This is a genomic window from Lutimonas vermicola (assembly GCF_038433205.1).
In the GTDB taxonomy this organism is placed as follows: domain Bacteria; phylum Bacteroidota; class Bacteroidia; order Flavobacteriales; family Flavobacteriaceae; genus Lutimonas; species Lutimonas vermicola.
Map to the genome: position 1 here is coordinate 1 of NZ_JBCDNA010000001.1, position 230,686 is coordinate 230,686.

Consider the following 230,686-nt stretch of genomic DNA (forward strand, 5'->3'; position numbering starts at 1 on the left):
GGCTATAGGTGTAAAGGCAGTAATGTCATAGCCAAGTAGTACTAATAACCCATATAGCTTATGTAAGTTCGCTCCCTTCGGGGAGCGGCGGAACTTTTTTTTGTAATGTGATAATATCATTATCTTAATATGTCAACCTTTACAGGTTACCAACAGGTAACTTGATAATCTTAAGGTGATTCCTGCTTCGTTGGACAAGTTCTGCGATTAGGTTTTACTGAAAAGCTTAAGGTGATTATAGCGATAGGTCTCACCTCTTCCCATCCCGAACAGAGAAGTTAAACCTATCAGCGCTGATGGTACTGCCCTTGGGTGGGAGAGTAAGTCGTTGCCTTTCTTCTAAACCTCTAACATGTATTTGTTAGAGGTTTTTTTATGCTCTAAAATAACCCAGGCGATCGCAGGTAAGGTGATCGCAACTCATCACCTCGCTGCTCATCACCTCAACTCCGAGCACCTCACCTGCCATCGCCTCGCGAGTAAAGACCAAAAAGCCGTTGACCTGGATCATTTGAATCATTACCAGGATGTTGTAACTTACCTATATTTTTCATATGTATTGTTAGATCCAAAGCCTATGTTACGAGCATTAGATTTTAAAAAATTAAGACGGCAAGTCAATATCTCGGCTAAAAGTTGGAATATCATCAAAGAAAAACACCCTTTAAAAACACTCATAGGCCAGGACAGGGCTTTACAGGCTTTTGAATTTGGCATCGGAAACAAGAGCAGGGGTTTTAATATTTATGTTTCGGGTTATCCTGGCAGCGGAAAGCGTGCAGCAATTAATCATTTTCTTGAAGAAAAAGCAAAAGGTGAAATCTCTCCCGGCGATTGGTGCTATGTCAATAATTTCAAGGAAGCATATTACCCTAAAAAACTGGGTTTGCAAAAGGGCGGAGCCCTCGTTTTTAAAAATGAAATAGCAAAGCTGATCGAAGAAGCACAAATAGCCTTGCTAAAGGCTTTTGACAGCAAGGAATATGCCAATAAAAGGCAAGAGATTTTCGATGAATTCCAACAAAAGGAAATTAGTTTGTTTCAAGATATTTACCAAAAAGCGAGTTCCAATAATTTTGCTATAAGCCGTACGCCTATTGAAATTAGGGTTATTCCCATCGATGATGCCGGTAATCCGATAAGTGACAAAACCTTCAGGAAGCTGAGTAAAAAAAAACAGGAGAAAATCATTCAAACGCGGGATATGCTGATGATGGAATTCAATGCTTTGTTAAGACAAAACAGGGAACTTGATAAGGAAAGAAAGGAGGCAGTGATCCAATTGGAAAATGATGTGGCCCTGTATGCAATCGAATCCCTGTTAGAAGAACTAAAAGGAAAATACAAAAAGAACCATGAGGTAATTGAGCACCTGGAGGATGTTAAAAATGATATCATTGAAAACCTGGGAGAATTTTTAAAAGTTTCCAACCACAAGAATAGGATAACCTCAGCCCCGACGCATCGATTTCTGGAATATGAAATCAATATCATTACCGATAACTCAGATACCAGGGGAGCGCCTATCGTGATGGAACTGAACCCCACTTACAACAATCTGTTTGGTAAGGTGGAACACGAATCTGACATGGGTACGCTTCTTACGAACTTCACACTCATCAGGGGAGGCGCTCTTCACAGGGCCAACGGGGGCTATTTGATTATTCCGCTGAGAGAGCTTCTGTTGAACTATTTTGCCTGGGACGGATTGAAAAGAGCCTTACAAAACAACGAAGTAGTGATTGAAGATGCCAGTGAAAGGTTTGGTTTCTTGAGCACGAAAAGTTTGAAGCCGGACCCGATTCCTTTGAATGTTAAAATCATCCTGTTAGGATCTCCCAGGTTGTATTATTTATTGTACAATTGGGACGAAGATTTTAAGGAACTGTTTAAAGTAAAGGCCGAATTTGATGTTTCTATGGATTATTCCGTGGCAAATGCAATGGATTTTGCCTCAGTAATCTTTAAGATTCAAAATGAAAACAACCTTTTGCCGTTAGATCATAAGGCCATTTCTCATCTTGTAGAACAGTCCTGCCGAATAGCTAAAGACCAAAATAAAATTTCGATCAGGTTTGGAGAGTTGAGTGACATTTTGCATGAAGCCCATCACTATGCCCAACTGGAGTCACGTAATCAGATTACTTCTGATGAAATTGCAAAAACGATAGAAGCTAAGTACTACCGATCAAATCTGATCCAGGAAAAAATTATTGACCTGATCGATCGCAATACTTTGATGATTGAGCTGGAAGGATCAAAAATTGGTCAGATCAATGGAATTTCGGTCTTGGACTTGGGTGATTTTATGTTTGGTCATCCTAATAAAATTACGGTGAATGTGGCCTCAGGGAAGGATGGCCTGATAGATATTGAAAGAGAGTCCAAACTGGGCGGTCGTTTGCATACCAAAGGCGTACTTATTTTATCAGGTTATTTAGGTGAAAAATATGGACAGAACAAAATAATAAGCCTGTTTGCCAGTCTCGTGTTTGAGCAAAGTTATTCTGAGATTGAAGGCGACAGTGCTTCAAGTGCAGAATTATATGCGATTTTATCGAGTTTATCACAATTACCCATTAAACAATGGATTGCAGTGAGCGGATCGGTCAATCAGAAAGGAGAGATTCAGCCTGTAGGAGCAATCAATGAAAAAATTGAAGGTTTTTTTGAAGTCTGCAGGCATCGGGGTTTCAACGGCAAACAAGGGGTGATGATTCCAAAGGGCAATATGGATCACCTGATGCTAAAACATGAGGTCGTTCAGGCGGTCGAAGAAGGTAAATTCCATGTGTGGGCAATCAGTACAATTGATGAAGGAATTGAATTGCTTACCGGGATACCTGCCGGAAAAAGGCTAAAAAACGGCTCTTTTAGTAAAAATTCTGTTCATTATTTGGTAGATAAGAGAATCGAAGCCTTGAATAAAATCCTGTCGAAAAGTTCCAATGAAAAGAAATAAAGGGTCTTATAGCTTCTAACAGCTGAGCCCCTCACCTGTGATGCCTTAAGATCCAAAGGCATCGTAAATGCTGTATTGTGAAAAAGGCCTTCGCATTCAATCTTGAATATGCCTATAGCAATGTACATAAGCGAAAGGATTTATATGAATCAAAAGACCTGATGGCTAGCTTGGGCATGGGTACAGGTTCAGCCGTCCTGGCTCCCTTGATTAAAACGATTTCAGCCATCGTAATATTTAATCTGGTTTATGAATTGTTGAATTCTCTGGTCGATGGAGTAAGGATGAATATTATGGGATGGGAGTCTTTTGGTTATGCCTGGTATGTCTGGATTATATGTCAACTGCTCGATGATTTTTCTTATTATTGGTTTCATCGTCAGAACCATAATGTGCGATTTTTATGGGCCGCCCATATCGTGCATCATGCCAAGAATATTGAGTATACGGATAAAAACCACGGAGGGTTTTTAAACATTTTTGACAAGGTATATGGAACATGGAAGGAGTTGGATAAGGATATTGATATCGAATATGGTGTTACCCATCCTCCTGAATCCTGTAATTTATTTGTGATATGACCTCATTTTTTACAGCCTTCTATTTGCTAATAACGGGGGTGCCTCTCCATTAAATGGATTACTTCTGCCAATGCTTTTTGCCCCCATTCCAGAGGCATTGATCACTGCCCTGCTTCCATAGCGCTTTCTGATACGGTCCATGGCCTGGTACAGGCTAATTGCTTTGTCACAATCTTCAAATAAATTGATCTGCTGTCCTCCTTCAACCAAATGACTAAAACTCACTCCGATCAGTCGTACTAATAAACGTCGCTGGTACAATCGTTTAAACAGGTCCATAATGATGGGAATGATGGTGTGATCGGAAGCACTGTAGGGAATTCTTTTTTGCATGGTATAGGTTTGAAAATCAGAATACCTGATCTTGACAGATACACAAGCCGTTAATTTATTCCCGTTTCTCAACTGATAAGTGAGTTCCTGAGTCATGGCTGTTAGGATGGTCTTTAGTTTTATAATATCTGTGGTGTCGCGATCAAAGGTTCTTTCTGTAGAGATCGATTTTCTTTCCTGATACTGTACCACAGGAGCATTGTCTATACCATTGGCTTTTTTCCAGATAGAGCCTCCGTTTTTTCCCAAAACCTTTGACATCATTTCATAAGGCATTTCCTGTACGGTCCTGATTTTCTTGATTCCCAGATCACATAATGATTTATAGGTAACTTCGCCTACCATTGGGATTTTTCTTATAGATAAGGGAGCCAGAAATGGTTTCTCAGTTCCTTTGCTGATCCTGATTTTATTATTGGGTTTAGCTTCACCTGTAGCAATCTTTGCAACTGTTTTATTAATAGATAAACCAAAAGAAATGGGTAATCCGGTTTCTTTGATAACCTTATTCCTTAATTCGGAAGCGAGTTTATAGGAACCGAAAAACTTATCCATCCCCGAAAGGTCAATATAAAATTCATCAATGGATGATTTCTCATAAAGCGGTACATTTTCTTTGATGATATCGGTAACCATGGTAGAATACTTGGAGTAAATCCCTGAATTACCCCTTAATATGATAGCTTCCGGACAAAGCTGTTTGGCCATACGCATGGGCATGGCAGAATGAATGCCAAACCTGCGGGCCTCATAGCTGCAGGATGCCACCACTCCCCGGTCGGAGGTACCGCCAATCAAAACGGGTTTATTGTTTAATGTACTGTCAATCAGACGTTCACATGAAACAAAGAAGGTATCAAGGTCCATGTGAAGAATATTTCTTTCGTTTAAATAGATCATGTGTTCAATTTTTTAACTTGTTCTTCTGCATAACGCGGATCCTGCATCATATCCAGCTTTTTCATACTACTGATCTCAATGCTGATACTGTCAAATTCCTCCATCACTTTTCCGGTCAATTGGTAAACGCCTCTTCCTCTGAAAGGATATTTTCTAGCGACAGGAGGGAAATGTACTGTATCAATATAATCGCCGTTTCTATCCAAAAAGGTGCCAAAATACATACGGTCCCCTTTATGGGTAGACGTGTTTTTGGCTGTTACATAATAGCCATAGCACATAACGGTTTTATGAACATAAGCAGAAAGGTCCTTGGCTTGAAGAGAAGGGCCGATTTTGTTGGTGATCAACTCAAAAGGATCACATAAAGGGAAGCCAAGATATTCTATTTCATCAAAAGCATCTTCATATCTGGAACTGGATAAATGAGGTGTTTGATAGCTGATCTTTTCGGTTTTAAATAAAGTGAAGATCTGTTCTTCCATACTTACTTTATTGATCTTCATATAGGCTTCCCATAATAATTCACGTTTATTCCTGCCAGTGAATTGAAAGGCATTGATCTTGATCAGAATAGCTATCTGTTCAATAGAAATAGGGACCCGGTCAATAAAATCATCAAGGTCGGTATAAAGGCCATTTTCGGATCTTTCCATTACAATCTTTTTAGCATTGGCTACTTCAAAAGAGTGGAGCAGGATAAAGCCCAGATAGATATGACTACCTTCAATACGGGTTTCATAATTACTTTTATTGATATCCGGAGCATGGATTATGGCTCCGTGTATCCTGGCTTCATGCAGATAGAGATCTACTCTGTAAAAGCCCCCGAAATTATTAATCGTAGCCACCATGTATTCAAGAGGATAATAAGCTTTTAAAAACAGGCTCTGATAACTTTCCACGGCATAAGAGGCAGAGTGACCTTTGGCAAAGGCATAACCGGCAAAACTTTCGATCTGTCTCCAGATCTCAGCTGTCAATTCATGAGAATGCCCCTTTTGTTTGCAGTTTTCAAAAAACTGGTTTTTGACCTTTAGAAATTCTTCCCGGGATCTGAATTTTCCAGACATGCCCCTTCTGAGCATATCAGCCTCCCCCAGGGTAAGCCCGCCAAAATAATGGGCTACCTTGATAACGTCTTCCTGATATACCATCACTCCGTAGGTTTCGGGCATGATCTTTAAAAGGATGGGATGTGCATCTTTTCTTCTTTCAGGATGACGATACCTTAAAATATATTTTCTCATCATTCCTGATTTGGCTACTCCGGGCCTGATCACTGAACTTGCTGCTACCAGCCCGAGATAGTTGTCAACCTGTAATTTTTTTAGGAGCATCCGCATAGCGGGGGATTCCACATAAAAGCAACCGATTGCCTTGGCATTTTTTAGAAGAAATTTGATCTTTTTGTCTTGCTTAAAACGTTTGATATCATGAATGTCAATAGGAGGGATCTCCGGTTTGTTGTACCTGACGATTTCAACAGCCTCTTTGATCTTTCCCAAACCTCTTTGACTCAGAATATCGAATTTATAAAGACCGATATCCTCGGCTACAACCATATCAAACATGGTTGTCGAAAAACCTTTTGGAGGAAAAAAAGTAGCCGTATAATGGGTAATGGGTTTTTCGGAGATCAGAATCCCTCCGGCATGGATTCCCAGATAATTTGGGAATCCTTCGATAAATTGACTGTAGGCAATGACAAGTTTTGATAAGAAATCCAATTGATCGATATGGAACTGCCCTTTACTGAGTTTATCGATCTCTTCTTTGGGTAAACCAAAAACTTTGCCGAGTTCACGTACTGAGGCCTTGAATTTAAAGGTATTGTATACGCTGATCAAGGCGGTATTCTTAAAGGTTCGAAAGATGAAATTGGTGATGTCATCCCTGTCACGCCAGGAAAAATCAATATCGAAATCAGGAGGGTTTGTTCTATACAGATTGATAAACCTTTCAAAGTAAAGGTCAAGTTCAATAGGGTCTACATCTGTAATTCGTAAGAGATAGGCTACAATACTGTTCGCTCCGCTACCTCTGCCAACATAGTAGTACCCTTTGCTTCTGGCATATTTTAAAATTTTCCAGTTGATCAGGAAATAAGAGACAAACTGCTTTTGCTGAATGATCTCCAATTCTTTTTCCAGGCGATTGAAAATACGGGTGCCCAGTTTTTTATAGCGGTATTTTAGTCCCTGATAGGCGAGTTTTCGCATCAGCCTGAAATCTAAGGCTTCATTATTGGTATAGGTCCTTTGGTTTTTGGGAACCTTGTTTTCAAAATCGAATTCAATACGGCACTGGTCCAGGATCTCCCGGGTATTTTCAATCATTTGAGGATGATCTTTGTACAATTCACACAATGCTAAAACAGATAGCATCATGTCTTTTTCCTGTCCTTGTTCAGAAAGAGGGAGTTTACTCAATAAGGTATTGTTATCGATGGCTCTCAATAAGCGATGCGTATTAAAACCTTTTTTATTCTGAAAGGAAACCGTTTGCAGGATGACCAGTTTTTCCATGGGCCATTTTGATTTGGAAAACTTCAACCTTGGCAAGTCATCGGGCCTCACCCCCAGAAACTCATTTTTGTTCAAAGGCCGCTTTCGTTCTTTTGAAAAAGGATAGATCACAAACACTTCAGACATTACCGGAGGTTCTGTTGCCACCATAAATTCTTTCTGATGGAGTAAACCACTTAAGTATTCATTGATAGCCTGGAACCCTTGATTGTTTTTGGCCAGTAATATAAACTCCTGTTGTACACCATTTCTAAAATCAACTCCAACTACAGGGTTTATATCGTATTTAGAGGATAGGCGCACAAAATCTATACAGGCAGTCGTACTGTTTATGTCAGTTAAAGCAAAGGTTTTCAAACCTTTATCTTTAGCAAGGGCAAGCAGGTTTTCTGGCTTTATGGTGCCGTATCTCAAGCTGTAACAGGTATGTGTATTCAGGTACATTGAAGCGTTAAAAAGATAATTTTGGAATATGTTACAAATTTAGGTTATATTTGTACCACACCTTGATAATATATGTACCATTATGAATTTTATTGCAAATAATATTAAGCATCTGAGAGAGCTAAAAAATCATACCCAGGAATTTTTTGCCAATGAGTTGAATATTAGCAGAGAACGTATAGCGTCTTATGAACAAGGAAGGTCTTCTCCACCGGTTGACATTCTGATCGAGCTTTCCAATTATTTTAACCTCCCAATTGATGTGCTGATTAAAAATGATCTTTCCAAGGCAGAGGATGCCTCTTTTATCCACATTGGAAATCAGCGGATTCTATTTCCTATCAAGGTCAATGAGGATAATGAAGATATGGTTGAGATTGTTGCGGATGACGCTTCAGCAGGTTATTTAAGAGGATATGCAGATCCGGAGTATATCGAAAGTCTGAACAGTTTGAAACTGCCTTTTTTGCCGACAGGGAAACACAGGGCTTTTCCGATAAAAGGGGATTCCATGCTTCCTATCAAAAGTGGCTCCTTTATCATTGCCCGATATCTTGAAGATATCAGTCATTTGAGCAGTGGTAATACCTATATTGTACTGACGCATAATGATGGCCTCGTTTATAAAAGAGTTTACGATAAGGTCGAGGAACATCAATGCCTGTTAATGGTATCAGACAACAAAAAGTACGATCCTTATTATGTTCCGATAAATGAAGTTCTCGAATTATGGGAATTCACTTGTCATATCAATCTAAGTGAATATGATGAAAGTGAGATCAATACCGAAAGCATTGCTCAAATGCTCACCAATATCGGGATACAGCTGGAATCTATCAGGAAGAAGGTTAATTAAAGGTCTAATTTCCGATCACCTCACTTCCGATCGCCTCACTTCCGATCGCCTGGCTTCCGATCGCCTCGGAGTTGAGGGTGTCACTTCCGATCACCTCAACTCCCATCACCTCAGCTCCGATCACCTCACTAAACTTTTAAAAATCAACATATGATCTGGCAAGCTCTTTTTTGACAATATCATTATCTCTTAAATTTGCATAATCCCGTGCAGATGAAAATTCCCAGTCAATATCTTTACTTACCAATCCAGCTTTTACAGGATTATGATGAATATAATTGAAACAAATTTGTGGATATTGATTTTCGGGTAACATATTAAATATTGCAATTTTTGATTTCCAGAAATTAGATTGCAGTCCTTTAAACGAGTTTATGACATTTGCCTTAGATTTTTTTCTAAACAAAGATCCAGTAAACTTATTTTCAGCATTAATGATTCTGGTATAGGACCGAAGCAAAATGCCGATGGATTCGTTTAGAGCTCTTTTTTTATATATATTTTGATTCACAATTTCACTTCCGTTTAAAAGCTCTTTTGATTTTTTCTCATAGAAGAGTTCAACTTCTCTTACTAAGATCATCAAATGAAAGTGGTTTGGCATCAGGCACCAGGCAAGAATGTCTGCATAAGGGCAGATGAATCTATCCATCTTTTTATGAAATAATTGATAATTACTTCTCGTTAAGAATATTTTTTTCCGATTGTTACCTTGGTTGTAAACATGGTAAATTCTGTCTTTCTCAAAATTCATGAAAGTCTTATTTAGAAATTGATGATTTGAGGTTCACAGAAGTTAACTTATGTAAGTGAAGGTATAATTTCCCATCACCTCAACTCTCATCGCCTTAGCTCCGATCACCTCAGCTCCGATCGCCTCGGAACTCAGGGTTTCATCTCCGATCACCTCATAATATCATATTTCATTATTCCATTCCCTCATTATTTCATTTCTTTGTAGAACCTATGAAAATTAGATTCTCGATAGTATTCTTTATTATTTTCCAAATCACCTTGGCTCAGGTCGGTGGAGAAAGAATCTATAGCTTTCTGAACATTCCTACATCGGCTCCTCAGGCTGCTTTAGGAGGGGAAATACTTACTCTTAACGACGATGTGAACCAACCTTTATGGAATCCCTCAACGATCAGTAAGTTTATGGATAATCAGATAGCTGTGAACTATGTCAATTATTTAACGGATGTAAATATGGGATCGGCCACCTTTGCCCACTTGATTAACCGGAGGTTCGGCACCTTGCATGCCGGGGTACAGTATATCGATTACGGAGAGTTTATAGGTGCAGATGAAGAGGGCAATGAAACAGGAGATTTTGGTGCCCGTGATCTGGCCTTGTCATTAGGCTATGCCTATAATATATCACGTTCAGACTTTTATATAGGAATGAACCTTAAGTTCTTAAGCTCTAAAATTGAAAACTTTACCTCACAGGGGGCTGCCATGGATTTTGGCATATTATACTATTCCGATTTAAGACCTTATTCATTTACAGCGGTTATCAGAAACCTGGGCTATCAGTTTTCACCTTATGATGAGAAAAGAGAAGAAATTGCCTATGATATTGCAGTGGGTGCATCTTATGAATTATCGGATGTGCCAATAAAGTGGCACCTGACCATCAACAGTTTACAGCAGTGGAATATAGCCGTTGCAAACCCTTCGAATGAAGAGACTGATCTTGATGGAAACACTATTTCTGAAGATATCAATGTTTTTCAAAATGCAATCAGGCATTTTACAATAGGTGCAGAGTTTTTCCCCAAAAAGAAATTTAACCTAAGGCTTGGTTACAATTTCAGAAGGGCAGCCGAGTTAAAACTAACAGAGACCAGAACTTTTGCAGGTATCTCGGCCGGTTTTGGATTAAAAATGGGTAGATTGAAACTGGATTATGCCTTTACAAAATACCATCCGGTGGATAATTCAAGTACCTTTACACTTTATATTGATTTAACAAGAAAAGGATTTTAAAATGAGTCAGAGCAAGAAAATCATCATAGCGATTGATGGTTACTCATCTACAGGTAAAAGTACCCTGGCCAAGCACTTGGCTAAAGAGATTGGATATGTTTATGTGGATACCGGAGCTATGTATCGCGCAGTAACCTATTATGCCATGAAACAAGGGTTGATCGATATGGAGCATTTTGACAAAGAAGGCTTGATATCCGATTTAGATAATATCGATCTTCGCTTTGAATTCAGTCCAGAACTTGGTTATGCCGAAATATTCCTCAACGATCAGAATGTTGAGTCATATATTAGATCCATTGAAGTTTCGAATTTGGTAAGCAAAGTTGCCCGCATATCCCAAGTAAGAGAAAAACTCGTAGAGCAACAACAAAAAATGGCTTTGAATAAGGGTATCGTAATGGATGGCCGTGATATCGGCACGATTGTGTTTCCTCAGGCAGAACTAAAAATATTTATGACTGCGTCAGCTGAAAAACGTGCGCAACGCAGGTATAAGGAAATGAAAGACAACGGGGTGCAAATTGAATACGATACGGTTTTGGAAAATGTAACTTCAAGAGACCATCTTGACACAACAAGGGCAGATTCACCGCTGGTTAAAGCAGAGGACGCCGTAGAAATCGACAATAGCAATATGACCGTTGAAGAGACTTACGCGCTGGCTATGGGCTATGTTAAAGATAAACTTGCCGAGTAGATAACAGTCGGCAGAGGGAGTTTTTGAAACCTGCAGCAATCATTGACCTAAGGTATATTCAAATACTTATGTGTTTGCAGGGAAATCTTCCATTTTGGATGCTCCATTACATAATCAACGATAAGCGGGGTCATTTTTTCACGATTACTCCATTCTGGTTGCAGGTATAATTCACATTTCGACCCAACCAGAGCGGCTTGCTCTTCAGCAAATTTAAAATCGTGCTTGTTGTAGACGATCACTTTCAGTTCATGGGCCGACTGATATACTTCTTCTAAGGGGAGTTTATTTTTTTTCGGAGATAAACAGATCCAATCATATTGACCAGAAAGGGTATAGGCGCCCGAAGTTTCAATATGGACTTTTATATTTGAATCCTTCAATTTTTTTGTGATATAATCCATATTCCACATCAGTGGTTCACCACCTGTGATTACAACAGTGTTGGCATATTTTTTTGCTTTTTCAACGATACTGTCAGTTTTGGTTGGAGGATGCAGTTCAGCATTCCAGCTTTCTTTAACATCACACCAGTGGCAACCCACGTCGCATCCGCCAACTCTAATAAAATAAGCTGCTTTTCCGGTATGGTATCCCTCTCCTTGTATGGTGTAAAACTCTTCCATAAGCGGAAGCATTTCACCTTTTTCTATCAATAATTCTGTTTCTTTCAACATGGCGCAAATATAATCAGTAAATTCTGAACTGGGGCTATAATTCCCTGATGGAATTAACCCCCTTGCTGACACTTATGGGGAACCTGAATGCCCAAAAAATGTATGTATAATAGATTTTTAATTATTGTTTAAAAGGGTTAATTTTATCAAAAATCAAATCTATGGCCAATAATAATGAGTTTGTTGACCTGATCGAACAAGGCTATCGGTCCAAAGGAGAGTCGATCACTTTGGGAGCGGCGATGTTAGGAGATGAAACACTTACCGGTTCTCTGGTAAATATTCCCTTAAAAACGATAAATCGCCACGGACTTATTTCGGGTGCAACCGGAACCGGTAAAACCAAAACTTTGCAGGTTTTTGCCGAGAATCTTTCTGAAAAAGGAATTCCGGTGTTGTTAATGGATTTAAAAGGAGACCTGAGTGGTTTGGCAAAACCCAGCCCCGGCCACCCAAAAATTGATGAACGGCACGAAAAAATAGGAATTCCATTTGAAGCCAAAGGATTTCCAGTTGAAATATTGACGATTTCAGAGCAGGATGGAACGAGGTTAAGAGCGACTGTGTCTGAATTCGGACCGGTATTATTGTCAAGGATATTAGGATTGTCAGAAGTTCAGGAAGGCATACTTGCCATTTTATTCCAGTATTGTGATGACAAACAATTGGGTTTACTTGATTTAAAGGACCTTAAGAAAATGTTGCAGTATGCAACTCAGGAAGGAAAAGCAGAATTGGAAGCATCTTATGGCAGAATTTCAACGGCTTCCACAGGCTCCATATTGAGAAAGATAGTGGCACTCGAGCAACAGGGGGCAGAAATGTTTTTTGGTGAGCGCTCATTCGACGTTATGGATCTTTGCAGATTGTCGGATGATGGAAGAGGCATTATTTCGGTTTTAAGATTAACCGATGTTCAAGACAAACCTCAAATGTTCAGTACGTTTATGTTACAGCTTCTTGCAGAAGTTTACAATTCATTCCCTGAACTTGGCGATAGCGATCGTCCTGAACTTGTTTTATTTATTGACGAAGCGCATCTTGTTTTCGAAAATGCCTCAAAATCTTTACTGGATCAACTTGAAAGCATTGTAAAACTGATTCGATCAAAAGGGATAGGAATCTATTTTGTTACTCAAAACCCTAAGGATATTCCATCTGATGTATTGTCACAATTGGGTCTTAAAATTCAACACGCATTAAGGGCTTTTACCGCAAAAGACAGAAAGGCCATTAAACTGGCTGCCGAGAATTACCCTGATTCTGATTATTACGACACTGCAACAGTGCTTACAGAATTGGGTATAGGAGAAGCCCTGGTCTCGGCTTTAAATGAAAAAGGAGTTCCCACACCTTTGGTAAAGACGATGCTTCGTGCCCCAATGAGCAGGATGGATGTCTTAACAGGTCAAGAGCTCGATGAGCTTATTCGTAAATCAAGTATTGCATCCAGGTACAATGAGATTATAGACAGTGAGAGTGCCTACGAAATTTTAAACGAGAAGATTCATAATGCACAACAGAAGGCCGAAGAATCCAAAAAGGAATCAACCCAAAAAAAGAGTGCAAGACGCTCAGGGATGAACCCTGTTTTAAAAGTCGTTACCAGCGCAGCTTTTATAAGGGGTGTTTTTGGTATTTTGAACAAAGTTCTGAGAAAATAATATTTACCGGGCAGATTGAGATTAAATTTGCAGGATATCAAATGTGTCTATATATTGGGCCGTCATAAAACAAAAAAGAACAGAGATGAAGAATTTAATTGGACTACTATTTTTATCAATGATTTTGGTACAATGCGGACAGGACAAAGACACCCTGATCCTCAAGAATCAGTTGGGAAAAATTAAGAAAAACACGAGTATTGAAGAGCTCGATAAAATTTTTAAGAACGATTCGGTTGAAAAATATCCGTCAAACGCCGAAATAATAAGAGAATATAGGGTGTTTGGAATCAATGGTAAACCCGATTTGATATTTTTTCCCATTGTTAAAAACGATTCAATTAAAGGTTTGGATCATGTTAAGATTTACAGTTCCCGTTATATGACTGAAAAAGGAATTTCCACAACCTCTGCCTTTAAAGATATTGCTGATAATTATTCAATAGATAAAATTGAACCTTCCTTTAGTGCAGCAATTTTGTTCATCGATGAAATAAATGCAACCATTTCTTTGAATAAAGAAGATCTTGGACTTGACGAGTTTAATATGAATGATATACGTCAGGATCAGATACCGGATGAGGCAGGAATAAGATATATCAGCTTGTGGTTTGAATAAAGAACTCTCCCTATACCATACTTTAAAAAGTGATGAAAACAGACAGGTCCAAAGTAAAGAGAATCCCAAAAAGAGGTGCCTATGATACCGAAACCATTTATGGGATTCTGGATAAGGAATTTATTTGTCAGATAGGATTTGTTCATCATGATCATCCGGTGGTTATCCCAACGATATATGGTAGACAGGATGATACGCTTTATTTTCACGGTGCCAGTGTAAGCAGGATGCTTCAGTCACTTGAAGACGGGGTGAATATGTCGCTCAATGTTACAAGAACAAACGCTTTGGTATTGGCGAGATCAGCTTTTCATCATTCCCTCAATTATGAATCAGTGACCCTGTTTGGCAAAGCTGAATTGGTTTCGGATACAGCAGAAAAGATCGAAGCCCTTCATGTAATTTCTGATCAAATACTCAAGGATCGCTGGCAAGAGGTAAGACAGCCCAACGAAAAAGAAATGAACGTAACCAAGGTCTTGAAGTTTTCAATCAGTGAAGGATCTGCAAAAATCAGAAATGAGGGAGTGGGAGATGATAAGGCCGATTACGAACTGGATATATGGGCAGGACTTGTTCCCATTGAAAGGACTTACGGAATACCTGTTTCGGATCCTTTATTAAAGAAAGGTATTCCTGTTTCACAAAGTGTTTTAAACTTAAAAGATGAAAAATTATAAGGTTCAACGAGCTCCTTTTGTAGTTCCCACTGATGATGGAAAGCTTATCGAAGAACATTTTGGACTGGCAAGTATTAAGGCAGACCTTAGTTTGGCGCATATGATCGCTCCTCCAGGCTGGAGTGAGCCCTTTCAAACTCCTGATTTTGATGAGTTTACTTATGTGATCAAAGGCAAGAAAAAGTTTGTGATTGAAAATGATGAAGTCATCCTGGAAGCCGGGCAATCGATAAAAATTTCTAAAGGGGCGAGGGTCCAGTATTCAAACCCGTTTAAAGAACCTTGCGAGTATATTGCCGTTTGCAGTCCCCCTTTTCAACTGGATCTTGCCAATAGGGAAGACGAATAGTTAGAAAAGGATCCTTAACTATTCAGGGCTTGATCAATGCCTGTGCAGAACAACTCCTTGAAAAATTAGAAGAACGCTAATTTCAAATATTAATCCCTGTTTTCACAGGCTTGTAAAGTATTTTTCAGCAACATAGCGATAGTCATCGGTCCAACGCCTCCGGGAACAGGAGTTATAAATGAAGCTTTTTTACTCACAGATTCAAAGTCAACATCACCTGCCAAACGATATCCTCGTTTTTTCGAATCATCTTTAACCCTGGTAATTCCGACATCAATAATGGTGGCGCCGTCTTTGACCATATCTCCGGTTAAAAACTCAGCAATCCCAAGGGCAGCTACCACGATATCAGCTTCTCTCGTAATTGAGGCAAGATCCCTGGTACGACTATGCGCAAGGGTCACGGTTGCATTCCCTACTTTCCTCTTTTGACTGAGCAGGATACTCAGTGGTCTGCCGACAATATGGCTTCTTCCTATCACAACTACTTTCTTCCCTGAGGTTTCAACTTCATATCTTTCCAGTAATTCAAGTATGCCATAGGGTGTAGCCGGTAAAAAGGAAGGCAGATCAAGCGTCATTTTTCCCACATTGACAGGATGGAATCCATCAACATCCTTATCCGGATCGACCGCCATTAGAACCTTTTGCTCATCTATCTGTTTGGGCAAAGGAAGTTGGACGATAAAACCGTCTATATCTTTGTCATTATTTAATTCCTCAATCTCATGCAATAACTGCTCTTCGGTGGTATCTTCAGGAAGATCTATCAATGTGGAATTAAAACCTACTTTTTGACAGGACTTCACTTTACTGTTTACATAAGTCATACTGGCTCCATCAGTACCAACAATAATTGCGGCGAGATGAGGTGTTTTTAATCCTGCTTCCTTCCGTTTTGCCACAGCTATAGCAATTTCATCTTTAATGTTGTCAGAGGTCTTTTTACCGTCCAGTATGATCATTGTCTATTGTTTAAGGATTTTTATAAATCTAGAGATGCTGTCAAATACATGAAATCCAGCTTTTATTGCATGCCCTTCATCATCTGCATCATTTTTTTACCGCCGCCGCCTTGCATCATTTTCATCATTTTGCTCATCTGGTCAAATTGTTTCATCAATTGATTGACTTCCTGAACATTTGTTCCTGAACCTTTGGCGATTCTCTTTTTTCTACTTGCATTGATCAGGGAAGGAGTACTTCTTTCTGCCGGAGTCATTGAATGAATGATGGCTTCGATGCCTTTAAACGCATCATCATCAATATCTACATCTTTCATCATTTTTCCGGCACCCGGAATCATACCGACAAGATCCTTCATGTTTCCCATTTTTTTGATCTGCTGGATCTGTTTTAGGAAATCATCGAATCCGAACTGGTTTTTGGCTATCTTCTTTTGAATTCTCCTGGCTTCTTCTTCATCGTATTGTTCCTGAGCGCGTTCCACAAGTGAAACAACATCTCCCATGCCAAGAATACGCTCGGCCATACGATCAGGGTGGAACACATCAATGGCCTCCATTTTTTCACCTGTTCCAATGAACTTAATAGGTTTGTTCACAACAGATTTAATGGAAAGGGCAGCTCCACCACGCGTATCACCATCTAATTTTGTCAGGACGACCCCGTCAAAGTTAAGAATGTCATTAAACGCCTTGGCAGTATTCACGGCATCCTGACCAGTCATGGAATCAACAACAAAAAGAGTCTCCTGAGGCTCAACAGCTTTGTGAATATTGGAGATCTCTTTCATCATTTCCTCATCCACAGCCAAACGGCCGGCCGTATCGATGATCACTACATTTTTACCGGTAGATTTTGCATGCTTTATGGCATTCTGAGCAATTTCAACAGGATTCATATTGCCTTCTTCCGCGTATACTTCAACGCCTACCTGTTCTCCAACAACTTTTAACTGATTTATCGCAGCAGGTCGATACACGTCACACCCAACGAGCAAAACCTGTTTGGATTTCTTGGTCTTTAAAAAATTTGCGAGCTTTCCCGAAAAAGTAGTTTTCCCTGACCCTTGAAGGCCCGACATCAGAATTACCGTAGGAGATCCTTTGAGGTTGATCCCAACACTGTCTCCCCCCATCAACTCGGTAAGTTCGTCTTTTACGATCTTGACCATTAACTGGCCCGGATTAAGCGTGGTTAAAACGTCTTGACCCAATGCCTTTTCCTTTACGGTGCTCGTAAAGTTCTTGGCAATTTTGAAATTGACATCGGCGTCTAATAAAGCCCTTCTGACCTCTTTTAAAGTCTCCGCTACATTGATTTCAGTAATACTTCCATGCCCTTTAAGTACATGAAAAGCCTTATCTAATTTATCACTTAAATTATTAAACATAATTTCTTATTCTATTATATATAAACCTATTAATTACAGCAGGCAAAGATAAGAAATTACTGATAAGATTTTGTTAAGAATAACTTGTATAATTAATTGCTATTCTGATTTTTTAAATCGTATGGAAGTCGTGTTCACGCAATAACGTTTTCCAGTAGTATCAGCCGGTCCGTCATCAAATAGATGTCCGAGGTGTCCCTCACAATTTGTACAGATGATTTCGGTTCTGATCATTCCGTGACTTTTATCCAAAACATATTCGACTGATCCTTTGATCGCATCATCAAAAGAGGGCCATCCACAATGAGATTCATATTTGGTTCCTGACTCAAAAAGCTGAGCATCACAGGCTGCACAATGGTAGGTTCCTTTTTCAAAGTGTTTGGTATAACCACCATCTCCCGGGCGATCTGTCCCTTTTTCTCTGAGCACATAATACTCTTGAGGACTAAGGATCTCTTTCCACTCTTGTTCGGTTTTAATTTCTTTTTTCTTCATGGTGTTTGTTTCTTGAGCTGATATCACGGAGCTTAGCAATATCAGTAATAAAAATGTTACTGTTTTCATTGTATAAAATCAATTATTCTTTGGGTCACAAAATTGTCTTTAAAAATACGATGATGACCAAGCCCATTTGTTATGAGAAGTTCACCATGCCTTAGACTTCGACGTATGGAATAGGCACTACTTACATCCACGTATTTATCATCACTATCATGGATGATCAAGGTGGGGACATCAATTTTCACGGCTTTGTGTTCAGAGGTAAGGCTATCTAATTTTTTATTGAATTTTTTCTCTGCCAAGGCAATCAGTTTGGTTGATATGACGGGTTTTAATTCCATCTTTTGAACCAGATAATTAAATATTTGAGGAATTGAATTATCAGCTCCAATGGTAACCAGTTTATTGACTTTTAATCCATCGGCTACGGCGTTGATTAAAGACATACCGCCAAAGGAATGCCCGACAGCCACATCGAATGGGCCATATGTAGTATTGATCACTTTAATGGTTTCGAGGAACTCAAGCATATTCGTTCTTTTACCCGAAGAGAGCCCATGAGCCGGTCCGTCAAAACTAACAACCATCATTCTGTTTTCCAGAATTTTATCGGCAATTTGGTATAATTGAGTCCCTCTTCCTGCCCAGCCGTGTACCATCAACACCTTGGTTTTGGAATAGCCATAAATATAGACTTGTACCTCTTTGTCAATCCCGGGGATTTGTATTTTTTCTTTTTTGGCACTGTTTCTCATTGTCAGTTCTCTTTCCGGTGTAGGATACTTTACAGGGGTAGAAAATAATTTTACCACAAACAAAGTAGCAAGGTCTTTTGAAAAAAATTGAACTATTTTACCAAAAAGGATAATAGGCCTTGGAATTATCAGGGAATTATGATTTTTTGGTGATGGTTTTATTTTTGACAACTTAGGCTTTTTAAGAATAATAAGACATTTTGAATCTTTTTACTGCCGCGTTTTACATTTTTCTGAAAACCGGAAAAGATTCTTTTTTGCCTCCGCAAATCTACAGAATTTATGATTGAAATAAAATCAAGTCTTTTGATGATTTCAGTAAGCTTAAAAAGATAAAAAATTGTAAATTCACTTTCTTAATATCTAAACGGCTAACCTATGCTCCAGAAAGGAGATAAAAAACTGACCCATAGCTGGGCTTTTTACGATTGGGCCAATTCAGTCTACTCCCTGGTTATCAGTACAGCTGTTTTCCCGATTTACTATGAAACTATAACTCATACCGAAACCGGCTTGGTATATTTTTTTGGGATGCAGTTCAACAACACTACTTTATACACCTATGCGCTGTCTTTTTCGTTCCTTATTGTGGCATTAATTTCGCCAATACTATCAGGAATTGCCGATTATGTGGGTAATAAGAAATCATATATGCAGTTCTTCTGTTATTTTGGTTCTATCAGCGTGATGTGTCTTTATTTTTTTGATAGTATTGATACGCTTTGGATCGGAATCTTGTTTTCTGTTTTTGCGAGTATTGGTTTTTGGGGAAGTTTGGTTTTTTATAATGCGTATTTGCCTGAAGTGGCATATAGTGATCAACAGGATCATGTAAGTGCTCTGGGTTTTATCTATGGATATATCGGATCGGTAATTCTTTTGGTATTTAATTTGTCCATGGTTATGAAACCGGAGTGGTATGGTATTTCTGAACCCGGAATGGCACCTCGGATATCATTTCTTACAGTAGGAGTCTGGTGGATGGGCTTTGCTCAGGTAACTTTTAACAGACTCCCGGACCATATACAACCCCGGAAGCCAAAGACTGATTATTTTTTTAAAGGTTATCAGGAATTAAAGAAAGTAGTTGAGGAATTAAAGGATCAACCTGTTTTGCTCAATTTTTTAACCTCTTTCTTTTTATACAGCGTTGGGGTGCAGTCAATCATTTTACTGGCTACTATTTATGGAAAGTCAGAAATAGGACTCTCAACGAGCAGTTTAATTTTGACCATAATTGTCATTCAACTTGTTGGTATCGCGGGAGCATATTTGTTTTCAAACCTGTCGAGAAAGATAGGAAATATCACTACCCTGAAAATTACCATTGTGATTTGGACATTGGCGAGCCTAAGTGCTTATTTTCTTGAGAAGGATGATCCTAATGTTCAAATAAAATTTTATGTGATAAGCGGATTTATAGGTTTGGTGCTTGGAGCCATTCAAACCTTGTCTCGCTCGACTTATTCTAAATTGCTTCCTGAAGACACAAGTGATCCGACCACTTATTTTAGTTTTTTTGATGTAACAGAAAAAGTGGCAATTGTATGGGGAACTTTTATTTTTGGACTTGCTGTGGCTATCACAGAGTCTATGAGATTGTCTATCCTGCTGCTCTGTGTATTTTTTGTCGCTAGTTTTGTGGTACTGAGTTTTATGAAAAAAACCAAATACGTAGGTTGATGACTTCTACCAAAACTTTTGATTTTGTTGTGATAGGTGGAGGCATTGTAGGAACGGCAACTGCCTATAAGTTAAGTTTGAAATTCCCTGAAAAATCCATTGCTCTTATAGAAAAGGAAAAAGAGCTCGGGAGCCATCAAACCGGGAGGAATTCTGGAGTAATCCATTCCGGAATTTATTATAAACCCGGTTCCCTAAAAGCCGAGAATTGCAGGATAGGAAGAGAACAGCTGGTTGAATTCTCTAAGGAACATTCGATTGATCACCGTATCTGCGGAAAAATCATTGTGGCCACTGATAAAGACGAAATACCTTTGCTGGAGAAAATTTTCAAAAATGGTGTGGTGAACCAAACTCCCGGAATAAAAATGATCGATGCGTCAGAAATTGAGAAGAAGGAACCCTATATCAAAGGTGTAAAAGCGCTTTGGGTGCCTACGGCGGGGATCATTGATTATGTGGCAGTTGTGAGGAAATTCACGGAGCTTGTTCTAGGAACAAATGATCATAATCAACTCTTCCTCTCAGAAAAGGTCATTGACCTTAAAAGAACTGGGGGAAAGGTTCTAATTGGTACCGATAAACAAACGATCTTAGCGAAAAAGGTAATTGCATGCGGGGGGCTTTTTTCAGACAGACTGGCTAAATTGGATGATGTAAAGCTTGATATGCAGATTGTAGGATTCAGAGGCGATTATTATGAATTTAAGGAACAGGCAAAACATAAGGTAAATAATTTGATCTATCCGGTTCCTGATCCAAAATATCCCTTTTTAGGAGTTCATTTTACGCCAATGATAGGAGGGAAGATCGAGTGTGGCCCGAATGCTGTTTTTACATTTAAAAGGGAAGGTTATGCCAAAACCAGTTTTAATCTTAAAGATTGTTTACAAGCCCTTAGCTATAAAGGTACAATCAGGCTTTTTGCAAAAAACTGGGCAAAGGGAATTGAAGAATACAGAAGGGCTTTTTCTAAAAAGTTATTTGTAAAAGAATTGCAGCGCATGATGCCTTCGATTTCAGCGCATGATGTGGTTGCTACTCGCTCAGGAGTCAGGGCGCAGGCCGTTGGAAGGGAAGGCCAGATGATTGACGATTTTAAGATCATTCGCTCCCGGGGTGTTATCCATGTAATTAACGCTCCGTCACCTGCTGCCACAGCATGCATGGCCATCGCAGATGAAATTCTGGCTGAGATGGGTTGAACATAGAATTCACCCCTGAAGGGTTTCTCTTAAATACAATATTCTATTTTTGAATGTGCACGTCCATTTGTGGGAATGGAATACTAATACCCTCTGCATTAAAAGTATTATAGGTTTTTTCATTGATATCAAAAAACACACCCCAATAATCTTCGGCTTTCACCCAGACCCTTGCAGTGAGATTAACAGAACTGTCAGCCATTTCAGACAAACCTACAAAATAGGCTGGATCAGTCAGAATTCTTTTGTCTTCCTTAAATAAATTAAAAAGAATTTTACGGGCTATATCCACATTGTCTCCATAAGCGATTCCAAAAGAAAAATCAACCCTTCTTGTAGGTTCAGTTGAATAATTTACCATGGAGCCTGTTGAAAGAGGGCCATTGGGAATGATAACAGTTTTGTTATCCGCTGTTAAAAGGATCGTGTTAAAAATCTGTATTTCTTTTACAACTCCTGCGTGACCTTGTGCATCAATAAAATCTCCAACCTTATAAGGTTTGAACAAAAGGATAATCACACCTCCTGCAAAGTTTTGTAAAGTACCTGATAGTGCCATACCAACCGCAAGACCGGCAGCACCCAGGACTGCTATAAAGGAAGTCATTTGTACGCCCAGCATGCCCAAAACACTGATGATAAGCATGATTTTTAACAGCATTCCCACCAAGCTCTTTAAAAAAGGCTTCAGTGAAGCGTCTGTTTCTCTTTTATCGAGCATTTTTGAAAATGATCCCAGGATAAATTTTATAACAAAACTACCGACGATCCAAACCAGAATTCCTCCTATAAGTTTTGGCCCGTAGGTAAAGATTAAATTGCTTAGTTGCTCCAATAAATTATTCATATTTATTTCCATTATTGATAGATGGTTAAAATTTAAAAATGATTTAAACTGATATTAATGTCTTGTTCTCATCGGACTTGAACGAGGTGCTGAACTTCTGCTGGAACTAGGCCTTGCCCTTGATCCTGAAGAAGAGGGTCTGGAACTTGGTCTGGTGGTTGAGGGTCTCGTTCTTGGTCTCGAAGCAGATGGCTTGGTGCTTGGCCTGGTCGAAGGTCTTGTACTCGGCCTTGCATTTGGTTTTGTGCTTGGTTTTGCATTTGGCCTTTGAGCAGGTTTAGTAGCCGGTTTTTGAACCGGCCTGCCAGAAGATTTATATCCTCGGTCGGTATTAACACCTCTATCGGCAGGTTTTGCTTTCCGCTTGTTTGCCAATTCATTTCTGTTGCTGACTCCGGGATTTCTTCTGTCAAAACTCTTGTCAGGGTTATTTTGAAAATAAGCGTTATTTCTGCTGCTTTGTCTAACGTTGTTATTGATTCTTACATTGTTCCGGTTATAAGTGTTGTTAATGTTGACATGAACATGAACATTTCTGCGATATGCGTAAGGAGCAATAGGTCGCCATGGTATGAAGTAGGGTGGTCTGTATCCCCAATACCAAGGAGAATACCAAGGTCTGTAAGCTGCAACCCAAAATAACGTAAAGAATACAGGAACTACGGGATAATAAGGTGTAATATAATAATTTGGGCCATACATATCGACATTGCCCACTACCTGAACCTGGGTGGTGCCCTTGGAATCTTTTTGTACGTCTATGACTGCGACCTCCTGATATTGATCCTTGCCGATAACGGCCTGGATTGAAATGCTATGAACATTTTTTTCGGCTGTCTCCATGACCCTTAAATAATCTACTTCTCCGTCGTTATTAAGATCGAGATTTGAAATTTTTGTACTCGGATCATTCAGTCTTTTCTCAAAATCTTCTAGATCCTTAGATTCGCCAAACACCGAGGCTACGGCTTCCAGGTCAAGGTTATCGCTTATATCGTCATTGTTGGCTGAAATAGTCGTGACATCCTGGGCATATGTTTCAGAGCCTGCATGTGCCAATAACACAAAGAAGGTTAGAAAAAAATATTTAGGTAAAATATGCATGGAAAATAGTGGCTTAGTAAATAATGACACACAAATATAAGAATTTACAATACGATTAAAAATACTACATATAGAAAATATTTCTTTAGGATCTGTTCGCTGTTACAGAATACTATAAATTTGCAAAACAATCAACTAATATTTTTTTTTGAATCTTAAAAAATATACCTCCGAATTTCATTATAATTTTCAGCTGGCTATACCGGTGATGATAGGTCATTTGGGTCATGTCCTGGTCGGTTTGGCTGATAATATCATGGTGGGAAGACTGGGCGCAGCCCCTTTGGCTGCTGTTTCTTTAGGTAATAGTTTTGTGTTTATCGTCTTTTCACTAGGTATAGGTTTTTCCTTAGCGATTACACCTTTGATTGCCGAGGCGGATGGTGAAAAAAACTTGGATAAGGGAAGAAAGTTATTTCAGCATAGTTTAATTCTTTGTGCCATCCTGGGTTTAACCATGTTTTTAATTTTGCTTATAGCCAGCCCCATCATGCGTTATATGGATCAGCCACCCGAGGTAGTTGCATTGGCTATGCCTTACCTGAAAATAGTTGCTTTTTCAATGATTCCCCTTATGGTTTTTCAGGCCTATAAACAATTTACTGACGGAATGGCTAAAACCAAGTATGGAATGCATGCAACCCTTTTGGCAAATATTGTAAATGTTATACTAAATTTTGTATTGATTTATGGCCTTTGGATTTTTCCTCGACTTGAATTGGTGGGGGCGGCCTACGGTACTTTGATTTCAAGGTTTGTGATGATGATTTTTATGATTTGGATTCTCAATTCACGCGAGAAATTCAAGCCCTATTTCAAATGGTTGCACCTGGACGAAATCAAAAAACAACTATTCGGAAAAATCATCAATCTTGGCTTTCCTACAGCGATGCAAATGCTCTTTGAAGTAGGAGTGTTCACAGCAGCCATATGGTTGGCGGGTACCATGGGAACAATTGATCAGGCTGCCAATCAGATTGCACTGAATGTATCTTCCATGACTTTTATGATCGCAGTTGGTCTTGGCGTTACAGCCACCATCAGGGTGGGTAATCAAAAAGGATTAAGGAATTTTTCTGAATTAAGAAGGGTAAGTCTTTCCATATTCCTTCAGGTTTTTATCATAGAATGTATTTTTGCAGTAGCTTTTATAGCATTGAAAGACTTTTTACCCATGGTATATATTGATAATGATGCCGTTGTGAATACAGCTGCATCCCTCTTGTTAATTGCCGGCCTTTTCCAGTTGTCTGATGGATTTCAGGTTGTGGTTTTAGGAGCATTAAGAGGATTACAGGATGTAAAGATTCCTACTTATATTACTTTTGTTGCCTATTGGATAGTCGGTTTCCCTATTTGTTATATTTTAGGCAAGGTATTGGGCTATGGTTCACAGGGTATTTGGATTGGCTTACTCGCCGGATTGAGTATCTCAGCCGTTCTTTTGTATTTGAGGTTTAATTATTTAACGAACAAGCTAATCGAAAAAGGTCAAAATGGGAATCGTATTTAAACAGTCTTTCAATAACACCCTGATTCTTTTTTTGGGATTTGCCATTGGTGGTATCAATGTACTTTTTTTATATACCCATTTTTTAGAAGCGGAATATTTCGGGTTGATTACTTTTTTACTTTCAAGTGCCAATATGATTATGCCTCTTCTTGTATTTGGGATGCAGCATACCATCATTAAATTCTTTTCGGCTTATCAGCATAAAGAAGAGCAGGATGGATTTTTATTGACAGCCTTGTTGCTGCCCATGCTGATTATTATCCCACTTTCAATAATTGGCGTTTTGTTTTATCACCAGATTGCTGAGTACCTCGCGAGGGAGAATATAATTATTGAAAAATATACCTATACCATTTTCTTCACTTCAATTTTTATGGGATATTTTGAAATATTTTACGCCTGGAGCCGGGTTCAGATGAGGTCTGTTTTTGGTAATTTCATCAAGGAGGTCTTTGCCAGAATATGTATTTCATTTTTATTACTGGCAGTTTTTCTTGATTGGATCGATGGAGAACAATTTGTATATGCCGTGGTTATCGTGTATTTCCTTCGAATGATCATCATGAAACTGTATGCATTTCGTATATATTTTCCAGAAATCAAATGGACAGGGCTTCCTAAAAATATTAAGCAAATCCTGTCGTTTTCTCTGTATATAATTATGGCAGGGTCTGCCGGGACGATCTTATTGGAAATCGATAAGTTCATGATTCCTCAAATGAAGCAAATTGCAGAGGTGGCTTATTATTCTGTAGGGGTATATATCGCATCGGTAATCGGCATCCCGTCGAGGGCGATGCAGCAGATCATTAACCCCATTACGGCAAGAGAGCTCAACAGGAATAACTTGGAGGAAGTAAAAAGTTTATACAAGAAAAGTTCCTTGAATTTATTGATTGTAGGAGGCTTGTTGTTTTTGTTAATCAATACAAATATCCAGGAGTTATACAAGATTATTGACAAGCCTGAGTACACTGTCGGTATATATGTAGTGCTGGTGATAAGCATTTCAGAATTGATCAAGCTTTCCTTGGGTACAAACGGAGCAATACTGACGAACTCCAGGTATTATCGCATTCTTTTTTACTACGCCATAGGCATGGCTGTTAGCGTGGTGATATTAAACAGGATACTGATAGATTATATGGGTATTCAAGGCGCTGCTCTGGCGACACTAATAGTAGTATTGATTTTTTCTCTCTTAAGAATTTTCTATGTGAACATGAAAATGAAGATGCAGCCTTTTGGTTCAAAAACCGGGTTACTTCTTATAGTTATAGGAGCATTGTTTTTTGTATTTTATTTTGTTCCCCTGCCATTTAACGCTTATTTGAATATTTTGATCAGAAGTTGCCTTGTTACAGGGGTTTTTATATACCTGGTGATCAAATTAAAGCTATCGTCCGAAATGAATCAGGTATTTGATAAATATTTAGGCTGATTAAACTTTCCCGTTATCAAAACATTTACGAAATTTGAGTGTTTTAAAAGTAATTTTTTTCTAAGGCTGACGATGTCATATTTTTCACATATTGTGCTGGGTTTTGTAATGGCTTTTTTGAGTTTAACACCTCCCGGAATGTTAAACATGACAGCTGTGAGAACAGCCATTGAGAAAAACCGGAATGAAGGTATCTGGTTTGCACTTGGTGCGGCACTTGTGGTGATCCCCCAGGCTTTTATTGCACTTGTTTTTGCCCGGTTCTTTGGAGAGAATCCTCATATAGTCGAACGCTTGAAACTTGGAGGTATCTTTGTTTTGTTTTTGCTCTCGGTCGTTTTCTTTATCCAGGCAAGAAAAAAGTTTAAGGGAGAAGGAGCAAAGAGAAAAGGAAAAAGTTTCTGGACTGGCATGCTGATGTCGGTTATGAATATGCTGGCTATTCCGTTTTATCTTGTTTTGTCTTCCGTACTTGAAAACAAGGGTTTGCTGAACACTGAACAGCCCTTTATCAATTTATTTGTCAGCGGCGTATTTCTGGGGGCCTTTACCCTGTTCTTTGTCTATGTTCAATTTGCCCGGGTCATACAAAAACGAGCTCAATTCATAGCCAGAAATATCAATTATATATTGAGTGCACTTTTTTTAGTTTTAGCAATTTTGACTTTATTTAAATTATTGAAGTAATTATTTTGTTAAATTAGCGTCAAACAATTAAAATTCTGTTAATGATTCCAGCGATTACCCAAAACCTCAACAGAGGAATCAATTTGTTAAATTCAATTAGTGATCAGGAATATTCCAATAATTCTACGGCTCCATACTACTCGAGTATAGGTGTTCATATGCGTCATATTCTTGATGTGTTTAGTTGTATTTTTCAGGGAATTGAGGAAGGACAAATAGATCTTTCTTCTCGTCAAAGAAATGAATTGGCAGAAACCAAGGTTTCTGTTGGTTTGGATTATTTTGAGCAAATCATTACGCAACTTAATAATGTGAACCCTGCCGACCTGGATAAGGTTGTTAAAGTGAAAGATGATCTTGGATTGGGTATGGTTACGGCGAATTATACGTTTGCAGCTGCTCTGATTCAGGCACACAGTCATGCGATTCATCACTTTGCCAGTATTGGATATATTATTTCTCAACTGGGAATAAACCTTCCGGATTCAGATTTTGGCTATAACCCGACTACGCCCCGAACCGACTTCATCAATAAATAAGTGCCGGCTTAATACTGCTGAGCATTTAGTTTTTTTAGTTTTTGATTATACGATCTGAGCCAGAGCATGTTTTTTACATAGTCTTTAACAGAAGGGTATGAGATATTTTTTTCCTTGTGGTTCTTTACAGCAATTTTCCCCAGGATGCTCCAATGATCATTAATAGACTTTAAGGCTTTGAAATAGGATGCATTTTTGTGAGAAGCGTCGTAGATATGGGTTGGTTCAGAGATGATGCCATTGATCTCAAGAATTTTAAATTCTTCTCCATGGAGCAACTTTTTGTAATTTTCATATTTAATATCCAACCTTCCGTAATACCAACCTGTCATCTTTTGACAAACGTTATCAATAAAGGCTTCCAATTCTTCATTGATTAAATGATTACCATTGATAAATTGAGTTCCTTTGGAATGATTTCCAATCAGGGAAAGGGTAAGTTCTTCATCTTTTTTAAGGACTTTATCGAGTCTATCCTGGTGTAATAGACTAAATATATCTGTATATAAATAGGCGCGATTGTCTTTTTGGATTAAAGCAGACAAGGTAAGTTGTCCATCTCCTTTCACTTTGATAAATTTTTTGATGGTAACAGAAGTAATCTTCCCTTTTTCCTGACCCGGTATTCTGTGATAAAATATCCCTAATTCATTTTCATAAGGAATGAATTCCTGGATGATGACTTCTTCATCAACATGCTGAAGGTATTTTTCAAGCGCTTCCTGTGAATCAATTTTTTTTACAAGGTAACCCCTGAAGCCAATATTTGGTTTTGCAATGAGTGGAAAACCCAACCCAAGGCCTTCTAATTTCTCCCGTATCGACAATACAGAATCTTTTTTTGTAACCAGTAAACTTATGGGTCTAAGTGATTCAGGAAGCAGGTGAAGTGTTTTAAATTTTGATTCGGTTCCGTTTCCTGAGAACAGTATAGCAGGGTTTGCAATGGTGTAGTAAAAGGGGTGTCCTGCTTTTAGAGACCGTATAAAGAAGAAGGGCAAAAGAGGTAGATAAAACATGAAGGCAGGCCAATGCTCCCACTCAGTCAGTTTTACAAAGACAGGGTTTCTTCTCATTTATTAAAAAGTGATTTTAGAATAAGCCTAAAAGCCTGAGTAACCAAAGCAATCGTAAATAAGATAAGCATACAACCTAAAATTAAAATAAGATAGCCTCCCCCTTTATTCAAGGCTTTAAACCCTATTGTCACTATTACAGGAGCGGCAAACAGGAGCGGCAATGCCAGCGAAAGGTATTTCAAACCTTTTTGAAATATTTTTTTGGTCTCATTATTCTCAAAAACCTTTTTGTTGCTTACTGTTTCCTGTTCATGTTTCATGGTATGCATGGATTAAAAGGACGAAGATAAATATAGATGTGATATTTCTTTTATCCAAATAAAAAGGCTTCAATATCTATTATTGAAGCCTTTTGTATATAAGTAGAAATTTACTAAGACAATTGGCGGTCTAAATTCTCTTTCAATTCATTTAAAAATTCCTGAGTATTTAAATAATTGTCGGAGGTCATATTTTCTTTGTGGATCAACAAGGCAAGATCCTTGGTCATTTTACCACCTTCCACTGTATCGATACAAACTTTTTCGAGGGTGTGGCAGAAATCGATCAACTCTTTATTGCCATCCAGTTTACCTCTGTGCTCCAAACCTCTTGTCCAGGCAAATATGGAGGCCAGTGGGTTCGTAGAGGTTTCTTTCCCAAGCTGATGCTGTCTGTAATGTCTGGTTACCGTACCGTGAGCGGCTTCGGCTTCAACAGTTTTTCCGTCAGGAGTCACTAAAACGGAAGTCATAAGACCCAACGATCCAAACCCTTGTGCAACGGTATCTGATTGAACGTCACCATCATAATTCTTACAAGCCCATACAAATCCTCCGTTCCATTTCATTGCAGATGCGACCATATCATCTATTAATCTGTGCTCATAAATGATTCCGGCTGTTTCAAACTTGTCTTTGAATTCATTAAGGTATACTTCTTCGAAAATATCTTTAAACCTTCCGTCATAAGCTTTCAGGATGGTATTTTTTGAACTGAAATAAAGGTTCCAGCCTTTATTAAGTGCCTGGTTAAAACTCGAGCGGGCAAACCCGTAGATAGAAGAGTCTATATTGTACATGGCCATTGCAACACCGTTTTCTTGGAAGTTGTAAACTTCAAACGATCGAGGTTCCGACCCGTCTTCAGGAGTAAAGGTCAAGGTTAATTTCCCCTTTCCTTTTGTTACAAAATCAGTAGCTTTGTACTGATCGCCAAAAGCGTGTCTTCCAATACAGATGGGTTTGGTCCAGCCCTGAACATATCTCGGTACATTTTTCATGATGATAGGCTCTCTAAAGATCGTACCACCCACTATGTTCCTAATCGTTCCATTTGGAGAACGCCACATCTTTTTAAGGCCAAATTCTTCTACACGCGATTCATCAGGAGTAATGGTTGCACATTTAATACCTACATTGTATTTTTTGATGGCTTCGGCAGCATCAATTGTGACCTGATCATCGGTTTCATCTCTGTATTCAACGCCTAAATCATAGTACTTGATATCAAGGTCAAGGTATGGCAAGATCAATTGGTCTTTAATGAATTTCCAAATAATTCTTGTCATCTCATCCCCGTCCAATTCAACGATAGGATTAGTTACTTTTATTTTAGTCATTTTATATTAATTTAATTGCTGCAAATATACTAAACCATAGCAAAGTTTAAGCCGTTGAAAAACAAAAATTTCACTTTTAATATTTCCATTTATTTTAAGCCATAAAGTCCAGTTTTTTGTAAAATTAAAAGCCATAACAAAGTGAAACTTCATTATGGCTTTCTGGCTTGGTTAACAACATTTAATAGTATTTAAACATTGTCTTGATTTAAATAGGGGGGACTTAATGTTAGTATATCATTAATAACCCTATATAACACTGTTTTTTTGCATAACTAAAGATGATTTGCGCTAAACACTTTAGTGTTTTTCATCAAACAAACAGTTTTAGAAATTAATCTAAAGTCAACTTATCCGGTGAAACAGCTTTCATAACTTGGTAATCGGGGATTGTTCCACCAGTTTCATTGACAGAAACAAATTTAAATGAACAGTGTTACAAGTGGTTATAAATCAATGAGAAAAAAGCCAACAGTTTATTAACAAGAGTTATTAACAATTGTGCATAACTGGAAAAATGTTTATTCAGGGACCATATTGGCACTTTTGCAAATGTTTTGGCTGGAATCTGTTTTGAAGAAATTGATATAAAAACAAAACCCATCACAAAGAAGGTTTCTTTATCATGGGTATTTGCCGAAACATTTAGCTTAAATTCGATAACTTTCTGTCACATTTTCATGCTCCATCAGTAAAACCCAAGCTTAATTTCTTTAAATCTTCTGAGCCTTTATCCTACATCCGCCAAAACAAAGTCCTGACTTCGCTAGTACAAAGATTCAAAACATTTAATTTGCAATCACTAACCTTTAAAATCTAAATATTTATGCTAAATACATTGATCTTGGTTTAGGACCAGTGACCGCGCCAAAGTTTTCACTTCAGCAAAACAAAGTTCATTTTCTTATTTAAATTGTTCCAATGATTTGCATCAATCAAAATCATTTAACCAAGAAACCTCCCTATGTTTCTGAATCAAAAATAGGGAGCAAATTCATATGAATCAAAAAATACCGGCTTTTGTTTTTAACAATAAATCAACCACTTTTATTAACTTTTGTTCATAAAAAAAGCCCCTGTTGTCAATTGACAACAGGGGCCTTAAGTCTATAAAAGCTAAAATTAAAATCTCTTCTCTTTGATTTGTGCTTTTTTACCTGTAAGGTTCCTAAAATAGTATATTCTAGCTCTTCTTACCTTTCCTTTTTTATTTACCTCTATCTTCTGAATAGCAGGCAAATTGATTGGAAAAATTCTTTCCACACCAATAGTTCCTGACATTTTTCTGATGGTAAAGGTCTCTGAACTTCCGCTACCTCTTCTTTGGATAACCACACCCTTAAAGAACTGGGTTCTTGTTTTAACACCTTCTTTAATTTCAAAGTAAACGGTAATAGTGTCACCGGCTGCAAAATCAGGAATCTCATTTTTCGCTACAAATTCACTTTGTACAAAATCTACTAAATTTTCCATTATGATATTTTAAAATGGTTGATCAATCACCAACATGCACGATTTTCGTCAGAGGTTGATTTTGAGTCTGCAAATTTATAAAAAAGTTTTGATTAATAAAGTTAGCATTAAAAATAATTTTAAAGATTTAGAAATGGTATAAAATGCTTCAAAACTGTATGTTAGCATAAAAGCCTAAGGTTTTTTCATTATAAGATGGGCTTATGATGGTACTGATCTTGTCGTTTTTAAATGGATTCCAACCCTGTAAGGGTTCAAACCTGTAAACAAGATCAGTTACCAGAATACCAATAGCTGCACCAACCAATACATCAGAGACCCAATGAGCATTGTTCATGACGCGCAAGACACCGGTGGCCGACGCAAAAACGAACCCGCTATACGCCAATACAGGCTTTGTTTCTTTGAACTCATGAAAAAGTACAGTAGCTGTCATAAATGCATTTGATGTATGACCCGATGGAAAGCTGAGGTCGTTTTCTCCGTTGGGCCGGGTTTCATTCGTAATATGTTTTAGTCCAAAGGTTATAGCGTTGGTGGCTATAGCCGATATAAACAGAATTTTGGTTTGGCTAAAAGCATCGTGCCGGCTTTCAACTTTAAGCAGGTCAGCCGTGTACATGGTAAGTGTGGGAACAAATAGCAAAAAATCGTCGAGATTACTGTTAAAATCAGGAAAGGCCCGAATAATCTCTTCCTGGAGATTTTCTTTTCCAATGGCTCCGTCTGAATAATTAATGATCAAACCGGCACCGATCAGGGAGAGGGGAACGATACTTTGTTTTAAAAAAGGTTTCTGGTAAGTGGCCGTTGTGATCGATGTACTGTCTGTTTGTCCGTTTACATGAAGCTGAAAACAAACGATTAACGAGATATAAACATGTTTAAGCTTCATCGTTGTCTCGACTCAATAAGTCGGGGCGTATCAATTTTGTTCTCAGGAGGGCCTGCTCGTGTCTCCATTGCTCAATCTTGGGAAAATTTCCTGAAAGCAAGACTTCAGGTACTTTCATTCCGTCGTATTCAGCAGGTCTCGTATACACAGGAGGGGCCAATAGATTATCCTGAAAAGAATCGGTCAAAGCCGAAGTTTCGTCACCCAAGACGCCCGGGATCAACCTGATAACCGCATCGCAAACTACGGCTGCAGCAATTTCTCCGCCCGAAAGCACATAATCTCCGATAGAGATTTCCATGGTTACGAATTTATCCCTGATCCGTTGATCCACTCCTTTGTAATGACCTGTTAGTATTAGAAGGTTCTTCTTGTTTGACAGCATGTTGGCCATTCTTTGGTTTAAAGTTTTGGCATCCGGAGTCATATAAATAACCTCATCATATGTTCTCTCACTCATCAATTTGCTAAGGCATTTGTCTATGGGCTCAATCATGAGGACCATTCCGGCACCTCCGCCAAATTGATAATCATCAATTTTGCCGTATTTATTTATGGCATATTGCCTCAGGTCGTGAAAATGTACTTCCACCATCCCTTTTTCCTGTGCCCGTTTTAAAATCGAATGTTCAAAGGGGCTTTTAATCAGTTCTGGTGATACGGTAACTATATCTATTCGCATGGGGCAAATATATTTAAATTTTAACAGCTCTGATCATGCGGTCGGCTCCGTAAATATCTTTTTTTAATTCAATATTTTCATAGCCCAGCATTTCTAACAGGCCTTGAAGATCTTTTGCAAGGTATTGGTTGATTTCGAAATACAACAATCCTTTGGGGGCTAGGCCATTCAGTGCGAGTTTTGCAATGTGCCTGTAAAACAGTAAGGGATCATTGTCTGATACGAACAGGGCGAGATCAGGCTCGTATTTAAGCACATTAGCGTGCATGTGATGTTTTTCACTTTCCCTAACATATGGCGGATTTGAAACGATGATATCATAGGTTTTAGACAAGCCCTTGCCGTCCAGGATATCCCTCCTAAAAAAATCTATATCAACATTATGGCGTGCTGCGTTTCTTTTGGCAACTTTAAGCGCCTTTTCAGAAACGTCCATCGCATCTATTTTTGACTTAGACAATTGTTTGGCCAAAACAACTGCGATACATCCACTCCCTGTTCCTATATCCAAAACAGAAACGGGACTGTCTTCGGGTTGCGATTCGATGATCCAGGAGATCAGTTCTTCTGTTTCCGGCCTGGGAATCAAAACCTGCTCATTTACCTCTAACAGAAGTTCCATAAATTCAGAATGACCGATGATATATTGAATGGGATATTCCTTTTTGAGGGACTTTAGGGCCTCTAAAAAAACAGCACTATTCTCAGCTGATAATTCCAGGTTCGGATCGAGGGCTAAGTCAAGCCTGTTTTTGTTAAGACAAGACTTGCAGAGCATGTAAAAAAAGCTGTTGATTTCTTCCCTTGGGTAGATATCCTTTAAGTCATTGAGAAATTTTTCCTGAATTAACTTTATGGTCATTTTGGGACCTTTTTAAATAATTGTTGAAATATACTGCTTAATTATGAAATTACTGGTCTTTGTTTTTACCATAAAAAGAAAGAAAGTAGGTTAAATGAGATTTAATCTTTTTAATTTCGCAGTACGAAAAGCTTCTATGAACGAACATGATCAATTTATGACACGATGCCTTGAGCTGGCAAAGAATGGGCTGGGATCTGTATATCCAAATCCTATGGTGGGAAGTGTCCTTGTTCATAAAGGGCTCATTATAGGAGAAGGCTGGCATCAAAGAGCTGGAGGCCCACATGCTGAAGTACGCGCCATTGATTCTGTAAAGAAGAAGGAGCTGCTCGCTGAAGCAACACTATACGTAAATCTTGAACCCTGTTCCCATTATGGCAGAACGCCCCCCTGTGCTGACCTGATCGTCACAAACGGGATAAAAAAAGTTGTGATCGGATCGGTCGACAGTAACGAAAAAGTAGGAGGTAAAGGCGTGAAAAGACTTCGTGAAAACGGGGTGGAAGTGATAAGCTCTGTCATGGAAAAGCAAAGTAGGGAATTGAACAAACGCTTTTTTACTTTTCACGAAAAAAAAAGGCCCTATGTCATCCTTAAATGGGCACAGAGCAAGGATGGATATATTTTCCCCGAATCTGAATTGACTGAAAAAGGAACCCCCTACTGGATTTCAAATGCGTATTCATTACAACGTGTTCATCAGTGGAGGGCTGAAGAAGCTTCTATACTCGTAGGCAAAAACACAGTACTTCAGGATGACCCCCGATTGAACCTTAGAGATTTTGAAGGAAACCCAATCCTAAGAATTACCATTGATCGTCATCTCAAGATACCCGAGGCCATGAATTTCTTTGATCAGACTTCAAAAACAATGATATACAATGCCATAAAAAATGAGCAACAAAGTGAGTTAGTTTATGTTAAACTCGATTTTCAAAAGGAGCTCATTGGTCAGATAATGGATCATTTGTATGAAATAGAGGTTCAGTCTTTGATCGTCGAAGGAGGTTTACTTACACTTAATTCATTTATACAATCAGGATTTTGGGACGAAGCCAGGGTTATTAAAGGTAAACAGGTTTTCAATAAAGGGATAAAGGCACCTGTTGCAGAAGGGTCATTGGTAAAAGAAGAACTTATTGATGACAATTTGCTCCAAATTTATAAGCGTATATTGTAATGGATGAAAGCGACACTGACCTATATCTTACACTTCGAAAACCCACTGAAGAAGCAGTGTATAAGGAAAAGGGAAGTAAATTTTTAGCTTACGCATTTCCTGTAACAAGCGCGGAACAGGTAGATGACATTTTACAGTTGCAAAAGAAAGCACATCCAAAAGCAAGACATTGGTGTTATGCCTGGAAAACGGGAGTTCAAAGCCCTGCGTTTAGGTATAATGATGACGGAGAACCTAATAACAGTGCCGGGAAGCCCATATTCGGGCAAATACAATCTTTCGGCCTGACTGATGTATTGGTCATTGTAGTTCGTTATTTTGGTGGGACAAAATTGGGAGTAGGAGGTCTTGTTACCGCTTACAAATCGGCGGCAAGGCTTGCTTTAGAGAACGCATCTTTGATTGAAAAAATGATTCTCGAGGAGTTGACCCTCAGGGTTGACTATGCCAATATGGACAAGGTTATGAGAATCATAAAGGAGAAGGGTCTTTCGATTGTTGATCAAAGACTTGAGCTGGACTGCTTTTTTAAAGTCTCGGTGAGAAAGAGTAAGTTGGAGCAAATTATAAGCCTGTTTCATGAACTCCGAATTGTTGAAGTCAAAAAGGTCAATTGAATCGTGCGTAAATTTGATCAAGTAAGTATTGCGGAGCTTTGATGGGTTTGTTTTTTTTCATGTCCATGAACACCAAACTCGTAAAACCTGTTGTGAGTAAATCGTTATTTTCATTGTGGACTTCAAATTCGAATTCAATTTTAACCAAAGGTTTTTTGGTCAAGATTGTGGTAATAGTTAAAAGGTCATCGTATTTGGCAGGTTTCATGTAATTGATGTTCAGTTGAATAACAGGAAGCATAATTCCCGATTCTTCAAGACTTTTGTAACTGACCCCTAAGGCCCTTAGCCATTCGACCCTTCCCACCTCAAAAAACTGGGCGTAGTTTCCGTAATAAACATAACCCATTTGGTCTGTTTCTCCATATCTAACACGTATTTTTATTTGGTTTCTGATCATTTTGTTGTATTTTGCAGTGGAACAGTTTAATCAAAAAAAAAATAAGAATCAATAGCAATTTTATTTTTTTTTAATAAACTTTATTCACAAATTTGTAGTGGCAAAAGATAGACCGATTTTGCCAAAAAAAAAGGGAACTATACTTAATTCAAAATATTTTAATTAAATGACGAGAACAGCCTCCTCTGTATGGAATAATTGTCTGCTTTTTATAAAGGATAATATCAAACCACAAGCCTATAAAACTTGGTTTGAACCTATAAAACCGATTAAAATAGCGGGTGATGTTTTAACCATACAGGTGCCGAGCAAGTTCTTTTTTGAATGGTTGGAAGAGCATTATATCAAGTTGTTAAGGGTAGCCCTGATCAGGGAACTTGGAGATCATGCAAAATTAGTGTATGATGTAAGGATGGAGAATACCTATAGCAACAAGAAACCTCACACAGTTAAATTCCCAAGTTCCAATAAAAAACCATTTAATTCCCAAGGAGTTACCATTCCACTGGAAATCGATAAAAGAGAATTAAAGAATCCGTTTGTGATCCCTGGAATTCAAAAAGTAAAAATTGAGTCACAGCTGAATCCAAATTATAATTTTGAAAATTTTATTGAAGGAGATTCAAATCGTTTGGCAAGATCAGCCAGTATGGCTGTTTCAAACAAACCAGGCGGGACTTCCTTTAACCCTTTACTGATCTACGGAGGAGTAGGTCTGGGGAAAACGCATTTGGGTCAGGCCATTGGGGTTAGGATCAAGGAGAGGTATCCTGAAAAAACGGTTCTTTATATATCGGCGGAAAAATTCACGCAACAGTTTATTGATTCTGTCAAAGCGAATACAAGAAATGATTTTATTCATTTTTACCAAATGATCGACGTCTTGATTGTTGATGACGTCCAGTTTCTTTCCGGAAAATCAGGAACACAGGATGTTTTCTTCCATATATTCAATCATTTGCATCAAAACGGAAAACAGGTAATTCTTACTTCAGACAAGGCTCCTGTTGATATGCAGGATATTGAACAACGTTTACTGTCAAGGTTTAAATGGGGTCTTTCCGCTGAATTGGTCGCTCCTGATTTCGAAACCAGGGTGAGTATACTTCAAAGCAAAATGTTTAGAGATGGCGTGGAGATACCGGAAGAAATCGTTGAGTATATCGCAAAAAATATTAAAACAAATGTCAGGGAACTTGAGGGCGTCCTGATTTCACTGATAGCCCAGGCTTCATTTAACAGAAAGGAATTTACACTTTCACTTACCAAGCAAATAGTTGACAAGTTTGTCAAGAATACCAAGAAAGAGGTTTCGATAGACTATATTCAAAAAGTAGTTTCCAAATATTTTGAAATGGACGTTACCACCCTTCAATCCAAGACAAGGAAAAGACATATTGTCCAGGCCAGACAACTGGCTATGTACTTTGCTAAAAGAATGACCAAGGCCTCCTTGGCGAGTATTGGCTCGCAGATAGGGAGCCGTGATCATGCTACTGTTCTTCATGCTTGTAAAACTGTTGATAATCTAACCGAAACAGATAAGCAATTCCGCAAATACGTTGATGAATTGACAAAGAAGCTCACATTCTAAATTATTGAAATTTTATGGTTAAGGTTTTGATGGTATGTCTGGGAAATATTTGCAGGTCGCCATTAGCTGAGGGCATACTCAAATCAAAGGTGAATGCAACTTCAGTGTTTGTTGATTCAGCCGGAACAGGAGGTTGGCATATAGGTGAATTACCAGACCCCAGATCGGTTGATATTGCAAGAGACAACCGAATCGACATCACTGATCAGCGATGCAGAAAGTTTAGCCCTAAAGATTTTGAGAATTTTGATTGGATTTATGTGATGGACAGGTCAAATTTGTCTGATGTTCTTTCTATGGCTACAACAGAACACCATATCAAAAAGGTTAAAATGATCCTTGATGAATTAGGGCAAGAGTCAGACCTGGAGGTTCCGGATCCATATTACGGAGGTGAAGGAGGATTTGAAAGAGTATTTGAAATGCTCGATGAGGCTTGTGAACGGATAGCAAAAAAGTTAAGTGATGAAGACTAAATTTGGTAAACTGTTTTTGATTCCTACAACCCTGGGTCTTAATGAACCTTTGGAAGTGCTGCCAATTTCTGTTAAGAAAGCAGTTGAGGAATTGAATTTTTTCATTGTGGAGAATGAAAAATCGGCCAGGAGGTTTATCAAAAAGATAGCCCCAAGAAAATCTCAACCTGCTTTAAGGCTTTTTGTGCTTGACAAATACACGAGTGAGTTTGAATCTAAATCATTTATTGACCCTTGTTTTAAAGGAGTCAATGTTGGATTGTTATCAGAAGCAGGTGTTCCGGCTATTGCCGATCCCGGAGCTAACATTGTGATGATGGCACATCTCAAAAATGTTCAGGTGGTTCCGTTGGTTGGACCTTCTTCAATTATTCTAGCCATGATGGGCTCAGGGCTTAATGGTCAGAATTTTGCCTTTAACGGATATCTGCCCATTGAATCTACCGAGCGCAAAAAAAAGATCAAAGAACTTGAAAAATGGTCCAAGCAAAACAATCAGACACAAATATTCATTGAAACACCTTATCGCAATCAAAAGTTATTTACTGAATTGAAGAATTCGCTTACGCCTTCGACCTATCTCTGTATTGCTGCAGATCTTACCCTGAATACAGAATATATAAAAACCTTAACCGCAAAAGAATGGAAAACAGAAAATATAGACCTGCATAAAAGGCCCTGTATTTTTATTTTCCATAAATATTAAATACTGGCGTTTTTTACCGGTTTAATGAAAGAAGTATCGTATCCGGCAAATTTTTTCATATACTGATGCACATCTGTACCAAAGGCATCGTAGGCGTTTAATTCACCGTTACTCCTTAAATACTTTTTTACATTTCCAGCGCCAGCCAGATGGGCGGCTGCGAGGATACCGGATTCGGTAATCTCAACCCCGTTGATCTTTTTACCAACACTTCTTTTAATGTCTCTGATCAAAATCCATTTATTAAGTGAACACAATGCATAGAATGCATCTTCCTGCAATTTAGGATCATTTAAAAAGGATTGAGTGTCATATATCCTGATACGGTTCAAGGTGGATTCACCAAATTGATATTTACCGAGATAACCGAGACTGTTTACCTTTCGGTAATTACCTCTTGATTCTTTAAAAGCGAGCGCTTCCTTGAATCCGATGTACATGTTGTCGACGGTTGGCGTATACATTATTTCAAAAGGCTCAATGCTTTTCTTCACTGTAACTATAGCATTGGCTTTTGGTAAATTGTAACGGACTTTTTTCTTGCCGCTAAAAAAAAGATGCTTGTCTTGATTGAACGCCGTAAGCACTATCGCGCATAACGCGATGAATAGCAGTTTCTTTTTCATAATTGTATTTTTTAGTTAGGGAGTGCCTAAAAATTACATTTTCGACTACAAAGATAAGATATTTTAAATAAATGCCACCAAATGGCCAATGAACCCTTTTAAACAGAAGTTTTTCAAAAATATAAAAAATGAAATTTAAAGTCGCCGTTGGTTCTGTATTCAATACCCGGGGCCGGTATTTTAACAAAATTAAATACATTGAAAACCGTTTTCAGGAAGCCCGAGTTCGTTTTGATTTTTGTTAGGTCGACATCAATACTTGCGAAAATTTGCCTGTATGATTCAATGGGTTGAGCAGGAATAGTACTATAGTCAAAACTTTCTTCCGGAAGCCCGTTGGCACCGTAACCCACGGCAACATTCAGCCATTTGGGGATTTTACTTTCTTTAAAAAACGACCATAGATTCACCGAGAACCAATAGGTCTGACCATTATAATCCTTTAATAACTGTTGTAAACGCGTACTACCCAGTTTGTCAGGGTTATTGTCAGCATATGCGGTATGCTGAAATGAGAATTTCATTTGAATCCTTTGTTCGTCCCATAATAACTCTTGCCCAATCAACAAACCTGTTCCAAATGCATTGGCCATCACATCTCCGGTTGAGAAACCCCATTCTTCAGAAAAACCATCGAGCACTTCAATAGTGCTAAGAAAGACAAAACCTAATGTGGCACCATAGATCAATTGATTTTTTTTAGTCTCACCTGCCCAGGCAAGGGCATCCATACCCATCTTTCCAATGTAATAAGAGCTAAAAGCATGACCAAATTTATCCATTTGCATCCATTGTGAATTGTCATTTAATGAATGAAAACCTGACCTTTCATATTGGGCATACCAGGCCTCATTGAGGCCAATAAGCGCGGCAGTTCCTAAAGCAGCTTCAGTAATATATACCGCAGTTCTTCTGTTTTTGTTCAATGTATCAGAACGTTGAAAAAAAGAGCTGTTGTTTTGGGCAAACAGGTAATCTGCACCCGTATAAACGAGAAAGAAGCAAAAAATAAAATAAAAATATGATTTTGTAAAACTGATCACCGGTTGATGCCTTGTTGACTGACCCATTTCTGATAGGCTGCCGCGTTTATATTATGCTGACTCAGGGTCTTTGCAAATTTGTGATAACCAATTTTCTCAACACTGGCACACATATAATAATACTGATGCTGCTCAGGATTTAATACTGCCTCTATGGAAGAAATGTCAGGCATCCCTATGGGGCCGGGCGGTAAACCAAAATTCAAATAGGTATTGTATGGAGAATCTATATTGAGATCTTTGTTGAGTACCCGCTTGTATTCTTTATCTTGTCCATACTTTTGTTTAAGGGCAAAAATGATCGTTGGGTCAGCTTGAAGTGGCCAGAAATCATGTAAACGATTGAGGTAGAGCCCGGCAACCGTTTTTCTTTCCTGCGTAACCGCAGTTTCTTTTTGTACAATCGAGGCCAGGGTCGCGACCTGTATTGGATTTAGATTTTGCTGTTTTGCCTTGCTCACCCTTGATTCGTTCCAAAAGCGTTTGTATTCCAGCAGCATTTTATCTCGAAACTGTTCGGCATTTGTATTCCAGTAAAAGTCATACGAATTAGGAATGTACATGGCAATGGCTGTTTTCTCGTCAAAACCATTTTTTGCCATAAAGTCTTTATCATAAAAGCTTGTTAATAAAGCTATTGAGTCAGCTTCAATTTGAGCAGCCACTCTTCCTGCAAGTTTTTCAAAGCTATCCTGGTTGTTAAAAGTAAGTGTCACCGTTTCTTGTTTACCACCTCGCAAATGATTGACCAGCGAATCGTTATTCATACCTTGATCAATCCTGAATTTACCTGCTCTTATCTTATTGGGGTAGTTTTTCTTTTCGGCCACCCAAATAAAACTGTTGATGTTGTCCACATAAGGTTCAATAATCTTGATCAAGCCTTCAAAATCTGTTCCGGTAGGAATTAGAATGCTTACTGATTCAGTTACATTGGGTTTGTAGATCCTGCTGTAAAACGAATATCCAGCAATTCCAGCAATAAGGAAAATAACGGCAACGGCAATACCAAGCTTCTTTTTCATAGATGTTTAGGATTAATTAATTGCAATAGGCATACGTCCTGGAATTTTCCATTGGCTTTGATCCATTCTTTCTGGATACCAATTTGTTCAAAACCACATTTATTGAACAAGTTAAGGCTACCTGTATTTTTTACGGGAATATTCGCGTATAACTGATGAATATCCAAATGTTCAAAAGCATACTTTACAAATACCTCCAAGGCATTTGTTGCGTAGCCCTTTTGCTGGTACTTTTTTAAGATAAGAATCCCGATACCCGCCCTGTTGTGCTGAGGATTAAAATCAAAAAGATCAACCAGGCCCAGGATACTGGCATCCGATTTCCTGGTGATGACAAGCCGCAGTTGTTTTGCTTCATAAATATCCTGATCAGCGTTTTTAAGGTATTTGACCAAAAGATCTCTTGAATAAGGAGCAAGTGTATTGCTGACCTCCCAGAAACGCGTATTATTCTCAACAGAGAAAAGCAGGTCAAGGTCATCCGGTTCCAAGGCCCGTAAACTAATCACATCATTTTCAAGAAGTCCCATCATCCTATATCAATTGTTCCATTAAACACAAAGGTAGCCGGACCTGAAAGAATGATGTTCTTATATCCTTTTTGCCCTTCTTCGAATTCAATTTTAAGGTTCCCTCCCCGAGTTTTAATATGAACTTTTTTTTCTTTGGTTTTTTCCAGATGAAAACTCGCCAGGGCAACTGCAGTAACACCCGTGCCACAGCTCAGCGTTTCGTCTTCTACACCGCGCTCGTATGTCCTGACACTAAAGGTGTTCTCATTTAATTTTTCAACAAAATTCACATTTGTTCCTTTTTCGAAATAGGGTGACCCATATCTGATTTGACGTCCATGTTCAACTACATTAAATTCTGAAAGATTTTCAATGAACGTTACATGATGCGGGGATCCCGTATCGAGGAAAACATGATCTTTATGCATTTCAATGTGATCAACATCCATCATTTTTAGATGTACGAGCTCACCTGTTATGGTCGCCTGGTATTTTTTTCCTAATGCAACAAAACTGGTCGAGGCCTCAAAAAGGTTCAGCGTTTTTGCAAAGGCCACGATACATCGGCCTCCATTACCGCACATCGATCCGGGTCGGCCATCGGCATTGAAATACTCCATTTTAAAATCGCAATCTTTTGCATTTTCGAGGAGCATAAAACCATCGGCCCCAATTCCAAATTTCCGATCGCATAATCGTTCAATCAGATCGAAATCATCTTTTGGGAATATTTGCTGTCTGTTGTCAACGATCACGAAATCATTTCCGGCCCCCTGATATTTGAAAAAGTCTATTTTCATTTTGCAAATGTAGGAATTATTGCAGCAAATTGTTGCTGTTAAAGAATAGTTAAAGTAGTCGCTACTTGATTTTTTTATCTTTAAATTTGGGTTAACAGAAAAAAATATGCACGATATGAAAAACTTTTTTAAGATTTTTATTGTTTCAGCCCTCGGAGGCGCGTTGACTTTGGGTGCTTATATACTGTTTTTTGAACATCAGGTCATCAGGGGAGAATTATCATCAAATGAAATGCCGCAAACCTTTCCGGCAAGTTATGAAAACGCCAGTGTTGCTGCGGCCGAAAAAACTGATTTCACTGAAATAGCCGAAAAATCAATACATGCGGTGGTTCACGTGAAGAATCTTAGTACGGCTAGCAGCAGAACAAACCCTCTTTTTGAATTCTTTTATGGACAATCAGGAGGATCTGAAAGGCAGGTAGTCGGCTCAGGATCCGGTGTGATTATTTCTTCCGACGGGTATATCATTACCAACAACCACGTTATAAAGGGGGCTCGTCAATTAGAGGTTACTTTGAACAACAAGGAGTCTTATAACGCAGAAGTGGTAGGAGTTGATGAGAGCTCAGATATTGCTTTGCTAAAAATTGATAAAACCAACCTGTCATATCTACCTTTCGGGGATTCAGACAATTTGAAGGTAGGAGAATGGGTTCTTGCTGTTGGAAACCCTTTTAACCTTACTTCAACTGTGACAGCCGGAATCGTGAGTGCCAAGGCGAGAGACATCAATATTATGAATAACAATAAACGAATTGAATCTTTTATTCAAACAGATGCTGCGGTTAATCCGGGAAATAGTGGAGGTGCTTTGGTTAATACAAGGGGTAATTTAATCGGTATAAATACGGCGATTTCCTCTCAGACCGGTTCTTATATTGGTTATTCTTTTGCAGTTCCATCGAATATTGCGAAAAAAGTGATAGAGGATATCCTTGAATATGGAAATGTTCAAAGAGCGTATCTAGGCATTAATTACGAAGAGTTAAACAGTGAAAAGGCAAATGAGTTTGGTGTTGCAAGTACCGAAGGGGTTCTCATTACAAGGATTTTAGATCAGGGAGCTGCTAAGGAAGCGGGATTGATGGCTAATGACATCATTGTTAAAATGGACAATATTAAAATTGCTAATTTTTCTGATCTGCAAGGGTTTTTAGGATCAAAGAGACCTGGGGATCAAGTGGATGTTTCTATTTTAAGAGACGAGACTCCGAAAACTGTTCGGGTGAAATTGAAAAATCAGTTTGGAAAATACGAATTCGAAAATTCAGATTTTTCAAAATACTTTATCGGAGAGCTGGCACCAATAAGTAAAAGCGATGCAAGTAAATATGATATTGACTACGGCGTAAAAATCATAAGCCTGAAAAACGAAGAAATTGAAAGGACCTATGGCGTGGGTGCAGGAGACATTATTCTCGCTGTAGAGGATCAAAAAGTATCTAATGCCCAGGAAGTTGACCAATTGTTGAAAAATTATCAGAATAAAGATTATTTTGAGTTGCAAATCCTTACGAAAAGCGGGAAAATTGGCTACATTAGGGTTCGGTCAAATTAAGTGAATATTCATAAATTAGTGAAAACATAAGGTATAGTCTATTCTTGAAAATATGATAAAAAACCATTCAATACGAGTGGTTTTTTTTCATTTACATATTATAAAGGCATATTTTTACGTTCTCAATAAAACTGACTTGTTTGATATGAAATTAATGAAAAGTTACGAGGAACAATTATCTCTCGAAGTAGAGCAAAGAAGAATGACTGTTGAACTGATCAAATTGATCAGCGATTTATGGTATGAAAACAACATAGAATTATTGTTATTCAGAAATCAGCTCATTGACAGGAATGCCAGTGAAATATTGAATTTACTTGACTATGCCAAGGAATTTGTTCAAAAGCCGATTTCAATAAGCAATGTGTTAAAAATAGCTAAAAAGATAAGGGAAATGGACCTTCCCCCGGCTAAAATAGATATCGGAAAGCTGGCATATGTTTTTCATTTGACCGGCGAGACTGATATGGAGGATTTTGTGCTTAAAAAATTAGGGGATGCCCATAATAAAAATGGCATCAAACCTAAAGATGTTGTGTTGTACGGGTTTGGTAGAATTGGAAGATTGCTTGCCAGAGAGCTTATGTCACGAACGGGCAAGGGAGTTCAAATGAGGCTGAGGGCCATCGTTACCCGTGGGCAGATCACAAAAGAAGTACTGGAGAAAAGGGCATCCATGTTGAGAAAAGATTCGGTCCATGGCTATTTTAAAGGTTCGGTTAAGGTCGATTTTGAACAGCAGGCCCTGATTATTAACGGGACAACAGTATTTGTGATATCGGCCGATGGTCCTGAAGACCCGGATTATACCAAATACGGTATTCGGGATGCCTTGATCATTGATAACACAGGTGCCTTTAGAACCGAAGAGGCATTGTCGAGACATCTTAAAGCCAAAGGAGCGGATAAGGTCTTGCTCACTGCGCCTGGAATAGGAAATGTTCCAAATATTGTCTACGGAGTAAACCAGCATCATTTTGATCCTGATAAACACAGTGTCTTTTCGGCAGCATCCTGCACAACAAATGCCATTACTCCGGTATTGAAAGTGGTTAACGATACCCTGGGCATAAAACATGGTCACATTGAAACTATCCACGCCTATACCAACGACCAGAATCTGGTTGACAATATGCATAAAAAATACAGAAGAGGCAGGGCAGCAGCCCTAAACATGGTCATCACCGAAACCGGGGCTGGAAAAGCAGTATCAAAGGCAGTTCCCGAATTGGCGGGGAAATTGACTTCCAATGCCATAAGAGTTCCAGTTCCAAACGGTTCCCTTGCCATTCTAAATTTAAATTTGCAGACCAAAACGAGCAAAGAGGATTTGAATGCCATAATGAAAAAATATGCATTGGAAGGAGATCTTGTTGAACAGATCAGGTATTCTCTCAGTAACGAACTGGTTTCATCTGATATCGTTGGCACTCTTGAGCCCGCCATATTTGACAGCCATGCGACGATAGTGTCAAAAGGAGGCGATAATGCACTGCTTTATGTATGGTACGATAATGAATATGGCTATAGCCATCAGGTTTTGGGCTTGGCAAAATATATTGCAAAAGTGAGAAGATTCGCTTATTATTAACATGAATTATATAGGGATTGTTTGCCTAAGTTGGTAAAAGATTTTTATTTTTACCATTCTCAAGTTCTTAAACTAAGCCCCTATGAAAAAAATATACTTACTATTTATAGTATTTTTCTTGATCATCCTGTCTTGTGATAAAAATAAACAAGCCAAAGTGGTGCTTCCACAGCCTTTCCAGGTTTACGAAATCAAAACGAAAACGGTACCTATTTATGATGAATTTGTCGGACAGGTTTATGGCGAAAAGGATATTCCCATAAGAGCAAGGGTTGTTGGGTTTTTAGAGGGGATCCATTTTCTTGAAGGGCAAGGGGTTAAAAAAGGCCAGTTGCTCTATTCGATTGATCCCGATCCCCTGCAAGAGGAAGTGGCTGCCCAAAAAAGTATGGTCGCTCAGGCCCAGACAGTATTGGTTCAGGCTGAAAGTGATTTAAAAAGGATAGAGCCTTTGGCAGAAATGTCTGCAGTGAGTGAACAGGAACTGGATATGGCAACCTCGAAAAGAGATGCTGCCATTTCGGGTTTAGAAGCAGCAAAGGCTAATCTTAATATAGCAAAGATTAATCTTGGATATGCTAAAATGTACGCACCTATTGAAGGTATCATTGGAAAAACGCTTGCCAGAGAAGGTGAATTTGTCGGAAAGGACCCTAACCCGGTCATTTTGAACACAGTATCGCAGCTCCGTTCAGTAAGGGTTCAGTTCTTTTTATCTGAAAATGATTACCTGAGGATTGCTAGAGAATATACGCTGCGCACGAAAAATAAAATGGAGACCAAAAGCGATTCGATTGATTTACAATTAATCCTTGCCGATGGTTCTGTTTATCCTCATAAAGGAAAGATGGATTTCATTGACCGCAACGTTGATGCCAGCACAGGGGCTATCTTACTTCAAGCTTCTTTCCCAAATCCTGATCGATTGATCCGTCCCGGCCAGTTTGCCAGGGTAAAAGCAAAAATAAGAGAGGCAAAAGATGCCGTTTTGATTCCGCAAAAATGTGCCAGAGAACTTCAGGGCCAGTATTCGGTATTTTTAGTGAATGCCGAAAACAAACTGGAGGCAAGACAAATTGCAGTAGGCGAAAAAATAGGAGAGTTCTTTATTATCAAGGAAGGATTACAAAGTGGTGATAAGATTATTTTGGAAGGTGTTCAAAAGGCTCGATCTGATATGGAAATCATTCCGGAGCTAACAGAATTTGTTAGCCAGCAAAAACCACAAGTGTAGGCCATGGCAGAAGATAAAGGAAACTTTTTTGTTCGTAGGCCGATTGTAGCGATGGTGATAGCCATTGTAATCGTGATAGTAGGTTCGGTGTCTTTGATAGGGCTTCCCATTGAACAGTACCCTAATCTCACGCCACCCATAGTGCAGGTTCGAGGGACTTATACCGGGGCAAATGCCATGAATGTGGAAGAATCCATGGCGACGCCTTTGGAACAACAGATCAATGGGGTAGATAATATGATTTATATGCAATCAACCAATGCCAATGATGGTACCATGGTGATTGATGTGTCATTTAATGTTGGAACCGATCCCGATATGAATACAGTATTGGCTCAGAACCGTGTTTCCGCGGCAACGGCAAAACTTCCGGAATCCGTCAAAAAGTATGGGGTGACTACTGAAAAGTCCCTGCCCAATATTTTGATGTTGATCACTTTGACTTCGGATGGCCGTTACGACCAGGATTTTTTAGGGAATTATGCTTTAATCAATATAAAAGATCAGTTGGCAAGGATAAAAGGAATTGGAAGGGTGAATGTGATGGGGGCAGCAGATTATTCTATGCGTATCTGGATCAAGCCTGATCGATTGGCTAAAATGGGGCTGACTGTTCCCGAGATTATCAAAGCGATAAATGAACAAAATGTTATCGTACCAGGAGGTAAGTTTGGGGCCGAGCCTTCTCCGCCTGGAACAGAATTTACTTATACGGTTCGTTTACCTGAAAGATTTAATTCTCCGGAAGCCTTTGGAGAAATCGTGGTTCGAACGAATTCGGATGGTTCCCAGATAAAAATGAAAGACATTGCCACCATTAACCTTGGCGTTGAAACCTATAATATGTTTCCAAGGTTGAATGGAAAGACTGCTGCGATTATAGCGCTTTATCAGGCTCCCGGATCCAATGCAGTGGAATTGGCGGAGCAGGTCATCGAAAATATGGAAGGACTTCAATCGAGTTTTCCCGAAAGTATAGAATATGATGTGTCGCTTGATTCAACTGCACCCATTACGGCAGGGATCAAAGATATTGTCGTCACCCTGATTATAGCCCTTTTGCTTGTTGTTTTGGTGGTATTCATTTTTATTCAGGATTGGAGGGCCACACTTATTCCTACCCTTGCGATACCGGTATCTCTTATTGGCGCTTTTATGTTTTTCCCTGCACTGGGATTTACCATTAACGTACTTTCCTTATTGGGTCTTGTGCTGGCCATTGGTATCGTGGTTGATGATGCGATTGTAGTTGTGGAAGCCGTACAGGTGAATATAGAGAAAGGTATGACCGCTAAAGAAGCCACTTTTGATGCCATGAGAAAAGTAACGGCACCTGTTATTGCTACAACGCTGGTATTGATAGCAGTATTTATACCTGTAGCCGGTATGTCCGGAATTACGGGGCTACTCTATCAACAATTTGCTATAACCATTGTGGTTTCAGTGATCGTATCCTCGGTAAATGCCTTGACTTTAAGTCCTGCGCTATGCTCCTTATTATTAAAAAAGCCGGTAAAGTACGGCGGGCTGCTTGGTTGGTTCTTTGCAAAGTTTAATAAAGGAATGGACAGAACCACTGAATCCTATATGAGTTTTACCAATATCATGGGAAGAAAACTCAAGAGAGGAGTTGTTTTTATTCTGTTGATGACAGTTGGTGCAGGCGTGTTTGGATATCTCGTTCCCGGCGGGTTTATACCGGCCGAGGATATGGGTTATTACTTCGTGAATTTACAGTTGCCCGATGCGGCTTCCCTTCAGAGGACAAATGAAATATCAAAAGAAGTGGAAGAAATCCTAATGGAGTTTCCTGAAGTTGAGTATGTAACGTCTGCACCGGGATTTTCGATGCTTTCAGGGGCGATGACATCAAATTCGGGTTTTCTGTTTGCCTCTTTAAAACCCTGGGATGAAAGATCGGCGACAGCTGAAGAAATGGTGATGAAATCGAACAGGGCACTCATACAAAAAATTAAAGGAGCGCAGGTATTTGCATTTGGGCCACCTGCCATCCCTGGTTTGGGTAATGGTTCAGGATATAGCATTATGCTTCAGGATCGGGGAGGGAATACGCCAAATTATCTCGCTGAAAATACCGTGAAGTTTATACAGGCTGCCAACGCCAGGCCTGAAATAGGAAGCGCCTTTACGACTTTTCAGGCGAATGTGCCTCAGCGCTATATGGATATCGATAGAGAGAAAGCCCTGAAATTGGGAATTAACCTAAACGACTTATACACTACCGTTGGGGCTTTTATGGGTGGATCCTACGTGAATGACTTTACACGATTCGGGAGATTGTATAAAACCTACATTCAGGCAGAGCCGGCATACAGGGTGGATGAAAGTCAAATGAATAATTTCTTTATAAGAAATATTGAAGGCAATATGGTGCCCTTGGGCACAGTGGCGACAATAAAGCCTATTGCCGGTCCGGATTATACCATGAGGTTTAATTTATTCAGATCTGTTGAGGTAACAGGGGCTCCCGCACCGGGATTTACTTCTAATCAAGCGAGAGAAGCATTAAAAGAAGTTGCAGCTGAGGTTTTACCTTCGGATATGAGTTATGCCTGGAACGCCATGTCTTTTCAGGAAGAAAAGGCCTCGGGCTCTTTGATGATGATCCTGACTTTTTCTCTTGTCTTTGTATTCCTCATTTTATCGGCCCAATATGAAAGCTGGTCCCTGCCATTGAGTATTTTACTAGGAACGCCTTTTGCGATTTTCGGAGCACTGTTTGCCTTATGGGCGGCCAGACTCGTGAGCCCAACTTTTGAGAACAATATTTTTGCTCAGGTTTCTTTTGTAATGTTAATAGGAATGGCAGCCAAAAATGCCATTTTAATTGTTGAATTTGCCAATGAAGAATTTCAGGGAGGATTGAGTTTATATGACGCCGCCATGAAAGCTGCAAAATCAAGGTTTAGACCTATTTTGATGACGGCATTTTCATTTATTCTTGGTGTATTTCCTTTGGTTATTGCTTCAGGATCCGGTGCCGAAGCAAGAAAAGTAATGGGTATGGCACTTTTAGGAGGTATGACGCTGGCTACTTTCCTTGGGGTGTTCCTATATCCTATGCTGTTTATCTTAATAGGAAAGGTTTTCGGTTATGAGAAGCAAAGAGATCGGCAATTAGCGCTTGAGGGAGAATCTACAAACACAGAAGCATGAGAAAGAAACTAAAAAATATCGCGCTTATCCTGATCTTTGCAGGAATTTCATTTTCCTGTAAAGTAGGGCCGAATTTTCAGAAACCTGAAGATGAAACTCCACAAAGCTTCAGGTACACCAATAATGCAACAGACAGTATCATTAATTTAAAATGGTGGGAATTATTTCACGACCCTGTTCTTGATACTTTGATTGCCACTGCCTTGCGAGAGAATAAAAACCTGTTAATTGCTGCGAGCAGAATTGAACAGGCCAGGGCCAACGTAAAGTTTAACAAAGCTGATATGGGTCCTAAAATAGGGCTGCAGGGAGATGCCGGGGCGACCAATCAACTATTTAATATTCCCGGCGATAATACTTTTGAAAGTTATGGTGCGGCCGGAACCTTTAGTTGGGAACTCGATTTTTGGGGCAAGTTCAGGAGAAGTACTGAGGCTGCCAAAGCGGATATGTTAGCCTCCTTTTATGGTAAGCGAGCCATAGAAATTGCTTTAATCTCTGAAGTGGCCACAAATTATTTTCAATTACTCGATTATAAGATGCGATTAGCAATCTCTGAAAGTACTTTGAACCTGAGGGATAGTACACTTCAAATTATTCAAGCCAGATTTGATAAAGGATATACCCATATCATTGATGTAAACCAGGCGGAGATTCAAAAAGGAATCACCCAGGCCTCTGTTCCCAGATTCAAAAGATTTGTAGCGTTTACAGAGAATAATTTGAGTTTGTTGATGGGCAGAAACATGAATGAAGTACTGACCTTTAAAGATTTAGCCGACTATAAGATACCCGATTCAATTCCGACCGGTATTCCCTCGGAAATCTTGCAGAGAAGGCCTGATATTTTGCAATCAGAACAAATGTATAAAGCCCAAAATGCGCGTATTGGAGTTGCTCAGGCCCTTCGGTTTCCTTCTATAAGCCTTACAGGCCTGCTCGGACTCGGAAGTGCTGACCTGTCTGATTTGGTTTCAAATGGTTTGGGTTGGAGCGCAGGTGCCAGTTTACTTGGACCGGTCTTTGAATGGGGTAAAAATGCCAGAAGGGTGGATATTGAAAGAGAATTAGCCAAACAGTATCTGTACGACTATGAAAATACCGTATTGACTGCCTTACTGGAAGTGGATAATTCTTTGATTGAATTATCGACGTATCGCGAGGAATTGATAGCAAACGAAATGAAAATGAGAGCTGCAAAAAATGCAAGCAGCCTTTCAAGACAACGCTATTATCAAGGGGTTACCAGTTATCTGGAAGTAATGGAAAACCAGCGTCAGGAATTTGATGCCCGATTGGCCTTTAGCGAAAATTACCAGGCATTATTATCTTCTTATATAGGGTTGTACAAATCTCTGGGAGGAGGTTGGGTTAGTGAAGCTGAACTCGAAAAATATGCGGCACAGGTTGCAGAAGATCAAAATGTTGATGTGAATAGCATTAACAGAGATTCACTGTACTATGCCGGGCAAGTGGTAGATTATTACCTGACTCCGGAACAACAACAGCAACGTAAGTCGGAAAGGAAAAGGCTTCTGGAGGAAGAAAGAGAAGCAAGAAAGCAAGCCAGAAGAAGCAAATAGTTTCTAAAAGTGTAACTTGAAATTAAAATGGCAGTGCAAAGCACTGCCATTTTTAATCAAAATCAACACTAAAAAAAATATATTGCTACAAAAGTAGCCTGGTAATCAAAATTTTAAGTAAATATAATTTGTGTTCTGTCACCGTCACAAAGACCATAGAAGTCACCAATTGTGATGATTGAATCCACTTCGTCACTAAGGTCTTCTTTTTCTAATTTGAACATATCAACAGCAAGCTTGCACGCATAAATCATTCCACCTCCTGCAGTAATCATTTCAAGAAATTCATCAACCGGAGGCATGTCGAGCTCTTCCATTTGATGTCTCATCATTTTTGACACTCCGGCTTCAACTCCGGGCAATCCTCCTAACATGGTTGGAAAAGGAAGGCCACCGGGCATACGCATAGCCGGATTCCCTGTTGTGGCTGTATGAAGGCCATTCATTCTGTCTTTTGTAATACCGTCAAGGCCAAAGAAGGTGAAAAATACGTTCGTTTCAATACCTTCCATTACGGCACCATTGGCCATCACTAAAGTCGCATATACATCTTCCAAAGATCCCTTGGCACAGATAATACAAACTTTTTCTAAAGGTTTTTTTTCTTCTGAACTCATCTTGTTATATTTTTGTTATCATTTAATTCCTTATTATACACAACTGGCTGGTTTAGGAATTCCAGCGATTTTTGCTGAGAATTTCAAAGGGCCTTTTGGAAATAATTTGTACAATCCTTTGATATCTGTAATACCTGATTTACCCACTTTCCTAATGCTCAGTGCCTCTCCAGCTTCAGTTTTTTCACGCAAATAATTTAATACTTCAAAGTGTTTGTCTGTTAATTCGATGCCTACTTCACTTGCGATTTCTTTTGCAATATCCTCATTCCATTCATTCATGTTTTCAAGATATCCTTCTTCTGACACATTTACTTGTGTTCCTGCGATTGTTTTTAAAGCCATAATTCTATTATTTATGTTATTTATTTGATTGTTTATTCTTTGATGTCTACATCTTTTGAAACATTTTTCATAAAGGTGATACCGTAGCCCAGTGCTTTTTTCATTTCAGGACTGTTCATTTCACGCATCAACTTCCATACGGAGTAAGAAGGCACGCTTTCGGTTTCCATACTGTTAAACGCTTTTATGGCGTTTTGCATGATATTCAATACCTCGGGCTGAGTCATTTCTTTAATAATCGTCAAAATCGAGACAATACTGTTTGCCAGTTCTTTGAGATCCTCAGGGCTAAAGCCTTTGATAACGTTATCAATTACAGGTCCGATTTCTCTTATAAAGTCAAAGTAACCTTTTTGTTCAAGGGTATTCATTTGCTTTGTAAAGTCAATGATCACTTCATTTGCAATCGGGCCTACCTCCTTACCAAGATCCACCGCCATTTCAAGGGTGTCCATAACGGTTTTGATATTCCCTATATTTCTTAAAACTGACACGGCCAATCCGGTCAATTCAGAAGGGTCAATTTCCACCTGTCTCTTGTCGAGTTCGATTACAGTTGAATCATAGGCATCTTTTCCTATAATGCTAAGGTCCCCAACAAGGTCTTCCACCATGTTGGCCTGTAATTTTTGTTGATGTACATACCCCAGGATCAGATCCAGTTTTTTGTCCAGCGCATCAATTTGCATTTGTATATTCTTGTCTTCCATCACTAGTATCTATTGAGGTTACATTCTCTTTTTTCCTGCCATGCTCATGTCTGCCTCAATTGGCAACTCTCTGCCTTTTAGTAGAATGTGCCAGTAGATCCATCTGAAAAGAATTTTACCATAGTGGTTCATTTTCGTATTTTTCAAAAGCTTAAATGGTCCGATGCCTGGCAAAGGGAAAGTTCCTGGCAAGGGTTCTGTTTCATAATTAAAATCGATCAGGGCACCTTTTCCATAACCAGTTTCGATATAGCAGTTGGCATGACCGTCAAATTTAGCGGGTAATGCTCTTCCTTCCATTGCGGCAAGCAGGTTTTCCGTTAAAATCTCAGCTGCGAAATGTGCTACAGAACCTGCTTTTGAGGTAGGTATATTGGCAGCATCACCGATTACAAAAATGTTCTCGAATTGTTTAGATTGCAAGGTGTATTTGTCGGTTGGCACGTAATTCATGTCATCACCTAAGCCGCTTCTTTCTATCATGTCTGATCCCATGTTCACCGGAACAATAGTCAGGATATCAAATTCAACTTCGCGTTCATCATAAGAAACAAGCTTTTTGTTCTCATTATCCACGTAACTCAAATAAAAATCTGATACTACATCTATATTCTTTTCTTCTAAAAGATCACCAAGCACCTTGGATGCTACAGGCTTTGTAAAGGCACCAGGCATCAAAGTTACATAGGAGATATCGACCTTGTCTTTCATGCCGCGTTCTGCAAAGTATGCCTCTGCAAGGCAAACAAACTCAATGGGTGCTACCGGGCATTTATAAGGTAGCTCAGGTATACACATAACTAATTTTCCACCTTCCCAATCTTTCAATCTATTGTGAAGTGCTACGGCTCCTTCTACAGTGTAAAAGTCGAAAATATCCTTGTACCACAATTTGTCAGTTAACCCTTCTGTTTCAGAAGGCCTGGTCTCTGTTCCGGTTGCGATGATCAAAAAATCATAATTTAAAACCTCGCCTCCATCGAGCAGCACCTTGTTTTCCTCTCCAACTATTTTATCTATAGGGCTGAAGATCACATTTACACCAGGAGGGAAAAAATCGTATTTTGGTTTAACGACATCTTTCTTACTATAAATCCCAAAGGGAATAAACAAGAATCCGGGTTGGTAATAATGAGTTTTATACTGATCTACAATCGTGATTTCCCATTCTTCTTTATCAAGTTCATGATGCATTTTGTTTAACATCATTGTTCCGGCTGTTCCGGCACCTAAAATCACTAACTTCTTCATAATTTTTGTCTTATTAATTATACGGCAAAGATAGAGCGAGGTTTTTTTCTAAGAAGTGACTTAAGTCATATTTTTGTTTGTAAAGGCTCTAATTTCAGTAACTTAAGTCACACAAGGTTTGATTAAAATTGTTATAGAAAGCAATGAAAATACGGTGATAATAAAAAAAGAGTTATTTTTAAATTTCCAAAACCAACAACTTGATGACCACAGTCGAAAAGAAGATTAAAGACCTGAGAGAAGAACTCCGACAACATAATTATCGCTACTATGTTCTTGATGAGCCTAGTATATCTGATTTTGAATTTGACTTTAAATTAAAAGAACTTCAGGAGCTCGAATTAAAACATCCTGAATTTAGCGACCCAAATTCTCCTACTCAAAGAGTAGGAGGTGAAATCACCAAGAATTTCAATACCATTGTTCATAAGAACAGGATGTACTCTTTAGACAATTCCTATTCAAAAGAAGATATTCTGGATTGGGAAAAAAGGATCCAGAAGATTCTCGGGGATGTAGAACTTGAATTTACCTGTGAACTTAAATATGACGGTGCTTCCATTAATATAAGTTATGATCACGGTGTTTTTCTTAAGGCTGTCACCCGGGGTGATGGATTTATGGGTGATGACGTTACGTCAAATGTTCGCACCATAAGGTCCATTCCCCTTGTTGTAAAAGACGATAAGTTAATTTCATTTGAGATCAGAGGTGAGATTGTACTGCCACTTGATGGTTTTGAAAAGATGAATATGGAAAGAATTGAAGCGGGGGAAGATCCCTACCGGAACCCAAGGAATACTGCAAGTGGAAGTTTAAAGCTGCAGGATAGCGCTGAGGTGGCCAGCCGCCCCCTTGATTGTTTACTCTATCAGGTTGTGGCCGATAGCAATCCTTTTTCCACCCATTATGAGATTTTAAATTATGCGGCATCAATTGGTTTTAAGGTACCAAAGACAATAAAATTGTGTAAAAATATCGAAGAAATTTTTGGATTCCTCCAATATTGGGACCACAAGAGACATGAACTGCCTTATGAGACCGACGGCGTAGTGATAAAAGTGAATTCACTTAATCATCAGGAGGAATTGGGTTATACGGCAAAATCTCCCCGATGGGCCCTGGCCTATAAATTTAAGGCCGAACAGGCCAGTACGATACTCAAAGAAGTTACCTATCAGGTAGGCCGAACCGGAGCCATTACGCCGGTTGCCAACCTCGAACCCGTTGAGTTGGCCGGAACGATTGTAAAAAGGGCTTCGTTGCATAATGCAGATCAAATAGAGAAAATGGACCTTCGGTTGAATGACAGGGTTTATGTGGAAAAAGGAGGGGAGATCATTCCAAAAATAGTAGGAGTTGATTTGACATTTCGCTCCCCGGAGGCCGAATCAATAAAATATATCACACATTGTCCCGATTGTGGAACAGAACTTGTGAGAAAAAAGGGAGATGCTAAACACTTTTGTCCAAATGAATTTGGGTGCCCGACACAGATTACAGGCAGGATTCAGCATTTTATTAGTCGAAAAGCCATGAATATTGACGGCCTTGGTGCCGAATCTGTTGAACTGTTGTTTAAAAATGGCTTGATTCATAATGTTGCAGATCTCTATGAACTAAGAGAGGATCAGATCGTTCCCTTGGAACGGATGGCTGAAAAGTCGGCATCTAACATGATCAAGGGTATTCAGGCATCAAAAAACATTCCTTTCGAAAAAGTGCTGTTTGCCCTTGGAATCAGATTCGTGGGAGAGACTGTAGCTAAGAAGCTGGCGCGACATTACAAGAATATAAACGCTTTGATCGAAGCCGATTTTGAAAAATTGATACTCGTTGATGAAATTGGGGATAAGATCGCAGAGAGTATTATTAAATTTTTCAGTGATGATGGAAACCGACAAATAATTGATCGCTTAAAAAAATATGGGTTGCAGTTTTCTGTGGATGAGTCTTTGTTGGCAGATCAAACCGAGCTGCTAAAAGGGAAGGTTTTTGTTGTGTCCGGAGTTTTTCAGGTGATGTCTCGCAATGAACTTAAAAAATCCATTGAAGACAATGGTGGCAAGGTGTCAGGATCAATTTCTAAAAAGACGAGTTATATAATCGCCGGAGATAATATGGGGCCGAGTAAAAAACAAAAAGCCGAGAGCCTGGGAATCCCCATAATCACTGAGCAGGATTATCTGTCAATGATTTAAAAAAACACTGTTTATAATTCTAACACTTGTACCTTGTTTCGTGTTGAATATACTTTTCCTTCATTGTGAAGTTGCTTCAATAACCTTGTAATAACAACTCTGGAGGTATTTAGATCGTTGGCAATTTGCTGATGCGTGATATCAAGATTTACGTCATGATGGACAAGCGCCATGTCTGACAGGTATTTAAGCAGACGATGGTGCATATTCATAAAAGCAAGCCCGTCAATAGATTCGACCATTTCAATGAGTCGAAAATGATAACTGTCAATAATGAAATGTCTCCAGGTTTTGAACTTTGCCAGCCAGTCATCGATATATTCGACAGGTAAAAAGATGGCTTCGGCATCATTTTCGACTACCGCTTTAAAGATACTTTCTTTCCTGTTGATACAATTGATAAATGAAATGGCACAGGTATCTCCTTTCTCAAGAAAATAGAGTACAAGTTCCTCACCTTCTTTTTCTTTTCGGATGATTTTAACTGCACCTTGCAGGATGAGCGGGATATGAGTCATATTTTCACCTATATCAACAAGGATTTCTCCCTGCTTATATTTTTCTAAAAATCCAACTTTTACTATTTCTTCTATTAATTCTTTTTCAAAAATCGAGCCGTAGTATTCCCCAATTTTTTTTCGTAGGATAACTTCTTGTGTATTCATATCTTCTTGGAGGGTCATGAATGTTTAAACAAAGTTAGTTTAAAATATGATAGTTACCAAGAACTTATTGCTAACTGTGACTTGAATTCCTGTAAAAGAAAACTCCTTAACATTAGTTAAGGAGTTTTCCACCAAAATCGATTCTGGCTGCATTCAAGCAAAACAAATAAATAATTAGAAAACTACTTGAATTTGCGCCAAGAATTTATCATTGTCTTCGTTGATAACCGTTTCAATATTAGCCTGATAGTTTAGTTGTAAACGTACCGATTTGTTGAAAAAATAGTTAAGGCCAATAGTCATTCTTTCACTGTAACGATAAGGGACATCTTTTAAGTCAAGGTCCTGATCGAAGAATTCATATTTAAAAACAGGCTGCAGGTTCCATTTGGTGTCATACCAGATCATGCCATAGGCTCCATCTCTTTTTTCTCCTAATGCCAGTGGCTCAGATCCGCATCCGGTGTCTGCACCTGGATCAAAAGCACCTTCGTCATGAATATATTCTCCCTGGATATGAAGGTTATTGATGTCGAAAAGAACTTCTCCTCCATAGGTAACCCTGTCATCATCATTATTGTTCAGTTTTGGGAAGCCGTATCTGTAACTGCCTCCAATGGTCATAAAATCAAACAATTTATAGGTAACCCGGCCAACAAGGTCTTTTTTGTTGTTGTTATCCACCTTGTTTAATCCACTTCCATTCATGATGGCGAAGGCATAATTCAGTCTTGTATTCACGTTACCACCCCAAATTGAGATTCCATAATCTCGTTGTGGAACAACCAGCTGATCTGATACAATGGCACGGTCTATGGTAACCAATGCGTTACAGGCCGTTTGAACTTCACGGCCAAAAGGTTGTTTATAAGAACCCACAGAAAGACGGGCCCAGTTATATTTATCCCAGGTCACAAAAGCGTCCATAAGATAGGCACTTCCAACACCACCAATAAAGGGGCTGGTCTCCAACATAAAATAGTAGGTCCAATCTTCAAATAACCGCCCTCTTACTCCGATTCTGGCTCTTCTGAATTTGAAGGTGCTTTCTGCCGGATCAGAAAGGGTGTAATTATACTCAGGTTGAACAAACCCAAATAGTTTAATTTTGGCAGGAGCAATGCTATCATTGGGATCCTCTGCGTCACAACCTTGTGCTTGCACTTGGCTCATGAGCATACTAATCATCATTACGATGAATATTGAAATAATTTTTTTCATGTGATCTTATTTGAAGATTAATTTTTGATCAGTGGTAAGTTTTTTGGTACCGAAGAACCAACACCCCATTGATTGCTGCTCCATGCCGCGTTTGAATGATAAATACCATTCATACCAAAAGTCATACTATAGGCATCATACCCAAGAACTTGTAACCATGCAGTTATCACTGCCGAAGTTTGTCCGGTATAACAGTAAGTAATCACCTTGGCATTTTTATCAGAGTCAAGGCCTTTATAACCATTGCCTTCTAGCATTAATTCTTCTTTCACGCGGAAAGCATCTTTGATATGACCAAAATTGCCATAATCAGTGTCTCCGAAATAATTATTAATGAAGTAAATACCAGGATTGTTAAGTACATCAGTACCTTTTGCAGTTTTAAATCCTCCTTCTACAGCGGCTTCTATGCGTTGTCTTAGGATGTCGCCTCCATCTGTTGAAAAGATATCTATCAATGGGTCATCAAAGGTTCGATTACCCGGTGCATTGTTTGCCGCCCAATTGCTATGGCCATTGGCTTCGTCTCCCGTATTGTTATTCCAGGATCCGGCTGTTTCAGGATTCCAGCCAGACATACCCCATTTCAATGCCTGAGCATTGCTATGGCCGGCAAGACGTAAAAGTGATGTGGCATAACAGGCAGTTTGACCTGAATAGCAAACAACAAGAATCTGTTTACTTGCAGCATCTGCTTCAGTAAGAATATCAGCAAAAGCTACATGCTTTGCCCCTTGAATATGACCAGAATTGAACGCTTCAAGTGTTCTTATGTCCAAAATACTGTATTTGTTCAAAAAGGCGTCAAGATCGGCTTCTGCAGGAGCACCAGCCACAAATTTTACCTCTCCACCAGGGCCACTTAATATATTGTTTAAATCCAGATCATTTTCCATCATATAACTTGTCATGACTTCAAATGCAGGTCGTAATATTGGATTTTCAGGATTGATATCATCACCTCTGTCGCAAGAACTGAGCAGTAACACAGGTACACATAATAATGCTAGGACGAATAAATTTAATTTTTTCATAATCATTTGTTTATTAAATAGTATTTTGAGTTGTAATTATTCTATTACGGGAAACATGTTCACGTCTTTTTTTGTAAAAGCTTCCCAATTATTGTCTTTTAAAGTTTTATGCATAAAGCTGTTGCCACCATATGCAAGATTTCCGGCATTGTAACCAAGTACGTTGAGATAGGCCACAACATAGGCGGTTTCCTGACCGGTTGGTCCATAAACCAAGACCCTCTTATCTGTAGGAATCGTAAGTAAATCTGTTGTTGAACTAAGAGAAGCATTTGGGTCGTATTGTACGGCTTGTGGGATATGGCCTTTTGCATACCTGTCGGCGCCATTATAATCTATGATATAGTAGTCTGCAGGCAGCTCAAACACAGCTGATGATTTTACAATAGATTCTTTATAAGGAGTAGCAAATGCTTTCTCCAATCGAGCTCTTAATATAGCTTCTCCTTCACTTTTCCCGGTGCTAATAGCAGGTGCAGCACCTTTATTCGCTTTTTCATTAGAAGTAGTTTCTAATTTTGAGTTAAAATCGTCAGAGGTATTTTTGAGCCATGAATTTTCTGCAAAATCAACCCTCCAGGAACTCATTCCCCAGTTCATGCTATAAGCATTGTCATATCCGGCTAATCTAAGCAGGCTTGTAAAATAGGCCGCAGACTGCCCTGAATAACAGACCAAAACGATCTTGTCATACTCGGAGGGAATAATACTGTTTTCGAAATGATTAAGAAGATCAGCTGGTTGAACATTTGCAGCGTTTTTAATATGACCATATTCAAACCAGGTCGCACTCCTAATATCTATGATATGATATTTGGGGTTCTTAAAATTTTTCTTAACCTCATCAGCAGGGATCAGGGCAGGTGCAGCATCAGTATTGATGAAATTTCTGTTGGCTTCAAGGAAACTCAGCAGTGTCTCAAATTCATTCGGGGGGTTCAGGTTGTTAACACTTGTACTCGGCTCTTTAAAACTACTGATCAAAAGAGTAGCTGGCAAAAGCATGATTAAGAGAATAAATGATAGTTTTCTCATGATGTAAAAATTTAAAATTCAATTGTTTATCTGTTTATACTTAGGCTAAAAATAATTTTGAAGAGGTCATAATTTCATGACATTTCTCAGGAAATATCAATACATAATGAGTTTGCTCAGTATCAAAAGTTACATAACAGCGCTACAATTATTACAAACAAAATAGAACAGAAAAAATAATTTAAAATACTGTAAATCAGTAAGTTAAAAATGTAAATTGCAAAAATCGAAATGGTTGTATTACATACATGCTTCGAAATGGAATCGGAGTCGTCTTAAAGATATCATTTACTCTTTTTTTTTAATACATCAGGCGACTGTCTTGGCCAGAAAAAGCGTCAATTGGTATTGTAAAAATCATTTTTTTTGACCAAAAATATCCCCGCTCAAGGCGGGGATATTTCACAAAGCAATCAAACTAATTGTGAAGACGTCATAATGCAAATTATCAACAGCCTCCTTCTGGCATTTTCTTTTTCTTTTTAGGTTGTGTGATGACTTTTTTCTTTGGAGCCAGAGCAGGTTTAGCTTCAACTTTTTTAATTTTTTGAATGCTTGCCTTTCTCATTGTTTCAGCAAAATCGTACGAAGGCTTTCCAACTTCCACATTTTTTACATGGAATTGTCTGTTCTCATAAGAGGTCCTGATACTTAGTATCTTTATCTGCTCATAACCCATTTGAAACAAAAGCATCCATACGGCATCGGCATCCTGCGGATGTTCACCGTAAATGATCACTGTTTTTTCTGTTGGTTCCTCATCACTAAAACTACCATTACCCAGTGCTTCCAGGATTTGACTTATGGGAATGTTGATGGCATTATCGAGGTGACCTTTTGAAAAATCAAAATTAGTTCTGATATCAATAAGTTTATACGTTGACGGATCTAAATTTTTGAAGTCATCCAACGAAATTAGATGATTACTATTAGTGACAACTTCCAAAGTTTTGGCCGAACTGTTTGAAAAACTGAACTCGGGTTTTCTAAATGTGAGTAAACCGATCACAATAACTAACAAAAAGAGTATGGCCGATATGGATATTCTTTTTGTTTTTTCTAGTTCTTTCATCTTTTGTGGGATATAGGTTATTTACAATAATGGGTTATTTAGCAGCCTCCTTCGGGCATTTTTTTCTTTTTTTTGGGCTTGGTAATCACCTTTTTTGGTGCTTTCTTTTTGATCACTTTGGTTTCGATTTCAACCGTATCATTGGCCACGCCAAAGTATTTTCCTGCAGCCTTTCTAAATGCATATAATTCAAATGCTTCATTAGACATTGTTTCTTTTGGATATGGGGGTTCGATTATGGTCTCAAACCAGGCGTTTAGACCGCCATCCAGCACATAAAGTCTTTGATAACCCAGTCGGTTGCCAATCATCCAGGCTTCATTGGCCAAAAAATTGTCGTTGGCAAAAAGCACAATATCGTAAATGTCCTGATTGAGATAAGCATTCAGGTTTTTATCAAACATCTGAGCAAGAGGTATATGTATCGCGTTGGGAAGGCTGAATTTCTCAAATTCCTCAGTAGTTCTGGTATCAATTAGCAATAAAACGGGATCTTGATTGACCATTCTGTCTGCCATGAGATCTGTTGAAATATACCTTTCTGTACTCAATAAATTTTTCACGAATTGTTCGGGTGGGATACCATCGTGTTTTTGATGTTTTGGAATCAAAAATAACCCACCTGCCAATAAGATCAGGATCAAGGCTAAAAACTGATAACTTCTTTTTACCAGGATTTTTTTTGTTGTATACGTTGCTGACATATGAAGCTATTTTAGTAAAAAACTTTCTTGACTCGTTTCCTGACCACATCTGAAATATAGAAGGCCAGGATGGCAATCAGGGTAAAAATAAAAATGATCAGATAAGGGGATATACCCAGAGTTTCATCAAGGGTAATATGTCCCAGATTTGATTTTTCATAAAGTGGTTGTAACCAGGTAAAGGATTCAGAAAAAATAACGATCCCTATAAAGAGCCCTATGGTGAAAATGATGCCGTCTATTTTTCCAATGCCCGCGGCGCATAAACTTGTTCCGGGACAAAATCCGCCTGCCAGGAATCCTATTCCCATGATAAAACCACCAACTATAGCAGCCCAGAGGTAGGTAGGTTGTACAAAGAGTTGGGTCATATCGATCCAGTTGAGATAATCCATATAGTTCAAGCCGATAAGCGCAACTATACATGCCGTAAAGAATACCTTTAAAACAGCAAAGTCATAGCCATAAAAAACACCGATAAGTTTTCGTGAGGAGGAAAACCCTGAAGCTTCCATGATATAGCCAAAGGCAATTCCTATAAGAATGGCCAACACAAAGTTCCATTCGGCAGGTATGAATTCATTTGGAATAAGAGGTCCCATGTTTTGATAGTTTTATTGATTAAATCCAGTTTTTTCTAAAGAAATACGCCACGAGATATCCGGTTCCAAAAATTGAAAGCATGCTTATAAATCCTGCGGTTGCCATTACTGAGACACCACTTAAGGCAGCGCCACTGGTGCAACCCCTGGCGATTTGAGCCCCAAAACCAAAAAGCAGCCCTCCAATGAGTGCAAAGACTAATCTTCTGTTTGCCGAAATTTTAGGTGAATGTTGTGTTTTTAACTTGATTCGTCCTGTGATAGCTCCTGAAAGAAAAGCGCCCATGATGACTCCGAGTGCTTCAAAAACCAGCCAGTTATTCATTGGGGATGTTTCTTTGTTTAAATTTTTTTTATAGTAAGCATTATTTTCAGTGTGCTCGGGCGAAACCTTATTAATGACTGTGACAACATCACTTTTCACAGCTCCGCCAGCTCCTAATCCCCTGCCTGTAATATAGAAAGTGAAAATGATCAATAAGCCAAGCAGGAAGCCTCCAAAATATGGATTCCAGTAAACGTGCCTTTTGTTTTGTTTTTCCTTTTGCATTTTGTCAGTATAAATATCTTGTTAGTTGTCCGGCTTCAATCATGACCATTCTAAAAATAAGCCCCCCTATTAGAATGAGTATGGCTGGAATCGCCACGGGTACTTTATAGCCAAGAAGCTCTATTCCCTCTAAAATGGCGGGGAAAATCAGTCCGAGAATAATCACAAACACAAAGAACATAACCGTATATTCTCCGCCAATGAGGATGTCAAGGGCTTCCAACTGTACGGCAGATCCGGCGTACATTCCCATAATCATATGTACAATAAGGGCAAGTTCTATAAAGATCAGGGCGAGATCTATTTTGCTAAATAATTTCCGTTCATAATGATCTTTAGAAAATAAAATAATACAGGCTGCACCCGTTGAAAGTCCCGATACCAGGAACAAAGGTCCTAAGATGGCATTATTCCAAAGCGGCCGTGCATTAAAGGCAGAAAGAAGTATACCTGTATATATACCGAGAATTAAAGATAAGGGTAACATGATTAACGCCAAATTCCTTCTGTTTTTAATAAGAAATTGCTCAATTTGTTTTAACCATTTGAATTTTAGATCCCATTTTGGGAAGAGTTCAGAAAAGTAGCTCAAGATCCATAGAAATGTTCCGATAGTTATAAAAAGAAGTACCCAGGCACCCCAAGACATCGGTGATTCAATTCTTATCGTGGTATACAATCTCCAAACATAAAGTTTGTGCGTAAGATCATAGAACAAGGCCAGGAGACCTATGATCAGCGCAATAAGAACGATGATCATTGCTGGTTTAATCGCTGTTTGCACCTGCTTTTCTCGTCTTAGTACGGTAAAGAGGGAAGCAAAAAATATGATTCCTGCTGCCATACCTCCTAAAAAAAGGTATAGTGAAATGGGAAAATGCCATATTTCCAGATACGGATCAATTTTAGGAATATTTCTGCCGCTGATAAATATTTCTTCTTGCATGATGTTGTGGTATCAGATTAAATAATAAACATTTGGTTTTGTTCCAGCTTCTGGAGCGAGCACTTTGTGTTTTCTTGACTGAAGAAGGTGTGAAACCTTGCTTGTCGGATCGTCAAGATCTCCAAAATACATACACTTGGTTGGACAGACTGAAACACAGGCGGGAAGTTGCCCTTCTTTTAACCTTTGTGCGCAGAATGTGCATTTATCCACATATCCGTCAGGGTGTTGGAACCTTGCATCGTAAGGACAGGATTCTATACATGCCCCGCAACCAATGCATTCGCCTGCTGTGACAAGAACAATTCCGCCTTCAGCCACATGGCTGGCTCCTGTTGGGCAGCATCTTACGCATGGGGCGTTGTCGCAATGATTACAGCGTTCAGATTTGAGTTCCAGTTCGACGTGTGGATATGACCCGTTGACAGATTCAGTTACCCAGTCTCTGCAATATCCTATAGGTACGTTATTTTCAGTTTGACAAGCGACAACACAATCACTGCAACCGACGCATTTCAGCGTATCTATGACCATGGCATATTTCATAGTATAGTCTCTTTAATTGGGTTATCAAGTAAAATTTTCACAAAGTTGCCTCTCATGCCTGTGCCACCCATAAGTGGGTCGATTGCTATTCTTGAAATCAATTCTGTGTCACTAGCTCCCTTGCCATGTGCCCTTGTTAATTTTTTATTGGAATGACCGAAACCGTGATACATATACACCGAGTCCCATCTGATCCTTTCAGTTACCCTGACCTTAATAGGAAAACTTGAATTTACTCCATCCTGATTTTGAAGCCAGACTTCCTGATTATTTTTCAAGCCTTCAATTCTGGCTACTTTTGGATTCACCCAAAGCATATTTTCGCTGGTAAGATCACTTAGGTTAGGATTGTTAATCGTTCTGCTGAATGTATGCATGGGCGATCTTCCGTAATTGAGTCGGTAAAAACCTTGCTTAGGGCTGTCATGAGACGTGTATACCGGAATAGGATCTAATCCATGACTAGCCAATTCCTCAGAATAGAATTCAATTTTTCCACTTGGTGTAGCAAATTCATGCGTTTTACCCTTCTGCATATACAGGGCTCCTGATTTTCGTTTAAAGTTTTTTACACCGATTTTTTTCATCTCTTCCAGTGAACTGCCCATCTCTTTCAACTGCCAGTCGATAACTTCTTCATAGTCGTTATAATTAAAATATTCGGCCAGGTCCAATCGATTTCCAATCTCTTTGGCCATCCACCAGGCTGGCTTAGAATTGTATTTTGGAGGAACGGCCGGAGACCTTAAAGCGATTGATGGTTCTCTGTTGGTTGCTGATCTTATGCCATCGTAACGTTCCAAATAAGTACATTCTGGTAGAATAACATCTGCATATCCGGTGATCTCCATAGGCATGGTGTCCATGACTACCATAAAGTCAAGAGATTGAATAGCTTCTTCGATAACCTTCCGCTTAGGTACAGAGGCCACCAGGTTGGTACCGGCTACAAACCAGCCTTTGATCGGGTATTTTTGATCAGCACCCGGTATTGAGGCTTTGATAACTTCCATGGTACTTCCCATTTCTGCAAATGGATATTTTTCAACAAGTTCTTTCCAACCCCATTTTGGATGCGGATATGGCGGATGTGGAAATTTGGGAACCGAAATTTTTTCTTTAAAGTAAAACCCACCTCTGTTACCCCACGAACCTAGTAGTCCGTTGAGTATGGCAATGGCGCGTGCTCTTTGAGAATCATCTCCATACCAGGTAACGTGCCTGCCAGGATGAACGATGGTTGAAGGAGCAGCGGCTGCCATAATTCTTGCCGTTTTTCGAATCTCTTTTGGTTTAACAGTTGTGATGCCATAGGCCCATTCCGGGCTAAAGGGTTTTACATGTTTTTTTAAGGCTTCAAAACCGGAGCCATACTTTTCTACATACTCTTTGTTGTAAATGTCTTCATAAATCAAAACGTGCATCCAGGATAACAATAAGGCGATATCCGTTGCAGGTTTAATGGCGAGCCAATGTTGAGATTTACTGGCGGCGGTAGAACATCTCGGGTCTACTGTAATGATGTTGGCACCATTATCGATAGCATCCGACATTTCCTGAACCTGACTGTTGTGCATATTTTCACCGATATGCGACCCAATAAGTACAAGACACTTCGTGTCTCTTATGTCAGTGGGTTCAGGTGATCCTACCCAGGAACCAAAAGTAAGGCCGAATCCGGTTTCCCGGGGTCCGCGGCATTGGGCATAGGCTGGTTCGGCAACAGTGTCTGAACCATATGCTTTGAAAAGATGTTCCAAATGACTTCCAGGTGAACCGTGTTTGATAAGTGCCATTGATTCAGGGCCATATTCAGTTTTAATCTTCTCCATGTTTTTGGCTACCAAATCAAGTGCTTCTTCCCAACTGGCTTCTCTGAAGCTGTCTTTTCCGTCAATTTTGGTTCTTATTAATGGAGTTTTCAGGCGATCCTCATCAGTATACATACCAACTCCTCCTGTACCTCTTGGGCAGAGACGTCCGTAACAATGAGGGTCATTTTCATTTCCAATGATTTTTTGGATGTTACCCTTTTCATCTGAATAAACCCAGGCGGCACATTTCCAAAAACAAACCTCACAGTAGGTAGCAGACCTGCTTAGTATTGAGCCAATCTTTTTATCCTTTGCTCCATTGGAATTCATATCGGAAGGTATGGCACTAAGGGCAGTGGTTGTAAATGCGATGCCACTGGCACCTAGCGCTGATATTTTAATAAATGACCTTCTTGAATTATCCATGATCTGTTATTTTATTTCTTATGATACTGCATTATCAGTCTTGCAGATCATATTCTGGGTAAAATTAGAGGGGAACAGCAGTTGTTTTGATGATAAATATCATATTGAATTGTGACTGCGGTCACATACCCAAGACTAAAAACTGCTATTACTCATACTTTGCCATATCATTGATGCTTAGCTTTGCTGAAAAGTTACTAATGGACTCAGGAAAAAACAGGACTTTGATTAAGATCTCGACGGGTTTCTTACTCCTGTTTATTATAGGCTTTTGGTTGGTCATGAAGTTTGGAATTTCCGAACAGACTCAAAGTACCGAATTGAACGAATATTTTTCGCTGAGCCAAAATAAGGAATCTTGTTTTTATTGTCATGACAAGGTGAAGGGGCTTTCACAATTTCACGATCCCAAATTGATCGGTTGTGTTGCCTGTCACTTGGGAAATCCTCATACCTTAGATAAAGAATCTTCCCATAAAGACATGGTGGTGATTCCAGGAAATTTGAACAATGCTGAACAGACCTGTGGTGTCTGTCATCCAAATGAGTTATACAAAATTCAGCATTCCCTGATGACCACAAATAGTGGTCTGGTAGCAGTTGATAAATATGTTTTTGGTGAAACCGACAGCCCCGACCATCATTTTGATATTCGTGAACTAAGCCATAGTCCGGTCGATGATCACCTGAGAGATCTCTGTGCAAATTGTCATCTTGGCGCTGAAAAAAGTACTTTGGGCCCGATCACAGAGCTTAGCAGAGGTGGAGGTTGTAATGCCTGCCATCTGAATTATTCTGAGGAATCAGCCAGCCAGTTAAAGGATTATTTAGCATCCAATAAGGAAACGCTGCCGCAAATGCATCCGGCTACTGATATATTTGTTAGCGATGAACATTGCTTTGGCTGTCATAGTCGTTCAAGTCGTATATCTACAAATTATATGGGCTGGCATGAAACACTTTTGGATGAGAATGATCTTATTGATCAAGAGGGATATAAAGTATTTGAAGATAAAAGGGTGTACGAATTTAAAGGAGATGATGTGCATCATTCAAAAGGCCTGCTGTGCATTGATTGTCACAGTTCTCATGAAGTGATGGGGGATGGTAAGGATTATCTTCATGAAGAAGATGCTGTTTCATTAAGTTGTTCAGATTGTCACTATAAGGAAGAACCTTTAACGATTACTTATGAGGATTTGGATGATGAATCCAAGTTGGTTTTTATGCATAGAAACTATACACATTCTGATAAGAAAATTCTGGCAGTCAAGGCTGATCAGCACCCTTTGGTGAATACTTTTGTCAATGAAAAAGAGGAGGTGTATTTAATAGGCAAGAAAGACGGTAAGGAACATTTGATAAAAAAGCAAAGTGAAGTTTGCAGCAGGGATGCAGCACATGAATCGCTCAGTTGCGCATCTTGTCATTCGCAATGGGCGCCGAGATGCATAGGATGCCACAACACATACGATCAAATAAAACAAGGTTATGATTTGCTCGATAAAAAAATGACCAAAGGAACCTGGGTAGAACACGTGTATGAATTTGGTTCAGATTTTCCTGCGATGGGAATAAGGACATCTGCTAAAGGTAAAAAAATTGTACCCGCCATCCCGGGAATGATTTTGTCTATAGACCCTACACAACATGCAGAAGGTGTTGATATGCAGCAGGGTTTCGATCGCTTGTATGCTCCTAATGCACCTCATACGACTTCCAAAGAAGTGAGAAGTTGTGCTTCGTGTCATAGTGATCCCGCGGCACTGGGCTTTGGAAAAGGAAGTCTTAGTTATACCTTACATGAGCATAACGGAACCTGGAAATTTGAACCCGAATATGCCTTAAATATAACAGATGGTTTACCGGAGGACGCTTGGATTCCATTTTTACAAGCTCCTGAATCGAAAAGAATGTCTACCAGAAGTGATTTTAGGCCCTTCAGTATTGAGGAACAGAAGAGGGTTTTAACCGTAGGAGCCTGTTTACAATGCCATAAAGAAGGTTCTAAAGTGATGAAAGAGTCTTTAGAAACCGGTTTAAATCCATTACTTTTGAAACTTTCAGATAAATGTCTTTTACCAGAATTCTGATTTATGTCAAAAAACAGGCGGCTACAACAAGTTATTCTTCTAATTTTTATTTTAGTATCAGTTATTGATATTTGTGCCATACTTCTCGGGGATTCCCTCTGGCAGACATTGAGTAAACCCTTGATCATTCCGGCCTTGATCGCCTATTATTTGATAGGAACAAGTTCTGTGAACAAATGGTATGTAATTGCCTTGATATTCTCGTTTGCGGGTGATGTACTATTGCTCGACAAAAGCAATTTATTTTTAATGGGAATTGCTGCTTTCTTAATCACTCAGCTCCTTTATATCAGTATATTCTCTAAAGGTCTAAGAGGTAGTTCATTCATTAACAAACTAAAAGCGCTACTACCTTTTTTAGTCTATTTCATTGTTTTGATCACTGTGTTAAAGCCAGGATTACAAGACTTTTTTATTCCGGTTCTTGTTTACGGGCTGGCCATTTCTTTATTTGGTTTTGTCGCCCTGTTAAACTATTTGATCAAAAAGGATATGGTCAGCCTAAGGCTTTTAACAGGTGCCTTACTGTTCATAGTATCCGACAGCCTTATCGCCTTGAATAAATTTTATCAAGAGCGATCGATCTACCCAGTCATCATTATGATCACCTATATAGCGGCACAGTACCTTATAGCAACGTATATGTTGAAATCAGAAAGTAATACCGGTTCGAAAGAAGATTAACCGCCGCTATTTGAACATATCCATTCCCGGAATATCAGGTAGGCCTCCTTTGGCAGCAGCTGCCATTTCGGCTTCATTTATGTTATTCGCTTTTTCGATCGCATTATTGAGCGCAAGGATCAAATAATCTTCCAGAGCCTCTTTATCGGTAAGCAATTCGTCATCTATGGCAATATTTTTAACTTCCCTGTTGGCTGTAACCGTAGCGATTACCATTCCATTGCCCGCATCACCATCGACCAAAACAGTATTCAAACGGTTTTTGGTTTCTTCAATTTTGGCCTGTGCTTCTTTTAATTTGGCCATCATGCCTTCCATATCTCCAAACATAATCTGTAGTTTTTCTGGTTATTTATTAGGATTCATTACCATTATTGGTATATGTAAAAATAAGGATTTTAGGCTAATGCATTATTTTAAATGCATAAATTAAATGTGATTTCCATAATATTATCTCTTACTTTTGCATTTCCCCGTGAAAAAAGATTGACTGAATATTTAAAGTTACTTATATGCCGAAAAAGGAGATAAAGGCTCCAATAGCTGAAAGAATTCCTAAGAAAATGGAGATTCATGGAGATGTTCGTATTGATGATTATTATTGGTTGAATCAAAGAGAAAATCCCAAAGTAATTGACTATTTGAAAGCCGAAAATGCCTATTATGATGAGGTCATGGCCCATACCAAACAATTTCAGGAAGACCTTTTTGAAGAAATGAAGTCAAGGATAAAGGAAGATGATGAATCTGTGCCTTATAAAAAAAATGGCTACTACTATATTACCAAATATGAATTGGGCAAACAGTATCCTGTTTATACCAGAAAGAAGGGGAATCTGGAGGCAGAGGAAGAAGTCATTGTCGATGTGAACGAAATGGCTGCAGGACATGAATATTTTGCCTTGACGGGCCTTAATGTGAATACGATCAATACCGTTGCCTCTTTTGGGGTGGATACCCTTAGCAGAAGACAGTATGACCTTCGTTTTAAAAATCTAAAAACCCGGGAACTTTTTCCGGAAATCATTAATAATACTTCGGGGAGCACGGCCTGGGCGAATGACCACAAGACGGTTTTTTATGCAAGTAAAGATCCTGTAACACTGAGAAGTGATAAGATATACAAGCATATATTAGGAACTGACCCTTCAGAGGATCAATTAATTTTCGAAGAAAAGGAAGAGGCATTTTGGACCTTTGTTTATAAATCAAAATCAAAAAGGTTTATTATCATTGGTTCCTACAGCACATTGTCAACCGAATACAGGTATTTGGATGCTGATAATCCTGAAGGATCATTTACCATAATCCAACCCAGGGAAAGGGATTTGGAATACAGTGTTGCACATTATGACCAGGATTTTTATATACTTACCAATGTTGGCAAGGCACTCAACTTTAAGTTGATGAAAACCCCTATTGGCCAAACCACAAAGGAATACTGGACCGATGTTATTCCGCACAGGGAAAACACCCTGTTGGAAGATATTTCAATCTTTAAGGACTTTCTCATTTTGGAAGAAAGACAGAATGGGCTGAATAAGATCAGGATAAAAAAATGGGATGGGAGTGATGATTATTACCTTCCTTTTGAAGAAGAAACCTATTCTGCTTCAGTCTATAACAACCCGGAATTTAATACCAATATAATAAGGTACAGTTATAATTCTCTTACAACCCCAAATTCGGTAATCGATTTTAACGTAGACCATAAAACCAAGGAGATCAGAAAGGAGCAGGAAGTCCTGGGAGGTAATTTTAACAAGGAAAATTACAAGAGTGAAAGAATATGGGCTACTGCGAGAGATGGCCAGCGTGTTGCTGTTTCTTTGGTGTACAATAAAGCGACCAAAATCAATGAGAATACACCCTTGTTACTTTACGGTTACGGTTCTTACGGGAGTATTGTGAGTGACAGGTTTAGTTCTGTGCGTTTGAGCTTATTAGACAGGGGCTTCGTTTATGCCACTGCTCACGTACGTGGCGGTGAATATTTAGGACGCAGCTGGTATGACGAGGGTAAGATGTTTAAGAAGATGAATACGTTTTATGACTTTATAGACGCTGCAAAACACCTTATTAAAGAAAAATATACGTCACCTTCGCATTTATATGCCGAAGGCGGCTCGGCCGGAGGTCTTCTGGTAGGTGCAGTTATTAATATTTGTCCAGAAATTTTTAACGGCGTGATTGCGGCGGTTCCATTTGTTGACGTTGTGACCACCATGCTCGATGAAAGTATACCTTTAACGACAGGGGAGTTTGATGAATGGGGCAACCCTAAGCATAAGGACGCATATGAGTATATGTTATCCTATTCACCTTATGATAACGTCCGGAAACATGATTATCCTCATATGCTTGTTACAACGGGATTGCATGATTCTCAGGTGCAGTATTTTGAGCCGGCAAAATGGGTAGCAAAGTTAAGGGTCAATAAAACCGACAACAATCTCTTACTGATGTATACAAATTTGGATACTGGCCATGGTGGTGCATCCGGGAGATTTGACGCATTGAAGGAAGTGGCACGTGATTATTGCTTTCTATTTGATTTAGAAGGAATTAGAAAATAAATCTTACTTGAATCATGCCAATTTTGGCAGCAATCGGGGTATTCTTATGGATAAAACATGGGTAGTTAAAAAAAATATTTTTAAATTTGCCAGGTTTTTATAATCAAAGTATTATTTTTTTATGAAAAAACATAACGGGATAACTAATAGTGTATTAGATTTAGTCGGCGACACACCACTGATACGATTAAATAAAATAACGAAAGAGTTAAACGGTGAGTTCTTAGCAAAATATGAAGCCTTTAATCCAGGGCACTCCATGAAAGACAGAATTGCAACCCATATTGTGGAGCAGGCAGAAAAGAGGGGTATTCTGAAAAAGGGGAGTAAAGTTATAGAAACTACTTCGGGCAATACTGGTTTTAGTATAGCATTGGTTTGTATCATTAAAGGATATGAATGTATTCTGGCTGTAAATTCAAAAGCTTCCAAGGGTAAAATAAATATGCTTCGCTCTATGGGTGCCAAAGTGTATGTCTGTCCTGCAAATGTAAGCGCAGATGACCCAAGATCTTATTATCAAGTTGCAAAGAGGCTTCACGAAGAAACAGCTGATTCGGTGTATATCAACCAGTACTTCAACGATTTAAATTCAGAGGCCCATTACCTGTCTACCGGCCCGGAAATATGGGAGCAAACTAAAGGAAAGGTGACACATGTTGTTGTCGCCAGTGGTACCGGGGGAACGATTTCTGGCGTCGGAAAATATTTAAAGGAACAAAATCCCGATGTGAAAATACTTGGGGTGGATGCCTTTGGTTCGATCTTAAAGAAGTTTCACGAAACATCTGATTTTGATACCAACGAGATATATCCTTACAGAATTGAAGGCCTTGGAAAGAACCTTATCCCATCCGCTACTAATTTTGAAGTGATAGATGTATTTGAAAAGGTTACTGATGAAGCTGCTGCGCACAAGGCCAGAGAGCTTGCATTAATGGAAGGACTTTTTACAGGATATACCAGTGGAGCTGTAGTTCAGGCGACTACTCAATATGCGGAGCAGGGATACTTTGATAAAAACAGTGTTGTCGTAATGATATTGCCCGATCATGGATCAAGATATATGGAAAAGATTTACAGTGACGAATGGATGAGGGAACAAGGGTTCTTTGATTCAAAGAAACATGAGAAAAATGCTCTTGAGATTATCAAATAGAGCATAAATATTTAAAAGGAAAAGGCGGTTTAAAATAGAAACCGCCTTTTCCTTTTATTAAAAACTATAAACATAGAAACTGATTCACAGCAATTTTTGCTATTTTTGCCGAGAATTAAAAACAATGTGGATTTTTTTTATCCCATTGTTGAAATGATACAGAAACATGAAAGACTTATTTGAAAGAATCATAAAGGATAAAGGGCCACTTGGAAAATGGGCGGAGCAGGCTGAAGGTTATTATGTGTTTCCTAAATTAGAGGGAAGTATTTCAAACCGAATGAGGTTTAACGGCCAGGAAGTAATTACCTGGAGTATTAATGATTATCTCGGCCTTGCCAATCATCCTGAAGTGATCAAGGCAGATGCAGAAGCTGCGAAAGAATATGGAATGGCTTATCCTATGGGGGCAAGAATGATGAGTGGCCATACGGAATATCACGAACAGCTGGAACGAGAATGTGCCGAGTTTGTGAGTAAAGAGGCCGCTTATCTTGTAAATTTCGGATATCAGGGTATGGTGTCGGCAATCGATGCTTTGGTGACTAAGAATGATGTTGTAGTCTACGACATGGATTCCCATGCCTGTATTATAGATGGAGCGAGATTGCATCAAGGAAAAAGATTTACTTTTCGCCATAATGATATGGAGAGCTTTGAAAAGAACCTGATCAGGGCTGCTAAGAAAGCTGAAGAGAGCAATGGGGGTATCCTTGTGATTAGTGAAGGTGTATTTGGAATGAGAGGAGAACAGGGCAAGTTGAAGGAGATTGTTGCGTTAAAGGAAAAGTATAACTTTAGATTATTGGTGGACGATGCCCATGGTTTTGGTACACTAGGAGCTACAGGTGCTGGTGCAGGAGAAGAACAGGGAGTGCAGGATTCCATTGATGTATATTTTGCCACATTCGCAAAATCAATGGCCGGAATAGGTGCCTTTTTTGCAGGGAATAAAGATGTAATAAAGTATTTACAATACAATATGAGGTCGCAGATGTTTGCCAAGTCATTGCCAATGACTATGGTGAAAGGCGCATTGAAAAGACTGGATATGATCAGGACAATGCCCGAATTGAGAACTAAGTTATGGGAAAACGTAAACGCCCTTCAAAATGGTTTGGTTGAAAAAGGATTCAATATCGGTAAAACAAATACCTGCGTCACTCCTGTATTTTTGGAGGGAGATATTCCTGAGGCCATGGCTATGGTGCATGACTTAAGGGAGAATTATCGCATTTTTTGTTCAATTGTTGTATATCCCGTCATCCCAAAAGGCATGATTCTTTTGAGATTGATTCCAACCTCGGCACATAACCTGGATGATGTTAGCGAAACTATTGAAGCTTTTTCTTCTATTCGGGAGAAACTTACAAAAGGTGTATATAAAAAAATTGCAGCGTCTTTTGTCTCATAGAGCGAACTGCCATAAATAAAAAAAATCCGGAGCTATAAGTTTCGGATTTTTTTTGTGATAAAACGGCGGTTTCACCACCTGAGGAAATATCGTTCCAGCGTCTTGCAATCATTAAGAATTGATATCTAACCTTGAAGTCGCCACGGTATTTTCTGCTCCAAAATCCTTGTCCAAATATTTCAAATATCCAACGATTCCAATCATCGCGGCATTATCGGTGGTATATTCAAACTTCGGGATATAAGTGGTCCATCCCAATTGTGATTCCATGCTCTTTAAGGTGGACCTGATCTCTGAATTGGCCGAAACACCACCTGCAATGGCTATGTGCCTGATGCCCGATATTTCTGCTGCCTTTTTTAATTTATTCATCAAAATTGTTACAATGCTGCGCTGTACAGAAGCACATATATCATTGAGATTATTCTCGATAAAGGATGGATCTTTCTTTTGTTCCTTTTGTAAAAAATACAGGATTGAAGTTTTAAAACCACTAAAACTAAAATCCAGGGGCCTGGGTGTTTTGGGTTCTGAAAAAGAAAAAGCTTCAGGCTTGCCTTTTTTTGCATATTTGTCAATCAAAGGACCTCCGGGATAGGGAAGCCCAAGTAATTTTGCGGTTTTATCAAAGGCTTCTCCAACGGCATCGTCAATCGTTTCCCCCAATATTTCAAATGTGTCATAGGCGCTTACTTTGAGTATTTGGGTATGTCCGCCACTGATGGTCATGCAAAGAAATGGAAAAGGAGGAGGGCTCTGGGTTTCTTCGGCTATAAAATGAGCTAAAACATGGGCCTGCATATGATTTACTGGAATCAAAGGGATGTTCAATGCAATTGACAATGATTTTGCAAATGAAGTGCCTACGAGTAAAGATCCCATTAAACCCGGACCTTTTGTAAAGGCGATAGCCTGTAACTGTTCTTTTTCAATTCCGGCTGTTTTTAATGCCTGATCCACAACGGGTACAATATTCTGTTGATGAGCTCTGGAAGCCAGCTCGGGGACGACTCCGCCATAGGCTTCATGAATTTTTTGACCGGCAATAACATTAGACAGAACCTTGTTGTTTTCAAGGACTGCGGCTCCGGTGTCATCACAGGATGACTCAATGGAAAGTATGTGAATAGTTTTTTTTTTCATGAGAAAAATTTAGGCACAAATATTGTACTTTTAAAAATGCAAATTTAGAAATAAATAATTATCAAGCGTTTTAAAAGAATAGCAATTCGTATCTTTTTGATCGGCAGTTTTATACTGGTGATGTTGAGTGTTATACTCTCGCTTTCCAGTGTTCAAACCTGGCTGGCTGTGTTTGTGACGAATAGAGTTAACGCGTCCTACGGAACCAGTATTCATATAGAGAAATTGGATCTTTCGACTATCAGAAATGTATCTTTAAAAAACGTCCTCATCAAAGATCATCATGCAGATACGCTCATTGCTGTCAATGAGCTGTCAACTTCAATATTGAATTACCGTCATATATTCGGGGGAGAACTTAATTTTGGAGATATATATCTTCAGAAAGGCGTATTCGTGCTGAAGACATATAAAGATGAAAAGCTCAATAATCTTTCTGTTTTTGTCAATAAATTCCAGAATGATACGATTGAAAGTTCCAAGACATTCAAAATGTCTTCTTCAAAGATTAGCGTTAACAACGTTGATTTTATTTTGTTCGACAAAAATAAAAAGGAAGATGCTGTTGTCTCCTACAAGGAAATTCAGGGTGACTTTGAGCAATTTAATATTGTGGGATCAAATGTAAGTGCAAATGCCAGGGACATAAAAGTTATCGAAAATCACGATATAGCTATAACAGGATTCAGTACAAATTTTAGTTATTCTGACACTAGAATGGAATTTCTGGAGTCAAGGCTCACCACTGATGGGTCTGAATTATTGGCGGATGTGGTTTTTAACTATAACAAAGGAGACCTCTCTGACTTTACCAATAAAGTGGAAATCGAAGCCGATTTTAAACAAGGGGATATCGTGCTGTCTGATTTGAAAAAGTTTTACGGGCAGTTTGGGAAACATGATAAAATCCATTTTTCTGCGAAGGTAAATGGTACCATCAATGACTTTGTTGTTGAGGATATAGCCCTGGAGTCAGACAGGCATTCTTCTCTTAGGGGGGATGTTCACCTGCAAAACATACTTGATCGCGATCACTTCAAATTAACCGGAGATATTAAAGAAATTAGTTCAAATTATGATCATTTGATCAATTTGCTTCCTGATTTATTAGGTGCCAAGATCCCGAAGGCACTTGAAAAAATCGGTTATTTTTCAAGTAGTGGCAAAGTGGCTGTTACGCGTTCATCAGTTGAAATTAAATTGAGAACCATAGCACAGATGGGAATGTCGGATGTGGATTTGAACCTCAAAGATATTGATAAGGGCGACCTGGCCTCTTATAAGGGCAAGATAGAACTGGTTGACTTCAAACTTGGTGAATTCGTAAAGGATACTTTGATTGGAGATTTTTCGATGGTTGGTGAGGTAGAAGGGCAGGGTTTTTCAATCGACAAGATTAGTATAGGTGTAAAAGGACATATTTCAAAACATCAATACAAGGGGTATACCTATACTAATATAGATATAAACGGGGTGCTTCGGGATAAAGAATTTGATGGTGTTTTAAGCGTGAATGACCCTAATATCAAGTTGGAATTCAAGGGGCTTGCTGAACTTTCTGAAATCAAAAAATTCAACTTCAAGGCAGATATAGCCCACGCTGATTTTGTAAAGCTGAATTTATTCACAAGGGACGAAAAATCAATACTTAAGGGTAGTATTGAAATGGATCTAACCGGAAGCAGCCTTGACAATATAGAAGGCGTATTGAGTTTTAAAGACGCTTCTTATTCTAATCAGAATGATGATTATTATTTTAAGGATTTTACCATCACATCAGAGAACAGGGATACGATAAGGGAAGTAAAGGTAAATTCAACGGATATTGTCAACGGTTTTATCAAAGGAAATTTCAGTTACCGTCAATTGAAAAAACTTGGAATGAATTCTTTGGGGAGTTTGTTTATGAATTACGAGAAGGAGAAGGTAACTCCCGGTCAATTCCTTGATTTTCGATTTAATATACACAGCAAAATTGTAGACGTATTTTTTCCGGATCTGATTTTAAGCCCTGATTCGTTTATCAGGGGAGCCATTGATTCTGATGAGGATATTTTCAATCTTACTGTCAAGTCACCAAAAATCGAAGCTTTTGATTATGTAGTTGATGGAATCAATTTACAGGTTGATAACAAAAACCCCTTGTTTAATACACTTTTGAGTATAGATGAAATAGATTCAAAATATTATAACCTTTCTGAGATCAATCTGGTCAATGTCATGTTAAATGATACCTTGTTTATGAGGGCTGATATGATTGGCGGAAGGGAAAAGAAAGAAAATTATGCATTAAGCTTTTATCACACCTTCAATGAAAACAATCAATCGGTCTGGGGGATGAAAAAGTCAGAAATTAACTTTAAAGAGAATACCTGGTACATCAATCCGGAGAATAACGACCAAAACAAGGTCGTGTATGACAAAGATATTATGACCTATGCTATTGATAATTTTAATATGATTACAGGGAATCAGGAAGTTCATTTGGCCGGATTGATCACCGCGGACCAAGAAAAGAATATAGACCTGAGGCTAAGTAATGTAAACCTGGAAGACATTACTCCTTCTATAGACAGCGTAGCAATTGATGGCAAAGTTAATGGCTCCATCAATTTGAGAACCATAAATAAGAAAACCTTGCCAATTGCCGACCTGACCATCAATTATTTCAGCATTAATGATGATTATTACGGTGATCTTAATTTTAAAGCTGCTTCTGATCAGAATATTCGAAATTACACCTTTGATCTGACTTTGATCAATAGTGATCTTAAGACCTTTCAGTCGCAGGGAGCGATCGATCTAAGTGGTGCGGAACCAACCATTTTAGCGTCGGTGAATTTAGACAGGTTCAGAATCAATGGCTTTAGTCCTTTGGGTAAAAATGTTTTGACAAATATCAGGGGTTATGCAAGTGGAGAAGCCATGTTAACAGGTAATTTGGCCAATCCTGATATTGGCGGGGAAATTACGCTGGTAGAATCTGGACTGGAACTGCCGTATCTGAATGTAAACTATGATTTTGACGGTGAGTCGGTGGTTAAACTTTATGATCACACCTTTAATTTTCAGTCTTTTAACGTGGTTGACCGCGCTAAAAAAACAAGAGGTATTATTGACGGAACTATTACGCATACCGAATTTAAGAAGTGGCAGCTCGACTTGGCCCTGACAACAAATAATTTATTGGTACTCAATACTGAGGACAAAGATGGAGCCTTGTATTACGGTACCGGTTTCCTTAGTGGCAGTACCACTTTAAAAGGCTATACAGATGATCTTGAAATCAATGTAAACGGAACCACAAATCCCGGAACTGAATTTATTGTTCCTTTGGGCAACGTAAGTACCGTAAATAGTTCAAAATTGATACACTTTGAGAATTTCGAGCCTGAGGAAGGTGAGGAAAGAAAGGAAATTGTATTTGAAAAATTAAAGGGACTCAGTTTAAATTTCAGGCTGAAAGTTACCAGGGATGCCCTGGCGCAGATTGTTTTAGACAAGGCTACCGGAAGTGTTCTCAGAGGTTCGGGAGATGGTGATCTAACCTTGAATATTGATACGAACGGAAAATTCGAAATGTATGGAAACCTTGTTGTTGATAACGGAGAGTATCAGTTTAAAAATATAGTCAACAAGAATTTTGAGGTGCAAAAAGGAGGCACCATTGTTTGGGACGGGAATCCGTATGACGCTCAAGTAAATATCACTGCCATCAATTATACCAGGGCAAATCCTTCGGTACTGCTGGATGAAATTGCCAGTTCCAGAAAAATTGATGTTGAACTATATACCAAGATTACGGGAAACCTGTCTGCTCCCAATTTCAATTTTGACGTAAAAATTCCCAATGCGAGTTCAGTGGTGGCCAGTGAACTTGATTTCAAGTTGAGAAACGAGGATGATAAACTAACCCAGTTCTTTTCTCTTTTGGCCACAGGTGCATTCGCCAGGACAGAGAACAAAAGAACAAATTTTGACGGCAATGCAGCCATTGCAGGAACACTGGCTCAAAAGGCATCCCAGCTTCTTTCGAATATGCTCGAAAGTGAGAATGAAAATTTTGAAGTGGGCGTAACCTACGATATAGGAACTGACAATAGTGTTCAGGATGTTACCACCGATGATCAGCTCGGCTTGGAAGTTTCTGGTAGAATTGCGGATAAAGTAGTCGTGAGTGGAAAGGTCGGTGTTCCGGTAGGTTCCAATACGAATTCGAATGTCATTGGTGAGGTCGAAGTAAAAGTGCCATTGAACCGCACAGAAACATTCCAGGCAAAATTTTACAACAGACAAAATGAGATCCAGTTTGATGTGATCGAAGGGGAAGGATATACTCAGGGAATTGGAATTTCCTATCGTTTCGATTTCAATGATGCGGAAGAATTTGTAGAAAAACTCGGTTTGAAGAAAACTGATGAAGAAAAGGAAATGACTAAAGGTCAAAGAGACAGTGTACGGGCAGTTAAGAAAATTGTCAGGCAAGAAGAAAAGGAGGAAAAAGCGGGTAGTCCAAAGTTGGAATAAACCATTTTACCATAAGTTGAATCTCATCTTACCCTGCCTTAATTTTGTCATCTATCTAAGGATTTTTGTTTTTTATAGAAAAATAAGTCAACTGTAGATAATTAAATCTTATTTTTATTTCAGAATTTTCCCCATCGATCAAAATAATTAACAGTTACCTTAAAACCCAGGATATGTCTAAATCATCTTCTTTTGTGCCCTTAATGATCATTGCAGCCTTATTTTTTATTTTTGGATTTGTAACATGGATCAATGGAGCACTAATTCCTTTTATGAAAACCATTAATGAGCTAACCGCTGCCCAATCATATTTGGTAGCTTCAGCCTCATATATTTCGTTTGTGGTAATGGCTTTACCCTCTTCTGCAATCCTGGCTAAAACAGGCTATAGAAAAGGAATGTCAATTGGTTTATTTGTTATGGCAATAGGGGCCCTTGTTTTCATTCCTGCTGCAAATGCAAGAACCTACTGGTTGTTTTTACTTGGTATTTTTATACAGGGAGCGGGAATGACGCTTTTGCAAACTGCTGCAAATCCATATGTAACGATCCTTGGGCCCATTGAAAGTGCGGCCAAAAGAATTTCGGTTATGGGTATTGCCAATAAAGTTGCAGGCGCACTTGGTTCGTTGATATTTGGAGCCCTTTTACTCTCTGGAATCGATGAGGTCAACGAAAAACTGAAAACGGTTAGTGGTGAGGAAAAAAATCAATTGCTGGACACCATGGCCGATAGCGTATTTGTGCCTTATCTGGTTATGGCTGTCGTTTTGATGATTCTTGGATTTATGATTCGCAAGGCACCTTTGCCCCATGTTGAAGCGACTCCCATAAAGGATGAAGTTAAAGGAAAATCGGCAAAAACCAGTATTTTCCAGTTCCCTCAATTGATTTTAGGTGTCATCGCCTTGTTTATGTACGTCGGGGTTGAAGTTATTGCAGGAGATTCGATCATTGCTTATGGCCTGTCACTCGGAATGCCGGTTTCAGAGGCCAAATGGTTTACTACATTTACTTTATTTGCCATGGTTGGGACATATGGCCTGGGAGTTATCCTTATCCCCAAATATATGAGTCAGACAACTGCTTTGAAATTAAGCGGAATACTTGGTATCGTGCTTAGTTTGGTGATTGTCAACACCTCTGGTTTTAATTCTGTTTTGCTCGTGGCATCTTTGGGTATTGCAAATGCCCTTGTATGGCCTGCTATCTGGCCTCTGGCCATCGACGGTCTGGGGAAATTCACTAAAACAGGAGCTGCTTTTCTTATCATGGCTATTTCAGGAGGCGCTATTCTCACGCCATTATACGGAAAACTGGTTGACTATTTAAAGGAAGTTTATTTGGCTGATGGAATGGAGGAAGTGGTTGCCACAGCTCATTCGGCCAATCAAGGTTACTGGATATTGCTTCCTGCCTATATCATTATCTTTCTTTATGCTTTTAAAGGCCATAAGATCAAATCCTGGAGTTAAAAAGGATTTTTAATTTTTTTTTCTATTGAAATCCACACAAATTTCAATCTTTTGTTTGAGTAAGTATAGCAAAGGGAGTAGCCTGAGAAACTGCTCCCTGCTATATGTTTTGAAATAATGGCTTTTTTATTTTTATATCACGAAGGGGGAACCTATTTTTGAAGGATAACACATCTATTCATATTGAGCACTTTTTTAATATTTAGCATTATCGCTTTGTACTTCGGCCTTATTATGGCCATATCCTATTTTACTTCAAGAAACAGAAGTGATGAATCATTTTTTACGGGCGACCGTCAATCTCCCTGGTTTCTTGTAGCATTTGGGATGGTAGGGGCCGCACTTTCGGGAGTGACCTTTGTTTCCGTGCCGGGAATGGTGGGTAACAACAACTTCTATTTTTTTCAATTTATTTTGGGGAACGTCGTAGGCTATCTTTTTATAACCTTTGTGCTCATTCCCCTGTATTATCGTTTAAAACTGGTCTCCATCTATGGTTATTTAAATGACAGGTTTGGCAACAGTACTTACAAAACGGGGTCTTTATTTTTTCTTGTTTCTCAATCATTTGGCGCATCTCTCAGACTGTTATTGGCAGCTAAGATTTTGCAATTCGCTTTTTTTGATAAATTACAAATTCCATTTTTTGTGACTGTAGTGATTATTTTGATGCTGGTGTGGCTCTATACGAACAAGTCTGGAATCAAGACCATAGTCTGGACAGATACCATGCAGACCTTCTTTTTGATAATGGCTGCCGTGGTTACCATTTATTCAATTACAACCACCATGGGCCTGACCATGGGCGAGTCGGTTACCAAAGTGGTTGAACATAAATATTTCAAAGTTTTTAACTGGGAGCATAAATCGGGAAATAATTTTTTTAAACAGTTTATGGCAGGGGTCCTGATAGCCATTGCGATGATGGGGTTAGACCAAAATATGATGCAAAAGACGCTCACCTGTAAAAACAGATGGGATGCCCAGAAAAACACCCTTACGTTTAGTTTGATCCTTGCCTTGACCCAATTTTTGTTTTTAGGCCTTGGAATATTGTTATATATATATGCTGATAGTATTCAGGTGTTGCTGCCAAAAGGGGAGCAAGGCCAATTTCTGGATACCGATACATTATTCCCTAACCTGGCCATAAATCATTTAGGGCTTGTGGCCGGAGTGAGTTTTTTACTGGGGATTATTGCCGCTTCTTTTTCGAGTGTCGATTCGGCCTTAACCGCACTAACAACTTCGTTTACTTATGATTTTCTGGATATTTCCAAAAAATCCAGCAAGGAGAAGAAAAGAATGAAAAATCAGGTTCTTTTTGGTTTTTCGGTGGTGGTCTTTATAATCATCATGATTTTTTCGGGGAGTAGAGGAGATATTATTTCGATTATATTCAACGTTGCCGGATATACATATGGCCCGCTGCTCGGCTTGTATTTGCTTGGTATGTTTTCATCGGTAGCGGTCAAGGATAAATGGGTGCCGTTAATCTGTATTGTGTCCCCCGTATTAACGTACTTACTGAGCATTTACCTTAAAAAAAGATTTAATTTTGATTTTGGATTTATCAGTATAGCGGTAAACGGATTATTTACGATATTGGGATTACTAATGATCAAACAAAAAAAGCAACTATGATTTCCGGATCCACAACAGAACAATCTTCTTACTATGACAACCTGGAAGACATGAGCGTCAAGGACCTGCTTGTCAATATGAATAATGAAGACAAGAAAGTGGCAATTGCCGTAGAACAATCTATTCCGCAAATAGAACCTTTGGTCCTGGAGATTGTAAAACGATTTAAAAAAGGGGGGAGGCTTTTCTATATCGGCGCAGGTACGAGTGGAAGGCTGGGTGTTTTGGACGCATCTGAATGTCCTCCAACTTATGGTGTTCCAGACCATTGGGTTATTGGCCTGATAGCTGGAGGTGACGGAGCTTTGCGAAAAGCCGTTGAAAATGCCGAGGATGATTTTGAACAGGCCTGGAAAGATCTTGAAGCTTATGACATTAATTCAACAGATGTGCTTATTGGAATAGCCGCATCCGGAAGGACCCCTTACGTAATTGGCGGTTTGCGAGAGGCGAATAAAAACGGTATTCTTACCGGATGTGTAACATGCAATAAGGGCTCACAGGTTGCCATTGAAGCAAATTATCCTGTTGAGGTTGTCGTTGGATCTGAATTTGTCACCGGAAGCACCAGAATGAAATCGGGCACTGCTCAAAAACTGGTATTAAACATGATCTCTACTTCTGTAATGGTCAAACTGGGTAGGGTTAAAGGAAATAAAATGGTTGATATGCAATTGACCAATGAGAAACTCGTCCAGAGAGGAACAATGATGGTGGCGGATGCCTTACAAATCGACAAGGCTCTGGCAAAGACCTTGTTATTAAAGCATGAAAGTGTGAGGTCGGCCATTGAACATTATCGACGAGAAAAAAAATAGAAGAAAAGCACTAAAAAATATCTCCTGGCGTGATCAGCTATTGACCCCCAGTGAAGGTTTATAACACACAAGATGTCAAAAATAGAAAAGAGATTTGGTTTATTGGGAAAGGATATTTCCTATTCATTTTCGAAAAAATATTTTACTGAAAAATTCGCCGCTCTTGGCCTGAAACATTATGAATATGTAAATTACGATTTACGGAAAATTGAAGATTTTAAAAGTAAGGTGATGAAGGATCTCGATATTTTAGGCGGACTCAATGTGACCATTCCTTATAAAGAGAGTATCATTCCTTTTCTCGATGAGATTGATGAGGAAGCACGAAGTATTGCAGCGGTCAATACAATTAAGATTCTTGATGATAAAAGGCTCAAAGGGTTTAATACCGACGCTTATGGATTTGAAACCTCTCTTAAGTCCTGTTGGAGAGGTAATGAAAAAGGCGCCTTGATTCTTGGAACCGGAGGAGCTTCGAAGGCTGTAGCCCATGTATTGCGTAAACTGGGGATTTCTTTTTTGTTTGTTTCACGAAGCAAAAGGTCTGAGGATATGATCAGTTATCAGGATATAGATAGCATGATGATGCAGGAGCATGAAATCATCATTAATTGCAGCCCTGTAGGTACATTTCCCGAGATTGATGCCAAGCCTGACCTGCCTTATGAGTTTCTTACGAGCAAACATTTGTTGTATGATTTGATCTATAATCCCGAAAAGACTGCATTTCTTAAAATGGGTGAAAAAGCCGGTGCCATTATTTCAAATGGCAGTTCTATGTTGGCTTTTCAAGCCGACAGGTCATGGGCTATTTGGAATTCTTAGTACTTGCTGAAGGATGTGATCTAAAAAAATAAACACATCTTATTTTTAACATAGTTTTGCGCTTTGCCATGCTATTAGTATCTTTCAAACCTTTTTTAAAATATATTTTAGGAACCTTAAACATGAAACAATGTTAGACGTAAATAATGATAAGTTGTCATCAGAATCAACCTCAGGAGGAGCAAGCCGGAAAAATGAAGAAACTCCCTTAAAATCAAAAGGAAAGGAAATTGTTGCTGATGATAATGAGAAGGAAGATGTTGTCTTGGAAACAGAAATGGATGGAATTCAGGAACCGGAAAACATTGGGGGTGAATCAGGTCAAAAGGCTGATGAAATTATGAAAAGTGGCGTCGTTGAAGAGCTTGAAGACGAAATAGAGATTGAATCGAAAGTTGAAGAACCTGTAAAACAGGAGAAGGATAAAGTAGTTGAGACCGGTAAAGAAAATGATGCTGAAAATCAAGAAGATAAATTAGCAGTCAAAGAAGCTCCTGAAGGGGATTCAGGGAATGATAAGTCATCTTTTGAATCGGGATCCGCGGGAGTTGATGAGGATGCAAAAGAAGAAGCGTTAAAAGAAACGGTTCCTTCAAAATCGGATGTCAAGGAAATTCCTGCTTTTGATTTGGCGGTTTTATCACTTGACGGGATTGTTCAGATGATGCAAAAACTTCTAACGGAGTTTGATATCAAAGACGTTAGAAATCAGCTGGAAAGCTTGAAGGTAGCTTTTCAAAAAAAATTCAAGGCTCTTATTCAGGAACAAAAGGAAGCCTTTGTTAAAGCCGGAGGAGAGGTGGCAGATTTTAGTTATTCTGAACCAGTGAAGCGTCAATTTGACGAGCTTTTGAATGAATACAAGAGAAAGCGTCAGGAATTTTATAAGGATCTGGAAAGAGTTCAGAAGGAGAATCTGGAATTAAAATTGTCGCTTATTGATGAACTTAAAAATTTGATCGATAATGCAGAACCCTCCAGTATGTATAAGGATTTTAAAAACCTTCAGGATCGTTGGAGGGAAGTGGGGCAGATTCCGCATGGAAAATACAATGATGTTTGGAGAACGTATCACCATCATGTTGAAAGATTTTATGACCTCCTCCATTTAAACAATGATTTCAGGGATCTGGATTTTAAACATAATTTTGAGGAAAAATCAAAACTTATAGAAAAAGCTGAAGCTTTGGCCGCGGAAGAGGATGTAAATCATGCCTTTAAGGAATTACAGTTGCTGCACAGGATGTGGAAAGAAGATATCGGGCCCGTTGCCCGTGAATTTAGGGAAGAAGTTTGGCATAAATTTAGCGAAGCAACGAAGAAGATCCATAAAAGAAGACATGCTTACCAGGATAAGCTGGATGAAAAATTCAAGGCTAATGTTGATTTGAAACTGGAAGTGATCGATAAGATCAAGGCGATTGATATTGAGAAAAACAAAAACCATAAAGACTGGCAGGCCAGTATTAAGGAACTTGAGGCATTGAGAGACAAGTTCTTTGCTATTGGAAAGGTTCCCAAAACAAAAAACGAGGAGATCTGGCAACTTTTTAGAGAAGCTACGCGAGATTTTAATGCGAAAAAGAATAATTTTTACAAAGGAATAAAAAAAGACCAGGTAGAAAATTTAAAAAAGAAAATGACACTTGTTGAACAGGCTGAATCCTTAAAAGACAGTGAAGAATGGGATATTGCAACCGAGGTTTTTAAAAAAGTTCAGGCTGAGTGGAAAAAGATTGGTCATGTGCCAAGACAGGATTCAGATAAGATTTGGAAACGTTTTAAAGATGCTTGTAATCATTATTTTGACAGGTTGCACGAAAAGCAAAACGTGATGGACAAAGACCAATCGGCGATCATTGATAAGAAGAAAGAATTCATGGAGTCGCTGAAGGAACAGATCGAGTCAGGGAAAGAACTAACACTTGAATTCGTGCAGAAGGGTCTTGATGATTGGAGAACTCTCGGCGTTCTGCCTCAAAAGGTGAAGCACCTTGATGCGAAATTTCATAAATTGCTGGATACTGCTTATAAAAAATTGGATCTTGATAAGGATGAAGTGGCTTTTTTGAGATTTAAAAGCTCGGTAAACGCCATGGTTGATCAAAGAAACATGAGAAAACTGGATAGTGAACAATTATTCATTAGAAGAAAAATAGATGATATAACCAAGGAGATCAAGCAATTGGAGAATAATATTAGTTTTATTTCAAATGCAAGTGAGGATAACCCCCTTGTTAGAAATGTATACAATAATATTGAAGAGTATAAAAAATCGCTTGAGATCTGGAAGAGGAAAATCGATTATATGAAAAAATTGGAATACTAATAAATATCCCGCTCTAAAGCGGGATTTTTTTGTTGATCAATCGTCTGTCTGGGTCTTGCTATTGATGTTGGAACAAACCGGGATGCTTGTCTTCATAGTTTGTCAGTTCTTGCATGTACCTGGCGAACATAAGTATACTGGTCTCGTCAAAATGATTAGCGAGGAACTTAATCCTTCCTGCAGTTTTGATCTTAGTGATACAAGCATAGTTGTTTTTCTTAAATAGAGATCATAGTTTAATATTGAATTGAACAATGTTTTAATCTTGCATTCCATGAATCCTGTCTTGTATTTTAAGCAATACTTTTTTGTGCGAAAATTGCCAGCAATGACCTTCCATAGGCGTAAACTCTATAACAGCATCTGATTTTGGGTCGCTCGTTGTTTTTATAAACTCATCGAACCCCCTGGTTCCGGTATTCAGGTAAAATTCATCCATATCACCCATCCAGATATATATTTTTCCCTGTAATTTAGGTCCTAATTCAGCCCAGTTTGTTTTTACATACTTTTTAAAATCATATTTTCCCCAGGCTTTAGCTACTAATGAATCGATTTCTCCTGTTTTTGGGTCGAACATGGGTTTGGGTAAGCCATTGATACCTTTAGGGCTGTACAGGGCCGTATGGGCACTAAATTGCCCACCGGAATTCAAATAGGTATTTGACTGGCCAAAGACATTTTCATAGGCTATAAAATCTTTTAATGAAAGCAAAGGTTCCCCATTCACATCTCTCATGATTGGCCTTAAATATCCGAATTCATTGATATAGGCGTTCGATTCATTGTAAATATTGATCAATTGGTAATTTTCAAAGTCAATAGCATCAGGACTGTACGAATAAACTCCGTTGAATACATCGGGGTAATACAATTGCAAGCCCAATGAAACCCATCCTCCCGTAGAGCAGCCGTCAACAAATCGGGTAGTCATGGAATTTGTTCCCCGATAAGATTTTTCAATAAAGGGAATTAACTCATGAATCAGCGAATAGCCATAGGGCCCGCTGTTGTCAGAGTCCATTTGATAAGAATCTCCAAAAGGGCCTTCTCCATCCAGGAATACACTGATGATTTGAGGTGCATCATCTGAATCCCACCAATCCATAAAGGTTTTATTTGAAATAAGACGATTGATGCGCGTATAGCGCCCTCCGTATCCTGCAACATTGTATCTAATGGGATACGCCTTGTTTATATCATAATTATGCGGGAGCAAAACAGAGGCCTTCAAATGCATAGGTTTATTCCACCATTTTGACAAAGTATCGCTTTTTAAAACGATCAATTTTGATAATTCATGCTCTGTGATGGTTCGTGGCTCAATTTTTTGATTGAGAATAAATTTGACATGCTGATCGCTATCCAGAATGATCTCTTGCTTTTGGGTGTGCAGATTTCCGGGAGCATCTGTTCTGCTTTCTTTAGTATCCTGGTCCCAAAGGAGTTGGACATAATAAGTGCCTTCAGGAATTTCATTGAGGTTCCAGTCGGTAGTTTTGATCCATGCATCTTTGTGATTGAGTTGTAAAGACGCTCCTTCCTTAACATGGTCAATATTTCTGGCAAAAATATGTGTCCTGCTATAGGGATTTGGCCAAATTTGTTTCATGGGTTCCAGGTTTGGATGCTCACTTAGAAAAACAAAAAGCCGTCCCTGCGTTTGAAAGGATTCCTTAAGCGAGTTGTCGACAGCTACTTCGATAGATAATTCATGGTGTTTTGTTTGGGCGGTGAGTTGATTTAATAAGCTGAGGAGCAGTGTCAGTATACACAGGATTCGATTTGTCTTGAACATGTTTAAACAGGATAATTTTTGGTTAGTCTTTTTAATTTGATTTAGAGGCTTTATGCCTCTTTAAATGCAGGCTAAATATAGCTATAAATTAATCATTGTAAAATTGTTGTTAAGAAAACACAGGATGTAGAAAGTGAAGCCGTGCTTCTTAATATATGCTTTCAGCCAAAATACTTACACCGATTATTTATTGTAAAAGTTACTTGTGGCTCGCAACGATATGTCCCTGATTTATAGAACTGTTCAGCATACTAAAAAATATTATATTTATCATATAAAATATTGATATCCAAATATATATTAATTCTTTACTAAAGTTTATGTTAAGTTTTAATTATGATTTAATTGAATCTGATCCAGGCTTTTGCAAGATGCTTTAACCTTTTTTTACAGGTTAAATAAAACAGTTTTACCCAATTAGAGCAGGTCGATTTAAAGTCAAAACGGTTTTGAGTTTTTTTAAAGATCAATTACTGAATAGAATTAATAAAAGTGATTGTTATATTTGTAAGCCAAAAAGTAAAATTAAATTACGTTTAGTATGTCAGATGATAAGAAAGTGATATTCTCCATGTCGGGAGTTAGTAAAACCTATCCGGGAGCCAATAAGCCGGTCCTTAAAAATATATATTTAAGTTTTTTCTATGGTGCCAAGATTGGTATTCTGGGTTTAAACGGTTCAGGAAAATCAACCTTGTTAAAAATCATCGCTGGCCTGGATAAAAATTATCAGGGAGATGTTGTTTTCGCTCCTAATTATACTGTGGGTTATCTGACCCAGGAACCAGTTCTGGACGAGAGTAAAACGGTTATGGATATTGTAAAAGAAGGAGTTGCCGAAACAGTTGCCATCTTGGATGAGTACAACAAGATCAATGATATGTTTGGTCTTGAGGAGGTTTATTCCGATGCTGATAAAATGGAAAAATTGATGGCCCAACAGGCTGAGCTTCAGGATAAAATTGATGCGCAAAATGCCTGGGAGCTGGATACAAAACTCGAAATTGCCATGGATGCATTACGAACTCCTGATGGTGATGCCCTTATTAAAAATTTATCCGGAGGTGAGCTGAGAAGGGTGGCTTTGTGCAGGTTGTTGCTTCAGCAACCGGATGTGCTGCTGCTCGATGAGCCTACGAATCACCTCGACGCAGAATCTGTTCATTGGCTTGAACATCATCTTGCTCAGTATCAAGGTACTGTTATTGCTGTAACACACGACCGTTATTTTCTTGATAATGTGGCAGGTTGGATTCTTGAACTTGACAGAGGGGAGGGAATTCCGTGGAAGGGCAATTACTCTTCTTGGCTGGAACAAAAGTCTGAACGCCTTGCAAAGGAGGAGAAAACAGCCTCTAAGCGACAAAAGACCCTGCAAAGAGAATTAGAATGGGTGAGAATGGCGCCAAAAGGCAGGCATGCCAAATCAAAGGCAAGATTATCGAGTTATGACAAACTGTTGAGCCAGGATCAGAGGCAGAAGGAAGAGAAGCTTGAAATCTATATACCTAATGGTCCGCGTTTAGGTCATAACGTTATAGATGCCGTGGGTGTTTCCAAGGCTTTTGGGGATAAATTACTGTATGATGACCTCAATTTTAAATTGCCTCCAAATGGTATCGTAGGTATCATCGGCCCGAATGGAGCAGGGAAGACCACCATCTTTAAAATGATTATGGAAGAGATAAAACCCGATAAAGGTGAATTTAAGGTTGGAGATACTGCCAAGGTAGCATATGTCGACCAGAGTCATTCCAATATTGATCCTGAGAAGTCGATTTGGCAAAACTTTTCTGATGAACAGGAGATGATCATGATGGGTGGAAAAATGGTAAATTCCCGTGCTTACCTTGGACGATTTAACTTTAGTGGTTCAGAGCAAAACAAGAAGGTTTCAGCGCTTTCGGGAGGTGAAAGGAACAGGTTGCATCTGGCCATGACCCTAAAAGAAGAAGGTAATGTATTACTTTTAGATGAACCCACCAATGATCTCGATGTCAACACATTAAGAGCCTTGGAGGAAGGTCTCGAAAACTTTGCCGGTTGTGCCGTTATCATTTCGCATGACAGATGGTTCCTCGACAGGGTTTGTACCCATATCCTTGCCTTTGAAGGGGATTCCCAGGTCTATTATTTCGAAGGAAGTTTTTCTGAATATGAAGAGAATAAAAAGAAACGACTGGGAGGAGACATGATACCAAAAAGGATCAAATATAAAAAGCTCATTCGTTAACCTGCCGATGAATTCAAAAGTAAAGAATATCAGGATGGTTTTGCTGTCAGACAACTGGTACACCTTGAACAAAGTGGTCTTTGATTATAAAATGCCAAACGGAAAGTGGGTGGAGCAAGCGAGAGAAGCTTATGACAGAGGCAATGGAGCAGCCGTTTTGCTTTACAACAAGAAGAAGCAAACAGTTATTTTGATTTCTCAGTTCAGAATGCCCACGTACCTTAATGGCAATGAATCAGGAATAATGATAGAAGCCTGTGCAGGCCTGCTCGACGGTGATGATCCTGAAACATGCGTGATTAAGGAGGCAGAAGAAGAATCGGGGTTTCGCGTCTCGAAAGTGGAAAAAGTTTTAGAGGCCTATATGTCTCCTGGTGCAGTTACTGAAATCCTTCACCTGTATATTGCTGAATATCAAGATGATGACAGAGTGAATAGTGGTGGTGGACTCGAAGATGAGCAGGAAGATATTACCGTTCTGGAGGTTGATTTTAAAAAGGCCGTATCGATGATCGGCTCAGGCGAGATTAAGGATGCCAAAACGATCATGCTGTTACAGCATCTAGTGATTAATAAAATAATGTAACACTAAAATACCAGGCGTCGGCTCTTTTTATTTCGTTTTGAACTTTATCCTATGTCTTGCCGGACAGCAGTTAAATTTTTGATTTGATTCTCCAGATATTCAAGATACATCATATGACTTTGTAAATCGTTCATGATACTTGACTTTGAGGATACAAACGAATCTTTCATTTTCGAAAAAAGCTGTTGGTAATAGTCTATACCTTCCTTCATGTTTTCAGTAAAGGATAAAAGATATTTCTCCTGCCTTTTATTGAGTTCACCCTTGGTCTCGTCAATCTTGGTTTTCAGATGATCTGAATATAGTTTGAGTTCTTTTAAGAACATATGGGGCCTGTTTTTTTCTGAAATCAGATTGATCCTTCCATAAATGTGATCAGTGATTTCTTTTAGGCTCATGGTTTTTGAGAAATAGGCCATATTGGGTCCGGGACAAACAGAAACGCCTTTAGCGGGTCTTTCTGAATCTGCACCGTTAAGTTGCATAGTAGCTTCTCCCAGGCCCATACAAAGGCATGATTTTTCTACAATTTTTTGAAATCTGCTTTTGTATTCGTCAGGAGCCAGGGCTTCCTGATCCAATTCCTTGATTTTGTTTCTTTGATATTGACGTGAAGCAGTACACATCGTCTTGTCGGCGTATTCATTATTCAAGGCCAGAAATTCTTTAGGGCAGGGGCTACCCGGCCTTCCGGATACAATTTTTATATCTTTTTCCTGATCTTTTGAGTTTCCCTTAAGATTGTTAAAAGGAACGCCTAAAGGCGAAATATTGCTCAGGTAGAGATCATCTTCAGTCGCCTTAGCCAATTTTTTTAAAGTGGCATCATCAACTGTTGTAGCTTCGGGGACTAAAAGGAAAGGGCTACCCCATCCTACAGAATCAATATCATAATGTTCTAAAAGAAATTGGTGTTCTTTCTCAGTTCCAACGCCTCCCTGAGCTGTAATTTTCAATGCTAAGGGTGAGTCGGGTTGTATTTTGTTTCTGTCGGCTAAGGCTGGTAATAGGACGCTGTGGACGGTATCGATCAATTCCTGCCTGTTATCTTTGAATTCTTGAAGAATCGGCCCCATTAAAAAACCTTCTGTTGCAAAGGCATGACCTCCGCAATTCAAACCAGATTCAATTCGGTATTCAGACACCCAAAGGCCTTTTTTTGCAAGGAATTTTCCCTGGATCAAGGCAGATCTGTAGTCGCTCACTTTAATCACAATCCTTTTTTTGATTGCCCCTTTCTTGTCGGGAAAAAAGTCATCAAAATTTTCCATATAACTGTATAGCCTGGGGTTCATTCCGGCTGATAAAACAACTGAAGATTGTAGATTGCTTTGTGCAAAACCCCTTAATGCCGCGTGTGCATCATTGTATTCATTGGGTAGCTTTTCACCTTCTTTATAATTGATTTTATCGAGCTTCGTCATGATGTTCACATCAATGCTTCCCATGGTAAGATGCTGATCTGCCCAGTTTTTAATTTCCTTCCATGTCTTATTTTGATGTGTCAGTTCGGTAAACTTTTGTTTTAAAGAAGAGCTGTCGGGCAACATGTTGAAATAGTTTTTGAATTCCATGCTCGTTTCCAATGTGGAATCCTTGATCTGCTTAAACTTTTTCTCGGCAAGTTCTTGCAACAAGTTTAAATAGGAGGTAATTCGTTTGGCTCTAAAGTCTTCTATCTTGTCTGTAATGGCCTGGTAAGGCAGCTCAAATTTTTCACAATAGAATTTCCTTAGGTTTTCGATAAGAACATCATCGACGATAGAAACAACGGAGTCCATGCCGTAGGGTGACACTTTTAAAGGCGTATCAAGGGTAAACCCGGTACCCATAACAGGGATATGAAATGTGTGTTTTGTAGACATCATTGATTTTTTAGTTTTGCTATTGTCGACCATCATTCATGGGTATGACCATATATCAGGTTAATCAGCAATCTACAAAAGTAAAAATCGATTATTCATTTTAGTTGATATAAGTCATGTTTTGGGAATTCTTTTCAAGATTTTCTGAAAAGCACAAAAAAACCTATCGGGAGGGATAGGTTTAAATACATTAAAAAAAAATTAAAGCCACATACTAAATGGTCTTTACATTTACCGCGTTTAATCCTTTTTTACCTTCCTTTAGATCAAATTCAACTGCATCTCCTTCTTTAACTTTGTCAATTAAACCAGAAATGTGAACAAAATGTTCGCTGTTTGAGCCATCTTCAGTAATGAATCCATAACCTTTAGACTCATTGAAGAATTTTACTATTCCTTGCATTGTATTAAATTATAATTAAAACTCAAAGATAAGAATTTTTTAGAAAAATTTATTTAAACGTCAATAGTTAGTTGATATAAATACTCGTTAAATACCAAATACTAAAAAAAACTAAAAATAGAATTCCCAGGTAACTCAGTAAACTCAAATACCGGGAAGGGCGATCATTTTCAGGCATATACTTTCCTTTTACAAGGGTAAAATTGGCAATGGCATAAAATGGAGCTGTCAGAAAAGACAGAATGGTCGCTATCTTTACAAAAGTGATCATGCTTGTTTTGAAATAACTCAATATGGTCATGGTGCCTAAAGAAAGGATGATGATCCAGATCAAATAAAAATTTCTGTTCTTTCTCCCGGTGAGAAGTTCAGTGCTCCTTGCCATTGCTCTCGGGGAGGCGTCCAATGTAGTCAGCGTTGTGCTAAACATGGTTGTAAAAGCCGCAATTCCGATAAAAACAGCTGCTCCCTTTCCTAGGTTACTCGTATAAAGACTGATAAGTTGCTGGGCAAAAGCACTTGCTCCGGGTCTGATTTCTTCAGAAGAATGGAACATCACCAAGGCACCGAGTGCCATAAAGCATATGCCTAAAAACACCGTCGTGATATAACCGATATTAAAATCGGCAAGAGAATTTTTCTTGCCTATTTTTTTTACCGACACTTTATTCTTTTCTAGTGTCCAGAGCGAATGCCAGGTTGAGATATCAAGTGGAGCAGGCATCCAGCCGAGAAAAGCTATAAGAAAGGCAATCTCAGTTGCCCCTTGAGGGATTTCGGGCAACACTGAATACGAAAACTCTGTTTTGAAAGCTGCAATGCATACTGCTATGACTGAGCTAAGCGCCAGAATCGAAATAATCACCTTCATGGCACGGTCGAGTACCTTGTATTTTCCCAACAGCAAAATTACAAGGATAAGCAATGTGATAATCAAACTCCAAAGCGTTAGGTTTGAAGTAATTCCAAAAAGATTATGTGCCAAACCGGCAGTAACGATGGTCACCGCCGCCTGAATCGTAAACATGGTTAAAAACGTAAGAATAAAATATGTGACGAGTACCCAGTTCCCAAGCTTTTGGTATCCGTCAATAAGGCTTTCACCCGTTGCCGTGGCATATCGGGGTCCGTATTGAAAAAAAGGATACTTAAACAGGTTCACTAAAAGCAGGGCCCAAAGTAATCCAAATCCAAAGTCGGCACCCGCCCTGGTAGACTGCACTAAATGCGAAACCCCGATGGCGGCACCCGCAAAAATCAATCCGGGACCAAGGTTTTTAATAATGTTGGTCAGCTTGCGATTCATGGAAAATAATATTTATTTACCAGTTATGATCTCTGCCAGTAGTTTTTTGGCTCTCAAAAGCTTAACTTTTATATTATTCATGGGTTCATCCAGTTGAGCGGCCATTTCTTTATAACTCAATTCTTGAAAATACCTGAGATTGATCACTTCCTGATAGTGAGGTTTGAGCTGCAGGATATAGGCTTTTAATTGGGCTAAATTCTGCTCTTGAATAAGTTTGTCAGATGGGCTTGGGTCTTCGTCAACAATCCTATGAAGTTCAACAGGGTTCTTATTGATTGAAATGGTTTCCGCTTTCTTTTTCCTGAGATGATCAACATACAGATTGCTGGAAATGGTATAGAGCCATGTATTGAATTGATAATTTTCGTCAAAGCTTTCAATTTTATCAAAGGCCTTGGCAAAGGCCTTGATGGTAATATCTTCGGCCTCGTCCTCATTTTGGCATTTGTTCAGTTGAAAATGATAAACATCCTTCCAGTAAATATTCAAAAGATCGTTAAAGGCCTTTTGGTCACCTTTCTTGGCCTGAACAATTAATAAACTGATGTCTTTGTTGTCGCTCATGTACGGTTTACCAATATTTAGGGGGAGAAATTATATTCTTTAAAAAAATATATAACTGCATAAATATAGTTGAAATTTCATATAACGGACCTAAAGCTATTAAATCTTTTTCATTTAACCTGGTAGCCGCTTTATTCAAAGTAATATACCAAAAGAGAAATCTTATAAAAAAAAGAGGGATGATAACATAAAGATATGTGTTCAAAAGCACTGCTGCAATAGCCAAGACATAAAAGGATAGCTGTGACACATAAAACAAGCCCAGTGAGAATTTTGTTTTAATGTTGTAGTGACCCGACGTTGTAATATGCCTCCTTTTTTGCCTGATCCATTCGAAGAGCTTCTTTTGAGGCACGGATATTGTAAAGGAATCCATATGATCGCAAATAGCCACGTTTTCGCCGTTGGTCACCTGAGAAACAAAAAGATCATCGTCACCGGACTTCACATCTATATGATCAGCGAACCCTCCTGCTTCCAGGAAGGTCTTTTTTTTATAGGCCATATTTCTGCCGACTCCCATATAGGCTTTTCCGTCGATTGCATAGGAAAAATATTGAATGGCGGTCAATAAAGTCTCGAATCGAATTAGTTTGTTCAACACCGAACGGTCAATTTTATCATATGCGCCATAGCCTAATACGACAGATGATTTTTCTGTAAAAGGGGCCATCATTTTATCGATCCATTTTCGGCTTACAGGTTTGCAATCAGCATCTGTCAGAAGGATATAATCATAGCGAGCCGCCAGAATTCCCTTGGTCAAAGCCAGCTTTTTGCCTTTTGATTTTTTTTGAGAAATGTGAATGACCTCCATCTCGAAATTCGAATCCTTATGTGCCTGTTTAAAGCTGAGGATTTCACTGAGCGTACTGTCTGATGAGCCATCATCAACCACTATGATCTGATAGTTTGAAAATTCCTGTTGGGCCAGGGCAGGAAGCAAAACTTTTACATTATCTGCTTCATTTTTGGCACAGACAACAATGCTTACTTCAAAAACAGATGGTTTATTTTCACTTTGTTTATACGAAGTATATTTCCTGAAAAGGAAGAGGTAGAAATAGGTTTGAATTAAAAAAGTGACACAAAATGTGATCAGCAAAAACATTATGCCTTAGGAAATATTTTTGGTACCAAGCTCAGTTTCCTGATTGTCAAGATTGGTTTTGCAGCTTCCTTCTTTGCCACAGCCACAGGTAATTCCTTCAGCCTTGAGTCTTACATTACTTCCGGCACAGGTGCCATCAAATTCACCGTTTTTTTTCCCCCAGATCTTTATGGCGATACCGGCAAATCCGAGGCCCAATAAAACAATACTTAAGAAGAGTAATTTCATTTGTAATAAATTATGCCGCAAAATTAATGATTTATTCTGCGACCTAAAAACAATTCGAGACTTTTGTGATCTGTTTCTCAGGTCAGGATGGCTTCTTTAGCAATCGCTGAAGAAATAAATCAGTATCTTGTTTAAAGGCATCCAAACTAAAACTCTTATCCGATTTGCATTTTTGCTTTAAGGCTTTCATGTCGTAATCCCATTGATTGCCATCAAAATAGCACAGGCCTTTAAAATCCCTCACTTTGTAGAGAGATTTTTCCCCATAACAGGTTCCCAGATATACATAGTTCAACTTTTGCTCAAATGCCCATTTAATAACACTGTACATCATCCATTTGCCCAGGGCATAAGCATGGAGGTCAAGGTCAAAAAAGGCGAACCAATAATGCAGACTTCCTTGTTCTATAATGCTAATGACGTACCCGACTGTCTGCTGGTCAATTTTAAACTTAAAGATATGACTGATGCTTGGTGATTGCATGATATAGTCAAGTCTTTCTCTGCTTAAAGGCTCACTGAATCTTTTACCGGCAAAATCAAGGCAGTATGATTTAAATTCAGGATCATTTACATTAAAATCATCGATGGGTAAAACCTCAAATGAAGGCCGTAAAGTTTCAATTTTTCTCTCCACCCGGCGGTTTTCAGACGATTCCTTAAAAACCGAAAGATCAACCCTTAAACTTCTGGCCAAATAAAAAGTTTCTGCTTTCAGGTGTACATCGTTCGAATATGGTAAAAAGCCCAGCGCATAGATCTCAGGTAACTCACCTGGATCTTCTTTAATGCAATAGGTGGCGTAATTGAAAGTATAGGTTTTGTAATCAACGAAACTTTCTGATCTGAATATTTTCATAGGCTGCTTTGGTCAATAAAAAAACCCATCAAAATTGGTTTTTTGATGGGTAAAAATAGCATTTTTTATCTAAGATTCCTGTAACAGTTCACTTTGAACATTTGAAGGAACCGCTTCAAACGATGCAAAATTAGTTTTAAAAGTAGCCCGACCCTGAGTTTGTGACCTTAGACTGGTCGAATACTTATACATTTCTGCTTCAGGTACTTTCGCTTTTATGATCTGGTGCTTACCATCACTGTCCATTCCCATGATAATTGATCGTCTTGATTGCAGATCTGTCATGACATTACCCAATAACTCTTCGGGAACTTTAACTTCAAGATCAAGAATAGGTTCTAAAAGCTTGGGTTTGGCATCCAGAAATGCCGCCTTAAATGCATGTGCTCCTGCAATTTTAAAGGATATGTCATTCGAATCAACGGAGTGCATTTTTCCGTCAAAAACCATTACCCTTATATCTCTTGCATAAGAACCGGTCAAAGGGCCTTCTTCCATTACTTCGAGAATTCCTTTCATAATGGCAGGTAAATAACGGGTATCAATAACACCTCCGGTAATGCAATTATAGAATACAAGTTTACCTCCCCATTTCAGATCTATTTCTTCTTTTCCTCTGATATTGAATCCTTCCGGTTCTTCTATACCCTCATACCAGGGCTCTATTTTTAAATGAACCTCTCCAAACTGTCCTGAACCGCCCGATTGCTTCTTATGCTTATAGCTTTGCGTCGCAGCCCGTTGAATGGTTTCTCTGTAAGCCACACGAGGCTGGCTGAAAGATGCTTTAATGCCATAGACGTTTTTGAGCGTCCAATCGATAGTTGCCAGGTGCAATTCACCTTGGCAGGAAAGGATCTGCTGCTTTAATTCATTAGAAAATTTTATCACCACGGTGGGATCCTGGCTGTGGATTTTTTTAAGGACCTCATTTAGTTTTTCTTCATCTTTTTTATTTTCGGCCTCAACCGCTTTTCTGATTCTGGGTTGCGGGAAAATAATTGGTTTTATGGTAATCTGCTTGTTTGGTGAGCTTAAGGTATCGTTGGTTTCGGTATATTTAAGCTTTAAAGTGGCTCCAATATCCCCGGCAGTGAGCTTTTCAACGGGATGTCTTTTTTTGCCATCCATGATAAACAACTGGTTTAAACTCTCCATTTCACCATTTCTGGAGTTTTTCAGCCTGTCATTTTGTTTTATCTCGCCAGATTTTACTTTAAAAAAAGTAATCTGTCCTAAATTAGGTTCGTGGAATGTTTTAAAAATAAAAAGGGCCGTGGGTTGATCCGCTTTACAAAAAACTTCATTGCCCTCTAAACTTTGTTCCGGTTTTAGATCTGCAGCGGCAGGGGCAACGTTGTCAATAAAGCCCATTAGCCTTCCGGTGCCCATATCATTCAAGGCAGAAACACAGAATACGGGGAACAACTCATGGTTCAGCATCCCTTTTTGAATGCCTTTTCTCATTTCATCTTCATTTAATGTGCCTTTATCAAAATAAAGTTCCATTAATTCTTCATCGTTTTCGGCGGCTTTTTCAACCAACTCATTGTGTAAATGGTCAGCCATTTCTTTTTCTGAGTCAGGAATCTCAAGCTTTTCGGGCTTACCACCTTCAGGTTTAAATTTATATACTTTCATTTTTAGCACATCGGCGATACACTGGGCGCCATCCAGCACTATGGGATATTGAATTTTAACAGCATTGTTTCCAACCAAATTTACAATACTGTTATAACTATTGTCAAAATTCGCCTGAGGATGGTCGATCTGATTGATGACGAATAAGGTTGGACGGCTAAATTTATTGATGTATTGCCAAATAATTTCGGTACCCACTTCAACCCCTTGCTGCGCATTGATGACGGTTACAAGAGAATCTGCAACTCTCATGGTCGAGGCAATCTCCCCGATAAAATCATCCAGGCCCGGCGTGTCAATGATATTGATCTTATAGTTTCTCCATTCAGTATGAAGTGGCGTGGCAAATATTGAAGTTTCCCTTTCCTGTTCTATTTGATGATAATCGGCAACGGTATTTTTGTCTTCCACAGTTCCGCGTCGATTGATCAATCCGGCTTCAAAGAGCATAGTTTCGGCAAGTGTGGTCTTGCCGCTATTATGGGCGCCAACAAATGCAACATTTTTGATGTGTTTTTCGTCATATATTTTCATGTAAATTGTCTTTAAATGTTCTCTCGTATAAAGTTAAGAAAATATATGACACTTATTTTATGACTTATGTTAGTCTTCAATAAATTTAATAGATTGATGCAGGGAGCAGGTTTTGATCTGATAAGGATCTAAGATCTCAAAACAGATGTATTTTATTTGAGCTACAGGATGTTTACTTCCATTTCAAGATTGATCTCAAATTTTTTCTTGACCGACTGCTGAATATTTTTTGCAAGAGACAACAGTTGCTCGCCTGTTGCATTTTTGTAATTTACCAGTACAAGTGCCTGATTTTTATGAACACCTGCATCACCAAATCGCATTCCTTTATACCCGCATTTCTCCACAAGCCATCCCGCGGGAATTTTGATCTCTTCTTTAGATACTATATAATGCGGTATTTCAGGGAACTGAGTCTGTAATTTTAAAAAATGACTTTTTGGGATCACCGGGTTTTTGAAAAAACTTCCACTGTTGCCAATTTCTTTTGGATCGGGCAGTTTAGACCTTCTGATGGCGATAACGGCCTCAGAAATATCCTGAATCGTCGGGTCGTTTACTCCCTGAAGTTTTAGTTGGTCCTTGATCGCTCCGTAACCATCATTAATTGTATGATTTTTAGCGGAAAGCTGAAAAGTTACACTGACAATGATGAACTCACCTTTCAACCGGTTTTTAAAAACAGATTCCCTGTAGCCAAATGCACAATCTTCACTTCTAAATGTTTTTATCTTTCCGCTGCTGATTTCCAAGGCTTCAAGAGAATCAAAACAATCTTTAATCTCTACCCCGTATGCTCCTATATTTTGCATGGGAGAAGTACCTACATTTCCGGGAATCAGGGAAAGGTTTTCTAAACCTCCAAAATCGTGAGACAGGCACCATAAAACAAATTCATGCCAGTTTTCTCCTGCCTGGCATTTTACCCAAACCTTGTCTTCTTTTTTGTCAACCAATTCTATACCCTTGGTATTAAGATGAATAACAGGATTGTCAATGTCCTGAGTGAGCAAAATATTGCTGCCTCCACTTAAAACAAAAAGGTTTTTGTGCTTAGACACTATGTCAAGCAGTTGATCTAAGGAATTTACTTCAGCAAATTTTTTGGCTTTGGCATCAATGCCAAAAGTGTTGAAGGCCCTAAGTGATACGTTTTTCCGAAACATTAATCTGGGTATTGTTCCAATGCAAGTTTAAGTAATTCAACCGAGCGAATCAAACTTTCCTTTTTCAGTACATAGGCAATCCTGATTTGATTTTTTCCCGAACCTTCAGTAGAGTAAAATCCGCTCGCCGGGGCAACCATGACGGTTTCATTTTGATCGCTGAAACTTTCAAGCATCCACTGGGCAAAATGATCTGCATCTTTAACGGGTAACTCTGCAATGCAATAAAATGCACCTTTTGGTTTTGATACTTTTAATCCCTCTATTTTTTTCAAGGCGTTGATCAATATCATTCTTCTTTCATCGTATTCTTCAATAACCGCGTCAAAATATTCCTTGGGAGTTTCAAGAGCAGCTTCACTGGCAAGAAGGGCGTAGGTTGGTGAACTAAGCCTCGCCTGAGCATACTTCAGAGCTGTTTGAATCAGTTCCTTGTTTTTTGAGACGATACAGCCAATACGGGCGCCACACATACTATAACGTTTAGAAACCGAATCTATGACAATCCCATGTTCGTCCAAACCATCCAGGCTCAGGATGGAATGGTGCTGAATTCCTTCATATACAAATTCACGATATACCTCATCGGCGATGAGGAACAGGTCATGTTTAACCGCAAGATCCCTCAGCTTTTTCAATTCTTCCTTTGAATACAGGTAACCGGTCGGATTTCCGGGATTACAGATCAGAATGGCTTTTGTTTTTTCTGAAATCAGTTTTTCAAAGCCATCAATGGCCGGCAGGGCAAAGTCATTGTCTATTGTTGAGACGATGGGTACAACCTTAATGCCATTGGCTACCGAAAAACCGTTATAATTGGCATAGAAGGGCTCCGGGATAATGATCTCATCACCAAAATCAGTGATACTGCCCAGTGCAAAGAGAAGGGCTTCGGACCCTCCGGTTGTTACTACGATATCATGCTCATTGACATCAATGTTATGCTCCCTGTAATACTTGCTCAATTTTTTCCTGTAGGTTTCAGATCCTTCACTACGAGCGTAAGACAGTACTTTGATATCATTTTCCCTTACTGCTTTTAACGCAGCTTCGGGGGTTTCTATATCAGGCTGTCCTATATTGAGGTGGTATACATTAATGCCCCTTTTTTTTGCTTCTTCGGCATAGGGCACTAGTTTTCTTATGGGTGATTCAGGCATTTGCTGCCCTTTTAAAGATATTTTCGGCATTATGTAGAGATGTTGAATTTGTTTGCAAAATTGCGAAATATTATTTACTTTTTCCTCTTTAGTATAGCTTTTTTGAAAGATAATTAGTATCTTTATATATATAATTTAATCTTAAATATAGCTATTATGTCAAGTGATTCAAAATTGTTGTTAGGGCTCATTTTAGGAGCAGCAACTGGTGCGGTGGCAGGCTTGCTTCTCGCTCCGGCTTCAGGAAAAGAAACCAGAGATAATCTCTCTGCAAAAGCAGGAGAATTAAAGCATGACCTGGACAAAAAAATCAATGAATTGTCAAAAAAAATCAAAGAATTGGATGACGAATCATTGAGTTATTTTAAAGAAAAATTCAGCGACATTAAAGATTCCATGAAGGAAAAATTTGATACTGTTTCTGAAAAAGTGAAAGATCTTGAAAAAGAACTTTCAGCTAAAATCGAATCTATGAAAAAGGAGTCCAAAACAATGGAAACCCATTCTAATTGATTCTTGCAGAACATTGAAACAGGCTAATGATAGATTTGGTTAAAAAATATGTTGAAAACAGAATTCAACTTGTTAAGTTTAATTTTATTGGCGCCATAGCTAATGTAGCAGCGGGGATGGTGAGTTCCTTCTTATTATTGATCATGGGCATTTTAATTTTGCTCATGTTCAGTATTGCTTTGGCTTTTTGGTTGGCTACTTTCTTTGAGAGTGAAATAATTGGTTTCGCTTTGGTAGGGATAATTTACTTCGTTCTTCTGTTAATTTACACCTCATTTGCCAAGGATAAAGTTGAATTGAAGATCAAAGATAGAATCGTGGAGATGGCGCTTAAAGATGAAGATGATTTTAACGAATCCATTCAATATGATGAGTAAGTCGCAAGTCAGAATTACTACATTCCAAGAATTGAATCAGGCAAAGAAACATTTGGCAGGTACAATCAAGGATCAGGAGGAAGAAATTTTAAACAGTTTAATGTTCAAAATTCCCGCGGCTATTTTTCAGGGTGGATCCATTAAAAGTTCCCTTAAAGATTCTTTGGATTCAATATCTTTTGATCACTATAAAAAGGCGGCTTTGAATCTGCTAAGCACGGTTTTGATGGCCAATAAAAAAACGCGTAAGTTTTTCGTCGCATTTATCATAGCTAAAGAACTGGCGCCGTTTCTTCTTGAAAAGTTAAATGTATATGTGAAAAAATAGTACTGTAGAGGTTATTTTGAAAAGCTAAATTTTTCTTAAAATTATGGCTGTCTCTCAATTTTATAGTACTTTCCATAAGCTATTTCACATTTTATGAGGCTTAAAAAAATCATTCTGTTTCTTCTTATTTTTAATATGGCACTGTCTTCAGTTGCACAGAGTGATTTCAGCTTTTCTGATAGCAAAAAGGAAAGTGTCAATGCATCGTTTTCATTGGTAAATAACATGATTGTCATTTCCGCAGAGGTTAATGGCAAGCGACTTTCTTTTTTACTGGATACCGGTATTAAGACGACCATGCTTTTCAATCTGAAAGTTGTGGATTCTGTTGAGCTGCGAAATATAGAAGTGATTAAGTTAAGGGGCTTGGGTGAAGGAAATTCAATCAATGCCATGAAATCTCATGGAAATTATTTCAAATTTAATGACATCATTAATCCTGATATGTCGTTATACATTATCACAGATGATCTTTTCGACCTTTCTGCAAAAATGGGGATTGATATCCACGGTATTATTGGAGGAGACCTTTTTGCAAATTTTATTGTCAAGATTAATTACGCCTCCGAGAAACTCACTTTTTATAGACCGGATTCTTATAATCCCACTGAATGCAGGGGATGTGAGACATTTCCTCTGGATTTTTACAACAGAAAACCTTTTATTGACGCCACGGTTGAGAATCATCTGGGAAAAGAAGTTAAAGTGAAACTTCTTATCGACTCAGGAGGGGGAGACTCACTATGGTTATTTCCTTATTCAAACCCTGATCTTCTTGTAGGGGAGAATTATTTTGAAGACTTCCTTGGAAAAGGATTGAATGGCAATATCATGGGTAAAAGAAGCAGGATTAAAAGATTCAAATTAGGAAGTTTTGAGTTTGAAAACGCCGCAGTTTCTTATCCGGATTCTACTTCAATGCTCACAATGCATGCCAATAAAGACCGAAACGGGACTTTAGGCGCTGAAATTCTTAAGAGATTTCAGGTCATCATGGATTATCCTAACAGTAAAATAACCTTAAAGAAAGGGAAGAAATATTTCAAAGATCCTTTTCTGTATAACAAAAGCGGGATAGAAATTATTTACGGAGGAGAGATGCTTGTAAAGGAAAACAGGGCAAGACTGGTTCCGTCGGACAATAAAGAGACAACAACAATCACTGATATATTTTACAGCTATGGACTTACCTATAAGCCCAGTTATAAAATATCGATGATAAGAAAAGAATCTCCTGCACACTATGCCGGATTAATAGAAGGGGACATTCTTTTGGAGGTCAATGGGAAACCTGCATACAATATGAAAATGGATGAGATTATATACTTGCTCTCTCAAAAAGAAAATAAAAAAATCAAGTTGTTAGTCGATAGAAACGGTGAGCACCTCAGATATGATTTTCAGCTCAGAAGCTTGTTATAAAAAAAAGCCCTCTGGGGGCTTTTTTTAATTTGTTTCAGAAACGATACTTTTCTTTTTTTGAAGTTCTTCGCTTTTTTGTTCAAGGACTCTTCCCTTGATCCTTAAAACCACTGTGGGCTCATACGCATTAGAGGTTATGGTAACCGTCTTTGAAAACGGGCCAATTCTGTTTGTGGCATATTTTACTTTAATCTCTCCTGTTTCTCCAGGCATAATAGGCTCTTCAGGTTTGGTAGGCACAGTACAACCACAGCTGCCCTTTACATTTGATATGATCAAGGGAGCTTTCCCTATATTTTTAAATTTAAATACGCGGTTTCCATCAGAATTCTCCGCAATTTCTCCATAATCGATCACTTCGTTTTCAAATTCAAAAACAGGCCCGGTAAAATCTTTTTTAATTTCTTCCTGTGTCTGTGCCTTCACAGAAAACGATATAAGTCCGACAATTAATAAAACTAATATTTTTTTCATGATAAATAATTTCTTGTAAAATTAATACATTTTTGAATAAATGTAACTTTAATTGGTCGAATTTATTGCTTAAAATTGTAATTTTGCACACTATTTGACAAAAATTTAACAAATGAATATTCCAGCAAAATACAATGCAATCACAGTAGAGGAAAAATGGTATTCTTACTGGATGGAAAATAATTATTTCCATTCAGAACCAGATGAACGCGAGGCTTATACCATTGTGATCCCTCCTCCAAATGTAACAGGTGTATTGCATATGGGACATATGTTGAATAATACCATACAGGACGTCTTGATAAGGCGAAAGAGAATGCAGGGTTATAATGCCTGTTGGGTCCCTGGAACCGATCATGCCTCCATTGCAACAGAAGCCAAAGTCGTGGCAAAACTGAAGGAGCAGGGTATCAAAAAATCAGATCTTACAAGGGAACAGTTTATTGAACATGCATGGGAATGGACCCACAAACACGGGGGTCTTATTTTGGAGCAACTGAAAAAACTCGGGGCTTCCTGTGACTGGGACAGGACCAAATTCACCATGGATGAAGATCTTAATAGGTCAGTGGTTAAGATATTTAAAGATTTACATGCCAAAGGGCTGATCTATAAAGGTTATAGAATGGTGAATTGGGATCCGGAGGCCAAGACGACTCTTAGCGATGAGGAGGTAATTTATATGGAAAAGCCAGGTAAGTTATACTATCTGAATTATGCAATCGAAGGTAGCGATGACTTTGTTCAAATAGCTACCACAAGACCAGAGACTATTTTGGGTGATACGGCCATTTGTGTCCATCCCGAAGATAAAAGATTTACTCATTTAAAAGGTAAAAAGGCCATAGTACCAATAGTTGGCAGAGCTATTCCTATTATCGAAGATCCATATGTAGATATGGAATTTGGTACGGGGAGTCTAAAAATCACGCCGGCTCATGACCCGAATGATAAGCTCATTGGAGAAAAACATCAACTTGAAGTTATCGATATCTTTAATGATGACGCTACTTTGAACGCCTATGGCTTGCACTATGAAGGAAAAGACAGATTCGTCGTTAGGAAAGAGATTGTAGCCGAATTAAAAGATAAAGGGATCCTTGTTAAATCGGAAGATTATACCCATAAGGTAGGAACTTCAGAAAGAACCAAGGCCGTCATTGAACCGAAAATTTCAGAACAATGGTTTCTGAAAATGGAAGATCTTGTAAAACCGGCTATAGACGCGGTACTGAATACCGGGGAAGTTCAATTGGTCCCTCATAAATTTGTGAATACCTACCGTCATTGGATGGAAAATATTCGCGATTGGAATATTTCCAGGCAGTTGTACTGGGGACATAGAATCCCGGCTTATTATTACGGGCAGGGCACAAATGATTATGTCGTTGCAGAAACCAAGGAAGAGGCATTGGTTCTTGCACGACAAAAAACAGGCCAAGATGATTTAAATGAGAAAGACATCAGACAGGATGAGGATTCATTGGATACCTGGTTCTCTTCATGGTTGTGGCCGATAAGCGTATTTGATGGAATCAACGACCCTGAGAATAAAGATTTTAAGTATTATTATCCAACAAATGACCTGGTCACAGGACCGGATATTCTATTTTTCTGGGTGGCAAGAATGATTATTGCAGGATATGAATTCACAGGAGACAAGCCCTTTCACCATGTCTATCTTACAGGGCTGGTAAGAGATAAGCAAAGAAGGAAGATGTCAAAGTCATTGGGAAATTCACCCGATCCCATTGAGCTTATGAATACGTATGGTGCAGATGGGGTAAGAGCCGGTATTTTAATGAGTTCAGCAGCAGGAAATGACCTCTTGTTTGACGAGAATCTTATGTTACAGGGTAGAAATTTTGCCAATAAGATTTGGAACGGTTTTCGACTCGTGAAGGGCTGGGAAGTTTCAGAAGATTCAGAACAACCGAAATCGGCAAAAGTTGCCATCGCCTGGTACAGGGCACAATTCGAAAAAACCCTGGCTTTTACTGAAGAACAGTTTGAGCAATATAGACTATCGGATGCCTTGACGGCCATTTATAAGCTGGTTTGGGAAGATTTTTCTTCCTGGTTTCTGGAAATGGTAAAGCCTGAATTTGGTCAGCCTATTGACAAAAATACTTATGAAGCTACTGTGGGATTTTTTGAAAACAATATCAAGATCCTGCATCCGTTTATGCCTTTCATTACAGAAGAAATTTGGCAATATTTTAATGAAAGAAGCCCTGAAGAGGCGCTGATCATAAGTGCATATCCTAAAACTAAAGGATTTGATGAGTTGATTTTAGAGGAATTTGAAATGATCAAGGAGGTGATCTCAGCGGTTCGAAACCTCAGGAAGGAAAAGAACATTTCTTTTAAAGAATCGTTGGAGCTCTATTTTGTCAAAAAGGAGGAAATTAATCCCGATTTTTTTGATTTGATAGGTAAAATGTGCAATGTTTCGAAGGTAGAGGAGGTAAAACAAAAATTAGAGAATGCCCTGACATTCAGGGTTGGTTCCAACGAATTTTTTATTCCTTTTTCACAGAAAATTGATGTTGAAGCTGAAACCGTAAAGTTACAGGAAGAGCTTGCATATCACAAAGGCTTCCTGGCTTCTGTTCAGAAAAAACTAAGCAACGAACGGTTTGTAAACAATGCTCCGGAACAAGTTATTTTAAACGAAAGAAAGAAGGAGGCTGATGCATTGGCAAAAATCGCAATGGTAGAAAAGAGTCTGGCTTCTTTTTAAAGACTTGTTTTATTTGGTGGTTTTCCCTTGAGGCTATCTGTAAATACTTGGTCAACAGGTTCCCATAGTTCAATTTTATTGCCGTCCGGGTCCATGATATGGACGAATTTTACATAGTCAAAGGTTTCGATTTCGTCGCATAAGGTAACACCTTCCTTTTTCAATTCCTCCACCAGGGCCTCCAGATCGGCCACGCGATAATTGATCATAAAATCATCTTTCTTTGACGGCTCGAAATATGTAGTGTCATCTTTGAAAGGACTCCGTTAGCAGGTAATTGACCTCATCCGGATCATTGGTGTTTCTACATTCAAAAGGAGAGCCATAGGCATCTATAACAAGCCCAAGATTCTTAGAGTACCAGTTTTTATTTTATCGGGATCTGAGGATTAAAAAAATACCACCTATGCCCGTTACCTTTTTTATGTTACTTTTGAATCGTTAGAATTTTAGCCGAAATAGCAACTTCATCCCAAGTTTTACTTACCCCGTCCGGACCGGTATGCAAAGCTAAACAAGCCTGATGCAATGATTCCAATGCATCTTGCGTCTGCCAGATATTAAGATCCATTTTTGTGTCAATAAGAATTGTGTCCTGGCTCATTTCGTAGCTAAAAGGGAGATCCTTGGTTAGTCCGTTCATGGTAAGAGCAAGATTTCCCGTATTTTCATTTTCAACAGAAAAAACACCTTTTAAACTTAGCGTGTTTTCCATGATGGCAAAAAAGAATGTATTCAACTTTGAATCCCGGATCGTATCATTGGTAAAAATACTGGAAACAGGAATTTCAAATTCAAGCCCTTCCAAAGAAGCAGGGGCTGAGGTTGCTTCATTCATATTTTTAATATTTATTTCTTTAAAAGTTCCTTTAACGGGAACTTTGTCGGTTGTTTTATACGCTGTCCACTGAACAGTTGAATTTAGTGCATCGATAACGTAGGATGTTTGGGCTGCAGTTTTTTCAACTGATTTTTTTTCCTTTTCACAGGATAATAGAATAAGAGTAAAAATTGCGATTAGTGAATAAGTAAGGATGTTTTTCATGTTTATTTTTTATCGTTGTTAGTAGTAATTTGTTTATAAAACTTTTTCTCCCGAATATTTTTCAACGAGCCGTATGTATTCTCGCTTGGCATCGTCTTCAGAGATATTGGCAATTTGAAAATAGGCATTTAACTTAAAGGCATTTCTCACCATGTCATCGCCCGATGGTATTACCATGGAATCCTTTGTAGTTGCATGCTTGTAATAAGAGTAGAACTGCAGCATAATGTCGGGCGGCAGTTTTTTAGTCATGGCCGAAGCAATCTCAAATGCTTTCTTAAATCTTCTATCTAAATCATCCATTATTTAGAAGCCAGAATGGTTTCCCCTCCTTTGGTCTTTTGGTTCAATTCCACTTTAATTTTCATATCCAAAGGTACAAAAATATCTATTCTGGAGCCAAACTTGATAAAACCAGCATCTTCTCCCTGAATTACCTGTTGCCCTGTTTTAGCATAGTTGACAATTCTTCTGGCAACCGCTCCTGCAATTTGGCGATATAGTATATCACCAACACGCTGATTATTAACGACAATAGTGGTCCGTTCGTTGTCTTCTGAAGATTTGGGGTGCCAGGCTACAAGGTATTTTCCGGGATGGTATTTGCTGTAGGCCACCTTACCTGAAACCGGATACCTCGTTACATGAACATTAAGCGGAGACATAAAAATAGAGATCTGCTTTCTTTTTTCCTTAAAATATTCATTTTCTTCCACATCTTCAATAACCACAACTTTTCCATCCGCAGGCGCAATGATATGGTCATCATTCAATACAGTATTTCTTTTTGGGTCTCTGAAAAATTGAAGGATCAAAACAAAAATAACCAGTAAAAGAATCATCAATGTTTTTTGTAACCAGAAAACATGGATAAAATTATCGATCAGTAACAAGCCTCCCACCAAAAGGAGGGCAGCAACTAATATGATTTTAAAACCTTCTTTGTGAAACATTATGTTGTAAGGAATAAGTAAATAAAAACAAATGGCGTAGCAAAGATAATACTATCTAATCTATCTAGAAAGCCACCATGCCCCGGAAGCAGGTTACTGCTGTCTTTGATCTTAGCCTGGCGCTTGAACATGGATTCAATAAGATCTCCAAATACACCAAAGATACTAATGATAATGGCAATGGTAAACCATTGCACCGGCTGAATGCTCTGGCAATACTTTGCAACAAAATAGCCTGCGATAAAAGTAAAGATAAACCCACCTAAGAATCCTTCAACTGTTTTATTGGGAGATACTCTTTCGATCAGTTTGTGCTTTCCAAAGTTCTTGCCTATTAAAAAAGCAAAGACATCATTACTCCAGATTAAGATAAAAATACCAATGATGATAGAAGTGTCAAAACTGCCTTCAAAATTTAGATAGGGTATTTTGATCAACAGGGAAAATGGTATCGCTATATACATCAGGGTAAGAAAGTTTTTCCCCAAATATTGCCTGGCAACCTTTCTCGACGAAACTAGGGCGAGAATAAAGGTAAAATAAACAAGCATGATAAAAATTGACAAAATAACCTTATGGGAAAAATCATCTTCAAATACCACAAGGTTATTATTTGAGATCACAGCTGCAAGAAAGACTGATGCCCCCAAAAGATAAGGGTAGATGCTATTTAGTTCAATAATTCGAATGAATTCATAAATGCAGATCATCATAAAAACCAGAAACAAACTGTAAAAGAATACTGCACCCAAGACAGAGGAAGAAACAACAAGACCGGCGTAAAGGAGGCCAAAAATAATTCGTTTGGTAAAGTTGTTCATGAATTTATAAATCTTCTAACAGCAGCAAATATAGAGTTTTGGAATTAGTGTTTCCATAACTCATGAAATCAGTTTCTGTCTTGTTTATAATAAAATCTTTAATAGAACTGATGATCGTAGGTGAATTCTTTTCAGATCTGTTCCTAATACCTGATATTCCATCCCTTGAATCCTTTACTATCTGACTTGTTTTGGCATAAACAATGAAGTTACTGGGAAGGTCCTTTAATTTTTTATCTTTTAATTGTTTGGAAGAAAACATAATGCTGCCATCATTGGCAATAAGACATTCACATTGCGTCATAAAGGGTAGAGAAGGGATGATTTTACTTGTTTTTGCACTTTGTATGGTTGTGAGTAATTCCCTTATTTCATCATCAAAGGTGACCACGTTGTTCCATTGATTCTCCTGAAGAACTTGAACCAAATTCTTTTCTGCTTCTTCAACATCGGCACAATACAAGAATTTACCTCCTTTGTGTATAAACTTCTTTACGAATTGTTCATCAACAGAAAGGCCATCTTCCTGTCCATTAGCTTTTTCACTTTCCTTTTTTTGAGAAGTTTTAACTATGTTTTTTAAAAATTTATTAAAAAAACTCATAATCAATTTGTATGTTCCAAATGTACAAAAACACTTTGATTATTTCGAGTTTTCCTCAGCAATTTCCTCTTTAGGACTTGTCTTATCCGTATCTTTAGAAGTTCTTTTGCTCTCTTCTATTTCTTTGCTAAAAGGCCTTTCCCCAAAGATCTTTATAAGGTCACCTTCAAAAATAACTTCCTTTTCAGTCAAAATTTCTGCCAGTTCGATCAGTTTATCTTTATGCTTTTCTAGTATTTTAATAGCTCTTTCGTACTGTTTTTCAATGATTTTTGAAATCTCTTCATCGATCGTCTGTGCCGTTCTTTCACTATAAGGCTTGGTAAAACCATATTCATTCTGACCGCTTGAATCGTAATAGGTTAGATTTCCTATTTTATCATTCAGCCCATAAATACTGACTATGGCTCTTGCCTGACGTGTTACTTTTTCCAGGTCGTTTAATGCTCCTGTCGAGATCCTGTCAAACATTACTTTTTCTGCGGCCCTTCCTCCTAAAGTGGCACACATTTCATCCAGCATCTGATCAGTTTCAACAATTTGCCGCTCTTCGGGAAGGTACCAGGCGGCCCCAAGCGATTTCCCCCTTGGAACAATAGTTACTTTGACCAAAGGAGCTGCATGTTCCAGCATCCAGCTTACAGTGGCGTGTCCGGCTTCGTGATAAGCAATGGTCTTTTTCTCTTTGGTGGTAATGATTTTGTTTTTCTTTTCCAAACCTCCGACAATTCTGTCAACAGCATCCAGAAAGTCTTGGTGATGAACACTTTTTTTACTTTTTCTTGCAGCAACTAGTGCCGATTCATTACACACATTTGCAATATCTGCTCCTGAAAAACCCGGAGTCTGTTTTGAAAGAAAATCAAGATCAACATCCTTGGCCAGTTTAAGTGGTTTTACATGTACGTCAAAGATCTGTCTTCTTTCATTCTTGTCCGGAAGATCTACATAAATCTGGCGATCAAACCTACCTGCTCTCAAAAGAGCCTTATCCAAAACATCGGCTCTGTTTGTGGCTCCGATAACGATTACATTGACATCGGTTCCAAAACCGTCCATTTCTGTAAGTAATTGGTTCAGGGTATTCTCTCTTTCATCATTTCCTCCGGTGATACTGTTTTTTCCACGAGCCCTTCCGATAGCATCAATCTCATCTATAAAAATGATCGATGGCGATTTGGCTGCCGCTTGTTTAAACAGGTCCCTAACTCTTGAAGCACCTACACCCACAAACATTTCCACAAAATCCGACCCCGAAAGTGAAAAGAAAGGAACGCCAGATTCTCCGGCTACTGCCTTTGCCAGCAATGTCTTACCGGTTCCGGGAGGACCGACCAAAAGGGCTCCCTTGGGGATCTTTCCTCCCAAAGCGGTATACTTATCAGGGTTTTTCAAAAAGTCAACGATCTCCTGTACTTCTTCTTTAGCTCCTTCCAAGCCCGCAACGTCTTTGAAAGAGGTTCTTACTTTAGTGTTTTCATCAAAAACTTTAGCTTTTGATTTTCCAATATTGAATATCTGTCCACCGCCGCCGCCGCCGCCAGACATTCTTCTCATAAAGAATATCCACAGGCCTATGATAAATATAAATGGTAACCAAACCAGGAAAGAATCAAAAAAACTTGTCCTTGTAGTATTGTCCTTGTCAAAATCCAAATCAAATTCAGCTTTGGCTGTCGACAGGTTATTTTCAAAATTTTGAAGATCACCAAAATCATAAATATAAATCGGGGAGGTCTGACCAAAAATTGAAGGGTTTTTAGATTTTTTGTATTTATCCTTGCTGTTCAGGGCTTCACTCTTGATGGTAAGCTGAGCAATGTCACCGTTAACAATAAGAATTGTTTCAATGTCATTGTCATTGAGGATCTCCTTAAATTCATTTTGTGTTAACTTGTTACTTGCCAGATCAGAACTATTTAGAAGCTGATAGCCTATCAACAAGGCAAAAATGATCCCATAGATCCAATAAAAATTGAACTTAAAATTAAATTGTTTAAATGGGCTATTATTGTCTTTATTTGAATTTTCTTTTTTCATGAGATAAGTTTAACGATTGCTGCTTGCTAATAAGCAGTTTCAATGTTTGAGATTTTTCCATCACCCCAAAGTTCTTCAAGGTTGTAAAATTGCCTAACATGTTTTTGGAAAACGTGAACCACGACGTTAACATAGTCGAGTAAGATCCACTCTGCATTGGCTTCTCCTTCTACATGCCAGGCTTTGTCCTTAAGACTTTTACTGACATTCTTTTGAATAGAAGCTGAGATAGCACTTACCTGAGTATTGGAAGTACCATCACACAGAATAAAATAATCACAAACAGTATTTTCTATTTCCCTTAGATCAATTATTGAAATATTTTCACCTTTTACATCTTCAATTCCCTTAATAATTTCGGTAATTAAGAGATCTGAATTAACTATTTTCTTTGTCATTAAATTGTTTCAAAATTTCTTGCAAATGTATTACATTTTTATCACTTTAGATGTTCTATAATCGCAATATTACAAATGTATCTATTCAAACTTGATGCCACAGATTCTACAAATTCTTATTTGAAGGAAATGTCCAAAAATAAGGAGTTGGGAAAATGGACGGTTGTTACAGCCGACTTTCAGTCTCAGGGCAGAGGTCAGAAAGGTGCGGTGTGGCAATCCGATAAAGGTAAAAATCTAATATGCAGCATTTTAGTTCGATATGATGACTTTGATGCTGAAGATCAATTTATGATTAATTGTGCCGTTTCAGTAGGGATTTATCACTATTTGAGTCGTTATAGTTTACCAAAACTTGCTGTAAAGTGGCCTAACGACATTATGTCAGTTTCAAAGAAATTGGGTGGTATTTTGATCGAAAACACCATATCAGCAAACAAGATCAGTCAAAGTATTATTGGAATAGGAATCAATATCAACCAGGTTAATTTCCCAGCAGATCTTCCGTTGGCAGTTTCAATAAAAAACATCACAAAAACTGAAACACCACGGGATGTTTTTTTACAGGATCTGTTAAACGCAATCCAAAATAAATTTGAACTCATCTTTGAAAAAAAGTATGATGAACTATGGAATCAATATGAGGCCTGTTTATACAGAAAAAACAAACCACATATGTTTGAAAACGATCGAGGGGAACAATTTATGGGAATTATCCGGGGTGTTACAAAGCAAGGAATGCTCCGGATAGAGAGGGATACTGAATCAACAGAAACCTATGATTTTAAAGAAGTCATATACATGTAAACCGTTTGTGCAACAGATCACTTCTGTTCAATATTGCCAATAAGGGTGTCTATAAATTTTTGAAGTGGCTTTTTAACCATCATCGCTACCATTGGATTGAACTCTCCGTCAAATAACAATTGCACATTACTTGATGATTCTGAATTTTCTTCGATATCTGCGGTAAGACTAAACGGGAATTTCTCACTGGTTGAACCAAGAACTATCTTTTTTGGAGCATCGACCTGTTTTAATTTGAGTTCAATTTCGGGCATACCCTTAAGCGCGAATAAAAATGATTCCTCGCCTGCTTCAAACTTATCGATGTTTTCGGGCATGATATGCTCGAAATTGCCAACTTTAGAGAGGTAATTAAAAATTTCTTCACTTGATTTTTGCACGGTAACTTTGGGACTTTCTAAATTCATAGTATTAAATGGCATTCCATTCCGCCGGATCTTGCCTCCAGTTTTTCAATGTTGTTAATTGCTTTGTATTGATGAAATTTGTTTCAAGGGCCTGTTCAAGAAGGCTGTCATAATCACTTAAGGTAGTGAGTTCAACGTGAGAATCTTTAAAATTCTTTTGAGCGACATCGAACCCATAGTCGAAAATGGCGACCATTCCAATGACTCTTGCTCCGGCATCCTTTAATGCCTTTACGGCATTGAGGCTGCTTTTACCTGTACTGATAAGATCCTCAATAACCACAACGTTCTGTCCTGTGTCAAGAAACCCTTCTATCTGGTTTTTCCTGCCATGTTTTTTTGGTTCAGGCCTTACATATATAAAAGGAATACCCAATTCCTGAGCCACCAAAACGCCTATGGCAATAGCTCCGGTGGCTACCCCGGCGATCAGGTCGGGCTGACCGTGTTTTTCAAGAACGATTTTTGCAAGGTTTTCACGCAGGTAATTTCTAATCATTACATACGATAATGTGATTCGATTATCGCAATAAATTGGAGATTTCCATCCTGATGCCCAGGTAAAAGGATCCTCAGGTTGCAATTTTATCGCTTTTATCTGTAAAAGCAATTCAGCTGTCTTTTTTGCTGTATTTTTGTCAAAAATCATGGTGCAAATGTATACAATTTTTAAGAATGATGTATCAATTATTTTAACAGATGATCTAAATCGTATTGGCACAAAATCTTATCTATTATGGAAGGAGCTACAAGGTGAAAAGGTACTTGACCAATTACTGTCTCTTGGTCTAAAGAGTGTTTTTATTTACCATCAGGATCTGGCAGTCATGTGGAGAGGTTTTAAAAATGAATTCAAAATAATAGAGGCTTCGGGAGGAATCGTAAAAAATAATTTTGATCAGTTTTTGTTCATCTTTAGACTAGGAAAATGGGATCTTCCAAAGGGCAAGATTGAAAAAGGAGAAACCAAAGAGCTTGCTGCATTGCGTGAAGTTAAGGAAGAGTGCGGTTTTAAGACTCTTTTTTTGGGTAGGGAAATCGTACCAACCTGCCATTTATATACTGAGGGCCAACATGAAGTTCTAAAGATTTCCTATTGGTATGAAATGTATTCCACTGACACTGAATTGACACCACAAACCGAAGAGGATATCACAGGGCTTAAATGGGTTGGGAAAGATGAATTGAACCTTGTACTGGGTGATACATATCCCAGTATCAGTCTGCTTGTCGATGCGTATTTATCGGCTGCCCAATAAATAAGCCTGGATAAATGACATCCGATTAGAATATAGTATATTTGCCGCTTTTCAAAAATCATACAGATGACCGAATTTATTAGCAAACAATTACCGAATGTAAAGAATGATGTGTTGTCAGGGATTACTGTTGCCCTGGCCCTTGTGCCGGAGGCGGTAGCTTTTGCATTTGTTGCCGGGGTAGACCCCTTGGTGGGATTGTATGCAGCTTTTATGGTAGGGTTGATCACTTCTGTTTTTGGAGGAAGGCCCGGGATGATATCAGGGGCCACGGGAGCTTTGGCTGTTGTTATGGTGAGTTTGGTGGCCAGAGGAAATGACCTGGGAGCACCGGACGAAAACCTTGGCTTGTATTATTTGTTTGCCACCGTTATATTGATGGGATTTATTCAGATCACGGCAGGGGTGTTAAAACTTGGGAAATTCGTCAGGCTTATTCCACACCCTGTGATGATGGGCTTTGTTAACGGATTGGCCATTGTGATTTTTTTGTCACAATTAGGCATGTTTAAAAAACAAGTAGGGGGTGAAAAGGTCTGGCTACAGGGCATGGAACTATACCTCATGATTGGTTTGGTAGGCCTTACCATGCTCATGATGTGGGTTTTACCGAAGTTTAAGCTAACGGCTAAAATGCCTGAGGCTTTGTTGGCAATTCTGACCATATCGGCTGTGGTTATCCTATTCAAATTTGATGTGGCAACTGTAGGATCATTTATCAGAGAAGGAGGAGGAGAAGGATTAAAAGGCGGGCTTCCCAAATTTCAATGGGAGATCTTTTCGAAAGTCCCCTTTAACTGGACCACAATAAAATTTATTTTTCCATACGCACTTATTTTGGCAGCCATAGGCCTTATAGAATCCCTGATGACCCTTAATTTAATCGATGATCTCACTGATACCAGAGGAAATGGAAATAAAGAATGTTTGGCACAGGGAAGTGCAAATATCGTTACCGGTTTGTTCGGAGGTATGGGAGGCTGTGCCATGATTGGTCAGTCGATTATCAACATCAAATCAGGAGGAAGAACCAGACTTTCAGGAATTGTTGCCGCTTTAACGCTTTTGGCCTTTATTTTGTTTGCATCTTCTTATATAGAGCAAGTACCGATTGCAGCTTTGGTCGGGGTGATGTTTATGGTGGTAGTGGGAACTTTTGCCTGGAGTAGTTTTAGAATTATAAATAAAGTGCCCAGGTCGGATGTGTTTGTCATCATTTTAGTCTCTGCCTTAACGGTTATTTTTGACCTTGCCATCGCTGTATTCGCAGGCGTGATTGTAAGTGCACTGGTTTTCTCATGGGAAAATGCCAAGAGGATCAGGGCCAGGAAAAGAATGAGAGAAGACGGAACCAAGGTCTATGAAATATGGGGCCCACTATTTTTCGGGTCAATATCTGCTTTTAATCAAAAGTTTGATCCTAAAAATGATCCAGATCACGTAGAGATTGATTTTGTTGAATCGAGGATTAGTGACCATTCGGCGATTGAAGCCATATTAAACCTGGTCAAGAAATATGAAGCCGAAAACAAAACCATTCATTTAAAGCATTTAAGCGAAGAATGTAAAGCCCTGTTGTATAAATCTGATCCAAGGTTTCATCAGATCATTATTAATGATATCGATGATCCGAGGTATCATTTGGCTGCTAATCCTGAAGAATTCCCTAAAAGCCTTTCAGAATATCATCTTTAAATCGTTTGAACTAAGGTTTTACGTCTTTGGGAACGAACATGGACACATCTCCATTGTTCCCCAGGATATCTCTGACGATGCTTGAACTGATATAAGAAGTATCTGCGCTTGTCAATAAAAATACCGTTTCGATATCAGACATTTTTCGATTGGTTTGGGCAATGGCCTTTTCAAATTCAAAATCAGCGGGATTGCGAAGGCCTCTTAAGATAAATTGACTGCCGACTTTTTTACAATAATCTATGGTTAAGCCCTGATAGGTATCTACAATCACTTTGGGTTCATGAGCATAGGTCTTTTCAATGAATTTACGTCGTTCTTCCAAACTAAACATATATTCTTTCGACGAATTTGTTCCGATGGCAATAATGATTTCATCAAAAAGAGGAAGGCCCCTGTCAATGATATCAGTATGCCCGAGCGTAAGAGGATCAAAGGATCCTGGAAAAACAGCGGTTTTTTTCATGTTATTTCGTTTTGCAAGCTTAATTTGAATTGATGGTACTCTCAAACAGGTCTGACAGGGAAATACCTGCTTCCCTGGCTTGCTTGGGTAAAATGCTTTCTGCCGACAAGCCGGGTACCATATTGAGTTCTATAAAATGTGGTTCATCACCTACAAAAATAAAATCGGCTCTGGACAGGCCTTTTAACCTCATCTTTTGGTAGATTTTCCTCGCCATTTCACTGACGTTCTTTTTTTGTTTTTCTGATATTCTGGCCGGGGTGATCTCCCTTGATTGCCCCAGATATTTAGCTTCGTAATCGAAAAAGTCATTATCTGAATCAATCTCGGTTATTGGAAGGACCAAAATGTCCCCCTGCCACTTTATAACACCAACAGAAACTTCAATCCCATCCAGGAACTGTTCAATGAGAATTTCATCATCCTCATCAAAAGCTTTTGTCAGGGCGGGTGAAAGTTCTTCTTCTTTGTACACCTTGCTGATTCCAAAACTGGAACCCGCTCTGTTTGGTTTAACGAAACAAGGAAGGCCAACGGTTGATTTGATTTCGTCAAAAGCAAGATCTTCTCCTTTATTCAAATAGATCGATCTGGCAGTTCTAATGCCATAAGGTTTAAGCAAACTAAGGCAGTCTCTTTTATTAAAGGCAACTGCCATCTGGTAAAAAGGAGCTGAAGAATGCCTGATACCCAAAAGATCAAAATAGGCCAATATGGTTCCGTCTTCTCCGGGATGCCCGTGTATTGCATTAAAAACGAAATCAAATTTTGTTTTATAACCATTTACAGTGGTCGTGAAATCTGCCATGTTCATAGGATGTTCCCTTTCATTTTCATCCTGATACACCCACTTTTCCCTTAAAATCAGAATACGGAAGACATTGAATTTGTCTTTATTTAGATTTTTATAAACCACATTTCCACTTTGGATTGAAATTCCCGCTTCAGAAGAGTATCCTCCCATGATAATGGCTATATTTTTTTTCATTAATACTTGTTCTTAAGGCTGAGCCAGTTGATATGAACAAACTTACAAAAAAGACTTCAAACACGAATCGGCAGTCTGTATGTTATCAATTTTTAAAGTATATTTGACAAATTTTATTTGAGAAATGAATGTACTGCAATACTTGAAAAGTAAGGAGTTTTTAAGAACGCTTATTCTAATGATTGCCATTTCCCTCATGCTCTTATTTGGACTGGTTAAATGGTTGGGATATCACACCAAACACGATGAAAAGATAGAGGTTCCGAATTTGGAAATGCTAAGTTTGGCAGAAACGGAAAAGATTCTTGAAGAATTCAAATTGAATTATGTCGTTATTGATTCGGCCAGTTTCAATCCTAAATTTCCACCAAAATCTGTTATAGAGCAAAATCCCATGCCAGGTGATTTTGTCAAAGAGAACAGAAAGATATACCTCACTTTAAATCCTTCTGATTACAGAAAAGTAACGGTTCCAAACGTATTGGATCAAACAAAAAGGCAGGTGGTAATTCAGTTAAAGTCCCTGGGATTCCGAATTGGAAAGGAAAGGTTTGTAAAGGATCTGGGAAGGGATGTGGTAAGAGGCCTGGAGATTGGGAGTAAAAATGTAATGCCGGGAGATCGTTTACCTAAAAACACAGTAATAGACCTTGTTTTGGGTGATGGGCTCGTAGACAGAGATTCTATCAAATAAATCAATTAAACTATAGAATGTCAGCTAAAGAGATGAATGAAAATGAGGAACATATCACAGTCGATGATGAGTTATATGAACACTTTAAATTTGTTGCCAGTGAAGGTCAGGAACCCTTAAGGGTTGACAAGTTTCTGATGAATTTCATAGAAAATGCCACCAGGAATAAAATTCAACAGGCTGTAAAGGCCGGCAACGTTCTGGTAAATGATGCAGTGGTTAAGGCAAATTACAAAGTTAAGGCTCAGGATATTGTCAGGGTTGTTCTGGCACATCCCCCGCATGAGAATTTGCTGGTTGCAGAAAATATTCCCATAGATATCATCCATGAAGATGAAGAAGTGATTGTGCTCAATAAACCCGCTGGAATGGTGGTTCATCCAGGCCATGGAAACTACAGTGGAACGTTAGTGAACGGTCTGATCTATCATTTTCAGGGTTTACCAAAAAACAGCAATGAAAGACCCGGTCTGGTCCACAGGATTGATAAGGATACCAGTGGTTTGCTGGTCGTAGCCAAAACCGAGTATGCCATGGCAAATCTGGCGAGTCAGTTTTTTGAGAGAACGACTGATCGCGTTTACCAAGCATTGGTTTGGGGAAGTTTAACCGAAGATCAAGGAACTATTACCGGCAATATAGGAAGAAGTTTAAAGAACAGGCTCCAGATGGATGTATTTCCCGAAGGTGATTTTGGCAAACATGCAGTTACTCACTACAGGGTTTTGGAACGGTTTAGCTACGTGACCCTGGTGGAATGTAAATTGGAAACCGGAAGAACCCATCAGATAAGGGCGCATTTTAAGTATTTGGGACACCCTTTATTCAATGACGAAAGATATGGTGGAGAAAGAATTTTAAAAGGAACCACTTATACCAAATACAAACAGTTTGTAGACAATTGTTTTAAGATCCTTCCCAGGCAGGCGTTGCATGCCAAAACCCTTGGATTTGAGCATCCGGTAAGCAAGGAGAAATTATTTTTCGACTCTGAAATTCCCGAGGATATGAAGCAATGCATTGAGAAATGGAGAAAATACACAGTCAATCAAAACGAAATCTGATCTGAATTTAATATAAAGTCAAATGAAAATAGTGATTTCACCCGCAAAGTCTCTTGATTTTGAATCAAAGGCTCCTACCAGTGATTTTAGTCAAGGCATTTTTTTGAAACAAGCTGAAAGACTAAATAAAATTTTAAGAAAAAAGTCTGCCCGCAGTTTATCCAAGCTGATGTCGATATCTCCTGCTTTAGGGCAATTGAACTTTGAGAGAAACCAGGAATGGGAACTTCCTTTTGATCTTGACAATGCAAAGCAGGCAGTGTATGCATTTACCGGGGAAGTATACCGAGGTCTGGATGTCAATACGCTTCCTGCAGAAGATCTCTCGTTTTTACAGGAACATTTAAGGATCTTATCGGGCCAGTATGGCATTTTAAAACCACTGGATCTTATACAGCCTTATCGTTTGGAAATGGGTACGAAGTTACAGGTAGGAGTGAAACCTAATCTGTATAAATTTTGGGATAAGCAAATTGCCCAAGCCTTGAATAAGGAAATGTCTAAAGGTGAATTATTGATTAATTTAGCCAGTAATGAATACTTTAAAGCGATTGATAAAAATGAATTGAAGGCCGCAGTTATAACTCCTGTTTTTAAAGACTTCAAAAATGGTAAATACAAAATAATCGCGACCTTTGCCAAACATGCCCGAGGGCAAATGGTACGCTATATTGCCGAGAATAAGATCAATGATATAGAGGGGCTTAAGGGCTTTCATTATAATCATTATGCCTTTGATGAGAATTTATCCAGTGAGACGGAACTCGTATTCACCAGATAGGTTTACAATTTAACATTTACTGGACTGCTCATGTCGTTGTTTCTGCTCACCGCAATGATCAAAAGGCTGGTCCCGGCTTTCAGTATCTTCTTGGGAATCACCAGAGAAGTTTCACCTGTAAGGCTTAGGATATTAGAAGCCTTGTTTATATTGTGCACTTCATTTTCGTCGAAGCGATAAATGAGGAATTTTACTGCCTGATGCTCAGTTTTCTCAGACATAAGGTCCCATTCCAAGACATACTGTTTGTTTTTAAGTTTACGCAACCTGGCATTGATCACAGGTTGAGGTGTGAATTTTTCTTTTTTATTGGCTACAGGTTGTAATGCAGGTGTTTGAAAATATTTTTGAGTCAGCACGTCATTGATGTTGAACGGGTTTTTCGCTAATGATGCAGCGCTAAAAAAAACACTTCCCTTGATTTGTGAAATACTGGAATTAAGATCGAGTTGTCGTTCGATCTGTGTAGGATTTTGAAGATTCCAGGCCTTGTCTTCTTTTTTGTCTGCAAGCCTGTATAATCCATGTCCTATAAAAAGATTGGTATTAAAGGAGTTGGCTGCCCACCATTGGACTATTTGTCCATAGTCAACTTTCTCATGGCCCATGTGCCAATAGACTTGAGGCAGGATATAGTCTAACCACCCTTTTTGCATCCATAAAAGAATGTCGGCATAAAGATTGTCGTAGTTTGTCTGGCCGGCTTCAGTAGCCGAACCTCTTCGGTCATCCGAATAATTTCTCCAAACTCCAAAGGGACTGATGCCGAATTGAACCCAGGGTTTAATATTTTTGATTGTCATATATAATTCCTGTATAATCCTGTCGACATTTTGCCTTCTCCAGCTATCCCTTTGGTTGGGATATAAGTCTCCGCCAAAAGTTTTAAAACTCCTGTGATCATCAAATTCCTGATCTTTGATTTGATACGGATAGAAGTAATCATCAAAATGTATGGCATCAACATCGTAATTCTGAACGATGTCAGTTACGATTTTTTTAGTATGTGCCCTGACTTCGGGTATTCCCGGATCAAAGTATTTGTTGTTGCCATAATTTATAAACCATTCTGGTTTTTCATAAGTAAGTGGAAAAGGGTTTGACCTGAATTCCTGATAGTTTACCACTGCCCGATAGGGATTTAGCCAAGCGTGTAATTCCATGCCTCTTTTATGGGCTTCCTGAATCATAAAGGCCAAAGGGTCATAATAAGGGGAGGGGGCTTTATTGTTTGTTCCGTTCAAATAAAATGACCAAGGTTCATATTTTGAATTGTAGAAAGCATCTGCCGAAGGTCTGACCTGGAATATGACGGCGTTGAAATTCATGCTTTTAAAAAGGTCCAGCATGTCAATGATTTCTTTTTTTTGTTGATCAACACTGAGGTTTTTATTGCTGGGCCAGTCAATATTGCCCACAGTGGCCACCCAAACACCCCTGAACTCTCTTAAAAGTTTTTCCTGAGCAAGTGCAACAGTGACATTGAAAACCAGAATTAAAATGAAAATAAATGATTTCAAAATGGTGATTGGAATGAATTAATGTATAAGCCAAAAATAGGATCTTATTTGGCCAATTACAAGAACATTGTTTAAATATTAACTGTAATTAAACAAGTCAATAAAGGCCTGCTTTCAGACTGTTTATGTCAGTATGTCATTAAAATATGCCAAAAACGTGACATAATTCATGAATTTCAGCTCTGGCATAGTGATTGTCCATACAGCAACAGTAAATAAATATAAGAATCAATAAAAATTAAAAATATAATATTATGAGTAAGATAATTGGAATAGATTTAGGTACAACCAACTCATGCGTTTCTGTGATGGAAGGAAATGAGCCCGTTGTAATTCCTAATGCTGAAGGAAAACGCACAACGCCTTCTATCGTTGCTTTTGTTGAAGACGGAGAAAGAAAGGTTGGAGATCCTGCAAAACGTCAGGCGGTTACCAATCCTGTCAATACAATTTCTTCTATCAAAAGATTTATGGGAAACAAATATTCTGAATGCAAATTGGAGGCAGAAAGAGTTCCTTATAAAGTTGTGAAAGGAGACAATGATACCCCCAGGGTTGATATTGATGGAAGATTGTATACGCCTCAGGAAATTTCCGCTATGGTGTTGCAGAAAATGAAAAAGACAGCTGAAGACTACTTGGGAACTGAAGTTAAAGAGGCAGTTATCACAGTACCTGCTTATTTTAATGATGCTCAAAGGCAAGCTACAAAAGAAGCTGGTGAAATCGCTGGTTTAAAAGTGAGCAGAATTATCAATGAACCTACTGCTGCAGCGTTGGCTTATGGTTTGGATAAATCTGGTCATGATAAAAAGATAGCAGTTTATGACCTTGGTGGAGGTACTTTTGATATTTCCATTTTGGAAATTGGAGATGGTGTTTTTGAAGTATTGTCTACAAATGGGGATACGCATTTAGGTGGTGATGATTTTGATCAGGTGATCATTGACTGGTTAGCTGAAGAATTCAAAAAGGAGGAGAATCTGGACTTGAGAAAAGATCCAATGGCACTTCAAAGATTGAAGGAAGCTGCTGAAAAGGCAAAAATAGAATTATCATCCAGCACAAAAACTGAGATTAATTTACCTTATGTGACTGCTACGGCATCAGGTCCAAAGCACCTTGTTAAAACTTTAACAAGAGCTCATTTCGAGAAATTGTCTGATTCTTTGGTAAAAAGATCAATGAGTCCTGTTAGCGCAGCTTTAAAAGATGCTGATCTCAGCACATCGGATATCGATGACGTGATTCTGGTAGGTGGTTCAACAAGAATGCCAAAAATTCAGGAAGAAGTTGAAAAGTTCTTTGGAAAGAAACCTTCGAAAGGAGTGAATCCTGATGAGGTTGTTGCCATTGGAGCAGCCATTCAGGGTGGGGTACTTACAGGAGAAGTAAAGGATGTACTTTTATTAGACGTTACACCTCTTTCATTAGGTATTGAAACCATGGGGAATGTCGCAACGAAACTGATTGAAGCGAACACGACGATCCCAACAAAGAAGTCTCAGGTATTCTCTACAGCCGCAGATAATCAGCCATCCGTTGAAATTCATGTATTGCAGGGAGAAAGGGCCATGGCAGCCGATAATAAAACAATTGGCAGGTTCCACCTTGATGGAATTCCACCGGCACCAAGAGGAGTTCCTCAGATTGAGGTTACTTTTGATATAGATGCCAATGGTATTATCAATGTTTCAGCTAAAGATAAAGGAACTGGTAAGGAACACAATATCCGTATAGAGGCTTCATCCGGATTGTCTGAGGAAGAAATCCAAAAAATGAAAGCTGATGCCGAAGCGAATGCGGATGCTGATATGAAAGCAAAGGAAACTGCTGAAAAAATCAATGGTGCTGATGCAATGATCTTTCAAACTGAAAGTCAGTTAAAGGAATTTGGAGACAAGCTTTCAGCTGATAAGAAAGCGCCCATCGAGTCTTCTTTGGAAGAATTGAAAAAGGCTCATGAGTCTAAAGACCTGGCACAGATTGATGCCGCAATGGAAAAAATCAACGAAGCTTGGAAATCAGCTTCTGAAGAAATTTACAAGGCGCAGCAAGAATCACAAGCAGGAGGCCCTCAGCCAGGAGCTGATGCAGGTGCCGGACCGTCGGGAGATGGTGAAGCATCACAGGATGATGTTCAGGATGTTGATTTTGAAGAAGTAAAAGAAGACTAAGTAATTAGCATTCATAAAAAAAAACCGTCACGCATTGAGCGTGACGGTTTTTTTAATCCTTTTTTTTAAAATTAGTTATCTATCAGGATCTTAACTTTTTAAAGATAAATCTTGTGATGAAGATTCCCTGACCATCACCTTTTCCGGCGTCACTTTCTACACCGCTTGTTACGAAAGCCAACTCCCATCCTTCATCAATCATGGTATTCACTTTTGATGAAATTAACGCATCGTTTGAAGCTATGTTTTGAAAATTGATACCCGCAGCACTAAAAAAGTTTAATATTTTAGTCTCGTCAAAGTTGTCAACCTTGGCCTCTCCTCTTTTGGATTTATTCTGTTTGCTGTTCTCCTCGGTCCTCGACGAGGTATAGTCCTGATGGTTTTTTTCTTCTTCAGCCGAAATAATTCTTGATCTTCCCAGTCCCATGGGAACAACAGATTCAATACTTGTTACGATCTTGTAATCATAAGACTGGGCCTCAGCTCCAAGAATTGAAGCAAAAAGGAATACAGCGATTAACATTTTTTTTAACATAATTTTCATTTTATTTATAGGTTAAACTTGTTTTGAACATATGATAACCGAAATAGTTCCTAAATATTGCCACGAGAGATCATTACTATATCAATATGATCTTAGTTTTAACAATATAATTTTTCATTCTGAGCAATAAAATGAAGTTTTATTTTATACATTTGATGGTCTCAAATATTAAATTAACATAAATGATGAAAAACCTTGCCTTAAAAAGCCTGATACTTTTGTCTATTGTTGTACTAAGTAGTTTTACAATGGTGGATAGTTTTATGGGAGTTAAGAAAATTTTAGGAGAATGGGATTATACGATCCCGGATGCACCGTACGAATATCAAAAAGGAGTTCTTGTTTTAAAGAAAATTGATGGGGTTTTGGCTGGTGAAATGATCATTGGAGGGCAGGGATCAGCAATGGAAGAAATTGTTTATCAAAAGAATAATCTCAGGGCTGTTATGAATGTGCAGGGGGAAATAGTGAAATTTGATTTAAACTTTACAAAAAAGACATTGGAGGGCACAGTTTCTTATTCACAGGGTGCGTTGGAAATGAAAGGAACAAAGAAGTAGTTCTGAATTGATAAAAAAACAAGGCCATCAGGATCAAAACTGATGGCTTTTTTTTATGATTAAAATAATTTTTAACCGTTCAACATTTTTTAAACATGGTTAAACATTTTTTTTAGTATTTTTGCGTCTAACAGAATGAGTTTTTATATGATAAAATTTTTACGCGCAAGTTTTTCCTTCTTATTACTTTTGTTAACATTAGGTTTTACTGAATTAGAGCATAATGATGACCCTTCTGTATTATTGGGTACCTGGGAATATGAGGCTCCGTCTATTGGTTTAAAATACCAAAAAGGCCTTTTGGAGTTTAGCTATGAAGACAACGTTTTAAATGGTAATGTAATCTTTTGGAACAGGGTCATTCCTATGAAGGACTTAATCTATGAAGACAACAAAGTGAGGGCTCACATTGTTATGGAAGGAGAAAAAATTGATATTTTTTTAAGATTTCAATCTCACTCTTTTCAAGGAACTGTTTCTCATCCTCAAGGATATATGAGGATTTCAGGAAACAAGGTGCTAAAGGAGTAAGCGTTAATTTTTTAAGTCGCATTTGCAGGTTGCTGACAGGACCCAACCAAAAAGATATTTATTTTTCAGTGACGCCCCGTTTTTTTTTAAAACATCTAGCCAATACCAATGCCCTAGGTTAAACTTTTATAGGCATCAATTTGATATCATAAATTAAAACACCAAATAACTCCCAGTTATGGCGTAGGTGAATTGGAGCTTCTAAACCAAACCTGATTACTGTAAAATCTTGATGACTGGAAAATTCTCTGCCTGCTCCTGCCATGAACCCTAAATTAGGGATAGGTTTGTAAATAAACATAAGAGCGGCAGAAACCGGCGTTCCTCTTTTATTGATGGCAGTATTATTGACCTTGGTGCCTCCTGATCTTTCAAGACCAGCCTCATTTACTTTAACTACAAAATCTTCAGTAATAATATCGCTGTGTAATCCAATACCCTATTTGCGGTTGAACGCGCACGTATAATTGTACCCAAAAGATGACAAGATAATATTGGTTTTATTTTCATCATTTTTTAGGGATGAAAGGATGACAGTATGATTTAGGGAAGCACTTATGACGTGTTTTTTATGAACTTGATGATGATCTTCAGCTTTATGGGTCTGCTGGTTGGTTTGTTCATGATCTTGAGCAAAAGTGTTTGCAATAAAAACAAAATTTAAAAATAAAAATAAAGTGAAACCCGATCTTAGCATTCTGACTGTTCAAAATTTCAGTGTAGGAAAGAAAGTAATTTAAAATCATTGATAAAAAAAATAACTAGGATGCTATTTTAATGAATTAAATTTTATTTTTGCGCATGCAAAACAAGGTTCTCATTTTAGATTTTGGGTCACAGGTCACGCAACTTATCGCAAGAAGGGTAAGGGAACTGAATATATACTGTGAAATTCACCCATACAACAGCAAAAAATTTGATGTCAATGAATTTCAGGCAGTGATACTGTCGGGAAGCCCTCATTCAGTAAGAAATGGAGATGCTCCCCATCCTGATCTTTCAGAGATTAAAGGAAAAAAACCTTTGTTGGGGATTTGTTATGGAGCCCAATACCTGGTGCATTTCTTTGGAGGCAAAGTGGGTCAATCCAGTTCACGTGAATACGGGAGAGCTAATTTGTCATACATAGATCACAGCAATGCGCTTTTTGACAACATAAACGAAGGCTCTCAGGTTTGGATGAGTCATAGCGATACGATTATAGAATTACCGAAAAATTATAAGGTGATTGCCAGTACACATGATATTGACAATGCAGCTTTTCAAATTTTGGGTGAGCAGACCTATGCGATCCAGTTTCACCCCGAAGTATATCATTCAACAGACGGAAAACAACTACTCGAAAATTTTCTGGTGCATATAGCCGGTCTGGAACAAGACTGGACTCCGACTTCTTTCGTTGAAACCACAGTAGCTGAACTCAAAGATAAAATTGGAGATGAAAAAGTGGTGCTTGGGTTGTCAGGTGGTGTTGATTCTACAGTTGCAGCCGTCCTGCTCGATAAGGCAATTGGTAAAAATCTTTACTGCATCTTTGTCAATAATGGTTTATTGAGAAAAAATGAATTTGAAAGTGTCCTTGATCAATATAAGCATATGGGGCTCAATGTTAAGGGAGTGGATGCTTCAGAGAAGTTTTTGGACAAATTAAAGGGAATCGAGGACCCTGAATTAAAAAGGAAAGCCATTGGAAATGCTTTTATAGAGGTATTTGATGACGAAGCGCATTTGATTGAAGACGTCACCTGGCTGGCACAAGGAACCATATACCCTGATGTGATTGAATCAGTATCTGCCACAGGCGGGCCTTCAGCCACGATCAAGTCTCATCATAATGTTGGCGGACTACCTGATTTTATGAAACTTAAGGTGGTTGAGCCTTTGCGGACTATATTTAAAGATGAAGTGAGAAGGGTTGGAAGAAGTTTGGGAATCGACGATGAGTTGCTTGGCAGGCATCCCTTTCCGGGACCAGGTTTGGGAATCAGAATTTTAGGAGATATTACAGCTGAGAAGGTTAAAATGCTGCAGGAAGTTGATCATATCTTTCTGGAAGGATTAAAACGATGGAAATTGTATGATTCGGTTTGGCAGGCTGGAGCCATGTTGTTACCCGTGCAATCTGTAGGAGTGATGGGGGATGAAAGAACTTATGAGAAAGCGGTGGTTTTAAGGGCTGTTTCATCAACAGATGGAATGACAGCAGACTGGGTTGACCTTCCTTATAAATTCCTGCAGGAAACTTCTAACAAGATTATTAACGGAGTAAAAGGAGTGAACAGGGTTGTTTACGACATCAGTTCAAAGCCGCCGGCAACGATTGAATGGGAGTAGCTAAATCCTTTTGACGAATATGCTGAAGCGAGCTTTGCCTGTTTCTTGGGGTGGTTTCTAAAAGATTTAAAAAAACATATCTTTGATGAAATATTGAGGATTAATTTCAGTTTAAAATTATTACATACGAGACTTTATGAAAAATATTAAGCTTTTAATTTTATTATTATTTTTTGGATGGTCAGCTGCTTTTGCTCAGGACAAAAGGTTTATCACTTATAAAGTTAAGGAGGGGGAGACTATACAAAGTATATCTAAAGCATTATCAGTAACTCCATATGATCTTTTAAAATTGAATCCTGATGTAAAGGATAATGTAAGCGTGAACGACATCATCATCATTCCCAATAAGCAGTATGATCCTTTGGCGGATATTACCAACGCTGATCTAAGAGGAGTTGGTGATAAAGATATTATAGTTGATAAGTTCATTTATCACGAGGTCCTTCCTAAGGAGACGATGTACAGTATTACCAATAGCTTTGATGTTACTGCTGAAGAACTCAAACGCAACAATCGATTTTTATCCGAAAAAGGCTTAAAGATAGGACAGGTGATAAAAATCCCATTAAAGATAGATGACTCCGAATTAAAGGCCAAAGAGGCAAATACACAGCCTTATTTGGTAAAACCCAAGGAAACAAAATACAGTATTTCAAAAAATTTCGGAATCACGATTGAATATCTTGAAGAATTAAATCCGAAGATTGCTCAAAATGGGCTGCAGATTGATGATGTCATCCTGGTACCCATTGAGTCTACTACCATGGTTGATGATGAGTTTCTGATTTATGAAGTGCAGAAATTAGAAACGATGTACAGTATCACAAGAAAATTTGGAATAACTGAAGATGAAATGTTGGCATTGAATCCGGAGGTGTCAGGTGGAATTAAAGAGGGTATGCTGATCAAGGTTCCAAATAACTTAAGTCTCGAAAAACCTTTATTTGTAGATTATATTCCTGCGGATACAGAACTGAAGATTGCAATGATGTTGCCTTTTAAAAGTAAAAGGGATAGTTTAAATTTTGAAGGGGACAGGCTTTTGAACATATCAACTGATTTTTATTTCGGAGCACTGATTGCAATAGACTCCTTGAAGAAACAGGGATTATCGGTCAAGATGAAGGTTTTCGACACAGAGAACAATAAACAAATTTCAAAAAAAATCAGCGAGGAACCGGGGCTGCAGGAATTTGATGCCATTGTAGGGCCTTTGTTCCTGTCGAATGTGAAAGCGGTTTCAAATAATCTCAAATATGGAAAGCCCCTGATTATTTCGCCAATCTCGACAAAGGATCATTCTGATATCGACAATAATAAGCTGGTACAGGAAAGAGCATCACTTGAGAATCATACAGAAGAGATGATGGATTATATAAAGGCCAATTACGAAAATCAAGACCTTATTGTAATTAAAAATACAAGTCAAAGGTCTCAAGAACATTACGACCGGATCATTGCTGATCTGCAGGCTTTAAATCCTGAAAAAGAAGTTAAGGTTCTGGAGCCAAAAGACGGTTATATAAAGCCTGATGAATTCAAGGTGTTCAGGGATACGCTTGAAAGAAATATTGTGAATTGGTTTTTTATTACTGACAATGACCCGGCCTATCTGGGTGACGTATTTAATAATTTAGGGGTTTTTCCTGAAGCAGACAGTTTGCTTGTTTTTGGTTTTGAAAAAGATAGAAACTTCAATAAAATTGATAATAATTTTTTGGCACGTGTGAACTTCCATTATCCGAGCAATACATTTATTGATTATAATTCGGCGGCCTATAAGCATTTTGAAACAATCTATAGAAAGAAGTATTTTGGAAGGCCTTCGTCTTTTTCAGTTGAAGGTTTTGACCTTACTTATGATCTTTTACAGCGTCTAGCGAATGACCCCGATCTTATTAATCAGGGAGTTTCGGAAAGAATAGGAACCAAATATGATTTTATCGAAAATACTTCGGGAGGAATAATCAATAAAGGAGTATATATCATAAAGTATGATGGTCTTTCTGAAAAGGTAGTCAATTAGAAAAGGCTCTAATTCTCCACTGATTTTTTACCGTATATCTGGTTGTATGTGTGGTTGGCAAAACCAAAGCCTGCTTCTTCATATAAATTAAAAACAACATCAACACCAGCATCAGTCAACTCCTTCATTTCGTCATTGTATCTGGAGATAGCTGCCACTTTTATATTGCAATGAACAAGTTTCAGTTGCTGAATAACATTCATATGTGTGGCGTGACTTGGTGTTGCCAATATGATCAAAGGCAGATTAACCGACATATTAACCCTTTGCCAAAAATTCAGATCGGTCACATCACCTTGAATGACATGATATCCTAAGGCATTTTTCTTTTTGATAACGTCGAGATTAATGTCTATGCCCAATACATTTTTATGATATTTTTCGGTCATAACCCTATAGACTTCAGATCCGGTTCTTCCCATACCAAAAACGATAACTTCTTCTTTACCAAAAACTATGGGTTCATCTTCAGGCAATCGCGTGTCTGTTTCAAAATGAAGAAAATATTTTTGAAACCTGGCATATATAGGCTGTGCTTTCATATTTAATAAAGAAGCCATTATCATGGTTAGTGAGAGGGAAACAGCAAATATGACCAGCCATTCTGTAGTGATCCATCCGTTGGCAACGCCTGCTGCCCCAACAATAAGACCAAATTCGCTATAGTTCGCAAGATTAAAGGAACTGAGTACCGAAGTTCTGGCCCTTAATTTGAACCTGGTTAAAATCAAAAAGAGCAAGATTATTTTTAAAGGCATCAAAAGTGCAAGGAGAACTGACGTACTCAAGGCCTCTGGGTCTGGCAGGCCGGATAAGCCAATGGTCAGAAAAAACCCGACCAAAAAAAGGTCCTTAAAATCCATCATTGTATTTGCAAGTTCTTCGGCCCGATCGTGTTCGGCCAGTAACATGCCAAAAACAAGGGCCCCCAAATCCGGTTTTAACCCGACTACTGAGAATAATGCGGCACCCGAAAGGGGAAGGAGTACACCCAATAGGATGAGTAATTCTCCATGTCCTGTTTTGTTCAGTACAAAGGAGAGTTTACGGTTTTTGATCATTTTTGGAACAAAGAGTAATAGGAGTAGGGCAAGAGCCCAAACAGAAGGTGTTTTTCCGGAACTTACGGTAAGAAAAACAACTGCAAAAATATCCTGCATGACTAATATGCCAATCGCAATCTTTCCATGTGTGCTTTTCATGGCTCCTGTTTCTTCAAGGATCTTAACAGCGAAAATTGTACTTGAGAAACTCAGTGCAAAGGCGATCAAAAATGAGGTTTGAATGCTTAGTTCAGTAAATTTCGAAAAACCGAAAAGGCCAAGGAGCAGGATCAATAATCCAAACATCAGCGTAGTAATCAGCATGTGAAGTGAAGAACCTGCCCAGATTTCAGGTTTGAGAAGGTTTTTGATCTTGAGTTTTAATCCGATCGTAAATAATAAAAGTAAAACCCCGAAATCAGCGATATGGTCCAGGGCCTCACTATTTTCAACCCCAAGCGCATTCAATGCGAATCCTGCCATAAGAAAACCCACCAGAGGGGGAAGACCTATTTGTTTCACTGTAAAGCCAAAGCCAAAGGCAAAAATGATCCATAAGGGGTCCATAAAACAATTATTGTTTAATCAATTAAAAAAATAGTCTATTCCTTTTTCTGAGAGCCAATACTAAGCCATAACATTCCAATGATTGCCGATAATGCAGAGGCAGCCATGATTCCTACCTTTGCAATTTGTTTGAATGATTCTTCTTTAAAGGCAAGATCGGAAATAAACATGGACATGGTAAAACCAATCCCTGCCAGAAATGCCACGCCATATATTTGATGCCAGCTTACACCTTCGGGCAGTGAGGCGATTTTAAATGTGACCACTAGTTTTGACAAAAGTGATATCCCTATGAATTTTCCCAATACAAGGCCACATATAATACCAATGGATATGGGATGGATCAGCATATCCATTATTTTACCATCTATATGAACTCCTGCATTACTCAAGGCAAAAACCGGTAATATAAAATAGGCAGTAACCGGGTGTAAAGTGTGTTCAAGCCTTTGCAAGGGAGTGATCGCTTTTTCATTTAAATCCTGAATTTCGGCTAGAAGGTATACTTGTTTTTTTGTCAGAAGAGAACTTTTAGTATCTGATTCTTCCTTTTTGAATTTGTTTAAATACAGCGTCAGTTTATCAATATAGCTTTCTTCATTTATTTTTGTCCTTGCAGGAATAGTTAATGCAATTAAAACTCCGGCTATTGTGGCGTGTACCCCTGAATACACAAAGGCGATCCAAACACCGGCGAAACCAAGAATCGCATAAAATAATGCCCTTCTGACACCGGCCAAATTGGCAGTAATCAGAATAACAAGGCAAATTCCGGCATAGAGTAATTCATTATAATCTATAGATTCGGTATAAAATACTGCAATAACAAGAACTGCACCTAAATCATCAGCAATGGCAAGGGCTGTTAGAAAAATTTTAAGATTCAGAGGAACGCGATTCCCCAGCAAGGCAAGCAGGCCCAAGGCAAAAGCAATGTCGGTCGCCATCGGAATTCCCCAGCCGTTGATGTATTCAGGATAGTTAATAGCGGCGATAGCATAAAATAATGCTGGCATCAGCATCCCGCCAACTGCCGCTGCTATGGGTAAAGAGGCTTTTTTAATTGAGGATAATTCTCCGCCTATAACTTCTCTTTTTATTTCAAGACCGACCACGAAAAAAAACAATGCCATCAAACCGTCATTGATCCAATGGTGCAATGAGGATACCATGTTGATCTTGCCCCAGACAAAACCAACCTGATAATCATGCCATATATAATGATAAGAATCATAAAATGAAGAATTGGCCCAAAACATGGCTGCAATCGTTGCTACAATCAGCAGGATTCCTCCATAGGCTTCTTCATTAATAAATCGCGATATCTTAAAGAAATTCAAAGGTTTGTCCATAGTCACTCTTTTTGTTCCATTGTAAATTGATAGAAAAACTGATTCATTCAGGGCATAGCTGCATTAGTAAATTCAAATATACGCAGTTTGAACTCAGTTCAATAAGGTAAAAAAAAAGGCCCGTGTAAATTACACGGGCCCTTTTTATTCGTTTATATATTTTTATATCAGCATCGTTACAGGATTCTCGATATATCCTTTCAAAGTTTCAAGGAACAAAGCTCCCGTTGCACCATCTACTGTTCTATGGTCACAGGCAAGGGTCAGTTTCATGGTATTTCCCACAACAATATTTCCTTCTTTCACTACTGGTTTTTGAACAATAGCTCCCACTGAAAGGATTGCCGAATTAGGTTGATTGATGATACTTGTAAAATCAGTGATACCAAACATACCTAGATTTGAAATGGTAAAAGTGCTTCCTTCCATTTCCTCAGGAGTCAGCTTTTTATTTCTTGCCCTTCCAGCAAAATCTTTGACCTGAGATCCGATTTGCGTAAGACTTTGCTCATTTGCAAATTTCAATACAGGGACCAATAATCCGTCTTCCACTGCAACCGCAACCCCAATATGCACGTGATGGTTCTTTTTGATCCTGTCATCAAACCATTGAGAATTTACCTGCGGATGTTGTTTCAGTGCCAAGGCTGCGGCTTTTACTATAATATCGTTAAAAGAGATTTTTGTGTCAGGAATGGAATTGTATTGTGTTCTGAATGCGATGGCGTTATCCATGTCAAATTCTACATTCAAATAATAATGAGGCGCAGTAAACTTTGATTCACCAAGCCTTCTTGCAATAACTTTCCTCATTTGCGAATTTGGAACTTCCTCAAAGCTTTCCTGTCCTGAAGGGATAAATGGCATTTGAGCACCAGTAGCCGTTCCAGGCGTATAATTTTCTATATCTCTTTTTATGATTCTTCCACCTTCTCCGGTTCCTTGAATATGAGCAAGATTGATACTTTTTTCAGCCGCCAGTTTTTTTGCCAGCGGGGAAGCCACGATCCTTCCTCCAGTGTTTGAAGTAACTGGTACAACCGGTTGCTGGCTCACTGCTTTTGCAGGTTCCTTACTTACAGGTACTTCCTTTGCAGGCTTTTCTTTCTTCACTTCAGCTGATTTTGACTCAACTGATTGAGATTTTAAACCTTCTGCAAAAGCTGTAACATCGGTTCCTTTATCACCAATAATTGCCAATACAGCATCAACACTTGCAGAGTCGCCTTCGTTCACGCCAATATAAAGCAAGGTACCCTGATGGAATGATTCAAACTCCATAGTGGCTTTGTCAGTTTCAATTTCGGCAAGAATATCACCTTCATCCACTGTTTCTCCAACTTTTTTCAACCATTTAGCTACCGTTCCTTCAGTCATGGTATCACTTAACCTTGGCATCGTAATGACTTCGACTCCTGCCGGGGCATCAACTTGTCCCGAAACACTTGCTTCTTCAGCAACTTCAACAGGGGCATCTTCCTTTTCGCTCACATCAGATGAGCCATTTGCTTGTTTTAAAAGGCTTTTATAGTCATCACCTTCATCTCCAATAATTGCCAGTAAGGTATCTACACTTGCAGTTTCTCCCTCATTTACACCAATATGCAGTAATGTGCCCTCATGAAATGATTCAAATTCCATAGTGGCTTTGTCAGTTTCAATTTCTGCAAGAATGTCCCCTTCTTCAATTTTGTCGCCAACATGTTTAAGCCATTTGGCCACAACTCCCTCTGTCATGGTATCACTCAATCTCGGCATGGTTATAATTTCAGCCATATATTTTTTCTTTATTGGATAATTAACTTTTAATCTTCTTAATTTTTACAATCTGTGGCTTAAAAAGGGATACCCTTTTTCTTCATAAACCATATCGTAAAGTTGCTGCTTTTCAGGATAAGGTGATTCATCAGCAAACTTCTCGCAAGCCGTAACCTGTTCTTTTACGTCATCATTAATGGCTTGAATTTCCTTATCGGTGAGGTATTTTTTTTCTTTGATTACAGCCAGAACTTGAGCAATAGGGTCGATCTTTTTGTATTCTGCGACTTCTTCTTTTGTTCTGTATTTTTGTGCATCACTCATAGAATGACCTCTGTATCGGTATGTTTTCATTTCAAGGAAATAAGGGCCTTTACCGCTTCTTGCATGCTTGATCGCCTTGTCCATGGCCTGGGCTACCAAAACAGGATTCATACCATCAACAGGTTCCGAAGGCATTTCATAGGCAAGTCCTAACTTCCAGATTTCCTCATGATTTGCCGTTCTTGCAACAGAAGTACCCATGGCGTAACCATTGTTTTCAACTATAAAAACCACTGGTAATTTCCAAGCCATTGCCATATTAAATGTTTCGTGCAACGAGCCTTGTCTGGCAGCACCGTCACCAAAATAAGTTATGGTAACCCCATCACGACCAAAGTATTTGTCGGCAAACGCGATTCCGGCACCTAATGGTATTTGACCACCAACAATACCGTGACCTCCATAAAATCCTTTTTCTTTTGAGAAAATATGCATAGAACCACCCATACCTTTAGAAGTCCCTGTGACTTTTCCGTATAATTCTGCCATAACCCTTTTGGGATCCACGCCCATTCCTATAGGCTGAACATGGTTTCTGTAAGCAGTGATCATTTTATCCTTTGACAACTCCATGGCGTGCAAAGCACCTGCAAGTACGGCTTCTTGACCGTTATATAAATGCAGGAAACCCCTTACTTTCTGTTGTATATAAACCGCTGCCAATTTGTCTTCAAACTTTCTCCAAAACAGCATGTCTTTGTACCAGTTGATATAGGTTTCTTTCGTTATTTTCTTCATTTGTATTTACAATTTTTTCAGAATGGCAAAAATACAACTTTTTTAGATAATTGAATTCTAAAAAAATTAACAAAATTCATTAATTCTTGCGCTTGGCGCAGAGAATCCGACATAAACTTATTTGTATTCTTAGTTAATCAAACTTTAATTCACAATTTTATTGTTCTATATAATCTTCTATGGGGTTACATGAACAGACTAAATGCCTGTCACCATATGCATCATTCACTCTGCGTACCCTTGGCCAGTATTTGTTCTCAGAAACAAAATCAAGGGCGAAAGCGGCCTCTTTTCTCGTATAGGCATGTTCCCAGTCATCAGCTGTAAGCATTGCCTGGGTGTGCGGTGCATTCTTAAGTACGCTATCTCCTCCATCATAATGGTCAATTTCATTTTTGATCTGGATCAAAGCATCAGCGAACCGGTCAATTTCTTGTTTGTTCTCGCTTTCAGTAGGCTCTATCATCAATGTGCCGGCCACCGGAAAGGAAACAGTAGGGGCGTGGAAACCATAATCCATCAACCTTTTGGCTATATCAGTAACTTCAATACCCTTAGCTTTAAATTCCCTGAAATCAACTATCATTTCATGTGCAGCAAAACCTTTTTCTCCGGCGTAAAGGATCTTGTAATGTTTTTCAAGTCTTGATTTAAGGTAATTGGCATTTAAAATGGCAGTGACAGTAGATTCGGTCAAACCACTTCCTCCCAGCATTTTAATATAGCTGTAAGAGATCAGATCGACCATGGCAGAACCAAATGGTGCAGCTGATATGGCGTTGATCGCTTTGATTCCTCCTGTTTTTATCACGGGGTTGGAAGGTAAAAAATCAGCTAAATGGGATGCAACACAAATAGGGCCTACTCCCGGACCTCCTCCTCCATGGGGTATGGCAAAAGTTTTATGAAGGTTTAAATGGCAAACGTCGGCTCCAATTTTTGCCGGATTTGTCAACCCTACCTGGGCATTCATATTCGCGCCATCCATATAGACCTGACCACCATTATTGTGAATAATCCTTGTAATTTCCCTGATTTCAGATTCGAAAACGCCATGCGTTGATGGATACGTTACCATTAATGCCGCAAGGTTATCTTTATGCAAAATGGCTTTTTCCCTAAGGTCGTCCACATCTATATTTCCTGTTTCAGAAGTTTTAGTCACAACAACTTTCATACCTGCCATCACTGCTGAGGCAGGATTTGTTCCATGAGCAGAAGCCGGGATAAGACAAATATTGCGATGTCCGTCATTATTGGATTTGTGAAAGGCCCTGATGACCATCAAACCGGCATATTCGCCCTGTGCCCCTGAATTAGGCTGTAAAGAAGTAGCGGCAAAACCGGTAATTTCATTAAGTTGAGCCTCCAGTCCCTTCAGCATTTCATGATATCCCTGTGCCTGATTTACAGGAACAAAAGGATGGATAGAATTCCAGTTGCTCATACTAAGAGGCAGCATTTCTGTAGCCGCATTCAGTTTCATGGTACAGGAACCAAGTGAGATCATGGAATCGGCCAGTGAAATATCTTTTCTTTCCAGTCTTTTGATATACCTCATCATTTCGGTTTCGGAATGATATTTTTTAAAGACCTCATGAGTAAGAAAAGGTGAGGTACGCTGTAATTCTTTTGGAATCGATAAACAAACCGGGCAGTCGGTAATTTTAAATGAATACAAGTTTTCTGAATGAGCTAAAATATCTATAATTTGCTCTATATCAGACTCTGTAGTTGTTTCATTTATAGAAATACTTATTGTTTTTTCATCTATATAGTTAAAGTTCACTTCCTGTTCTTCTGCAAGCGTCTTTAGTTTATCGGTATTTGAGACTTTTATTTTCAAGGTATCAAAAAAGTCCTTGTTTTCTTGTTCCAATCCTAGTTTGAGCAGGGCCTGATCAAGGATGTTTGCCAAGGAATGAATTTGCCTGGCGATGTATTTTATACCTTCTCCACCGTGATATACTGCATACATTCCGGCCATTACAGCCAAAAGTACCTGTGCCGTACATATGTTGGAAGTCGCTCTTTCGCGCTTGATATGTTGCTCTCTTGTTTGCAGTGCCATTCTTAAGGCCCTGTTATTATCTGCATCAACCGTAACACCAATAATCCTGCCCGGTATATGCCTTTTGTATTTTTCATGGGTTGCAAAATAGGCAGCATGAGGTCCTCCGAATCCAAGAGGGATCCCGAAGCGTTGTGTTGTTCCAACTGCAACGTCAGCACCCATTTCGGCAGGAGATTTCAGGATGGCCAGGCTCAGAATGTCTGCAGCAACCACGATATTAATTTCCATGGTATGGGCCTTCTCGATAAATGACGTATAGTCAAAGACCATACCATCCTTTGCAGGGTATTGCAAAATACATCCGTAAAAGTCTTCATTCAACAAAACGTCTGTATGGTTACCATGCACCAACTCAATTCCCAATGGTTCTGACCGAGTAATCAAAATGTCTTTGGTTTGCGGCAACAATGTATCTGAAACAAAAAACTTATTTGCTCCGTTCTTTTTCTGATTGCTGCTTCTGGCATTCCATAACATAATCATGGCCTCTGCAGCCGCTGTGCCTTCATCGAGCAAGGAAGAGTTAGCCAAAGAAAGCCCCGTAAGATCAGTAATAACGGTCTGATAATTAAGAAGGGCTTCAAGTCTGCCCTGAGAAATTTCAGCCTGATAAGGGGTGTAAGAAGTATACCAACTCGGATTTTCAAAAATATTCCTTTGGATTACCGCCGGAAGGGTAGTGGGATGATATCCAAGACCTATATAAGATTTGAATTGTTTGTTTTTGTTACCAAGTTTCTGAATGTGAGAAGCAAATTCATTTTCGCTCATTGCCTCAGGTAAATTCAATACGTTCTTTAATCGAATGTCGCTAGGTATTGTATTGTAAATCAGTTCATCAAGTGAATTCACACCAATTGTGTCTAACATTTCAGACACTTCATTTTGGCCTGGCCCAAGATGACGTAAAACAAAAGAATCTGTTCGCATAATATTTGTTTGAATTAAGGAACACAAAAGTACTCAATTTTGACGAAATCGATTCATTTTTGAAAATGATATAATACTGAAATATTTAATTATTTTTATAATTCTTATTTTATGAAATGGACTTGTTGAAAAGATGGTTTGCTTTTTATGTTTATGGAAATATTCATGTAGCTGTAGCTGCATATTCTTTGACCAAAATTACTTTTCTGCAATTTGACATCAACGATCAGCCTCTGGCGAATTTTGTATTTTTCTCTACGATTTTATCCTACAATTTAATTAGGTTGAAACAGATTGACTGGATCAATAGTATGATGGCATCCTGGTTCAGGTCAAACAACAAGGGGCTCATTATTTTGAATTTCACGGCTATGACTGGCTGTATATATTATGCGCTGAACTTTAGGCTCACGGAGATTCTGGTCTTGGTTCCGTTTGTGGCTGCAACAGTGTTTTATGTTTTTCCGTTTAAAAAGGGGGCAACAGGCCTTAGAAATATACCGGCTTTAAAATTATTTCTTATTTCAGCAACCTGGACAGGTGTGACTATGGTTTTTCCTTTGTTTGCGGCCGGAATTCAACAGACCGAGCTTGTCTATTTTCATGTACTCCAACGCTTTCTTTTTGTTTTTGCCATTACCATACCTTTTGATATCCGGGATGCCCAGTTCGACCTTGAGGAGCTGTCAACCTTGCCTCAGGCCTTAGGCGTAAATACCTCAAAACTAATCGCCATAGCAGCATTAATAGTATATCTTATGTTAGATGTCATATTGTATTCAAAACAATCAGATTATTTTAGGATCGACCTTTTTATGATGGCCATAACGATGATTATGATTGGTTTTTCAGGAATGAAACGTCAGCGATACTACACTGCCTTTTGGATAGAGTCTTTGCCTGTTTTATGGTATTTACTCTACCTTCTTTTTGTCGATTAGCGTGTTTTCCAAGATCATGAAATCGACATTGTTTTTATCCCAGGCCGAGGTGATTTCTGAAGGCACCGGCGTGAATACATGCGTAAATGCACTTAAAATAATATCTGTATCTCCGTCTTTATATCTATGTCCCCGGAGTCTAAAAGGAACCAGCGGCTCAGGTTAGCTTCCTCGAAGGAATAGGTCTGAAATTTATATGATTTTGCATCTAAATTCTCCAGATATACGATCGAATATTCAGGTTTATTGGTATAATCCGGAAAAGTGGAAATGATTCCAAAATCAATGTCTCCATCCTGATCAAAATCCTTTGCTGTAAACCTGTTTTGTTTCTTTAATATTCCTTTTTGCACTGTCGGCTGAAGACTGTCTGGGGCAATATTTAATATATACTCTTTTAAGATGTTCCAGTCTTGGTCGTTTAAAATTGACAAATAGGGATAAATTCCTGATTTATGGACGATCTGCATTTCATCAAAGCCCATTTTGTCATAAGGCTTAAAATCTCCATCCTTGATACCCATACGGGCTGCCATTTCGGGAAGAATGCTCTTGATCCAATATTCTATTGGAAGGTGATTGATATCCGGGACAACATGACACCTGGCACAATGCATATGGTAAATTCTGCTCCTTTGTTTTCTTTTTCAACTTTTGTACAGGCCGTACAAAGCAAAAATAATAAAGCGAAGATGCTTATGTATTTATAATTCATCTTCGCTTTATTAATGACAGTAAATTCTCGTTTTTTTCAACGATACATAGAGGTTTAAGAAAAATATTTTGACATTTTCTCTTTTTCCTCGTCAGCCAGTTGAGAATCAATAAGGATTCGTCCACTGTGCTCATCAGTGATGATCTTTTTACGGGTGGCAATCTCAACCTGTCGCTGAGGTGGAATGGTAAAGAAGGAACCACCTGAAGCACCTCTTTCGATGGTGACAACAGCTAAACCATTTCTAACATTTGATCTGATTTTCTTATAAGCCTTTAAAAGCCTTTCGTCAATCATTTTGCTGTACTCTTCAGATTTTTGATGAAGTAAGTTTTCCTCTTTTTCAGTTTCTTCAAGAATTGAATTCAGTTCACTTTGTTTGTGCTTAAGATGTGTTTGTTTTTCATCCATTTTCTCTTTCGCAGCAGAAATGATCTCATTCTTGGCAGCAATTTTAGCCTCGAACTCACGAATATGTTTTTCAGCCAATTGAATCTCAAGGTCCTGGTATTCGATTTCTTTTGAAATTGAATCGAATTCCCGGTTATTTCTTACATTTTTTTGCTGTTCCTCGTATTTTTTAGTCAATGCTTTGGCCTCCTCTATATTATTTTTCTTATTCGCAATAGAAGTTTCCAGATTCTCAATATCGGTACTAAAATTATTAAGCCTTGTCTGCAAGCCTTCTATTTCATCTTCAAGATCTTTTACTTCCAGGGGCAATTCTCCTCTTGTACTTTTGATCTCGTCAATTCTAGAATCGATAAGCTGTAAATCATACAACGCTCTTAATTTTTCTTCAACGGTAACCTCTTTCTTTTTTGTCATCTCTAAAAATAGTTGATCGGATTTGTATTGTTTTTTGCTAAAATAATCCTGCTTTTCGGCAAGGCAGGTGCAAAATTAGTGATTTTTTTTGTAAGATACTCGACTAAAAGATTTTTTGTAAACTGTTCACTTTCATAATGTCCTATGTCAGCAAGAATTAACTTTCCTTCTGCTCTGTAAAAATCGTGGTACTTAAGATCGGCAGTGATGTATATGTCAGCACCTGAATTGATGGCCTGCTCAATGGCAAAGCTGCCTGAGCCACCTAAAACGGCAACTTTTTTGATTTCGGTTTTACTAATTTCAGAGTGTCTGATTGTTTTGAGGTCAAATGTTCGTTTCAGGCTCTCAAAAAAGTTATGCGGGCTTAAGGCCTGTTTCAATTCTCCGATCACACCCATTCCTATCCTGTCGTGTACATTTTCAAGCCCCACAATATCGTAAGCAACTTCGTCGTATGGGTGCGTATCGTCTAGCGCTTGTAAAATTTTTGGTTCGAGATGTTTTTCAAAAATAACGCTGATAAAATTTTCTCCCACGGTTTCGAGTTTGCCTTTATCTCCAATGGCCGGTTCTGAATGCTCGTTGCCCAGATAGGTGCCTTCTCCCTGCAGGTTAAAACTGCAATGACTGTAATTTCCTATATGACCCGCTCCAGCTTCAAAAAGAGCGGTTCTGATTTCTTCAGCAGCGTTTTCGGGAGCATAGGTTGTCAGTTTTCTCAAGTGCCCCTTCTGCGGCATTAAAACCTGTGTGTTTTGCAGATCAAGCATTTCGCCCATTTTTGCCGACACCCCTTTAAATGAATTATCCAGGGCGGTGTGCATCGCGTAAATGGCAATGTCGTTTTTTATAGCCTTGATGACGGCTCGTTCCACATAGTTTTTCCCATTGAGTTTTTTTAAGCCTTTGAATATTATTGGGTGAAAAGACACAATAAGGTTGCATTGATGTTCTATTGCCTCGTCGACAGTCGATTCAAGACAATCCAGTGCTACGAGAACTCCGGTAACAGTTTGCATATCATCTCCTACGAGAAGCCCTACATTGTCGAAATCTTCGGCATAAGTCAAAGGACATAGTTCTTCAATTTGTGCTGTAATGTGTTTAACTTTGGTCATGGTTTGATTTAGGCTAAGGGGTTTATAATGCTCACGTTTGATCTGTTTTTTTAAAGGCAGGCAAGCGTTAAAGTTTAGTCAAAAATTTTGTAACGGCCGCCCAATATGCTTGATGACTCGGATTATCGCTCCACAGGGCTTTCGATCCGTGTTTTCCTTCTGACTCTGGTAAAAAATATGATTTATCAGACCTGATCTGATCATAAATACCCTTCCAGTTTTTGTATTCACTTTTGGCAGAGGTTATAAAAACAGGACAGGTAATTCTTGCCGCATAGGTTTTGAGTTCTTTGTTATTGATCTTAAAGTAATTTCCCGGAGCAAAGCACAGGATACCGTTCAAATTCTTGTGATGTACACTTCCCATATAAAACATCAGAGCCGCAGAATAGGAGCTGCCCCATAAGATGATTTTATCAGGTTTTATACTGTATTTCACGTATAGGTAAGCGGCTTCTATGTCTGGGATCGCATCTAAATAATCAGTGGGTCTATTTGCAGCAATTGCTCTTTTGTGCGTTTCATTGATGATACCATTCACCTTATCCCCTGAACGCTGATCTACGGCCAAACAATTAAAACCCATTGCATTCAATTGTGGCGCAATACTGCGGTATTCTCCTCTGCTGTAACCCGCTTGGTGATAAAGTATGATAAAGGGTGAATTTGACTCATTCGCCATATAGAGGTCCGCAGTAACTTTTAAGCCATCATCTGACTTAAAGCTGATTGTTTCTCCCATAAACTGACCGTCAGACTGTGCGTAAAAGGCTAAAGATGGCAGTAAGAAAAATAACAAAAGAATATAATATTTCATAGACGATTTACATGATTAACAAAGATTAAAGTTAAACATATTTATTCATCCCGTCCATATGAAAGCAAATATTGGGGATAAAGCTCTTTTTAAAATATGACAGGCTTTGACTGCAAAAGGGTTTCTACAACTTAAGCGAAAAAAATGATTACTTAAAATGATCCTTGGACTGATTCCAATACACATCCATCTGTGCCAGGGTCATATCCTTAAGAGACTCACCATTCTTTTTGGCTTCAGTTTCCAGGTATTGAAAACGTTTGATGAATTTTTTATTGGTTCTTTCAAGGGCACTTTCAGGGTCTACATCGATAAAGCGGGCATAGTTGATCAGCGAAAAGAGTACATCGCCAAATTCAGATTCTATTCTTGTTTGGTCTTCAAGCTTTACCTCTTGGTGCAGTTCTTCTATTTCTTCCTGTACCTTTTCGAATACTTGTTCAGAACGGTCCCAGTCAAAACCGGCACTGGCCGCTTTATCCTGAATTCTACTCGCTTTGACAAGTGCTGGTAAGGATCTGGGAACTCCTTCTAAAATCGATTTTTTACCTTCTTTAAGTTTTAACTGCTCCCAGTTTTTAGCGACCTGTTCTTCGGTATCCGCGACTACATCCCCAAAAACATGAGGATGACGGCTTATTAATTTTTTGTTAATGCCTTCGATAACATCCAGCATATCGAAGGAGCCTGTTTCTGATCCAATCTTTGCATAGAAAACGATATGCAATAAGAGGTCACCTAATTCCTTTCGAATTTCACTCAGGTCATTGTCAAGAATGGCATCTCCTAGTTCATAGGTTTCCTCAATAGTGAGATGTCTCAGAGAATGCATGGTTTGCTTCTTGTCCCAAGGGCATTTTTCCCGGAGTTCATCCATGATGTCTAAAAGTTCCCCGAAGGCCTGAAGCTGTGATTCTCTTTTGGTCATAAACAGATTTTTACTAAGGTGTTATTCCTCTGAATTTTCCTTTTCTAATTCAGCCTTGATACTGCTAAAATCAAAATCAGAATTTAAAAGGGCATTGTACCATGAAAGTACTTTTTTGATATTTGAGGCATACACTCTTTCTTCATCATAACCCGGCAGAACTTCGCTAAAATAACCTGATAAATCAGCTTTGGAAGATTTTGGGTCAAGAGATGGTTTTCCTTCTTCTTTTTCAAACAAGCTTAAGAACACGGCTTTTAGCGGCACCTCTTCTTCATAAGTATAGATAGCGATATCATTTAACGTACTGATATTATGTAAAGAATTTACAGGAAACCTTTTCTTGTCTGATAATGACTCAACAATGACGCCTGATTTGGATTGAGAGATAATCTGGTAGAGTCCCGGTTTACCTGCAATGGCAATTACTTTTTCTAATTTCATGTTTTTTTATTTAATTTTTTTGTTGGTATGAAACGCTTATAATCAATCCTTTTAAGGATCATTGTAAAAAGTTTATCCTATTTTAATATGCTTTTTTTTTCTACTTTTTTTGTTTTGGGAACTTCATTCTGTAAGCAACATCAATATTTCCCTTTGAGATATTTTCTAACTTCTTTTTTAATAAACGCTTTTTAAGACTAGACAATTTATCAGTAAACAAGATACCTTCAATATGGTCGTATTCATGCTGAAATATTCTTGCTGCTAACCCTGTAAGCGTGTCTTTTTTATGTACAAAATTTTCATCCTGGTATTCAATCCTGATGGTTTCATTCCTAAAAATATCCTCATTGATATTTGGGATACTCAAACAACCCTCGTTAAAAGCCCATTCCTCACCGTCCTCTTCAATGATTCTTGCATTGATGAAAATTCGGTTAAAATCCTTTAGGTAGCTTTTTTCTTCTTCTTCAAGGGCATCACTCTCTGCAAATGGTGAAGCATCGATTAAAAAAAGTCTGATGTCTTTTCCAATTTGGGGAGCAGCGAGCCCAACACCTTCGGCATTTTTCATGGTTTCTCTCATGTTCACGATCAACTCATCCAGATTAGGGTAATCTTTGTTGATTTCTTTCCCCACCTTGCGAAGTACAGGATCTCCATAGGCCACAATAGGTAATATCATATTCTTAACTTATTTATTATACAGATAAGACTGCAGTATGATTGTGGCACTGATCTCATCGATAAGCGCCTTATTTTGTCTTTGCTTCTTTTTTAACCCGCTGTCAATCATGGTTTGAAAGGCCATTTTTGACGTAAATCTTTCATCAACTCTTTTGATGGGAATATCGCTGAATATTTTGGCTAATTTACTTAGAAAAGGCCTAATGTGCTTTTCACTTTCCGATACAGTATTATCCATCTGTTTAGGTTCACCCACTAAAAAGAGTTCTACCTTTTCAAGCTTTATATATTCTTTCAAAAACTCGAAAATTTCAGCGGTAGGAACCGTTGCCAAACCGGAAGCGATAATCTGCATTTCATCAGTAACCGCAATTCCAATTCTTTTTTCGCCATAATCCAGGGCTAAAATTCTTGACATTCTTATAATTTTTGCAAATTTACCTCTTTTTTGATTTAAAAGAATATAAAAAAAATGGATTTTTTATTTTGTGCTTTTTTATATTTGCGACTTAATAAAGCCTTATGAACGATTTACGTCAAATAATTGAAAATGCCTGGGACAACAGAGAACAATTAACAGATGCTAAGGTACAGGATGCCATTAGAAAGGTGATTGACCTGTTGGATGTGGGAGAATTAAGAGTTGCAGAACCGGCAAATGATGGCTGGCAGGTAAATGAATGGGTAAAAAAGGCGGTTGTATTGTATTTTCCTATCCAGAAAATGGAAACCCTTGAGGTAGGAATTTTTGAGTATCACGATAAAATTCCATTGAAAAGAGGGTATAAGGAAAAAGGGATCAGGGTAGTACCTCATGCCGTTGCCAGACATGGGGCCTTTATTTCAAAAGGGACGATTTTGATGCCAAGTTATGTGAATATTGGCGCCTATGTTGATGAAGGCACGATGGTAGATACCTGGGCCACTGTTGGAAGTTGCGCTCAGATAGGAAAAAATGTTCATTTAAGCGGAGGTGTAGGTATTGGTGGTGTATTGGAGCCCCTGCAGGCAGCACCCGTGATTATTGAAGATGGTGTTTTTGTTGGCTCCAGATGTATTGTTGTTGAAGGTGTAAAGGTAGAAAAAGAGGCTGTGTTAGGGGCGAATGTTGTACTGACCATGAGTACCAAAATTATTGATGTCACCGGAGATAAACCGATTGAAATGAAGGGGAGGGTTCCTGCCAGGTCGGTTGTGATTCCGGGAAGTTATACTAAAACTTTTAAAGCCGGTGATTATCAGGTGCCTTGTGCTTTGATCATAGGAACAAGAAAGGAATCCACGAACAAGAAGACCTCGTTGAATGATGCGCTTCGCGAATATGATGTGGCAGTATAATTTAGCATACCAGCATAAGATTGACTTCATTGGATTATGGCTTCTTTGATTATTAAAAGTTGTAATTTGAACTGAATTACCTTGTCCATTTCATTTTATCTGAAGAAAAAAGTTGGGAGAGAAAACTAATGACTTTTATAAAAATCATAGTTTTTAATGATTCTATAAGGCTTATAAGTTAGAAGCGCTATCAATTGCCAGATAGGACGAATGACTTCCCTTATTATTTTTTTATACTGTGGCATTTTTTTATGCTGAATGGTCGAACCTCCTATATTTTTGTCGTTACTGGTCACATAACTTTTATTGGTTGTTAAGACAGGTGTTTTATGCTTAAAAACATCTTGTTTGATAACATCAATTGGAGAGTAGTAAGATGTTAAATGTTTTGACATGGTTATTGCCGCTTTTTTACCAATAATTTGACCCGTTGTCCGCAGTGAAGGAACTAAATACTTTGTAGTTAAATGATTAGAAGAAATTTTGTAAAAACCTTTTGTTCCTGAAATATCTACAAAATCTTTGTCATTTATAGATTGCAGCAATTCTTTTAATTCGTTCGGAAAATTTTCGTTTACCAGCGCGTCATCTTCTAAAATAATCGCAAAGTCTTCTTCTTGCCTGGCTATAATTTTCCATAAATCAAAGTAGGTTTTAATTAAACCTATCTCCCCGTCATTTAAATTAGGATAATGCGTTAAAAGATTGTGTTGGTTTTTGACTTTTTTCAAGAACAATTGATCCAATTCTTTTCCATAAACGGCAGGCATTCTTGTAATTGAAATATTAAAGTTTTTGAATTGGGTTTCCATAAACACCCGGCGTTGGATACTTTTATCCAAATTGATGTAATAAACTTTAAATAAACTCATAATTTACCTAATCTTTGGAAACAATATCTTTAAGATTATCGATATCAAATTATATTGTTGCAATCATTATTTTTAATATCATTTTTGTAGATCAAAGCCTGCCATTAATGGAGATTGCTATTTTCTGTTGAATTCGGATGCGCCAAAACTTTCGATAATCATTCATTCCCCTTTTTGAATCCCATAAGGACTAAAGGTTATTTTATTTTTTTTGACACTTGAACGAATCTCTAGATTTTTATCAATGGATTCTTTGGTTTTATACCCTCTTTTATGATCGAGGTGAACACAAATAGCACTATATCTCAATTGTTTACCTTTGATGCCCAGGTTCATCAGGCGCTCGCCCAATTCCCTGTCCTGTCCGCCATATTGCATACTTTCATTAAAGCCATTCACTTTTAAAATATCTTTTATCCAGCCGGAAGAATTATGACCGTTCCATGTTGCCTTAGTGGTCGTAAACCTGTTCAGCATATGTTCCTTGACTCCCTGGGAACTCAATTTATTATTTTTAAATGAATTTTTTAAACCTTGCTTTTTGAGCCATCCGAGATCGAAACATTTTTGTGAATGTATATCCTCTTTGGTGATGGCTTTAGAGATGTTCATAGGGAGTTTAAAATACCCTCCAGAAACAAAATACCCCAATTCTTTATTGTCCTCATGAACCTGAAGAAAATCATTTCTTGGAATACAGTCTCCGTCACTCATAACAATATAATCTGCGTTACAGGCTAAAAGAGCTTTATTCAAAATTCTTGATTTTTGAAACCCATCATCTTCCTGCCATACATGAATAATAGGATAAAATACTTCCTTTGCCATACGAGCTATTAAATCTTTGGTTTCAGGTCCCGAACCATCATCGGCAATGACCATCTCAAAATTTTTAAATACCTGGTTTTGATAGCCCCAAAGTACCTTTTCCAACCATTCGACAGCATTATAAGTACTGATGATCACTGATATGTGTATATTTTCCATGGATTATTATTTTGGAAGCGTTATTTTTCTCCTAATTTAGCCGCAAAGTTACTACTATGAATTTTATAAAGAAAATTCTTTATGGTTTAATCAAGAAAAACAGGCATCTACCTATGGAATATTATGCCAGGATATATTATGAATATTATCACGGTGAAAAGCTTGATCTTAAAAACCCTGTAAAATATATTGAAAAACTTCAGTGGTTGAAGGTGTATTTTCATCCTCCGATTTTAAACCAGTTGGTTGATAAATATAAAGTAAGGAGTTATGTTGAAGAAAAAATAGGGCCTTCTTACTTGAACGAGCTGTATCAGGTTTGTGATGGTTTTAATGACATTGATTTTGAAGCTTTGCCTGAAAGTTTTGTCGTTAAGGGTACGCATGGTTCTAATATGCACATGATAGTTAAGGATAAACATAAATTGAACAAGAGAAAGTTAAAATTCAATACATACAAATGGAAGAGAAAGAACCTCTATTATTTATCGGGTCAGGAATGGGCTTATAAAAATGTCAAACCCAGGATTATTATTGAAAAGTATTTGGAAGATGACCAGGGTGAGTTATTGGATTTTAAGGTTTTTTGTTTCAATGGTAAGGCAAAATTCATTCAAGTCCATAAATATGCTGAGGGTTATAAATGCCTTGCGCACTTTGATCTGAACTGGAACAAACTAGCGGTCACCAGTCAAAATATGAAAGCCTATGAAGGTGACATAGAAAGGCCCGAAAATTTGGATAAAATGGTTGAACTGGCCTCAAAATTAGCAGATAAACTTCCTTTTGTTCGTGTTGATTTGTATAATGTTAATGGAGAGGTGTTTTTTGGGGAATTAACACTTTATCCATCAGATGCCAGAAAAAACTTTTTTCCCGAATCGTTTAACAAAAAAGTAGCGGATTACCTTATTTTACCAGAAATTACTGCAGGAAAAAAGGAAATCACAAGTATCCCATGAAAGAAGAAATCAACCGATCTTTGCATATTTTAGCATCAGGCGGAACGCTGATCTATCCCACTGACACTATATGGGGATTAGGCTGTGATGCCACAAATCAAGCTGCTGTTAAAAAGATATATAAGATCAAAAACAGGTCTGAAAGCAAGAGTTTGATCATCCTTGTGGACGGAATGGATATGCTAAGGGCCTATGTGGGTTTTGTTCCAGAAGTGGTAGATAAATTTTTGAAAACGAATATAAAACCCATAACAGTGATCTATAGCCATCCCAAAGGCTTGGCCCCGAATGTTGTCGCTGCAGACAATACAGTAGCTATAAGGGTGGTTCAAAATGATTTTTGTAAAGCCTTGATTCGAGAATTCGGGAAACCCATAGTTTCCACTTCTGCAAATTTTAGTGGTGCGCCTTCCCCGTCAAGTTTGGATGAAATTGATCCTTTACTTTTGAAACAAGTAGATTATATAGTAAATTTGCCGGCAGCCGAATCGAAAAATGCGGCTTCTCAAATCATTAAACTGAATGATCTCGGTGAGATCGAGTTCCTTAGAAAATAGTATGCTACAATTGAATACTGATTTTAAAAAAGCAATTTCACTACCTGCTTTCGATTATATAGCTCAGGCTGCAGATACCTTGCAGGTGGAAACTTATGTGATTGGGGGGTATGTGCGAGATTTTTTACTGGAAAGAGAAAACCCAAAAGATATTGATGTAGTCGCTGTAGGAAGTGGTATTGGCCTTGCCAACAAAGTAGCTGAAATAATGCCTTTTAAACCAAAAGTACAGGTTTTTAAGACCTATGGAACGGCCATGCTTAGATTCAAGGACCTTGAAATTGAGTTTGTGGGTGCGCGAAAAGAATCTTATGTGGAGCATAGCAGGAACCCCATGGTTGACAGAGGGTCATTACAGGATGATCAGAATCGCAGGGATTTTACCATAAATGCAATGGCGATTAGTTTGAATACCTCAGATTATGGCGCCTTACTCGACCCGTTTGACGGGATAAGCGATCTTAAGAATAAGGTGATCAGAACACCGCTTGATCCGGATATTACCTTTAGTGACGATCCCCTGAGAATGATGAGGGCCATTCGTTTTTCAAGCCAGTTGGGTTTTGATATTGAAGAAGAGTCATTGAAATCGATCAGCAGGAATGCCAAAAGGCTTCAAATAGTGAGTGAGGAAAGGATAGTGGATGAGTTGCATAAGATCATGTTGAGCAAGAAACCCTCTGTTGGTCTTAAACTTTTATTCCAAACGGGTTTATTACCATTTATACTTCCGGAATTAGCTGACCTACAAGGCGTGGAGCAAATCAAAGGGCAAAAGCACAAGGATAATTTTTACCATACCTTACAGGTAGTTGATAATATTTCGGAAAAGACCGATAAGCTTTGGTTAAGATGGGCGGCTTTATTACATGACATTGGTAAGGCACCTACTAAAAAATTTGACAAGAAAGTGGGCTGGACCTTCCACGGCCATGAATTTATAGGCTCTAAAATGGTAAAAGCTATTTTTAAAAGGCTGAAAATGCCCTTGAATGAGAAAATGAAATATGTTCAAAAGATCGTGATGATGAGTTCAAGGCCCGTGATACTGGCCGAAAATGTAACGGATTCTGCCGTAAGAAGACTGATCTTTGATGCAGGTGATGACCTTGACGACCTGATGACACATTGTGAAGCTGATATCACCACTAAAAATAAAGTCAAGGAAAAACAATACCTGAATAATTTTACTTTGGTCAGACAGAAGATCAAAGAAGTAGAGGAGAGGGACCATGTGAGAAATTTTCAGCCGCCTATTTCGGGAGAGCTTATTATGGAAACCTTTAATTTAACGCCGTGCCGCGAAATTGGGATCATCAAGGATGCCATCAAAGAAGCCATACTTGAGGGTGAGATCACCAATGATTACGACGAAGCCTATGACTTTATGATAAAAAAAGCCGAGGCCATCGGATTAAAAAAATAAAATCTTAGTTTAAGATACTTCTTGAAATAACTAATTTCTGGATTTCAGTAGTGCCTTCGCCAATGGTGCAAAGTTTGGCATCCCTGTAAAATTTCTCAACAGGAAAATCTTTGGTATACCCATAACCACCATGAATTTGCAAGGCTTCATTGGCTACTTTCACGCAAACCTCAGAGGCATACATTTTAGCCATGGCGCCTATCTTAGTCATTTTTTTACCTTTAATTTTATCGTGTGCGGCTTTGTGCAACAACAATTCAGAAGCTTCAATTTCGGTGGCCATATCTGCAAGTTTAAAACCGATAGCCTGAAATTTACTAATAGATTGACCAAATTGTTCTCTTTCTTTTGCATATTTTAAGGCAGCTTCATAAGCTCCTTTTGCAATACCCAAAGAGAGTGCACCAATAGAAATTCTTCCTCCATCCAAAACTTTCATGGATTGAATAAATCCTTCACCTACTTCTCCCAGAATATTATCTTTGTGTACACGACAATTCACAAATATCAATTCTGCAGTTTCTGAAGCTCTCATACCCATTTTATCTTCCTTTTTCCCAGAAGAGAAGCCAGGTGTTCCTTTTTCAATGACAAAAGCAGTCATTCCTTTGGAATCTCCCTTCTCACCGGTTCTGACTATGACCACAGCCACATCACCACTGATCCCATGGGTAATAAAATTTTTGGCACCATTGATCACATAGTGATCACCTTCTAAAACCGCAGTTGTGCTCATACCGCCGGCATCACTCCCTGTATTGTGTTCGGTAAGGCCCCAGGCTCCTATCCATTCTCCATGAGCCAATTTCGGCAGCCATTTCTTCTTTTGATCGTCATTGCCAAATTCAAGGATATGATTTGTACACAATGAATTGTGGGCTGCAAGCGATAAGCCAACAGACGAGTCCACCTTTGAAATTTCCTCGATAACGGTAATGTATTCGTGATAATCCATGCCACTTCCTCCGTATTCCTCGGGCACCAAAACGCCCATGTATCCCATGGCGCCCAATTGGTGAAAAAGTTCTTCCGGAAAGGTCTGGTGCTCATCCCAATCCATCATAAATGGTTTGATATGTTTCTTCGCAAAATCTCTGATGGAGTGCGCTATAGTATTCCTTGTTTCGGACATTTCAAAATTCATAGTCGGGGTTTTTATTCCGCCGACAAATATAAGGCTATTCTATCATATTTTTCTATCGGGAAAGAGTCAATTTTTTTTAATTCATCCAGGCTTTCAAAGAAATCATTTTGATCTCTGAACTGACAAATCTTTTTGGTAAGATGATAATCTAAATAAGGCGTTCGGAGTAATTCTTTAAAGCTTGCAGTATTGATGTTAAGCTTTTTTAATTGGGGAGGCTCTGTCACGGTGAAGTATTGCAGTATTTTTTTTGCTGTTTGTTTTTTAAGGTAATAGACCTCATACAATTGCTCATCTGAAGAATAGCCCTGTAATAATTTTTTATAGGCAATAATTCGTTTCGCCATCTTTAGATCGACACCTGAAACACTTTGAAGGTCTTCTGTCGTCGCCCTGTTGAGATCCCTAACTTCAGAAGGAAGAACTTCCTTTTTAAATGTTTCCTTATCGGATGCTTTCTTTTTTATCCAATTGGGAAATTTAAAATACGGTGAAATAAGAGCTGATAAGCTGTCATTTACACCGGTTATTTCTTGAAATTCGGCTACACTGTTCACAAACTTTCCCTTTTCTCTAAAAGCAAACAGGCGATCGATTTGATCTGTATTGAGTCCTAACTGATAGGCTTTAAAATCAGTGAGGTAATTAGGGTTAAAAGGGTAAATCTTGGTTTTGGGAGATATTTTTTCTAAGGTTTTTAGCGAATCCACTTTTAACTGAATCAGAGCGAATTCCTGATCATTGAGATCTTCGTTACTTGAAAAATCAATAAAGTATAAGGCAAGTTGAACCGAGAATAAGATCACAAACAAAAATAAAATCCCATTTCTTTGGCTTTTGGTATACCAGAAATGGGATTCGATGAATTTCATTAAATGACTCTTTATGATCTAGCTTTTAAGGATTTTATGGCATCAGTATATCTGATCATTTCTTCTTTTACTTTAGGAAACAACAAGACCAGCCCGATCATATTTGGGAACACCAGTGCGAGAATCATAGCATCTGAGAATTTGATAACAGCATCAAGCGTTGCAGAGGCCCCAACAACTACGAAGATCAGGAACATGATTTTATAAATGATATCAGCAGTTTTTCCTCTCCCGAACAGGTATTTCCATGATTGAAGGCCATAATACGACCATGAAATCATGGTTGAAAACGCAAACAATATAATGGCAATGGTAAGAATATAACTAAACCCGGGTAACACGGAGTCAAAGGCCATTGATGTTAGATCCACACCTCCAATGTATTGTCCTGTTTCACTGAGCATTACGGCACTGTTTTTTGAGTTTCCATAATCAAATGCACCTACATCCATATTAAAGAAAATAATAACAAGCGCTGTCATGGTGCAGATAACTACTGTATCGATAAAAGGTTCCAATAGGGCAACAACCCCCTCGCTCGCAGGATATTTTGTTTTTACAGCCGAGTGTGCTATTGCAGCCGATCCGGCACCTGCCTCATTTGAAAAAGCAGCCCTTTGAAATCCTACAATAATCACACCTAAAACTCCTCCCAGGCCTGCCATAGGATTGAAAGCGCCCGAGAAAATCAAAGAAAAAGCATCTCCAAGATATTTAATATTGGAAAAGATAATGATCAATGAGGCGACAACATAAATAATGGCCATTAAAGGGACAATTTTTTCAGTAATCTTTGCAATCCTCTTGATACCACCTATAATCACAATTCCAACGAGAATTGCCATGATGAGTCCGATGACAAATCCTGATGCACCTCCGGTTAATCCCAGCATACTCACAATTTGAACAGCAGCCTGATTCGATTGGAAGGCATTTCCTCCTCCAAAGGAAGCCCCAACGCATAAAACAGCAAAAATCACGGCAAGTATTTTTCCGAGGACTGCTTTGTTCTGACTCTCCAAACCTCTTTTCAAATAGTACATTGGCCCTCCATAAACGGTTCCGTCTTCGCCAACATCACGATATTTTACACCCAGCGTGCATTCCACGAATTTTGACGACATTCCAATTAAACCACATACGATCATCCAGAACGTGGCACCCGGGCCTCCCACAGCAATGGCAACGGCAACTCCGGCAATGTTTCCAAGTCCTACAGTACCTGAAACAGCCGTAGCCAGTGCCTGAAAATGACTTACTTCTCCATCTTTACTCTCATCGGCGATTGTGTCAACCAAATCACCGTCAACAATATTCACGTCTGATTTTTCAACGCCATGATGGTCAATCTCGTCATATTTACCTCTCACTGTATTGATCGCCAGCCTGAATTTTGAAACTGCCGGGAAACCAAAATAAATTGTGAACATGGTGGCTCCGAAAACAAGCAGTAACAACACAAATGGAATATCGTTACCTGCAATATGAATTGGAGTGAGTACAGTATTTTCCCACCAAGTGGCAACAGGCATAAATTTTTCATTTATTTCTTCATCCAGCCCTTTTTCCTGAGCAATGCTCAACATTGGGGTTAAAATCAATAAAAACGGAAGTATTTTTTTAAACATGAGTGCTTATGATATTTTGAATTAGGATTGCAATATCCAAAAAATAATACCTTATGGCAAAAAAAATGCCCTAAAATGTTTTAGCTGCAGCTGTATTAATTTGAAGAACCAGCGCCGGACCAGTTAAACTGAATGGCGAATTGATGATTCTTTATTAGATTCAACTATTGATGCAGGCAGCATACCACTGGTAAGCATAAATTAAGAACATCGTATATTGTGCACTGATGTTTGGGATAAGAATGCAATGTAAAGCGTTTAAATTATCCTGATATATGACATAAATGCAATGACATGAAAATAAGAAAAGTCTTGGTGCTTGGGGCCTCCTTAAAGCAAGATCGCTATTCGAACAGGGCCATAAGAAAATTGGCGGCAAATAATTTTTGGGTGGTTGGATTGGGCCTTAGGGAAGGAGATGTTTCGGGTATAAAAATTCATACCGAGCAATTTGATATTGAAGATCTCTATGCAGTAACCATTTATATGAATGCCTATAACCAAGAAGAATTTTATGATTACCTGGTTGGCTTAAAACCTCAAAAAATCATCTTTAATCCCGGAGCAGAAAATAGTGAATTTGAATCTGTACTGAAAAATCAGGGAATCCCCTTTGAAAGGGCTTGTACACTGGTTTTGCTGAGTATGGACCAGTTTTAACGTGTCACGGTGATCTCTTTACCTGCTTCTGCAAGTTCCACAGGCTCAAATACCTGATGAGCCTCCTGAAGAAACAATTCCAGGCTTTTGTACCTGCTGGAGTAATGACCCAGAAGCAGCTTTTTCACGTTGCTCTTCCTGGCAATGGTACCGGCCTGTTTGGCTGTACTGTGTTTGGTTTTAAGCGCGAGTTGATGATGTTCCTCCAGAAAAGTTGACTCATGGTATAAAAGATCAGTTTCTTTTATGAGAGGCACAATACTCTCGGTGTATTCCGTATCGCTGCAATACGCATAAGAAAGTGCTCTGGGAGGATCATATGTAAGTTCTTTATTCAGAATAATACTGCCGTCCTGACATATAAAATCCTTTCCATCCTTTAAATTTTGATAGTCACAAATATCTATTTCCGGATAGTTGTCAATACTTGACATATTTAATTTTCTGGGCCGGTTTTTTTCCTTAAATAAAAATCCGTTTGTATAAATCCTGTGTTGAAGGGGTATGGTATGTACCTGAACTTTATCATTGTCAAGAATTATCTCGCTTTGACTGGCAACAAGTTCGTGAAAGTGCAGGGGGTATTCCACCCATGAATTAGACAGTTTAAGTTGCAGGAGTATAATTTCTTTTATTCCTTTTGGGCCGTATATGTGTAGCTCAGTATTCCTGTTAAGCAGATTGAACGTTGAGATAAGACCGATCAGGCCAAAGAAATGATCACCGTGAAGATGTGAAATAAAGACGTGTTTTATCTTCGAAAATTTGATTTTGTATTTTCGTAATTGCCTTTGGGTACCTTCACCGCAATCAATTAAGAAGCAATCATTATTCATCTCTAAATATTGAGACGTTGTGTGCGCCAAACTTCTTGGCGTTGCCGAATGACAGCCTAATATGGTGAGTTTAAAACTCATTTAATCACGATCCTCTTTGAGATAACTTTGGTCTTAGTCTTTAAACTGTATATATAAATACCCGATTCGAGTTCATCTCTAAAGAAGGTGATGGAATTGTACCCTTTTTTTGCCTTTTGTTTTTCAGCATAAACGGTATTTCCGAGCAAGTCCTTAACGAGAAAATCCATTTCAAATTCTTCGTCTGCCAGGAATCTGATTCTTGTAGCTACGCTGAAAGGATTGGGTGATGCCACAACTTCGTGGATACCAATCAAGGCGCCTTCAAGGATTTCCAGATCCTTAGTATCATCTTCTTGTGCAAGAAGTGCTGTGGAAAAGGTTAATAAAAAAATAATAGAGAGTAGTTTTTTTACCATAGATTGTATTTATATTCCTAAATCACGTTCAATATCTTCAATTTCAATAATATCTTCAGCTTCTTTCAAGGTTGGGACAGCTACTATTTCATCAGGGATTTCATCGAACTCTATTCCCTTACATACAATGACAAAAGACTTGTTATTTTTTCTATGCGTTTCACTTAACTGCGAAAATAGCAAGATTTTATTTAAATCAATGTTAATAATACTAGAAAAATCTAAAATCAGATTTACATTTTTAAAGTTAGTATTATTTTTTAAAAATTGCTTAAAAAAATCTTTAAATCCTTCTACGTCCGATTCAAGTTCATTCTCTGTTAGCGATAGTCTATAATAACGATCTGTTTTATCAATCTTCATATTTTAAATCTTTTAATCACGTCTGATTTGTTGAGCCAATAAATAGATTACTGCCATTCTGATCGCGACTCCGTTCTCAACCTGGTTTAAAATTATGGATTGTTTCGAATCTGCAACATCACTGGTCAATTCAACCCCCCTGTTGATCGGGCCGGGATGCATAATTACAATCTCTTTATCGATGCTGTCTAATAACTCTTTATTAATGCCAAACAGCTGGGTGTATTCTCTGATAGAAGGGAAGTATTTTACATCCATTCGCTCGTGTTGTACCCGCAGGACATTGGCAACATCACACCATTCCAATGCCTTTCTAAGGTCTTTTTCATAGCTCACTCCCAACTTAGTGATATGCTTTGGAATAAGTGTTGTAGGACCACAAAGTTTCACTTCTGCTCCCTGTAGTAGCAAGGCATATATATTCGAAAGCGCAACCCTTGAATGAAGTATGTCTCCGATGATCACCACTTTTTTTCCTTGAACACCCCCGAGTCTTTCCCTTATTGAATAGGAGTCAAGCAAAGCCTGGGTAGGATGTTCATGTGCACCATCACCTGCATTGACAATCTTGGCATCAACATGTTTTGATAAAAAGTCACCGGCCCCTTCATTCGGATGCCTCATCACGATGATATCTACTTTCATAGATAATATGTTATTTGCCGTATCAATAAGTGATTCCCCCTTTTTGACTGAGGATTGCCCGGCTGAAAAATTAATGATATCTGCAGATAACCTTTTCTCAGCGAGTTCAAAAGAAAGTTTGGTACGCGTGCTGTTTTCGAAAAATAAATTCGCTATAGTGATGTCTCTAAGAGAAGGAACTTTTTTGATGGGTCTGTTTATAACCTCCTTAAAATGATCGGCTGTATTGAAAATCAAATTGATGTCTTCAATATTCAGATGTTTTATCCCAAGTAAATGGGATACACTTAATTTAGCCATTTCTTTTATTACAATTGAATTTAATAATCAAGTTTTATATGTTTTAAGTATATGTTCAAACCTATATCACATCCGGACGCACAATACAAACCTTATCTTTTGGATCGTTCTCTTTCCATTCTACTTTAACCTGTTCATCTTTAATCACATCCACCTGACGTCCTTTGTAATCGGGCTGTATCGGAAGATGCCTGCTAAAACGTCTGTCAATCAGTACCAGTAATTCAATGTTTTTTGGCCTTCCAAAGGCCTGTATCGCTGTTAATGCAGCCCTGACGCTTCTCCCTGAAAAAAGAACATCATCAATAAAAACCACATCTTTATGGTCAACAATAAAATTGATGTCAGTGGTGCTGGCGCTCAAAGGGTCTTCTCTCCTCCTGAAATCATCACGGTAAAAAGTTATATCGAGTTTACCCAGTTTGATGTCTTTGACATGGTAATCTTCAGTCAAAATTTTTACAAGCCGATTTGCAAGAAATATACCGCGGGGCTGTATTCCGATTAAAATAGTATTGCTGAAGTCCTGATGATTTTCGATGAGTTGGCAAGCCAAACGATTAAGAATAATAAAAATTTCTTTTTCGTTAAGTAAAGTCTTTTTGGCCATAATAGCATTAAAGGCATTAAATATTGAACAAAGTTACAGTTTTTTTTGTGACCAAAAATAAAATTTTAAGGTGTTAATTAAATTGTTAAGAAAAATTAGACTTTCAATGCTCATGGGCTTCAATTGATGCTATTTTAGTATCAATTAAAAAGCCAATATATGCAGCATTTTTCAAATAACAATGATAACCAGTCCTTATCAAAATTTGAATTGATGTTAAAAACCAATAGCGTATATTTTTTTGATTCCAACGAGTTCGAAGAGATCATCTTATTTTACGTTGACAGTGGAAAATTCTCTTTGGCAAAAAAAGCACTTCATTTAGGTCTTTCTCAGCACCCGACTTCAGTCATCTTAAAACTGATTCAGGTAGAACTTTTGATTTTGGACGAGAAACTGGAGAAGGCAGAAAAAATGCTCGATCAATTACAGGAGATTGAACCTTCCAACGAAGATATATACATACAAAAGGCGGCCATTTTCTCTAAAAAAGGAAAGCATAAACAGGCAGTGGACAATCTTAAAATTGCGCTCCTTTATGCTGATGAAGATGCCGAGATTCTTTCTATGATAGGTATGGAGTATCTGTTTTTGGAAGATTTTGACAGGGCCCGGTTTAATTTTGCCAAAAGCCTTGATGTTGAATATGAAAATTATTCATCATTGTACAATATCATCTACTGCTTCGATATGATGAAGAGACATACGGAGGCCATTGAATATTTAAAAAAGTATATAGAAAAGGATCCTTACAGTGAGATTGCCTGGCATCAATTAGGGAGACAGTATTATATCGTATATGATTACCAGCAGGCCTTACAGGCATTTGAATATTCTATCTTGATTGATGAGGAATTCATAGGGGCACATTTGGAAAAGGCAAAGACTTTGGAAGAACTGGGTCGTTATGAGGAAGCCATAGATTTTTACCATAAAACGATGGAATTGGACACGCCTACTTCATTTGCATATCTTCGAATTGGTAAATGTTATGAGAAGTTGAATTCAAGGCGCGATGCCATTGATTTTTATAATAAAACAGTAAATGAAGATCCCCTTCTCGACAAAGGGTGGCTGGCACTTACTGATATTTTTATCAGTAATAAAAACTACCATAAAGCATTATTTTACATCAATAAGGCACTTAGTATTGATGAGGAAAACAATTTGTACTGGCATAAATTTGCAGAGATTAACCTTAAGTTAAATCTCTTTGAAGAAGCTGCGCGGGCTTATTACAAATGTATCGGATTACAGGATGACAGGATTGAAGTTTATCTGGCTCTTGCTGATGTACTTCATTTTTTGGGTGAATTCCATGAGGCTGTCAGGGTCTTATTAGATGCACGTGAGGTGTATAAAGACCAGGCTGAAATCAGCTACCGATTGGCCGGATTGCATTTTTTAGTTCAAAAGGAAAAGGAAGGAATGTTTTTCTTTGAAAATGCTTTAAAATCAGATTATGATTATCTGGAAGTTTTCAAAGAATTGTTTCCCATTATTATGGACCATAAAGAGGTGCGATCAATGGTTTCCAGATTCAAAGATTCACAAGATTCATAATACTTCGCATTCATTTCTTTTAGCCAAATTATGTGCTTAGCACTGCGCTATTTTAGTTATATTTGGTTCCTGAATTTTTAGCGGTATATTTTGGGAAAAAGAACATTGAAAAATTATTTCGTGATTACCTTAAAAGGTGTTGCAATGGGAGCAGCTGACGTCGTTCCGGGTGTTTCTGGTGGCACAATAGCTTTTATTTCAGGTATTTATGAAGAATTGATTGATTCTATAAGCAAAGTCAACCTCAAAACTTTAAAGCTTTGGAAGCAGGAAGGTTTTTTGTCAATGTGGCGGGAACTCAATGCTAACTTTTTAGTGTCATTGCTCATTGGTATCGGTTTAAGTATCGTAACCCTTGCAAAATTGATAAGGCATTTGCTCGAAAATCATCCTATTTTGATATGGTCGTTTTTTTTTGGTCTCGTCCTGGCCAGTATCATATATGTGGCAAAACAGATCACCAGATGGAACCTGGGGGGGATTATTTTACTGTTAACAGGAACCTTTGTAGCCTATTTTATAACCACGCTATCTCCTCAAACGGCTGATGCCTCCTACCCATATGTTTTTATGTCGGGAGCATTGGCGATTTGTGCCATGATACTTCCGGGGATTTCCGGAAGTTTTATCTTGCTGCTTTTGGGAATGTACAAGCCGGTTCTTGATGCCATTCATTTTAGGGATTTTGGTTTATTGGCTACACTCATGTTGGGAGCCATAGTAGGCTTACTTTCATTTTCAAGATTATTGAAATGGTTGTTTGATCATTATGAAAACCTTACCCTGGCTTTGTTAACGGGCTTTATAGTGGGGTCTCTCAATAAAATATGGCCTTGGAAAGAAGTCCTGGTATCCGAAATGATCAATGGTAAGCTGAAGGTCCTTGACGAAAAAAGCGTACTCCCTTTTTCTTATGAAGGAGATCATCAACTCGGCCTGGCTTTGCTATTGGCGGCTTCAGGATTCTTGTTTATTTTATTTCTGGAGCGCATGGCTAAAAAAAAGAAGGAATAGATGGCAGAGAAGACGAGAACATTTTGGGATAGAATACTGCTCTTTATTAAGGGGGTTGCCATGGGTGCCGCTAATAAGGTCCCAGGTGTTTCAGGAGGGCTCGTTGCCTTTGTAACAGGATTTTACGAAGAGTTGATCTATTCACTTCAAAAGATCAATAGAAAGGCCTTTATCCTTATTATTAACGGAAGGTTTAAAAGTTTCTACCAGTATGTAAACGGCCGGTTTCTCTTACTTGTTTTTGCCGGGAGTACCTTTAGTTATTTCTCAGTTTCAAGGGTGCTGGATTTTTTGATTCAGAATTTCGAACTCTATGTATGGGCTACTTTTTTCGGGATGATTCTGGGTTCTATTTATTATGTAGCAAAGGATTTTAATGATTTTTCACGTATAAACATGATCAGCATGATATTGGGGGTGGCCATTGGCGTATCGATTAGTTTGATGAGTCCTGCCAAGGAAAATGATAATCTGTGGTTTGTGTTTTTTTGTGGAATGGTTGGGGTGTCAGGAATGACATTGCCTGGTTTGTCGGGTTCCTTTATCCTTATTTTAATGGGGAATTACGTGCTGCTTCTCGTGGATTCAGTGAATGAGTTGTATAAAACGCTGCAGGATATTTTCACCTTTAATTTTGATTTTGTGCATGACGAGGTAAGGATGCATTACTTAAAGATCATCGGGAGCTTTGGATTAGGGTCAATTTTCGGATTAGTGATTACTTCCCATATCCTTGGGTATATGTTAAAAAGGTGGCATCAGCTCATTACGGCCTTAATTATTGGGTTTATAGGTGGGTCCCTGGGCAATGTTTGGCCATGGAAAAGGACAATCTTCAAAATGGATGAAGAGAGCTATGTTTTAGACAGTATGGGCAATAAAATTATTGAAAATTACGTGAGGTATTTCCCTGATTTTGCAGATATCACAACCTGGTATGCCATTGTATTCATCCTTCTTGGATTAGGAATACTTTTGATCATTGATTGGGTTGGACCCAAAAAAGCGGTCAAATATTAATCTGTTACTTTGTTTATGCTTCATCATGATGTATAAATGGCATTCATAAGCAGCACCATTGCAATAATCACAACGGGTCCTATAATTCCAGCAAAAAGGCCCCCGGCCCGGAAATCTTTTTGCTCCAGTTTACCTGTGCTGAATGCTATGGCATTCGGAGGTGTTGAAATCGGTAAAAACAATGCTGCAGAAGCACTTAATCCAATCACTAAAGGAAGGATTACTTTATTGGAAGACACCAGAATAATTGCGATTGGTATCAATATGGTCGTCGTAGCCGTATTGCTCATAAAGTTTGAAAGAATGACTGTCAACAAGGAGAATACAATCATTAAAGCATAGATATTCAAGTTGTAATTGTTCAGCATTTTGACATAATATTCAGCCAAACCGGTTTCTTGTATTGCCAATCCTAAAGACAAACCACCGGCCACAAGCATCAAAGTATCCCATGGCAATTTTCTGATGTCATTTCCTGATACAATCCCCAATAGGGTTAACAGCATAATTGGCAATAGCGATACTGCAGATGCCTGTATTCCGTGTAAATTTCCTGTTAACCACAGTGTAAGGGTCAATAACAGAACACCTAATACTATTTTTCTTTTAATGTTAAAAATCCTTGAGTTGTTTGGGGTTTCATTATCAAGATCATTCAGAAAACTTAAATCAATTGTCGCTACCTTGGGAACAAACTTGTTGATCAGAAAAACCCAGAAAAGCAATACGAGGATAACAGCCACCGGAAAACCAATGATCATCCATTCTAAAAACCCGAACTGAATTCCTTGATTGCTTAAGGCATCTACTGCAATGGCATTGGGAGGGGATCCGATAATCGTACCCATGCCTCCCAGAGAAGCAGCTGCGGGAATACCTATGAGCAGTGCTTTTGACAAAGGCGAATCCTTATCAAGAGTATTTATAAAAGGAATAACTGCCGCGATCATCATAGCGGTTGTTGCAGTATTCGACATGATCATTGAGAATACCGCTGTGACCAGCATAATTCCCAGGAGAACATTTCTCGGCTTTGATCCGAATTTGGAAATAGTCATTTTAAATAGTGTTTTGTCCAATCCTACTTTTTGCATGGCTTCAGCCATCACAAAACCACCCAGCATCAACCAAATAACACTGTTCGACCAGGTCTGTACATATTTGGCAACATATTTTGAAGCATTTTCGGGATCAATTTCAGCATAATATCCACCAAGAGCAAAAACTAGAAAACCAAAGATCAATAAACCAACTGCAAAGGGAGGTACCGCTTCCGTGACCCATAATCCAATAGATAAAAAGAGCAGGAACAAAACATATACCTGTGACTGATCAAGATCAGGGGAGTTGATCCAGTAGGTGAGAACAAAAGCAAAAATGATACTCAGCAGAAAATAAATGATTTTCTGTTGTATGTCAACTACATGTTGAAATTTTTTTAAATACCGCATGGAAGCGGTCCTTGAATCAGCCATAAATTCAATCGTTAATTAGTACGTTGCAAAGTTACATTATATAAATGTTTATCTACATTTTGCCTAATTTTTTTACGAAAACGTTATATAAGGCAAAAAAACCTGAGAATTTCTCAGGTTTGATTTTTTATTGAAAGCAGATAGGTTTTATTCAAGAGATCCCAAATAGCGCTCCGAATCAAGTGCTGCCATACAACCTGTACCTGCAGCGGTTATCGCTTGTCTGTATTCTTTGTCTTGCACATCGCCTGCAGCAAAAACCCCAGGGAGGTTTGTTTTGGTTGTTTTCCCTTTTGTTATCAAGTAACCAACTTCATCCATATCCAAAATTCCTTTAAAAATTTCGGTATTAGGTTTATGACCAATGGCTACGAATACCCCGGTTACATCTAATTTGGTTTTTTCTTTACTGATGTTGTTAATGGCCATGACACCCTCAACCACCTTATCACCCAATACTTCATCGAGTTCTGTATTGTACATCACTTCAATGTTCTCTGTTTTGTTGACTCTGTGCTGCATAGCTTTTGAAGCTCTCATATAGTCTTTTCTTACTAGGATCGTCACTTTTCGACAGATATTTGAAAGATAAGTCGCTTCTTCAGCAGCTGTATCGCCGGCCCCTATGACCACCACGTCCTGGCCTTTATAAAAGAATCCATCACAGGTGGCACAGGCAGATACACCGCCTCCGATTAATCTTTGCTCACTTTCAATTCCCAGATATTTGGCAGTAGCACCTGTAGAAATTATGACTGTATTGGCTTCGATTACTTTTGATTCATCGATAGTCACTTTATGGATTCCACCAACTTCATTACTAAATTCAACTTTAGTGGCCATTCCAAATCTTACATCAGTTCCAAAACGTTCAGCCTGGTTTTTAAAATCTTCCATCATTGCTGTTCCGTCAGTTCCATTAGGATATCCGGGGTAGTTATCCACTTCTGTAGTTGTGGTTAGCTGCCCGCCCATTTGCATTCCGGTATAAACAACAGGGTGAAGATCCGCACGCGCAGCATAAATGGCGGCGGAATAGCCTGCTGGCCCCGATCCTATAATCAAACATTTTATTCTTTCAATATTGCCATCCATTGTTCTGTGTTTTTAAATTTCAAGTCACAAAAATATGCAAATCCAAACGTTTAAAATACGATTCAATATCTTTTTTTTCAATACGCTTATAACCGTTTTTAATCCATAAATTTGACCAGGCGCTTTTGACAAGTGACCTGAGTAGAACTTACAAATTAAAGAGGAGGTATTTTATAAGATGATACAATCTAAAGAGGATTTTAATAAAGAAATAAAAGCGCATACCGGCGTACTTTTTTATTTTGCAACCACAAGTTGTTCGGTAGGGGAAGCTTTGGAGCCAAAAGTAAGGGCTTTACTAAAAGAGAACTTCCCAAAACTTATGTTTAGATTCATTGATATGAACCAGGCACCGGAGCTTTCTGCTGCTCATCAGGTTTTTGTGGAACCTACTATCTTATTGTATATTGAAGGCAAAGAATATCTTAGAAAAAGTCGTCATATAGGATTGTCAGAATTGGATATGGCGATAAGCAGGATATATGACCTGGCATTCAAATAATATTTTTTTTACTTGAATATGTTATATTAAGTAGTATATTTGCAGCCTGAAAAATCGATGATCATTCGGGGTGTAGCGTAGCCCGGTTATCGCGCCTGCTTTGGGAGCAGGAGGTCGCAGGTTCGAATCCTGCCACCCCGACAATAAAAGCTTTGCAAATTTTGCAGGGCTTTTTTTATGCAGTTGTTTGAGCTTGCTCAATAACAACTGTAAAAAAAGAAACGCACGACCAAAGGGAGTCAAAGCTTTTATTGTCATCGTTTCCCGAATCAGGATCACCGACCGGAGGGAGGTAATCCCAAGGGAATTTAGAATGACGAATATTGAATTTTGAATATCGAATGTGCTTTCACATCTTTTATTGGCATCGTTTCCCGAATCAGGATCACCGACCGGAGGGAGGTAATCCCAAGGGAATTTAGAATGACGAATATTGAATTTTGAATATCGAATGTGCTTTTGCATCTTTTATTGTCATCGTTTCCCGAATCAGGATCACCGACCGGAGGGAGGTAATCCCAAGGGAATTTAGAATGATGAATATTGAATTTTGAATATCGAATGTGCTTTCACATCTTTTATTGGCATCGTTTCCCGAATCAGGATCACCGACTGGAGGGAGGTAATCCCAAGGGAATTTAGAATGACGAATATTGAATTTTGAATATCGAATGTGCTTTTGCATCTTTTATTGGCATCGTTTCCCGAATCAGGATCACCGACCGGAGGGAGGTAATCCCAAGGGAATTTAGAATGACGAATATTGAATTTTGAATATCGAATGTGCTTTCACATCTTTTATTGGCATCGTTTCCCGAATCAGGATCACTGACCGGAGGGAGGTAATCCCAAGGGAATTTAGAATGACGAATATTGAATTTTGAATATCGAATGTTTTGTCTTGTGTAGCTTTTTTGGTTAATCCAGCAATTCAGGATTATTAAGGATCAATTCTATCTTTTTGATAATTACTGTAATTTGATTCATTTGTGTTTCTATATTTCTGAAATAGATACTGATATCCCTGTTCACCCAACTTTCAGAAATAACCCTTGCACCCAAACTAATTCTTAAAACAGCACTTTGAACATCATTGCCATATTTTACATTAACCGCTTGGCCAATATGACATTTTTGTGCAGCAAGCCTGATGATTTCTATAGAAGAGTCCTCAAACTGATCGGATATATCGGAATTCAATAAAATATATAGTTTTTTTACCAGATCAACAGGTAAGACTTTATTGTTTTTAAGGATAAAAAAAGGGAAAATTGTACGAATATTTCTAAGTCCGAATTTTTCAGTATTATAGGTATTAATCTTCACTTCATCGCCAAAAAGGGGTTCTAAAAAACTGGCATCGTTAATTGAATCTTCAACAAAATTGCAAAACATCTCAATACCTAAATTTCTATATAAAATAGGCGTTTTGAAATACCTGTCCATTTCAACGATAGCAGCATTCCAGCGCATATAGGAGCCATAATTAAATCTATCGGGTAAATCATTTGAGCAGAACCAATTAGGCCAGTCAGAATGATTGTAATAATTCGTCAATCCCTCCGGTAAAGTGTTTTTTACAGAATTAATTGATTTACTAACACTTTGAGGTATAATTAAAGCACCAGAGTAGGGAGGGCCGGTAAAGTATTTGCTTCCTGTTATGGTAACAATATATCCTTTGTTTAAATAAGTTCTTATGTCAATTGGATCTAACCTGACTTGCGAGCCATCTACTATAATTTGAATAGATAAATTGTCAAGCGCTTTTAATTTTTGCATCATTTCTTCACTAGGTGATTGATAACCTAATTTCGATTGATCCATTGTATGTAAAACAATATGCCTTCCCATTTCATTAGTCTTTGAAATAGCAGCAAAAATTTCTGTATCCAATTGAGTTGACGATTTTAATTGACCAATGTCATCTCTAAAAGGAATTTTAATCAAATCAATATCCCTAAAACCTTCAATCATGTCTCCTTTTTTAACCGGATAATTCAAAGCAGTGGTATTTTCAAAATGACAGCCCTTGAGTGCTGCCGGCACACCACTGCCGGTTTCATCAGAAGCCACCAAAACATGTGTAATTTCCTTATCAGAAATAATTTGAGTTATGGCTGCTATTTGAAGGGCAGAATCAGTCCCTGATGGTGAAAATATGATTTCACAATCATCCTTTATTTTCAAGGATTTTCTTAGGTTATTTTTTAGCAGCTCCGAAAATTCAAGAGTTGCATTTTTTAAACCTTTTTTTAAGCTGTTTTGAATCAATATAGTTCTTACCTTATCTGTTTTATCAAAAGCGTAATTTGATACACTTGTTGCCGTGGATGAGGCAAAAGTAAAGGCTTCGGGTCTTGGAAACGGGCGGCATCCATATTTATTTAACAGTTCAAATTCATCAATGTTCAATCTAAGGTCACCACCTGACATTAATAAATATTCTGTCGGTTTTGCCAGGTTTTCAAGAATTGAATTCCAGGACTCTTTAAACAGTATGTTTGAATTATTTAATCCATGAAAAGATTGTAATTTTTTATATTTTGTTAAAGATTCGGTATTGAAAACTTTATTATTTCTGATCATATCAATTAAAAAATAATCAAGATTTTCTAATTTTTCTTTATCCTCTTTTGGTAATAATTGATAAAAAACCTGGGTAACTTTAAGAGCAGCCACATCACATAAAACATGGTCAGATTTATCTATGCCCAAAGCTTTATACCAAAGTTGCCATTCAATGCCATATCTTAAATAAATCAAAGCTAAAACGGGTTTATCTAAAAATGACGAACCAATTTTAATTGATTTGTTGGGAACAATTTTAAATAGATCAGGTTCACTATTGGAAGTAATAATATTGATGCTGTTTATCTTGGGGACAGTGTTAAATCTTTTTAAAACTCTAACCAGATAATTCACATTTTCTTTTTCAAATAAACTAGTTCTTTTATATTGATCTTCAATAAGTTTATTATTTGCCATAAGTATTATTATTTGAAACTTAAATCAGCAAGAAGTTCTTTCACGGAAATATTTTCCCTGATCATCCAAGTATTCAGATTTAACATGCACTATTCATTGCAATTGAATAATTCATCCATATCATAGATAGGCAATCATCACATTTTGTTGATTGTCAACACCATATTTAGTTTGAATCTTTTTTTTGCAACGAATCAAAATTTTTTCAGATTGGAAGTCTATGTTTTTTTATGATTCTATTACGACTGTGAAAATAAGAAATATAAAAGAACTTCTATCTTACCAAAAGTTATTTTTTTTCATGCTACAATGAGGTCAAATATTGAATCAGTTTTCGCCTCAAGTCATATGGTATCATAAATGCCCATTGAATGGTTAGAGCAAAATTGGATGTTCAAACTTGTTAAATAGGCTCGGGCTAAGGATAAAGTCGGGATCATATAAATCCCTGTTTTTAATATTATTTTGAAGAAGATTTCTTAATTTTAATACTGATGAAAGGTATGCTGAATTTCTTCCAGGTTCTTCATTGCTAATTTATTGCTGATATCGCTGAAATTAAATAGATATCTAATGAACCCTTATATATATCTTGTTTTAGGAATATTTGGCCTTTGGATCGGTACCGAATTTACTGTCAGGAATGCCGTGAAAATCGCACGATATTTTAACATATCTGAATTGTTTATAGGGATTACCGTATTGGCTTTCGGAACGGATCTCCCAGAATTGGTAGTAGCCATTGATGGTGCCTTGCAGAGTTTAGGAGGTACCGATACTTCGGGTGTGGTCGTTGGAAATACCATTGGAAGTTCGATTGCCCAGATCAGCATTATCATAGGTTTCATAGCCATATTCTATTATGTCACGGCCGGGGAGATACAAACGCGACAAATAGCGATCGAATTGATTGGATCGGTGATTTTATTAGCCCTGGTATCATTTGATAATGTTATTACATGGAATGATGGGGCTTTGCTTCTCATTGCTTTTATCATGTACATTTTAACTTTATACCGAAGGGAAAAGAAAATTACAAAAGAAGAAAGTTCCGAGGAAAGGAGTAAGAAAATAATTATACCGGTTGTGTTTTTGATAGGCAGTCTGGCTATTGTCGTTCTCAGCTCTCATATTACCGTGGAAAATGCGTTAATCATGGTCGAAAAATTGGGTATTCGACAATCCTTTGTAGGAGCTGTCGTCATAGGCCTGGGTACCAGCTTGCCGGAACTTGCTATTTCTTTAAGGGCTCTTTCTGAAGGGAAAATCAACCTTTCTGTGGGTAATATCGTGGGGAGTAATATTTTTGATCTATTGGTGCCTTTGGGTATAGGCTCGCTCATTTCAAAAATATATGTGGCCAATGCTGTTCTATGGTACGATATGGTTGTACTGTTGTTTATAAGCATCATTTTTATATGGTTTTTGAGCCGAAAGAAAGGCTTACAAAAAAAAGAAGGTATTATTTTGGTTTGTCTGTATATGGCATATAGTATTACCAAACTCATGATTAGCTAACCCATGGGTAATTCATCTGTTTGCTCAAAGGCAAATTCTTCTTTGTTCAATTTACCCTTCCTGAATTACGTTAGCCCGAATGCTCCTCTCACCTGCTTGATAAGCTGGGCCAGGGCAAATGAACCCAAAGCAAATAGAATCGTTATCAAAAATTGCCCAGTTGTGAGTGGCAGCAACGAAAGTGCTTGAGCAATTGGCTCAGTTATATACGCCCCCCAGGTAATGAACAAAGACAGTAAAATAGCGCCCCAAATCCAAATATTTTTTGTGACCTCATTATTAAAAACAGATTCCCGATGATGGGGTATGTTGAATACATTGAATAATTGTGCAAGAACCAAGGTATAGAAGGCCATATTGTTAATGACCTCCCAATTCAATTTCATGATGTAATATGCATAGGTAACGATGCCAAGCACAGAAATACTTATCGATAATCCATAGAACATGGTGAGGTACCAATCACTTCGTGTCATTATTGGCTCTTTAGGATCTCGCGGGGCTTGCTCCATAATGTCTCCTTCTCCTTTCCCGAGCCCCAAAGCCAAAGCCGGAAAGACGTCTGTGACCAGATTCAGGAATAAGATTTGCAGGGGGAGTAAGGGGGCCGGAAGGTTTAAAAGAGCCGCGATACCAACCGAAACTATCTCTGCTAAATTACAAGACAAGAGATAAACAACAAATTGCCTAATGTTTTGAAAAACAACTCTACCCTGTCGAATGGCCAACTCTATAGCCGTGAATTTATCGTTTTTTAAGATCACATCCGCGACTTCACGGGCGGCTTCCGTACCGCGAATACCCATAGCAATTCCTATATCCGCTTTTTTAAGAGCAGGTACATCATTGATGCCATCGCCGATCATCCCAACTATATTTCCTTGTTTTTGATGAAAAGTAATTAAATCCAATTTCTGTTTGGGGGTTACCCGCGCAAAAACAGAAGCATTTAGCAAGTGAGCCTTTGTTTTTGTGTCCATATCGACGATGTTCAGCAATTCTTGTCCGTGCAGCACTAGGTCAGAAGAGGCATCCTGGGTTAAAAGGCCAACTTCTTCGGCAATTTTTTGCGCGGTCTTGAGATGGTCCCCGGTCACCATAATGACTTTGATTCCGGCTTTTCTGTAGATATCGATTGTCGCCTTGACATCTTCCCGTGCCGGATCCATGAATCCCATGATACCAAGAAAAACAAGCTGTTTTGTCAAGTCTTCATCTTCAGGGATTTTACCCACTTCCTTATAGCCAAATGCCAATGTTCGAAGGCCTTGAGAAGCTAAGGTATCTACTTTTTCATACCATTTTTCCTTATTTGTGAACCTGATTATTTTACCATCCTCCAAAATGCTGTCACATTCAGCTACCAGGGTCTCAAAGGCACCTTTGACATAAGCATAAAATCCCTGCTTGTTTTGGTGTACAGTGGCCATCAGTTTACGGTCTGCATCGAAGGGCATCTCTAACTTTTTAGGATTGTTTTCCCTGATCAAATTGATGTCGCACCCGGCTTTTATAGCAAAATCGAGTAGTGCGACTTCGATTGAATCGCCTTGTATGCCCTCGTCAAAAGAACTGACATTGTTACAGAGGATACTCGCCAGCGCGATTTTGTAAAAGGCTTCCTGACCTTTTAATACATCAAAATCGTCCTTGTTTTTTTGTTGGATGTCGTACAACTCAGTATCCGCAAGATATATGGCATGGACTTTCATTTTATCTTCGGTCAAGGTCCCGGTTTTGTCGGTACAAATGATGTTGGTGGCGCCTAAGGTTTGAATAGCCTCTAATTTTTTAATAATGACCTGTCGTTTTGATAAGCGCATCATTCCTTTTGCCAGGGCAATGGTGGCGACAATGGGAAGTCCCTCAGGAATGGCAGCCACGGCCAGGGCCACGCCTGTTTCAATCATGAGCAGTAAGTCTTTGCCACGAATGTAACCGGCAACAATGATAAGCACAGCAAAGACCAATGTTAGCCAGATGAGCCATTTGGTGAGTTGATTCAATTTTTTTTCTAAAGGAGTAATTTCTTTTTGGGCCTCCATGCCCATCTGTTGAATCTTTCCCAATTCTGTATTAGCGCCTGTGGCAGTTACAATAGCCTTGCCCGAACCCGTAATAGTGATAGTGCCTTTAAAGAGCATGTTCCGTTGATCCGTAATAGGTGTATCGAGAGGTAAATTTTCTGTGTTTTTAGATATGGGGATACTTTCGCCGGTCAAGGCAGATTCTTTAATACTCAGGCTTTCTTGTGAGACTAACCGGGCATCCGCGGTGACCACATCGCCGGTTTGTATCAGGATAATATCTCCGGGCACCAATTCTGAGGCTATTATGGTCTGCATCTTCCCGGAACGCAGCACCCTTGTTCTGGTCTGCCCCATTTTTCTAAGAGCTTCAAGCGAACGTAAAGCCTGAAGTTCCATAAAAAAACCTATCGCAACCGAGACCATGATAACAATAAGGATGGTTGCCCCTTCGAGCCAATCGCTAAAAAGAAAGGCCAGGATGCTTGCAGTAGTCAAAATATAAATGATGGGGTCCAACAACTGATCGGTAAGAATTCGCCATATTGACTTTGGCCCGTCTTGGGGAATTTGATTCAAGCCATATTCCGCCTGATGCTTCTTAACGGTTTTTTTATCCAGGCCATTATCTAAATGGGTCTGAAACCTTTTGGCTATTTCTTCAGCGGAAAGAGAATATGCATTTTCAATCATGAGTTAAAAGAAATCATTTTAGGTTAAAGCCAAGTTTACGATGTAAGCTAAACTTAAATCGCGATTCCCTCTGAACCAAACCTTTTCAGGTAACATAATAGAATACCCCTTATCAATAGCTCCTCCATTCTCAATCGAGGGTTCAATACTCACTTTGTTTATTATAGCTCTTTTGATAAAGGCATTTAAATCAAAATCGTCACATTCTTTATTGTAAGCTCGATCAGGATTTAAATTGATTCTTTATATCAAACTGAACTCAAGCCACCATTCTATTCCCTTTAAAAAGAAGGAATATTCTACCCTGAGTTATCAATGGTTCTGTAAAAACCGTCTTTATAACCAAGTGTATTTTTGTTTAATGCAAGTTACATTATAAAAACGTTTATCCATTTTGAATATTCATTTTTTTTGGAATCTCAATTGTGACTTCTTACAACTCAAAATATTATATTTGCTCACCATAACTAATACGTGAGATGTGAATTTTAGATTTTTTATATTTTTGAGTTTTCTTCTGATTGCCTGCAGTAAAAATGGCAATGACAAATTGTTCAAATTGATTCCGGGCAATCAAAGTGGGATTAAATTTTCAAACAAGCTGAGAGAATCTTACGGTGAAAATATGCTGCTATTTTCAAACTTTTATAATGGAGGTGGCGTAGGGATTTTAGATATCAATAATGATGGTCTTCAAGATGTCATTTTAGGAGGAAACCAAACAAGCAGCAGGTTATATTTGAATAAAGGTGGACTAAAATTTGAGGATATCACTGAAAATGCAAAAATATCCACTAATCGTTGGATAACTGGAATCTCAATTGTTGACATAAATTCAGACGGGTTTGATGATGTTTATTTTTCGGTATCCGGATTTTTGAATGCTGGTCAAACTAAAAATCAACTTTTTATTAATAACGGTGACAATACCTTTTCTGAAAAGGCTGAAGAATATGGTTTAGCAGAAATAGAGCAAACTACTCAAACCAATTTTTTCGATTTTGATAATGATGGTGATCTGGATGCTTTTATGGCTTTAAACCCAAGTGATTTTTCACTTTTCAATATGGGAAGAAAGAAAAAGCCAAAGTTAAATGGAGAAGCCAGAAGTACAGATAAATTGTTTGAGAATTTGGGAAACGGAAAATTTGTTGATATTTCTAAAAAAGCTGGGATTTTGATCGAAGGATATAGTCTTGGTCTCAACACCTCAGATTTTAACAATGACGGTTTAACTGATATACTAGTTACCAATGATTTTATTCAAAACGATATTTTATATATAAATAATGGTGACGGAACTTTTACAAATAAATTAAAATCATATTTTGAGGTTACGAGTTATGCAAGTATGGGAAATGATGTTGGAGACATTAATAATGACGGTCTTATTGATATAATAACATTAGACATGCTTCCGGAAGATAGTTTTCGAGAAAAAATGCTCATTCCATCTTCCAGTTATAATGCATATCAATATACGCTTAAGCTCGGTTATCATCCTCAGTTCACGCGAAATGTTTTACAGATCAACAATGGTGATGAAACCTTTTCTGAAATTGGACAATTGGCTGGTGTTGCCCGGACTGACTGGAGTTGGAGTACATTGTTTGCAGATCTTGACAATGATGGGTTTAAGGATCTGTTCGTGACTAACGGTTTTAGAAGAGACCTGGGAAATCTTGATTATATAGTGTATAATCAGTATTCTCCATTTACCAATCCCGGTTCGGATATTATGAAGCAAATCGAGGAGATTCATAAAACTCCTGGCGTAAGAATTCCAAATTATGTTTTTAAAAACAACGGGGACCTCACATACAGTAAAAAAATCAAGGAATGGGGGTTTGAATTACCGACGTATTCCAGTGGTTTGGCAACAGTTGATTTTGATCTTGATGGTGATCTGGACATCATCATAAATAATGTGGATATGGAAGCATCTTTATATGAAAATTTGAGCAACCAAAAATCAAACAATCATTATTTGGAAGTCAGTCTGGAAAGTACCAGTAAAAGCCAAACTGTATATGGTTCAAAAATATATATTTTCATGAATGATGAGCAACAGATGATAGAATTTACCCCTTACAGAGGTTATTTATCTTCTGTTGGAGATATCATACATTTTGGTTTAGGGGAATATGGCAAGGTGGATTCTTTAAAGGTGCAATGGCCCAATGGGAGATGGTCTAATTATACTAACCCCCCAATCGATACTTTAATAAATGTAACGAATGAATTAGAATATTTGAAACCAGAGCCACTGAATTTTAAAGATGCCAAACGGATGCAGTTTACTGATATAACTGATTCTGTAGGTTTAAATTTTGTGCATAAAGAAAATAACCAAGTTGACTTTCAAAGGCAGTTTCTATTGCCTCACCAGCATTCTAGATTAGGTCCGAGTGTGGCGGTAGCTGATGTAAATGGAGATGGTTTAGATGATTGTTTTATTGGCGGGGCCAAAGGGCAGACGGGACAATTGTTTCTTCAGCAATCTAATTCAACTTTCAAATCGGTTCCATGGACTTATGATAAAGATTATGAAGATATGGGAGCCTTATTTTTTGATTATGATTCAGATGGTGACAATGATTTATACATAAGTTCAGGAGGTACTCATGCTCATTCAGATCTAAGTTTATATCAGGATCGACTTTATAACAATGACGGTAAAGGTAATTTTATTAAAACAATCGGAGTTTTGCCAAAAATGAATATGAGTACTGGTTCTGTGATTTCTTCAGACTTTGACAAGGATGGAGATTTAGATCTTTTTGTAGGAGGTAGAATAATACCACAAGAATATCCGTCGACTCCAACAAGTTATCTATTATTGAACGAGGGAGGGGTTTTTACAGATGTCACTGATAAACTGGCACCTGGCTTAAGTCAAATTGGAATGGTATCTCAAGGTTTATGGACAGATTATGACAATGATAAAGATTTAGACCTGTTGATTGTTGGAGAATGGATTCCTATTAGTTTGTTTGAGAACAAGGAAGGTTATTTTGAAAATATTGGACCTGAGTTAGGCTTGAATGAAACGGGAGGTTGGTGGAATAGCATCATTGGTTCTGATCAAAATGGAGATGGTTATATCGATTATACTTTAGGGAACCTTGGAGGCAATAATGATTATAATGCTTCTATTTCACATCCATTAGTTTTGAAATCAAAAGATTATGATGATAATGGTTCAATAGATCCAATTTTATTGAAAGAATTTTCAGATGGAAATCACCCTATAGTTTCGAGAGATGAATTTTTAGGTCAGTTGAGTTTTATGAGGTCGTATTATAGAAGTTATCAAATTTATGCAGAAACTAAAAGTGAGGATTTGTTTCCAAAGGAAGTTTATGAAGGCTCGGTTACACATAAAGCCAGTATTTTGAAGAATACTGTTTTGAAGAATTTTAATGGAGATAGTTTGGTTCATATTCCGATGTCCAATGAACTTCAATTTGCACCTATTTATGGCGGTGTAAATTTTGATATTGATGCTGATGGTGTGCAGGAGATCATTTTATCAGGCAATTTCTATTCAAGCAATGTTGTTAATGGGCCATATACAAGTTCTACTGGCGCCGTGGTTAGTTGGCAAAATGATTCTTATATTGTGAAAAGAGGTCATAAGAATGGCCTCAATTATAGGGGAGATAGAAAAGGTTTGGCAACTATAAAATTTGCTAATGGAGATATGGGCATTATTTCAACAGTAAATAATGGAAAAAGCACTGTTCATAAAATTAATTCAAATCTTAATTCCATAGAATATGGCCCAAACGAGTATCGAGCAACTATTCACATGCTAAATGGTAGTATATTAACTCGTGAATTTTATTATGGTTCAGGTTATATTTCTCAAAATACTCGACATCTGATATTGCCTAAAGGGTGGAAATCAATAACGTTTCTAGGTTTTAATGATGAAACAAGAAAAGTCGAAGCAAATAATTTCAAAGACTAAAGAGGTTTTAGGAAGCATTCTTATTATCTAAAAAATGACTTTTTAGCGATTCGGTTGTATAATTTAAGTTTTAAAGCTGTTCTTAAAATTTATGTTAGGAGGACCAGTCATACATTATTAATGAGCGTTTGAGTTTTGTTAAAATATTTTTTGAATTTTATTGTAGGAGAAATAATACACAAGTATATTTGTCGTCCGATTTTGAGTCTTTATCTAAGAAGATTTAATTACGGGGTGTAGCGTAGCCCGGTTAGCGCGCCACGCTGGGGGCGTGGAGGTCGGAGGTTCAAATCCTCTCACCCCGACTAAAAAAGCTGAACGAGAGTTCGGCTTTTTTTTGTTGGAACAAGCCGAAAGTTAGCTTTCAAGGCGCAGTAACAACAAAAAAACTAATAGAGCGATAGCGATATGCTTTTTGGTCAAGGGGCCCCATTCAGGATCAACGACCGCAGGGAGTTAATCCCGGTGGGAATATCGAATGTCGAATATCGAATGCCGAATATTGAATGTTGAAGTGTTTTAAGGATTCTACTTTGTCATCGGCCTCTTTTTCAGGATCAACGACCGCAGGGAGTTAATCCCGGTGGGAATATTGAATGTTGAATATCGAATGTCGAATGTTGAATATTGAATGTCGAAGTGATTTAAAAATTTTATTAAAGTATGATTCCCATTTAGGATCACTGCTCGACATGACCACTATTTGATTCATTACGGAAGCCCTATTACCATATCTGCACCAATCCTCGGGCGCATAAACATCTTCTATTTGCTTTTCTAATATATAAGTACCTGAAATAGTGTTGTAAATTAATGTTTTCATAGTTAAGCCAGGACTCATCTCCCATGATTTTTCTGAAGTATAGGTTTCCTTATACGATGCTGTCCAGCTTTTTACATTCATAAACTTTACATACTTCGTATTCTCATTTTATGAAAAAGAAATATAAGTACTAGCCACTATGAAATAGATAACCAACACTGTATATTTAATTAAAATATTTTTTAAAATTTAGTTGTTAATTTATCTTTGTTACAGATTTGTAATCAATGATAAAAGGCTTAATATCAATATGACATTAACTTAAATCGGTACATTTAATTTTTAATTTGAACTTCAATTACAATCCTTTTTTATATTGTATTATTTATACAATTACATTCCAGATGTAGCCATAAAATATTCCTTAAAACTTAGCAATTTGTAACCTTCCGGGGCCTGAAATTCTGAAGTTGAAATATCTTCTTTTGTAAGACTTACAACCTCAATTTGCCTATTGCTTCCATAATCGTCATAATTAACACTCTTCAATGTAACACCAGCCATTTCTACTTCTTTATATTCATTAGAAAACTCGGGAGATGATCTTAAAAAGGCTTCATCAGGAACCGAACATTCAGCTATCTTCAAGCCTTCCTTTAATACTTTTTTATAGCCTTTTATAATATTACTTAATTCCGAGTCGTTTGTTATCCACATTTCTTCATACAGTCCGCCATTTATGAAGATACTGTACTTAGTCGTTTGATACCCTGCTATTTTCTCACCGTTACTTTTTGAAACGGTTATTTCAAGAGCCGGCTTTGCTTTTTCCGCCTTGATCATATCCTGCATCATTTTTTGTTGGGATGCTGGCATGTTTTTATTCATATCATCCCTGAAAGATTTCATTGCATTACACAAATCTATGGAAGACCCTTTGGCATAGATTTCCTGGTTTTCATCTATTAGAATCATTATATCTTTTGATAAGTTATATATGCTGCTAGAAACTCCTTCTTCATCATATTCGATTGATTTTAACCAGTTTTCACCTATGTAGGTGGTGCTATTATCAGCTTCAGTCATCACCCAAACCTGAGCACAAACACTGGAGCTCAGGAAGAGTAAAGTCACTATACTTATCAAGTAATGAAATATTTTATTATGCATGATATAGAATTTTTGAATTACATTTTTACAAATTCCACGCGACGATTGTTGGCTTTACCTTCTGGAGTGCTATTATCTGCGATGGGAACCTCTTCACCAAACCCTTTTGATTCCAGCCTGGCACTTGCAATACCCTGCTCAATTAAAGTGTTAACTACGGTGCTGGCACGCTGTTCTGATAAGTTTTTATTGAATTGCTCATCACCATCACTATCGGTATGTCCTTCTATACTAAACTTGATCTCGGGATATTGCTTCATTAATTTAACAATCTCGTTAATTATACCCATAGATTCTGGTTTTAAAGTGGCCTTTCCTGAATCAAACCTTATACCATTGGTTATAATTTTTCCATCTGTAATCATTTTGTCATAAAGTTCAAGATTGCCAGTAGCAATACGGATATTTTTTATGGCAGCATATTGATCTTGGTGGCATTGTTTTGAAGATATCGTAATTCCTGTTGGATTATTTTTGAAATTCGGAATATTAGAAATCCTGTTTTCTCCAAAATAAATTTTCAAAGCCCTAATATTAAAGGATATAGCAATTCTTTGCCAATATGGATAGCTTTTGTTTTCTTCAAAATCGTTGCTTCCATAATTGGTAATAAATAGATTTTTAGGAGAAATTATAATATGTCCCATTCTTTCTGAATCTTTTTGATTTACCTTATCGTATAAATAAAGAGTGTACTTGGTGCAGAATTCAGTAAAATAGGCATCAAATTCAAGGGTGAAAACTTCAGGAAGATAATCTCCCTTTACTTTCATCAATGGGACAATTTGCCCGCTTTCTGTTGATGGAAAATTGATTACGGTATTTTCACCAAGTTTCGCTATTTCTACATTTCCAGATTTTAGATCCCATTGAGAAGGGAACTCGCCATTTTTTTCACCTTCCATATTATCTTCAAATATTACTGTTTCACCAGGCACAAAATCATATTTAGACCAAACTTTTAGAGTTTCAATATCGCTTTTAGTATCGGATTCAGAATCTTGATCTTTTGTATCAATTTCTTCTGATTTAGAATCTTTATTCTTACCATAAATCTCGTCTTCTGCCTTATCCAGGCCTTTATCCATGGTTTTATCAACTTTATTTTTGAGTTTTTTTAATATTTGCGCATTTGCAGTCATCGGTGCCTGCAGGAATAGGCCTAGCATTGCAAATAATATTAATTTTTTCATAATGTTTAGTTTTAAATGAATATTAACGGAGAAGCGATTATTGTAATTCAAAGATTATAATATTCTTACTTAAAGTTTGTTAAAATTTCTAACATAAAACATGATAAATATCATGTTTTATGTTAGCTAGAATAGCTATGTAATTGTGTAGATTATTAACAATCTTGACAAGGTTCAAAAACGAGATGATTCTTTAATCAGCTGCCCGTCTTTTAAGGGATATATGAATGAAAGTGATAATTAGCTATTAGATTTATTGAATCATTAAATGATAATTGTAAAATCTCATTCCACACACATTAACTACCTTCCTGAGTCGGTTTGCATATTAGTATATCATTTATCCCATAAAAGAAAAGGACAAAATCACTTTGTAGTTAACCAAAGAAAGCATTTTCCAAGGGAGAGTTACTTCCATTTCTCCTTGTATCACTCTGTTTTTAAAATTTAAAATAAAACCCTGAATAAAACTTCTCGTTTTTTTCTTTAGAATCTCAAAAACATGCATAGTATTTGGCTGTGTCAGTGTAGTTGGTTTTCCCAAATAAAGACAGGAAAGGTTATACCAGATTGTTCTACTTGCCTTTTCCAGTACATTAATCGTTTTGAAATAGTCTACCAGACAAAACAGTAATACATCATGGAGGCGCAGGAATGCAGGAATCCTGTGCATTTGTATAGGCATATGGTGGAGACTTCTTCCATTAGCAAAAAATTGACAATTGGTTGTGTTCACACATTTGCTCGGTAATGGTATATAATACCTGCGCAATTACGGGTGATAAGGAAGCTTTTTTAGATTGTTGACAATCGAAATTACGGCAGGATTTTAAGGGTTATTTATATCCAATGGAATTTCATCTGCAGAGTGCACCATTAAGGTTTTTTGAGTCTAAAGAGTATTTCCATAATTAAACCTAAGGGTCCAAAATTTATTTTTCATCAATAATAATTGTACTTCCCGGTTCATAATCTTTTACAACTGTTTCTTTACCGGATACGGGCCAGGTAATTTTAATACTATCCGCTTTTTCATTGAGACCAAGACCTACTATTAAAGAACTGATATCCGATTGAGACAAATACGAAGCCCCGGTTCTCATCATTCTATTTTGCCTAATACCATCATTCCAAACAGTAATTTTAGCACCAATGGCATTTTGATTTGGTTTTTTTCCTTTGAGCTGAATGGAGACCGAATTGTTTTTTAATTCAGAATCATTTCGGAACAAACGCGGAATCCCACCATTTACGGTAAACAATATATCCAGGTCACCATCCTTGTCGATGTCTGCTGTGGCAATTCCCCTTCCTACCAATGGTGCTTTAAATGACTCACCGACTTCATCGCTGATATCAATAAACTTCCCTGAGTCATTATAAAAAATCTGAGGACGTTGCTCGAAAGTAATGTTTTGTTGTATCCCATTAATCTCCGGCTCGATATGACCATTTGCAGTAATCAGTTCAACAAATCCATCGTTGTCCAGATCAGCAAAATGAATCCCAAATGTCAATTGAAGCAAAGAAGCACGGGTCAGCTGAGCAGCACCAGCCCTATCCTGAAATAACCCGCTTCCTGTCTGGGTATACAATGACAGGGGCTCTTGTGAGAAATTTCCGATGGCAATCGCAAGGTTATTGTCATTGGCCACATCTGCTATATCAATACCCATTCCCGCACGGGCACGACCATTTTCATCATAACCGATACCGTAGACGAGCGCTTTATTTATAAAACTGCCATCACCATTGTTGATATATAAAAAATTGGGTTGGGTATCATTTGAAACAACAATATCCGGCCAGTTGTCATCATTGAAATCAGCAACGGCCACACCGAGAGATTTTCCTTCATGATTCAGCACTCCGGCTTTTTCGGTAATGTCTTCAAAGTAACGGCCCTTCATATTTTTATACAGCCTGCAAGTTTCGCCCTGGTAGATATCCGGGGTCGCATAAGATTTGGACTTTCCATCCCTTGTTGAATAAATGTCTGTTTCAGGCGTCCACTTTACATAGTTGTCCACAAAGAGATCCACCCACCCATCACGATCAACATCAACCCAGGCAGCACTTGTAGACCAGGCCGGAATACTTTCAGGGCCAGGATCATTTCCTGACACACCCATCTGTGCCGTGACATCTTGAAAAACACCGTTTTTATTTTGCAGCAGCATATTGTTGCCAACAGCTGTAAGATAAATATCCATATCTCCGTCAGCATCAAAGTCCGCAAAGGAACAGCCCATTCCATAAATTGAAAAATCCAGGCCTGAGGCAGCGGTCACATCTGTAAACGTACCGTCCTTATTGTTCTTATACAATGCAGGGGTAGGGTTTGACCCGTTTGCCCGGTGATTTGGCCAAAATGAACCGTTCACTAAAAAAATATCAGGCCAGCCATCATTATTATAATCCAGAAACCCTCCTCCGCTACCAATGGTTTCAGGCATCCATTTTTCGCCAAAAGCACCTGTGACATGTTTAAAGTCAATCCCCGATACATTGGTGATATCAGTTAGTTTTATATGACTAATAACTTTGGTGGATTGATCGGCTGTGAAATCATGTGCTTCTTCAGTAAACTCCAATTTTTCTTTTTGTGCTTCTTTTTTTTCGCAACCAACCAATTGGAATAGGATGAATAGAATAAAGAATACTTTGAATTTCATATGTTGTATGAGCTTAATGTTGATCAATTGAAAAATGTGTGTTTAAAATTCCAAATGGTGAATCCTTATGTCCTGTGCCATTAAATTAGCCCCCGGATTTTCCATTCTGTATTTTTGAGCCGCTTCTGATGCCGACTCATCGATTTTATAATAGTTAAATGCTTGGTCCATAAGGGCAGCATCTGCATTGTTTCCCGTTGCCCGATAATTAAGTGCCAAATGGTAATAGGCCTCCCGGTCTTCCGGATCAATATCCAAAACAGATTTGTACATATTGATCGAAGCTTCGTATTGCTGGTCCAAATAATACGTCCGGCCCAGTTGACGCCTTGCTGCCCGGTCTTCAGGAAAATATTTCAAAACATATGTATAGGCAGCTATTGCATCTTTGTACAAGCCATCTTCCTGTCGCACACGAGCCCATACCCATGCAACCTGCGGATCACCTTTTTTAAGTTCTTCACATTTTCTTAGCTGTCTGTACGCCTCTTCAATATTACCCTCACTAAGGGCTGTTTTAGCCATATTAAGCGGCCCGTCCAGGCTTGTTGTTTGCAATTCTGCCACTTTCTCAAATGCCTTAATGGCACCGCGTGAATCCCCTTCAAGCAACAATCCGATTCCATAATCATTATATCTGATCCAATCAGTAGCAGGAAGTTTATTATTTTGTTGTTTACTGTTTGATAAAGCAGTTGTATTACCCGATACCAAAAATTCTATCTTGTCGTTCGCAATCTCGGTAATCGGTAATTTTGGGATTTCTTTAAATTGCTTGAATCCCTGAGGATTGGCCTTATAGGCAAATTCTAGATATTTTTGATCAAACTTCCTAAACATTAACCTGGCCTCCATGGTAAGTTTTTTATTTTCGAATTCCTTTGGAATTGTGAAAGTATAATGTGCAATATCCGCTGTTCCCGGACCAATGACATTGGCATATACGGTAACATGGATGTCCTGGGCATTTCGTTGGTGAATTGGATTTGAATTTTTATCTACAAGCACTGATTTGAAGGTATGTGCATTTTTATCCAAATGCCCTTCACTATCTATAAATCCGCTAATGAGCAGGGTATTACCCGTATCATCTTTAACCGTAAACTCCAACCATCCTTCATTGGAATCATTTGTTCCTCCTGGAAAAGTATGGCCAACTCCTTTGTTCCTAACGACTACATCAACGGTCACCTCTTCACCCGATTTTAGTAAAAGGCCTGTATGCTTCAAACCCATAAGGGGTTCCTGCCGGCTGGTTGACTTAACAGCGAAAATATCGACGCCCAGTTTTTCATTTTGCAGGAATTCAACAATTTTTTGTAAGGTAGCTGTGTCATTTCTGATAAATGGCAATGCAGTATTGGCCGCAATAAAACGATGTGATCGAACCATGCCATTTTTCGCGGCTAAATCTCCTAATGGAGCTTTTTCGGGAGGCATATGGCAATCCTGGCATTCTTTTTTTACGGGCGGAAGGTAGAATGTTCTGGCCGCATTCAAAGACACTCCGCTGTCATGCCAATTATCATATTCGTCCTGACCCCTCAGCCATCTGTAGTTGTTAACGGATTCCGATAAACTAACTTTATGACAGGTCATACAATATTCGCTCTTCGCAAAAAAAGGTTGCATCATCTGTTCCATATGTGCCTCGGGCTTTGCTTTGATTGCCGCGTCATGAAGAAAGGCGCCAAGGCTCCCATCCTTGCTTTTTGCAAACAAATAAGGGTCTTCCTGTTCATCGGCTATATTGTAGTTCCCGTTTCCGGTCTGGTTGTGTATCTTGTCAATAGAATGGCATGCCAGGCAGGTAAGACCAGCTTGAGCTTCGGGTGTATTACGGTCGATAATGCGATTCATTTTACCGGCCAGCATGAGCGAAGGATCATGACATCCGCTGCACCATTTACTCTTGGCCCTTCCAATTCCATCTGGCCCAAAATCTTTAAAGTGTGCGACATGCTTTTCTACCCATTTATTTGGTTCATTAGAATTATTCCGCATCTCGGTAATAGTGGCTTCATAAAAAGGGTTATTAAAAGAGGCAAACCGATGGGCAGATGACTCCCACTGCGCGACGATATCCTGATGGCACCTTGCACAGGTGGAAGCTCCAATCGCTGTATTTTTTACAAAACCAAATTGGTCTATGTCTTCTTTTATTTCCTCAGAATCTCCTAATTCTCCCCTTGTAATGATGCGGGACGGCAGATAACCGCCTGAACTGGTTGTTGCAGCCGAGGGAAAAAATGGACTCCCGGGAGGAACGAATCCAATCGGGAAGTATTCACCATCTGCATAATCCTCTACATTTCGCTCCCTGGCCCCGGGGCCTTTATGCATGCCTTGCTCACGGGCAGCTTTTGCTTCTTTGGTAAGTACTAAATTGCTTTTTGTGGATATATGGCCTATAACCAGAAAGATCAAAAGCAATATAACAGCCATGCTGAATCTTTTAAAAGCATTATTTGCGGGTTTATTACCCCTGCTGCTCATTCGATGCAAAATATATCCTGTTGGGGCCAGCAAAGCACAAATCACATGTAACCACCAGGCCCAGTTATGATCTCTGCTTGCGGCAGAAGTAAGTATAAATAAACCCGTAATTCCCAGTACCAAACCCACGATCATAAAGGCTATTCCGGTCAAGCCACTTTTGTGCCGATACATTTTCCAGACCGGGGGTAAATGCATTAAACCAAACACCAACATCAATATGACCAGCAATATGCCAACTCCTGTATGGGAAAGGATCATGGTTTGCAACAAAATAGGAATTTCTGTCCTGCTCGATGTAAAAAAGCTAAGATCAAGGTTGTCAGCTAGACGGTTTATCAAGAGATACAAGGTATTGGAAAACATAAAAACCGACAAGACAATTGCTATCCAGAGTAAGATTTGAAGATTTTTTGAAACTACCCAGCGGCTGCGACCCATGTATTGATCTTTAAGTAAAAAAAATAATTCCTAAAAAAAAAATGTGTGTAAATATAAAAGAAAATTATCTATGGATTATTGAATTTTAATTCACATATATTTTGAAATGATCTGAAGTTCAAGATAAAAAAATGAGTAGGGGACTTCAGGTCCGACAATAGATATTTTGCTAAAAAGAATGAGGATCTTATGCAGGTCATTCATTTTAAACAGGAGATTCCTTGAGGTAATAACTATACCCATTTTGTGGGTTATTGTCACCTAACTATTTTTTAGATGCAATATTTTTTTGCTTTTTATATCCGCTCCTTTTGTTGATTGCAGGACTCGGATGACATTATTCTTACCCAGATTTTGATAGAAGCCATTGTGTATTTAGTTTGTCAGGTGGTGTTTTGGATATGGTATTGGGTATTTTGGGAAATCAAATTATATGCAGAGCAAGCGGTTTTTTTAAAAATTTAAAATTTTCATATCAAGGCAATAATAAAATCTTAATCATCAAGAAAATGGGATATCTAGTGAAGAATAATTATATTTATTACTTGATAAAATGTAATTTACCCAACGGCATAGTTCTATTAATAAGGTGATTTTATGGCAAACACAAAAAACTCGGCGCCAAAAGCTAAAACGAATAAAGTTACTGCGAACAAGAAAACAAAACAAAAGAAAGAAGATGCATTTCTTATCGTAGGCATGGGCGCATCAGCTGGTGGATTAGAAGCTTTTAAGGAGTTTTTTTCAGAATTGCCTGATGCCCCCGGAATGGCTTTTGTAATAGTACAGCACCTAGATCCTACTCATAAAAGCCTGATGGTAGACTTGCTTAAAAAGTATACCAAAATGCAGGTGAGTGAAGTAAAAGATCATAACCAAGTAGTAAAAGATCATGTTTATATAATTCCTCCAAATAAGGATATGGCCATACTTAATGGTATTCTGCATCTTATGGAACCTACTTTGGCCAGGGGATTTAGAAAGCCGATCGATTTTTTCCTGCGGTCCTTGGCAAATGATCAGGGAGCAAGGGCCGTTGGCATTATTTTATCCGGAACCGGTACTGAAGGCACCTTGGGCCTTAAAGATGTTAAAGGGCATGGTGGTTTAACCATAGTGCAGGATCCTAAGACAGCTCAATATGATGGTATGCCACGCAGCGTTATTACTGCAGGAGCTCAGGATTTTATATTGCCGGTTAAAGAAATTCCGAAACTACTTGTTAAGTATTCTAAAAACAGGAATTTAAAGCCCATAGTAAAGCCGATAGAAGTCGTTAGGACCAAAGATCTTTTAGAAAAGGTTTATATCCTGTTACGCAATGAAACCGGTTGTAATTTTAGTGATTACAAAGACAGCACAGTTATACGCCGGGTAGAAAAGAGGATGGCGATCAACCAAATAATTAAGCTTGAAAATTATATTAAATACCTGCAAAACAACAGTGAAGAGGTCATAAAATTATTTAATGAATTACTTATTGGAGTTACAAGTTTTTTCAGAGATAAGGAACCCTTTGAATTTTTAAGACAAAAGGTTATACCAAAAATCATAGAAAAAAAGTCTGATAACGACACGATTAGAATCTGGATTCCCGGATGTTCCACAGGAGAGGAAGCATATACCATTGCTATTCTTTTTGATGAAATTGTTTCTAAGCAAAATAAAAATATTAAAGTTCAGATTTTTGCTTCGGACATTGATGAAAAAGCTATTAATATTGCTCGTTTAGGTGTTTATCCTGATACGATTATAACAGATGTCACAACAGACCGTCTGAATAATTATTTTTATGTTGAAGGGTCAAGCTATCGTATTAAAAAAGAAATACGAGATCAAATTATATTTGCTGAGCACAACCTTATCAAGGATCCCCCTTTCTCAAAACTGGATATGATTTCCTGTAGAAATTTGTTGATTTACCTTAATATAGAAGCTCAAAAAAAAGTATTCTCCATTTTTCATTATGCATTATTGGATAAGGGGATTTTGTTTTTGGGCAGCTCAGAATCACTCGGAGAATATGGAGATATATTTGAGGTGGTAGACCGGAAAAGTAAAATCTTTAAGCGTAAAAATGTGCATGCGGATAAAATGCCTCGGTTAGGGTATCAGTTTAATGAGCCCCTGCGTGACATAAAAACCCCTCCTGTTCCTATTCTTAAGAGGGTTCAACAAGATAATTTAGCCACAATAACACAACGTCTTTTACTAGCACATTATGCTCCGGCTTGTGCCATTATAGACAGTAAAGACGATGCCGTATACTTTTCAGGTAACACGGGTAAATATTTGCAACCTTCACCAGGTGAGGCCAGATTGAATTTAATCGATATGGCCAGAGAGGGCCTCAAGGCAGAACTTCGAGCTATTATTTCAAAAACTCGAAAAAGCCAAAGCTTGGAAGTGCATAGTCATATTAAAGTTAAAACTAATGGTAGTTTCCAGAATGTTAAACTTTCTGTAAGGCCTTTAAATAAATCATTAAACGATGTGGGCTATCTCATGATTACCTTTGAAGATTTGGATACAACTATAGAAAAAAAATCTAAACCTAAAATAGGTGAGCCTGAAAATATTTCTGAGATAAATGCTTTAGAACAGGAACTTGCCACCACTAAAGAATATTTAAGATCTACCATTGAACAGTTGGAAATTTCTAATGAAGAGTTAAAATCTTCGAATGAAGAATTACAATCGAGTAATGAAGAATTACAAAGCACCAATGAAGAACTGGAAACATCAAAAGAGGAGTTGCAGAGTGTTAACGAAGAAATTATCACTGTGAATACAGAACTGCAGGGTAAAATAGATGAGCTTGCCCTGGCCTATGACGATATGAATAATTTATTGGCAAGCACGGATATCGGAACTATTTTTTTGGATGAAAAGTTAAATATCATGCGTTTTACCCCATCTATGGCCAGAATTATCAATCTGATTCCAACTGACCTGGGTCGTCCCGTGGCGCATTTATCTTTTAATCTTAAATATGACTCTCTTGTCTCGGATATAAAGAATGTACTTAATAAGCTCACAGCCTTTACTACATCTGTAAAAAGCAATGATGGCCTGTGGTATCAAATGAAGATCATGCCTTATATAACATCACAGAATGTGATTAAAGGTGTGGTTATTACTTTTGTTGATATTACAAAAGAAAAATCTCTTGTAGAGGAATTAAATAAGATCAAGGAAAATTATGAACACTTGCTGGAGTCAACAAAGACTGTTGTGTACACACAGGATGAGAATCTGGTTTATACAGGGATTATTAATATGTATCCGGATGTCAAATTCAGAAATATTGAAGGCAAGACTGACAAGGATTTTTTCACCCCAAAAGAAGCTGAAAAGCTTAATAAAATTAAAAATGAAGTTTTAAAAACAGGTAAATCAATGCGACAAACAGTCGCTATGACATTGGGAGGTGATATTAAATTCCACGATTTAACGGTGAGGCCCTTATACGACAAAAATAAATTAAAAGGGATAGCATGTACTTCTACCGATATAACAGAACTGAGCGAAATACAGCAAGAACTATCGAAATATAAAGAATGAGACAATGTCAAAAAGCTCTGCAGAAAGTAAATTACGCGCTAAGGCAGAAAAAATAATCAGTGAGAAAACTGATTTGATAAAGGACCTTACCTTAGAGGAATCTCAAAGCCTGCTTCATGAATTGGAGGTACACCAGTTGGAACTGGAAATGCAAAATGAAGAACTGAGAGAAACTCAACACAGACTTGAAGAGTCCCGCGATCAGTATACAGATTTATTTGATTTTGCTCCGATTGGTTATATTGTATTAAATGAAAGAGCAGAGATCAAAAATATCAATCTCACCGGCTGTGATTTACTCGGTATAGAACGTTCTTTTGTTATTGGAAAACCATTGTCTGCATATATTTCAAAAGGTCAGTCCCGCAACTTATTTTTAAATTTAAGAAAAGCCTTTGAAACAGGTTTGCTACCTTCATTTGAAATTGAAATGAAACATAAAAGCAAGGGTAATTTTATGGCCTTGCTTCAAGGAGTTATTACAAAGGACCAAAAAAACAAAACCGCAGTTTGCAGAGTATCATTAAGCGATATTACCGAGCTCAAAAAAGCTGAAGCTTTGCAAATATCACATGAAAGTTTACAAAAGGAAAAGGAAAAAATACAGCAATATCTTAATCTGGCACCTGTTGTTTTTCTCTTGATCGATACAGAATATAAGGTGCAAATGATCAATAAGAAAGGATGTGAACTTTTAGGATATAAAAGACAGGAGATCATTGGGAAACATTGGTTTGGAAATTTTATAAATTTTGAAAATCATGATAAAGTTTCTCTGATTGACCAAAGCAGACATAAAATAAAAGGTTCGCTAATCCCCTATTTTGAAAGCTATATAAAATGTGGCAACAACGAATCGCGTTTGATGTCATGGACTAACGTCGCATTGCTAGATAATCACAAGCAGCATATAGGAACACTTATAGCAGGAGAAGACGTCACAGAAAGAAAAAAGTTAGAACTAAGGAAACAAAAATATACTGAAGAATTAGAACAGTTAGTTGAAGAGCGCACCAAAGAATTAAAAGAAGCGCTTGCCAAGGAGAAAAACATAAATGAAATGAAAAGTGCCTTCGTGTCTATGGCTTCACATGAGTTTCGCACACCACTTACCAGCATCCTTTCTTCGACTTTTTTAATTAAAAGATATAATGACATGAAAGAATATGCCAAGGAGAGAAGGCATATTGAACGCATCAAATCATCGGTACATCAACTTACAAGTGTGTTGGAAGACTTTCTGTCTATTGATAAGCTTGAACGTGGAATTGTGGCAATAAAAAAAGAAACTTTTGATTTAAATGAATTTATTGCTGAAATCATAGAAGATTTTGAGTGGATGCTTACCGAAAACCAGAAAATCAAGCATGTTCCAAAAGGTTCCGCAGAAGTTTTTCTCGATAAAAAGATTTTACGTAATATTTTGTTAAACCTGGTTTCCAATGCCATAAAATATTCAGAAACCGATGTGAAAATTAGATCTTTTGTAAATAAAAAGGTTTTAAAAATTGTTGTAGAAGACAAAGGACTGGGTATTCCTGAAAAGGAACATAAGGATCTGTTTAAAAAATTTTTCAGAGCAAAAAATGTGGCTCATATTCAGGGCATAGGTCTTGGATTGAGTATTGTAAAGCATTACGTCAGGCTGCTCGGCGGCACGATTATGTTTAGCAGCAAAATGGGAGAGGGGAGTACATTTGAATTGGTACTGCCGTTACAGCCTTAAATTCAAATCCTTTCCGGATTACTACTATGGATTTATATTTTTTTAAAAAACACGATCTAAATGACCTGCGTCATTTCGGATCTATAGCGCTCTCTTTATTTTTGTTTATAGCAAATTATTAATAAAAATATTATGAGAACTGATGTAGAAATTAAAGAAGATGTATTAGATGAATTAGCATGGGAGCCAGACATTGATGAAACACAAATTGGAGTCATTGTAGAAAATGGAGTTGTAACATTAAGTGGTGTTGTAGACAGTTATTCTAAGAAACTAGCGGCAGAAAAAGCGGTAAAAAGGGTAAAAGGTGTTAGGGCCATAGCAGAAGACGTTGAGGTAAAATATGGCATAAGCTATAAAAAAACAGATAAGGAAGTTGCAAAGGCTGTAATAAAAGCCTTGGAATGGAATTCTGCTGTGCCTGATGAGGATATTAAAGTTAAAGTTGAAGATGGATGGGTTATTTTATCAGGGGAAGTAGCCTGGGATTACCAAAAGAAAGCTGCTAAAAAAACAGTTGGAAACTTACTTGGGGTTAAAAAAGTGGTGAACAATATTACTTTGAAAAAAAGCATCAAACCATTTGAAGTCAAAGATAGAATTAGAAAAGCTTTTGCAAGGATGGCTAATGTTGATGCTGAAGATATTGAAGTTGTCACTAGTGGTCATACGGTCACCTTAAAAGGCAGGGTAAGTTCCCTTCAAGAAAGAGAAGATGCAGAAGCAGCAGCTTATATGGCACCTGATGTATACGATGTTGTGAATGAACTTAAAATCCAATATCGAGCCGAATATGCTTAAGGTTCTATAAATGAATCATATATGCTCATGATTTGAAAAGCTCCAGTGTTTGTGGTTACTTTTGGGATTTTTATTTAAAAGGCATGAAACCAATGTCATTTGCCATAATGAGGAGGGATAATAGTTACAAATCATAAGTATTTTCTTATATCAAAATGATATACTTGGATATGGTTATGGCATAACATGAATCTTAAAATGATGTCAAACTGACCTGGATCATTGTTTGATTAAATACATCAGAATACCTTAGCAACATTGTTGCAAATGATGAGATAACAATAATTATAGTATAATTGCTGGAAGAAGAAATGTATCAGTTTGAAAAAATAAGAGACTTGTTTTTTCATGAGAAACAGGAAGCACTGACTTCCTGTTTCTGTTTTATGTGTGTGCTGCTTTAATTGAGTGTCATTGTGAGTGAGGGCTATCCATTAAATTCTCTGCATCAAATAAGTCATTCCCTTCGCCACGTAAAATAAGTAAATTACTTCCGTTATTAAGGAGCCGAAAATAGGCTCTTGTTTGTTTTTCTTCTGCGCCAAGACCCCTCAAAATACCATAAGGACCCGCTGAAATAACCCCAAGCGGAGCTTCATTGATTTTATATAGAAAAATTGAAGTCAAAGGGCCAACTACATATACAAGGCCAATTTCAGAATTTTCGAAATACCCAAAATCCACTGAATCGTCAAGCAATTCTTTCCATTTCCTTTCTAAATTCAAAACATCTTGTTCAAATTCATTCATATTCTCATAGCTGTCTTTTGGAAATTTTCCTAAAATTGATAATTCTAATCTTGAAATAATGTCTTTATCAAAAAATTTCAAAACTTTTTCCAGCTGACAGAAATGCTGATATGACCTGAATAAAATCAGCTTTTGACTTTCTAAAAATAATTCATGTTTCACAATGAGGAAAATACTAAAGAATATGTTTGTCTACATTTCATGCTAAGTTAAAATTGTAGGTGTTAAAAAGTAATGACCTGCATCAATTTGTATAAGTATCTTTTACTTTTTTTTTCAAAAAAATGTAAGCTATTTGTTTTTGGTCTTAAATAGCATTAGAAATAGACTCAAGTACATCTTTTTTCAACAATATTATTTTATTGCCTTTACCGGTAGTAATGAGTCCTTCACCTTTAAATTCTGTTAGCATTCTTATAGCAGTTTCGGTAGCGGTACCTATCATCCCGGCAAAGTCTTCTCTGGGGATGCCAACGCCTGAATCTCTATCATCTGTTATAAAACCTTTATGATATAACTCTAAAAGGGCTTTGGCTACTCTTTGTCTAACCGGTGCAAAAGCCATATTCATAAGTTGCTCTTGTACATCGACTAAATTGTTGGAGATCATGTCAATAAATTTTTTGGACACCATTTTATTTTCATATAGAAGGGTGTTAAAATCTTCTTTTGATATGCCATAAACTTCAGCATTCTCGATAGCAGTAGCTGTTTCAGTGTAATTTGACCTATTGCTGATTAAAGATAATTGACCTACAAAGTCTCCGGCACCATATATTCCTGTAACAAACTCTTTGCCGGATTCTGTAATTCGGGATGTTTTTATAATGCCCTTTTCAATAAAGTATAACTTGGATACCTTATCACCCTCCATAAAAACGACGTCTTTTTTTTCATACTTCTCTGCAGGATGATATTGTATAACCCGCTTAAGATTCAATAAATCGGACGCTTCTTCTATAAATTCATGTAGACTTTCTCTGTTTTTCAAGAACTGTTTTGTTAAAAATTCCTTTTTCTTGATGCGGCATTCTATGGCTTCGATTAATTCATTTTCTTCAAATGGCTTGGTTATATAATCATCAGCTCCAAGGTTCATACCTTTTCTCACATCCGTTCTTTCTGCTCTTGCTGACAAAAATATAAAAGGGATTTTAGCTGTTATTTCATTCCTGCTCAAAGTTTCCAGCACTTCATAACCATCCATTTCAGGCATCATAATATCACAAATGATAACATCCGGTACAAACTTTTCGGCATTGATAATACCTGTTTTACCGTTTTCTGCAGTGACTACTTTGTAGTTTGACAACTCCAAAATATCAGCAATATCTTCTCTTACATCCCTATTATCTTCAATGACTAATACTTTTTTCATCCTTTACTTGATTTACGGGCAATACTATCGAAAAGGTCGCTCCTTCTGATAATTCACTTTTAAAATTAATAGTTCCTCCTACCAGCTCAGTATATTGCTTAACTAAATACAATCCTAGGCCTGTACCTTGATAATGAGCAGCATTAGAGGCACGGTAAAACCGTTGAAACAGATTTTTTTGCTCTTCTTTAGGTATACCAATACCATTGTCTTTAACGTCGAGTATTACTTGTTTACCGCTATGGCTAACTTGTAAACTAATGTTGTCACTATCTGCAGAATATTTCATGGCATTAGATAATAAATTCGTTAATATATAGCGTATTAAATTTGGATCATGGTAAACTTGCATCTCGTCAAGATCACTACAAATTTTAACTGTCTGACCAGTCTTTTTAGAAGGCTTGATTTCTTCTATCAACGATTTTGAGAGATCCATCAGGTCAAAACGAACGGGCTGGCTTTGAATTTTCCCTTCTTCTAATTTACTTAAAGATAGAAAATCGTCAAGAATTACCCTTAAACTGTTTACGTTTGATCTTATCTTCCCAATAGATTTCTTTATCTTATTTTCATTTCCAGGTGAATTTTGTTTTTCAATGAGAATTGTCGACGAAAGAATAACGCTAAGAGGGGTTCTGAACTCATGTGAAGCCAACGTAATAAAACCAGATTTAAGTTCATTTAACTCTTTTTCCTTTCTAAGGTTCTCCAACGTTTCCAGTTGAATTATTTTTTGATCTGTAATATTGGTAAACACTAATAAAATTTGTGCTTTATTGGTGCTGGCATCAATTAGAGGAGTAGAATTTACCGAATATGCATTATTCCCGAATGTTATTTCAAAGGAGCAGTGTTCTCCTTTTAGCGTTCTTATGACTTTCTCCTTTAATTCTTGTTTTTGATTATTAGAAAAAATATTGATTTCATTAATGTCAATGCCCTCATATATTTTCTCTTTTAATCCAATAGTGTCTAATTCTTCTCCTTCAATGTATTTGATCAGAAAATCTGATCCAATCACTGCAATTATTCCTTTGGGAAAATTTTTTGCAATTGCTAAAAATAGTGACTGACTTTCCTGTCTTTTGGATACGGCTTCATTGGCAATTTGTATCTGGTCATTTAAATTCAAATTTGTTTTTACAAGGCTCTGTATGGTGGCACTTAGCTCACCGGTCTGTTTTTTTACTTTAGTTTCTAATTCAATATTATATTTTTCAAGATCTATTTTATTCTGTTGTAAAATAATGCGTGAATTATATTGCTCAATCGCTATGCTCATCAATTGAATCGCATCGCGTATAAATTCTTTCTCAAGCTTCTCAGGTTTTACAATTTGTTTAGTATAGATAACCAAAGTACCTAATAGCTTTTCATTAGAGGACAGGATTGGAAAAGACCAGCACGACTTAAAATTATTCTTTACCAATATTTTTTTAAGCTTATCGTCCGGTAAGCTATCTGTAATGTTGTCAATGATGACGTCTTTTTTTTCGTAAGCGGCCATCCCACTGCAAAAAACCTCAGAACCTATTGTTATCTCATCAATAAGACTACCTAAACACAAAGGGAGAGTTGGTGCTGCTAATTTTCGTAATGTATGGGTACGCTCATCTAATTTTAACAGGGCTCCTGTACCATTTTTAATGTATGATTCAATAGTTTTTATGAGCTGATCACCGATTGACTCAATAGGCTTATGCTGCGCTATCATCATTAAAATATTCCTAAATTCTTTTTTTAGGAAGAGGGTGTGATTATGACTTCTCGCGTCGCTAACATACAGGATCACTAAAGAGTTGTTATCAGATAAAATTCTTGTGAATTTTAATTCTAATTGAAATTTTAATCCCTTTTTGTAAATTCCATGGAATAACTTCTTTGAGCAGTTGCTGCTGATGTCGGGCTGATCATTTTTATGGGCCTCAAAATAATTTATAAAGTCTTCCGGAAAAATAAAGGCCAGTTCCTTATGGATTAGTTCTCCATGATCATAACCGAATAGTTGTTCGGCAGATTGATTTACATTAAGGATGATGCCATTCTTATCTACAATCAAGATACCTTCAGAGGAATATTGGACAATGTTGCGCAATAATTTTATGTCTTCAACTGGGCTATCCATTCTGTGCTATGTGATGAATTATTTTTTCTGAACCTTATGTGTAGAATTTAATATTATCCAATATATTTTAAAACCATGACACTTATATTTTATATAAAAATAAAGTAATATAATTGAATTTCAAAGGATAATAACCATAGATTCAATTCTATACCAACAAAACTGATAAAGGTTATTTTGATGCTATATGTTGACGAAATTCACAATAATAGCTCTTTTGAAATGAACCCTGGATGCAGTATGAATTACTGATGTATGAAGAAATAATTAATTAAAGGAATGAGGTAAAAACATTTGTACCTGCTATATGAATTTGGATTATTCGGTGAAATGTATATTCTTTAATTAAAAAATGATCAAAGCATCTCTAAATCGGGTAGGTAAGTGGAGACTATTCATAAATTTAAAGATGCTTATCTCAAGAAGTTATTTGAATAATACTGACTTAAAACAAAACCTTATACTACTTCTATCACTTTTGGTTTTTGTTTCTTGGCTTCTTCTTTTTTAGCTAAATTAAAGCTTAATATTCCATCGTGATATCTCGCTTTTATGGCCTCTTCTTTTACGCTATCAGGAAGTTGTAATGAGCGGTCAAAAGAATTATAACTAAATTCTCTTCTGGTGTAGTTTTTATCCTCCTCTTTTTTTGAAGTTGATTTTTCTGCCGAAATATTAAGGCATCCATCTGCAATTGTTACTTCAAAATCTTTTTTAGAAAACCCCGGAGCTGCCAGCTCAATTTCAAAATTATCATCTGTTTCTATAATATTTAATGCTGGTTCACTTGACTTACCATTCCAAAAATCATCACTTAGCAGGTCTCTGTTCCAAAAACGATTGTTAAAAAAATCATCCATGTCTAGAAAACTTGAAGGCATTAAATTTGTGAGGGGTCTTCTTCTTTTAAATTTTACTAAAGACATAATTATACAATTTAAGGTTAAACAATATTTATGACGCAAAAATAAAACCGAAAAACCAGTTGAGAAATGACGTGGGTCAGTAAGGCAAAATAGATATCAAAATCTACCTTTCCATGACCACCATCATTCAATTCATACGGCTATCAGGGGCCAGACCCATTACATTAAATAATTTGGCTATTGCTGTTAATTTTTTTACGGTGATATCATTCTCCTTTAGCTGCGAAGTGATCAGGCTTTGTTCTCGTGAATTGATCAGAAAAAGTGAACTTTCACCCAAAAAAAACTTTCGCTCCTCTCCTTTTAGCAGGACTTTGTAATCAGCTACAATGTTTTGAACAATTTGCTGTTGGTTGGTAAGCGATACAATTTCTGTATTTACAGCGGTAATTTTATTCTTTAAAGCCAGTGATGAAGCGCTTATTTCATAATTGATGTCCTGCAGTTTTAACTTTGCCAGCTTGAGGTCACCGCGTTCTTTTCGCAAGAATATAGGCATACTAAAATTTACCATTGCTTTGTAATTAGAGGTATTGAACAAATACTGTTTCTCATAATCTGATGCAAGGAAATTATATTGAACATCAAGTTTCGGCCATAATTTATTTGACTTTAAACGACGATCAACTTTGAGGGATTCCATTTTAGAATCAAGAGATCTCAGCTTTGGATGGTCACTAAGTATCAAAGAATCTGCCGACATGGTTTGCAATAACAGGGAACTGTTGAGAATTGCCTCAGTTGGCAACTCGGGAAAAACCGAATCTTCAAATTCCAAAGGTACATCGTCAAGCCATAAATAGCTACTGGCCTGCAATCCGGCTTTTTGACGTTTTAATTTAGCTGCTTCATACCCCAATGACCAATTTTGAGCTGTTATTTTAGCTTCAAGTGTATCAATGGCAGCTTTGTCACCTGCTAAATAATTTTGTTTAACGGCATTTAAACGCCTTGTGGCGTTTTCTAAAAAATCAGTGTAGATCTGTTCTTCATTAAAGGCCTGAAGCCAGTTAAAATAAGCAATACTGGCCTCATATAATAATTGATTAACGAGCAAATCCCTGTCGGCTTTTGTTTGGTCCTGAAAAAACTTTGCCTTTTTTAAAGTGGCCATACGTTCATTCATCAGGAGTCCCTGAGCCAGGGCCAAGGAAACGCCGGCACTGTATAAACCTTCTTCAGGAACGGTCATGTCCGGATTTAAGAAAGCACCGGTGTTATTTTCAAAATTCCCTTTGAATTCCACACCATACCAAACAGGAATTTTAAAGGTTGCGTTTAATTCATTGTAATACTCCGTATTCTTAAATTCCTTTCTGTTATAATCAACTTCTACTTTTGGATCAAAGCTGCCACGGGCCTTTAAAAGATTCGCCTCTCCTATATTTAAGGTTAAATTTGCCTGTTTAACAAGGGGATGGTGCTTTTTTACATAACTCAAATAGGTTTCAAAAGTAAAAGCCTCCACAATAGGATTCGTTCCATACATCTCGTTCGTTACAAAAATCAACAGTAAATAAATTATGAACCTTTTCATTCGATTGTTATTTTGATTTAGTTTCAACTGATTTTGAATCAGGAGTGTAGTAATTTGGAGGAAAACCATTTAATTTTCTCCAAAGCTCATACCAAATAGGCACATCCTCCAACAGGGCAATCGTGTAAGCTCCTGATCCTACACGCACATTTTTTGGCCATGCTGTCTGCTCATGGTCAGGCGCAATCAAGACTCTGAATTTTCCATTGCTGCTGATAAATGTTTCTACAGCAACAACCCTTCCCGCAAAAGTTCCAAAAGCTGCATTTGGCCATCCGCTAAAGAAAATGGCGGGCCAGCCATCGAATTGTATACGTACTTTTTCACCTTTGTGAATTAACGGGAGGTCAATGGGTTCTACAAAAGTCTCCACCGCCAGGTCGTAATTTTCGGGCATGATGCCAACCAGGGATTCTCCCTCTTTAAATGTCTCGCCGATACCAGCTCTTAGGGCCTTATTTACATAACCACTGAGAGGCGCCGTAATATAATATAAGCTATTCCTAATTTCATAATTAGAGGTTGTGTTTTCCAACTTTGATGTTTCCACTTCTGCTTCAAATTGGCTGGAAAGTGCCGTGTATTTTTCGCTTTGTGATTTTGAAAGCTTCTCGGCATATTCAGCAGAAATACGATTGATTTCCAGTTCAGCGTTGATCACATCGTTCCTGCTTGCCATCAGCTTGTTTTGCTGAGAAATAAGTTTTGCCTGAGTAGCTTGTAACTTGATACTCTTTTCTTCCACATCAGTCATTGGCTTTAGACCCTCCTTTTGAAGTGTTATAGACCTTTTGTATTGTATTTCGGCAACTTGAGAATTGGTAATAGCAGCGCTGAGATCCATACTGTCGCTTTTGACTTTTAAACGTGATTGCTGTAACTTATTTTTTGCCTGGGAGAGTTTTAATTCTCGCTCATTTTTAATAGCTTCTAACTGCATCTCCAATGCTTTTACTTTTTGTTTGTAAGACAATACTGAATTGCTTTTAGCATCGCGCTGTACCCTGCTTCTCTCTACAAGCTTTGGGTCCTGGTATTCGGTTTTAATCTCAGAAATATGAAGAATTGTATCTCCTTTTTGCACGAAATCACCCTCCCTTACATACCAATTCTCGATACGTCCAGGAATTTGAGACTGTATTGTTTGAGGTCTCTGATCAGGTGTTAAAGTGGTAACATAACCATCGGCTGTAACATTTTGGGTCCATGGTAAAAACAAAATAACCAGGCAAATGAAAAAAAAGGTCCCTACAAGCTTGTTGAAAAACTTAAAATGAACTCTGTGGAATGCTTTTTTATATGAAGCATAACCAGCTATGGTTACCTTCTTGTTTAATGGATTATTAGATATATTAAGCATCTTTAACGTTATTATTCATTATTGTTCCATTTTTCAATATGATGCTTCGGTCACAGTTTTGTTTCCAAAGCTGATTGTTGCTTGATACAACAAGCGCCCAATTTCTATCGGGTGAGGTTAGATAGTTAATGATGCGCTTTACTTCATCACTCTCAAAGTGTTCCAAAGGATCCTTTAAAATAAGTAAACTTGGTTCATGAATGATGGCACGTGCCAACAAAATACGTTTTGAAACGGTATAGGGTATTTGTTGTCCTTCAGGATGAAGAACCGTATGTATACCAAGGGTTTGTTTTTTAATAAATTCCAGTAACCCTGTTTGCTTCACTACCTCATCCAACCGTTTAGAGTCAAAATCTTTGTTGTTGAATGTTATATTTTCCATTATAGTTCCTTCAAAAGGAGTTTGGTCTGGTAAAACCTGACCAATATTTGCCCTGTACATATTGGGCCAAATCGCTTTTACAGAAATATTATTCACATACATGGTCCCCGAAGTTGCCGGGATCAGGCCTGAAATGATTTTTAAAAAGGTTGTTTTGCCAGAACCTGATGGCCCTGTTATATGAATCCTGTCTTTCGGTGTAATTGATAAAGAGACTCCTTTTAAAACTTCTTCTCCGTCAGGGGCCTTGTATGTAACATCATTTAATTCTGCTGTAATGCTGTCTTCATTTGTAAAAGGATCTTCTCCTTCTTGCCTTTCCAGGTCTTTATCCACTACCTCTCCTATTTTTTCAAGAGAAGTGAGCACATCATAGAATGATTCTAAGCCTGTAATAACTTTTTCGACCGAACTTATTAAAAGCAGGATAATAATCTCAGCGGCCACGAATTGCCCGATATTCATCTGCTGATTGATAACCAAAAGGCCTCCTATCAATAACAAACCCAGGGTTACCAGTACCTTAAAACTTATCATTTGAGTAAATTGAAGTATTAAAACCTTGAAATGATTCTCTCTTGCATCAAGATATGCAGCAGTTAATTCATCATTCTTTTGCATGGCCAGATTCGTTCGTCCTGAAAGTTTAAAGCTGATTAATGACCGGGCCACTTCCTGAATCCAATGCGCTACGTTGTATTTCTTTTTAGACTCCAACAGACTTGTAGTCAGGCCTTTTTTAGCTGTTGATTTAAAAAGTAAAAACCCCAGCAGAATTAATAAGATTCCATAGAGAATAAAAAATGGATGGTAGAAAGACAAGAGCAAAAGCCCCAAAACTATTTGCAATAAGGCAGCAGGAAAATCAATTAATATTTTTGACAATCCTTTTTGAACGGTTAGGGTATCGAAAAACCTGTTGGCTAATTCAGGAGGATAATCATTTTTTAATTCATCCATAGTGATCTTTGGAAAACGATATACGAACTCAAATGAAGAACGTGTAAAAATCTTTTGCTGAATATTTTCCAGAATGCGTATCTGCATCAATTGCAGTATACCTTGAAAAGCAACTCCAAGGGTCACCAGGACAACCAAAACAATCCATGATGTGGATACCTGTGCCCCTTGTATCAGGTTGATAATAGCCTGTATACCCAAAGGAAGGGATAAGGCTACCAAACCGGCAAATATGGCATAATAAAATACTTGTTTAATATCTCTTGTGTCTAATTGCAGCACGGAGATGAAACGTTGCCATGGACTTAATTTTTGTTTTTTCATTCTGGTTCATATAAGCTATGGTAAATTAGACCATATTGATGAATAAATTTTATTGTGAAAGTTACTTAATCTATCTTTCTTCGAAATATGACGCAAATATAATAGTATTACTATTATAATTCAATAGTAATACTATTAATATTTTATATACTACTATAGAGCTTGTCAATTTAGCCTAAAAAAACAAGTAATAGTCTGCAATTTAAACACAATGAATATCAGTTGAATAGTGGTTTTATAATTGTTCTTATACCATTGGTTTAGAAATACAGGCAACCCGGTTTCAACTTCTCATTAGATCAATACCACATTGCATCATTAAATTTACTTATCTTTTCTGTTGTTTTCTAAGAAAATTGATGATTTTAAATCCCGACCTGCACGATGGTAAACAGGCAAAGTAAGATGTATGCATTTTTAACAGGCTACATGATTATCAGTAATCTGTATGCTCAGAATATCCCTAAAGAAAATATTGAATCAAACATTTCCTTTCATATCAGGAGTTTTGGAATTGATATTGACGGGAGTTTTCAGGAGTCTGTTGTTCAGTTGGAGATGGACACGCTTGCTGTGGAACAGGCTTTTATTAGCGTTAAAATTCGGGTATCCTCCATCGAAACCGGCATATCAAAACGGGACAAGCATCTTTTAAAAGAAAAATACTTTTGGCAATCCAAATACCCTTATATCCTGTTTGAGACATCTTCCATTGAAGATCCGTTGATGATGCTTACGTGACTAAGAGCCAGATCAATATGAAAGGTGCGCTCAAAAATATCAGTATACCTTTTAGGTGGATATCAGCGGAAAGGGGAAGTTCTGTGCATACAGAGTTTGAACTAAACCGGCTGGATTTCAATATTGGAGACAAAAGTTAGGCCATGTCTGAAAGTGTCAAAATAAACGTATCTTTTAACCTTAAAAATTGAGCGGGAAAGATGTCATTAAAGCAGGTAATTGTTGTTGGTGGTGGATTGGCAGGATTGACCAGTGCACTTCATTTATCTCAGGTTGGAGTAGGCGTTAGCCTCATTGAGAAACACGATTACCCAAGACATAAAGTATGTGGTGAATATCTTTCAAATGAAGTGTTGCCTTATCTCAAAGGCTTAGGACTTGATCCTTTTGAACTGGGTGCTAAAACAATTGATCATTTTGAACTGAGTTCTGTTAAAGGAAAAGCGATAAGGGCAAAGTTACCCCTGGGAGGCTTTAGCCTGTCAAGGTATACACTTGACCATGAATTGTTAAAACGTGCGCAGCTGCTTGGTGTTGAACTCATCAAGGATACTGTGACTGATATTAAATTTGAAAATGATCGTTTTTTGGTAAAGCTCAAAGACAATGGGATTAAGGAAAGTACTTTTGTTATAGGCGCCTTTGGGAAACGTTCTAATCTGGATCAGAAACTCCAAAGGAAATTTTTAAATTCAAAAGCCCCGTATTTGGCTGTAAAGGCTCATTACTCGGGTGATTATCCTGAAAATTTAGTGGGTCTGCACCATTTTTACGGAGGTTATTGCGGAGTGTCGAATGTGGAACATAACACACTTAATATTTGTTATATAACAGAATATAGTGAGTTTAAAAAGTTTAGAAACATAGAGGATTTTCAAAATCAGGTACTGTCAAAGAACAAAATATTAAAGTCTATATTCAATGATGCAAAGATGGATTTTGAAAAACCGTTGACAATAAGTCAGATCTCTTTTGATTCTAAGCCACTTATTGATAATCACATGATCATGTGCGGTGACAGCGCAGGTATGATACATCCATTATGCGGCAATGGCATGAGTATGGCGATTCAGGGAGCAAAATTGGCATCCGAACTGATTGAACAATATTTTCAAGGAGGTTTGTCAAGAGTTCAACTTGAAAGAAATTACAAAAAACTATGGAATCATTCTTTTAGGTTAAGGCTTCAAACAGGCAGGGGATTGGCCAGGTTGTTTAGAATGAAATCTGTAGCGCTCTATGCGATGAACAGTTTGAAAAGATTTCCCGGACTGCTCAGGCACATCATCAGTATGACACATGGAAAATTTATTGAAAGCATATGATAGACATGAAATACAGAAGTGATGAAAGAGAGATCATGGATGATTTCACCCTTGAAGGAGATCGTTTGAGGGTAAATCTGGATATTCTGGCTTCGATCAATAAATGGCTGGGAGGAAATCAAATCAGCCTGCAAGGTATTCAGGAACTTCTTCATGCTTATCCTGTGGGCCGCAAGTTTGTGATTGCAGATCTTGGATGTGGTAATGGAGATATGTTGAGAAAGGTTTCAAAACTTGGTGATCAACTTGGTTTTCAATTTACCCTGATAGGAATTGATGCGAATCCGGATACGATCAATTATGCCAAAGAGCTTTCGACGGAATTCAAAAACATCAGCTATATGCAAATGAATATTTTTTCGAAGGAGTTTGATGAGATAACCTATGACATTGCCCTTTCAACCCTTTTTCTTCACCATCTCAAAGATGAGGAAATTATAGGTAAATTGAACCAGCTTAATAAAAATGCAAGAATAGGAATTATTGTCAATGATCTTCACAGGAGTCAATTAGCCTATTTTTTATTCAGTATAGTAAGTTTCTTCATCAATAATAAAATCATTAGAAATGATGGCCTGGTGTCAATCAGAAGGGGATTTAAGAAACAGGAATTAATAAACTTTTCGAACCAATTAAATGCAAAAAGTGATATTGGATGGAGGTGGGCTTTCAGGTACCAATGGATCATGAAAACAAAAATATGAGTGTAAAAATTACGTCAGTAGCTAAAGCCTTGCCGAAATATTCCAGAGATACCAGGGAAATTCTTCCGTATTTAGACTTTTGGTTAGAAGGACAAGACGAGAGATTCAAGCGAAAAATCAAAAAGATTTTTGAGAATGCCGGTGTCGACAGAAGGTATTCGATTATGGATGCCGAAGAAGTATTCAACAAAACCTCCTTTGAAGAAAAGAATGATATCTATGAAAGAGAATCGATCAAGCTAGCCGAAGTCAGTTTGAAAAAAGCCCTGGAAAAAGCATCATTGTTAGCGACTGATATTGATTTTCTCATTACTGTGAGTTGCACGGGCATCATGATACCGTCTCTCGATGCTTATTTGATCAACAGCCTAAAGATGAATCAGGACGTCATAAGGCTGCCAGTCACCGAAATGGGTTGTGCTGCCGGAGTCTCGGGCATTATTTACGCAAAGAATTTTTTAAAAGCCAATCCTGATAAAAGGGCAGCAGTCGTGGCAGTTGAATCGCCAACGGCCACTTTTCAACTGGAAGATTTTTCTATGGTCAATATGGTAAGCGCAGCGATTTTTGGCGATGGGGCCGCAAGTGTTATTCTGTCTTCCCATAAGCAGGATGAGGGCCCTATGGTAATTGACGAATCCATGTACCACTTTTACGATGCGATTCAGATGATGGGTTTTAAGTTAAAGAATACAGGACTCCAAATGGTACTCGACAAATCGGTTCCTGAATCTATAGCCGAACATTTTCCGGATATAATCCACCCCTTTCTGGAAAAGAATGGCATGCACATACAAGATATTGACCATTTGATTTTTCATCCGGGTGGGAAGAAAATTGTTCAAACAGTAGAATCATTGTTTGGCTCGCTTGGAAAAAACATCAATGATACCAAGGAAGTTCTCAAATTATATGGCAATATGTCGAGTGTGACGGTTTTATATGTACTTCAACGATTTATGGAAAGAAATATTAAGCAAGGTGAAAAAGGACTGATGTTGAGTTTTGGTCCCGGATTTTCGGCTCAAAGGGTGTTATTGCAATGGTAAAGGAATTTGAAAATAAAGACTGGGCCCTGATTCTTGGGGGCTCAAGAGGATTAGGGCTTGCCTCTGCAAAAAAATTGGCGCGCCACGGAATGAATATTTGTATTGTACATCGTGATCGAAAATCGGATATGCAGGAGATTGAAAAGCATTTTTCTGAGATACGAAGTGAGCAGGTGTCATTGATATCATTTAACAAAGACATTTTACAAACCGAAAACAAACAAGCTGTTTTAAACGAATTGAAAAGCACTTTAGGAGAGGAAGGGAAGATTAAATGTTTACTTCACAGTGTGGCAAAGGGCAATTTAAAGCCCATGGCAGATGGAGACTCAGGTAGTTTGACTACTTTGGATTTTCAGCTCACCCTTGGGGCAATGGCCATTAGCCTTTACGATTGGTTTAAGTCGATCTTTGATGAACAGTTGTTTTCTGAAGACGCCAGGGTGATCAGTTTTACGAGTGAGGGAGGTCGAAGGGCAATGAAAAATTATGCTGCAGTATCCGCTGCAAAGGCCGGATTAGAGGCTATTACCAGGAATATTGCCTTGGAGTTTGCTCCTTTTGGGATCAGGGCAAATTGCATTCAGGCAGGTGTAACCGATACGATGTCTTTAAGAATGATCCCAGGGAGTGATAAAATCAAGAAATATGCCTTAAGGAGAAATCCTTTTGGAAGGCTTACTTCTGAGGTAGATGTGGCAAATGCGGTCTATTTGTTGTGTAAAAAGGAAGCAGCATGGATCAACGGCTGCGTGCTGCCTGTTGACGGAGGTGAACATATAAGTTAAATACATGAATTCTGAAGAGATTATAACATATTTACCCTACCAGAAACCCTTTTTGTTCGTTGATGAATTGACTGAGATATCAGAGAATGGAATAACAGGGAATTACACTTTTAACAAAGAGAGTTTTTTTTATCAGGGTCATTTTAAAGGTCATCCGGTTACGCCCGGAGTCATTTTAACAGAGGTTATGGCCCAGATTGGTGTTGTTTGCCTGGGGATTTTATTGTTACAAAATGAACTGGACGTTAAGACGCCAAAAATTGCTTTGACCTCGCATAAGATTGATTTTTTTCACGCGGTTTATCCGGAAGAAAGGATAACAGTAGTATCTGAAAAACAATATTTTAGGTTTAATAAGTTAAAGTGTTTTGTAAGAGCATTAAATGATAAGGGGCAATTGGTTTGCCGGGGTGAAATTGCAGGGATGCTAACATAAAAAAATGAAAAAAAGAGTTGTAATAACGGGGCTTGGAGTTGTTTCACCAAATGGGGTTGGAATTCCTGATTTTCTCGACGCCTTAAAACAAGGGAAATCGGGAATCCAGTTTTATCAGCACTTGAAGGATAAACATTTTTCCTGTTGTATTGGAGGAATTCCTGAGGTATCTGAGGACTTAATGAAAGCCTATTTAACACCTTTACAGTTAAAGAATTTTAACAGTTCCGGAATTTTGTACGGGTGCATGGCGGGTATGGATGCCTGGAGGGATGCAGGCCTTGATATTGACGAGGCAGCAGAGGTTGATTTTGATTCAGGAATTATGTTCGGTACGGGTCAGTCAGGGGTTGATAAGTTCAGGGAAGCCATTTATAAACTCGACGAAGGCAATGTGAGAAGGCTTGGGAGTACAACCGTGGCTCAAACCATGTCGAGCGGGATAAGTGCTTATTTAGGAGGTATCCTTGGATGTGGTAATCAGGTGAGTACCAATTCTTCAGCCTGTACTACAGGAACAGAAGCCATTTTGATGGGGGCTGAACGAATTCAATCGGGTAAGGCCAAAAGAATGTTGGCAGGCAGCTGCAGTGATCACGGAACCTATATCTGGGGAGGATTTGACGCCATGCGCGTCATGACTTATAAACACAATGAAAGCCCTGCGAAAGGTTCGAGGCCTATGAGCGCATCAGCGTCAGGATTTGTTCCTGGATCTGGTGCCGGTGCTCTGTTACTCGAAGAACTTGAAAGCGCCCGGGCAAGAGGTGCTTTTATTTATGCAGAAATATTGGGAGGTCATATGAATTCAGGAGGGCAGCGAAATGGAGGCACGATGACGGCCCCGAATTCGCTGGCTGTTCAACGATGCATCAGTCTGGCGGTTAAAGACGCCGGTATCAGGACTTCTGATATTGATACAATCAATGGGCACTTAACGGCGACAATCAAGGATCCTATGGAAATTAAAAACTGGAAAACTGCCCTGGGCCTTTCAAAAAATGATTTTCCGGCGATCAACTCTCTAAAAGGCATGACCGGTCATTGTCTGGCTGCTGCCGGAAGTATAGAATGCGTAGCTTCGGTGTTGCAAATTGCACACGGTTTTATTTTTCCTTCCACAAATTGTGAAGATCTTCACCCTGATATTGAAGAACAGATCGGAAAATTAGCCATTCCACATAAATCCCGCAGTCAGGAAGTGAATACGGTGATCAAGGCCAGTTTTGGATTTGGAGATGTTAATGCCTGTATTATTTTTAAAAAATTTACAAATTAAGAAATGGAAAAAGAAATATTAATCGACAAATTAAAAGAGGTTGTAAAGCCCTATGTTCAGGATGAGCAAGCCTTTAAAAACCTAACTGAGGAAACCGATTTTATCAATGATTTAAAGGTTAATTCGGCCAATCTAATTGATATTATACTTGATATTGAAGACGTATTTGACATTGAAATTGACAATGAATCGATGGAACAAATGCTTAACGTTAAAAAAGCCGTTGAAATCATTCAGGCTAAAATGGTTTGATCTTCTGTTCTTATGATTGGAAATGATATAGTTGACTTGAGGCTGGCTGAGGTTCAGAGCAATTGGAGGCGTAAAGGGTTTCTCGATAAAGTCTTTACCGCCAGTGAGCAATCGATGATCTCCCGGTCACAGCAGCCTGATATATTAGTTTGGAAACTCTGGTCGATGAAGGAGAGCGCCTACAAGGCCCGGTTGAGACTTCAGAAAAAAATTAAAATAGATCCTCTGGCTTTTGATTGTATGCCGGGGAACAAAGATTTGGGGCAGGTGTGCTGTGAAGGCAAAATATACCATACGATTTCGGGCATAGGGGATGATTTTATACATACTTACGCTTATGCAGACAAATTCGACACCCGATTAAGTCAAGATATTGTGCATATGAATGAAACAAACAGGGTTCGTAAAACACTTTATCAGGCAGTAATTTCTGCTGTGGCCTTTACAATGGATTGGAAAAAACATGATTTGGCAATAGCAAAAAATGACTTGGGAATACCTGAGTTATACAGACGGGATAAAAAAACAACCATATTGTGTTCCCTGAGCCATCACGGTCGGTATGGTTCTTATATGACAAGCTTTTAATGACGAAGGATTTATTGGTGATGCAAAAGAAAAATGGATTATGCCATACGTTTTCTTTTCAGCTGCATCATCAGATCTGAATGCCATGAGATTTTTACATCATTAATTTTTTTATCTTTATTAGGTTCACTGACTTAGCATTTTTGTGGGCTTGACTATTAAAGAAGATAATTATCCATGTATAAATTTTGAATCATGACAAACAGAAGATCCTTCATCAAAAAATCAGGAATGCTTGCTGCAGCAAGTGCTATTCCTATGCCAAATTTTTTAATTCCAAAAACCAAAAGAAAAATTGGTGTGGCACTGGTGGGATTGGGTTATTACAGCAGGGATCTGTTGGCTCCTGCCTTGCAATTAACAGAACACTGTGAGCTTCGTGGCATCGTAACAGGTTCTCCGGATAAAATTCCGGTTTGGCAATCGAAATATGGAATTCCGGACAAGAATGTATATAATTATGAAAGCATGCATCAGATTTCTTCTAATGATGATATTGACGTGGTGTATATTGTGTTGCCAAATAGTTTACATAAGAAATATACCATTATTGGAGCGGAGGCCGGAAAACACGTTTGGTGCGAAAAACCCATGGCTACCACAGCCAAAGATTGTGAAGAAATGATCACGGCTTGTAAAAAAAACAAGGTACAACTGACTATTGGTTATCGCATGCAACACGAACCTGTTACCAGGAAGATCATTTCGATGGCCAAATCAATGCCCTTTGGCAGTCTGGAAAAATTGAAGGCAGAAGCAGGGTTTCGCCATGGAGGAGGTGATGGTACCCATTGGAAACTACACCCGGAATTGGGGGGAGGTGCCATGTTTGACATGGGGGTATATCCTTTAAATGCAGCGCGGTATGCAACTCAAATGGAACCGATAAGCGTAAGTGCAAGAATTGAAAATAGCAGACCTGATCTTTTTAAAGTTGACGAGACCACTTATTTTGACCTGGAGTTTCCAAAGGGCATCATTGCAACATGTAAAACATCATTTGCAGAAAACATCAATCACCTTAGGGTTGATTGTCAATCAGGATGGTACGAGCTCAAACCCATGCAATCTTACAGGGGTGTTGGAGGGAAAAGCAGTGATGGTCAAATTTTTGAACCCTTCCTGGGTAACCAACAGGCAAGGCAAATGGATGAAGATGCTTTGGCTATCATACAAAAAACGCAAGTTCTGGTGCCCGGAGACGAAGGGTTAAAGGATATTCGTATCGTGGAGGCCATATTTAGATCAAGTGCAAACGGTGGAAAGCAAATCTCCTTATGACTTTGTTATGCCTATTGCTGTAGCTTCGCGCAATGTCGCGGCAGATCAATGAAAATAAAATGATAGAAATCATTTTATTTCACAATACTCTTGCCTAACTTTGGTAGAATGGCCAATAGTTAAGTATGAATCACAACATACGCATACCGTCTAGTGTCAGGTCTTTTTTGATCGAATTAGGAGAACTCTCTTACTTTGCCGGAAGGTTTTTTAAAGAGTTGTTTACCAGGCCCTTTGAACTGAAGGAACTTCTCAGGCAATGTTATCTTATGGGTAACAAGTCGCTTATGCTGGTTGGTGTTACCGGCTTTATTTTAGGGCTGGTAATGACCCTGCAGACCCGTCCAACCATGATAGAATTTGGTGCTGAATCGTGGATGCCTTCTATGGTAGGTATCTCTATCGTTAGGGAAATAGGACCCGTGATCATAGCGCTTATTTGCGCAGGCAGGATCAGCTCAGGAATCGGAGCTGAACTCGGGTCTATGCGCGTTACTGAACAGATCGATGCCATGGAAGTTTCAGGGACCAATCCTTTTAAGTATTTGGTGGTTACCAGGATATTGGCAGCCACTTTAATGATTCCCTTGCTCATCATCTATGGAGATGCAATTGCCTTATTGGGTTCAGCTATGGTCGAAAATTTAAAGGGAGATGTGTCTTTTCAATTGTTCTTCAATAATGTTTTTGATGCGCTGGAATATTCAGATATCAATCCGGCTGTAGCAAAGTCTTTTTTCTTTGGTTTTGCTATAGGATTGGTTGGGTGCTTTAAAGGTTACTATTGTGAAAGAGGTACGGTAGGTGTTGGTGAAGCCTCGAACGCAGCCGTGGTATTTACCTCCATGCTCTTGTTTGTGATTGATTTTATTGCAGTCTTTGTTACGGATATTTTTTATAACTGATCACCTTGGAAACAACAGAAAAAATACAAACCATGTTACGGATCCAGGATCTGAAAAAGCACTTTGGCGACAATCATGTTCTCAATGGATTCAACATGCATCTGAATGAAGGCGAGAACCTTGTCATCATGGGAAAATCCGGATCGGGGAAATCTGTAATGATCAAATGTTTAATGGGGTTAATGCAGCCTGATTCAGGTGAAATTGAAATCATGGGGGAACGGGTCCTGGACCTGGAGCAAACCGAGCTGGATCAGCTCAGGAAAAAAATAGGATTTCTTTTTCAGGGGAGCGCTTTATATGATTCCATGACGGTTAGAGAAAATCTCGAATTTCCGTTAAGGAAACAGAACATACCTCAAAAAGAAAAGGATACACTGGTGCATGAGGCACTCGAAAGCGTTGGTCTTTTGGATGCCATAGAACTTTTGCCAAGTGAACTTTCAGGAGGGATGAAAAGAAGGGTTGCTCTGGCCAGGGCAATCATTCTGCATCCTAAAATCATTATCTATGACGAGCCAACCACGGGGTTGGATCCAATTACCGCTAAGGAGATTATTCAATTGATGAGAGATATACAAAAAACACATGGTTCGTCGGCCCTGATCATTACTCATGATGTTGATTGCTCCAGGGTTATAGCCGACCGCATGGTCCTGCTCATTGACGGGATAAATTATGCCGAAGGAAGTTTCGAGGAATTATCTTCATCAAAGGATGAAAAAATACAGGCCTTTTTTAAATAATTTATTATGAGAATCAGCAATGCACAAAAAATTAAATTAGGGATGTTTGTTTTAATAACCGGATTTATTCTTATTCTTTCCCTCTACTTGATTGGTAAAAAGCAGAATTTGTTTGGCAATACATTTAAAATCACTGCGGTTTTTAACAATGTCAGTGGCCTTAAACTAGGGAATAATGTGCGATATGCCGGTATCAATGTAGGAACCGTAAAAAATATATTAATGTTGAATGATACGATGATATGTGTGGATATGAACATTGAAGAAGACATTGTAAAGCACATGAAAACCAATGCGCTCGCCATAGTTGGCTCGGACGGATTGGTTGGCAGTATGGTGGTTAATATTATTCCCGGTGGTCCGGATGGTTTGCCATTGCAGCAGGGAGATACACTAAAATCTATGAGAAAAGTATCAACGGCGGATATGATGTCAACCCTGGAGATTACCAATGCAAATGCAGCAGAACTGACCCGGGAATTATTAGAAATAACGCATGCCATCAATGAAGGAAAAGGCACCTTGGGTTTATTGGTGAATGACGAAGCAATGGGAGCGGATCTTAAGGAAACCATGGGGAACCTTAAAACGGCAAGTGCAGAGGTTGCCAAGGTTCTTGATGAGATAAAGGACGTGATCAGCAGTGTTAACAATGAAGAAAACCTTTTACATGTCTTACTAAAGGATTCAGTTTCTGCACAACAGTTTAGGTCTGTTATGGGCAATCTTGAAAAATCAAGTGAAGACATTAACCTTGTCATCGGCAATTTGAATGAGGTTATTACAAATGTTAAGGATGGAGAGGGGGCTTTTAACTACGTTACTTCAGATACAATTTTGGTTCAGGATATAGGGGAGACGGTAAAAAATATCAAGAAAGGAAGCGTGATGTTAAACGAAAACCTTGAGGCATTAAGGCACAATACATTTTTTAGGGGTTATTTTAAAAAACAGGAAAAGGAAAGGCTCAGGGAAGAAAAGAAACGCCAAAAGCAAAAAGAACAATAAAATTGACACAAGCAAACATCAGGAATTATGAATTTTGAAACCCGGAAGTTAGGATTAGTTTTGTCGGGTGGCGGGGTAAGAGGGATTGCCCATATAGGAGCTATTAAGGCTTTAATTGAACATGGCATAGAACCTGAAATTGTATCAGGATCGTCTGCAGGAGCTGTTGTCGGGGCCTTGTATTGCAGTGGTTACAGTCCCGAAGATATGAGGGAGTTCTTTAGAATCGCCCCCTTGTTTCACATTAATAGATTCGCCTTTTCCAAACCTGGTTTTATCGATACCGATAAATTCTATCCTGATTTTAAAAAATATTTTGAAATTGATGATTTTTCGGTACTTCAAAAACAATTATTTGTAACAACAGTTGATATTTGCGACGGTGTTCTCAAAGTCTTTAATGATGGTGAGTTGATCAGGCCTTTACTCGCTTCATGTGCTTTTCCGGGTCTGTTTACTCCGGTAACAATTGATAAATCAGTATATGCAGATGGAGGGATCCTGGATAACTTCCCTACGGCCCCGGTCAAGGATATTTGCAGTCGACTTGTTGGTGTTTATGCCAGTCCTTTAAGCAAAATAGATTCTAATGGTTTAAGGTATTCCGTAAATGTGCTGGAAAGAGCCATCAGGATCAATTATTCAAAAAGGTCCCACGAAAAATTTTCGGATTGTGAGTTGATGATCAATCCACTTAAGCTTGTCAATTACGGGTTACTGGATGTAGGAAAGATGGATGAAATTTATGAGATCGGATATCAGAGTGCCACAGAAGCACTTTTAAAGATTGATAATTTAGAAAAATTTCAAAACCAACCTAGCCATTGATATCTATACAGGTGATTTCAGGTCGCATTCCAAGTCGGCCCGGAAAACCCAACCATCCCAGTCCCCGGTTAACGTTTAAAAATTGGTCCCCTTCCTGATGCAGCCCTGCCCAGTGTTTATACTTGTATTTGATAGGACTCCATTGCTTATTTTTCAGGTTAACTCCTGCTTGCATCCCGTGTGTATGCCCCGATAATGTCAGGTAAATATCAGTGTGACCAACCACTTCTTCGGGCCAATGACTGGGATCATGTGACAGAAGAATCTTAAAAGGCAAATGATTTACCGGTCGAAGCGCTTTATTGAGGTTGCCATATTGCTTGAAGGGTGGCATTCCCCAGTTTTCCACACCGATAATGCCTATTTCGACGTCATCTATTGTTATGCTTGTTCCTTGATTAAGTAAAAGCGTAAAATCAATTTTCTTGTAAAAGTATTTAATAGATTCAAAATTACTTTTTTTAAGGTCAGTACTTGCCCATGAACTGTAGTCGCCGTAATCATGGTTGCCCAGAACGGCAAATTTTCCATGTTTAGATTTGAGTTTATCCATGACCTCAGCCCAGCCTTTCAATTCCCAGGCAAAATTGTTCACAAGATCTCCGGTAAAAACAATAAGATCCGGTTCCAGGTGGTTGATCAATTTGACAGCCCGCTCAAGAATGTGATACCTGAAGTTAAAACTTCCGAGATGAAGATCTGAAATATGAACCACTCTGAGCCCTCTGAATGTTGATGGTAATGTTTCCGTTTTGATATGCAAATGATGTACCTTAAAACGGTATAAGGCCTTAAATATGGCATATACAATTACAAAAAAAGGTAAAAATCCCGCAAGGAGGCCGATAACTGGAATTACCAGCAGTGACTCCTTTTCTGAAAGAACATAGTTAGAAAAGTACAGAATAGAAATGATAATCACGAAGATGATCTTTGGTATAAATGAAGAAACAGTGAGGCCGTACAATGAGGTGATCAATAAATGCTTCCTTTGCGGATGTATATTATCCAGCCTGGCCTTCAAAATAACAATAGCGGCGATAAGCCCTATGGTAAAGAACCAAAACACGATATGTATAATTAACCTCAGCTTAGGCATATTCATCAGTTGGGTTATTGAATCCAGCCAGTAAAACGCCATCATGTCAATTATAAAAATCGCCAGGCAAAGTAAAAAAATTGTAAAATTCGAATATTTCCTCATGCGCTTGATTGATCAGTTGCTTTTTTTCTTCTTTCATCTCTTTTTGCCCAAATATATCCTTTCACACCTGCAACCCAGTGAGGATAAACAAAGATAAGCAATATTTCCTCAAGGGTTTCAATGATACTTATCACAATCATTAAACAGAATAACCAGTAAACGGGCCCAAAAAAAAGTAACCAAAGGATGAATACGGCCTGTATAACAGCTGACAACTTGGCTAGATACGTATGAAATGCAGTTGCTTTACCATATTTGCTAAAGGCGATGATCATCTGTATGCAATACAATACAAAAGGTATAAGAATCCATTGGTAATTATCCCGGATAAATTCAAATTCAAATTGCAGCAATCCTAAAAATCCTGCAAGCAAGGTTAATTGATCGCCGATAGAATCCAATTGTGAGCCTCTCGGGCTGGTAATTTTAAGTTTTCTTGCAAGCATACCATCAATCATATCGGTACTGTAACTAACAAGTAAGAGCCAGGTAAAAAGATCTCTTAAACCAAACCAAGCAATGACAACCAGAATAGGAGCAGCGAAAATTCGATAGAATGAAAACCAATCGGCAATATTGAAGTTCTTAAAAGTTAACATAAGGCTGTACAGCAATTTTTCAGGTCCTTATCAGATGAGTCGATTGTTCATAATTTTGACTACCCGGACCCCTAATATTACGATTTTATTATTTCTAGACAAATCCGGAGATGTTTAGAAAGGATATAAAAGAGCTATTTAGAATGTATAAATCTCCCAATTTTGATCTCCCATTCTGACTCCAACCATGCGGTCTGACAAAAATTGAGCGGTCATTTCAGGCTTTTTCCCCGATTTCATTTTTTCAGGAACACAGTTTCTGGGATGCAATAAAGGGGTCATAGCCTTATCATTAGGGTCTATTACAAATTCTTGGACCTCATAGCTTACAACATCTTTACCCAATAATTTATTTTGGCCCACGACTTCTTTTGTGAACAGCATCACGATGGCAAATCCATTATGGAAAGGTGTAGCGTTGACATAGCGTGTCTTAATGACTTCCTTGCCCTCAGTATCTATATAGCCATAATACATAATGTCATCTTCCAAGCGACTGATCAAAGCTCTGCCATTATGGAATTCTGGGGCTACAGGGATACCATTTTCATTTTCAGTAACAACCAGGTCATCACGGAAGTCTATAACAATAGTCCCTTTTGTATCCATGAAAGCCCATTGATCTCCTTTTTTTATAGAGGCAAGACCTTCATTAAAGCTGCCTATATGTTCTACATTCTGCATTAACTGAGCACTTGTTGGAATCCATACCGCTATTCCAAGCAGCAGTGTAAAAAGCTTTTTCATGATCAAAATATTTTATGTTATAACCTATTAAAGGTAGCCATCAACAATATTACATACAATGATAATTATCATTGAACTCGAAAGTAAATACATCAGTTTTACAAAAGGGTAGAATGATTCCAGGTTCAACATCAAAATCAAATGCCTGCTAAAGATTTCTAATTTGATTTTTTAGCTGTTTTAAAAAATTAACCGTCCAGGTTATTAGATATCCATGTCGTACATTCCTGGAATGAGTCAAAAATATGCTCTTCAGGAATGAGGTCTGGAATGATATCAATAGATTTCATCAAATACAAAGGTTGAGTTTGAATATCCACCAATAAAACATGAATCTCGTTTTTCTCCAGTTCCAGCAATACATCCTCGAGAACAAATAGTCCGGATTGATCTATATAAGGTACCCTGTCCATTCTGATAATAACATGGCTCGCAGTAGGAGGAATCTGTTTGGCAAGCACCTGTATAAAACTTGTGGACCCGAAGAAAATGGGTCCTTTGATATGTTTGATAAATACCTTTTCCTTCATATCTTCCGGAAAATTTGCTTCATCAGTCCAGGATGTTTCAGCTTTCAAGGTTTTTACATCTGACTTCTCTTCTGTTGCGTCACCCATTTTCTTCATAAAAACAAGGGAAGCAATAATCAGACCAATACCAACCGCATATACCAGGTTCCAGAAAGTCGACAATAATAAAACAACGACCATCACAATGACTTCGGTAGAGGGCATTGAAGGGATAGCCTTTAGGCCTTTATAATCCATTACGCCAACACCAACGGTAAACAATATTCCGGCCAAAACGGCTGCGGGAATTTGTGAGGCAAGAGGGCCTATCACAAGAAGAATAATTAATAGAAACAATCCTGCTATCATTCCTGATAATTTGGTTTTTCCTCCAGCATCAATGTTAACAACCGTTCTAATCGTTGCTCCGGCTCCAGGCAGGCCTCCAAACAGTGCAGCTACGCTATTTCCTATTCCCTGACCGATCAATTCCTTGTTTGGGTTATGATTTGTTTTGGTCATGTTATCAGCAACCACAGAAGTGAGTAAGGAGTCTATGGCACCCAAAAACGACAGGGTAATGGCTGTAAAAATAAGAGGTGATACAGATGCAATGCTGAATTGGCTGAATATATCAAAATTGATCAATGGGAAACCACTGGGAATCTCCTCAATGGGCATATAATCAAGATTAGCAAAGATGGCAACACCCGAGACCACTAGCAAGGAGACAAGAGTAGACGGAATCTTTGTAGTGATTTTTTTAAAGCCATAGATGATCAAAATGGTTGAAAAGGCGAGGATCAATTCCAGATAATTAATAGATCTTAAAGCCCGGGGTAAAGCTCTAATGGCGCCAATTACCCCTGATGTTTCTTTTTTTGCCAAAATTAAGGCTTCATTCATGATTTCCTCCTCACTGATCAATTCTGCTCTTTTGATCGTTTCTTTAAAGTCTTCAAGGACAAGGAGACCTTCTTCGGCTTCATCTTTTAAAATATTTTCAATAATCAGTTCTTCTGCTTCCGGCTTGAATTTTTGGATTCTTTCCATATCATTTTCGGTATAATATCCTAATATGGGAAGGATATTTGTAATGATAATGATAAGACCAATGGCCGTCATAAACCCTGAAACAACAGGATAGGGGATATACTTAATATATTTTCCCAAACCGGCAGCCCCAATAATAATTTGAAACAAACCAGCCATAACAAATACCGTGAGAATAATCGGCAAAGCCTTGTCCATGTTTCCGTCATGCGACTGTAATAATCCTGCGACCAATACCATGCTTACCGCAGTCATGGGAGCTGTTGGACCTGAGATCTGTGTCGGAGTTCCGCCAAACAGAGCTGCAATGAATCCTAGAAAAATAGCACCGTACAAACCTGCACTAGGACCTAAACCTGATGAAACACCAAAGGCGAGAGCCAGTGGCAGTGCAACAACACCGGCAGTAATACCTCCAAAGGTATCTCCTTTAATAAATTTAAATATGTTTTTCATAAGTCCCTGTTAATTTAGCGAAAGGTAAAATAATAAATTTTAGTCGATATTCATTCCTTTTTTTTATAGTTTTGAAACATGCAATGGTTTTACTGTGTATGATATAAAAATTGTGTAAAAATGTTAATTCTTGGTATAGCTGGAGGAACGGGCAGTGGTAAAACCACGGTGGTGACACAAATTTTAAATGAATTGCCCGAAGATGAGGTCACCGTGATCTCTCAGGATTCTTATTATAAACGGAATGATGATTTGACTTATCAGGAAAGGTGTCATATTAATTTTGACCACCCTAACGCCATAGATTTTGAACTGTTGATCGATCATATTCGACATTTGAAAAGTGGGCAGTCGATAGAACAGCCCGTTTATTCTTTCGTGACCCACAACAGAGTGCAGGATACTGTGATAACACATCCTAAAAGAGTCGTAATCATAGAAGGGATTTTGATTTTTACAGACAAGCAATTGAGAGACTTGATCGATATCAAGGTTTTTGTCCACGCAGATTCTGACGAAAGGCTCATCAGACGCATGAAGCGCGATATACAGGAGCGAGGAAGAGATATCAATGAAGTGTTGGAACGTTATCAAACTACCCTGAAACCTATGCATCAGGAGTTTATAGAGCCAACAAAAAATTATGCTGACCTGATCATACCGAATGACACCTATAATACTGTTGCCATTGACATTGTAAGAACCGTGATAAATGAAAGATTGTACAAATGACATTAAAACAGATCAAAGAAAATAAAGTATTTAAAATCCTCAGCAATAAGTATGTCATTATTTTGATACTTTTTGCCATATGGATGGGTTTTTTCGATGAAAATTCTTTTATGAACCACCGCGAACTTGATGAAGAAATCGATAAATTGGAAAACGCCAACGAATATTACAAAGAACAAATTGAAACAGATCAAAAAATAATTGACAATCTGAATGATCCTGATTCTCTGGAAAAATATGCAAGAGAAGAGTATAAAATGAAAAAGAAAAATGAGGATATTTTTATCATTGAGTACGATACTGTTGACAAAGATTAAAGGCAGAAGCACAAAACGCAGCATCATTTTTTAAAAATTTTGAGTGTCAGATTCAACCAATGCACATCCGGATAACAACAATCTATGGCAACAGGGTTTGTTATTATCTCATGAGTTTTCCCAATTGGAAGGCAGGCAGCCTCGCATATTGGTTGGGAATTCAAATAAGGTTTCTCAACAGGTAATCCGAAAGGTGTGCAGCTCTATGGCAGATATGGGATTTAACGTGGATGTTGCCCCGGTGCTTAGTTCTTTTGATGAACTGGCCAAACAGTGTTTGGAAAATGACGCTGATGTTCTTTTAATACTGGGTGCTGATCATATCACAAAAACCGAATTAGCCAAGCTTGCCAAAAAAGTATCTTTCTTAAAGTCTGAAACCGTTAAAGCCTTGACTTTTCAAGGTCCGGAATCAATAATCAATTCGGAGGCCCTCAGGGAATTATATAGGATTTTTCCTGAAGATTCTGATCCGGTGGAAATAAGCCTTGCTTTATTGAAAATTCTAATGTCAAACGATTGATTCCTGGGATGCTCTTTGTGAGATACTGAACCCTGATTAATAAATGTACCGCAAAAGCCTGTTCTTATGCACGAGAAGGCGCATTTCCTTATCCATTAAATGAGCGTATTTACGGGTTGTTGATTTTCCAATGAGGTCGGTTAAATCTTTTTCTCTGTCATTCGCCAAGGCCTTTAAATCAGATTTCTGTTCATTGTCTGATTTTCCGCTTTCTAAAACACGATATACCTTGTCGACATAAATCTTGTTGTATTTCATCAGCTCAGAGGTTTTCAAATTTGATAATTTGAGCCGATTTACAGAATTCATGGTATTGAGCAGTACTTCCTTTGGAACATTTTCCTGAGCACTTAACTGCAGCGAAGCACAGAGGCCAACAATTACTGCTAGAATTAAGGTGGTATTTTTCACGGTATATCAATTTTGGTTAAAGGGCCTAAAATACTTAAATAAATTACATTGTAAGTGTCATGGCTGATTGTTCAATGTTATGATGTATTCTGGTTCGGTCATGTTATCAAAATATGGGATAAGCCTGTCTACTCAAATTTTCGGATTTATAAGCAGGTAAATTAAAAGTGACTCAAATAAAAGGAAATGCTTCATTGACAAATAAATGAAGAGGAGATCTGTGGTTATATTTAGTATCTGTGAGCATTAAATCAAATAACAAGTTGTTTGATACGCGTTTTTAATCTCATTTATGTCATGATTAGTCCTATAAAAATGTAAATTTGCACAAAAATTAAATCAACTATGTTCAATAAATATATAAAACTGGTCCTTGCTGCATTTATATTGGTATGGGCTGTGTATGAGTTTTCAAAAGGCCATATCATGAATGGTATTTCCATTGTATTGTTGGCAGGGATTTTCGTCTTTTTTTATTTTAAAAATGAGATCCTTTTGTTGACTTTTTTTAAACTGAGAAAGCAGGATTTTGAGGGGGGCAACAAACTTCTTGATAAAATTAAAAACCCGTCAGCTGCCCTGACTAAGAAACAGGAAGGCTATTATAATTTTCTTAGGGGAATCATGGTATCGCAAACCAATCTTACACAAGCAGAAAGGTTCTTTAAAAAAGCGTTAAGCATAGGCCTGGCTATGGATCATGACAAGGCAATGGCAAAATTACAGCTGGCTGGAATAGCCCTTACTAAAAGAAGGAAAAGAGAAGCGACAACTTTGATCGCGGAAGCCAAGAAATTGGATAAGCACGGCATGCTGAAGGATCAGATCAGCATGGTTAAGCAACAGATGAAAAAAATCTAAGGGTTTATATGGTTCATTCGAGTTGTAATGGCCACCTGATCATTACGATCTAGTTTCAATGTTATGAGGAGCAAAAGTCTTGGAATACTTATTTTTACTTGTATTTGCACAACGGTTTTGGGTCAGGAACTGAGTTTGATGACATATAATATCCGTTATGCCACGGTTAACGATGGCGAAAATCAGTGGGATAAAAGGAAAGCCTATGTAGGCAAACAACTTCTTTTTTATGCCCCTGATATATTTGGTATCCAGGAAGGCCTCGGTCATCAGGTATCCTATCTCGATGATTTTCTTATGAATTATGCTTATGTGGGAGTAGGCAGGGATGACGGCAAGGAAAAGGGAGAGTATTGTGCCATTTTTTATGATAAGCAAAAATTCCAATTGTTAGGAGGGCATACCTTCTGGTTGTCAGAGACGCCTGACAAAGTATCAAAAGGATGGGATGCTGCGCTGGAAAGAATCTGTACCTATGCTTTTTTTATGGACAAAAGGACAGGAAATAATTTTTGGGTTTTCAATACTCATTTCGACCATATAGGTGAATTGGCAAGAGAAAGGAGTGCAGCATTAATCGTGCGGAAAATAGAAGAAATCAATAAAGATGATTTCCCGGTTTTTATCTTAGGGGATTTCAACCTCAACGAAAACACTAATGCTATTCGCTATTTATCTGAACATTTCAGTGATGCGAGAAGGCAGACCATGGAACCGCCTTTTGGTCCTTTTGGAACATTTACAGGGTTCGAGTTTGATAAACCGGTAAGGGACAGGATTGATTATATATTTTGCTCGAAACAGGACATAACTGTAGAAAAATACGGAGTACTCACTGATTCCAAAGATGGGAGATATCCTTCGGACCATTTTCCTGTAATGATCAAGGCTAGATTCAATCTTTTGGAAACTGAAGATTAAAGATCCAGTTTTTTCCCCAGATACATGAGCTTAAATCCTTTGTCTACGGTTATTTTACTTTGGTCGGCCGGGATAATGTGAATTTCGCCGTTAAGGTCCTTCACAAAAAGAGGAATCGATTTCAATTCATTATTTGTGGCCTCTATGATCTGCTGATAATGTTCCTTGGAATTAATCACGACTTCATTGATCACAGGGTAATCCCTCACCACTTCAGAAATATTGATATAGTCATCTGTCTGTGAAAAAAGTCCCAATTCAGGATTGTTTTCAGGATCTCTCATTTCTTCGCTGCTGATCAGCCTGAAGGCCCCTTCTTCACCAAAAACCGATTGAAGTTTTGACAAGGCGTATTCATTAATGGCTCTACTTCCGGTAAGTGCAAGTAAATATCCCATGTCATTTAATTCGATATTTTCGAAAATCTCATCACCATAAATGTCACATTCAATGGCCTCGAGCCCCTCATTCAGCGCTTGAGAAATATTGTTTCTGTTGCTGTCAATCAACACCACCCTCTTCTTATTGTTCTTTAAATACCTGGCGATCAAACGTGAAGGTTTTGAAGCACCAACGATTAAAATCCCTTCAGATTTTTTTAGTAAAACCCCTGTAAGCCCTGCCACAATTCTTGCGGTAGTTGCATTGAGCAGTACTGTTCCAAGAACAATCATAAAAACGAGTGGCGTAATATAATTGGCGTTATCAACGCCCTGCATGGTAAGCTTCAACCCAAATAGGGAGGCAATACCTGCTGCAACAATTCCTCTTGGCCCCACCCAGCTTATAAAAATTTTCTCATTTTTAGACAGGGTGCTCTTCCTGCTGCTCAAGAATACGGCAAGAGGCCTGATGATCAAAACAACAATGACAAATAGAATGAGTGAATTCCAATTGTAGATCAGTTCAAGGTCAAGTATGTCAATATTTGCGGAGAGTAAAATAAAAAGAATTGATATTAAAAGGATGCTGATCGTTTCTTTAAAATATAAAACGTCTTTTAAAGCGGTTAGTTTCATATTACCGAGAACCATTCCCATAATCACCACGGCAAGAAGCCCGCTTTCATGGGCAAACAAATCTGAAAGAACAAACACGGTCAATACAAGGGCCAACGAAACCACGTTGAGTAAATAATGGGGTATCCATCTGTGCTTGAGTGCCAAGGCAAAGGTATAGGCTGAAGTAAATCCAATAGAAAATCCAATAATTAAAATTTTACCAAATTCTATCAATGTCTCTTTGGTGTATTGGGTACCGTGGTCTCCGCCCACGCTAATAAATTCAAAAACAAGTACGGCTACCAAAGCTCCTATAGGATCAATGAGAATTCCTTCCCATTTCAACACGGTTGAGATATCTTTTTTTAAAGGCAGGTTCCTCAGTATTGGGGTAATTACCGTTGGTCCGGTAACAATGATCAGGGAAGAGAACAAAAAGGACAAAGGCCAGTTCAGGCCAATGATAAAATGAGCAGCAATTCCGGCAGTGATCATTGTGATAAAAGCCCCTAAGGTGATAAGTTTATAAATAACGGGTCCGACACTTTTTATTTCATCTTTTTTTAAGGTCAAGCCGCCTTCAAAGAGGATAAGAGCGATGGATAAAGAAACAAAATTGAACAGGCTTTCTCCCGGGAATAATCCGTTTTCACCATCCCAAAGAGGTTCTATCCATTTATTGCCATCATCTGAAAACATCGTGGAGAACGGACCCACGAACAAACCAATGAGAATAAGCGGAAGTATGGCTGGAATTTTAAATTTCCAGGCTACCCATTGAGCAATGATTCCTAAGATGATAATACCAGCGAGTTCGAGCATATTAAATTTTATTGATCGGCTAAAAATACTATTTTTACATGAATCAAATCCTATTTTATGCAAGTAGAAATGTCTTGTTGCACATATTTAATTCTTAAAAACCGAAATAGGGTTTGTAAATACCTGTAAGATATGAAATTTGAATTATGTACAGATAGTGTTGAAGGGGCGACGCTGGCCGGGCAATATGGTTTTACAAGTATAGAACTTTGTTCGGCGCTTTCAGCCGGGGGTCTTACGCCTAGCTTTGGTTTGATCAAGCAATGTGTCGATCAGTCAAAGGTTGAGGTTCATACAATGATTAGGCATAATGAGGGTGGATTTCAAATTACAGAAGAAGATCTGATTCTGATGAGACTGGATATTGAAGCTGCTAAAACAGCGGGAGCCTACGGGGTGGTTTTTGGGATTCTCGACGATAATAATGAGGTTTCGAATAAAAATCTGGATCTTGTACAACTCTCTCGTAGTTTAGGCTTGAAAACCACTTTTCACAGGGCTTTCGACTTTGTCCCTGATTTCAGGTCAGCCATAGAGAAAGTTGTTTCGTTTGGTTTTGATCGGTTATTAACCTCGGGCCTGCATCCCAAAGCAGAAAACGGGATTCAGGTAATTTCAGAGATCCAGCAGACTTTTGGACGTAAAATCCAGGTTATTGCCGGAAGCGGCATTAGTCATGAAAACGCCTTGAGGTTTTCGCTTTCAGGAATTGACTACCTTCATTTTACTGCGAGAAAACCTGAGCGTGAACTGACCGAAATGGGCATGGGGCGACTTATGGTAACAGATGTAAAAAAGATTGAGCAAATAGTGAACCTGCCTTTCGATCATATCAATTAATCTTTTATACGGGTTGATCCCTGTTTTAGATTTTAATCAAATTAAAACCTCAGAACAAGAAGGGGATTATACAATAATGCTGGTTCCTTTGGAAGAAATATTTTTGCTGTGATCAAAAATAAAGTCTATTCGTCCGATATTTACACCCCAGCAGCCAACCTGGTTCACCAGCAAGTTTCTGTTGTCAATATTTTTAACAACAGTAGGTTTTTTAAGAAACGTATGGGTATGTCCGCCAATAATCAGGTCGACGTTTTTGGTTTTTTTGGCCAATGTCATGTCGCTCATCGATTCGGGGCTCCTTTTGTAAAAATAGCCCAAATGCGATAAACAGATCACAAGGTCACATTTTTCATCATTCTTTAAAAGACTCGATATGTCTTGCGTAATTTCAATCGGATCGAGATAAACGGTTTCTTTATAAAGCGCCGGATCAACCAGGCCATTGAGTTTGATGCCCAGGCCAAATACACCTATTTTTATACCATCTCGGTAAAAGATTTTATAGGGTTTTGTTTTCCCCTCAAGAATCGTGTTTTTAAAATCGTAGTTGGCAATGAGAAAATCAAAACTTGCATGCGGCAATTGTTTTTCCAGACCATCAATGCTATTGTCAAAATCATGATTTCCAATGGTTGAGGCATCATAGCCGAGTTTGCTCATCATTTTGAATTCGACCTCACCTCCAAAATAATTAAAATAGGGCGTTCCCTGAAAAATATCGCCCGCGTCGAATAACAGTATGTTGGGGTTTTCATTTCGAATAGTTTCGATAAGAGATGCGCGTTTTGCTACTCCGCCAATATTCGGGTATTTCTGGTGACTGTTTGGAAATGATTCTATATGGCTATGGACATCATTGGTATGTAGGATCGTAATTCTTTTTTCGGTGTTTCGCTCACATGATGCCAAGGGTATTGCTCCCATACTGATCAGGGATCCGGTGGCTATTGTGTTTTTTAAAAATTGCCTTCTTTCCATCTAATTGATTTTGATAAATCTATTGTCTAAAAAACCCCTTAGGGTATCTTGAATTCTCAGGTGATCAATAAGGGCATCCCTTACTTTGTAATCTGTACTAACTAATTCGAGGGGTTCAGTAAAAAATGACATATTGTCTCCTCCATGTTGCAAATAGTCATGTGTTAGCACCCAGTAGCTTTTATCTGTCTCGAAGGCCTTACCTTGAATTCTGATGCTGGAAAGTTTGCCATTGTCTAAAACAAGTTGCAATCCCGAGACCGGATGTGCCTGTTCCTTTTTTACCAGATAATCAAAAAGTTCTGTCACTTTCGCACCGGATAACCTAACCACCACCAGTTTGTTTTCAAAGGGCATCAGTTTAAAAATATCTTTGACTGTAACTGTCCCTTTTTGTATTTCGGTTCTAATTCCTCCGTAATTGAATAAGGCAAAATCTATATGTCTGCCAGATGATTTAAAAAAAATACTGTCGGCACTTTTAAAGCATACATCAGCATAAAAATTCCCCAGAGAACTTTCAAGTTCCGCTTCATTTCTTGAAAGTACCCTGGGATTGTAGCAGAGAGCTTCGTTAATCTTGCTTTGAAGGGCATTCTTATAGGGTTGTATTGCTTTGAGGAACTCCTGATCGGGCTTAAGATCTGGGCTGATTTCGACTTGCTCACCCCGTATCATTTTCAGTTCGCTGTTTTTTTCTTTACAGGAAACAACTATTTTGTTTAATAATGACGAAATAAGTATTAATACTATAATTTTATATAGTTTTGTGCGCATAATTCGGTTGAATGGGAATATTGAATTTAAAGAATAAAACTGCCAACAAATTTATAAAAAACCAACGTAAAGCTGATGGCTTCAACAAGGAAATCAAAGTTAAAGTGGTAAATCGTGTTGGCGTTTTGGCGGAATTGACTTTGTTTCAAACCTATAATTTCACAAAGAGGTTGAGTGAAGCTTTGCATTTGGAACCTGAGGATCTTAAAATTATTTTGTTTGATCCTTCAGGAAGAGGGGTGGCACCCGAGTTATACAGATTATGTGATGAAACGCATTTTGGATTCAATGGAAAGATTAAATCGGAGATCCTTAGTAAATTTGTGAGCAGGGATTTTGACCTTTTGATCAATTACTGTGATCCGGAACTGTTGTTTCCGAAAGTAATCATGCTTAAATCTGCGGCCCAATTGAAAGCGGGATTTGACCATGAATCTAATTTTTTCAACGATATTTCGATCAAAACCACGGGGAACGATATCGATACTTTTAACGACGAACTGGTAAAATATTTACAAATACTGAAACTGATCAAATAACTGCGATAATTAT

Annotated in this window: 206 protein-coding genes, 2 tRNA genes, 1 rRNA gene and 1 pseudogene; 94 read left to right on the forward strand and 116 right to left on the reverse strand. The window is 38.2% G+C overall.

From position 1 onward, the window contains the following. The first annotated feature begins 227 nt into the window (after positions 1 to 227). The 3 genes and pseudogenes from rrf to AABB81_RS00015 all read left to right on the forward strand — a co-directional run. A 5S ribosomal RNA gene (gene rrf / locus AABB81_RS00005) occupies positions 228 to 337 on the forward strand. Between the two features lie 15 nt (positions 338 to 352). Beyond that, positions 353 to 2,962: a Lon protease family protein gene (locus AABB81_RS00010; protein WP_342157757.1), complete on the forward strand. Its 2,610-nt coding sequence runs from the start codon at positions 353 to 355 to the stop codon at positions 2,960 to 2,962. A 74-nt stretch (positions 2,963 to 3,036) separates the two neighbouring features. Beyond that, positions 3,037 to 3,540, forward strand: a pseudogene (locus AABB81_RS00015) (sterol desaturase family protein); the annotation flags it as partial. A gap of 12 nt (positions 3,541 to 3,552) precedes the next feature. Here the strand turns inward: AABB81_RS00015 and dinB are convergent. Both dinB and AABB81_RS00025 read right to left on the reverse strand, forming a co-directional pair. Beyond that, positions 3,553 to 4,776, reverse strand: coding sequence for a DNA polymerase IV (dinB, locus tag AABB81_RS00020; protein ID WP_342157758.1), 1,224 nt, complete (start codon positions 4,774 to 4,776; stop codon positions 3,553 to 3,555). Then, complete coding sequence (locus AABB81_RS00025; RefSeq protein ID WP_342157760.1) at positions 4,773 to 7,748, reverse strand: DNA polymerase III subunit alpha; 2,976 nt, start codon at positions 7,746 to 7,748, stop codon at positions 4,773 to 4,775. Before AABB81_RS00025 ends, dinB begins: the two co-directional genes overlap by 4 nt. An 82-nt stretch (positions 7,749 to 7,830) precedes the next feature. Here AABB81_RS00025 and AABB81_RS00030 point away from each other — a divergent pair, with 82 nt between their 5' ends. Beyond that, positions 7,831 to 8,604, forward strand: coding sequence for an XRE family transcriptional regulator (locus tag AABB81_RS00030; RefSeq protein ID WP_342157762.1), 774 nt, complete (start codon positions 7,831 to 7,833; stop codon positions 8,602 to 8,604). Between the two features lie 136 nt (positions 8,605 to 8,740). On the opposite strand, the gene AABB81_RS00035 is transcribed toward AABB81_RS00030, so the two are convergent. Beyond that, positions 8,741 to 9,256, reverse strand: a complete 516-nt coding sequence (locus AABB81_RS00035; RefSeq protein ID WP_342157764.1) for a hypothetical protein — start codon at positions 9,254 to 9,256, stop codon at positions 8,741 to 8,743. Between the two features lie 314 nt (positions 9,257 to 9,570). On the opposite strand from AABB81_RS00035, the gene porQ reads away from it, so the two are divergent. Together porQ and cmk are read left to right on the forward strand one after the other, a co-directional pair. Further along, positions 9,571 to 10,596, forward strand: a complete 1,026-nt coding sequence (porQ, locus tag AABB81_RS00040) for a type IX secretion system protein PorQ (protein WP_342157765.1) — start codon at positions 9,571 to 9,573, stop codon at positions 10,594 to 10,596. A 1-nt stretch (position 10,597) separates the two neighbouring features. Beyond that, the gene (gene cmk, locus AABB81_RS00045; RefSeq protein WP_342157766.1) at positions 10,598 to 11,296 is read left to right on the forward strand and encodes a (d)CMP kinase; all 699 of its coding nucleotides are present in this window, start codon (positions 10,598 to 10,600) and stop codon (positions 11,294 to 11,296) included. A 47-nt stretch (positions 11,297 to 11,343) separates the two neighbouring features. Here cmk and AABB81_RS00050 read toward each other — a convergent pair whose 3' ends face one another. Beyond that, entirely contained in the window at positions 11,344 to 11,973 is a 630-nt protein-coding gene (locus tag AABB81_RS00050) for a 7-carboxy-7-deazaguanine synthase QueE (RefSeq protein ID WP_342157767.1), read from the reverse strand. Positions 11,974 to 12,134: 161 nt separating this feature from the next. Between AABB81_RS00050 and AABB81_RS00055 the strand changes: the two genes are divergently transcribed. The 4 genes from AABB81_RS00055 to AABB81_RS00070 all read left to right on the forward strand — a co-directional run bounded on the left by AABB81_RS00055 (position 12,135) and on the right by AABB81_RS00070 (position 15,285). Next, entirely contained in the window at positions 12,135 to 13,637 is a 1,503-nt protein-coding gene (locus AABB81_RS00055; protein ID WP_342157768.1) for a helicase HerA-like domain-containing protein, read from the forward strand. An 85-nt stretch (positions 13,638 to 13,722) separates the two neighbouring features. After that, positions 13,723 to 14,256, forward strand: a complete 534-nt coding sequence (locus AABB81_RS00060) for a hypothetical protein (protein WP_342157769.1) — start codon at positions 13,723 to 13,725, stop codon at positions 14,254 to 14,256. Between the two features lie 32 nt (positions 14,257 to 14,288). Next, a complete protein-coding gene (locus AABB81_RS00065) occupies positions 14,289 to 14,936 on the forward strand; it encodes a pyridoxamine 5'-phosphate oxidase family protein (protein ID WP_342157770.1) in 648 nt (215 codons plus the stop codon). Beyond that, positions 14,923 to 15,285, forward strand: a complete 363-nt coding sequence (locus AABB81_RS00070; protein WP_342157771.1) for a cupin domain-containing protein — start codon at positions 14,923 to 14,925, stop codon at positions 15,283 to 15,285. The genes AABB81_RS00065 and AABB81_RS00070 overlap by 14 nt, the downstream gene beginning before the upstream one ends. An 89-nt stretch (positions 15,286 to 15,374) precedes the next feature. Here AABB81_RS00070 and folD read toward each other — a convergent pair whose 3' ends face one another. From folD to AABB81_RS00090, 4 genes are all read right to left on the reverse strand, one after another. Next, entirely contained in the window at positions 15,375 to 16,250 is an 876-nt protein-coding gene (gene folD / locus AABB81_RS00075) for a bifunctional methylenetetrahydrofolate dehydrogenase/methenyltetrahydrofolate cyclohydrolase FolD (RefSeq protein ID WP_342157772.1), read from the reverse strand. 62 nt (positions 16,251 to 16,312) lie between these two features. After that, positions 16,313 to 17,641, reverse strand: a complete 1,329-nt coding sequence (gene ffh / locus AABB81_RS00080; RefSeq protein WP_342157773.1) for a signal recognition particle protein — start codon at positions 17,639 to 17,641, stop codon at positions 16,313 to 16,315. Positions 17,642 to 17,740: 99 nt separating this feature from the next. Continuing rightward, a complete protein-coding gene (gene msrB / locus AABB81_RS00085) occupies positions 17,741 to 18,208 on the reverse strand; it encodes a peptide-methionine (R)-S-oxide reductase MsrB (RefSeq protein ID WP_342157775.1) in 468 nt (155 codons plus the stop codon). Beyond that, positions 18,205 to 19,071 (reverse strand): alpha/beta hydrolase, encoded by an 867-nt coding sequence (locus AABB81_RS00090; protein ID WP_342157776.1) that lies wholly within the window; start codon positions 19,069 to 19,071, stop codon positions 18,205 to 18,207. The genes msrB and AABB81_RS00090 overlap by 4 nt, the downstream gene beginning before the upstream one ends. A gap of 207 nt (positions 19,072 to 19,278) precedes the next feature. Between AABB81_RS00090 and AABB81_RS00095 the strand changes: the two genes are divergently transcribed. Together AABB81_RS00095 and lhgO are read left to right on the forward strand one after the other, a co-directional pair. After that, positions 19,279 to 20,583, forward strand: a complete 1,305-nt coding sequence (locus tag AABB81_RS00095) for an MFS transporter (RefSeq protein ID WP_342157777.1) — start codon at positions 19,279 to 19,281, stop codon at positions 20,581 to 20,583. Next, positions 20,583 to 21,788 (forward strand): L-2-hydroxyglutarate oxidase, encoded by a 1,206-nt coding sequence (lhgO, locus tag AABB81_RS00100; protein ID WP_342157779.1) that lies wholly within the window; start codon positions 20,583 to 20,585, stop codon positions 21,786 to 21,788. Before AABB81_RS00095 ends, lhgO begins: the two co-directional genes overlap by 1 nt. Positions 21,789 to 21,831: 43 nt before the next feature. Here the strand turns inward: lhgO and AABB81_RS00105 are convergent, their stop codons facing one another. Both AABB81_RS00105 and AABB81_RS00110 read right to left on the reverse strand, forming a co-directional pair. After that, positions 21,832 to 22,635, reverse strand: a complete 804-nt coding sequence (locus tag AABB81_RS00105; protein ID WP_342157780.1) for a mechanosensitive ion channel family protein — start codon at positions 22,633 to 22,635, stop codon at positions 21,832 to 21,834. Between the two features lie 54 nt (positions 22,636 to 22,689). Then, positions 22,690 to 23,739, reverse strand: coding sequence for a hypothetical protein (locus tag AABB81_RS00110; protein ID WP_342157781.1), 1,050 nt, complete (start codon positions 23,737 to 23,739; stop codon positions 22,690 to 22,692). Positions 23,740 to 23,887: 148 nt separating this feature from the next. On the opposite strand from AABB81_RS00110, the gene AABB81_RS00115 reads away from it, so the two are divergent. The 4 genes from AABB81_RS00115 to AABB81_RS00130 all read left to right on the forward strand — a co-directional run bounded on the left by AABB81_RS00115 (position 23,888) and on the right by AABB81_RS00130 (position 27,919). Continuing rightward, positions 23,888 to 25,252: an MATE family efflux transporter gene (locus AABB81_RS00115; protein ID WP_342157782.1), complete on the forward strand. Its 1,365-nt coding sequence runs from the start codon at positions 23,888 to 23,890 to the stop codon at positions 25,250 to 25,252. Beyond that, complete coding sequence (locus AABB81_RS00120) at positions 25,236 to 26,693, forward strand: oligosaccharide flippase family protein (protein ID WP_342157784.1); 1,458 nt, start codon at positions 25,236 to 25,238, stop codon at positions 26,691 to 26,693. The genes AABB81_RS00115 and AABB81_RS00120 overlap by 17 nt, the downstream gene beginning before the upstream one ends. A 72-nt stretch (positions 26,694 to 26,765) precedes the next feature. Further along, positions 26,766 to 27,380 carry a LysE family translocator gene (locus tag AABB81_RS00125; protein ID WP_342157785.1) on the forward strand — a complete coding sequence of 205 codons (615 nt, stop codon included), beginning with the start codon at positions 26,766 to 26,768 and terminating at the stop codon, positions 27,378 to 27,380. Between the two features lie 41 nt (positions 27,381 to 27,421). Beyond that, positions 27,422 to 27,919 carry a DinB family protein gene (locus tag AABB81_RS00130; protein WP_342157786.1) on the forward strand — a complete coding sequence of 166 codons (498 nt, stop codon included), beginning with the start codon at positions 27,422 to 27,424 and terminating at the stop codon, positions 27,917 to 27,919. 8 nt (positions 27,920 to 27,927) lie between these two features. Here the strand turns inward: AABB81_RS00130 and AABB81_RS00135 are convergent, their stop codons facing one another. The 7 genes from AABB81_RS00135 to prmC form a co-directional block, all read right to left on the reverse strand. After that, positions 27,928 to 28,995, reverse strand: a complete 1,068-nt coding sequence (locus AABB81_RS00135; RefSeq protein WP_342157787.1) for an ATP-grasp domain-containing protein — start codon at positions 28,993 to 28,995, stop codon at positions 27,928 to 27,930. After that, on the reverse strand, positions 28,992 to 29,258 hold the full coding sequence (locus AABB81_RS00140; protein WP_342157788.1) for a DUF6095 family protein: 267 nt from the start codon (positions 29,256 to 29,258) through the stop codon (positions 28,992 to 28,994). The genes AABB81_RS00135 and AABB81_RS00140 overlap by 4 nt, the downstream gene beginning before the upstream one ends. Before the next feature lie 113 nt (positions 29,259 to 29,371). Next, on the reverse strand, positions 29,372 to 30,598 hold the full coding sequence (locus AABB81_RS00145; RefSeq protein WP_342157790.1) for an NADP-dependent isocitrate dehydrogenase: 1,227 nt from the start codon (positions 30,596 to 30,598) through the stop codon (positions 29,372 to 29,374). A gap of 1,122 nt (positions 30,599 to 31,720) precedes the next feature. Next, positions 31,721 to 32,071 (reverse strand): 50S ribosomal protein L19, encoded by a 351-nt coding sequence (gene rplS, locus AABB81_RS00150; RefSeq protein WP_342157791.1) that lies wholly within the window; start codon positions 32,069 to 32,071, stop codon positions 31,721 to 31,723. 148 nt (positions 32,072 to 32,219) lie between these two features. Next, positions 32,220 to 32,966 carry a phosphatase PAP2 family protein gene (locus tag AABB81_RS00155; RefSeq protein ID WP_342157793.1) on the reverse strand — a complete coding sequence of 249 codons (747 nt, stop codon included), beginning with the start codon at positions 32,964 to 32,966 and terminating at the stop codon, positions 32,220 to 32,222. Next, on the reverse strand, positions 32,956 to 33,648 hold the full coding sequence (gene trmD, locus AABB81_RS00160; RefSeq protein WP_342157795.1) for a tRNA (guanosine(37)-N1)-methyltransferase TrmD: 693 nt from the start codon (positions 33,646 to 33,648) through the stop codon (positions 32,956 to 32,958). The genes AABB81_RS00155 and trmD overlap by 11 nt, the downstream gene beginning before the upstream one ends. A 13-nt stretch (positions 33,649 to 33,661) precedes the next feature. Then, positions 33,662 to 34,510 carry a peptide chain release factor N(5)-glutamine methyltransferase gene (gene prmC, locus AABB81_RS00165; RefSeq protein ID WP_342157796.1) on the reverse strand — a complete coding sequence of 283 codons (849 nt, stop codon included), beginning with the start codon at positions 34,508 to 34,510 and terminating at the stop codon, positions 33,662 to 33,664. A 136-nt stretch (positions 34,511 to 34,646) separates the two neighbouring features. Here prmC and ribD point away from each other — a divergent pair, with 136 nt between their 5' ends. Continuing rightward, positions 34,647 to 35,693 carry a bifunctional diaminohydroxyphosphoribosylaminopyrimidine deaminase/5-amino-6-(5-phosphoribosylamino)uracil reductase RibD gene (ribD, locus tag AABB81_RS00170; protein WP_342157797.1) on the forward strand — a complete coding sequence of 349 codons (1,047 nt, stop codon included), beginning with the start codon at positions 34,647 to 34,649 and terminating at the stop codon, positions 35,691 to 35,693. Continuing rightward, positions 35,693 to 36,310 carry an IMPACT family protein gene (locus tag AABB81_RS00175; RefSeq protein WP_342157799.1) on the forward strand — a complete coding sequence of 206 codons (618 nt, stop codon included), beginning with the start codon at positions 35,693 to 35,695 and terminating at the stop codon, positions 36,308 to 36,310. The genes ribD and AABB81_RS00175 overlap by 1 nt, the downstream gene beginning before the upstream one ends. Here AABB81_RS00175 and AABB81_RS00180 read toward each other — a convergent pair. After that, a complete protein-coding gene (locus AABB81_RS00180; protein WP_342157800.1) occupies positions 36,303 to 36,710 on the reverse strand; it encodes an acyl-CoA thioesterase in 408 nt (135 codons plus the stop codon). The two genes, AABB81_RS00175 and AABB81_RS00180, sit on opposite strands and share 8 nt — an antisense overlap. Before the next feature lie 166 nt (positions 36,711 to 36,876). Here AABB81_RS00180 and dnaA point away from each other — a divergent pair, with 166 nt between their 5' ends. Genes dnaA through AABB81_RS00195 form a run of 3 tightly spaced genes read left to right on the forward strand, consistent with a single transcriptional unit; the run spans position 36,877 to position 39,486 of the window. Continuing rightward, positions 36,877 to 38,304 (forward strand): chromosomal replication initiator protein DnaA, encoded by a 1,428-nt coding sequence (gene dnaA / locus AABB81_RS00185; RefSeq protein WP_342157802.1) that lies wholly within the window; start codon positions 36,877 to 36,879, stop codon positions 38,302 to 38,304. 14 nt (positions 38,305 to 38,318) lie between these two features. Then, positions 38,319 to 38,780, forward strand: coding sequence for a low molecular weight protein-tyrosine-phosphatase (locus AABB81_RS00190; protein ID WP_342157804.1), 462 nt, complete (start codon positions 38,319 to 38,321; stop codon positions 38,778 to 38,780). Continuing rightward, entirely contained in the window at positions 38,770 to 39,486 is a 717-nt protein-coding gene (locus AABB81_RS00195) for an SAM-dependent methyltransferase (protein ID WP_342157805.1), read from the forward strand. Before AABB81_RS00190 ends, AABB81_RS00195 begins: the two co-directional genes overlap by 11 nt. On the opposite strand, the gene AABB81_RS00200 is transcribed toward AABB81_RS00195, so the two are convergent. From AABB81_RS00200 to dapF, 5 genes are all read right to left on the reverse strand, one after another. Continuing rightward, entirely contained in the window at positions 39,483 to 40,112 is a 630-nt protein-coding gene (locus AABB81_RS00200) for a peptidoglycan-binding protein LysM (protein ID WP_342157806.1), read from the reverse strand. The two genes, AABB81_RS00195 and AABB81_RS00200, sit on opposite strands and share 4 nt — an antisense overlap. A 113-nt stretch (positions 40,113 to 40,225) precedes the next feature. Further along, positions 40,226 to 41,182, reverse strand: a complete 957-nt coding sequence (locus AABB81_RS00205) for a DUF2279 domain-containing protein (RefSeq protein ID WP_342157807.1) — start codon at positions 41,180 to 41,182, stop codon at positions 40,226 to 40,228. After that, positions 41,152 to 42,180 carry an endolytic transglycosylase MltG gene (mltG, locus tag AABB81_RS00210; RefSeq protein ID WP_342157808.1) on the reverse strand — a complete coding sequence of 343 codons (1,029 nt, stop codon included), beginning with the start codon at positions 42,178 to 42,180 and terminating at the stop codon, positions 41,152 to 41,154. Before mltG ends, AABB81_RS00205 begins: the two co-directional genes overlap by 31 nt. After that, positions 42,177 to 42,713, reverse strand: a complete 537-nt coding sequence (locus AABB81_RS00215; RefSeq protein ID WP_342157809.1) for a GNAT family N-acetyltransferase — start codon at positions 42,711 to 42,713, stop codon at positions 42,177 to 42,179. Before AABB81_RS00215 ends, mltG begins: the two co-directional genes overlap by 4 nt. After that, positions 42,710 to 43,492 carry a diaminopimelate epimerase gene (dapF, locus tag AABB81_RS00220; protein ID WP_342157810.1) on the reverse strand — a complete coding sequence of 261 codons (783 nt, stop codon included), beginning with the start codon at positions 43,490 to 43,492 and terminating at the stop codon, positions 42,710 to 42,712. Before dapF ends, AABB81_RS00215 begins: the two co-directional genes overlap by 4 nt. Before the next feature lie 115 nt (positions 43,493 to 43,607). Between dapF and AABB81_RS00225 the strand changes: the two genes are divergently transcribed. The 5 genes from AABB81_RS00225 to AABB81_RS00245 all read left to right on the forward strand — a co-directional run bounded on the left by AABB81_RS00225 (position 43,608) and on the right by AABB81_RS00245 (position 52,638). Then, positions 43,608 to 45,053 carry a Do family serine endopeptidase gene (locus tag AABB81_RS00225; RefSeq protein WP_342157811.1) on the forward strand — a complete coding sequence of 482 codons (1,446 nt, stop codon included), beginning with the start codon at positions 43,608 to 43,610 and terminating at the stop codon, positions 45,051 to 45,053. A gap of 145 nt (positions 45,054 to 45,198) precedes the next feature. After that, positions 45,199 to 46,644: a glyceraldehyde-3-phosphate dehydrogenase gene (locus AABB81_RS00230; protein WP_342157812.1), complete on the forward strand. Its 1,446-nt coding sequence runs from the start codon at positions 45,199 to 45,201 to the stop codon at positions 46,642 to 46,644. Between the two features lie 82 nt (positions 46,645 to 46,726). Beyond that, entirely contained in the window at positions 46,727 to 47,878 is a 1,152-nt protein-coding gene (locus tag AABB81_RS00235) for an efflux RND transporter periplasmic adaptor subunit (RefSeq protein WP_342157813.1), read from the forward strand. A gap of 3 nt (positions 47,879 to 47,881) precedes the next feature. Beyond that, positions 47,882 to 51,055: an efflux RND transporter permease subunit gene (locus tag AABB81_RS00240; RefSeq protein WP_342157814.1), complete on the forward strand. Its 3,174-nt coding sequence runs from the start codon at positions 47,882 to 47,884 to the stop codon at positions 51,053 to 51,055. Then, on the forward strand, positions 51,052 to 52,638 hold the full coding sequence (locus AABB81_RS00245; protein WP_342157815.1) for an efflux transporter outer membrane subunit: 1,587 nt from the start codon (positions 51,052 to 51,054) through the stop codon (positions 52,636 to 52,638). Before AABB81_RS00240 ends, AABB81_RS00245 begins: the two co-directional genes overlap by 4 nt. A 113-nt stretch (positions 52,639 to 52,751) precedes the next feature. Here the strand turns inward: AABB81_RS00245 and AABB81_RS00250 are convergent, their stop codons facing one another. From AABB81_RS00250 to sqr, 4 genes are read right to left on the reverse strand one after another with little or no spacing between them, the layout of a single operon-like run. Then, entirely contained in the window at positions 52,752 to 53,255 is a 504-nt protein-coding gene (locus AABB81_RS00250; RefSeq protein ID WP_342157816.1) for a DsrE/DsrF/DrsH-like family protein, read from the reverse strand. Between the two features lie 33 nt (positions 53,256 to 53,288). Further along, on the reverse strand, positions 53,289 to 53,600 hold the full coding sequence (locus tag AABB81_RS00255; protein WP_342157817.1) for a TusE/DsrC/DsvC family sulfur relay protein: 312 nt from the start codon (positions 53,598 to 53,600) through the stop codon (positions 53,289 to 53,291). A 32-nt stretch (positions 53,601 to 53,632) separates the two neighbouring features. Beyond that, positions 53,633 to 54,310: a helical membrane plugin domain-containing protein gene (locus tag AABB81_RS00260; protein ID WP_342157818.1), complete on the reverse strand. Its 678-nt coding sequence runs from the start codon at positions 54,308 to 54,310 to the stop codon at positions 53,633 to 53,635. Between the two features lie 18 nt (positions 54,311 to 54,328). Then, positions 54,329 to 55,561 carry a type III sulfide quinone reductase, selenoprotein subtype gene (gene sqr / locus AABB81_RS00265; protein ID WP_342157819.1) on the reverse strand — a complete coding sequence of 411 codons (1,233 nt, stop codon included), beginning with the start codon at positions 55,559 to 55,561 and terminating at the stop codon, positions 54,329 to 54,331. Positions 55,562 to 55,764: 203 nt separating this feature from the next. Between sqr and ligA the strand changes: the two genes are divergently transcribed. Next, the gene (gene ligA, locus AABB81_RS00270) at positions 55,765 to 57,762 is read left to right on the forward strand and encodes an NAD-dependent DNA ligase LigA (protein ID WP_342157820.1); all 1,998 of its coding nucleotides are present in this window, start codon (positions 55,765 to 55,767) and stop codon (positions 57,760 to 57,762) included. An 11-nt stretch (positions 57,763 to 57,773) separates the two neighbouring features. Here the strand turns inward: ligA and AABB81_RS00275 are convergent, their stop codons facing one another. The 11 genes from AABB81_RS00275 to AABB81_RS00325 all read right to left on the reverse strand — a co-directional run bounded on the left by AABB81_RS00275 (position 57,774) and on the right by AABB81_RS00325 (position 68,377). Continuing rightward, a complete protein-coding gene (locus AABB81_RS00275) occupies positions 57,774 to 58,427 on the reverse strand; it encodes a Crp/Fnr family transcriptional regulator (protein ID WP_342157821.1) in 654 nt (217 codons plus the stop codon). Positions 58,428 to 58,601: 174 nt separating this feature from the next. Beyond that, complete coding sequence (locus AABB81_RS00280; RefSeq protein WP_342157822.1) at positions 58,602 to 59,648, reverse strand: porin; 1,047 nt, start codon at positions 59,646 to 59,648, stop codon at positions 58,602 to 58,604. 17 nt (positions 59,649 to 59,665) lie between these two features. Then, entirely contained in the window at positions 59,666 to 60,682 is a 1,017-nt protein-coding gene (locus AABB81_RS00285) for a rhodanese-like domain-containing protein (RefSeq protein WP_342157823.1), read from the reverse strand. Between the two features lie 36 nt (positions 60,683 to 60,718). After that, positions 60,719 to 61,717, reverse strand: coding sequence for a rhodanese-like domain-containing protein (locus AABB81_RS00290; protein ID WP_342157825.1), 999 nt, complete (start codon positions 61,715 to 61,717; stop codon positions 60,719 to 60,721). A gap of 448 nt (positions 61,718 to 62,165) precedes the next feature. Further along, positions 62,166 to 62,789, reverse strand: coding sequence for a rhodanese-like domain-containing protein (locus AABB81_RS00295; RefSeq protein WP_342157826.1), 624 nt, complete (start codon positions 62,787 to 62,789; stop codon positions 62,166 to 62,168). A 38-nt stretch (positions 62,790 to 62,827) separates the two neighbouring features. Continuing rightward, positions 62,828 to 63,493, reverse strand: a complete 666-nt coding sequence (locus tag AABB81_RS00300) for a rhodanese-like domain-containing protein (protein ID WP_342157827.1) — start codon at positions 63,491 to 63,493, stop codon at positions 62,828 to 62,830. Positions 63,494 to 63,504: 11 nt separating this feature from the next. After that, the gene (locus AABB81_RS00305; protein ID WP_342157828.1) at positions 63,505 to 64,095 is read right to left on the reverse strand and encodes a YeeE/YedE thiosulfate transporter family protein; all 591 of its coding nucleotides are present in this window, start codon (positions 64,093 to 64,095) and stop codon (positions 63,505 to 63,507) included. A gap of 19 nt (positions 64,096 to 64,114) precedes the next feature. Continuing rightward, entirely contained in the window at positions 64,115 to 64,645 is a 531-nt protein-coding gene (locus tag AABB81_RS00310) for a YeeE/YedE thiosulfate transporter family protein (RefSeq protein ID WP_342157830.1), read from the reverse strand. A 4-nt stretch (positions 64,646 to 64,649) separates the two neighbouring features. Further along, positions 64,650 to 65,591, reverse strand: a complete 942-nt coding sequence (nrfD, locus tag AABB81_RS00315; RefSeq protein ID WP_342157832.1) for an NrfD/PsrC family molybdoenzyme membrane anchor subunit — start codon at positions 65,589 to 65,591, stop codon at positions 64,650 to 64,652. A gap of 12 nt (positions 65,592 to 65,603) precedes the next feature. After that, on the reverse strand, positions 65,604 to 66,137 hold the full coding sequence (locus tag AABB81_RS00320; protein ID WP_342157833.1) for a 4Fe-4S dicluster domain-containing protein: 534 nt from the start codon (positions 66,135 to 66,137) through the stop codon (positions 65,604 to 65,606). Further along, on the reverse strand, positions 66,134 to 68,377 hold the full coding sequence (locus tag AABB81_RS00325) for a molybdopterin-containing oxidoreductase family protein (RefSeq protein ID WP_342157834.1): 2,244 nt from the start codon (positions 68,375 to 68,377) through the stop codon (positions 66,134 to 66,136). Before AABB81_RS00325 ends, AABB81_RS00320 begins: the two co-directional genes overlap by 4 nt. Before the next feature lie 200 nt (positions 68,378 to 68,577). Between AABB81_RS00325 and AABB81_RS00330 the strand changes: the two genes are divergently transcribed. Both AABB81_RS00330 and AABB81_RS00335 read left to right on the forward strand, forming a co-directional pair. Further along, on the forward strand, positions 68,578 to 70,470 hold the full coding sequence (locus AABB81_RS00330; RefSeq protein ID WP_342157836.1) for a hypothetical protein: 1,893 nt from the start codon (positions 68,578 to 68,580) through the stop codon (positions 70,468 to 70,470). 3 nt (positions 70,471 to 70,473) lie between these two features. Continuing rightward, complete coding sequence (locus AABB81_RS00335; RefSeq protein WP_342157837.1) at positions 70,474 to 71,154, forward strand: lysoplasmalogenase; 681 nt, start codon at positions 70,474 to 70,476, stop codon at positions 71,152 to 71,154. Between the two features lie 6 nt (positions 71,155 to 71,160). On the opposite strand, the gene AABB81_RS00340 is transcribed toward AABB81_RS00335, so the two are convergent. Beyond that, a complete protein-coding gene (locus AABB81_RS00340) occupies positions 71,161 to 71,484 on the reverse strand; it encodes a YbaB/EbfC family nucleoid-associated protein (RefSeq protein WP_342157839.1) in 324 nt (107 codons plus the stop codon). A 182-nt stretch (positions 71,485 to 71,666) separates the two neighbouring features. On the opposite strand from AABB81_RS00340, the gene AABB81_RS00345 reads away from it, so the two are divergent. From AABB81_RS00345 to capB, 3 genes are all read left to right on the forward strand, one after another. Continuing rightward, positions 71,667 to 73,730: a S9 family peptidase gene (locus AABB81_RS00345; RefSeq protein WP_342157841.1), complete on the forward strand. Its 2,064-nt coding sequence runs from the start codon at positions 71,667 to 71,669 to the stop codon at positions 73,728 to 73,730. A gap of 121 nt (positions 73,731 to 73,851) precedes the next feature. Continuing rightward, entirely contained in the window at positions 73,852 to 74,889 is a 1,038-nt protein-coding gene (capA, locus tag AABB81_RS00350) for a cysteate synthase (RefSeq protein WP_342157842.1), read from the forward strand. A gap of 166 nt (positions 74,890 to 75,055) precedes the next feature. After that, on the forward strand, positions 75,056 to 76,303 hold the full coding sequence (gene capB / locus AABB81_RS00355) for a cysteate-C-fatty acyltransferase (protein ID WP_342157844.1): 1,248 nt from the start codon (positions 75,056 to 75,058) through the stop codon (positions 76,301 to 76,303). A 111-nt stretch (positions 76,304 to 76,414) separates the two neighbouring features. Here the strand turns inward: capB and tsaD are convergent, their stop codons facing one another. Continuing rightward, a complete protein-coding gene (tsaD, locus tag AABB81_RS00360; RefSeq protein ID WP_342157845.1) occupies positions 76,415 to 77,446 on the reverse strand; it encodes a tRNA (adenosine(37)-N6)-threonylcarbamoyltransferase complex transferase subunit TsaD in 1,032 nt (343 codons plus the stop codon). 96 nt (positions 77,447 to 77,542) lie between these two features. Here tsaD and AABB81_RS00365 point away from each other — a divergent pair, with 96 nt between their 5' ends. From AABB81_RS00365 to AABB81_RS00390, 6 genes are all read left to right on the forward strand, one after another. Continuing rightward, positions 77,543 to 81,973 (forward strand): translocation/assembly module TamB domain-containing protein, encoded by a 4,431-nt coding sequence (locus AABB81_RS00365; RefSeq protein WP_342157846.1) that lies wholly within the window; start codon positions 77,543 to 77,545, stop codon positions 81,971 to 81,973. A 173-nt stretch (positions 81,974 to 82,146) separates the two neighbouring features. After that, on the forward strand, positions 82,147 to 83,448 hold the full coding sequence (locus tag AABB81_RS00370; RefSeq protein ID WP_342157848.1) for a sugar MFS transporter: 1,302 nt from the start codon (positions 82,147 to 82,149) through the stop codon (positions 83,446 to 83,448). Positions 83,449 to 83,682: 234 nt separating this feature from the next. Beyond that, positions 83,683 to 85,092 (forward strand): sodium:solute symporter, encoded by a 1,410-nt coding sequence (locus AABB81_RS00375; RefSeq protein ID WP_342157850.1) that lies wholly within the window; start codon positions 83,683 to 83,685, stop codon positions 85,090 to 85,092. Further along, on the forward strand, positions 85,089 to 85,910 hold the full coding sequence (gene murQ, locus AABB81_RS00380; protein ID WP_342157852.1) for an N-acetylmuramic acid 6-phosphate etherase: 822 nt from the start codon (positions 85,089 to 85,091) through the stop codon (positions 85,908 to 85,910). Before AABB81_RS00375 ends, murQ begins: the two co-directional genes overlap by 4 nt. 72 nt (positions 85,911 to 85,982) lie before the next feature. Further along, a complete protein-coding gene (locus AABB81_RS00385) occupies positions 85,983 to 86,735 on the forward strand; it encodes a shikimate dehydrogenase family protein (protein ID WP_342157854.1) in 753 nt (250 codons plus the stop codon). A 130-nt stretch (positions 86,736 to 86,865) separates the two neighbouring features. Beyond that, on the forward strand, positions 86,866 to 89,064 hold the full coding sequence (locus tag AABB81_RS00390) for a DUF349 domain-containing protein (RefSeq protein WP_342157856.1): 2,199 nt from the start codon (positions 86,866 to 86,868) through the stop codon (positions 89,062 to 89,064). Between the two features lie 259 nt (positions 89,065 to 89,323). Here AABB81_RS00390 and AABB81_RS00395 read toward each other — a convergent pair whose 3' ends face one another. Continuing rightward, positions 89,324 to 90,862 (reverse strand): alpha/beta hydrolase-fold protein, encoded by a 1,539-nt coding sequence (locus AABB81_RS00395; protein WP_342157858.1) that lies wholly within the window; start codon positions 90,860 to 90,862, stop codon positions 89,324 to 89,326. 541 nt (positions 90,863 to 91,403) lie between these two features. On the opposite strand from AABB81_RS00395, the gene ettA reads away from it, so the two are divergent. Continuing rightward, positions 91,404 to 93,095 (forward strand): energy-dependent translational throttle protein EttA, encoded by a 1,692-nt coding sequence (ettA, locus tag AABB81_RS00400; protein WP_342157859.1) that lies wholly within the window; start codon positions 91,404 to 91,406, stop codon positions 93,093 to 93,095. 7 nt (positions 93,096 to 93,102) lie between these two features. Next, a complete protein-coding gene (nudK, locus tag AABB81_RS00405; protein WP_342157860.1) occupies positions 93,103 to 93,681 on the forward strand; it encodes a GDP-mannose pyrophosphatase NudK in 579 nt (192 codons plus the stop codon). A gap of 44 nt (positions 93,682 to 93,725) precedes the next feature. Here nudK and AABB81_RS00410 read toward each other — a convergent pair whose 3' ends face one another. From AABB81_RS00410 to AABB81_RS00455, 10 genes are all read right to left on the reverse strand, one after another. Next, positions 93,726 to 95,546 (reverse strand): hypothetical protein, encoded by a 1,821-nt coding sequence (locus AABB81_RS00410; protein ID WP_425287329.1) that lies wholly within the window; start codon positions 95,544 to 95,546, stop codon positions 93,726 to 93,728. Between the two features lie 214 nt (positions 95,547 to 95,760). Next, a complete protein-coding gene (locus AABB81_RS00415; RefSeq protein ID WP_342157864.1) occupies positions 95,761 to 95,949 on the reverse strand; it encodes a cold-shock protein in 189 nt (62 codons plus the stop codon). Positions 95,950 to 96,016: 67 nt separating this feature from the next. After that, a complete protein-coding gene (locus AABB81_RS00420) occupies positions 96,017 to 97,255 on the reverse strand; it encodes an Nramp family divalent metal transporter (protein ID WP_342157865.1) in 1,239 nt (412 codons plus the stop codon). A gap of 12 nt (positions 97,256 to 97,267) precedes the next feature. Next, entirely contained in the window at positions 97,268 to 97,822 is a 555-nt protein-coding gene (locus AABB81_RS00425; protein ID WP_342157866.1) for an RNA polymerase sigma factor, read from the reverse strand. A gap of 7 nt (positions 97,823 to 97,829) precedes the next feature. Next, the gene (locus AABB81_RS00430; protein WP_342157868.1) at positions 97,830 to 98,933 is read right to left on the reverse strand and encodes a glycosyltransferase; all 1,104 of its coding nucleotides are present in this window, start codon (positions 98,931 to 98,933) and stop codon (positions 97,830 to 97,832) included. A 6-nt stretch (positions 98,934 to 98,939) separates the two neighbouring features. Next, the gene (locus AABB81_RS00435; RefSeq protein ID WP_342157870.1) at positions 98,940 to 99,161 is read right to left on the reverse strand and encodes a membrane or secreted protein; all 222 of its coding nucleotides are present in this window, start codon (positions 99,159 to 99,161) and stop codon (positions 98,940 to 98,942) included. 82 nt (positions 99,162 to 99,243) lie between these two features. Next, a complete protein-coding gene (locus AABB81_RS00440) occupies positions 99,244 to 100,020 on the reverse strand; it encodes a GNAT family N-acetyltransferase (protein WP_342157872.1) in 777 nt (258 codons plus the stop codon). A 69-nt stretch (positions 100,021 to 100,089) separates the two neighbouring features. After that, complete coding sequence (locus AABB81_RS00445) at positions 100,090 to 102,195, reverse strand: elongation factor G (protein WP_342157873.1); 2,106 nt, start codon at positions 102,193 to 102,195, stop codon at positions 100,090 to 100,092. A gap of 161 nt (positions 102,196 to 102,356) precedes the next feature. Then, positions 102,357 to 103,361, reverse strand: coding sequence for a UDP-N-acetylmuramate dehydrogenase (murB, locus tag AABB81_RS00450; RefSeq protein ID WP_342157874.1), 1,005 nt, complete (start codon positions 103,359 to 103,361; stop codon positions 102,357 to 102,359). Next, positions 103,361 to 104,551, reverse strand: coding sequence for a pyridoxal phosphate-dependent aminotransferase (locus AABB81_RS00455; RefSeq protein ID WP_342157875.1), 1,191 nt, complete (start codon positions 104,549 to 104,551; stop codon positions 103,361 to 103,363). The genes murB and AABB81_RS00455 overlap by 1 nt, the downstream gene beginning before the upstream one ends. Before the next feature lie 126 nt (positions 104,552 to 104,677). Between AABB81_RS00455 and AABB81_RS00460 the strand changes: the two genes are divergently transcribed. From AABB81_RS00460 to AABB81_RS00475, 4 genes are all read left to right on the forward strand, one after another. Continuing rightward, the gene (locus AABB81_RS00460; protein ID WP_342157876.1) at positions 104,678 to 105,034 is read left to right on the forward strand and encodes a YtxH domain-containing protein; all 357 of its coding nucleotides are present in this window, start codon (positions 104,678 to 104,680) and stop codon (positions 105,032 to 105,034) included. A 26-nt stretch (positions 105,035 to 105,060) separates the two neighbouring features. After that, a complete protein-coding gene (locus AABB81_RS00465; protein ID WP_342157877.1) occupies positions 105,061 to 105,411 on the forward strand; it encodes a hypothetical protein in 351 nt (116 codons plus the stop codon). Beyond that, a complete protein-coding gene (locus AABB81_RS00470) occupies positions 105,401 to 105,739 on the forward strand; it encodes a hypothetical protein (protein WP_342157878.1) in 339 nt (112 codons plus the stop codon). The genes AABB81_RS00465 and AABB81_RS00470 overlap by 11 nt, the downstream gene beginning before the upstream one ends. 93 nt (positions 105,740 to 105,832) lie before the next feature. Next, on the forward strand, positions 105,833 to 107,161 hold the full coding sequence (locus tag AABB81_RS00475; protein ID WP_342157879.1) for a PDZ domain-containing protein: 1,329 nt from the start codon (positions 105,833 to 105,835) through the stop codon (positions 107,159 to 107,161). Between the two features lie 24 nt (positions 107,162 to 107,185). Here AABB81_RS00475 and AABB81_RS00480 read toward each other — a convergent pair whose 3' ends face one another. Beyond that, entirely contained in the window at positions 107,186 to 107,635 is a 450-nt protein-coding gene (locus AABB81_RS00480; RefSeq protein ID WP_342157880.1) for a DUF1573 domain-containing protein, read from the reverse strand. A gap of 112 nt (positions 107,636 to 107,747) precedes the next feature. On the opposite strand from AABB81_RS00480, the gene AABB81_RS00485 reads away from it, so the two are divergent. After that, a complete protein-coding gene (locus AABB81_RS00485; RefSeq protein WP_342157881.1) occupies positions 107,748 to 110,378 on the forward strand; it encodes a valine--tRNA ligase in 2,631 nt (876 codons plus the stop codon). Here AABB81_RS00485 and AABB81_RS00490 read toward each other — a convergent pair. From AABB81_RS00490 to rsfS, 8 genes are all read right to left on the reverse strand, one after another. Then, positions 110,375 to 110,587, reverse strand: coding sequence for a VOC family protein (locus AABB81_RS00490; protein WP_342157882.1), 213 nt, complete (start codon positions 110,585 to 110,587; stop codon positions 110,375 to 110,377). The genes AABB81_RS00485 and AABB81_RS00490 overlap by 4 nt on opposite strands. A 218-nt stretch (positions 110,588 to 110,805) precedes the next feature. Then, on the reverse strand, positions 110,806 to 111,423 hold the full coding sequence (locus tag AABB81_RS00495) for a YceI family protein (protein ID WP_342157883.1): 618 nt from the start codon (positions 111,421 to 111,423) through the stop codon (positions 110,806 to 110,808). Between the two features lie 33 nt (positions 111,424 to 111,456). Then, positions 111,457 to 111,726 carry an acyl-CoA-binding domain-containing protein gene (locus AABB81_RS00500; RefSeq protein WP_342157884.1) on the reverse strand — a complete coding sequence of 90 codons (270 nt, stop codon included), beginning with the start codon at positions 111,724 to 111,726 and terminating at the stop codon, positions 111,457 to 111,459. Then, on the reverse strand, positions 111,726 to 112,376 hold the full coding sequence (locus tag AABB81_RS00505; protein WP_342157885.1) for a phosphatidylserine decarboxylase family protein: 651 nt from the start codon (positions 112,374 to 112,376) through the stop codon (positions 111,726 to 111,728). Before AABB81_RS00505 ends, AABB81_RS00500 begins: the two co-directional genes overlap by 1 nt. After that, positions 112,376 to 113,197, reverse strand: coding sequence for a phosphatidate cytidylyltransferase (locus AABB81_RS00510; RefSeq protein ID WP_342157886.1), 822 nt, complete (start codon positions 113,195 to 113,197; stop codon positions 112,376 to 112,378). Before AABB81_RS00510 ends, AABB81_RS00505 begins: the two co-directional genes overlap by 1 nt. Positions 113,198 to 113,201: 4 nt before the next feature. Further along, positions 113,202 to 113,801, reverse strand: coding sequence for an LUD domain-containing protein (locus AABB81_RS00515; protein ID WP_342157887.1), 600 nt, complete (start codon positions 113,799 to 113,801; stop codon positions 113,202 to 113,204). Positions 113,802 to 113,840: 39 nt separating this feature from the next. After that, positions 113,841 to 115,841, reverse strand: coding sequence for an ATP-dependent zinc metalloprotease FtsH (gene ftsH, locus AABB81_RS00520; protein ID WP_342157888.1), 2,001 nt, complete (start codon positions 115,839 to 115,841; stop codon positions 113,841 to 113,843). Positions 115,842 to 115,867: 26 nt separating this feature from the next. Continuing rightward, positions 115,868 to 116,239 carry a ribosome silencing factor gene (rsfS, locus tag AABB81_RS00525; protein WP_342157889.1) on the reverse strand — a complete coding sequence of 124 codons (372 nt, stop codon included), beginning with the start codon at positions 116,237 to 116,239 and terminating at the stop codon, positions 115,868 to 115,870. 75 nt (positions 116,240 to 116,314) lie between these two features. On the opposite strand from rsfS, the gene AABB81_RS00530 reads away from it, so the two are divergent. After that, entirely contained in the window at positions 116,315 to 117,046 is a 732-nt protein-coding gene (locus tag AABB81_RS00530; RefSeq protein ID WP_342157890.1) for a biotin--[acetyl-CoA-carboxylase] ligase, read from the forward strand. A 17-nt stretch (positions 117,047 to 117,063) separates the two neighbouring features. Here the strand turns inward: AABB81_RS00530 and AABB81_RS00535 are convergent, their stop codons facing one another. Beyond that, a complete protein-coding gene (locus AABB81_RS00535; protein WP_342157891.1) occupies positions 117,064 to 117,453 on the reverse strand; it encodes an SRPBCC family protein in 390 nt (129 codons plus the stop codon). A 4-nt stretch (positions 117,454 to 117,457) separates the two neighbouring features. Continuing rightward, on the reverse strand, positions 117,458 to 118,102 hold the full coding sequence (pyrE, locus tag AABB81_RS00540; protein ID WP_342157892.1) for an orotate phosphoribosyltransferase: 645 nt from the start codon (positions 118,100 to 118,102) through the stop codon (positions 117,458 to 117,460). Between the two features lie 7 nt (positions 118,103 to 118,109). On the opposite strand from pyrE, the gene AABB81_RS00545 reads away from it, so the two are divergent. Both AABB81_RS00545 and AABB81_RS00550 read left to right on the forward strand, forming a co-directional pair. After that, positions 118,110 to 118,712: an NUDIX hydrolase gene (locus AABB81_RS00545; RefSeq protein WP_342157894.1), complete on the forward strand. Its 603-nt coding sequence runs from the start codon at positions 118,110 to 118,112 to the stop codon at positions 118,710 to 118,712. Between the two features lie 66 nt (positions 118,713 to 118,778). Beyond that, positions 118,779 to 120,407: a SulP family inorganic anion transporter gene (locus AABB81_RS00550; RefSeq protein ID WP_342157895.1), complete on the forward strand. Its 1,629-nt coding sequence runs from the start codon at positions 118,779 to 118,781 to the stop codon at positions 120,405 to 120,407. Positions 120,408 to 120,417: 10 nt separating this feature from the next. On the opposite strand, the gene coaD is transcribed toward AABB81_RS00550, so the two are convergent. Both coaD and AABB81_RS00560 read right to left on the reverse strand, forming a co-directional pair. After that, complete coding sequence (coaD, locus tag AABB81_RS00555; RefSeq protein WP_342157897.1) at positions 120,418 to 120,873, reverse strand: pantetheine-phosphate adenylyltransferase; 456 nt, start codon at positions 120,871 to 120,873, stop codon at positions 120,418 to 120,420. A 19-nt stretch (positions 120,874 to 120,892) separates the two neighbouring features. Then, entirely contained in the window at positions 120,893 to 121,861 is a 969-nt protein-coding gene (locus AABB81_RS00560; RefSeq protein ID WP_342157898.1) for a D-alanine--D-alanine ligase, read from the reverse strand. 124 nt (positions 121,862 to 121,985) lie between these two features. Here AABB81_RS00560 and AABB81_RS00565 point away from each other — a divergent pair, with 124 nt between their 5' ends. Genes AABB81_RS00565 through yaaA form a run of 3 tightly spaced genes read left to right on the forward strand, consistent with a single transcriptional unit; the run spans position 121,986 to position 124,400 of the window. Next, a complete protein-coding gene (locus AABB81_RS00565) occupies positions 121,986 to 122,555 on the forward strand; it encodes a PASTA domain-containing protein (protein ID WP_342157899.1) in 570 nt (189 codons plus the stop codon). Positions 122,556 to 122,572: 17 nt separating this feature from the next. After that, complete coding sequence (locus AABB81_RS00570) at positions 122,573 to 123,619, forward strand: RluA family pseudouridine synthase (RefSeq protein WP_342157901.1); 1,047 nt, start codon at positions 122,573 to 122,575, stop codon at positions 123,617 to 123,619. Positions 123,620 to 123,641: 22 nt separating this feature from the next. Continuing rightward, a complete protein-coding gene (yaaA, locus tag AABB81_RS00575) occupies positions 123,642 to 124,400 on the forward strand; it encodes a peroxide stress protein YaaA (protein WP_342157902.1) in 759 nt (252 codons plus the stop codon). A 2-nt stretch (positions 124,401 to 124,402) separates the two neighbouring features. Here yaaA and AABB81_RS00580 read toward each other — a convergent pair whose 3' ends face one another. Continuing rightward, a complete protein-coding gene (locus AABB81_RS00580; protein WP_342157903.1) occupies positions 124,403 to 125,920 on the reverse strand; it encodes a glycoside hydrolase family 10-like protein in 1,518 nt (505 codons plus the stop codon). A gap of 254 nt (positions 125,921 to 126,174) precedes the next feature. On the opposite strand from AABB81_RS00580, the gene dnaK reads away from it, so the two are divergent. Then, positions 126,175 to 128,097: a molecular chaperone DnaK gene (gene dnaK, locus AABB81_RS00585; RefSeq protein WP_342157904.1), complete on the forward strand. Its 1,923-nt coding sequence runs from the start codon at positions 126,175 to 126,177 to the stop codon at positions 128,095 to 128,097. An 82-nt stretch (positions 128,098 to 128,179) separates the two neighbouring features. On the opposite strand, the gene AABB81_RS00590 is transcribed toward dnaK, so the two are convergent. Next, on the reverse strand, positions 128,180 to 128,635 hold the full coding sequence (locus AABB81_RS00590) for a hypothetical protein (protein WP_342157905.1): 456 nt from the start codon (positions 128,633 to 128,635) through the stop codon (positions 128,180 to 128,182). Positions 128,636 to 128,826: 191 nt separating this feature from the next. On the opposite strand from AABB81_RS00590, the gene AABB81_RS00595 reads away from it, so the two are divergent. Further along, the gene (locus AABB81_RS00595; protein WP_342157906.1) at positions 128,827 to 129,204 is read left to right on the forward strand and encodes a hypothetical protein; all 378 of its coding nucleotides are present in this window, start codon (positions 128,827 to 128,829) and stop codon (positions 129,202 to 129,204) included. Between the two features lie 147 nt (positions 129,205 to 129,351). Next, the gene (locus tag AABB81_RS00600; RefSeq protein ID WP_342157907.1) at positions 129,352 to 129,735 is read left to right on the forward strand and encodes a hypothetical protein; all 384 of its coding nucleotides are present in this window, start codon (positions 129,352 to 129,354) and stop codon (positions 129,733 to 129,735) included. 118 nt (positions 129,736 to 129,853) lie between these two features. Here AABB81_RS00600 and AABB81_RS00605 read toward each other — a convergent pair whose 3' ends face one another. Further along, entirely contained in the window at positions 129,854 to 130,000 is a 147-nt protein-coding gene (locus AABB81_RS00605) for a hypothetical protein (protein ID WP_342157908.1), read from the reverse strand. A 536-nt stretch (positions 130,001 to 130,536) separates the two neighbouring features. On the opposite strand from AABB81_RS00605, the gene guaA reads away from it, so the two are divergent. Together guaA and AABB81_RS00615 are read left to right on the forward strand one after the other, a co-directional pair. Continuing rightward, on the forward strand, positions 130,537 to 132,069 hold the full coding sequence (gene guaA / locus AABB81_RS00610; RefSeq protein WP_342157909.1) for a glutamine-hydrolyzing GMP synthase: 1,533 nt from the start codon (positions 130,537 to 130,539) through the stop codon (positions 132,067 to 132,069). Positions 132,070 to 132,205: 136 nt separating this feature from the next. Next, positions 132,206 to 134,098 (forward strand): PBP1 and LysM peptidoglycan-binding domain-containing protein, encoded by a 1,893-nt coding sequence (locus AABB81_RS00615; RefSeq protein ID WP_342157910.1) that lies wholly within the window; start codon positions 132,206 to 132,208, stop codon positions 134,096 to 134,098. An 8-nt stretch (positions 134,099 to 134,106) separates the two neighbouring features. Here AABB81_RS00615 and AABB81_RS00620 read toward each other — a convergent pair whose 3' ends face one another. The 5 genes from AABB81_RS00620 to gcvP form a co-directional block, all read right to left on the reverse strand. Next, entirely contained in the window at positions 134,107 to 135,708 is a 1,602-nt protein-coding gene (locus AABB81_RS00620) for a cation:proton antiporter domain-containing protein (RefSeq protein ID WP_342157911.1), read from the reverse strand. Positions 135,709 to 135,743: 35 nt separating this feature from the next. Then, a complete protein-coding gene (gene nhaA, locus AABB81_RS00625; protein WP_342157912.1) occupies positions 135,744 to 137,060 on the reverse strand; it encodes a Na+/H+ antiporter NhaA in 1,317 nt (438 codons plus the stop codon). 162 nt (positions 137,061 to 137,222) lie between these two features. Next, complete coding sequence (locus AABB81_RS00630) at positions 137,223 to 138,836, reverse strand: pyruvate dehydrogenase complex dihydrolipoamide acetyltransferase (RefSeq protein ID WP_342157914.1); 1,614 nt, start codon at positions 138,834 to 138,836, stop codon at positions 137,223 to 137,225. A gap of 45 nt (positions 138,837 to 138,881) precedes the next feature. Continuing rightward, complete coding sequence (pdhA, locus tag AABB81_RS00635) at positions 138,882 to 139,880, reverse strand: pyruvate dehydrogenase (acetyl-transferring) E1 component subunit alpha (protein WP_342157917.1); 999 nt, start codon at positions 139,878 to 139,880, stop codon at positions 138,882 to 138,884. Positions 139,881 to 140,037: 157 nt separating this feature from the next. Beyond that, complete coding sequence (gene gcvP / locus AABB81_RS00640) at positions 140,038 to 142,884, reverse strand: aminomethyl-transferring glycine dehydrogenase (protein ID WP_342157918.1); 2,847 nt, start codon at positions 142,882 to 142,884, stop codon at positions 140,038 to 140,040. Positions 142,885 to 143,000: 116 nt separating this feature from the next. On the opposite strand from gcvP, the gene AABB81_RS00645 reads away from it, so the two are divergent. Continuing rightward, positions 143,001 to 143,825, forward strand: coding sequence for a UbiA prenyltransferase family protein (locus tag AABB81_RS00645; protein WP_342157919.1), 825 nt, complete (start codon positions 143,001 to 143,003; stop codon positions 143,823 to 143,825). A 92-nt stretch (positions 143,826 to 143,917) separates the two neighbouring features. Here AABB81_RS00645 and AABB81_RS00650 read toward each other — a convergent pair whose 3' ends face one another. From AABB81_RS00650 to ruvX, 8 genes are all read right to left on the reverse strand, one after another. Next, entirely contained in the window at positions 143,918 to 144,442 is a 525-nt protein-coding gene (locus AABB81_RS00650; RefSeq protein WP_342157920.1) for a hypothetical protein, read from the reverse strand. A 152-nt stretch (positions 144,443 to 144,594) separates the two neighbouring features. Then, positions 144,595 to 145,368 (reverse strand): zinc ribbon domain-containing protein, encoded by a 774-nt coding sequence (locus tag AABB81_RS00655; protein ID WP_342157921.1) that lies wholly within the window; start codon positions 145,366 to 145,368, stop codon positions 144,595 to 144,597. A gap of 2 nt (positions 145,369 to 145,370) precedes the next feature. Beyond that, positions 145,371 to 146,489 (reverse strand): Nif3-like dinuclear metal center hexameric protein, encoded by a 1,119-nt coding sequence (locus tag AABB81_RS00660; RefSeq protein WP_342157922.1) that lies wholly within the window; start codon positions 146,487 to 146,489, stop codon positions 145,371 to 145,373. A gap of 67 nt (positions 146,490 to 146,556) precedes the next feature. Then, entirely contained in the window at positions 146,557 to 147,306 is a 750-nt protein-coding gene (locus AABB81_RS00665) for a dienelactone hydrolase family protein (protein ID WP_342157923.1), read from the reverse strand. Positions 147,307 to 147,454: 148 nt separating this feature from the next. After that, positions 147,455 to 148,234, reverse strand: coding sequence for a nucleoside triphosphate pyrophosphohydrolase (gene mazG, locus AABB81_RS00670; RefSeq protein WP_342157924.1), 780 nt, complete (start codon positions 148,232 to 148,234; stop codon positions 147,455 to 147,457). A gap of 21 nt (positions 148,235 to 148,255) precedes the next feature. Beyond that, the gene (locus AABB81_RS00675; protein WP_342157925.1) at positions 148,256 to 148,678 is read right to left on the reverse strand and encodes a DUF5606 family protein; all 423 of its coding nucleotides are present in this window, start codon (positions 148,676 to 148,678) and stop codon (positions 148,256 to 148,258) included. A gap of 100 nt (positions 148,679 to 148,778) precedes the next feature. Further along, complete coding sequence (def, locus tag AABB81_RS00680; RefSeq protein WP_342157926.1) at positions 148,779 to 149,363, reverse strand: peptide deformylase; 585 nt, start codon at positions 149,361 to 149,363, stop codon at positions 148,779 to 148,781. A 9-nt stretch (positions 149,364 to 149,372) separates the two neighbouring features. Continuing rightward, positions 149,373 to 149,783 carry a Holliday junction resolvase RuvX gene (gene ruvX, locus AABB81_RS00685; protein WP_342157927.1) on the reverse strand — a complete coding sequence of 137 codons (411 nt, stop codon included), beginning with the start codon at positions 149,781 to 149,783 and terminating at the stop codon, positions 149,373 to 149,375. A gap of 104 nt (positions 149,784 to 149,887) precedes the next feature. Between ruvX and AABB81_RS00690 the strand changes: the two genes are divergently transcribed. Then, positions 149,888 to 150,703 (forward strand): 2,3,4,5-tetrahydropyridine-2,6-dicarboxylate N-succinyltransferase, encoded by an 816-nt coding sequence (locus AABB81_RS00690; protein ID WP_342157928.1) that lies wholly within the window; start codon positions 149,888 to 149,890, stop codon positions 150,701 to 150,703. Between the two features lie 125 nt (positions 150,704 to 150,828). Here the strand turns inward: AABB81_RS00690 and AABB81_RS00695 are convergent, their stop codons facing one another. Beyond that, positions 150,829 to 151,575, reverse strand: coding sequence for a glycosyltransferase family 25 protein (locus tag AABB81_RS00695; protein WP_342157929.1), 747 nt, complete (start codon positions 151,573 to 151,575; stop codon positions 150,829 to 150,831). Positions 151,576 to 151,737: 162 nt separating this feature from the next. Next, positions 151,738 to 152,562 carry a glycosyltransferase family 2 protein gene (locus AABB81_RS00700; protein WP_342157930.1) on the reverse strand — a complete coding sequence of 275 codons (825 nt, stop codon included), beginning with the start codon at positions 152,560 to 152,562 and terminating at the stop codon, positions 151,738 to 151,740. A 56-nt stretch (positions 152,563 to 152,618) separates the two neighbouring features. Between AABB81_RS00700 and AABB81_RS00705 the strand changes: the two genes are divergently transcribed. The 3 genes from AABB81_RS00705 to AABB81_RS00715 are packed head-to-tail and all read left to right on the forward strand — an operon-like array spanning position 152,619 to position 155,507. Further along, positions 152,619 to 153,524, forward strand: coding sequence for an ATP-grasp fold amidoligase family protein (locus AABB81_RS00705; protein ID WP_342157931.1), 906 nt, complete (start codon positions 152,619 to 152,621; stop codon positions 153,522 to 153,524). Then, positions 153,521 to 154,081 (forward strand): L-threonylcarbamoyladenylate synthase, encoded by a 561-nt coding sequence (locus AABB81_RS00710; RefSeq protein ID WP_342157933.1) that lies wholly within the window; start codon positions 153,521 to 153,523, stop codon positions 154,079 to 154,081. Before AABB81_RS00705 ends, AABB81_RS00710 begins: the two co-directional genes overlap by 4 nt. Position 154,082: 1 nt before the next feature. After that, the gene (locus AABB81_RS00715; RefSeq protein ID WP_342157934.1) at positions 154,083 to 155,507 is read left to right on the forward strand and encodes a CCA tRNA nucleotidyltransferase; all 1,425 of its coding nucleotides are present in this window, start codon (positions 154,083 to 154,085) and stop codon (positions 155,505 to 155,507) included. 4 nt (positions 155,508 to 155,511) lie between these two features. On the opposite strand, the gene AABB81_RS00720 is transcribed toward AABB81_RS00715, so the two are convergent. Genes AABB81_RS00720 through AABB81_RS00730 form a run of 3 tightly spaced genes read right to left on the reverse strand, consistent with a single transcriptional unit; the run spans position 155,512 to position 159,151 of the window. Further along, the gene (locus AABB81_RS00720) at positions 155,512 to 156,651 is read right to left on the reverse strand and encodes an acyl-CoA dehydrogenase family protein (RefSeq protein WP_342157935.1); all 1,140 of its coding nucleotides are present in this window, start codon (positions 156,649 to 156,651) and stop codon (positions 155,512 to 155,514) included. A gap of 11 nt (positions 156,652 to 156,662) precedes the next feature. Further along, a complete protein-coding gene (locus AABB81_RS00725) occupies positions 156,663 to 157,523 on the reverse strand; it encodes a ComEA family DNA-binding protein (RefSeq protein WP_342157936.1) in 861 nt (286 codons plus the stop codon). Positions 157,524 to 157,534: 11 nt separating this feature from the next. After that, positions 157,535 to 159,151 carry an alanine/glycine:cation symporter family protein gene (locus AABB81_RS00730; protein ID WP_342157937.1) on the reverse strand — a complete coding sequence of 539 codons (1,617 nt, stop codon included), beginning with the start codon at positions 159,149 to 159,151 and terminating at the stop codon, positions 157,535 to 157,537. A gap of 294 nt (positions 159,152 to 159,445) precedes the next feature. On the opposite strand from AABB81_RS00730, the gene AABB81_RS00735 reads away from it, so the two are divergent. Continuing rightward, positions 159,446 to 159,811 carry a CoA-binding protein gene (locus tag AABB81_RS00735; protein ID WP_342157938.1) on the forward strand — a complete coding sequence of 122 codons (366 nt, stop codon included), beginning with the start codon at positions 159,446 to 159,448 and terminating at the stop codon, positions 159,809 to 159,811. Here AABB81_RS00735 and AABB81_RS00740 read toward each other — a convergent pair. The 5 genes from AABB81_RS00740 to pyrR form a co-directional block, all read right to left on the reverse strand. Further along, positions 159,808 to 160,728, reverse strand: a complete 921-nt coding sequence (locus AABB81_RS00740) for a ribonuclease Z (protein WP_342157939.1) — start codon at positions 160,726 to 160,728, stop codon at positions 159,808 to 159,810. The two genes, AABB81_RS00735 and AABB81_RS00740, sit on opposite strands and share 4 nt — an antisense overlap. Further along, complete coding sequence (locus AABB81_RS00745; protein WP_342157940.1) at positions 160,725 to 161,087, reverse strand: T9SS type A sorting domain-containing protein; 363 nt, start codon at positions 161,085 to 161,087, stop codon at positions 160,725 to 160,727. The genes AABB81_RS00740 and AABB81_RS00745 overlap by 4 nt, the downstream gene beginning before the upstream one ends. A 9-nt stretch (positions 161,088 to 161,096) precedes the next feature. Beyond that, positions 161,097 to 161,450 (reverse strand): ribonuclease Z, encoded by a 354-nt coding sequence (locus AABB81_RS00750; protein WP_342157941.1) that lies wholly within the window; start codon positions 161,448 to 161,450, stop codon positions 161,097 to 161,099. Between the two features lie 12 nt (positions 161,451 to 161,462). Continuing rightward, entirely contained in the window at positions 161,463 to 162,395 is a 933-nt protein-coding gene (locus AABB81_RS00755; RefSeq protein WP_342157942.1) for an aspartate carbamoyltransferase catalytic subunit, read from the reverse strand. A gap of 61 nt (positions 162,396 to 162,456) precedes the next feature. Then, entirely contained in the window at positions 162,457 to 163,005 is a 549-nt protein-coding gene (pyrR, locus tag AABB81_RS00760; protein WP_342157943.1) for a bifunctional pyr operon transcriptional regulator/uracil phosphoribosyltransferase PyrR, read from the reverse strand. A 159-nt stretch (positions 163,006 to 163,164) separates the two neighbouring features. On the opposite strand from pyrR, the gene AABB81_RS00765 reads away from it, so the two are divergent. From AABB81_RS00765 to AABB81_RS00775, 3 genes are all read left to right on the forward strand, one after another. Then, a complete protein-coding gene (locus AABB81_RS00765) occupies positions 163,165 to 164,568 on the forward strand; it encodes a tetratricopeptide repeat protein (RefSeq protein WP_342157944.1) in 1,404 nt (467 codons plus the stop codon). A 120-nt stretch (positions 164,569 to 164,688) separates the two neighbouring features. Continuing rightward, positions 164,689 to 165,582, forward strand: a complete 894-nt coding sequence (locus tag AABB81_RS00770; RefSeq protein ID WP_342157945.1) for a polyprenyl-phosphate transporter — start codon at positions 164,689 to 164,691, stop codon at positions 165,580 to 165,582. Then, positions 165,583 to 166,602: a DUF368 domain-containing protein gene (locus AABB81_RS00775; protein WP_342157946.1), complete on the forward strand. Its 1,020-nt coding sequence runs from the start codon at positions 165,583 to 165,585 to the stop codon at positions 166,600 to 166,602. It begins immediately after the preceding gene. Between the two features lie 23 nt (positions 166,603 to 166,625). Here the strand turns inward: AABB81_RS00775 and AABB81_RS00780 are convergent, their stop codons facing one another. Next, positions 166,626 to 168,077, reverse strand: a complete 1,452-nt coding sequence (locus AABB81_RS00780; protein WP_342157948.1) for an SLC13 family permease — start codon at positions 168,075 to 168,077, stop codon at positions 166,626 to 166,628. 147 nt (positions 168,078 to 168,224) lie between these two features. Further along, on the reverse strand, positions 168,225 to 169,172 hold the full coding sequence (gene trxB / locus AABB81_RS00785; RefSeq protein WP_342157949.1) for a thioredoxin-disulfide reductase: 948 nt from the start codon (positions 169,170 to 169,172) through the stop codon (positions 168,225 to 168,227). 178 nt (positions 169,173 to 169,350) lie between these two features. Here trxB and AABB81_RS00790 point away from each other — a divergent pair, with 178 nt between their 5' ends. Both AABB81_RS00790 and AABB81_RS00795 read left to right on the forward strand, forming a co-directional pair. Next, on the forward strand, positions 169,351 to 169,674 hold the full coding sequence (locus tag AABB81_RS00790; RefSeq protein WP_342157950.1) for a thioredoxin family protein: 324 nt from the start codon (positions 169,351 to 169,353) through the stop codon (positions 169,672 to 169,674). 66 nt (positions 169,675 to 169,740) lie between these two features. Further along, positions 169,741 to 169,815, forward strand: a tRNA-Pro gene (locus AABB81_RS00795). A 277-nt stretch (positions 169,816 to 170,092) separates the two neighbouring features. On the opposite strand, the gene AABB81_RS00800 is transcribed toward AABB81_RS00795, so the two are convergent. Together AABB81_RS00800 and AABB81_RS00805 are read right to left on the reverse strand one after the other, a co-directional pair. Then, entirely contained in the window at positions 170,093 to 170,359 is a 267-nt protein-coding gene (locus AABB81_RS00800; RefSeq protein WP_342157951.1) for a hypothetical protein, read from the reverse strand. A gap of 233 nt (positions 170,360 to 170,592) precedes the next feature. Next, positions 170,593 to 172,662, reverse strand: a complete 2,070-nt coding sequence (locus AABB81_RS00805) for a hypothetical protein (protein ID WP_342157953.1) — start codon at positions 172,660 to 172,662, stop codon at positions 170,593 to 170,595. 573 nt (positions 172,663 to 173,235) lie between these two features. On the opposite strand from AABB81_RS00805, the gene AABB81_RS00810 reads away from it, so the two are divergent. After that, positions 173,236 to 174,180 (forward strand): calcium/sodium antiporter, encoded by a 945-nt coding sequence (locus tag AABB81_RS00810; protein WP_342157954.1) that lies wholly within the window; start codon positions 173,236 to 173,238, stop codon positions 174,178 to 174,180. A 65-nt stretch (positions 174,181 to 174,245) separates the two neighbouring features. Here the strand turns inward: AABB81_RS00810 and AABB81_RS00815 are convergent, their stop codons facing one another. Beyond that, on the reverse strand, positions 174,246 to 176,900 hold the full coding sequence (locus AABB81_RS00815) for a cation-translocating P-type ATPase (RefSeq protein ID WP_342157955.1): 2,655 nt from the start codon (positions 176,898 to 176,900) through the stop codon (positions 174,246 to 174,248). Between the two features lie 481 nt (positions 176,901 to 177,381). Between AABB81_RS00815 and AABB81_RS00820 the strand changes: the two genes are divergently transcribed. Both AABB81_RS00820 and AABB81_RS00825 read left to right on the forward strand, forming a co-directional pair. Next, the gene (locus tag AABB81_RS00820; protein ID WP_342157956.1) at positions 177,382 to 180,873 is read left to right on the forward strand and encodes a VCBS repeat-containing protein; all 3,492 of its coding nucleotides are present in this window, start codon (positions 177,382 to 177,384) and stop codon (positions 180,871 to 180,873) included. Positions 180,874 to 181,103: 230 nt separating this feature from the next. Continuing rightward, positions 181,104 to 181,178, forward strand: a tRNA-Pro gene (locus AABB81_RS00825). Positions 181,179 to 181,447: 269 nt separating this feature from the next. On the opposite strand, the gene AABB81_RS00830 is transcribed toward AABB81_RS00825, so the two are convergent. The 6 genes from AABB81_RS00830 to AABB81_RS00855 form a co-directional block, all read right to left on the reverse strand. After that, the gene (locus tag AABB81_RS00830) at positions 181,448 to 181,777 is read right to left on the reverse strand and encodes a hypothetical protein (RefSeq protein WP_342157957.1); all 330 of its coding nucleotides are present in this window, start codon (positions 181,775 to 181,777) and stop codon (positions 181,448 to 181,450) included. A 252-nt stretch (positions 181,778 to 182,029) separates the two neighbouring features. Further along, on the reverse strand, positions 182,030 to 182,806 hold the full coding sequence (locus tag AABB81_RS00835; protein ID WP_342157958.1) for a hypothetical protein: 777 nt from the start codon (positions 182,804 to 182,806) through the stop codon (positions 182,030 to 182,032). A gap of 17 nt (positions 182,807 to 182,823) precedes the next feature. Further along, a complete protein-coding gene (locus AABB81_RS00840) occupies positions 182,824 to 183,999 on the reverse strand; it encodes an OmpA family protein (RefSeq protein ID WP_342157959.1) in 1,176 nt (391 codons plus the stop codon). Between the two features lie 340 nt (positions 184,000 to 184,339). Then, positions 184,340 to 184,684, reverse strand: coding sequence for a hypothetical protein (locus tag AABB81_RS00845; protein WP_342157960.1), 345 nt, complete (start codon positions 184,682 to 184,684; stop codon positions 184,340 to 184,342). A 247-nt stretch (positions 184,685 to 184,931) separates the two neighbouring features. Further along, positions 184,932 to 186,674 carry a CRTAC1 family protein gene (locus AABB81_RS00850; protein WP_342157961.1) on the reverse strand — a complete coding sequence of 581 codons (1,743 nt, stop codon included), beginning with the start codon at positions 186,672 to 186,674 and terminating at the stop codon, positions 184,932 to 184,934. Between the two features lie 42 nt (positions 186,675 to 186,716). Then, positions 186,717 to 189,611 carry a tetratricopeptide repeat protein gene (locus AABB81_RS00855; RefSeq protein ID WP_342157962.1) on the reverse strand — a complete coding sequence of 965 codons (2,895 nt, stop codon included), beginning with the start codon at positions 189,609 to 189,611 and terminating at the stop codon, positions 186,717 to 186,719. A gap of 597 nt (positions 189,612 to 190,208) precedes the next feature. Between AABB81_RS00855 and AABB81_RS00860 the strand changes: the two genes are divergently transcribed. The 3 genes from AABB81_RS00860 (at position 190,209) to AABB81_RS00870 (ending at position 195,702) form a co-directional block, all read left to right on the forward strand. Next, complete coding sequence (locus AABB81_RS00860) at positions 190,209 to 193,175, forward strand: CheR family methyltransferase (RefSeq protein WP_342157963.1); 2,967 nt, start codon at positions 190,209 to 190,211, stop codon at positions 193,173 to 193,175. A 4-nt stretch (positions 193,176 to 193,179) separates the two neighbouring features. Next, a complete protein-coding gene (locus tag AABB81_RS00865) occupies positions 193,180 to 194,901 on the forward strand; it encodes a sensor histidine kinase (RefSeq protein WP_342157965.1) in 1,722 nt (573 codons plus the stop codon). A 132-nt stretch (positions 194,902 to 195,033) separates the two neighbouring features. Next, positions 195,034 to 195,702, forward strand: a complete 669-nt coding sequence (locus tag AABB81_RS00870; RefSeq protein WP_342157966.1) for a BON domain-containing protein — start codon at positions 195,034 to 195,036, stop codon at positions 195,700 to 195,702. Positions 195,703 to 196,113: 411 nt separating this feature from the next. Here AABB81_RS00870 and AABB81_RS00875 read toward each other — a convergent pair whose 3' ends face one another. The 7 genes from AABB81_RS00875 to AABB81_RS00905 all read right to left on the reverse strand — a co-directional run bounded on the left by AABB81_RS00875 (position 196,114) and on the right by AABB81_RS00905 (position 205,450). Beyond that, on the reverse strand, positions 196,114 to 196,614 hold the full coding sequence (locus AABB81_RS00875) for a hypothetical protein (RefSeq protein ID WP_342157968.1): 501 nt from the start codon (positions 196,612 to 196,614) through the stop codon (positions 196,114 to 196,116). Positions 196,615 to 196,759: 145 nt separating this feature from the next. Further along, positions 196,760 to 197,830 carry a response regulator gene (locus tag AABB81_RS00880; RefSeq protein WP_342157970.1) on the reverse strand — a complete coding sequence of 357 codons (1,071 nt, stop codon included), beginning with the start codon at positions 197,828 to 197,830 and terminating at the stop codon, positions 196,760 to 196,762. Then, positions 197,808 to 199,958, reverse strand: a complete 2,151-nt coding sequence (locus AABB81_RS00885) for an ATP-binding protein (RefSeq protein WP_342157972.1) — start codon at positions 199,956 to 199,958, stop codon at positions 197,808 to 197,810. Before AABB81_RS00885 ends, AABB81_RS00880 begins: the two co-directional genes overlap by 23 nt. A 458-nt stretch (positions 199,959 to 200,416) precedes the next feature. Beyond that, positions 200,417 to 200,884, reverse strand: coding sequence for an Hsp20/alpha crystallin family protein (locus AABB81_RS00890; protein WP_342157973.1), 468 nt, complete (start codon positions 200,882 to 200,884; stop codon positions 200,417 to 200,419). A 127-nt stretch (positions 200,885 to 201,011) separates the two neighbouring features. Further along, positions 201,012 to 202,421, reverse strand: coding sequence for a TolC family protein (locus AABB81_RS00895; RefSeq protein WP_342157974.1), 1,410 nt, complete (start codon positions 202,419 to 202,421; stop codon positions 201,012 to 201,014). Between the two features lie 7 nt (positions 202,422 to 202,428). Beyond that, positions 202,429 to 203,781: an HlyD family secretion protein gene (locus AABB81_RS00900; protein ID WP_342157975.1), complete on the reverse strand. Its 1,353-nt coding sequence runs from the start codon at positions 203,779 to 203,781 to the stop codon at positions 202,429 to 202,431. Further along, entirely contained in the window at positions 203,774 to 205,450 is a 1,677-nt protein-coding gene (locus tag AABB81_RS00905; protein ID WP_342157976.1) for a peptidase domain-containing ABC transporter, read from the reverse strand. The genes AABB81_RS00900 and AABB81_RS00905 overlap by 8 nt, the downstream gene beginning before the upstream one ends. A gap of 429 nt (positions 205,451 to 205,879) precedes the next feature. Between AABB81_RS00905 and AABB81_RS00910 the strand changes: the two genes are divergently transcribed. The 14 genes from AABB81_RS00910 to AABB81_RS00975 all read left to right on the forward strand — a co-directional run bounded on the left by AABB81_RS00910 (position 205,880) and on the right by AABB81_RS00975 (position 217,380). Further along, entirely contained in the window at positions 205,880 to 206,191 is a 312-nt protein-coding gene (locus AABB81_RS00910) for a YceI family protein (RefSeq protein WP_342157977.1), read from the forward strand. A gap of 200 nt (positions 206,192 to 206,391) precedes the next feature. Beyond that, a complete protein-coding gene (locus AABB81_RS00915) occupies positions 206,392 to 207,516 on the forward strand; it encodes an NAD(P)/FAD-dependent oxidoreductase (protein WP_342157978.1) in 1,125 nt (374 codons plus the stop codon). After that, a complete protein-coding gene (locus AABB81_RS00920) occupies positions 207,513 to 208,220 on the forward strand; it encodes a methyltransferase domain-containing protein (protein ID WP_342157980.1) in 708 nt (235 codons plus the stop codon). Before AABB81_RS00915 ends, AABB81_RS00920 begins: the two co-directional genes overlap by 4 nt. Next, entirely contained in the window at positions 208,217 to 209,269 is a 1,053-nt protein-coding gene (locus tag AABB81_RS00925) for a type III polyketide synthase (RefSeq protein WP_342157982.1), read from the forward strand. The genes AABB81_RS00920 and AABB81_RS00925 overlap by 4 nt, the downstream gene beginning before the upstream one ends. Then, positions 209,263 to 210,057 carry an SDR family oxidoreductase gene (locus tag AABB81_RS00930; RefSeq protein WP_342157983.1) on the forward strand — a complete coding sequence of 265 codons (795 nt, stop codon included), beginning with the start codon at positions 209,263 to 209,265 and terminating at the stop codon, positions 210,055 to 210,057. The genes AABB81_RS00925 and AABB81_RS00930 overlap by 7 nt, the downstream gene beginning before the upstream one ends. 4 nt (positions 210,058 to 210,061) lie before the next feature. Beyond that, positions 210,062 to 210,493, forward strand: a complete 432-nt coding sequence (locus AABB81_RS00935) for a 3-hydroxyacyl-ACP dehydratase FabZ family protein (RefSeq protein ID WP_342157985.1) — start codon at positions 210,062 to 210,064, stop codon at positions 210,491 to 210,493. Between the two features lie 4 nt (positions 210,494 to 210,497). Continuing rightward, positions 210,498 to 211,772, forward strand: a complete 1,275-nt coding sequence (locus AABB81_RS00940) for a beta-ketoacyl-[acyl-carrier-protein] synthase family protein (protein ID WP_342157986.1) — start codon at positions 210,498 to 210,500, stop codon at positions 211,770 to 211,772. Positions 211,773 to 211,775: 3 nt separating this feature from the next. Beyond that, positions 211,776 to 212,024: an acyl carrier protein gene (locus AABB81_RS00945; RefSeq protein ID WP_342157987.1), complete on the forward strand. Its 249-nt coding sequence runs from the start codon at positions 211,776 to 211,778 to the stop codon at positions 212,022 to 212,024. A 12-nt stretch (positions 212,025 to 212,036) separates the two neighbouring features. Continuing rightward, positions 212,037 to 212,612, forward strand: coding sequence for a 4'-phosphopantetheinyl transferase family protein (locus AABB81_RS00950; protein ID WP_342157988.1), 576 nt, complete (start codon positions 212,037 to 212,039; stop codon positions 212,610 to 212,612). A 195-nt stretch (positions 212,613 to 212,807) separates the two neighbouring features. After that, positions 212,808 to 213,893: a Gfo/Idh/MocA family protein gene (locus tag AABB81_RS00955; protein ID WP_342157989.1), complete on the forward strand. Its 1,086-nt coding sequence runs from the start codon at positions 212,808 to 212,810 to the stop codon at positions 213,891 to 213,893. Between the two features lie 125 nt (positions 213,894 to 214,018). Next, positions 214,019 to 214,798: an MlaE family ABC transporter permease gene (locus AABB81_RS00960; RefSeq protein ID WP_342157990.1), complete on the forward strand. Its 780-nt coding sequence runs from the start codon at positions 214,019 to 214,021 to the stop codon at positions 214,796 to 214,798. 32 nt (positions 214,799 to 214,830) lie between these two features. Further along, positions 214,831 to 215,544 carry an ABC transporter ATP-binding protein gene (locus AABB81_RS00965; protein ID WP_342157991.1) on the forward strand — a complete coding sequence of 238 codons (714 nt, stop codon included), beginning with the start codon at positions 214,831 to 214,833 and terminating at the stop codon, positions 215,542 to 215,544. Between the two features lie 6 nt (positions 215,545 to 215,550). Beyond that, positions 215,551 to 216,552: an MlaD family protein gene (locus tag AABB81_RS00970; protein WP_342157992.1), complete on the forward strand. Its 1,002-nt coding sequence runs from the start codon at positions 215,551 to 215,553 to the stop codon at positions 216,550 to 216,552. Between the two features lie 27 nt (positions 216,553 to 216,579). Beyond that, a complete protein-coding gene (locus AABB81_RS00975) occupies positions 216,580 to 217,380 on the forward strand; it encodes a patatin-like phospholipase family protein (RefSeq protein WP_342157993.1) in 801 nt (266 codons plus the stop codon). Here AABB81_RS00975 and AABB81_RS00980 read toward each other — a convergent pair. The 4 genes from AABB81_RS00980 to AABB81_RS00995 all read right to left on the reverse strand — a co-directional run bounded on the left by AABB81_RS00980 (position 217,370) and on the right by AABB81_RS00995 (position 221,948). Further along, positions 217,370 to 218,584, reverse strand: a complete 1,215-nt coding sequence (locus AABB81_RS00980) for a metallophosphoesterase (RefSeq protein WP_342157994.1) — start codon at positions 218,582 to 218,584, stop codon at positions 217,370 to 217,372. The two genes, AABB81_RS00975 and AABB81_RS00980, sit on opposite strands and share 11 nt — an antisense overlap. Then, positions 218,581 to 219,183, reverse strand: coding sequence for a CDP-alcohol phosphatidyltransferase family protein (locus tag AABB81_RS00985; RefSeq protein ID WP_342157995.1), 603 nt, complete (start codon positions 219,181 to 219,183; stop codon positions 218,581 to 218,583). Before AABB81_RS00985 ends, AABB81_RS00980 begins: the two co-directional genes overlap by 4 nt. 138 nt (positions 219,184 to 219,321) lie before the next feature. Continuing rightward, positions 219,322 to 219,930 (reverse strand): WG repeat-containing protein, encoded by a 609-nt coding sequence (locus AABB81_RS00990; protein WP_342157996.1) that lies wholly within the window; start codon positions 219,928 to 219,930, stop codon positions 219,322 to 219,324. A 188-nt stretch (positions 219,931 to 220,118) separates the two neighbouring features. Next, the gene (locus AABB81_RS00995) at positions 220,119 to 221,948 is read right to left on the reverse strand and encodes a SulP family inorganic anion transporter (protein WP_342157997.1); all 1,830 of its coding nucleotides are present in this window, start codon (positions 221,946 to 221,948) and stop codon (positions 220,119 to 220,121) included. A gap of 120 nt (positions 221,949 to 222,068) precedes the next feature. Between AABB81_RS00995 and udk the strand changes: the two genes are divergently transcribed. The 3 genes from udk to AABB81_RS01010 are packed head-to-tail and all read left to right on the forward strand — an operon-like array spanning position 222,069 to position 223,520. After that, positions 222,069 to 222,680, forward strand: coding sequence for a uridine kinase (gene udk, locus AABB81_RS01000; RefSeq protein WP_342157998.1), 612 nt, complete (start codon positions 222,069 to 222,071; stop codon positions 222,678 to 222,680). Then, positions 222,677 to 222,997 (forward strand): FtsB family cell division protein, encoded by a 321-nt coding sequence (locus AABB81_RS01005; protein WP_342158000.1) that lies wholly within the window; start codon positions 222,677 to 222,679, stop codon positions 222,995 to 222,997. Before udk ends, AABB81_RS01005 begins: the two co-directional genes overlap by 4 nt. A gap of 43 nt (positions 222,998 to 223,040) precedes the next feature. Further along, the gene (locus AABB81_RS01010) at positions 223,041 to 223,520 is read left to right on the forward strand and encodes a hypothetical protein (RefSeq protein ID WP_342158001.1); all 480 of its coding nucleotides are present in this window, start codon (positions 223,041 to 223,043) and stop codon (positions 223,518 to 223,520) included. 36 nt (positions 223,521 to 223,556) lie between these two features. Here AABB81_RS01010 and AABB81_RS01015 read toward each other — a convergent pair whose 3' ends face one another. Next, complete coding sequence (locus AABB81_RS01015) at positions 223,557 to 223,931, reverse strand: hypothetical protein (protein ID WP_342158002.1); 375 nt, start codon at positions 223,929 to 223,931, stop codon at positions 223,557 to 223,559. Between the two features lie 345 nt (positions 223,932 to 224,276). Here AABB81_RS01015 and AABB81_RS01020 point away from each other — a divergent pair, with 345 nt between their 5' ends. Further along, a complete protein-coding gene (locus tag AABB81_RS01020) occupies positions 224,277 to 224,792 on the forward strand; it encodes a DUF2892 domain-containing protein (protein WP_342158003.1) in 516 nt (171 codons plus the stop codon). A 63-nt stretch (positions 224,793 to 224,855) separates the two neighbouring features. Next, on the forward strand, positions 224,856 to 225,713 hold the full coding sequence (locus AABB81_RS01025) for an endonuclease/exonuclease/phosphatase family protein (protein ID WP_342158004.1): 858 nt from the start codon (positions 224,856 to 224,858) through the stop codon (positions 225,711 to 225,713). On the opposite strand, the gene AABB81_RS01030 is transcribed toward AABB81_RS01025, so the two are convergent. Next, the gene (locus tag AABB81_RS01030) at positions 225,710 to 227,536 is read right to left on the reverse strand and encodes a cation:proton antiporter (protein ID WP_342158005.1); all 1,827 of its coding nucleotides are present in this window, start codon (positions 227,534 to 227,536) and stop codon (positions 225,710 to 225,712) included. The genes AABB81_RS01025 and AABB81_RS01030 overlap by 4 nt on opposite strands. Before the next feature lie 132 nt (positions 227,537 to 227,668). Between AABB81_RS01030 and AABB81_RS01035 the strand changes: the two genes are divergently transcribed. Then, positions 227,669 to 228,376 carry a copper homeostasis protein CutC gene (locus AABB81_RS01035; protein ID WP_342158007.1) on the forward strand — a complete coding sequence of 236 codons (708 nt, stop codon included), beginning with the start codon at positions 227,669 to 227,671 and terminating at the stop codon, positions 228,374 to 228,376. A gap of 66 nt (positions 228,377 to 228,442) precedes the next feature. Here the strand turns inward: AABB81_RS01035 and AABB81_RS01040 are convergent, their stop codons facing one another. Next, positions 228,443 to 229,357 (reverse strand): bifunctional metallophosphatase/5'-nucleotidase, encoded by a 915-nt coding sequence (locus tag AABB81_RS01040; protein ID WP_342158008.1) that lies wholly within the window; start codon positions 229,355 to 229,357, stop codon positions 228,443 to 228,445. Next, positions 229,358 to 230,134 (reverse strand): 5'-nucleotidase C-terminal domain-containing protein, encoded by a 777-nt coding sequence (locus AABB81_RS01045; protein WP_342158009.1) that lies wholly within the window; start codon positions 230,132 to 230,134, stop codon positions 229,358 to 229,360. It lies immediately after the preceding gene. 11 nt (positions 230,135 to 230,145) lie between these two features. On the opposite strand from AABB81_RS01045, the gene AABB81_RS01050 reads away from it, so the two are divergent. Then, entirely contained in the window at positions 230,146 to 230,673 is a 528-nt protein-coding gene (locus AABB81_RS01050) for a DUF6913 domain-containing protein (protein ID WP_342158010.1), read from the forward strand. Positions 230,674 to 230,686: the final 13 nt, after the last annotated feature.

Coding starts and splice junctions, on each gene's coding strand:
- dinB (WP_342157758.1), bottom strand. CDS start 4,776: ATGATCTATTTAAACGAAAGAAATATTCTTCACATGGACCTTGATACC.
- AABB81_RS00320 (WP_342157833.1), bottom strand. CDS start 66,137: ATGAAATATGCCATGGTCATAGATACGCTGAAATGCGTCGGTTGCAGT.
- AABB81_RS00190 (WP_342157804.1), top strand. CDS start 38,319: ATGGTTAAGGTTTTGATGGTATGTCTGGGAAATATTTGCAGGTCGCCA.
- AABB81_RS00675 (WP_342157925.1), bottom strand. CDS start 148,678: ATGAAATTAGAAAAAGTAATTGCCATTGCAGGTAAACCGGGACTCTAC.
- AABB81_RS00865 (WP_342157965.1), top strand. CDS start 193,180: ATGTCAAAAAGCTCTGCAGAAAGTAAATTACGCGCTAAGGCAGAAAAA.
- pyrE (WP_342157892.1), bottom strand. CDS start 118,102: ATGATTTTTGACAAAAATACAGCAAAAAAGACAGCTGAATTGCTTTTA.
- AABB81_RS00645 (WP_342157919.1), top strand. CDS start 143,001: ATGGACTTGTTGAAAAGATGGTTTGCTTTTTATGTTTATGGAAATATT.
- AABB81_RS00730 (WP_342157937.1), bottom strand. CDS start 159,151: ATGTTTAAAAAAATACTTCCGTTTTTATTGATTTTAACCCCAATGTTG.
- AABB81_RS00395 (WP_342157858.1), bottom strand. CDS start 90,862: ATGTTCAAGACAAATCGAATCCTGTGTATACTGACACTGCTCCTCAGC.
- AABB81_RS00695 (WP_342157929.1), bottom strand. CDS start 151,575: ATGAGTTTATTTAAAGTTTATTACATCAATTTGGATAAAAGTATCCAA.
- AABB81_RS00370 (WP_342157848.1), top strand. CDS start 82,147: ATGTCTAAATCATCTTCTTTTGTGCCCTTAATGATCATTGCAGCCTTA.
- AABB81_RS00310 (WP_342157830.1), bottom strand. CDS start 64,645: ATGCAAAAGGAAAAACAAAACAAAAGGCACGTTTACTGGAATCCATAT.
- AABB81_RS00895 (WP_342157974.1), bottom strand. CDS start 202,421: ATGAAAAGGTTCATAATTTATTTACTGTTGATTTTTGTAACGAACGAG.
- AABB81_RS00740 (WP_342157939.1), bottom strand. CDS start 160,728: ATGAGTTTTAAACTCACCATATTAGGCTGTCATTCGGCAACGCCAAGA.
- AABB81_RS00275 (WP_342157821.1), bottom strand. CDS start 58,427: ATGAATACACAAGAAGTTATCCTACGAAAAAAAATTGGGGAATACTAC.
- AABB81_RS00465 (WP_342157877.1), top strand. CDS start 105,061: ATGATAGATTTGGTTAAAAAATATGTTGAAAACAGAATTCAACTTGTT.
- folD (WP_342157772.1), bottom strand. CDS start 16,250: ATGATCATACTGGACGGTAAAAAGACCTCTGACAACATTAAAGATGAA.
- AABB81_RS00060 (WP_342157769.1), top strand. CDS start 13,723: ATGAAGAATTTAATTGGACTACTATTTTTATCAATGATTTTGGTACAA.
- ribD (WP_342157797.1), top strand. CDS start 34,647: ATGAACGAACATGATCAATTTATGACACGATGCCTTGAGCTGGCAAAG.
- AABB81_RS00810 (WP_342157954.1), top strand. CDS start 173,236: ATGAACCCTTATATATATCTTGTTTTAGGAATATTTGGCCTTTGGATC.
- AABB81_RS00445 (WP_342157873.1), bottom strand. CDS start 102,195: ATGAAAATATATGACGAAAAACACATCAAAAATGTTGCATTTGTTGGC.
- trxB (WP_342157949.1), bottom strand. CDS start 169,172: ATGGATGGCAATATTGAAAGAATAAAATGTTTGATTATAGGATCGGGG.
- AABB81_RS00965 (WP_342157991.1), top strand. CDS start 214,831: ATGTTACGGATCCAGGATCTGAAAAAGCACTTTGGCGACAATCATGTT.
- AABB81_RS00805 (WP_342157953.1), bottom strand. CDS start 172,662: ATGGCAAATAATAAACTTATTGAAGATCAATATAAAAGAACTAGTTTA.
- gcvP (WP_342157918.1), bottom strand. CDS start 142,884: ATGCGAACAGATTCTTTTGTTTTACGTCATCTTGGGCCAGGCCAAAAT.
- AABB81_RS00600 (WP_342157907.1), top strand. CDS start 129,352: ATGATAAAATTTTTACGCGCAAGTTTTTCCTTCTTATTACTTTTGTTA.
- yaaA (WP_342157902.1), top strand. CDS start 123,642: ATGAAAATAGTGATTTCACCCGCAAAGTCTCTTGATTTTGAATCAAAG.
- lhgO (WP_342157779.1), top strand. CDS start 20,583: ATGACTTCTACCAAAACTTTTGATTTTGTTGTGATAGGTGGAGGCATT.
- AABB81_RS00375 (WP_342157850.1), top strand. CDS start 83,683: ATGGCCATATCCTATTTTACTTCAAGAAACAGAAGTGATGAATCATTT.
- dnaA (WP_342157802.1), top strand. CDS start 36,877: ATGACGAGAACAGCCTCCTCTGTATGGAATAATTGTCTGCTTTTTATA.
- AABB81_RS00985 (WP_342157995.1), bottom strand. CDS start 219,183: ATGTTAACTTTTAAGAACTTCAATATTGCCGATTGGTTTTCATTCTAT.
- capB (WP_342157844.1), top strand. CDS start 75,056: ATGAAAGACTTATTTGAAAGAATCATAAAGGATAAAGGGCCACTTGGA.
- AABB81_RS00720 (WP_342157935.1), bottom strand. CDS start 156,651: ATGAATTTTGAAATGTCCGAAACAAGGAATACTATAGCGCACTCCATC.
- AABB81_RS00255 (WP_342157817.1), bottom strand. CDS start 53,600: ATGGCTTTAAAAACAATCGCAGGAACACAAGTAAATGTGTCAGAAGAA.
- AABB81_RS00935 (WP_342157985.1), top strand. CDS start 210,062: ATGAATTCTGAAGAGATTATAACATATTTACCCTACCAGAAACCCTTT.
- AABB81_RS00130 (WP_342157786.1), top strand. CDS start 27,422: ATGATTCCAGCGATTACCCAAAACCTCAACAGAGGAATCAATTTGTTA.
- AABB81_RS00420 (WP_342157865.1), bottom strand. CDS start 97,255: ATGAATCGCAAGCTGACCAACATTATTAAAAACCTTGGTCCCGGATTG.
- AABB81_RS00595 (WP_342157906.1), top strand. CDS start 128,827: ATGATGAAAAACCTTGCCTTAAAAAGCCTGATACTTTTGTCTATTGTT.
- AABB81_RS00915 (WP_342157978.1), top strand. CDS start 206,392: ATGTCATTAAAGCAGGTAATTGTTGTTGGTGGTGGATTGGCAGGATTG.
- AABB81_RS00065 (WP_342157770.1), top strand. CDS start 14,289: ATGAAAACAGACAGGTCCAAAGTAAAGAGAATCCCAAAAAGAGGTGCC.
- msrB (WP_342157775.1), bottom strand. CDS start 18,208: ATGAAAACAGTAACATTTTTATTACTGATATTGCTAAGCTCCGTGATA.
- AABB81_RS00615 (WP_342157910.1), top strand. CDS start 132,206: ATGAAAAATATTAAGCTTTTAATTTTATTATTATTTTTTGGATGGTCA.
- AABB81_RS00390 (WP_342157856.1), top strand. CDS start 86,866: ATGTTAGACGTAAATAATGATAAGTTGTCATCAGAATCAACCTCAGGA.
- AABB81_RS00560 (WP_342157898.1), bottom strand. CDS start 121,861: ATGAAAAAAAATATAGCCATTATCATGGGAGGATACTCTTCTGAAGCG.
- AABB81_RS00175 (WP_342157799.1), top strand. CDS start 35,693: ATGGATGAAAGCGACACTGACCTATATCTTACACTTCGAAAACCCACT.
- AABB81_RS00430 (WP_342157868.1), bottom strand. CDS start 98,933: ATGTTTTTGCTGATCACATTTTGTGTCACTTTTTTAATTCAAACCTAT.
- AABB81_RS00780 (WP_342157948.1), bottom strand. CDS start 168,077: ATGGCTGATTCAAGGACCGCTTCCATGCGGTATTTAAAAAAATTTCAA.
- AABB81_RS00840 (WP_342157959.1), bottom strand. CDS start 183,999: ATGAAAAAATTAATATTATTTGCAATGCTAGGCCTATTCCTGCAGGCA.
- murQ (WP_342157852.1), top strand. CDS start 85,089: ATGATTTCCGGATCCACAACAGAACAATCTTCTTACTATGACAACCTG.
- AABB81_RS00815 (WP_342157955.1), bottom strand. CDS start 176,900: ATGATTGAAAATGCATATTCTCTTTCCGCTGAAGAAATAGCCAAAAGG.
- sqr (WP_342157819.1), bottom strand. CDS start 55,561: ATGAAGAAGTTAGTGATTTTAGGTGCCGGAACAGCCGGAACAATGATG.
- AABB81_RS00125 (WP_342157785.1), top strand. CDS start 26,766: ATGTCATATTTTTCACATATTGTGCTGGGTTTTGTAATGGCTTTTTTG.
- mltG (WP_342157808.1), bottom strand. CDS start 42,180: ATGAAAAAGAAGCTTGGTATTGCCGTTGCCGTTATTTTCCTTATTGCT.
- AABB81_RS00195 (WP_342157805.1), top strand. CDS start 38,770: ATGAAGACTAAATTTGGTAAACTGTTTTTGATTCCTACAACCCTGGGT.
- AABB81_RS00710 (WP_342157933.1), top strand. CDS start 153,521: ATGAAAGAAGAAATCAACCGATCTTTGCATATTTTAGCATCAGGCGGA.
- AABB81_RS00950 (WP_342157988.1), top strand. CDS start 212,037: ATGATTGGAAATGATATAGTTGACTTGAGGCTGGCTGAGGTTCAGAGC.
- AABB81_RS00975 (WP_342157993.1), top strand. CDS start 216,580: ATGAATTTTGAAACCCGGAAGTTAGGATTAGTTTTGTCGGGTGGCGGG.
- AABB81_RS01035 (WP_342158007.1), top strand. CDS start 227,669: ATGAAATTTGAATTATGTACAGATAGTGTTGAAGGGGCGACGCTGGCC.
- AABB81_RS00460 (WP_342157876.1), top strand. CDS start 104,678: ATGTCAAGTGATTCAAAATTGTTGTTAGGGCTCATTTTAGGAGCAGCA.
- AABB81_RS00475 (WP_342157879.1), top strand. CDS start 105,833: ATGAGGCTTAAAAAAATCATTCTGTTTCTTCTTATTTTTAATATGGCA.
- AABB81_RS01030 (WP_342158005.1), bottom strand. CDS start 227,536: ATGCTCGAACTCGCTGGTATTATCATCTTAGGAATCATTGCTCAATGG.
- AABB81_RS00745 (WP_342157940.1), bottom strand. CDS start 161,087: ATGGTAAAAAAACTACTCTCTATTATTTTTTTATTAACCTTTTCCACA.
- AABB81_RS00800 (WP_342157951.1), bottom strand. CDS start 170,359: ATGCAAAAGCACATTCGATATTCAAAATTCAATATTCGTCATTCTAAA.
- AABB81_RS00905 (WP_342157976.1), bottom strand. CDS start 205,450: ATGAAAAAACAAAAATTAAGTCCATGGCAACGTTTCATCTCCGTGCTG.
- AABB81_RS01005 (WP_342158000.1), top strand. CDS start 222,677: ATGACATTAAAACAGATCAAAGAAAATAAAGTATTTAAAATCCTCAGC.
- AABB81_RS00750 (WP_342157941.1), bottom strand. CDS start 161,450: ATGAAGATTGATAAAACAGATCGTTATTATAGACTATCGCTAACAGAG.
- AABB81_RS00205 (WP_342157807.1), bottom strand. CDS start 41,182: ATGGGTCAGTCAACAAGGCATCAACCGGTGATCAGTTTTACAAAATCA.
- porQ (WP_342157765.1), top strand. CDS start 9,571: ATGAAAATTAGATTCTCGATAGTATTCTTTATTATTTTCCAAATCACC.
- AABB81_RS00690 (WP_342157928.1), top strand. CDS start 149,888: ATGAACGATTTACGTCAAATAATTGAAAATGCCTGGGACAACAGAGAA.
- AABB81_RS00660 (WP_342157922.1), bottom strand. CDS start 146,489: ATGACCAAAGTTAAACACATTACAGCACAAATTGAAGAACTATGTCCT.
- AABB81_RS00940 (WP_342157986.1), top strand. CDS start 210,498: ATGAAAAAAAGAGTTGTAATAACGGGGCTTGGAGTTGTTTCACCAAAT.
- AABB81_RS00755 (WP_342157942.1), bottom strand. CDS start 162,395: ATGGCTAAATTAAGTGTATCCCATTTACTTGGGATAAAACATCTGAAT.
- AABB81_RS00230 (WP_342157812.1), top strand. CDS start 45,199: ATGAAATTAATGAAAAGTTACGAGGAACAATTATCTCTCGAAGTAGAG.
- AABB81_RS00630 (WP_342157914.1), bottom strand. CDS start 138,836: ATGGCTGAAATTATAACCATGCCGAGATTGAGTGATACCATGACAGAG.
- AABB81_RS00070 (WP_342157771.1), top strand. CDS start 14,923: ATGAAAAATTATAAGGTTCAACGAGCTCCTTTTGTAGTTCCCACTGAT.
- AABB81_RS00155 (WP_342157793.1), bottom strand. CDS start 32,966: ATGAAGCTTAAACATGTTTATATCTCGTTAATCGTTTGTTTTCAGCTT.
- AABB81_RS00215 (WP_342157809.1), bottom strand. CDS start 42,713: ATGATGGGACTTCTTGAAAATGATGTGATTAGTTTACGGGCCTTGGAA.
- AABB81_RS00290 (WP_342157825.1), bottom strand. CDS start 61,717: ATGAGAAAACTATCATTTATTCTCTTAATCATGCTTTTGCCAGCTACT.
- AABB81_RS00495 (WP_342157883.1), bottom strand. CDS start 111,423: ATGAAAAACATCCTTACTTATTCACTAATCGCAATTTTTACTCTTATT.
- AABB81_RS01050 (WP_342158010.1), top strand. CDS start 230,146: ATGGGAATATTGAATTTAAAGAATAAAACTGCCAACAAATTTATAAAA.
- AABB81_RS00890 (WP_342157973.1), bottom strand. CDS start 200,884: ATGTCTTTAGTAAAATTTAAAAGAAGAAGACCCCTCACAAATTTAATG.
- AABB81_RS00930 (WP_342157983.1), top strand. CDS start 209,263: ATGGTAAAGGAATTTGAAAATAAAGACTGGGCCCTGATTCTTGGGGGC.
- AABB81_RS01040 (WP_342158008.1), bottom strand. CDS start 229,357: ATGGAAAGAAGGCAATTTTTAAAAAACACAATAGCCACCGGATCCCTG.
- murB (WP_342157874.1), bottom strand. CDS start 103,361: ATGTTTCGGAAAAACGTATCACTTAGGGCCTTCAACACTTTTGGCATT.
- AABB81_RS00510 (WP_342157886.1), bottom strand. CDS start 113,197: ATGAACAACTTTACCAAACGAATTATTTTTGGCCTCCTTTACGCCGGT.
- AABB81_RS00325 (WP_342157834.1), bottom strand. CDS start 68,377: ATGGATAATTCAAGAAGGTCATTTATTAAAATATCAGCGCTAGGTGCC.
- AABB81_RS00095 (WP_342157777.1), top strand. CDS start 19,279: ATGCTCCAGAAAGGAGATAAAAAACTGACCCATAGCTGGGCTTTTTAC.
- AABB81_RS00505 (WP_342157885.1), bottom strand. CDS start 112,376: ATGTTTCACAAAGAAGGTTTTAAAATCATATTAGTTGCTGCCCTCCTT.
- pyrR (WP_342157943.1), bottom strand. CDS start 163,005: ATGGCCAAAAAGACTTTACTTAACGAAAAAGAAATTTTTATTATTCTT.
- AABB81_RS00650 (WP_342157920.1), bottom strand. CDS start 144,442: ATGCATTGTGCCAGGTGTCATGTTGTCCCGGATATCAATCACCTTCCA.
- AABB81_RS00500 (WP_342157884.1), bottom strand. CDS start 111,726: ATGGATGATTTAGATAGAAGATTTAAGAAAGCATTTGAGATTGCTTCG.
- AABB81_RS00035 (WP_342157764.1), bottom strand. CDS start 9,256: ATGGATAGATTCATCTGCCCTTATGCAGACATTCTTGCCTGGTGCCTG.
- AABB81_RS00715 (WP_342157934.1), top strand. CDS start 154,083: ATGCTACAATTGAATACTGATTTTAAAAAAGCAATTTCACTACCTGCT.
- AABB81_RS00870 (WP_342157966.1), top strand. CDS start 195,034: ATGAGAACTGATGTAGAAATTAAAGAAGATGTATTAGATGAATTAGCA.
- AABB81_RS00490 (WP_342157882.1), bottom strand. CDS start 110,587: ATGATCAATTATCGCGTGGCCGATCTGGAGGCCCTGGTGGAGGAATTG.
- AABB81_RS00345 (WP_342157841.1), top strand. CDS start 71,667: ATGCCGAAAAAGGAGATAAAGGCTCCAATAGCTGAAAGAATTCCTAAG.
- AABB81_RS00835 (WP_342157958.1), bottom strand. CDS start 182,806: ATGCATAATAAAATATTTCATTACTTGATAAGTATAGTGACTTTACTC.
- AABB81_RS00565 (WP_342157899.1), top strand. CDS start 121,986: ATGAATGTACTGCAATACTTGAAAAGTAAGGAGTTTTTAAGAACGCTT.
- AABB81_RS00920 (WP_342157980.1), top strand. CDS start 207,513: ATGATAGACATGAAATACAGAAGTGATGAAAGAGAGATCATGGATGAT.
- AABB81_RS00295 (WP_342157826.1), bottom strand. CDS start 62,789: ATGAAAGAACTAGAAAAAACAAAAAGAATATCCATATCGGCCATACTC.
- AABB81_RS00250 (WP_342157816.1), bottom strand. CDS start 53,255: ATGAGTTCAGAAGAAAAAAAACCTTTAGAAAAAGTTTGTATTATCTGT.
- AABB81_RS00900 (WP_342157975.1), bottom strand. CDS start 203,781: ATGCTTAATATATCTAATAATCCATTAAACAAGAAGGTAACCATAGCT.
- AABB81_RS00225 (WP_342157811.1), top strand. CDS start 43,608: ATGAAAAACTTTTTTAAGATTTTTATTGTTTCAGCCCTCGGAGGCGCG.
- AABB81_RS00735 (WP_342157938.1), top strand. CDS start 159,446: ATGAAAATAAGAAAAGTCTTGGTGCTTGGGGCCTCCTTAAAGCAAGAT.
- AABB81_RS00260 (WP_342157818.1), bottom strand. CDS start 54,310: ATGGAAGACAAGAATATACAAATGCAAATTGATGCGCTGGACAAAAAA.
- guaA (WP_342157909.1), top strand. CDS start 130,537: ATGCAAAACAAGGTTCTCATTTTAGATTTTGGGTCACAGGTCACGCAA.
- AABB81_RS00135 (WP_342157787.1), bottom strand. CDS start 28,995: ATGAGAAGAAACCCTGTCTTTGTAAAACTGACTGAGTGGGAGCATTGG.
- AABB81_RS00590 (WP_342157905.1), bottom strand. CDS start 128,635: ATGTTAAAAAAAATGTTAATCGCTGTATTCCTTTTTGCTTCAATTCTT.
- AABB81_RS00240 (WP_342157814.1), top strand. CDS start 47,882: ATGGCAGAAGATAAAGGAAACTTTTTTGTTCGTAGGCCGATTGTAGCG.
- AABB81_RS00425 (WP_342157866.1), bottom strand. CDS start 97,822: ATGAGCGACAACAAAGACATCAGTTTATTAATTGTTCAGGCCAAGAAA.
- AABB81_RS00925 (WP_342157982.1), top strand. CDS start 208,217: ATGAGTGTAAAAATTACGTCAGTAGCTAAAGCCTTGCCGAAATATTCC.
- ftsH (WP_342157888.1), bottom strand. CDS start 115,841: ATGAAAAAAGAAAATTCAAATAAAGACAATAATAGCCCATTTAAACAA.
- AABB81_RS00485 (WP_342157881.1), top strand. CDS start 107,748: ATGAATATTCCAGCAAAATACAATGCAATCACAGTAGAGGAAAAATGG.
- AABB81_RS00145 (WP_342157790.1), bottom strand. CDS start 30,598: ATGACTAAAATAAAAGTAACTAATCCTATCGTTGAATTGGACGGGGAT.
- AABB81_RS00775 (WP_342157946.1), top strand. CDS start 165,583: ATGGCAGAGAAGACGAGAACATTTTGGGATAGAATACTGCTCTTTATT.
- mazG (WP_342157924.1), bottom strand. CDS start 148,234: ATGACCAAAAGAGAATCACAGCTTCAGGCCTTCGGGGAACTTTTAGAC.
- AABB81_RS00860 (WP_342157963.1), top strand. CDS start 190,209: ATGGCAAACACAAAAAACTCGGCGCCAAAAGCTAAAACGAATAAAGTT.
- AABB81_RS00200 (WP_342157806.1), bottom strand. CDS start 40,112: ATGAAAAAGAAACTGCTATTCATCGCGTTATGCGCGATAGTGCTTACG.
- AABB81_RS00945 (WP_342157987.1), top strand. CDS start 211,776: ATGGAAAAAGAAATATTAATCGACAAATTAAAAGAGGTTGTAAAGCCC.
- AABB81_RS00655 (WP_342157921.1), bottom strand. CDS start 145,368: ATGACAAAAAAGAAAGAGGTTACCGTTGAAGAAAAATTAAGAGCGTTG.
- AABB81_RS00705 (WP_342157931.1), top strand. CDS start 152,619: ATGAATTTTATAAAGAAAATTCTTTATGGTTTAATCAAGAAAAACAGG.
- ettA (WP_342157859.1), top strand. CDS start 91,404: ATGTCAGATGATAAGAAAGTGATATTCTCCATGTCGGGAGTTAGTAAA.
- AABB81_RS00030 (WP_342157762.1), top strand. CDS start 7,831: ATGAATTTTATTGCAAATAATATTAAGCATCTGAGAGAGCTAAAAAAT.
- AABB81_RS00830 (WP_342157957.1), bottom strand. CDS start 181,777: ATGAATGTAAAAAGCTGGACAGCATCGTATAAGGAAACCTATACTTCA.
- coaD (WP_342157897.1), bottom strand. CDS start 120,873: ATGAAAAAAACCGCTGTTTTTCCAGGATCCTTTGATCCTCTTACGCTC.
- pdhA (WP_342157917.1), bottom strand. CDS start 139,880: ATGAAGAAAATAACGAAAGAAACCTATATCAACTGGTACAAAGACATG.
- ffh (WP_342157773.1), bottom strand. CDS start 17,641: ATGTTTAATAATTTAAGTGATAAATTAGATAAGGCTTTTCATGTACTT.
- rplS (WP_342157791.1), bottom strand. CDS start 32,071: ATGGAAAATTTAGTAGATTTTGTACAAAGTGAATTTGTAGCGAAAAAT.
- AABB81_RS00765 (WP_342157944.1), top strand. CDS start 163,165: ATGCAGCATTTTTCAAATAACAATGATAACCAGTCCTTATCAAAATTT.
- AABB81_RS00280 (WP_342157822.1), bottom strand. CDS start 59,648: ATGAAAAAAATTATTTCAATATTCATCGTAATGATGATTAGTATGCTC.
- tsaD (WP_342157845.1), bottom strand. CDS start 77,446: ATGAAAAAAAAAACTATTCACATACTTTCCATTGAGTCATCCTGTGAT.
- AABB81_RS00140 (WP_342157788.1), bottom strand. CDS start 29,258: ATGAAACATGAACAGGAAACAGTAAGCAACAAAAAGGTTTTTGAGAAT.
- AABB81_RS00335 (WP_342157837.1), top strand. CDS start 70,474: ATGTCAAAAAACAGGCGGCTACAACAAGTTATTCTTCTAATTTTTATT.
- AABB81_RS00855 (WP_342157962.1), bottom strand. CDS start 189,611: ATGGGTCGCAGCCGCTGGGTAGTTTCAAAAAATCTTCAAATCTTACTC.
- AABB81_RS00025 (WP_342157760.1), bottom strand. CDS start 7,748: ATGTACCTGAATACACATACCTGTTACAGCTTGAGATACGGCACCATA.
- AABB81_RS00845 (WP_342157960.1), bottom strand. CDS start 184,684: ATGCCTATACAAATGCACAGGATTCCTGCATTCCTGCGCCTCCATGAT.
- AABB81_RS00110 (WP_342157781.1), bottom strand. CDS start 23,739: ATGCATATTTTACCTAAATATTTTTTTCTAACCTTCTTTGTGTTATTG.
- AABB81_RS00970 (WP_342157992.1), top strand. CDS start 215,551: ATGAGAATCAGCAATGCACAAAAAATTAAATTAGGGATGTTTGTTTTA.
- dapF (WP_342157810.1), bottom strand. CDS start 43,492: ATGAAAATAGACTTTTTCAAATATCAGGGGGCCGGAAATGATTTCGTG.
- AABB81_RS00010 (WP_342157757.1), top strand. CDS start 353: ATGTATTTGTTAGAGGTTTTTTTATGCTCTAAAATAACCCAGGCGATC.
- AABB81_RS00535 (WP_342157891.1), bottom strand. CDS start 117,453: ATGAATTTAGAAAGTCCCAAAGTTACCGTGCAAAAATCAAGTGAAGAA.
- AABB81_RS00480 (WP_342157880.1), bottom strand. CDS start 107,635: ATGAAAAAAATATTAGTTTTATTAATTGTCGGACTTATATCGTTTTCT.
- AABB81_RS00790 (WP_342157950.1), top strand. CDS start 169,351: ATGATACAATCTAAAGAGGATTTTAATAAAGAAATAAAAGCGCATACC.
- AABB81_RS00440 (WP_342157872.1), bottom strand. CDS start 100,020: ATGAAAATATTCAGATCAGAAAGTTTCGTTGATTACAAAACCTATACT.
- AABB81_RS00120 (WP_342157784.1), top strand. CDS start 25,236: ATGGGAATCGTATTTAAACAGTCTTTCAATAACACCCTGATTCTTTTT.
- rsfS (WP_342157889.1), bottom strand. CDS start 116,239: ATGACAAAGAAAATAGTTAATTCAGATCTCTTAATTACCGAAATTATT.
- AABB81_RS00910 (WP_342157977.1), top strand. CDS start 205,880: ATGATTATCAGTAATCTGTATGCTCAGAATATCCCTAAAGAAAATATT.
- AABB81_RS00545 (WP_342157894.1), top strand. CDS start 118,110: ATGTATACAATTTTTAAGAATGATGTATCAATTATTTTAACAGATGAT.
- AABB81_RS00960 (WP_342157990.1), top strand. CDS start 214,019: ATGAATCACAACATACGCATACCGTCTAGTGTCAGGTCTTTTTTGATC.
- AABB81_RS00550 (WP_342157895.1), top strand. CDS start 118,779: ATGACCGAATTTATTAGCAAACAATTACCGAATGTAAAGAATGATGTG.
- AABB81_RS01025 (WP_342158004.1), top strand. CDS start 224,856: ATGAGGAGCAAAAGTCTTGGAATACTTATTTTTACTTGTATTTGCACA.
- AABB81_RS00050 (WP_342157767.1), bottom strand. CDS start 11,973: ATGTTGAAAGAAACAGAATTATTGATAGAAAAAGGTGAAATGCTTCCG.
- AABB81_RS00180 (WP_342157800.1), bottom strand. CDS start 36,710: ATGATCAGAAACCAAATAAAAATACGTGTTAGATATGGAGAAACAGAC.
- AABB81_RS00055 (WP_342157768.1), top strand. CDS start 12,135: ATGGCCAATAATAATGAGTTTGTTGACCTGATCGAACAAGGCTATCGG.
- cmk (WP_342157766.1), top strand. CDS start 10,598: ATGAGTCAGAGCAAGAAAATCATCATAGCGATTGATGGTTACTCATCT.
- AABB81_RS00340 (WP_342157839.1), bottom strand. CDS start 71,484: ATGTTTGGAGATATGGAAGGCATGATGGCCAAATTAAAAGAAGCACAG.
- AABB81_RS01020 (WP_342158003.1), top strand. CDS start 224,277: ATGTTCAATAAATATATAAAACTGGTCCTTGCTGCATTTATATTGGTA.
- AABB81_RS00620 (WP_342157911.1), bottom strand. CDS start 135,708: ATGGACCCCTTATGGATCATTTTTGCCTTTGGCTTTGGCTTTACAGTG.
- nhaA (WP_342157912.1), bottom strand. CDS start 137,060: ATGGACAAACCTTTGAATTTCTTTAAGATATCGCGATTTATTAATGAA.
- AABB81_RS00880 (WP_342157970.1), bottom strand. CDS start 197,830: ATGAAAAAAGTATTAGTCATTGAAGATAATAGGGATGTAAGAGAAGAT.
- AABB81_RS00980 (WP_342157994.1), bottom strand. CDS start 218,584: ATGAGGAAATATTCGAATTTTACAATTTTTTTACTTTGCCTGGCGATT.
- AABB81_RS00305 (WP_342157828.1), bottom strand. CDS start 64,095: ATGGGACCTCTTATTCCAAATGAATTCATACCTGCCGAATGGAACTTT.
- AABB81_RS00725 (WP_342157936.1), bottom strand. CDS start 157,523: ATGAAATTCATCGAATCCCATTTCTGGTATACCAAAAGCCAAAGAAAT.
- AABB81_RS00700 (WP_342157930.1), bottom strand. CDS start 152,562: ATGGAAAATATACACATATCAGTGATCATCAGTACTTATAATGCTGTC.
- AABB81_RS00410 (WP_425287329.1), bottom strand. CDS start 95,546: ATGTCTACAAAACACACATTTCATATCCCTGTTATGGGTACCGGGTTT.
- nudK (WP_342157860.1), top strand. CDS start 93,103: ATGAATTCAAAAGTAAAGAATATCAGGATGGTTTTGCTGTCAGACAAC.
- AABB81_RS00105 (WP_342157780.1), bottom strand. CDS start 22,635: ATGAATAATTTATTGGAGCAACTAAGCAATTTAATCTTTACCTACGGG.
- AABB81_RS00665 (WP_342157923.1), bottom strand. CDS start 147,306: ATGAAATATTATATTCTTTTGTTATTTTTCTTACTGCCATCTTTAGCC.
- AABB81_RS01045 (WP_342158009.1), bottom strand. CDS start 230,134: ATGCGCACAAAACTATATAAAATTATAGTATTAATACTTATTTCGTCA.
- AABB81_RS00235 (WP_342157813.1), top strand. CDS start 46,727: ATGAAAAAAATATACTTACTATTTATAGTATTTTTCTTGATCATCCTG.
- AABB81_RS00435 (WP_342157870.1), bottom strand. CDS start 99,161: ATGAAATTACTCTTCTTAAGTATTGTTTTATTGGGCCTCGGATTTGCC.
- AABB81_RS00570 (WP_342157901.1), top strand. CDS start 122,573: ATGTCAGCTAAAGAGATGAATGAAAATGAGGAACATATCACAGTCGAT.
- AABB81_RS00990 (WP_342157996.1), bottom strand. CDS start 219,930: ATGAAAAAGCTTTTTACACTGCTGCTTGGAATAGCGGTATGGATTCCA.
- trmD (WP_342157795.1), bottom strand. CDS start 33,648: ATGCGAATAGATATAGTTACCGTATCACCAGAACTGATTAAAAGCCCC.
- udk (WP_342157998.1), top strand. CDS start 222,069: ATGTTAATTCTTGGTATAGCTGGAGGAACGGGCAGTGGTAAAACCACG.
- AABB81_RS00245 (WP_342157815.1), top strand. CDS start 51,052: ATGAGAAAGAAACTAAAAAATATCGCGCTTATCCTGATCTTTGCAGGA.
- AABB81_RS00470 (WP_342157878.1), top strand. CDS start 105,401: ATGATGAGTAAGTCGCAAGTCAGAATTACTACATTCCAAGAATTGAAT.
- nrfD (WP_342157832.1), bottom strand. CDS start 65,591: ATGCAAGAAGAAATATTTATCAGCGGCAGAAATATTCCTAAAATTGAT.
- AABB81_RS00955 (WP_342157989.1), top strand. CDS start 212,808: ATGACAAACAGAAGATCCTTCATCAAAAAATCAGGAATGCTTGCTGCA.
- AABB81_RS00530 (WP_342157890.1), top strand. CDS start 116,315: ATGTATCTATTCAAACTTGATGCCACAGATTCTACAAATTCTTATTTG.
- AABB81_RS00455 (WP_342157875.1), bottom strand. CDS start 104,551: ATGCCGAAAATATCTTTAAAAGGGCAGCAAATGCCTGAATCACCCATA.
- def (WP_342157926.1), bottom strand. CDS start 149,363: ATGATATTACCTATTGTGGCCTATGGAGATCCTGTACTTCGCAAGGTG.
- prmC (WP_342157796.1), bottom strand. CDS start 34,510: ATGACCATAAAGTTAATTCAGGAAAAATTTCTCAATGACTTAAAGGAT.
- ruvX (WP_342157927.1), bottom strand. CDS start 149,783: ATGTCAAGAATTTTAGCCCTGGATTATGGCGAAAAAAGAATTGGAATT.
- AABB81_RS00285 (WP_342157823.1), bottom strand. CDS start 60,682: ATGAAAAAATTAAATTTATTCGTCCTAGCATTATTATGTGTACCTGTG.
- AABB81_RS00885 (WP_342157972.1), bottom strand. CDS start 199,958: ATGGATAGCCCAGTTGAAGACATAAAATTATTGCGCAACATTGTCCAA.
- ligA (WP_342157820.1), top strand. CDS start 55,765: ATGACCACAGTCGAAAAGAAGATTAAAGACCTGAGAGAAGAACTCCGA.
- AABB81_RS00300 (WP_342157827.1), bottom strand. CDS start 63,493: ATGTCAGCAACGTATACAACAAAAAAAATCCTGGTAAAAAGAAGTTAT.
- AABB81_RS00995 (WP_342157997.1), bottom strand. CDS start 221,948: ATGAAAAACATATTTAAATTTATTAAAGGAGATACCTTTGGAGGTATT.
- capA (WP_342157842.1), top strand. CDS start 73,852: ATGAAAAAACATAACGGGATAACTAATAGTGTATTAGATTTAGTCGGC.
- AABB81_RS00330 (WP_342157836.1), top strand. CDS start 68,578: ATGGACTCAGGAAAAAACAGGACTTTGATTAAGATCTCGACGGGTTTC.
- AABB81_RS00850 (WP_342157961.1), bottom strand. CDS start 186,674: ATGAAATTCAAAGTATTCTTTATTCTATTCATCCTATTCCAATTGGTT.
- AABB81_RS00385 (WP_342157854.1), top strand. CDS start 85,983: ATGTCAAAAATAGAAAAGAGATTTGGTTTATTGGGAAAGGATATTTCC.
- AABB81_RS00515 (WP_342157887.1), bottom strand. CDS start 113,801: ATGAGTTTTTTTAATAAATTTTTAAAAAACATAGTTAAAACTTCTCAA.
- AABB81_RS00605 (WP_342157908.1), bottom strand. CDS start 130,000: ATGGCAGGAGCAGGCAGAGAATTTTCCAGTCATCAAGATTTTACAGTA.
- dnaK (WP_342157904.1), top strand. CDS start 126,175: ATGAGTAAGATAATTGGAATAGATTTAGGTACAACCAACTCATGCGTT.
- AABB81_RS00415 (WP_342157864.1), bottom strand. CDS start 95,949: ATGCAAGGAATAGTAAAATTCTTCAATGAGTCTAAAGGTTATGGATTC.